At 60.8% G+C, this 206687-nt stretch carries 185 protein-coding genes, 2 tRNA genes and 2 pseudogenes; 58 read left to right on the top strand and 131 right to left on the bottom strand.

What is annotated here, in order from left to right:
• Positions 1 to 506 precede the first annotated feature (506 nt).
• Both F8C90_RS02130 and F8C90_RS02125 read right to left on the bottom strand, forming a co-directional pair.
• Positions 507 to 728 (bottom strand): integrase core domain-containing protein, encoded by a 222-nt coding sequence (locus F8C90_RS02130; RefSeq protein ID WP_246155737.1) that lies wholly within the window; start codon positions 726 to 728, stop codon positions 507 to 509.
• Positions 701 to 1384: pseudogene (locus F8C90_RS02125) on the bottom strand (IS3 family transposase); the annotation flags it as partial. The gene F8C90_RS02130 and the pseudogene F8C90_RS02125, both read right to left, overlap by 28 nt.
• Before the next feature lie 140 nt (positions 1385 to 1524).
• Here F8C90_RS02125 and F8C90_RS02120 point away from each other — a divergent pair.
• The 7 genes from F8C90_RS02120 (at position 1525) to tsaA (ending at position 6937) form a co-directional block, all read left to right on the top strand.
• Positions 1525 to 1767 (top strand): type II toxin-antitoxin system RelB/DinJ family antitoxin, encoded by a 243-nt coding sequence (locus F8C90_RS02120; protein WP_281350313.1) that lies wholly within the window; start codon positions 1525 to 1527, stop codon positions 1765 to 1767.
• Positions 1768 to 1838: 71 nt separating this feature from the next.
• A complete protein-coding gene (locus F8C90_RS02115; protein WP_158048792.1) occupies positions 1839 to 2363 on the top strand; it encodes a type IV toxin-antitoxin system AbiEi family antitoxin domain-containing protein in 525 nt (174 codons plus the stop codon).
• Complete coding sequence (locus F8C90_RS02110; RefSeq protein WP_158048791.1) at positions 2360 to 3181, top strand: nucleotidyl transferase AbiEii/AbiGii toxin family protein; 822 nt, start codon at positions 2360 to 2362, stop codon at positions 3179 to 3181. The genes F8C90_RS02115 and F8C90_RS02110 overlap by 4 nt, the downstream gene beginning before the upstream one ends.
• An 863-nt stretch (positions 3182 to 4044) precedes the next feature.
• Positions 4045 to 4215: a VWA domain-containing protein gene (locus tag F8C90_RS02105; protein WP_158048790.1), complete on the top strand. Its 171-nt coding sequence runs from the start codon at positions 4045 to 4047 to the stop codon at positions 4213 to 4215.
• Between the two features lie 199 nt (positions 4216 to 4414).
• Complete coding sequence (locus F8C90_RS11385) at positions 4415 to 5203, top strand: hypothetical protein (protein ID WP_170264494.1); 789 nt, start codon at positions 4415 to 4417, stop codon at positions 5201 to 5203.
• Between the two features lie 295 nt (positions 5204 to 5498).
• Complete coding sequence (locus F8C90_RS02095; RefSeq protein ID WP_211360992.1) at positions 5499 to 6086, top strand: DUF3825 domain-containing protein; 588 nt, start codon at positions 5499 to 5501, stop codon at positions 6084 to 6086.
• Between the two features lie 125 nt (positions 6087 to 6211).
• Positions 6212 to 6937 (top strand): tRNA (N6-threonylcarbamoyladenosine(37)-N6)-methyltransferase TrmO, encoded by a 726-nt coding sequence (tsaA, locus tag F8C90_RS02090; RefSeq protein WP_158048788.1) that lies wholly within the window; start codon positions 6212 to 6214, stop codon positions 6935 to 6937.
• 161 nt (positions 6938 to 7098) lie between these two features.
• Here the strand turns inward: tsaA and F8C90_RS02085 are convergent, their stop codons facing one another.
• Both F8C90_RS02085 and F8C90_RS02080 read right to left on the bottom strand, forming a co-directional pair.
• On the bottom strand, positions 7099 to 8247 hold the full coding sequence (locus tag F8C90_RS02085; RefSeq protein WP_158048787.1) for a sensor histidine kinase: 1149 nt from the start codon (positions 8245 to 8247) through the stop codon (positions 7099 to 7101).
• The gene (locus tag F8C90_RS02080) at positions 8244 to 8918 is read right to left on the bottom strand and encodes a response regulator transcription factor (protein ID WP_158048786.1); all 675 of its coding nucleotides are present in this window, start codon (positions 8916 to 8918) and stop codon (positions 8244 to 8246) included. Before F8C90_RS02080 ends, F8C90_RS02085 begins: the two co-directional genes overlap by 4 nt.
• 245 nt (positions 8919 to 9163) lie before the next feature.
• Between F8C90_RS02080 and F8C90_RS02075 the strand changes: the two genes are divergently transcribed.
• The 4 genes from F8C90_RS02075 to F8C90_RS02060 all read left to right on the top strand — a co-directional run bounded on the left by F8C90_RS02075 (position 9164) and on the right by F8C90_RS02060 (position 11594).
• Complete coding sequence (locus F8C90_RS02075; protein WP_246155736.1) at positions 9164 to 9481, top strand: peptide-methionine (R)-S-oxide reductase; 318 nt, start codon at positions 9164 to 9166, stop codon at positions 9479 to 9481.
• 104 nt (positions 9482 to 9585) lie between these two features.
• Positions 9586 to 9675, top strand: coding sequence for a CD1871A family CXXC motif-containing protein (locus F8C90_RS11380; protein ID WP_425481724.1), 90 nt, complete (start codon positions 9586 to 9588; stop codon positions 9673 to 9675).
• A 25-nt stretch (positions 9676 to 9700) separates the two neighbouring features.
• On the top strand, positions 9701 to 10570 hold the full coding sequence (locus tag F8C90_RS02065) for a 4Fe-4S binding protein (RefSeq protein ID WP_246155735.1): 870 nt from the start codon (positions 9701 to 9703) through the stop codon (positions 10568 to 10570).
• A gap of 52 nt (positions 10571 to 10622) precedes the next feature.
• On the top strand, positions 10623 to 11594 hold the full coding sequence (locus F8C90_RS02060; protein ID WP_158048782.1) for a TlpA family protein disulfide reductase: 972 nt from the start codon (positions 10623 to 10625) through the stop codon (positions 11592 to 11594).
• A 169-nt stretch (positions 11595 to 11763) separates the two neighbouring features.
• On the opposite strand, the gene F8C90_RS02055 is transcribed toward F8C90_RS02060, so the two are convergent.
• Both F8C90_RS02055 and F8C90_RS02050 read right to left on the bottom strand, forming a co-directional pair.
• On the bottom strand, positions 11764 to 14265 hold the full coding sequence (locus F8C90_RS02055; RefSeq protein WP_158048781.1) for an excinuclease ABC subunit UvrA: 2502 nt from the start codon (positions 14263 to 14265) through the stop codon (positions 11764 to 11766).
• A gap of 141 nt (positions 14266 to 14406) precedes the next feature.
• Positions 14407 to 14844, bottom strand: coding sequence for a MerR family transcriptional regulator (locus F8C90_RS02050; protein ID WP_158048780.1), 438 nt, complete (start codon positions 14842 to 14844; stop codon positions 14407 to 14409).
• A gap of 97 nt (positions 14845 to 14941) precedes the next feature.
• Between F8C90_RS02050 and F8C90_RS02045 the strand changes: the two genes are divergently transcribed.
• From F8C90_RS02045 to F8C90_RS02035, 3 genes are all read left to right on the top strand, one after another.
• Positions 14942 to 16129 carry an iron-containing alcohol dehydrogenase gene (locus F8C90_RS02045; RefSeq protein ID WP_158048779.1) on the top strand — a complete coding sequence of 396 codons (1188 nt, stop codon included), beginning with the start codon at positions 14942 to 14944 and terminating at the stop codon, positions 16127 to 16129.
• A gap of 91 nt (positions 16130 to 16220) precedes the next feature.
• The gene (locus F8C90_RS11185; RefSeq protein WP_158048778.1) at positions 16221 to 17015 is read left to right on the top strand and encodes a carboxymuconolactone decarboxylase family protein; all 795 of its coding nucleotides are present in this window, start codon (positions 16221 to 16223) and stop codon (positions 17013 to 17015) included.
• A gap of 532 nt (positions 17016 to 17547) precedes the next feature.
• Positions 17548 to 18501, top strand: a complete 954-nt coding sequence (locus F8C90_RS02035) for a tRNA dihydrouridine synthase (protein WP_158048777.1) — start codon at positions 17548 to 17550, stop codon at positions 18499 to 18501.
• Positions 18502 to 18772: 271 nt separating this feature from the next.
• On the opposite strand, the gene F8C90_RS02030 is transcribed toward F8C90_RS02035, so the two are convergent.
• From F8C90_RS02030 to F8C90_RS02000, 6 genes are all read right to left on the bottom strand, one after another.
• The gene (locus F8C90_RS02030) at positions 18773 to 19135 is read right to left on the bottom strand and encodes a DMT family transporter (RefSeq protein WP_158048776.1); all 363 of its coding nucleotides are present in this window, start codon (positions 19133 to 19135) and stop codon (positions 18773 to 18775) included.
• Positions 19136 to 19456 (bottom strand): DMT family transporter, encoded by a 321-nt coding sequence (locus F8C90_RS02025; protein ID WP_158048775.1) that lies wholly within the window; start codon positions 19454 to 19456, stop codon positions 19136 to 19138. It lies immediately after the preceding gene.
• Positions 19453 to 19887 carry a MarR family winged helix-turn-helix transcriptional regulator gene (locus F8C90_RS02020; RefSeq protein WP_158048774.1) on the bottom strand — a complete coding sequence of 145 codons (435 nt, stop codon included), beginning with the start codon at positions 19885 to 19887 and terminating at the stop codon, positions 19453 to 19455. Before F8C90_RS02020 ends, F8C90_RS02025 begins: the two co-directional genes overlap by 4 nt.
• Positions 19888 to 20405: 518 nt before the next feature.
• A complete protein-coding gene (locus tag F8C90_RS02010) occupies positions 20406 to 22700 on the bottom strand; it encodes a xanthine dehydrogenase family protein molybdopterin-binding subunit (RefSeq protein ID WP_170264484.1) in 2295 nt (764 codons plus the stop codon).
• Positions 22693 to 23166 (bottom strand): (2Fe-2S)-binding protein, encoded by a 474-nt coding sequence (locus F8C90_RS02005; RefSeq protein WP_158048771.1) that lies wholly within the window; start codon positions 23164 to 23166, stop codon positions 22693 to 22695. Before F8C90_RS02005 ends, F8C90_RS02010 begins: the two co-directional genes overlap by 8 nt.
• Entirely contained in the window at positions 23166 to 23936 is a 771-nt protein-coding gene (locus F8C90_RS02000; RefSeq protein WP_211360983.1) for an FAD binding domain-containing protein, read from the bottom strand. The genes F8C90_RS02005 and F8C90_RS02000 overlap by 1 nt, the downstream gene beginning before the upstream one ends.
• Positions 23937 to 24073: 137 nt before the next feature.
• Between F8C90_RS02000 and F8C90_RS01995 the strand changes: the two genes are divergently transcribed.
• On the top strand, positions 24074 to 24685 hold the full coding sequence (locus tag F8C90_RS01995; RefSeq protein WP_158048769.1) for a nucleotidyltransferase family protein: 612 nt from the start codon (positions 24074 to 24076) through the stop codon (positions 24683 to 24685).
• Positions 24686 to 24765: 80 nt separating this feature from the next.
• Here the strand turns inward: F8C90_RS01995 and F8C90_RS01990 are convergent, their stop codons facing one another.
• From F8C90_RS01990 to ifcE, 6 genes are all read right to left on the bottom strand, one after another.
• A complete protein-coding gene (locus tag F8C90_RS01990) occupies positions 24766 to 26271 on the bottom strand; it encodes a uracil-xanthine permease family protein (protein WP_211360982.1) in 1506 nt (501 codons plus the stop codon).
• A gap of 122 nt (positions 26272 to 26393) precedes the next feature.
• On the bottom strand, positions 26394 to 27674 hold the full coding sequence (locus F8C90_RS01985) for a GTP-binding protein (protein ID WP_158048768.1): 1281 nt from the start codon (positions 27672 to 27674) through the stop codon (positions 26394 to 26396).
• Positions 27675 to 27748: 74 nt separating this feature from the next.
• Positions 27749 to 29200 carry a [FeFe] hydrogenase H-cluster radical SAM maturase HydG gene (hydG, locus tag F8C90_RS01980; RefSeq protein ID WP_158048767.1) on the bottom strand — a complete coding sequence of 484 codons (1452 nt, stop codon included), beginning with the start codon at positions 29198 to 29200 and terminating at the stop codon, positions 27749 to 27751.
• Positions 29201 to 29242: 42 nt separating this feature from the next.
• Positions 29243 to 30331 carry a [FeFe] hydrogenase H-cluster radical SAM maturase HydE gene (hydE, locus tag F8C90_RS01975; protein WP_158048766.1) on the bottom strand — a complete coding sequence of 363 codons (1089 nt, stop codon included), beginning with the start codon at positions 30329 to 30331 and terminating at the stop codon, positions 29243 to 29245.
• On the bottom strand, positions 30332 to 32050 hold the full coding sequence (locus F8C90_RS01970) for a [FeFe] hydrogenase, group A (RefSeq protein WP_158048765.1): 1719 nt from the start codon (positions 32048 to 32050) through the stop codon (positions 30332 to 30334).
• Complete coding sequence (ifcE, locus tag F8C90_RS01965) at positions 32043 to 33881, bottom strand: putative FAD-dependent oxidoreductase IfcE (RefSeq protein WP_158048764.1); 1839 nt, start codon at positions 33879 to 33881, stop codon at positions 32043 to 32045. The genes F8C90_RS01970 and ifcE overlap by 8 nt, the downstream gene beginning before the upstream one ends.
• A gap of 421 nt (positions 33882 to 34302) precedes the next feature.
• On the opposite strand from ifcE, the gene F8C90_RS01960 reads away from it, so the two are divergent.
• From F8C90_RS01960 to F8C90_RS01950, 3 genes are all read left to right on the top strand, one after another.
• Entirely contained in the window at positions 34303 to 35103 is an 801-nt protein-coding gene (locus F8C90_RS01960; RefSeq protein ID WP_158048763.1) for an SDR family NAD(P)-dependent oxidoreductase, read from the top strand.
• 294 nt (positions 35104 to 35397) lie between these two features.
• A complete protein-coding gene (locus F8C90_RS01955; protein ID WP_158048762.1) occupies positions 35398 to 36309 on the top strand; it encodes an acetamidase/formamidase family protein in 912 nt (303 codons plus the stop codon).
• Positions 36310 to 36533: 224 nt separating this feature from the next.
• Positions 36534 to 37934 (top strand): APC family permease, encoded by a 1401-nt coding sequence (locus F8C90_RS01950; RefSeq protein WP_158048761.1) that lies wholly within the window; start codon positions 36534 to 36536, stop codon positions 37932 to 37934.
• Positions 37935 to 38238: 304 nt separating this feature from the next.
• Here F8C90_RS01950 and F8C90_RS01945 read toward each other — a convergent pair whose 3' ends face one another.
• Together F8C90_RS01945 and F8C90_RS01940 are read right to left on the bottom strand one after the other, a co-directional pair.
• Positions 38239 to 38607 (bottom strand): 3-hydroxyisobutyrate dehydrogenase, encoded by a 369-nt coding sequence (locus tag F8C90_RS01945; protein WP_158048760.1) that lies wholly within the window; start codon positions 38605 to 38607, stop codon positions 38239 to 38241.
• 158 nt (positions 38608 to 38765) lie between these two features.
• A complete protein-coding gene (locus F8C90_RS01940) occupies positions 38766 to 39113 on the bottom strand; it encodes an HIRAN domain-containing protein (RefSeq protein ID WP_246155734.1) in 348 nt (115 codons plus the stop codon).
• A 167-nt stretch (positions 39114 to 39280) separates the two neighbouring features.
• Here F8C90_RS01940 and F8C90_RS01935 point away from each other — a divergent pair, with 167 nt between their 5' ends.
• Entirely contained in the window at positions 39281 to 40264 is a 984-nt protein-coding gene (locus F8C90_RS01935; RefSeq protein ID WP_158048759.1) for a helix-turn-helix transcriptional regulator, read from the top strand.
• Here the strand turns inward: F8C90_RS01935 and F8C90_RS01930 are convergent.
• Entirely contained in the window at positions 40237 to 40863 is a 627-nt protein-coding gene (locus F8C90_RS01930) for a hypothetical protein (protein ID WP_158048758.1), read from the bottom strand. The two genes, F8C90_RS01935 and F8C90_RS01930, sit on opposite strands and share 28 nt — an antisense overlap.
• Before the next feature lie 262 nt (positions 40864 to 41125).
• Between F8C90_RS01930 and F8C90_RS01925 the strand changes: the two genes are divergently transcribed.
• The 7 genes from F8C90_RS01925 (at position 41126) to F8C90_RS01895 (ending at position 48063) form a co-directional block, all read left to right on the top strand.
• Complete coding sequence (locus F8C90_RS01925) at positions 41126 to 42265, top strand: DNA/RNA non-specific endonuclease (protein WP_158048757.1); 1140 nt, start codon at positions 41126 to 41128, stop codon at positions 42263 to 42265.
• Positions 42266 to 42461: 196 nt separating this feature from the next.
• The gene (locus tag F8C90_RS01920; protein ID WP_158048756.1) at positions 42462 to 42842 is read left to right on the top strand and encodes a GntR family transcriptional regulator; all 381 of its coding nucleotides are present in this window, start codon (positions 42462 to 42464) and stop codon (positions 42840 to 42842) included.
• 58 nt (positions 42843 to 42900) lie between these two features.
• Positions 42901 to 43779, top strand: a complete 879-nt coding sequence (locus F8C90_RS01915) for an ABC transporter ATP-binding protein (protein WP_158048755.1) — start codon at positions 42901 to 42903, stop codon at positions 43777 to 43779.
• Positions 43779 to 44453 carry an ABC-2 transporter permease gene (locus F8C90_RS01910; RefSeq protein WP_158048754.1) on the top strand — a complete coding sequence of 225 codons (675 nt, stop codon included), beginning with the start codon at positions 43779 to 43781 and terminating at the stop codon, positions 44451 to 44453. Before F8C90_RS01915 ends, F8C90_RS01910 begins: the two co-directional genes overlap by 1 nt.
• Before the next feature lie 119 nt (positions 44454 to 44572).
• Positions 44573 to 45106, top strand: a complete 534-nt coding sequence (locus F8C90_RS01905; RefSeq protein WP_158048753.1) for an LOG family protein — start codon at positions 44573 to 44575, stop codon at positions 45104 to 45106.
• A gap of 301 nt (positions 45107 to 45407) precedes the next feature.
• Positions 45408 to 47021: a peptide chain release factor 3 gene (locus F8C90_RS01900; RefSeq protein WP_158048752.1), complete on the top strand. Its 1614-nt coding sequence runs from the start codon at positions 45408 to 45410 to the stop codon at positions 47019 to 47021.
• Positions 47022 to 47031: 10 nt separating this feature from the next.
• The gene (locus tag F8C90_RS01895; protein ID WP_158048751.1) at positions 47032 to 48063 is read left to right on the top strand and encodes an alpha/beta hydrolase; all 1032 of its coding nucleotides are present in this window, start codon (positions 47032 to 47034) and stop codon (positions 48061 to 48063) included.
• On the opposite strand, the gene F8C90_RS01890 is transcribed toward F8C90_RS01895, so the two are convergent.
• From F8C90_RS01890 to F8C90_RS01865, 6 genes are all read right to left on the bottom strand, one after another.
• Positions 48038 to 48862 (bottom strand): uracil-DNA glycosylase, encoded by an 825-nt coding sequence (locus F8C90_RS01890; RefSeq protein WP_170264493.1) that lies wholly within the window; start codon positions 48860 to 48862, stop codon positions 48038 to 48040. The genes F8C90_RS01895 and F8C90_RS01890 overlap by 26 nt on opposite strands.
• Before the next feature lie 164 nt (positions 48863 to 49026).
• A complete protein-coding gene (locus F8C90_RS01885) occupies positions 49027 to 49716 on the bottom strand; it encodes a ferric reductase-like transmembrane domain-containing protein (protein ID WP_158048749.1) in 690 nt (229 codons plus the stop codon).
• Between the two features lie 11 nt (positions 49717 to 49727).
• Positions 49728 to 50474 carry a TorD/DmsD family molecular chaperone gene (locus F8C90_RS01880; RefSeq protein WP_158048748.1) on the bottom strand — a complete coding sequence of 249 codons (747 nt, stop codon included), beginning with the start codon at positions 50472 to 50474 and terminating at the stop codon, positions 49728 to 49730.
• Positions 50475 to 50537: 63 nt separating this feature from the next.
• Entirely contained in the window at positions 50538 to 51203 is a 666-nt protein-coding gene (locus tag F8C90_RS01875) for a 4Fe-4S dicluster domain-containing protein (RefSeq protein WP_158048747.1), read from the bottom strand.
• A 13-nt stretch (positions 51204 to 51216) separates the two neighbouring features.
• The gene (locus F8C90_RS01870) at positions 51217 to 53700 is read right to left on the bottom strand and encodes a molybdopterin-containing oxidoreductase family protein (RefSeq protein ID WP_211360981.1); all 2484 of its coding nucleotides are present in this window, start codon (positions 53698 to 53700) and stop codon (positions 51217 to 51219) included.
• A gap of 15 nt (positions 53701 to 53715) precedes the next feature.
• The gene (locus F8C90_RS01865) at positions 53716 to 54474 is read right to left on the bottom strand and encodes a DmsC/YnfH family molybdoenzyme membrane anchor subunit (RefSeq protein WP_158048746.1); all 759 of its coding nucleotides are present in this window, start codon (positions 54472 to 54474) and stop codon (positions 53716 to 53718) included.
• A 279-nt stretch (positions 54475 to 54753) separates the two neighbouring features.
• Between F8C90_RS01865 and nrfD (F8C90_RS01860) the strand changes: the two genes are divergently transcribed.
• From nrfD (F8C90_RS01860) to F8C90_RS01850, 3 genes are all read left to right on the top strand, one after another.
• Positions 54754 to 55623 (top strand): NrfD/PsrC family molybdoenzyme membrane anchor subunit, encoded by an 870-nt coding sequence (nrfD, locus tag F8C90_RS01860; RefSeq protein WP_158048745.1) that lies wholly within the window; start codon positions 54754 to 54756, stop codon positions 55621 to 55623.
• 66 nt (positions 55624 to 55689) lie between these two features.
• A complete protein-coding gene (locus F8C90_RS01855; protein WP_246155733.1) occupies positions 55690 to 56130 on the top strand; it encodes a GntR family transcriptional regulator in 441 nt (146 codons plus the stop codon).
• Entirely contained in the window at positions 56117 to 57076 is a 960-nt protein-coding gene (locus F8C90_RS01850) for a slipin family protein (protein WP_246155732.1), read from the top strand. The genes F8C90_RS01855 and F8C90_RS01850 overlap by 14 nt, the downstream gene beginning before the upstream one ends.
• A 181-nt stretch (positions 57077 to 57257) precedes the next feature.
• Here F8C90_RS01850 and nrdD read toward each other — a convergent pair whose 3' ends face one another.
• Positions 57258 to 59480, bottom strand: coding sequence for an anaerobic ribonucleoside-triphosphate reductase (nrdD, locus tag F8C90_RS01845; RefSeq protein WP_158048743.1), 2223 nt, complete (start codon positions 59478 to 59480; stop codon positions 57258 to 57260).
• A gap of 415 nt (positions 59481 to 59895) precedes the next feature.
• On the opposite strand from nrdD, the gene vsr reads away from it, so the two are divergent.
• Positions 59896 to 61461: a DNA mismatch endonuclease Vsr gene (vsr, locus tag F8C90_RS11350; protein WP_158048742.1), complete on the top strand. Its 1566-nt coding sequence runs from the start codon at positions 59896 to 59898 to the stop codon at positions 61459 to 61461.
• A 198-nt stretch (positions 61462 to 61659) separates the two neighbouring features.
• Here vsr and F8C90_RS01835 read toward each other — a convergent pair whose 3' ends face one another.
• Together F8C90_RS01835 and secD are read right to left on the bottom strand one after the other, a co-directional pair.
• The gene (locus F8C90_RS01835) at positions 61660 to 61980 is read right to left on the bottom strand and encodes a DUF1292 domain-containing protein (RefSeq protein WP_211360980.1); all 321 of its coding nucleotides are present in this window, start codon (positions 61978 to 61980) and stop codon (positions 61660 to 61662) included.
• 149 nt (positions 61981 to 62129) lie between these two features.
• Positions 62130 to 64718 carry a protein translocase subunit SecD gene (gene secD / locus F8C90_RS01830; protein WP_158048740.1) on the bottom strand — a complete coding sequence of 863 codons (2589 nt, stop codon included), beginning with the start codon at positions 64716 to 64718 and terminating at the stop codon, positions 62130 to 62132.
• A gap of 259 nt (positions 64719 to 64977) precedes the next feature.
• Between secD and F8C90_RS01825 the strand changes: the two genes are divergently transcribed.
• Positions 64978 to 65133, top strand: coding sequence for a DMT family transporter (locus F8C90_RS01825; protein WP_158048739.1), 156 nt, complete (start codon positions 64978 to 64980; stop codon positions 65131 to 65133).
• A 217-nt stretch (positions 65134 to 65350) separates the two neighbouring features.
• Here the strand turns inward: F8C90_RS01825 and tgt are convergent, their stop codons facing one another.
• Together tgt and F8C90_RS01815 are read right to left on the bottom strand one after the other, a co-directional pair.
• Positions 65351 to 66496 carry a tRNA guanosine(34) transglycosylase Tgt gene (gene tgt / locus F8C90_RS01820; RefSeq protein WP_158048738.1) on the bottom strand — a complete coding sequence of 382 codons (1146 nt, stop codon included), beginning with the start codon at positions 66494 to 66496 and terminating at the stop codon, positions 65351 to 65353.
• A gap of 1 nt (position 66497) precedes the next feature.
• The gene (locus F8C90_RS01815) at positions 66498 to 67259 is read right to left on the bottom strand and encodes an HAD family hydrolase (protein ID WP_158048737.1); all 762 of its coding nucleotides are present in this window, start codon (positions 67257 to 67259) and stop codon (positions 66498 to 66500) included.
• Between the two features lie 260 nt (positions 67260 to 67519).
• On the opposite strand from F8C90_RS01815, the gene F8C90_RS01810 reads away from it, so the two are divergent.
• The 6 genes from F8C90_RS01810 (at position 67520) to queA (ending at position 73726) form a co-directional block, all read left to right on the top strand.
• Positions 67520 to 68344: an epoxyqueuosine reductase QueH gene (locus tag F8C90_RS01810; RefSeq protein WP_158048736.1), complete on the top strand. Its 825-nt coding sequence runs from the start codon at positions 67520 to 67522 to the stop codon at positions 68342 to 68344.
• A gap of 29 nt (positions 68345 to 68373) precedes the next feature.
• Positions 68374 to 69702 (top strand): 2-hydroxyacyl-CoA dehydratase subunit D, encoded by a 1329-nt coding sequence (locus tag F8C90_RS01805; RefSeq protein ID WP_158048735.1) that lies wholly within the window; start codon positions 68374 to 68376, stop codon positions 69700 to 69702.
• Positions 69699 to 71606, top strand: coding sequence for an acyl-CoA dehydratase activase (locus tag F8C90_RS01800; RefSeq protein WP_158048734.1), 1908 nt, complete (start codon positions 69699 to 69701; stop codon positions 71604 to 71606). The genes F8C90_RS01805 and F8C90_RS01800 overlap by 4 nt, the downstream gene beginning before the upstream one ends.
• Before the next feature lie 66 nt (positions 71607 to 71672).
• Positions 71673 to 71960 carry a type II toxin-antitoxin system Phd/YefM family antitoxin gene (locus F8C90_RS01795; protein WP_158048733.1) on the top strand — a complete coding sequence of 96 codons (288 nt, stop codon included), beginning with the start codon at positions 71673 to 71675 and terminating at the stop codon, positions 71958 to 71960.
• Entirely contained in the window at positions 71961 to 72281 is a 321-nt protein-coding gene (locus F8C90_RS11375; protein WP_158048732.1) for a type II toxin-antitoxin system RelE/ParE family toxin, read from the top strand.
• Positions 72282 to 72547: 266 nt separating this feature from the next.
• Positions 72548 to 73726 (top strand): tRNA preQ1(34) S-adenosylmethionine ribosyltransferase-isomerase QueA, encoded by a 1179-nt coding sequence (gene queA / locus F8C90_RS01785; RefSeq protein ID WP_158048731.1) that lies wholly within the window; start codon positions 72548 to 72550, stop codon positions 73724 to 73726.
• 106 nt (positions 73727 to 73832) lie between these two features.
• On the opposite strand, the gene ligA is transcribed toward queA, so the two are convergent.
• The 3 genes from ligA to F8C90_RS01770 all read right to left on the bottom strand — a co-directional run bounded on the left by ligA (position 73833) and on the right by F8C90_RS01770 (position 77612).
• A complete protein-coding gene (gene ligA, locus F8C90_RS01780; RefSeq protein ID WP_158048730.1) occupies positions 73833 to 75968 on the bottom strand; it encodes an NAD-dependent DNA ligase LigA in 2136 nt (711 codons plus the stop codon).
• An 81-nt stretch (positions 75969 to 76049) separates the two neighbouring features.
• A complete protein-coding gene (locus F8C90_RS01775; RefSeq protein WP_158048729.1) occupies positions 76050 to 76580 on the bottom strand; it encodes an HdeD family acid-resistance protein in 531 nt (176 codons plus the stop codon).
• Positions 76581 to 76688: 108 nt separating this feature from the next.
• The gene (locus F8C90_RS01770; protein WP_158048728.1) at positions 76689 to 77612 is read right to left on the bottom strand and encodes an NAD(P)H-hydrate dehydratase; all 924 of its coding nucleotides are present in this window, start codon (positions 77610 to 77612) and stop codon (positions 76689 to 76691) included.
• 481 nt (positions 77613 to 78093) lie between these two features.
• On the opposite strand from F8C90_RS01770, the gene F8C90_RS01765 reads away from it, so the two are divergent.
• Positions 78094 to 78912 (top strand): hypothetical protein, encoded by an 819-nt coding sequence (locus F8C90_RS01765; RefSeq protein ID WP_211360979.1) that lies wholly within the window; start codon positions 78094 to 78096, stop codon positions 78910 to 78912.
• A gap of 146 nt (positions 78913 to 79058) precedes the next feature.
• Here F8C90_RS01765 and acpS read toward each other — a convergent pair whose 3' ends face one another.
• Both acpS and glmS read right to left on the bottom strand, forming a co-directional pair.
• The gene (gene acpS, locus F8C90_RS01760) at positions 79059 to 79631 is read right to left on the bottom strand and encodes a holo-ACP synthase (RefSeq protein ID WP_158048726.1); all 573 of its coding nucleotides are present in this window, start codon (positions 79629 to 79631) and stop codon (positions 79059 to 79061) included.
• A gap of 15 nt (positions 79632 to 79646) precedes the next feature.
• Complete coding sequence (gene glmS / locus F8C90_RS01755) at positions 79647 to 81473, bottom strand: glutamine--fructose-6-phosphate transaminase (isomerizing) (protein ID WP_158048725.1); 1827 nt, start codon at positions 81471 to 81473, stop codon at positions 79647 to 79649.
• Positions 81474 to 81746: 273 nt separating this feature from the next.
• Between glmS and F8C90_RS01750 the strand changes: the two genes are divergently transcribed.
• Together F8C90_RS01750 and F8C90_RS01745 are read left to right on the top strand one after the other, a co-directional pair.
• Positions 81747 to 82178, top strand: a complete 432-nt coding sequence (locus F8C90_RS01750; protein WP_158048724.1) for a PadR family transcriptional regulator — start codon at positions 81747 to 81749, stop codon at positions 82176 to 82178.
• A gap of 86 nt (positions 82179 to 82264) precedes the next feature.
• Positions 82265 to 82834 (top strand): flavin reductase family protein, encoded by a 570-nt coding sequence (locus F8C90_RS01745; RefSeq protein ID WP_170264491.1) that lies wholly within the window; start codon positions 82265 to 82267, stop codon positions 82832 to 82834.
• A gap of 171 nt (positions 82835 to 83005) precedes the next feature.
• On the opposite strand, the gene F8C90_RS01740 is transcribed toward F8C90_RS01745, so the two are convergent.
• The 9 genes from F8C90_RS01740 to F8C90_RS01700 all read right to left on the bottom strand — a co-directional run bounded on the left by F8C90_RS01740 (position 83006) and on the right by F8C90_RS01700 (position 94761).
• Positions 83006 to 83443, bottom strand: a complete 438-nt coding sequence (locus F8C90_RS01740) for a GNAT family N-acetyltransferase (protein WP_158048722.1) — start codon at positions 83441 to 83443, stop codon at positions 83006 to 83008.
• Between the two features lie 14 nt (positions 83444 to 83457).
• Positions 83458 to 84483 carry a DUF169 domain-containing protein gene (locus F8C90_RS01735; RefSeq protein ID WP_158048721.1) on the bottom strand — a complete coding sequence of 342 codons (1026 nt, stop codon included), beginning with the start codon at positions 84481 to 84483 and terminating at the stop codon, positions 83458 to 83460.
• Between the two features lie 5 nt (positions 84484 to 84488).
• Positions 84489 to 85805, bottom strand: a complete 1317-nt coding sequence (locus F8C90_RS01730; protein ID WP_158048720.1) for a radical SAM protein — start codon at positions 85803 to 85805, stop codon at positions 84489 to 84491.
• A gap of 64 nt (positions 85806 to 85869) precedes the next feature.
• Positions 85870 to 86736, bottom strand: a complete 867-nt coding sequence (locus F8C90_RS01725) for a TIGR04282 family arsenosugar biosynthesis glycosyltransferase (protein ID WP_158048719.1) — start codon at positions 86734 to 86736, stop codon at positions 85870 to 85872.
• Positions 86737 to 86818: 82 nt separating this feature from the next.
• Positions 86819 to 89098: a molybdopterin-containing oxidoreductase family protein gene (locus tag F8C90_RS01720; protein WP_158048718.1), complete on the bottom strand. Its 2280-nt coding sequence runs from the start codon at positions 89096 to 89098 to the stop codon at positions 86819 to 86821.
• The gene (locus F8C90_RS01715) at positions 89099 to 90106 is read right to left on the bottom strand and encodes a heterodisulfide reductase-related iron-sulfur binding cluster (protein ID WP_170264490.1); all 1008 of its coding nucleotides are present in this window, start codon (positions 90104 to 90106) and stop codon (positions 89099 to 89101) included.
• 190 nt (positions 90107 to 90296) lie between these two features.
• Complete coding sequence (gene nrfD, locus F8C90_RS01710; protein WP_158048716.1) at positions 90297 to 91283, bottom strand: NrfD/PsrC family molybdoenzyme membrane anchor subunit; 987 nt, start codon at positions 91281 to 91283, stop codon at positions 90297 to 90299.
• Complete coding sequence (locus F8C90_RS01705) at positions 91283 to 91861, bottom strand: 4Fe-4S dicluster domain-containing protein (RefSeq protein WP_158048715.1); 579 nt, start codon at positions 91859 to 91861, stop codon at positions 91283 to 91285. The genes nrfD (F8C90_RS01710) and F8C90_RS01705 overlap by 1 nt, the downstream gene beginning before the upstream one ends.
• Before the next feature lie 29 nt (positions 91862 to 91890).
• Complete coding sequence (locus tag F8C90_RS01700) at positions 91891 to 94761, bottom strand: molybdopterin-dependent oxidoreductase (RefSeq protein WP_158048714.1); 2871 nt, start codon at positions 94759 to 94761, stop codon at positions 91891 to 91893.
• A 425-nt stretch (positions 94762 to 95186) separates the two neighbouring features.
• Here F8C90_RS01700 and F8C90_RS01695 point away from each other — a divergent pair, with 425 nt between their 5' ends.
• Positions 95187 to 95978: an MBL fold metallo-hydrolase gene (locus tag F8C90_RS01695; protein ID WP_158048713.1), complete on the top strand. Its 792-nt coding sequence runs from the start codon at positions 95187 to 95189 to the stop codon at positions 95976 to 95978.
• Positions 95979 to 96084: 106 nt separating this feature from the next.
• Here the strand turns inward: F8C90_RS01695 and pheT are convergent, their stop codons facing one another.
• Both pheT and pheS read right to left on the bottom strand, forming a co-directional pair.
• Positions 96085 to 98547, bottom strand: a complete 2463-nt coding sequence (gene pheT, locus F8C90_RS01690; RefSeq protein WP_158048712.1) for a phenylalanine--tRNA ligase subunit beta — start codon at positions 98545 to 98547, stop codon at positions 96085 to 96087.
• 169 nt (positions 98548 to 98716) lie between these two features.
• Positions 98717 to 99799 (bottom strand): phenylalanine--tRNA ligase subunit alpha, encoded by a 1083-nt coding sequence (gene pheS / locus F8C90_RS01685; protein WP_158048803.1) that lies wholly within the window; start codon positions 99797 to 99799, stop codon positions 98717 to 98719.
• 621 nt (positions 99800 to 100420) lie between these two features.
• Between pheS and F8C90_RS01680 the strand changes: the two genes are divergently transcribed.
• Positions 100421 to 101212 (top strand): GNAT family N-acetyltransferase, encoded by a 792-nt coding sequence (locus tag F8C90_RS01680; protein ID WP_246155731.1) that lies wholly within the window; start codon positions 100421 to 100423, stop codon positions 101210 to 101212.
• A 145-nt stretch (positions 101213 to 101357) separates the two neighbouring features.
• On the opposite strand, the gene F8C90_RS01675 is transcribed toward F8C90_RS01680, so the two are convergent.
• From F8C90_RS01675 to F8C90_RS01650, 6 genes are all read right to left on the bottom strand, one after another.
• Positions 101358 to 102767 carry an L-cystine transporter gene (locus F8C90_RS01675; RefSeq protein WP_158048711.1) on the bottom strand — a complete coding sequence of 470 codons (1410 nt, stop codon included), beginning with the start codon at positions 102765 to 102767 and terminating at the stop codon, positions 101358 to 101360.
• A 251-nt stretch (positions 102768 to 103018) separates the two neighbouring features.
• Complete coding sequence (locus tag F8C90_RS01670; RefSeq protein ID WP_246155730.1) at positions 103019 to 103882, bottom strand: histidine phosphatase family protein; 864 nt, start codon at positions 103880 to 103882, stop codon at positions 103019 to 103021.
• 8 nt (positions 103883 to 103890) lie between these two features.
• Positions 103891 to 104943 (bottom strand): coiled-coil domain-containing protein, encoded by a 1053-nt coding sequence (locus F8C90_RS01665; RefSeq protein WP_158048710.1) that lies wholly within the window; start codon positions 104941 to 104943, stop codon positions 103891 to 103893.
• Between the two features lie 338 nt (positions 104944 to 105281).
• On the bottom strand, positions 105282 to 107327 hold the full coding sequence (gene arsS / locus F8C90_RS01660; RefSeq protein ID WP_158048709.1) for an arsenosugar biosynthesis radical SAM (seleno)protein ArsS: 2046 nt from the start codon (positions 107325 to 107327) through the stop codon (positions 105282 to 105284).
• 237 nt (positions 107328 to 107564) lie between these two features.
• Positions 107565 to 108653 (bottom strand): GTP-binding protein, encoded by a 1089-nt coding sequence (locus F8C90_RS01655; RefSeq protein ID WP_158048708.1) that lies wholly within the window; start codon positions 108651 to 108653, stop codon positions 107565 to 107567.
• A 75-nt stretch (positions 108654 to 108728) separates the two neighbouring features.
• The gene (locus F8C90_RS01650; protein WP_158048707.1) at positions 108729 to 109832 is read right to left on the bottom strand and encodes a methyltransferase domain-containing protein; all 1104 of its coding nucleotides are present in this window, start codon (positions 109830 to 109832) and stop codon (positions 108729 to 108731) included.
• A gap of 189 nt (positions 109833 to 110021) precedes the next feature.
• Here F8C90_RS01650 and F8C90_RS01645 point away from each other — a divergent pair, with 189 nt between their 5' ends.
• Positions 110022 to 110825, top strand: coding sequence for a protein-ADP-ribose hydrolase (locus tag F8C90_RS01645; protein ID WP_158048706.1), 804 nt, complete (start codon positions 110022 to 110024; stop codon positions 110823 to 110825).
• Positions 110826 to 111126: 301 nt separating this feature from the next.
• Here F8C90_RS01645 and F8C90_RS01640 read toward each other — a convergent pair whose 3' ends face one another.
• Both F8C90_RS01640 and F8C90_RS11370 read right to left on the bottom strand, forming a co-directional pair.
• Complete coding sequence (locus tag F8C90_RS01640) at positions 111127 to 111453, bottom strand: type II toxin-antitoxin system PemK/MazF family toxin (protein ID WP_158048705.1); 327 nt, start codon at positions 111451 to 111453, stop codon at positions 111127 to 111129.
• A gap of 2 nt (positions 111454 to 111455) precedes the next feature.
• The gene (locus F8C90_RS11370; protein WP_417062703.1) at positions 111456 to 111755 is read right to left on the bottom strand and encodes an AbrB/MazE/SpoVT family DNA-binding domain-containing protein; all 300 of its coding nucleotides are present in this window, start codon (positions 111753 to 111755) and stop codon (positions 111456 to 111458) included.
• A gap of 434 nt (positions 111756 to 112189) precedes the next feature.
• Between F8C90_RS11370 and F8C90_RS01635 the strand changes: the two genes are divergently transcribed.
• The 3 genes from F8C90_RS01635 to F8C90_RS01625 all read left to right on the top strand — a co-directional run bounded on the left by F8C90_RS01635 (position 112190) and on the right by F8C90_RS01625 (position 114562).
• Complete coding sequence (locus F8C90_RS01635) at positions 112190 to 112441, top strand: hypothetical protein (protein ID WP_158048704.1); 252 nt, start codon at positions 112190 to 112192, stop codon at positions 112439 to 112441.
• A gap of 2 nt (positions 112442 to 112443) precedes the next feature.
• Complete coding sequence (locus F8C90_RS01630; protein ID WP_158048703.1) at positions 112444 to 114162, top strand: tetratricopeptide repeat protein; 1719 nt, start codon at positions 112444 to 112446, stop codon at positions 114160 to 114162.
• 175 nt (positions 114163 to 114337) lie between these two features.
• A complete protein-coding gene (locus F8C90_RS01625) occupies positions 114338 to 114562 on the top strand; it encodes a macro domain-containing protein (RefSeq protein WP_281350314.1) in 225 nt (74 codons plus the stop codon).
• 381 nt (positions 114563 to 114943) lie between these two features.
• Here F8C90_RS01625 and F8C90_RS01620 read toward each other — a convergent pair whose 3' ends face one another.
• From F8C90_RS01620 to F8C90_RS01605, 4 genes are read right to left on the bottom strand one after another with little or no spacing between them, the layout of a single operon-like run.
• Positions 114944 to 115711 (bottom strand): energy-coupling factor transporter transmembrane component T family protein, encoded by a 768-nt coding sequence (locus tag F8C90_RS01620; protein WP_158048701.1) that lies wholly within the window; start codon positions 115709 to 115711, stop codon positions 114944 to 114946.
• Positions 115708 to 116556, bottom strand: coding sequence for an energy-coupling factor ABC transporter ATP-binding protein (locus tag F8C90_RS01615; protein ID WP_158048700.1), 849 nt, complete (start codon positions 116554 to 116556; stop codon positions 115708 to 115710). Before F8C90_RS01615 ends, F8C90_RS01620 begins: the two co-directional genes overlap by 4 nt.
• Positions 116553 to 117410: an energy-coupling factor ABC transporter ATP-binding protein gene (locus tag F8C90_RS01610; RefSeq protein WP_158048699.1), complete on the bottom strand. Its 858-nt coding sequence runs from the start codon at positions 117408 to 117410 to the stop codon at positions 116553 to 116555. The genes F8C90_RS01615 and F8C90_RS01610 overlap by 4 nt, the downstream gene beginning before the upstream one ends.
• Before the next feature lie 44 nt (positions 117411 to 117454).
• Positions 117455 to 118042 carry a tryptophan transporter gene (locus tag F8C90_RS01605; RefSeq protein ID WP_158048698.1) on the bottom strand — a complete coding sequence of 196 codons (588 nt, stop codon included), beginning with the start codon at positions 118040 to 118042 and terminating at the stop codon, positions 117455 to 117457.
• Between the two features lie 916 nt (positions 118043 to 118958).
• Here F8C90_RS01605 and F8C90_RS01600 point away from each other — a divergent pair.
• The gene (locus F8C90_RS01600) at positions 118959 to 120227 is read left to right on the top strand and encodes a polysaccharide deacetylase family protein (RefSeq protein ID WP_170264489.1); all 1269 of its coding nucleotides are present in this window, start codon (positions 118959 to 118961) and stop codon (positions 120225 to 120227) included.
• A 232-nt stretch (positions 120228 to 120459) separates the two neighbouring features.
• On the opposite strand, the gene recN is transcribed toward F8C90_RS01600, so the two are convergent.
• On the bottom strand, positions 120460 to 122121 hold the full coding sequence (gene recN, locus F8C90_RS01595) for a DNA repair protein RecN (protein ID WP_158048696.1): 1662 nt from the start codon (positions 122119 to 122121) through the stop codon (positions 120460 to 120462).
• 280 nt (positions 122122 to 122401) lie between these two features.
• On the opposite strand from recN, the gene dtd reads away from it, so the two are divergent.
• Positions 122402 to 122848 carry a D-aminoacyl-tRNA deacylase gene (gene dtd, locus F8C90_RS01590; RefSeq protein WP_158048695.1) on the top strand — a complete coding sequence of 149 codons (447 nt, stop codon included), beginning with the start codon at positions 122402 to 122404 and terminating at the stop codon, positions 122846 to 122848.
• A gap of 160 nt (positions 122849 to 123008) precedes the next feature.
• On the opposite strand, the gene uvrB is transcribed toward dtd, so the two are convergent.
• The 27 genes and pseudogenes from uvrB to F8C90_RS01455 all read right to left on the bottom strand — a co-directional run bounded on the left by uvrB (position 123009) and on the right by F8C90_RS01455 (position 154462).
• Positions 123009 to 125159 carry an excinuclease ABC subunit UvrB gene (uvrB, locus tag F8C90_RS01585; RefSeq protein WP_158048694.1) on the bottom strand — a complete coding sequence of 717 codons (2151 nt, stop codon included), beginning with the start codon at positions 125157 to 125159 and terminating at the stop codon, positions 123009 to 123011.
• Between the two features lie 134 nt (positions 125160 to 125293).
• Positions 125294 to 125893 carry a dephospho-CoA kinase gene (gene coaE / locus F8C90_RS01580; RefSeq protein ID WP_158048693.1) on the bottom strand — a complete coding sequence of 200 codons (600 nt, stop codon included), beginning with the start codon at positions 125891 to 125893 and terminating at the stop codon, positions 125294 to 125296.
• 179 nt (positions 125894 to 126072) lie between these two features.
• Positions 126073 to 127278, bottom strand: a complete 1206-nt coding sequence (gene rpsA / locus F8C90_RS01575; protein ID WP_158048692.1) for a 30S ribosomal protein S1 — start codon at positions 127276 to 127278, stop codon at positions 126073 to 126075.
• A 366-nt stretch (positions 127279 to 127644) separates the two neighbouring features.
• The gene (locus F8C90_RS01570; RefSeq protein ID WP_158048691.1) at positions 127645 to 128952 is read right to left on the bottom strand and encodes an MFS transporter; all 1308 of its coding nucleotides are present in this window, start codon (positions 128950 to 128952) and stop codon (positions 127645 to 127647) included.
• A 65-nt stretch (positions 128953 to 129017) separates the two neighbouring features.
• On the bottom strand, positions 129018 to 129485 hold the full coding sequence (locus tag F8C90_RS01565; RefSeq protein ID WP_158048690.1) for a hypothetical protein: 468 nt from the start codon (positions 129483 to 129485) through the stop codon (positions 129018 to 129020).
• A 129-nt stretch (positions 129486 to 129614) separates the two neighbouring features.
• Positions 129615 to 129947 carry an oxidoreductase gene (locus F8C90_RS01560; RefSeq protein ID WP_158048800.1) on the bottom strand — a complete coding sequence of 111 codons (333 nt, stop codon included), beginning with the start codon at positions 129945 to 129947 and terminating at the stop codon, positions 129615 to 129617.
• A 12-nt stretch (positions 129948 to 129959) separates the two neighbouring features.
• A complete protein-coding gene (locus F8C90_RS01555) occupies positions 129960 to 132260 on the bottom strand; it encodes a molybdopterin-dependent oxidoreductase (protein WP_158048689.1) in 2301 nt (766 codons plus the stop codon).
• 401 nt (positions 132261 to 132661) lie between these two features.
• Complete coding sequence (locus F8C90_RS01550; RefSeq protein WP_158048688.1) at positions 132662 to 134098, bottom strand: helix-turn-helix transcriptional regulator; 1437 nt, start codon at positions 134096 to 134098, stop codon at positions 132662 to 132664.
• 284 nt (positions 134099 to 134382) lie between these two features.
• Entirely contained in the window at positions 134383 to 135531 is a 1149-nt protein-coding gene (locus tag F8C90_RS01545; protein ID WP_246155729.1) for an ATP-binding protein, read from the bottom strand.
• Positions 135532 to 135653: 122 nt separating this feature from the next.
• A complete protein-coding gene (locus F8C90_RS11345; protein ID WP_343030117.1) occupies positions 135654 to 136466 on the bottom strand; it encodes a type IIL restriction-modification enzyme MmeI in 813 nt (270 codons plus the stop codon).
• A gap of 59 nt (positions 136467 to 136525) precedes the next feature.
• Positions 136526 to 136792: pseudogene (locus tag F8C90_RS11340) on the bottom strand (DNA methyltransferase); the annotation flags it as partial.
• Positions 136793 to 136904: 112 nt separating this feature from the next.
• Complete coding sequence (locus tag F8C90_RS01530) at positions 136905 to 137336, bottom strand: Fur family transcriptional regulator (RefSeq protein WP_158048686.1); 432 nt, start codon at positions 137334 to 137336, stop codon at positions 136905 to 136907.
• 153 nt (positions 137337 to 137489) lie between these two features.
• On the bottom strand, positions 137490 to 137828 hold the full coding sequence (locus tag F8C90_RS01525; RefSeq protein WP_158048685.1) for a P-II family nitrogen regulator: 339 nt from the start codon (positions 137826 to 137828) through the stop codon (positions 137490 to 137492).
• Positions 137829 to 137856: 28 nt separating this feature from the next.
• A complete protein-coding gene (locus tag F8C90_RS01520; RefSeq protein ID WP_158048684.1) occupies positions 137857 to 139131 on the bottom strand; it encodes an ammonium transporter in 1275 nt (424 codons plus the stop codon).
• 288 nt (positions 139132 to 139419) lie between these two features.
• The gene (locus F8C90_RS01515) at positions 139420 to 140700 is read right to left on the bottom strand and encodes a type II toxin-antitoxin system HipA family toxin (RefSeq protein ID WP_158048683.1); all 1281 of its coding nucleotides are present in this window, start codon (positions 140698 to 140700) and stop codon (positions 139420 to 139422) included.
• Positions 140697 to 140933 carry a helix-turn-helix domain-containing protein gene (locus F8C90_RS01510; RefSeq protein ID WP_158048682.1) on the bottom strand — a complete coding sequence of 79 codons (237 nt, stop codon included), beginning with the start codon at positions 140931 to 140933 and terminating at the stop codon, positions 140697 to 140699. The genes F8C90_RS01515 and F8C90_RS01510 overlap by 4 nt, the downstream gene beginning before the upstream one ends.
• Before the next feature lie 228 nt (positions 140934 to 141161).
• Positions 141162 to 143045 (bottom strand): 1-deoxy-D-xylulose-5-phosphate synthase, encoded by a 1884-nt coding sequence (gene dxs, locus F8C90_RS01505; protein WP_158048681.1) that lies wholly within the window; start codon positions 143043 to 143045, stop codon positions 141162 to 141164.
• A gap of 49 nt (positions 143046 to 143094) precedes the next feature.
• The gene (locus F8C90_RS01500) at positions 143095 to 143409 is read right to left on the bottom strand and encodes an exodeoxyribonuclease VII small subunit (RefSeq protein WP_158048680.1); all 315 of its coding nucleotides are present in this window, start codon (positions 143407 to 143409) and stop codon (positions 143095 to 143097) included.
• Positions 143396 to 144067, bottom strand: coding sequence for a transcription antitermination factor NusB (gene nusB / locus F8C90_RS01495; protein ID WP_158048679.1), 672 nt, complete (start codon positions 144065 to 144067; stop codon positions 143396 to 143398). Before nusB ends, F8C90_RS01500 begins: the two co-directional genes overlap by 14 nt.
• 7 nt (positions 144068 to 144074) lie before the next feature.
• A complete protein-coding gene (locus tag F8C90_RS01490; RefSeq protein WP_158048678.1) occupies positions 144075 to 144428 on the bottom strand; it encodes an Asp23/Gls24 family envelope stress response protein in 354 nt (117 codons plus the stop codon).
• Complete coding sequence (gene accC, locus F8C90_RS01485) at positions 144425 to 145777, bottom strand: acetyl-CoA carboxylase biotin carboxylase subunit (protein WP_158048677.1); 1353 nt, start codon at positions 145775 to 145777, stop codon at positions 144425 to 144427. Before accC ends, F8C90_RS01490 begins: the two co-directional genes overlap by 4 nt.
• Positions 145777 to 147663, bottom strand: coding sequence for an acetyl-CoA carboxylase biotin carboxyl carrier protein (gene accB, locus F8C90_RS01480; protein WP_158048676.1), 1887 nt, complete (start codon positions 147661 to 147663; stop codon positions 145777 to 145779). The genes accC and accB overlap by 1 nt, the downstream gene beginning before the upstream one ends.
• Positions 147664 to 147861: 198 nt before the next feature.
• On the bottom strand, positions 147862 to 148374 hold the full coding sequence (locus tag F8C90_RS01475) for a YbhB/YbcL family Raf kinase inhibitor-like protein (protein ID WP_158048675.1): 513 nt from the start codon (positions 148372 to 148374) through the stop codon (positions 147862 to 147864).
• Between the two features lie 69 nt (positions 148375 to 148443).
• The gene (feoB, locus tag F8C90_RS01470) at positions 148444 to 150975 is read right to left on the bottom strand and encodes a ferrous iron transport protein B (RefSeq protein ID WP_158048674.1); all 2532 of its coding nucleotides are present in this window, start codon (positions 150973 to 150975) and stop codon (positions 148444 to 148446) included.
• A gap of 160 nt (positions 150976 to 151135) precedes the next feature.
• The gene (locus F8C90_RS01465; RefSeq protein WP_158048673.1) at positions 151136 to 151936 is read right to left on the bottom strand and encodes an HAD family hydrolase; all 801 of its coding nucleotides are present in this window, start codon (positions 151934 to 151936) and stop codon (positions 151136 to 151138) included.
• Between the two features lie 146 nt (positions 151937 to 152082).
• Positions 152083 to 153774 (bottom strand): polyphosphate--AMP phosphotransferase, encoded by a 1692-nt coding sequence (locus tag F8C90_RS01460; protein ID WP_158048672.1) that lies wholly within the window; start codon positions 153772 to 153774, stop codon positions 152083 to 152085.
• 13 nt (positions 153775 to 153787) lie between these two features.
• The gene (locus F8C90_RS01455) at positions 153788 to 154462 is read right to left on the bottom strand and encodes a YigZ family protein (protein WP_158048671.1); all 675 of its coding nucleotides are present in this window, start codon (positions 154460 to 154462) and stop codon (positions 153788 to 153790) included.
• 120 nt (positions 154463 to 154582) lie between these two features.
• Here F8C90_RS01455 and F8C90_RS01450 point away from each other — a divergent pair, with 120 nt between their 5' ends.
• Complete coding sequence (locus F8C90_RS01450; protein WP_158048670.1) at positions 154583 to 155143, top strand: beta-class carbonic anhydrase; 561 nt, start codon at positions 154583 to 154585, stop codon at positions 155141 to 155143.
• A gap of 132 nt (positions 155144 to 155275) precedes the next feature.
• On the opposite strand, the gene F8C90_RS01445 is transcribed toward F8C90_RS01450, so the two are convergent.
• The gene (locus F8C90_RS01445) at positions 155276 to 156070 is read right to left on the bottom strand and encodes an SDR family NAD(P)-dependent oxidoreductase (protein ID WP_158048669.1); all 795 of its coding nucleotides are present in this window, start codon (positions 156068 to 156070) and stop codon (positions 155276 to 155278) included.
• A gap of 321 nt (positions 156071 to 156391) precedes the next feature.
• Positions 156392 to 157711 carry an NCS2 family permease gene (locus tag F8C90_RS01440; RefSeq protein ID WP_158048668.1) on the bottom strand — a complete coding sequence of 440 codons (1320 nt, stop codon included), beginning with the start codon at positions 157709 to 157711 and terminating at the stop codon, positions 156392 to 156394.
• A 174-nt stretch (positions 157712 to 157885) separates the two neighbouring features.
• Here F8C90_RS01440 and F8C90_RS11085 point away from each other — a divergent pair, with 174 nt between their 5' ends.
• Positions 157886 to 158041 carry a hypothetical protein gene (locus F8C90_RS11085; RefSeq protein WP_211360977.1) on the top strand — a complete coding sequence of 52 codons (156 nt, stop codon included), beginning with the start codon at positions 157886 to 157888 and terminating at the stop codon, positions 158039 to 158041.
• On the opposite strand, the gene F8C90_RS01435 is transcribed toward F8C90_RS11085, so the two are convergent.
• Entirely contained in the window at positions 158038 to 159930 is a 1893-nt protein-coding gene (locus F8C90_RS01435; RefSeq protein ID WP_158048667.1) for a glycosyltransferase family 39 protein, read from the bottom strand. The two genes, F8C90_RS11085 and F8C90_RS01435, sit on opposite strands and share 4 nt — an antisense overlap.
• A 110-nt stretch (positions 159931 to 160040) precedes the next feature.
• On the opposite strand from F8C90_RS01435, the gene F8C90_RS01430 reads away from it, so the two are divergent.
• Positions 160041 to 160955, top strand: a complete 915-nt coding sequence (locus F8C90_RS01430) for a ChbG/HpnK family deacetylase (RefSeq protein WP_158048666.1) — start codon at positions 160041 to 160043, stop codon at positions 160953 to 160955.
• Positions 160956 to 161156: 201 nt separating this feature from the next.
• On the opposite strand, the gene F8C90_RS01425 is transcribed toward F8C90_RS01430, so the two are convergent.
• From F8C90_RS01425 to glmU, 8 genes are all read right to left on the bottom strand, one after another.
• A complete protein-coding gene (locus tag F8C90_RS01425; protein ID WP_158048665.1) occupies positions 161157 to 162992 on the bottom strand; it encodes an ABC-F family ATP-binding cassette domain-containing protein in 1836 nt (611 codons plus the stop codon).
• Between the two features lie 191 nt (positions 162993 to 163183).
• A complete protein-coding gene (locus F8C90_RS01420) occupies positions 163184 to 163936 on the bottom strand; it encodes a hypothetical protein (protein WP_158048664.1) in 753 nt (250 codons plus the stop codon).
• Between the two features lie 270 nt (positions 163937 to 164206).
• Entirely contained in the window at positions 164207 to 165580 is a 1374-nt protein-coding gene (locus F8C90_RS01415) for a DHA2 family efflux MFS transporter permease subunit (RefSeq protein WP_158048663.1), read from the bottom strand.
• 304 nt (positions 165581 to 165884) lie between these two features.
• Positions 165885 to 166442 carry an aminoacyl-tRNA hydrolase gene (pth, locus tag F8C90_RS01410; protein ID WP_158048662.1) on the bottom strand — a complete coding sequence of 186 codons (558 nt, stop codon included), beginning with the start codon at positions 166440 to 166442 and terminating at the stop codon, positions 165885 to 165887.
• A gap of 12 nt (positions 166443 to 166454) precedes the next feature.
• A complete protein-coding gene (locus tag F8C90_RS01405; RefSeq protein ID WP_158048661.1) occupies positions 166455 to 167426 on the bottom strand; it encodes a ribose-phosphate diphosphokinase in 972 nt (323 codons plus the stop codon).
• Positions 167427 to 167765: 339 nt separating this feature from the next.
• On the bottom strand, positions 167766 to 168605 hold the full coding sequence (locus F8C90_RS10850; RefSeq protein ID WP_170264487.1) for a TipAS antibiotic-recognition domain-containing protein: 840 nt from the start codon (positions 168603 to 168605) through the stop codon (positions 167766 to 167768).
• 648 nt (positions 168606 to 169253) lie between these two features.
• Positions 169254 to 171203, bottom strand: a complete 1950-nt coding sequence (locus F8C90_RS01395) for an NAD(P)/FAD-dependent oxidoreductase (protein WP_158048660.1) — start codon at positions 171201 to 171203, stop codon at positions 169254 to 169256.
• A gap of 211 nt (positions 171204 to 171414) precedes the next feature.
• Positions 171415 to 172782, bottom strand: a complete 1368-nt coding sequence (gene glmU, locus F8C90_RS01390) for a bifunctional UDP-N-acetylglucosamine diphosphorylase/glucosamine-1-phosphate N-acetyltransferase GlmU (protein ID WP_158048659.1) — start codon at positions 172780 to 172782, stop codon at positions 171415 to 171417.
• Positions 172783 to 172913: 131 nt separating this feature from the next.
• On the opposite strand from glmU, the gene F8C90_RS01385 reads away from it, so the two are divergent.
• The gene (locus F8C90_RS01385) at positions 172914 to 173057 is read left to right on the top strand and encodes a molecular chaperone TorD family protein (protein WP_170264486.1); all 144 of its coding nucleotides are present in this window, start codon (positions 172914 to 172916) and stop codon (positions 173055 to 173057) included.
• Positions 173058 to 173201: 144 nt separating this feature from the next.
• Here the strand turns inward: F8C90_RS01385 and nhaA are convergent, their stop codons facing one another.
• Positions 173202 to 174842: a Na+/H+ antiporter NhaA gene (nhaA, locus tag F8C90_RS01380; RefSeq protein ID WP_158048657.1), complete on the bottom strand. Its 1641-nt coding sequence runs from the start codon at positions 174840 to 174842 to the stop codon at positions 173202 to 173204.
• A gap of 308 nt (positions 174843 to 175150) precedes the next feature.
• On the opposite strand from nhaA, the gene hpf reads away from it, so the two are divergent.
• The gene (hpf, locus tag F8C90_RS01375; protein WP_158048656.1) at positions 175151 to 175729 is read left to right on the top strand and encodes a ribosome hibernation-promoting factor, HPF/YfiA family; all 579 of its coding nucleotides are present in this window, start codon (positions 175151 to 175153) and stop codon (positions 175727 to 175729) included.
• Between the two features lie 50 nt (positions 175730 to 175779).
• Positions 175780 to 175998, top strand: a complete 219-nt coding sequence (locus F8C90_RS01370) for an acyl carrier protein (RefSeq protein WP_158048655.1) — start codon at positions 175780 to 175782, stop codon at positions 175996 to 175998.
• 190 nt (positions 175999 to 176188) lie between these two features.
• Here the strand turns inward: F8C90_RS01370 and F8C90_RS01365 are convergent, their stop codons facing one another.
• The 21 genes from F8C90_RS01365 to F8C90_RS01265 form a co-directional block, all read right to left on the bottom strand.
• Positions 176189 to 176368 carry a hypothetical protein gene (locus tag F8C90_RS01365; protein WP_158048654.1) on the bottom strand — a complete coding sequence of 60 codons (180 nt, stop codon included), beginning with the start codon at positions 176366 to 176368 and terminating at the stop codon, positions 176189 to 176191.
• A 1-nt stretch (position 176369) separates the two neighbouring features.
• Positions 176370 to 177395, bottom strand: a complete 1026-nt coding sequence (gene cydB, locus F8C90_RS01360; protein WP_158048653.1) for a cytochrome d ubiquinol oxidase subunit II — start codon at positions 177393 to 177395, stop codon at positions 176370 to 176372.
• Positions 177395 to 178834 (bottom strand): cytochrome ubiquinol oxidase subunit I, encoded by a 1440-nt coding sequence (locus tag F8C90_RS01355; protein WP_158048652.1) that lies wholly within the window; start codon positions 178832 to 178834, stop codon positions 177395 to 177397. Before F8C90_RS01355 ends, cydB begins: the two co-directional genes overlap by 1 nt.
• A gap of 205 nt (positions 178835 to 179039) precedes the next feature.
• Positions 179040 to 180674 carry a bifunctional folylpolyglutamate synthase/dihydrofolate synthase gene (locus F8C90_RS11175; RefSeq protein ID WP_246155728.1) on the bottom strand — a complete coding sequence of 545 codons (1635 nt, stop codon included), beginning with the start codon at positions 180672 to 180674 and terminating at the stop codon, positions 179040 to 179042.
• 12 nt (positions 180675 to 180686) lie between these two features.
• Positions 180687 to 181409, bottom strand: coding sequence for a uracil-DNA glycosylase (locus F8C90_RS01345; protein ID WP_158048651.1), 723 nt, complete (start codon positions 181407 to 181409; stop codon positions 180687 to 180689).
• Entirely contained in the window at positions 181410 to 182762 is a 1353-nt protein-coding gene (gene alr / locus F8C90_RS01340) for an alanine racemase (protein WP_425481723.1), read from the bottom strand.
• An 86-nt stretch (positions 182763 to 182848) separates the two neighbouring features.
• Positions 182849 to 183331, bottom strand: coding sequence for a MogA/MoaB family molybdenum cofactor biosynthesis protein (locus F8C90_RS01335; RefSeq protein ID WP_158048650.1), 483 nt, complete (start codon positions 183329 to 183331; stop codon positions 182849 to 182851).
• Between the two features lie 57 nt (positions 183332 to 183388).
• Positions 183389 to 184642: a molybdopterin molybdotransferase MoeA gene (locus tag F8C90_RS01330; protein WP_158048649.1), complete on the bottom strand. Its 1254-nt coding sequence runs from the start codon at positions 184640 to 184642 to the stop codon at positions 183389 to 183391.
• Positions 184643 to 184751: 109 nt separating this feature from the next.
• Positions 184752 to 186053 carry a phosphopyruvate hydratase gene (gene eno, locus F8C90_RS01325; RefSeq protein WP_158048648.1) on the bottom strand — a complete coding sequence of 434 codons (1302 nt, stop codon included), beginning with the start codon at positions 186051 to 186053 and terminating at the stop codon, positions 184752 to 184754.
• Positions 186054 to 186213: 160 nt separating this feature from the next.
• Positions 186214 to 187056 carry an energy-coupling factor transporter transmembrane component T family protein gene (locus F8C90_RS01320; protein ID WP_246155727.1) on the bottom strand — a complete coding sequence of 281 codons (843 nt, stop codon included), beginning with the start codon at positions 187054 to 187056 and terminating at the stop codon, positions 186214 to 186216.
• A gap of 120 nt (positions 187057 to 187176) precedes the next feature.
• Positions 187177 to 187722: a 50S ribosomal protein L17 gene (rplQ, locus tag F8C90_RS01315; RefSeq protein WP_158048646.1), complete on the bottom strand. Its 546-nt coding sequence runs from the start codon at positions 187720 to 187722 to the stop codon at positions 187177 to 187179.
• Positions 187723 to 187734: 12 nt separating this feature from the next.
• Entirely contained in the window at positions 187735 to 188685 is a 951-nt protein-coding gene (locus tag F8C90_RS01310) for a DNA-directed RNA polymerase subunit alpha (protein WP_158048645.1), read from the bottom strand.
• A 29-nt stretch (positions 188686 to 188714) separates the two neighbouring features.
• Positions 188715 to 189311: a 30S ribosomal protein S4 gene (gene rpsD / locus F8C90_RS01305; protein WP_158048644.1), complete on the bottom strand. Its 597-nt coding sequence runs from the start codon at positions 189309 to 189311 to the stop codon at positions 188715 to 188717.
• 19 nt (positions 189312 to 189330) lie between these two features.
• A complete protein-coding gene (rpsK, locus tag F8C90_RS01300) occupies positions 189331 to 189729 on the bottom strand; it encodes a 30S ribosomal protein S11 (RefSeq protein ID WP_158048643.1) in 399 nt (132 codons plus the stop codon).
• A 12-nt stretch (positions 189730 to 189741) separates the two neighbouring features.
• Positions 189742 to 190110 (bottom strand): 30S ribosomal protein S13, encoded by a 369-nt coding sequence (gene rpsM, locus F8C90_RS01295; protein ID WP_158048642.1) that lies wholly within the window; start codon positions 190108 to 190110, stop codon positions 189742 to 189744.
• Positions 190111 to 190133: 23 nt separating this feature from the next.
• Positions 190134 to 190247, bottom strand: coding sequence for a 50S ribosomal protein L36 (gene rpmJ, locus F8C90_RS01290; protein WP_012802562.1), 114 nt, complete (start codon positions 190245 to 190247; stop codon positions 190134 to 190136).
• Between the two features lie 97 nt (positions 190248 to 190344).
• On the bottom strand, positions 190345 to 190563 hold the full coding sequence (gene infA / locus F8C90_RS01285) for a translation initiation factor IF-1 (protein ID WP_158048641.1): 219 nt from the start codon (positions 190561 to 190563) through the stop codon (positions 190345 to 190347).
• Positions 190564 to 190855: 292 nt separating this feature from the next.
• Positions 190856 to 190929: transfer RNA gene (locus F8C90_RS01280), tRNA-Gln, on the bottom strand.
• A 44-nt stretch (positions 190930 to 190973) separates the two neighbouring features.
• Positions 190974 to 191049 (bottom strand) — tRNA-Lys (locus F8C90_RS01275).
• Between the two features lie 105 nt (positions 191050 to 191154).
• Complete coding sequence (locus F8C90_RS01270) at positions 191155 to 191742, bottom strand: xanthine phosphoribosyltransferase (RefSeq protein WP_158048640.1); 588 nt, start codon at positions 191740 to 191742, stop codon at positions 191155 to 191157.
• Between the two features lie 58 nt (positions 191743 to 191800).
• Positions 191801 to 192757 carry a putative manganese transporter gene (locus tag F8C90_RS01265; protein ID WP_158048639.1) on the bottom strand — a complete coding sequence of 319 codons (957 nt, stop codon included), beginning with the start codon at positions 192755 to 192757 and terminating at the stop codon, positions 191801 to 191803.
• 94 nt (positions 192758 to 192851) lie between these two features.
• Here F8C90_RS01265 and F8C90_RS01260 point away from each other — a divergent pair, with 94 nt between their 5' ends.
• Positions 192852 to 193562, top strand: coding sequence for a DUF554 domain-containing protein (locus F8C90_RS01260; protein ID WP_158048638.1), 711 nt, complete (start codon positions 192852 to 192854; stop codon positions 193560 to 193562).
• Positions 193563 to 193620: 58 nt separating this feature from the next.
• Here the strand turns inward: F8C90_RS01260 and F8C90_RS01255 are convergent, their stop codons facing one another.
• From F8C90_RS01255 to F8C90_RS01210, 10 genes are all read right to left on the bottom strand, one after another.
• Positions 193621 to 194274 carry a DUF1847 domain-containing protein gene (locus F8C90_RS01255; protein ID WP_170264485.1) on the bottom strand — a complete coding sequence of 218 codons (654 nt, stop codon included), beginning with the start codon at positions 194272 to 194274 and terminating at the stop codon, positions 193621 to 193623.
• 336 nt (positions 194275 to 194610) lie between these two features.
• Positions 194611 to 196245, bottom strand: coding sequence for a chaperonin GroEL (gene groL / locus F8C90_RS01250; protein ID WP_158048636.1), 1635 nt, complete (start codon positions 196243 to 196245; stop codon positions 194611 to 194613).
• A gap of 161 nt (positions 196246 to 196406) precedes the next feature.
• The gene (locus F8C90_RS01245) at positions 196407 to 196694 is read right to left on the bottom strand and encodes a co-chaperone GroES (protein ID WP_158048796.1); all 288 of its coding nucleotides are present in this window, start codon (positions 196692 to 196694) and stop codon (positions 196407 to 196409) included.
• Positions 196695 to 196890: 196 nt separating this feature from the next.
• Positions 196891 to 197679, bottom strand: coding sequence for a response regulator transcription factor (locus tag F8C90_RS01240; RefSeq protein WP_158048635.1), 789 nt, complete (start codon positions 197677 to 197679; stop codon positions 196891 to 196893).
• Complete coding sequence (locus tag F8C90_RS01235; RefSeq protein ID WP_246155726.1) at positions 197666 to 198910, bottom strand: sensor histidine kinase; 1245 nt, start codon at positions 198908 to 198910, stop codon at positions 197666 to 197668. The genes F8C90_RS01240 and F8C90_RS01235 overlap by 14 nt, the downstream gene beginning before the upstream one ends.
• 181 nt (positions 198911 to 199091) lie before the next feature.
• Positions 199092 to 199661, bottom strand: a complete 570-nt coding sequence (locus F8C90_RS01230; RefSeq protein WP_158048633.1) for an MOSC domain-containing protein — start codon at positions 199659 to 199661, stop codon at positions 199092 to 199094.
• A gap of 304 nt (positions 199662 to 199965) precedes the next feature.
• Positions 199966 to 200613, bottom strand: a complete 648-nt coding sequence (locus F8C90_RS01225) for a M48 family metallopeptidase (RefSeq protein ID WP_158048632.1) — start codon at positions 200611 to 200613, stop codon at positions 199966 to 199968.
• A gap of 52 nt (positions 200614 to 200665) precedes the next feature.
• The gene (rsmI, locus tag F8C90_RS01220; RefSeq protein WP_158048631.1) at positions 200666 to 201523 is read right to left on the bottom strand and encodes a 16S rRNA (cytidine(1402)-2'-O)-methyltransferase; all 858 of its coding nucleotides are present in this window, start codon (positions 201521 to 201523) and stop codon (positions 200666 to 200668) included.
• Positions 201524 to 201661: 138 nt separating this feature from the next.
• The gene (locus F8C90_RS01215; protein ID WP_158048630.1) at positions 201662 to 202492 is read right to left on the bottom strand and encodes a phosphoenolpyruvate hydrolase family protein; all 831 of its coding nucleotides are present in this window, start codon (positions 202490 to 202492) and stop codon (positions 201662 to 201664) included.
• A gap of 214 nt (positions 202493 to 202706) precedes the next feature.
• Entirely contained in the window at positions 202707 to 203915 is a 1209-nt protein-coding gene (locus F8C90_RS01210; protein ID WP_158048629.1) for a Tm-1-like ATP-binding domain-containing protein, read from the bottom strand.
• Between the two features lie 316 nt (positions 203916 to 204231).
• Between F8C90_RS01210 and F8C90_RS01205 the strand changes: the two genes are divergently transcribed.
• The 3 genes from F8C90_RS01205 to F8C90_RS01195 all read left to right on the top strand — a co-directional run bounded on the left by F8C90_RS01205 (position 204232) and on the right by F8C90_RS01195 (position 206585).
• Positions 204232 to 205359: an Ig-like domain-containing protein gene (locus F8C90_RS01205; protein WP_158048628.1), complete on the top strand. Its 1128-nt coding sequence runs from the start codon at positions 204232 to 204234 to the stop codon at positions 205357 to 205359.
• On the top strand, positions 205275 to 206168 hold the full coding sequence (locus F8C90_RS01200; RefSeq protein WP_158048627.1) for a hypothetical protein: 894 nt from the start codon (positions 205275 to 205277) through the stop codon (positions 206166 to 206168). Before F8C90_RS01205 ends, F8C90_RS01200 begins: the two co-directional genes overlap by 85 nt.
• A 240-nt stretch (positions 206169 to 206408) precedes the next feature.
• A complete protein-coding gene (locus F8C90_RS01195; RefSeq protein WP_211360976.1) occupies positions 206409 to 206585 on the top strand; it encodes a hypothetical protein in 177 nt (58 codons plus the stop codon).
• Positions 206586 to 206687 lie beyond the last annotated feature (102 nt).

Raw genomic sequence — 206687 nt, 5'->3', positions numbered from 1 at the left:
CGCCGAAAGATTCTTCTTGTTAGAAGGTGCGCGCATCCAGCCGTAGCAACGAAATGCGAAGCCAGGGCGGCCGACATAGACGGGCGATGACGCGGCGGACCCGCGTGCGGTCCGCGCCAGCCCGAGGCCGTCAACCCGCGAATATTAAACTGCGAATACGAGCGTCGGTTTGATGACACAACCTGTCGGAAGAAATCATCGGGTGATGATAGAAAGGCCCAAGTCGGGAAAGATTTTCCTGGCTTGGGCCTTCATTGCCTCTTGACAATGTTCTACTCATATTAAATAGGGCAGAGTCGCTTGCGCAAGTCCGCCCCTAAAACCGTGAAGGTTTTGCTATCTGCAGGCTATTCTACCAACCCGAGCGATTCTGTCAACCTGCGAAGGAACTCGAGCGCGGAGCGAGCTGCGGCGTCGGGCCCCTTGTCGGGCAGCGCCTCGGTTTCGCCGTCGGCCCTGGCGAACATTGACCTGTGTCAAGATTTCGGACATGGAAGCTCGAGGATTTACGCGGCCATGGGAAGCTCCCCTGCGGTCGGCCTGGTACGCTCGAAGAAGGCCTCCATGGCCTTCGCGGGTATCTGGTAGCCGATGGTCGAGTGCGGCCTCTTGCGGTTGTACTCGGCCTCGATGAACCTGATCACCGCGTGCTTGGTGTCGGCCCTGGTGGCGAAGCTCCCGCGGTAGTACATCTCGTTCTTCAGCGTCGCGAAGAACGACTCGGCCACGGCGTTGTCGTGGCAGCTGCCGGTGCGGCCGCACGACAGGCGCACGTCGTTGTCGCGCGCCCACTCCGCGAGGAGCCGGCTGGTGTACTGTCGCTGTGGAATATGGCGTTTCCCGCCACGTAGCCGCGGGACTTGGCCGACTCCAGCGCCGCCACGGCGATGTCGGCGGTCATGCGCTCGGACAGCGACCAGCCGACCACCATGCGCGTGCACAGGTCGATCACGGTGGCCAGGTACAGCCACCCCTGCCCGGTGCGCAGGTAGGTGATGTCGCCCACCAGCTTGTAGGTGGGCACGGGGCTCGTGAAGTCGCGGCGCACCAGGTCGGGGCGCGGGCGGGCCTTGGGGTCCGGGACCGTGGTGCGCTTTTTGGCGTTGGGCGGACAGCAGCGTATGCCCAGCTCGCGCATGAGCCTGAGCACGCGGTAGCGCGTCAGGTGCGACAGCTCCGGCGGCAGCATCGCGTGCACGAACCGGAAGCCGAAGCGGCGGTCGGACTCGAGCCACACGCGCATCACGGCGTCGCGCTCCGCGGCCCACCCGTCTTGCGGGCGTCCGGCGGCCAGCCACGAGTAGAAGCCCGAGCGGCTCACCTCCAGCACGCGGGCCATCAGCTTCACCGGGAACTCCGCCCTCTCCGCCAGCATGAGCCGGTAGCGCGCGGCTACCCCTGCTCCCTGGCGAAGAAGGTCTCACGCCTGAACTCGTCGGTGTACTTGGCGGCTGGATTCGGCATGGCATCGTCCTTTCTCGTCGTCTCGTTGCATTCTAAGGGATTCGGATTCCTCTAGCATGCGTGTCCGAGAAAACGATACAGGTCAGCATGGAGAGGCAGACGAGGGACGGCGCTGCGAAGCTGTTCTCGGAGCTCGGCATAAGCACCACCCAGGCGATCAACATGTTCCTCAAGCAGGCCGTGAGGGAACAGGGAATCCCCTTCGAGGTCACCGCCAGGCCGGCAATCGAGCACGGCGGCGAGAGCATGGAAAAGCAAGCGCCCTGCCCATCGCGTCGGCCGCCGCAGCGCCCTTGCAGCTAGGCCAGCCGCCATCTCAGGTTTTCTATGCTTTTGATAGGTCAAAAGTATAGTAAATACGCTATACTTTCGGCATGGCAAAAATCGACGACATATACGAGGCGGTAGACGACTTCGGCCTGATCACCTCTGCCGAGGCGGCCGAGCTCGGCATGTCCAGGGCGGAGATGGTCCAGCAGGAGAAGCTGGGGAAGCTCGTGCGCGTCGCGCGCGGCGTGTACCGCATGCCCATCTGGCCGTCGCAGCCGCAAGCGCCCTATGCCGTCGCGGTGAAGGCGGCGGGCGAAGGGGCCTTCCTCTGCGGAGAGTCGGTCGTGGCGCTGCTGGGGCTGGCGCCGACGGACCCTACCAAAATGCGCCTCGCGTCGCCGAGGCGCTGCCGGCGCAATCTGGGCCCCGGGGTCACCTTGGAGCGAATGGGCGGGACGATCCCCGTCTACCTAGAGGGCATCGCCTGCCAGCCCTTGCCGGCCGCCATCGCGGCAGCCTCGAAGACCATGGGGGCCGACCGGGCCGTCGAGGCCGCGAGCGAGGCGCTCGCGCGCGGCTACATAACCAAAGAGGAGGAAGAGCGGATCAAGGAGGAGATAACCCGATGAAGAGGCCCAACAGCATGCGCCATCTCGACGACGCGATACGCAGGCTCTGCGGGGGCGCGCCCCAGGACTTCATGAGGGCGCGCACCGTGATGGCGAACGCGATCGTGGCGAGCATGCTCCCCGACGGGGTCGTCAAGGGCGGCAGCGCGCTCAAGATGCGCTTCGGCGAGGAGAACACGCGGTTCACCACGGACCTAGACACCGCCACGGCGACCGATCCCGCAGCCTACGCCGCCCAGCTCGACTCGAGGCTCCGCTCCGGCTGGGAGGGGTTCTCCGGCCGCGTGGTAGAAAAGAACCCGGCCTCGCCCGATGGGATTCCCGAACAGTACGTCATGCAGCCGTACGACGTCAAGCTGGACTACCTCGGGAAACCCTGGTGCACGGTGCCGCTCGAGGTCGGCCACAACGAGATAGGCGACGCCGACGCGCCAGACTGGGCCGAGCTGGCGGACGCCGGCGAGCTCTTCGAGGCGATGGGGTTCCCCGCGCCCGGCAGGGCTCCACTCATGCCGCTCGACCACCAGATCGCCCAGAAGCTCCACGCCGTCTCCGGCCCGGGCGATCGGGCCCGCGATCTCATCGACCTGCAGCTGATCGACGCCAGAGCCGAGGTTGACCTTACGGCTGCGAGGGCCGCCTGCCGGAGGCTTTTCTCCTACAGGCGGGCGCAGGCCTGGCCGCCAGCCATTGCCAAGCAAAAGGGATGGGATGAGATGTACGCCGCCCTCGCAGAGGGCCTGCCCGTACTCCAGGATGTTGACGAGGCGATTCGGTGGGCCAATGAATTCGTCGCCAGGATCGAAGACGCCCGGTAGACTCGGGCGGAAGCGGACGGGCGATGCCGGCCTGGGGAAAGCGCGCAGCAGGAACGGGGCCTGCCTGCTGCTTCTCTCTTGCCATGCAATCAAAACACCTTGAGAGCCCACTCGCCAGCTTTCGTGACCCACTGTGGCCCACGAAAGCGCCCTGCCCCGTCCCGAAACCCGTGACCCAGATTTGACCCCATGGATTCGCGGCATTTTTTGAGACTGGATGCAAGTGGGACAAACTGAGGCAAACTGGAGAGAGATTTTAACGATCGAGCGGGAGTAAGCTGAATCACTTTTTTGTAAGCCACCTGCAACCATTCAAAACGCTCGAGTTTGCTTCAGAGCGTTTCGGGGCCTACCAAGCCACCTGCAACTATTATTTCAAGTCTTTAATCCAAAATACGGCGCGTAGCCCAATTCCTTTGGAGCACGCGCTATCTTTGCTATGAAGTAAAGGTATTCGTATATATGCCCGTTACAAACGTGCCCTGCATCTGCGATGATCCAATTGGAATGCCCCTTATTGCATGGCAAAAGTGGGTTGAGTGGTACGCGAATATCCCTTGATGTTGCAAACTCGGAAGCATAAGAACATTTATTAGCAAACGAAAGCAGGATTGGGGATCGAAGATGAAACGAATTCGCCCATTACTGGCAATGGTCTTAGCGCTTGCTCTTATGTGCCTGGGGAGTAGCTTCGCCTTTGCAGACGATGGGACAACGGCCATTCTTCCGCAACAGCTGACACAGCAATTACCATAAGTAGCGACACCGCTACAGAGCGCGGCGATTCAGCGTTCATAACGGCGCTTTCAACGCCTTCGCCCACTTCGAATGCGAAATCAACCTCAACCACGCCGCTCGACATCGTGCTGGTGCTGGATGCTTCCGGCTCGATGGACAATCCCATGAGCGAAAGCGACACGACCAAGCGCATCGACGCGCTGAAGAATGCAGCCTATAGCTTCATCGATAGGATCGCCCTGCAAAACGAGGAGATTTATGTGTCGCCATTTGCAAAACCCTTCACGTCGCACTAAACGACCTTTTCTGGGACGAAGAGCGCTAACCCGATTTCACCATTCCCAACCCAGCACGTTGCCCAAACCCGAATTATTCCTTTAGGAGAGAATTATGAAGCGGCAAAATATAAGACTTGCCAAAAAAATGGCGCGCATACGCAGGCCCGAAGGATGAGCGCCTCGAGGCCGAGAATGCGAAAATTACAAACTTGGGTTCATGCTGCTATCGTTCGGCATGCTCATGCTGCTTGTGTATCAGATCATAGCGCAGCAGGTTGCGTGGGTGCACGATGACGCCAATGAAGCGTTTCGCCTCTTCGCAAATCCCGTTGACACCGTCATGTACGCATGGCTTTTCATCGTGATGATCGTCTGCGCTGTGTCGCAAACGCGTAAGGGCTATGTCGATACCAACCGCTTTGGGCAGACCGAGCACATTCCCATGGGCTACTTCCTGCTTATCTCAGGTATCACCGGCATCGCAAGCACACTTGCCATCGCCGCCATGCGTTTCATCGCCGAAATTCAGCTTGTACCAATCGATGGCGTCTTATGGGGTTCTAGCTTGGCAATGGACGCGGTATTCGGCGTGGTCATCTTCGCTGCCGTTTTCGGTGCGCTTTGCTTGGCATTCTTCGAGGTAAAGCGAGGTCGTGCGAAAATTGAAGCAAAGCTCGATTTCGAAAGGAGCTTCGTCGTTCGCCATGAAGGTGTTGGTCCAAGACCCGTCCTCAGGGCCCATCTCTTGCACAACCTTGAAGCCAAGCGCCTCTTCGTAGAACTTGATGCTCGCTTCCTTGTCCAGCACATGGGTGCAGCGATGCACGAACTTTGCTTTCATGTTGTATCTCCTCCTGATTCTGATGTCAGTTTTGAGTATTGTCCTATTATCCGAATGCACATCGACAGCTCTGCACGACAGGTAAGACAGAGGTCGAGACTGAGGTCGGGTGATTTGTCTCACTCGCAAATCAATATGCGACGAAAAACTTCAGGCAACACCTAAGGAATACCAGCGCACCAACCCTCACTTTTACGGGTAAAATCAAGCCAATTGACCGCCCAGCCACCAAAAGGACACCATATGGAAATCCCTAGCACCCTGTGCAGCAACCTGTACGACTTCGCATTCTGCCCCGAGCCCTGCTACGACCGCCTGGTCGATCTGGCCGATCCCGAGGACTGGGGCCTCAACAACCGCATTCTCAAAAACTACCTGTCGTTCTCGTTTAGCCGCGCGATGGTCCTAACCGAGCGAGACGCGGAGCGAGCGAGACGCGGAGCAAGAATCGCCGTCCAACCTGCCATTAGTCTTCGACGACGGCCGCTGCCTGTTCAACACAGGCCTGTACACACGCCGCTACGAGAACATCTACGGCCTGTTCGAGCCCAACACCAAGCCCGACGCGCGCCAGCACTGGTTTTTGAAGGGCTTCTTCAAAGAGAGCGATCCGGCGCTGGTCGCCTTCGAGTACCTTCCCTGCCGTGTGCACTTTGCCGAGGACCCCTCCGAGCTCGTCTTCGACTACCGCCTGCCCATCCGATCCAACATCGACCACATCTTAGGCGATGAGGAGAATCTGACGCGCATTCCCACGAGTCTCGTGGGGGAAGACAACTCGCTGCTGCTGCGCCGCGCCTTCGAGGGCGCCGTCGCCGAAGCAGCCCGCCGCGCCGCGGCCAACTATACGCTCGCCGTGCCGCAGTTCTATGGCGGCCGGATCCAGTTGCTGCTGCCGCTGTGCCTGACCAGCGACAAGCCCGAACTGGCGCTGACCATCCAGCGCGAAGACGGGTTCTACGCCGCACGCACCTGCCTCACGATTGAGATGGCCTACAACAACGCGCGTCTTATCTGCCGTCCCGAGACCTCCTGGATTAAGCGATAGCGACTGGCTCATCTGCAAGGTCGCGCTTCATTTGGCGCGCGGGGCAAGCCTTGCGCCAGCAGATTGGCTGATGAGCACATAGAACCCGCTATGTCAGACAGACCACCCGCAAGCATAGGAGCAGCATGAAGCCGATAGCGCACATCCGCACCGACCTTCCGCAGAAGTTCGGGATCCCCCGCAACAGCTTCCTTGCGCCCCATCTGCGAGGATGCATCGTATTCGAACCCGGATGCGCCCTCGAATCGGCAGTTGCGGGCATCGAGAGCTTTTCACACCTCTGGCTAATCTGGCAGTTCGAGAACGGCGTGCCTGGCGGCACCGCCGAGGACATCGCAGCCGATTCCGCGGCGCCTTACAGGAACGGGGCAGACGCCAGATGGACTCCGACCGTGCGGCCTCCGCGACTGGGCGGCACCGAGCGGGTGGGCGTTTTCGCATCGCGCAGCCCCTTTCGCCCGAACCCGCTAGGCTTAAGCTGCGTGAAGCTCGATCGGGTAGAGCGCACCGACGCCGGGCCCGTGCTCCACGTCCTCGGGGCCGATTTGCGAGACGGCACGCCGATTCTCGACATCAAGCCCTATATCCCCTTCGCCGACTGCCATCCCGATGCCCGCGGCGGATGGATCGAAGACGCGCCGTGGCACGAGCTTACGGTCGACTTCCCTGACCAGCTTCGCGAATCAATCGAGCAAGACAAGCTCGCCGGCCTCATCGAGGTGCTGAGGCAAGACCCGCGGCGCGCGGGAAGCAAGCACAACCCCTCGCGCGTGTACCACCTTGCCTACTCCTCGCACGACGTCGCCTTCACCGTAGACGGAAACGTGCTGCACGTCGTCTGCGTGAGCTAGATTCCGCCCTCCCGTACGTCTTTCCAGCGGAGAGCACGTCGCACAACTCCCCGAATGACCACGAACTCGGGGTTTTGAACGTGCGTCTCGCCCTGGCCAAACCAAGGGCGGCGATTGCGCGCCCTGCGCAGTTGGGGCGGCCGCAGTGCGCTCCCTGCGTATCACGCGGTCGTAACAGCCTCCCCAACGGGGAGCTCCACGCGCATGATGGTGCCGTCCTCGGAGCTCGCCTCGACCTCCACCGTACCGCCGTGAAGTGCGGCGATTTCCCACACGAGCGAAAGCCCCAACCCAACGCCGCCGTATTCCCTGCTGCGGGACGAATCGACGCGGAAGAACGGCTGGAAAATGCTCTCCTTGAACTGCTCGGGAATCCCAGGGCCGCTATCCTCGACCCGCAGGATAACGCGCCCGCCCTCCTCGCAGGTGGAGACGCGAACCGCCGTGTCGGGTCGACTGTAACGAATTGCGTTCTCGACCAGGTTGAACACGAGCCGATATACCAACGTGTCGCTGCCAATCAACTGGGCATCCCCGTTACGCTCAAGGGCGATCTTGCGCGCCTCGGCGAGGGGTGCAAGATCGGCGAGAACCTCCTCGACCATCGGCGCTAACTCAATCCGGTCGTTGCAGGGCACGCTGCGAAGCTCGCTCATCTCGAGCAGCGTCTTCGTCATCTGCGACATCTTCTCGGTCTGCTCCTGCAGAAGCTCGAGAAAGGCAGCCTCCTCAGACCCCACGTCGGGGTGTTCGACGGAGAACAGCTCGACCTGCGCCTGCATGAGTGCAAGCGGCGTCCGCAGCTCGTGCGCGGCGTTCCCCGTGAACTGCCGCTGTGCGCTAAAGCCTTCGTCGAGGCGGTCAATCATGCTGTTGAACGACTTGCTGAACTGCTTGAACTCAGGCAGCACGTCCTCGCTAATCTTCATGTCCGCGAGGTTGCTCGGTTGCACGTTCTCAACCTGCGACGCAAAAGCCCGCAGCGGCCTGAGCGCACGGCCGCTGACGAAGTACGCCAGCACACCACCGAGCAGCGTCACCGCAATTGTGATAAGCCAATTGGTCGTGCTGAAGGATTCCTGCGCGTTGCTCACAACAATCGTGAGCTCTTCGTCGAGCTCACGATTGTCGGGGTCGAACGACGCAGCGGCACCATCGCCGATGTCGCCGCATGCCGATATGCCGCTGCCGATCGAGTCCATATATCGCATCCCCGAATACCCGATCAGGCAGTTCATCAGCACGCACATTACGCACACGAGAAGGGCCGTCATCAACGTGATGCGCCACTGCAGCGAGAGCCTTCTCATTCGGCCTCCTCCATCACGTAGCCCTCCCCAATGCGATTGCGTATGGGGTCGTGCCCCAAGGCAGCGCGCAGCTTCTTCCTCAGAGCGGAGATGTGCACCCTGATCGAGTTGCTGAAGTTGTTCACGCTGCTGTCCCACACGTGTTCGAGCAGCTCCTCCTGGCTGACCGGCCGCCCCTGGTTGAGCATCATGTATTCGAGTATCCCGGTCTCCTTCCGCGTGAGAGACAAAGCCTCATCGCCTGCAAAAGCCCGACGAGCCTTTGTGTCAAATGTCAGATTTCCGCAGGTCAGCAGCACATCATTTTGCGTAAAGCGCCTCAGTGTGAGGCTGCGGATCCTCGCCGCGAGCTCTTCGAGGTGAAACGGCTTCGTCAGGTAATCGTTCGCTCCCGCATCAAGCCCGGCTACCTTCTCGGCGACCTCGCTGCGAGCCGACAAGATGAGCACCTTGGTCTCGCAGTCAACTTCCCTCAGCGTCCTAAGCACCGTCATGCCATCAGCTCCGGGAAGGTTCAAATCGAGCACGACGAGATCGAAGCGCTCGACGGCGAGAAAATCCATAGCATCTCGCCCGTCGTGGCAGCAGTCAACGCTGTAGGCAAGGCGCCTCAAGCTGCGCGCAATCGCATCGCAAAGCGACCGCTCGTCTTCAACAACCAAAATGCGCATACGGGCCTCCTTGCGCAGACGTCGCCTCTCTTAACACGGATTTTATAGGCGATATGTTCCAATGGACCCCGAAGCGGAAGGAATAGCCTGATTTCTCCCGAAAGGGGGACAAAACCATGCGTCGAAAAGCACTGCCGCTTCTGCTCGCAGCGACATTGGCGCTGGGCGGATACGCCGCCTTTCAGCGGGTCGCCTCCAAGGAGAACGGAGCGAGAAAAACTGATTCAATCGAGGGGCCCGCACATATGGAAGGTGAGAAAAGCATGTACAAGGAAACCACGGAAAACGTCATCTACCTGACAGGTGGTTGTTTCTGGGGCATGGAGCAACTGATGCAGTCAATCCCCGGCGGCTACTGCCACATCCCGAAAGCGAAGATGGAGCTGTTCTCCAAACTGCGCATCGACCCTGGCGATTCCCATCTCGGCCACGTGTTCACCAATGACCCAGAGTCCCCCAACGGCGTGCGTTACTGCATCAACAGTGTGCCTTTGCGCTTTGTACCGTACGCGAAGATGCGATCCGAGGGCTACGGGCATCTCCTCGACCTGTTCGATGAGTAGGTTTTCGCAGGTCACATATTAGAAAGCGAGTGAAAGGAGCGATTGGATTGTTCAAAGCGATAAAGCCTGTAGCGCAAGTTGCCTTGGTGGCAGCCGGAGTGGCCATGGTATGCCTCGGCGCAATGAGGGGCGAAGCAGATGCCGTGCTGGCCAAGGCAATTCGACTGTGCTTGGAGTGCATTGGAATTGGATAAGAGAAGAAACCCCATATCGCAGTTTTTGAGCCGCTTCCGTAGCTGGATCCAAGCGGGCGCGACGCTGCTCACCAATATCCACCTGCCGAACTTCTTCAAGGGCACTATCTATCAGGGGCAGGGCAAAGCGGTCTGCGTACCCGGCCTGAACTGCTATTCCTGCCCCGCGGCCACAGGCGCCTGCCCCATCGGGTCGTTTCAGGCAATCGTGGGCTCGTCGAAGTTCAGCTTCTCGTACTACGTGACCGGGTTTTTGATTCTCATCGGCGTGCTGTTGGGGCGTTTCGTGTGTGGATTCCTCTGCCCCTTCGGCTGGCTGCAGGAGCTGCTGAATAAAATCCCTGGCAAGAAGCTGTCCACAAGGAAACTCAAACCGCTTAGGTACCTGAAGTACGTCGTACTGCTGCTCACCGTGATCTTGCTGCCCGCACTGCTTGTCAACGACGTCGGGATGGGCGACCCATACTTCTGCAAGTACCTCTGCCCGCAAGGAGTGCTCGAAGGCGCGATTCCGCTCGCCATCGTCGATAGTGGCATACGCTCCGCATTGGGAGCGTTGTTCACCTGGAAGCTCGTCGTTCTGATCGCAGTGGTCGTCTTGAGCGTGCTCATCTATCGCCCATTTTGCAAATGGGTCTGCCCGCTCGGCGCTCTCTATGCGCTCATGAACAAGGTATCCCTGCTTGGAATAAAGGTTGACCAGCACCGATGCATCTCGTGCGGCACGTGCGCGAAGACGTGCAAGATGGACGTCAAGGTCACGGAGTCGCCCAATCACACCGAGTGCATCCGCTGCGGCAAGTGTATAAGGGCCTGCCCGACCGACGCCATCGGCTTCAGCTACGGCCTGAGCTTACCGGAAAAGCAACCGAATCAGCAATGCGAAGAGAACTGACGAATTGAGAAAACGACAAGCAAAGCAAACGATTGCAAATGGAGGAATGATTATGAAACTAACGAAAATTGCGGTAGTGCTGGTAGTCTCCCTTTTGGCGTTCAGCCTTGCATCCTGTTCGTCTCCTAAGGATAGCGAGGCAACCTCGACAAGCAGCAACACCGATATCGCGACTTTGCTGGCAACGCAGCCGAAGAACGCCGAGGAGGCAGCCGAGCTGCACCAAAAGCTCATGCAGAAGGAAAACGAGATCCTCTCCAGCAACTCGAAGCTGTGGGAAAAAGTGTTTCTGTCAGCCAACAAGGACATGCCGATGATCGAGGACGGCAAGAATTACGGCGACTTCCTCCTCGACACGATCGAGGGCGCCAAAGACCAGTTCTCGGCCGAGGAATTGAAGACGCTCAAGACCGGAGCGCAGCAGGTGAAGGAAATCGAGGACAAGCTCGCGGCCCTCGAGAAGGACTTCCCCGGATGCGGTAGCTCCCCGAGCTCGGGGGAGAGCGTCGACGCGTCGAGCGCCGGCATGCCGAATGGCGCAGGCGCCGCTGCCAGTGCGAGCAAGTTCCCGAGTTTCCAGGGGAAAGACCTCGACGGCAACGAAGTGACCAGCGACAAGCTCTTCTCGGAGAGCAAGGTGACCGTGGTCAACTTCTGGTTCACCACCTGCAAGCCGTGCGTGGGCGAGCTGGGCGACTTGGAAGCGCTCAACAAGGAGCTTGCCAGCAAGGGCGGCCAAGTCGTGGGCGTGAATTCCTTCACGCTCGACGGTGACGCGACCGCGATCTCCGAGGCAAAGGACATCCTCGCGAAGAAGGGCGTCACGTACAAGAACGTCTGGTTCGCGTCGAGCAGCGAGGCCGGGAAATTCACCTCCGAGCTGTTCTCGTACCCGACCACCTACGTCGTCGATAAGAACGGCAACATCGTGGGCGACCCGATCGTCGGCGCGATCACGTCCCCCGAGCAGCAGAAAACGCTCAGCAAGCTCATCGACCAGGCAATCGCGAACAGCGAGGGATAAGCCCGCAAGCGAGCGCTGAGCGCTATGGGAAGGCCCCGGCAGTTCAAGAAACTGTCGGGGCCTTCCTGCGTCTTGCGAGGCATACGATACGGGCCAATCTGTGAAATTCTTACGTATGGGTAAGTATTTCGTGCAATTGAGAAAAACGTACTTATAGGTAAGAAATCCGCTAAAGCACCAGGTAGCGGCCGGTGATGCTTTCCGGGTTCGCAGCAATTTCCGCGGGCGTGCCGCACGCCACGATGCGCCCGCCGTCTTTCCCGCCATGAGGTCCCATGTCGATCACGTAATCGGCATTGGCGATGAAATCGAGGTCGTGCTCGACCACCACCACGGTGGCGCCCTGCTCCACAAGCCGCTCGAACACGCCGAGCAGCGTCTCGACGTCGCGCGGGTGCAGGCCGATGGTCGGCTCATCGAACACGAACACGGCGTCTTCCTGCCCCCGGCCCATCTCGCTTGCAAGCTTCAGGCGCTGGGCCTCCCCGCCAGAAAGCGCGGGCGTCGCCTCGCCGAGCGTGAGGTATCCCAGCCCCAGGTCATGCAGGGTTTGCAGCTTCTCGTGCGCCTTCTTGACGTCGGTGACATGCGCAAGCGCCTCATCGACCGAGAGCGCGAGCAGCTCAGGCAGGCCGAGCGCCTGGCCACAGGGCGCGCCCTTCTCGGGGCGGCAAATACCCTCGGCCGCGGCGCTATAGCGAGAACCGCGGCAATCGGGACAGGCGATGTCGACGTCGGGCAAGAACTGCACGTCGAGCGAAATCTGCCCCGTGCCGTCACAGGTGGCGCAACGCAGGCTTCCCGTATTGTACGAGAAGTCGCCCGCCTTAAGACCCGCCGCCTTCGCCGCCTCGGTGCGAGCATAGGCGCGACGCAAGTCGTCGAGCGCACCGCAATACGTCGCCACGGTCGAGCGAACGTTCACCCCGATAGGGGTCGCGTCGATCAGGTTCGCACGCTTGATGCCGTCTGCAGCAAGCGCCGTCACATGCTCGGGAAGCTTCTCGCCAGCCGCTGCTTGCGCGAGCGCGGGAATGAGCGTCTCCAGCACGAGCGTCGTCTTCCCCGAACCCGACACGCCCGTCACGGCAATGAGGCGGCCCCGCGGGATGTCGATGACAAACGGCTTCACCGTATGCAGCCCGCTCGATTCCAGGTGAATCCGCCCCAAGTCGAACATTTCCCCAGCTTGTGCCTGCGAGCGAGCCGTCACGCGCTTCGCGCCAGAAAGGAAGGGGCCTATGATCGAGGCATCGTTGCGGGCGACCTCGTCAACCGAGCCTTGAGAAACCACCGTGCCGCCGTCCGCACCCGCAGCAGGGCCCATTTCCACCAGATAATCGGCGGCGCGCAGGATGCGCGTGTCGTGGTCGACCATCACCACGGAATTCCCGTCGGCAATCAAATCGCGCATCACGCCCAGAAGGCCGTCGATATTGGCGGGATGCAAGCCGATGGAGGGCTCGTCCATCACGTAGAGCACGCCAGTAGTTCGGTTCCTCACCGAGCGTGCGAGCTGCACGCGCTGGCGCTCCCCCGTGGAAAGCGTGGCGCCCGCGCGGTCGAGCGAGAGATATCCCAGTCCCAGCTCCAGCAGGCGCTGAGCGGTGCCCGCAAACGAGTCGCAGATGGATCTCGCCATGGGGCGCATCTTATCAGGAAGACTCCCTGGCACGCCTTCCACCCATGAAACCGCCTCGTCAAGCGTCATTTCCGTCGCCTGTGCCAGGTTGATGCCGCGCACAAGCGGCCCGCGCGCGGCATCCGAGAGACGTGTGCCGCCGCAATCAGGACAAGGCCCCTCGATCAAGTACTTCGCGACGCGGCGCAGCCCCTTCTCGTCCTTCGCCTTCGCAAGCGAGTTTTCCACGGTGCGCACGGCGTTGTAGTAGGTGAAATCGAGCTCGGCGAAGTTCTCGCCCTTCTTCGCCTTGTACAGGATGTGCCTCTTCTCGGCTGGACCGTTAAACACGATGTCGCGCTCGGCCGGCGAAAGCTCGCAAAACGGCACGTCCGTGCGCACGCCCATGGCGCCGCACACCTGCTTCATGAGGTCCCACATAAGCGAGCCCCACACCACCACAGCGCCCTCGTCGATGGTCTTGCTCTCGTCGGGCACGAGCGCCGCGCGGTTCACGGTGCGCGCGATACCGGTGCCGCCACAGGTAGGACAAGCGCCCTCGCTGTTGAAGGCGAGCTGCTCAGCACCGGGGCCGAAGAACTCGCCGCCGCAGTGGGGGCACGAAATCGCCAGTTCAGCAGCGACATTCAAGCTTGGCGGCACATGCTTGCCGCAATGTGGGCACACGTGGCTGCCGACGCGCGAGAAGAGAAGCCGCAGGCTGTTCAATAGCTCGCTCGAGGTGCCGAACGTGGAGCGCACGCCGGGCACCGCCGGGCGCTGGTGCAGCGCGAGGGCGGCGGGAACGAAACGCACGTCATCAACCGAGGCCTTGCCCGCCTGAGCGATGCGCCGACGCGTGTAGGTGGAAAGCGCCTCCAAATAACGGCGCGACCCTTCGGCATAGAGCACGCCGAGTGCGAGCGAGCTTTTGCCCGAACCCGACACGCCCGCGATGCCCACAAGCTGGCCGAGCGGAATGTCCACGTTCACGTTCTTCAAATTGTGCACGCGCGCGCCGCGCACCTCGATATGGTCGATTTTCTGCATGATTTCCTTAATCCAGCGTTGTACCAGCAAGAAGGGGCGCACCCGATGCGGCTACCCGTATCCACTCGCGGCTTCATGCCGATTGCCGATGCCCGCTTGCGGCTTCAAAACAACGGCCAGCACCTGCTCGCTGGCAGACTCCTACGAATGACCCAGGTCGTAGAGCTTCCTGATATCCTTCGGCAACCCGTCGGGAATCATTTCCCAGAGACGCTCTTCCCCGCCGTCTTTTTGAGCCGTCTCATAGTACCAGCACTTGAACTTCACCATGGCGAGCGCCTTCTGCATGCGCTCGATCTCCTCCTCGGCCTGGACCTTGCGCGCCTCGAACAGCTCCTTTCGCGCAGCGTACGTCGACGGCCCCTCCTGCACCATGTCGACGAAACGCTTGATGTCCCTGATTTCGAGTCCCGTCTTCTTCAGGCAGTCAATGACGCGGAGCAGTTCAAGTTCGCCTTCGCCGAAGCGGCGCGTACTGCCCGATCGCTCCAAGTTGGGAAATAATCCCTCTTTGTCATAGTAGCGCAGCGTCGACACGGGGATGCCAAACATTTCCGAAACCTGCCCGATTGAATACATGGTAAATTTCCTCCAAAGTATCTTGACTTGAAGTTAGGTTTAAGTATTAGAGTGCCAACATCATACCAAATGCAACCCGAGAAGCGAAAGGGAAACCATGCTCGGCAACTTCGCCTACCACAACCCCACCAAGCTCATCTTCGGCAAGGACGCTCTGGCCTCGCTTGCGGCGGAACTCGCTCCTTACAGCACCATCCAACTCGTCTATGGCAGCGGCTCTATCAGGAGATTCGGTATTTACAACCAAGTCGTCGAAGCGCTACGCGCAGCAGGTAAAACCATCGTCGAAGACAGCGGCGTCATGCCGAACCCCACCATCGAGAAGCTTCGCGAGGGCGCACAAATCGCCCGCGACAACGATGTCGATTTCATCCTCGCCGTGGGTGGCGGCTCGTGCGTGGACTACGCGAAGGCAGTTGCGGTCTCTAAGGACCTGACCGCAGGCGAAGACCCCTGGGACGTGTACTTCGACCGCTTCGAAGAGCCCGCGGCGGATAGAGAGGTCGTGCCCGTGGGGTCGGTTCTCACTATGATGGGCACTGGCTCTGAGATGAATCGCGGCTCGGTCATCACCAACCGAGAGCTCGGCAGGAAGATCGGCCACGTCTTCACCGACGAACGCGTCTCACCACGCTTTGCCGTGCTGAACCCCGAGTTCACCTACACGGTGCCGCGCTATCAGATGGTCGCAGGCATCTTCGACATCATGAACCACATTACCGAGCAATACTTCAGCAACACCGACGACAACACGAGCGATTATCTGGCCGAGGGTCTCATGCGCAGCCTCGTTACCGCAAGCCGCACCGCCGTGGCCAATCCGACGGACTACGAGGCGCGCTCGAACATCATGTGGACGGCAACCTGGGCGCTCAACACCCTTGTGGGCTGCGGCAAAACGCAGGACTGGGAGGTTCACATGATTGGCCAGGCCGTAGGCGCCGTCACTGACGCCACGCACGGCATGACGCTTTCTGCTGTGGCGCTTCCCTATTACCGCCTGATCATGCCGTATGGCCTGGAGAAATTCGTGCGCTTTGCCACGAACGTGTGGGGCATCGACACCGCAGGCAAAACCAACGAGGAGCTCGCAGCGGCCGGCCTTAACGCCATGGAGAACTGGATGCGCGAAATCGGCTGCGTGATGAGCATCCGTGAGCTGGGCGCCGACGAGTCGAGCCTCGACGCCATCGCCGACGCGACCCTCACAATGACGGGCGGCTACCGCACGCTCACCCGCGCCGAAGTCCTCGACGTTCTGCGCAAGAGCCTCGCAGCAAAGTAGCGGCTGGCCCAAAGCGTAATCGCGAATGGCGCTGCCGTTCACCCCTAACCGTCACTCGCCATGTGTAAAGAAAACAGGAAGGAAGTCCACAATGGCTATCAAACAAACCGCAGGACACGATGCGCTCGGCAAGTTCGCGCCCGAGTTCGCTCATCTCAACGACGACATTCTCTTCGGGGAAGTGTGGAGCCGCGAGGACAAGCTACCGCCCAAGCTGCGCAGCATCGTCACCGTAAGCGCCCTCATCGGGAAAGGCATCGTCGACAGTTCGCTGAAATATCACCTGGCCAGCGCCAAGAAGAACGGCGTCACGCAAGAAGAGATGGCCGAGATTCTCACCCATATCGCCTTCTACGCCGGCTGGCCCAACGCGTGGGCGGCATTCAACATGGCGAAGGAAGTTTATGTGGGAGACGGGACGGATGGCACGATTGGCGAGGGCAGCGCGGGCGACACCGCGGGCAGCGGCAACCCCGAATCGCACGGCGGCTTCTTCGGCCTGGGCAAGCCCAACGACGCCTTCGCACAGTACTTCATCGGCCAAAGCTATCTCAACGCGCTCACCGGGCCCGATGACTACCTAGCAATTTTCAACGTGACCTTCGAGCCGGGCTGTCGCAACAATTGGCATATCCATCATGCGAGCAAAGGCGGCGGGCAAGTGCTCGTCTGCGTGGATGGCGAAGGCTGGTACCAAGAGGAGGGCAAGCCCGCCGAGCGCCTGCGCCCCGGCGACGTGGTGGAGATTCCCGCGAACGTCAAGCATTGGCATGGCGCCGCTTCCGATAGCTGGTTCAGCCACCTCGCCTTCGAGTACCCCGGCGAGGACGCGAGCAACGAATGGCTCGAACCTGTGGACGACGGCGCTTACTACGCGCTTTCGTAACGCGGGGGCGCTTTCCTAACCTGGAGACGCTTTCCCAACGCGGGGGAGCTTTCCTGGCCCGGTCTAGAACCGGGGCCCTTCAGCCAACTCCTCGGAATCGCCCAGGCAACGCGAGTGCTGTCCAGGCGATTCGCGCTGCCCAAACGGCCCCGCATTCCCGCATCTGTACGAAAGAATGGACGAGGCCCAGACAACCCCACGCCCCTGCCTCTGTACAGAATTGACGATAAACACAAGGCCTTGATGCGGCCTTTTCAGAAGCGCTCTGCGATTAACCGTTCCCTAAAGAACAATGACCAAAAAGACATCCCCTAAGATGCGCTTGTGCGGAGCACGATTGCCCCGTCGGACGAAGTATACAGCCGAGCACGGTCGAACAGCAACTGGTCGCAGGCAGCGCAAGCAAGAATACAGCTAGAGCCCAACCGAGTAATCGCAGCGTCGCAAACGGGATTATCCTGCGATAATGAAATCATCAGCCCGTTCAAGAGACGCCATCACCAGAAGAATGCCAGATGAAGAAGGAGGCGGAATGCTGCTATCGCTTGCCCCCATGGAGGGAATCACCGGATATGCGTTTCGCCGCGCGCACGCGGAAGTCTTCGGCGCGCTCGACCGCTACTACACACCGTTCATCTCGCCGCTCCCCAAGGTGGGAACGCCATTCAGCAAGCGCAACAGCCGCGAGCTCGACCCCGCGAACAACCAGGGCCTCGATGTCGTGCCCCAACTCCTGACCAACGATGCCGACCGGTTCGTCTGGGCAGCTGGGCTACTTGCCGACATGGGCTACAAGGAAGTCAACCTCAACCTCGGCTGCCCCTCGGGAACAGTGGTTGCCAAGGAGAAGGGCTCCGGCCTTTTGCGCAACCCGAACAGGCTCGAAGCGTTTCTGGCCAACGTGTGCGAACGCTCGCCTTTGCCTGTCTCGGTCAAGACGCGCGTCGGAATCGCGAGCGACGACGAGTACGGCGAGCTCCTTGCGCTGTTCTGCCGCTGCGGAATCGCCGAGCTCATCGTGCATCCCCGCGTGCAGAAGGATTTCTACAGCGGCAGCCCGCGCCAGGAGCTTTACGGCAAGACGCTCGAACTCGCGCCGTTCCCCGTGGCCTATAACGGGGACATCTTCACGCTGGGCGACTACGATGCGTTGCTCGCAGCTTACCCGCAGACGCGCCACGTCATGATCGGTCGCGGAATCGTTGCCAACCCCGCCCTCGCGCGCGAGATTCGCGGCGGTGAAGGTTTGGCGCGCGAGGAACTCAAGCGCTTCCACGACAAGCTTTACGAGTCCTACACCGACGACATGGGCGGCAACGCGGTATTCCGCATGAAGGAATGGTGGTCCTACGCCGAGCACGCATTCGCCGACCCGCCCTCGGTCCACCGCATCATGAGAAAGACCCGCCGCGCCGACGAGTACGAAGCCGCCGCGCGCAAAATCTTCTCCACCGAAAGTCTCGCCGACTCTCCGCGATTCAGCTGACGCCCCGTGGCAGTGATCGACCGTAAGACGAACAGAAAAGCCACACGTCATCCCCGATGGCCGCAAAGCTACTCGATCAGCACGAGCGTGCGGTTCTTCTTAACGTAGCGCAAAAGACTCCGCGCAGCCCGGCCAATCCCTGGCGTGTTCCCCAAACCATTCAACTCCTTCGCCTGGTCACCTGGACCAATACTGAAGACTAACGACATGGAAAGGGGTAAACGGCCCCAGCCTCTCTACCCCTTGCACGCCCCTAAGACAAGGCGCCCTTCTAGCCTTGCTCGCAGGCGAGCTCGGCTTCCTCGGCTTCTTGCGTCCCCTTGCTGAGCAGCGCGATGCCGGCAACGACCGCGATCATCCCGATGCCGACGACGATGGAGAACGGGTCGTTCCAGAAAATGATGCCGATGAGCGTCGTCAAAAACGTGCCCACGCCGCCCCAGATGCCGTAAGCCATCCCCAGGCTCAGGTCCTTGAGCGCGAACGTCAGCATCATGAACGACAAGATGTAGCACGCCGCGGTCGCGATGCCGAACACGGGCTGGGTGAAACCCTCCGACAGCTTCATGAACGTGGTGCCGAGCACCTCGGACACAATAGCGACCGACAAAATCAGAATCGGGTTCCTCTTCATCTACATCGCCCCCAAGCACAGGCACGCTACACCGAAAATGATGAGCGCGATGCCCGCGATCTTCTTTGCGTTGAACTTCTCTTTCCAGATGATGCGGCTCACCACGGCGGTCAGCGCCACGGCCGCGCTCGTCCAGATCGCATACGCCAAGCCCAGCGGCAGGTCAGCAAAGACATGGGAAAGCGCATAGAACGACACGGCGTAGCCCACCACGATACCGATGATGGGGACCTTGCGTTTGAAGCCCTCGGAGAGCTTCATGCATGTGTCGCCGAACACCTCGAAGAGCACCGACAGTCCCAAAAGCGCATAAGGGCTCATCGCTGCACCTCTTCTTGGAAGGTCTTCGCATACTGCTCGACTACCTTGATGAAGACCCCGATTTCTTCGGCGGTTATCGACTCGGCGGCCTTCACCTCGAGTTCGCGCATTCGCTCGACCGGCTGGCTCCACCACTCGCGGCCCTCGTCCGTGAGTGCCATGATTCTCTCGCGCTTATCGGCCTCGCTCGGATGCGCGGTCACAAAGTCGCGAGCCCCGAGGCGTTTGCAGATGGCGCTGACTGTCTGCTTGCCCATGTCGCACCGCTCGCAAATCGTTCTTTGGGAAAGCCCTTCGTCCTCATCCCACAAGGCATCGACGACGTAGAGCTCGCTCGTGTCCACGCCCATCTTCCTCGCAAACGAGCTGTAGGCGAACGAAATATCGCGCCAGCAGTTCCACATCTCCTTCGAGAACTCTTCCGGTCTCATTTCTCGTCTCCATTCAAATTAGTCCAACTGTTGACCAGTATAGTCCATCTTCGGACTTTTTCCAAGCCCGAGCGGAAATGCGACGAGACCTCACCCGTCCTTCGCCGTTATACTGTTTGAGCCTTTGGCTGTATCCAGCATACGCCTCCGCTTCGGGCAAATATCCCAAGGAAAGCAACATCGACGGCGGCGACCTCGAATCCGATAGAGCGGGAATCCTCGAGGGGATGCACGCCATAATGATCTTAAGCCCGCAAGCCGCAGGCATCGCCCCCGGTGACGCCATCACGCTCCGCTCTTAGCGCAAGCGAAACAGCAAGGCTTTTCCTGCCAGATGGGACGAGGCGAGGTGGGGGTCGGGCGGTTCGTCTCACTGCCTAACGGGAATCAGCCGAGGCGTGGTCGGACGAGTAACGCGAAAGTGAGACAAATCACCCAACCCCTGTCTCACTGTCTCAGGAGGGGACGGGCTGGGAGCCTACCTCGGCGCCCCAACCCCTGTCCCAAACCCCGTCGCGCTAGCTCGCCTCCGGTTTCGCGAGCAGGACATGCTCCGGCAGAATCGGCAGCTCGCGATGCCACACGCCCGTCGCCCGGTAGATCGCATGCGCTATCGCGGGAGCCGGCGTGTTGATGACGATCTCGCCGATGGATTTCGCGCCGAAGGGGCCCGTGGGCTCATAGGAATGCTCGAACTCCACGTCGATCTGCCCCACATCCAGGCGCGTGGGCAAACGGTAGGTGAACAGGCTCGACTCGCGAATAGCGCCCTTGGACGTGCGGGTGACGTCCTCCATGAGCGTGTGCCCGATGCCCTGCACGATGCCGCCCTCGACCTGGATGCGCGCGAGTGCCGGGTTGATGGGAATGCCGCAGTCGACCACGGCATCGAAATTGAGCACCTCGACTGTGCCGGTCTCGCGATCGAGCTCGATTTCCGCCATGCCCACCATGAACGGCGGCGGAGACACCGGGGAGGAATGCATCGCGGTGGCCTCCGCCAGCTGGCAGCTGTTGCATTGGCTTTTCTCGGCGATAGCGGGAAGGGAAACCGTCTCGCCCGTGCTTTCACGAACCACGCAGCCGCCTTCGAAGGCGAGTTCGTCCGCCGCGCACCCAAGGACCTCCGCCGCGATGGCGCACAACCGCTCCTTCAGCTGCGCACACGCCTTCTCAACGGCCATGCCAGTGACATACGTCGTCGAAGACGCGTAGGAACCCGAGTCGTAGGGCGAAGCGTCCGTATCGGCGCCGAACACCGAAACATCGTCCACCGAGCATTCCATATGCTCGGCGACCATCTGCGCCAGAATGGTGTCGCAGCCTGTTCCCATGTCGGCCGCGCCGATGACCAGCATATAGGTCCCGTCGTCGTTCAGCCTGACGGTGACCGACCCCGAGTCAATACCAGCGATGCCCGAGCCCTGCATGGACATGCCCACACCCGCAGCGCGAACCTTGCCGTTGCCCATGTCGCGCACGGGATACTTCGCTTCCCAGTCGAACATCTGGCGGCAACGGTCCAGGCAGCGATCGAGAGCGCAGGCGTTGGCCACCTCGTTGAAGTAGGCGGGCATGGTCATTCCCTCGCGCAGCATGTTCTGCTCGCGCAGCCCGATCGGGTCGCGGCGCAGCATCTCGGCGAGCTCGTTCACCGCGGTTTCCACGGCGAACTGGCCCTGCGTCGCCCCGAAACCACGGTACGCGCCCGAGGGCTGCATGTTCGTGTAAACCACGTCGGCCGTGAACTTGAACGCTTCCAAAGAACCCGTGTACAGAGGGATGGACTTGTGCCCGGTGAGACCCACCGTCGCCCAGCCGTGCTCGCCGTATGCGCCCGAGTTCGACAGCGTCGTCACGTCGAGCGCACGGATGCGCCCATCGTCGTTCGCACCAAGGCGAACCTTGATTTCCATCTCGTGACGCGGAGAGCCGCAGGTTTGGGCCTCTTTTCGCGTGAACACGCACATCGCGGGGCGGCCCGTCTTCATCGTGACGAACGCGGGATACACCTCACATACCGCGGTCTGCTTCGCGCCGAAACCGCCGCCGATGCGCGGCTTCTCCACGCGAATGCGGCTTTTCGGGATGCCCAGCGCATGGGACAAGATGCGGCGGACGTGGAACACGATCTGCGTGGACGAGATCACATGCAGGCGCCCGTAGCAATCCATCTCGGCGTACGTGCGGAAGGTCTCCATCATGGCCTGGTTGAAGGCCTTCGTGTGATAGGTGCGCTCCAAAACGATATCGCAGCCGGCGAGCACCGCCTCCACGTCACCGTCGGCGTCGGCAGTCGTACCCACGAGGTTGCGTTTGTTGTCTCCGCCCAAGTCGCAGAGCATATGCCAGTTGTCCTCGGGGTGCACAAGCGTGGGATTGTCCTTGGCGGCGCGGAAGTCCAGCACGGGATCGAGCACGTCGTAGGTCACCTTGATGCGCGAAAGGGCCGCCTCGGCAGCCTTCTCGTTTTCCGCGGCGACAATCGCCACCACGTCGCCCACATAGCGCACGTGGCGGTCGATAATCAGGCGGTCGTAGGGGCTTGTCTCAGGATAGGTCTGCCCCGCGTTGCTGAAGCGCTCCCCCGGCACGTCTTCCCAGGTGAACACGTCAACTACGCCGGCGATCTTTTTCGCTTTCGACGTATCGATGTCTTCCACGATGGCGTTGGCATGGGGGCTTCGCAAGAGCTTCACCACAAGCGCGTCGGGCGCGATGTCCTCGGTGAACACGGGCTTGCCCAAAAGGAGCTGCAGCGAGTCCTTCTTGCGGACGGACTTGCCGACCGATTGGTAGTCAGGCCTATTCACGAGAGCCCCCTTCCACGTTTCTGCTGGTGAGGAAGTTGCGAATACCTCGCAGCTGACCCACGTACCCCGAGCAGCGGCACAGGTTGCCGGAAAGGTACGAAAGAATCTCCTCATCGGTAGGGTCGGGGTTCTCGCGCAAAAGCGCGATCGTGTTCATCACGAAACCCGGGTTGCAGAAGCCGCACTGCTCAGCGCCCTGATCGGCGATGAAACCCACGAACTCGGACGCTTCGTCCTGCAGCCCCTCGAGGGTATGCACGCTATGCCCATCGGCGCGGGCAACCAACGTGGAGCAGGACAGCACCGGCTCGCCGTCGAGAAGCACCGTGCACAGACCGCAAGCAGACGTCTCGCAGCCGCGCTTCACGCTTAAGCAGCCATGAGCGCGAACGAAATCAATGAGCAGCATATCGGCCGAGACGTCGTCGGATACCGTCTTGCCGTTCAGCTTGATCGTAACCTCCATTACCGCACCTCCCCCAATGCCAGCAGGGTGCGACGCACAAGCACGGGTACCAACGCGCGGCGATACTCCGCCGAGCCCCACATGTTTCCGGAAACGGGGACGGCCGCCGCCGCATACTCGGCGAACGCCGCAGCGCTTTCCTCGGTGATGCCGCCGGAGAGAATGCCCCGCTCATCGCGAAGAAGCATCGCGCGCGCCGGGCGGGAACCCACGACGACGCGGTACTCCTCCCCCACCTTGGCCGCTGCGCAGTTGAGCGTGGGCAGGTCGGTCCGCTGCTTGCGCACCGCCTGGTAGGCGAAGGCGCCGGGGCGCTTCTTGACGATCAGGCGGACGAGGATGTCGTTGTCGTAGGGCATGCGCACAAACTCCTCCAGGGGCACGACGCCGCCCTTGAAAAGCTCAACGGAGCTGTCCATGGCAAGGAATATTGCAACGACATCGGAAAAGCCCATGCGGCGCCACAGGCTTCCGCCCAGCGTGGCGCCGTTGCGGAATTGCACGCCCACGATGTCGCGCAGCGCGTCCTTCACCGCGCCGCAGGAGTAAACGTCCAGGCCAGGATGCTTCTCCATCTGACGCAAGGTTGCCATGGCGCCGATGCGGAACTCGTCTTCGGTCTCCTCGATCGCATCCAAACCAAGATCGCAAAGGTCGATGGCCGTGTTGAAGGAATGCGTGCCCATCTTCAACCACATCATGCCCGCAACCACGCGGTTGCGCTTCTTTTGATTGAGCTCCCACGCCTCTTCTAGACTTTGCGGGCGCACGTATTTTTGGAAGGTAATAATGTCACTCGCCCCGTTACTTGAGGTTTACACAGTCTGCGCTATTATACTGTGGCCCAGGGGCTATCCCCCAAAACACACCTGACCAACCATCGAATTTGCAGAGGCCCGCCCCCATCATGACCCACTCCGCTTGCAGACCGCAGACAAAGCACGGATGCATCATCATGGCATCGGGCACGAGCACCCGCTTCGGAACGAACAAGCTTATAGCCGAGCTCGGCGGCGTGCCGCTTATCCAGCACGTACTGCGAGCAACCGGTGGGCTGTACGCCAGGCGCGTTGTGGTCACGCGGCACTCGGACGTGGCGCGCCTGTGCGATATGCGAGGAATCGAAGTCGTCCTGCATGATGAGCCCCTAAGAAACGACACCGTGCGCTTGGGAATGGAGAAGATGGCGGACTGTGACACAGTCACGTTCGTTCAAGGTGATCAGCCGCTCGTCAGCGCAAACAGCCTCGCTGCGCTTCTTCGCGGCGCTGAGGGCCACCCCGATTGCATCTGGCGCGCAAGCTTTCGGGGCACGCCGGGCGCTCCCGTGCTCTTTCCCTCATGGTCGTTCGACGAGCTGCGATCGCTTCCGCCCGGCAAGGGCGGCGGCGTGGTCGCCAAGGCGCACAAGGAGCGCGTGCGCACCATCGAGGTTTCTAGCAAATGGGAGCTCTTCGACGTGGACACCCCCGATGACCTGCAAACCCTTCAAGCGCATCTCGAAAACGGGCTCAAATAGGGGCCAAACAGAAAGAAGGCGCCTCGCGGAATCGTCGTTCCACGGGGCGCCTTCTGCGCTTGCGTTTTATCTGCTAACCTCTATGCGTTTGCGTCCGTTTTCGAAGGAATCGCCTTGTCCTTGGGAAGAACGACGTTCAAGACGATGGCGACCGCCGCGGCGGCAACGATGCCGGAGCCGCCAAAGATGAGGCTCACCATCTGGGGAGAGCCCGCCAGGATGGCGGGATTGGCGCCGATGCCGTAGCCCAATCCCAGCGCCACCGACACGATGCTCAGGTTGCGCGGGGTCAGCGGATCGCGCGTGATCAGCTGGATGCCGCTCACCACGATGGACGCGAACATGATGACGGCCGCGCCGCCCAAGACGGACTGCGGCATAATGGACACCACCGCGCCGAGCTTCGGGCACAGACCGCACAAAATCAGGAAGACGGCGCCGCAGGCCAGAGCCTTGCGGTTCACCATCTTGGTCATCGTGACCAGGCCAACGTTCTGGCTGAACGACGTGTTCGGCAGAACGCCGAAGAGAGCCGCGAAACTCGAGCCCACGCCGTCGCAGACCACGCCGCCGGAAAGCTCCTTGTCGGTCGCCTCGCGATCCATGCCGCCCTGCGTGACGCCTGAGATGTCGCCGACGGTCTCGACCGCCGTGACGATGAACATCACGAGCACGGGGGCAATGGCGCGCATGTCGAACACCGGCGCCACAGGCAGCGGGTTCGGGATGGCAAACCATGCCGCTGCAGCGACCTTATCCCAGTTCAGGACCCACGCCTTGGTGTACTCGACGCCCTCGGAGTTAATGCCTGTGGTAGGCAGGACCAGCCCCATGATGCCCGCAACGACATAGCCGACAACGATGCCGACCAGAATGGAAGACGCACTGACGAAGCCCGTCGTCGCATGCTTCACCGCCAAGATGACGACGAGGACGATAAGCGCCAGGCACAGGTTCTCGGGGGAACCGAAATCAGCCGCGCTGTTGCCGCCGCCGAACGCGTTGACGCCGACGCTGATGAGGCTCAGGCCGATAGAAAGGACGACGGTACCCGTAACGATGGACGGGAAGAAGCGGCGCAGCGGCTTTAAGAAGAAGCCGAGCACAGCCTCGAACAGGCCGCCGATGATCGAAGCGCCCATGATGGCGCCGTAGGCAACGAGGCCGCCGCCCATCGACGCCGCTACGGAATTGAACACGCCGATGAAGCCCGAAGACGTGCCCATGATGATAGGAACCCTACCGCCAACAGGGCCGATGCCGAAAAGCTGAACCAAGGTCACAACGCCTGCGATCCACATGGCGTTCTGCAGCAGCGCCAGCTGGACATCGGCGAACTCGGCTCCCGCCAGGCCGCACGCACCCGTCACGATCAAAAGCGGCGTCAGGTTGCCCACGAACATGGCCAAAACATGCTGCAATCCCAGGGGTATCGCCTGAGCGAGGGGCATGTCTCCTTCGAACGAGAAAACGCCGAGCGACCTCGCGCTGCCAGACGTCTTCTCCGAAGAAGCGGCCGCGGGCTTCTCTCCCGAAGCTTCTGAAGCCCGAGCCTCTGAAGCCGCCTCCTGTTTTTCCTCCACCATCTGAATCCCTCTCTAAAAGGACAGTAAAGTGAAAAAATAACACCGCAGGGCGCGCATTTGAAGAAGCAACAGGGATTTTTCCACGTAGGGTCTTAAATTCCGCCCCTTGATTCGGGCCCGCATCACATAAGCGGCCGCAAGCTGCGCTCCAAGATGCCGTGCACGCAGGCGATTGCCGCGCCGTAGTTCACCATGGGCGTACCGCTTCTCGCCGCCACGCTCTGGCGCCAGTGCATTTCCTTCTCGTTGAGCATGCACCCGCCGCAGTGCACCACCACGTCGTAGCCGCTCACATCGTCGGGAAAACCGCGACCCTGCGTGAACTCGAACGTCGGATTCGCGCCGCAATAGCCGCGAATCCACGCAGGCATTTTCACCGTGCCGATGTCCTCGCACTGACGATGGTGCGTGCAGCCCTCCGAGATGAGCACGCGGCCCTCGTCGGTGAGCGCGCCGAGCGCCGCCGTGCCTTCCACAAGCGTGCGCAGATTGCCCTTGTAGCGCGCCATGAGAAGGGAGAACGACGTGAGCGGCGTCGTTTCTGGAACGATGCGCGCAACCTTTTGGAACGCTTGCGAGTCGGTGATCGCGAGGCGGACGTCGCGCACCGCCGCTAAAAGGTCGGCGAGCTCTCCGGGCTGGCAGACCATAGCGCTCGCATGGGCGTCGAGAACGTCGCGCAAGACGAGCTGTTGCGGCAAGATGATGCGGCCCTTCGGCGCCGACGAGTCGATGGGAACGACAAGCACCACCTTGTCGCCCGGCGAGAGCAAATCGGCAACAACGCGGCGCTCATGCGCGGCCGATCCACCCACATGCGCGAGGGCTTCCTTCAGCTCGTTTATGCCCGCGCCCGTGCGCGCGCTTGCGAGCACCTCTGCACGAACTGGGGCGGCAGGGGCGCCGGCGTCGGGGGCGGCGACAGCCCGGGCGATGGAAGAGTCGGCGGTGCCCGATGCGGCTCCCCCGGTAGCGCCGCCCGAACCCGCAGCAACCCCTTCCCCCGACAGAAGGTCGGCCTTGTTGCGCACCACGATGAAGGGCAGCCCGAGCTCCTCGAACAGGGAGATAAGCTCGCGCTCGGCTGCGACCAGCGCGCGCGTGACGTCGGTCACGAGCACGGCCACGTCGCAGGTGCGCAGGGTCTCGCGCGTGCGCTCGACGCGGCGCGCGCCCAGCTCCCCGACGTCGTCGATACCAGGGGTGTCCACGATATCGACCGGCCCCAGCGGCAGAAGCTCCATAGCCTTGCGCACCGGGTCGGTCGTGGTGCCGGCGACATCGCTCACAAGCGCCACCTGCTGCCCGCACACCGCGTTCACCAGGCTCGACTTGCCGGCATTGCGCACGCCGAAGAACCCGATCCGCACGCGCTCTCCTGAAGGCGTCTCGTTCAAACCCATGTTGGAGCCATCCTTTCGCCTTGCTATCGCAGCACGCCTTCCGCACCGCGCGAAAACCTCGCTAGAACCGCAAATCAGAAGCGCAAATCGCGCTCGCCCTTGTGCACGACCGCAGAAATCGCCTCAGCGCACTGGCGGCGCCGCTTCTCGTCCTCGACCTTGAGCAGTTCGCGCTCGATGAGCGCAAAGCCCTTTTGGGAGGTATCGGGCTTGGCGTAATCCGTCAGATATTCCGCAAGCGTGACGAGCGCGTTGGGGTGGCAGTAATTCAAGATTTGCCCGCTCTTGCAGAAGCTCATGAACCGGTCGCCCGTGCGCCCCGCGCGGTAGCACGCCGTGCAGAAGCTGGGCGCATGCTCCTGGTCGATCAGCCACGAGACCACGTCGTCGAGCGTACGCTGATCGCTCACGTCGAACTGCTCAGTGTCGTGCGGGCGCGCCTGCTCGGTGTAGCCGCCCACGCTCGTGCGGCTTCCTCCCGAGATCTGGCTGATGCCGTAGCGCAACGCGCGCTCCCGCACCGCCTGGCTCTCGCGCGTGGAGATGATCATGCCCGTGTAGGGCACCGTGATGCGGATGAGCGCGATGATCTTCTCGAACATCTCGTCGGGAATGCCGTTGTCGAACACGTCGGGGTCGATGTCCATAGCGGGCTTCACGCGCGGCACGCTAATAGTGTGCGGGCCCACGCCGTGCACGGCTTCCAGGTGCTCCGCATGCATGATAAGGCCCGCGAACTCGTAACGGTAGCTCTCGAGCCCGAACAGCACGCCCAAGCCCACGTCGTCGATGCCGCCCTCCATGGCGCGGTCCATCGCCTCGGTGTGCCAGTTGTAATCGCTTTTCGGCCCCGTCGGGTGCAGGCGCTTGTAGCCTTCCTTGTTGTACGTCTCCTGGAACAGGATATACGTGCCGATCTCGGCCTTCTTGAGCATGCGGTACTCCTCCACCGTCGTGGCGGCGATGTTCACGTTCACGCGGCGGATGGCACCGTTTTTGTGCTTGATGGAATAGATGGTGTCCATCGATTCCAAAATATACTCGATGGGGTTGTGCTTCGGGTCCTCGCCCGCCTCGATGGCAAGGCGCTTGTGGCCCATGTCCTGCAGCGCGATGACCTCGGCGCGAATCTCGTCTTGCGTGAGCTTGCGGCGCGGAATCTCGCGGTTCTTGGCGTGATAGGGGCAGTACAGGCAGCTGTTCACGCAGTAGTTCGACAGGTACAGCGGCGCGAACAAAACGATGCGGTTGCCGTAATAAGCCTGCTTGATGTCGTGCGCAAGCTGCTTGATGGCCGCGTTCACCCCCGCGTCCTCGCAGGCCAGAAGCACGCTCGCCTCGCGATGGGTGATCATGGCGCCGTGTTCGCTTGCCGGGTGCAAGTGGGGCTTGCACTTCTCCAAAATGTCGTAGCACAGCTGCACGTCGTCCTTGTGCGCGTCGGCAAAGGCGAGCGTCTCCAAGATTTCCTCGTCGTTGATGAACTCATCGGCGCAGAGCGATTTCGGGTTATACGAATACCCCATAGGGTCCTTCTTTCTTTCGTGCTTTCAAGCGCCCGACGGCGATCACGCCTCGGGCAGGGGCGCCATATCACCGCGATCGACAACGAGCTCGTAGCCGATCGACAGCATGCGCGCGCCCAGGCAGCCGCGACATTCCGCAGCCTCTTCACCCGTACATATCTTATTGTCGTACAGGTCGTAGTCCTTGCGATGGGCCACCGGCGAAAGGTTCGGCATCACGACGTTCGCGCCGGCAAGGATTCCCCGCTCGCGCCCATCGGGAACGATCGTGCCGAGCGCCGTGGTCGCGGGAAGCAGCACATTCGGCTTGATGAGCCGGATGATCGACAGCAAATAGCACGTGAGTTCCGCCGTGCCTGGCGCGAAGGCGGAAAACGGCGTCGCGTGGTGCGGGACAAACGGGCCGATGCCGCACATCTCGGGCTGGAACCGTTCGATAAACTGCAGGTCGCATGCAAGGTCGGCCGCAGTTTGGAACGGTGCGCCCACCATGAAGCCGGCACCCACCGCATATCCGATTTCGCGCAGGTCGGACAGGCAGCGCATGCGGTTCTCGAGCGACATCTCGGGGGAGTGCCAACGCCTGTAGAGCGCAGGGCTTGCCGTCTCGTGGCGCAGCAGGTAACGTTCGGCGCCCGCCTCATGCAGGCGCTCGTAGCTTTTGCGGCTTCGCTCGCCGAACGACAACGTGACCGCGCAGTCGGGATGCGCCGCCCGAATCCGACCGATGATGCCGCACAGCACGTCATCGGCGAAGAAGGGGTCTTCCCCACCCTGCAAAACGAACGTGCGAAACCCCAGGTCGTAGCCAGTGTCCGCACATTTGACGATCTCGTCGGCGAAAAGGCGGTAGCGGCGCGCCGTTGCATTCGACCGACGAATGCCACAGTACAGGCAGTCGTTCTTGCAGAAGCTCGACACCTCGATGAGCCCGCGGGTGAACACCTTCGTGCCGTATACCCGTCTGCGCACGGCATCGGCGCGACTCGCAAGCTCACGGGCCGTGCCGGGCGTGCGCTGCGCGATGAGCCGCTCGTATTCGCCAAGCGAAAGTGAGCGGGTGCGGCACAGCTTGTCGATGAGGAGCGCGAGCCCCTCATCGGCTCCACTGCTATGTAAGTCGTGGGGCACCTAGATATCCCATGTAAGCTGATCGGTGTGGAGCAGCTTCTCGGCCTTCTCGGAAAGCGGATGCTCATAGAGTCTCTCGTAGAGCGCCGCAATGTCGGGGTTCTCGTGCGAGTAGCGCAGCACGTCGGCCCCGTCGAGCGAGTTGAGCACCGCAGCACGCTCGCGCGCGAGCTCCTGGTTGAAGGCGATCGGCTGGCCGCCGCCGCCCACGCAGCCGCCTGGGCAGGCCATGATCTCGACGAAGTCGTAGCTCGCCTCGCCCGATTCGAGCGCATCGAGCAGCGCCGATGTGTTCTCCAGGCCGCTCGCGATGGCGATGCGAAGCTGCATGCCCGCAATCTCGAGCGTCTTGTCGACCCAGGGCTTATCGGGCGTCGCTGCCGTGGTGTCGCACGTGCTGAAGTCGGGGTTTTCGCCCGTAAGGAAGAACGCCGCCGAACGAAGCGCTGCCTCCATCACGCCACCCGTGCGCCCGAAGATGGTTCCCGCGCCCGTCGAGGTTCCCAGCGGGTCGTCGAACTTCTGCTCGGGCAGCGCGGCACAGTCCACGTTGAACATGCGCAGCATGCGATCGAACTCGCGCGTGGTGAGCACGGCGTCGACGTCCTGGCCGGCCTCCGAGGACAGCTGCGGGACACCCGCCTCGTATTTCTTGGCGACGCACGGCATGACGGAGACGACGAAGATTCGTTTTCCCTGTTCGGCAGCTTGCTCGAACAGAAGCGCCTTCGCCGTGGCACCCAGCATCTGGTGCGGCGACTTGCTCGACGAGAGCTGCGCGGCAAACTGCGGGTAGTGCAGCTTGGCAAAGCGCACCCAACCTGGGCAGCAGCTCGTGAACATGGGCCGCGGCTTGCCTCCCTTGACCCACTCGATGAACTCGTTCGCCTCCTCCATGATGGTAAGGTCAGCGCCGAAGTCGGTGTCGAAGACGTAGTCGAAGCCGAGTGCACGCAGCGCGGCGACCATGCGGCCCTGCGTAGCCTGCTCGCGGGCAAGGCCCACGCCCTCGCCCCACGCCGAGCGGATGGCGGGAGCGACCTGGACCACTGTTATCGTCTGAGGGTCGGCAAGCGCCGCGAGCACGTTGCCAGTGTCGTCACGCGCAGTAAGAGCGCCCGTCGGGCAATGGGTGATGCACTGGCCGCAGAGAGCACAGCCCGCATCGGCGATGTGCGCACCGTCGGCAACCCGCACGCCTCGATAGGAGGCGGGGCCGGACATCTCCCACACCGAGCAGTGCTGCACCTTGGCGCATTCGGCGACGCAGCGCATGCAGCGGATGCATTTGGTGGCGTCGCGCTGCAAGGGGAATTCCCCATCCCACGCTTCGAAGGCGAACACGGGGTCGCGCTCGAGGTCCGCCACGCCGAGCGAGTTCGCGAGATTTTGCAGCGCGCAGGTGCCGCTGCGCTTGCACGTGGTGCATTCGCTGCGATGACCTGCGAGAATAGTCTTCACGTTCTGACGGCGGGCAGAGATGGCGCGCGGGGTCGCCGTACGCACGGACATGCCGTCGAACACGGGGGTGTTGCAGGCGGCGGCCAGGCCGTCCTGCCCTTCGACCTCGACCACGCACGCGCGGCACGAACCGATCTCGTTGATCTTCGCCATGTAGCACAGCGTCGGGATGTCGACGCCGGCGAGCTTCGCGGCGTCCAAGATGGTGGAGCCTTCGGGGACCTCTACGGCCATGCCGTCGATGGTTACCTTACACATATTGGACCCTTCCCTCGTCAAGAACACCGCAGCCGAAATGATCGCAGCGCAGGCAGCGACGCGCTTCCTGGAACGCCTCTTCGGCCGACATCTGCACCTCGACCGCATCGAAGTCTCCCTTGCGCTCGCGCGCGGGACGCTCCACGATGTTCACGCGACCGCAAGGCTGACGCCAGTTCGCCGCGGCGGGAGGAACTTCGACGTCGCAATCGAGCTCGTGGTTGAACCCCAGGTAATCGTCGATGTTACGCGCGGCCACCTTGCCAGCGCCGATGGCGATGATCACGGTCTTCGAACCCACCTGACAGTCGCCGCCCACGAACACGTTGTCGAGCGACCCCACCGACTTCAAGCCATCGTCGGCTTCGAAGTATGTGCGATCGGCCTGCATGCCCGCCTCCTCGAACGGCGCACTCTCGATGTCTTGGCCCACGGCGATGAGCACCACGTCGGCAGGTACGCGCACAAGCGGTTTGTCCGCCTTCTGCGGAGCCGGGCGGCCGCGCTTCACGGGCCCGATGAACTGCGGCTGGGTATACAGCGCCACGGCCTGGCCGTTTTCGACCTCGATATGGTCGGGTGCCTGCAAGGTCATCATCTCGACGCCTTCCTGCATGGCGGAGTCGATCTCCGCGCGCAGCGCCGTCATATCCTCGAGACGGCGGCGATAGGCGACCGTCACACTCGCGGCACCGGCTCGCACGCTCGTGCGCGCGCAGTCCATGGCGACGTTGCCGCCACCGACAACCACCACGTTCTTGCCCGTGAAGTCGGGGTATTCGTCGTCCCCAATCTTGGTGAGCAGGTCGACGGCGCTCATCACGCCCTCAGCGTCGGCCCCATCGAGCTTTAGGGTCTTGCCGCCCTGGGCGCCGATGGCCACATACACAGCGTCGTATTCTTCCGAAAGACGACGCATGCCCTCAGCATCGATGCGGCATTCCGTGTGCACAGTGACGTTGCCCGCCGACACGATGGCGCGAATGTCCTCGTCGAGGCGTTCGCGCGGGAAGCGGTACGCCGGGATGCCGTAGCGCATCATGCCGCCGAGCTGCTTGCGCATCTCGAGCACGTGCACCTCATGTCCCATAAGAGCACAGAAGTATGCGCAGGTCAGGCCAGAGGGGCCGCCACCCACGATGGCGATTTTCTTGCCCGTGGGCGCGGCGGGGGCAGGTGTTGGCACCTTATCGGCGGCGAGCTGGTCCACCGCGAACTTCTTGATGCCGCGAATGTTTATCGGGGCGTCGATGAGCGTGCGGCGACAGCGATTCTCGCATGGATGCTCGCACACGAACGCGCACGCCGTGGGGAACGGATTGTCCTTGCGAATCATGCCGATCGCCCCGGCGTAATCGCCCGAGCCCGCAAGCGCGATGTAGGCCGGCACGTTCACGTGTGCCGGGCACAACGTTTCGCACGGCACAGTCTGTGCGACGCCTTCGCGACATTTTCCCTGCTTGACGTGGCTTTCGAACTCTTCTTTAAACGTGTTGAGGCCCGCAAGGAGCACTTCGGCCGCATGCCAGCCGATAGCGCAATCGGCAGTGTCGCGCACGACCGTGGCCTGGGCGCGGATCTCGTCGAGCACATCGGGCTCGACGTCGAACGCGAGAACCTCCTCGAGCAGTGTCTCGATATGGGCTATCCCCTCGCGGCACGGCACGCATTTGCCGCACGTTTGGCATCCGCCCGCACGCAGTAGGTCGAGCTGCATCGCCACTGCACACATGCCAGGCGGCGTGGCCTCCACCCTGCGCTCGTACTCGTCCAAAAACGTTGCGAACTTGGCGTCGTCTTTGGCACGTGGCGCGACCGATAGTCTTGCCATATGACCCCCTCATCGTTTAAGTGATGAAATGTGATAAGATGTGACACGTGTATGGCATGCATCGTCATCACGGTTTCCTCACCCTACCATTACGCTATGAAAGCCCGCAAACCCCAATCGCCGAAGCGGGAGTCTGCGGCCATCAGCGGTATAGGGGTTTGCAAGCGCACCGTTATCACCCGTTGCGGCACCTTCCCCCTTCCTTCCTCCTCCGCGCAAGCACACCCTGCCCGCCTCGCCCCTCGCAGCCCCTTCTCTTGCCAGCACGCGCTATCGCCCCCATCGCCCCAACACGCATGACGGGCAGAATCTACCGCTGGGCGTACACGCAGGAATTGTTTGTTACCTCGCAGGCCACATATGACTAGAATCGGCCCATATCCCCAATTGCAGGGGAAATCCCCATCAATAAGGAGGACCCATGGGCTTCTACAGTGGAAAGACGGCCATTGTCACGGGCGCCGGCTTCGCAGCGCTCAAGGACGGCTCCGCCGGCTCTATCGGCTACGGCATCGCCACGGCGTTCGCCAAGGAGGGCGCGAACCTCGTCATCACCGGCCGCAACGAGAAGAAACTCGACGCCGCAAAGGAGAAGCTCGAGAGCGCTTACGGCATCGAAGTGCTAATCGCGCAGGCCGACATCAACGCCTCCGCCGACAACAAGGCGGTTGCGCAGGGCGTCGTTAACGAGGCGATGGCCAAGTTCGGGCGCATCGATTTCCTTGTGAACAACGCGCAGGCGTCCGCGTCGGGCGTCACGCTCGCCGACCACACCCCCGAGCAGTTCGACCTCGCCATCTACTCCGGCCTCTACGCGGCCTTCTACTACATGCAGGCGTGCTACCCACATCTTAAGGAGACGAAGGGTTCCGTCGTGAACTTCGCAAGCGGCGCCGGCCTGTTCGGCAACTACGGGCAGTGCGCCTACGCGGCCGCCAAAGAGGGAATCCGCGGCCTGACGCGCGTCGCGGCAACCGAGTGGGGCCCGGACGGCATCAACGTGAACATCGTGTGCCCGCTTGCGTGGACCGCCGCCCTGGAGAACTTCAAGGAGCAATACCCCGAGGCCTACGAGGCCAACGTTCACATGCCGCCGATGGGCCACTACGGCAACGTCGAGACCGAGATCGGCCGTGCGGTGCTCCAGCTCTGCGGCCCCGACTTCAAGTTCATGAGCGGCGAGACCATCACGCTCGAAGGCGGCATGGGCCAGCGCCCGTAAGCTGCTTCTGCCGCGTGTCCCCAAACCTCCGCGAACGACTTTTCGAGAATCAACGCGAACGCCCGAGGCGCAGGTCGGTTGAACCCGACACGCCCCGGGCGTTTTGCGTCACGGGGCTGCGGGCGAAGCGGCCCCCAACTCCGCCCGACCCCGTCCCACGCCGAGGCGATACGCGCCGCGATGCCGATAAGGTGTAGAATCGCCTCATCGGCATCGGCGTCGCAAGCGGAAAGCCCTCGGTAGCCCCGCGGCACAACCTCACGATGCCATGCAATCAACGAAAGGATGAGCATCATGCAGGTTATCACCGACCAGGTCACCGTGTTCTCGAAAGACAACAAGCCATGCGCCACCGCCAAGCCGGGCGAAGTGCTGCTGTTCAAGACGCTCGATTGCTTCAGCAACCGCATCCCCGACGAGCAGACGACGATGGCCGACCTGGATTACTCCTACGGCTTCGCAAATCCCGCCGCCGGCCCCGTCTACATCGAAGGTGCGGAACCCGGCGACGTGCTCGTCGTCGACATCTTCGACGTGGAAGTCACCGATGAGGGAACCATCGCCACCGACGACCATTGCGGCCCGCTCTTCGAAACGACGGGCTATCGCACCAAAAAGATTCCCATTAAAGACGGCATGGCCACGTTCAACGAGGTCAGCTTCCCCATCGACCCGATGATCGGCGTCATTGGCACGGCGCCTTCCGGCCCCGACGTCATCGACGGCTTCGTCGGCAGCCACGGCGGCAACATGGACAACAAGAAGATCACCAAGGGCACGCGTCTGTACTTCCCCGTCCGCGTCCCCGGCGCGCTCCTGCAGATGGGCGACGTGCACGCCACGATGGGCGACGCCGAGCTGTGCGGCACCGGCATCGAGATTCCGGCCGAAATCACCTGCCGCGTCCAGTTGGTGAAGAACTTCGATCTGAACTGGCCGGTGCTCGAAACCTTCGGCGAGGGCGGCAAGTGGTACGTGAACAGTTGCGGCGAGCATTACGAGCAGGCACTCATGAACGGCTCGAAGGAGCTGCAGCGCCTGCTGATGCGCGTCACGGGCTGGGATGCCGTGGAAACCTACATGTACATGTCGGTGCAAAGCGACGTCGAAGTGAACCAAGGCTGCGAGCCGTGCGAAGTCGATGTGTCGCTGCGCATCGGCACTCCGAAGCTGCCGCAGTTCCCCGTACTGATTCCCCAACCGTAAGGTTTTCCGCTTCCGTAGCGCACGCTGAGGAAGGCCGAGAGCGCAAAAACTTACCACTCACGAAGAAATGGCTGCCGTTCCGTTCGAATCGGCAGCCATTTCGCTATTTAGTTAACAATCCATTGCTTTATCGTGCTAAAGTCTACCCTATTGCTCAGAGCTGGGAGGCGAGCTTCTAGCCCTGCGCAATGCTTGTTTTCCCATAGAGGAGGAAAGGACAGGGAATGGCAGCAGAAAAGACTCCGGCAAAAGCTAACGCCGGGGACAACATCGAGCAGTTCGGATACAAGCAGGAACTGCGACGCGGAATGGGGCTGTGGGACGTTGTGATGTACGGCGTTCTATTCATGGTCATCATCGCTCCGCAATCTATCTTCGGCTCTATCCAGCTAAACAGCCATGGTATGACGCCGCTGGTGTACATCATCGGCTTTGTGGCAATCATGTTCACCGCCATGAGCTACATGCGCATGTCCGGTAGATTCCCCATTGCGGGCTCCGTATACTCCTACGTGCAGCGCGGCATCAACCCGCATGTCGGCTTCATCGCCGGCTGGCTGATTCTTTTGGACTACATCCTGGTTCCGTCCCTGCTGATCGTCATGGTCATGAACTGGGGCACCGCTTTGATTCCCAACAGCCCGGCATGGCTGTGGGCCGTGGTGTTCATCGCATTTAACACATTCGTGAATATTCGCGGCATCCAGATGAGCCGCGGCGTTGACTGGGTCATCTTCATCATCGAGGCGCTGGCCGTTATCGCGTTCATCGCGCTCGGCTGCAACTTCGTTTTGGGCGGTGGCGGCGCTGGCTCCTTCGTCCTCGACCCGATTTACCAGGAAGGCCAGGTCGACGCTCACTTCATCGCCGCCGGCATCTCTCTGGCCGCGCTCTCGTTCCTCGGCTTCGACGGCATGTCCACGCTCGCCGAGGAAACCCGCGAGCCCGAGAAGAACATTGGCCGCGGCATCCTGATCGCCCTGTGCGCCATCATCGTCGTGTTCGTTGCGCAGACCTACATCGCCGCCATCGTGCAGCCAGACTGGGCGAACACCGACCCCGATATGGGCTTCTTCGACTCTGTTCTGCTGGTGGGAGGCCCGGTCTTCTACAAGATCATGCTCGTCATCAATATTATTGCTATCGGCATCGCCAACATCATGAACGCCCAGATGGCGTCTTCCCGTCTGCTGTACTCCATGGGCCGCGACGGCGTGATTCCTCGTGCGTTCGGTAAGGTGCATCCGAAGTACCAGACGCCTTGGTTCTCCGCTGTGTTCCTGGGCGTCGTCACGCTGTGCCTGTCCATCCCGATGGGCGACAAGATGACCGAGCTGGCTGGACTTGTGAACTTCGGCGCCCTCGCATCGTTCATTCTGCTGAACTTCGCTGTGTTCCTGTTCTTCTTCATCCGCGAGAAGAAGCGCAATACCTTTGGCGACATCGTGAAATACCTCATCTGCCCCTGGATCGGCATCGCAATTCTGCTGTACGTGTTCACCGGCTTCGAGACGATGACCTACATCGTCGGCGTTGTGTGGCTCGTCATCGGCCTTATCATCGGCGCCGTGAAATCGAAGGGCTACAAGGAAGTTCCCGAGGCTTTCAAGCATCTAGAGGTGTAGTGCTTCGCCGCGGTATCTAGGCCAAGCTTCGCCCCTCAGACAAACCGCCTCGCAGATAGCTGCGAGGCGCACTCGACAGGCCGCGTGTCTCGCACACGCGGCCTGTTTTGCATTTGCAAGAAGACAAGCTGCGCCGTTTCCTCGTCGTCTTCCGACATCCAATAACGCAGTGTCCCGCGCTCGGTTTCGAACTCGCGCTTTCGCATGCATGCCCCCTATCGTGCGCCTATCGTGCGCCAAAGCAAAAGCGCGCGGACCTTGAAGGACCCGCGCGCTCGATGCATAGTTTGCGACGTGAGATGTATTACAGCTCGATGCGGCCGAACTTCGCGAGCAGTTCGGAGGCGGCGGCGCAGGAGGGGCAATTGCAATACTTGGCGCCCGCTCCCTTGCGCGCGAGCTGCGCTTCGAGCATTTTGGCGGCGACCTCTTCGCCCATCATTTCCTTCGCCGGGCCCTGGGCGAACGCGATAACGCCATCAATCGTGGTGGGACGCCCCTCAAGGAAGTCGAGCAGCTTGGTGGTCGCAGCCTCAACCGCAGCGTCGCTGCTATCGGCGGCAACAGCATCTTTCCAGGCAGCAGCCGCGTCCTTGGTTTCCTGCTTGCTCGTGTCGGCAGTGGCGAGGATGCCCGCGCGCTCGGCAACGTAATCGAACAGTTCCTTCTCCATGATGAACCTCCTTGGTTGCGTGTATATTCCTGCAGACATTATAGGGCGCCGTCAACGCAATCAAGTGGTCGTCCCAAGAAAACCGAAGACAGGCATGCCGCCGAGAGCCTTCGGAACCCGCCAAAAGCCCTCTCCCGAACAGCTCGCCTCGCTTTGCGCTAATCCCCTTTCACCTTGTCGGTCATGTAAAGCCCGACGCGAACCTGATTCCAGGTTTCAGCCTTTTTGTCAACCTTAAGAATGCGGCACTCAAGCACGCCGTCGTGGCCAAAGCGCAACAACTGGGCTGCAAGGTCGTTCTGATCGCGGGGAATGTAGCCGAGCTTCACGTCCTTGCGATAGATGGCGACGGCGTTGGGATCCGCCGGATTGTGCGGCTCCGCGACAAGACGCAGCCTCTTGCCCGGCTTGAGCTTGGAAATCACCTTTGCGCCATCCCAGTAACGCATGCCAGCAACGTTGAAATCCGCGACGTAACGAGAACTCGAGCTCATAATCGAAGCCATCCTTTCCTTCTCCTCTTCAGTCCCTTATCAATGTAGTTGTCACTCTATCAGGCCGACAAAATATGCCTGTCCGTACTATCGGACACGGAAACTATGGGACACTCTTCTTCCCATCTGCTACAATAAGGGAGCATATCGTTATTGCGCCCCTCGAGAAAGCGACTGTTATGGCGTACAACAGCAAGGCGAAGCTCAAGGTTCTCTATCTCTGGAAGATCCTTCAGGAGGAAACCGACGCCGAGCACGGCCTTTCCATGACGCAGATTATCGAGCGGCTTGCTTCGTATGGGATATCTGCAGAACGCAAAAGCATCTACGACGACATCAAGACGCTGCGCGACTTCGATATCGACATCAAAACCTACCAGCGCAACCCCGTGGAATATGCCATCGAACGACGAGATTTTACCCTTGAAGAGCTCATGCTCATGGTCGACGCCGTTCAATCGTGCCGCGCTATCACCGAGCGGCAGGCTCGCATGCTCATCACCAACATCAAGCAACTCGCCACCAACCGCGAGCAGGCGCTTCTCGACCGCCGCATCCACGTCGAAGGACGCATCAAGTCGAAAAGCGAGAGCGTGCTCTCGACCGTCGACGCCATCCACGAGGCCCTTCGCCTGCGCTGCAAAGTAGCGTTCGCCTACCGCAAGATCGGCGCAGACGGCAAGCCCCACGAAACGCGCGAGGGCAAGCGCCACGAGGTAACCCCCGTGGCCATCTCCTACGACGACGGGTTCTACTACCTGACCGCATGGAACGACCACCACGCCAATCTCACCGAGTACCGGCTCGACCGCATGGCGAAGGTGAGCGTCGAGCGAGATACGCCAGCCACCCGCAACGAAGAGATTGCCAATTACGCCTTCGACCAGGGGAAAGTCGTCATGTTCGGACGGTTTAACGGCGAGGAGGTCGCCTGCGAGCTGACCGTCGACCCCGACAAGGTCGAGATCATCACTGACCGCTTCGGCAAGGGCGCGACCTTCCTTCCCTTCGACGGGCAGCAGGTACGGGCGCGGGTGAAGGTGTGCAAGAGCCAGCAATTCTTCGGTTGGGTCGCAAGCATGGGCCGCGCCGTGAGCATCGCGGCCCCGCAGAGCCTCGTCGAGGAATACCGCGATTACCTGCGCTTCCTCCTCGAAGAGTAAGCAGCTGCCGCCAACATCCTCGGCTCGCAGACAGCGGCTTGAACCATGCTGCCCTCAAGCAATAGACAGATATTGCACTCTTCCAGCTCGATGACGTATTCATCTTTTGCTGCGCGGAAAACCCGGCAAGCACGCTGGCCAAACGCGCAAGAGAGGGGTCCCGCAACGACCCACGCGGGACAGCGGTCTTCGATGTCGCGCCGCAAACTGGCAGGCGGAAGCGAGGTGTCCACCGCTCCCGCCCAGACAGCAAGCTCGCCGTCCAGCGCCCGATATGCCACGAGATCTCCTTCGGAGAAACGCAGGACGAAAGGCGCATCGGGAATCGGCGCGTCAGCGTAGAAATCCCAGGCTATAAAAGCGTCAGCCAAATAATCGCCCAAGGGGAAAACCTCGGGAGAAGACGGTGCATCCAGCATCCACGACGCTTTGAGCTTGCAAGCCTCGCCCAGCATTCCAATCGCGCACGCCGCATCGGGCACGGCGGGCTCATCCGATGCCCCGCGCGCACCCGACCTTTCGAGCGCGCACGCCGCATCGGGAACACACGACGATTCGTCCGTGTCGCCAAAGAGCTGATGCGCGCCTTGCAATGCCATGCGTGTGCCTCCCGTCGTTTTCTCGATTGGTGCCATTGTAGAACGTGCGTACGAACCAGTCTGTCCATGCTTTCGGACAGTCGAAGCCCAACTGGAAGAGTTTTCCGAAACGCCTCTCGCGCCCCTCGCCGCCGCTTGCAACGCAAACGAGAAGCGAGGGCAGAAACCGCGAACAGCCCTCGCGTTCGGGTGGCCTGTATCGGGTATCATGAGGCAGCGGCGTGCCATTCACGACATGCCCCGTTGACGGAAGGACGTCCCCTTGCAAACGCAGCAAACCACCTCCCCCGCACGCGAGCGCCTTGTCCGCACGCTTGCCTCCCTGCTTCTGACAATGAGCCTGTGCCTTCCCTCGCTTAGCGGGTGCGCAGGCATCGAAAGTACCGAAAACGGGAATATCGCAGCAAGCTCGCAGCAAGTTTCCGCAGGCAGTGCCGCCGCGAAGCTATCCGATATCCCCGAGTACTCAGGCGCACTCTGCATCGACGTCAACAAGGGACAGCCTGGATTCTCCGCCGATGACGCAGCGCGCGGATCGTTCATGGAATTCAGCGAGCTCGACTTCGAGGGGCGCTGCGGCACGGCGGCAGGCCTTATCGGACCCGAGACCGTCTCCAATGCCGAACGCGGCGACATCTCGCAGGTTCACCCTTCGGGCTGGGTCCAGCATCGCTACAGCTTCGTCGACCACGAGATGCTCTACAACCGCAGCCATCTCATTGCGCACCAGCTGTGCGGCGAGGACGCCAACGAGCGTAACCTCATCACCGGTACGCACACGATGAACGCCGTGGGGATGACCTATTACGAGGATTTGGTGGGCAACTACGTCCGCCGCACGAACAACCATGTCCTCTATCGCGTGACCCCGCTCTTTGCAGCGAACGACCTGGTGGCGCGAGGGGTTCAGATGGAAGCGGAATCTGTGGAAGACGGCGGGCAGACCATACGCTTCAACGTCTTCGTTTACAACGTGGAGCCCGGCGTGAAAATCGACTACGTGACGGGCGATAACTGGGAGTCGAGCGAGGTTCCCGCCGTGAAGACCAAGGGTGAGACAACCACGACCCGCGGCACGGGCACCGACGCGGCGCTTTCTCAATATGCGGCGAGCAAGGGCGAGGCGGGCGCTTCGGGCACGAGCGGATCATCAGATACAAGCAGCAGCACGCAGGCGGCGCCATCCGGTTCCTCGGACGCGAAAACGAGCGGCGACTCGTCTTCTTCCGCGAGCACCACCGAACAGCAAACGTACATTCTGAACAAGAGGAGCCACAAATTCCATCGTCCCGAGTGCGACAGCGTGCAGTCCATGTCCCCTTCCAACAAAGAGGAGTTCACCGGGTTGCGTCAGACGCTGATCGACGAGGGATACACGCCCTGCAGAAGCTGCAATCCATAGCGCCACGTTACCCCAGGTCATGCGCGAGCGATCTCAATCTGAGACCGAGGGGCGCGTCAACTAGCGTGGGACTTGCACTCGAGCAGCCAGCTTGGCCCTTTCATCAAATTTCAGAAAAGTCCAAAATCGTGCTTGTGTAACTGTGTATAGTGTATATATACTATGCTTACCAGATATACACACGTAAGGACTCACCGTGGACATCATCCTATCCAACTCGAGCGACAAGCCCATCTACGAGCAGATAACCTCGCAGATGAAAGCCCAGATTCTGTCGGGCTCGCTTCCAAGCGGGGAGAAACTTCCCTCCATCCGCGCGCTCGCGAACGGCCTCGGCGTCAGCGTGATAACCACCAAGCGCGCGTACTCTGACTTGGAGGCCGAAGGATTTATCGCAACCGTGCAGGGAAAGGGCAGCTTCGTAGCCGCGGGGAACCACGAGCTTCTACGCGAAAGGCGCCTGCGTCAAGTTGAGGAACTGCTCGCGCAAGCGGGCGAACAGGCAGCTGAGCTGGGGGTTTCACGGGCCGAGCTGCACGACATGCTCGACCTCGTTGCTCCCGAGGATCTCGAATGAAGCCGCGATCAACGCGCACGTGAAAGCGATCTACCAGATGAAAGGAAAAGGAACGCCCATGTCAAACCTTCTCGAGATACGCGACGCGAGCCGCCAGGTGAGCGACTCCTTCTCGCTTCGAAACGCCAATCTCTCCATTGGATCAGGGGAAATCGTCGGCCTCGTCGGCGCGAACGGCGCGGGAAAGACCACGCTGATACGTGCCGCGCTCGGCCTTTTGAAGCTCGATTCCGGGTATGCGGCGCTGTTCGGCGAACCCCTTGCCGCCGACACCCCCGACGCCGACGTGCGGCGGCTTCGCTCCCGCGTCGGCGTCGTGTTCGACACGTGCCCCTACCCCTCCGAGATTACGGTGTCCCAAGTGGGGACATGCATCGCGCCCGCCTTTCCCACCTGGGATAGCACGTGCTTTGAAGCGCTAATCGAGCGATTTGGGCTCGAGCCGAAGAAGAAGATGAAGTCGCTCTCTCGCGGCATGGGCATGAAGCTGCAGCTCGCCTGCGCGCTCTCGCACGACGCCGATTTGCTCATCCTCGACGAGGCGACCGCAGGGCTCGACCCGCTCGCTCGCGACGAGCTGCTCGATGAGCTGCGCGATTACGCCTCGACCGGCGATCGCGGCGTGCTACTTTCGAGCCACATCACAAGCGATTTGGAACGCATCGCCGATCGCGTGGTGGGCATCGACGCGGGCAGCATCATCTTCGACATGCCGCGCGAGCAGATAACCGATGTTGCCGGTATCGCGCATTGTACAGCTGAACAGGAACAACGGATTCTCGCATGCGTTGATGGCGCTCGAGCTGCAAAGCGTGAGTTCAGCTGCGATGTCCTCGTTCCCAACCGCTTCGAATTCGCCGAAGCATTCCCCGAAGTGCCCTGCGACCGCACCTCCATCGACGACTACCTGCATTTTATCCTGAAAGGAAACAACTGATGAAAGCCGCCTTCCTCTCCGAACTTGCTATTGTGCGCACCTTCGTCCTCAGCTTCATCGGCATCCTCGCATTCGTGTTCGTCTTCATATGCTGGACGATGGAGAGCGCAGCGGGCGCCGCCGCAGTCGTGTGCGCCATGACACCGATGCTCATCATGTTCTCGCTCATGGGGTATGACGACCAAAACGGCTGGCTGCGCTACCGTGCCGCACTCCCCTTTGCGCGCCGCGACATCATCACGAGCCGCTATGCGACCATCTTGGCATGCGCCGCCGCCGTCGTCGTTTGCGCTTCGGCACTCGGCATCGTGCTCAACGGGACGCTTCCCCGTTTTCTCGAAGGCTTCGAGGCAGCCGGGCCGATCGAGATTATCTCATCGAGCGTCGCCGCCACGATGGCTGTCCTCATCATCGCCGCTATCGTCGAACCATTCCTTGTGAAATTCGGCAACACGAAGGGAATACGCTATCTCATGTGCGTGTTCATCCTGGCGGGGTGTATCGACGTCGTCATCCTGACGAACTTCCTCGCCCCCGACGTCATGCAATCGGTCCTCGCGTGGATCGACACGTACAGCTGGCCTCTGTTCATTGCCCTCATCATCGTCGCCCTCGACATCTACGCCGCAAGCTGTTTTATCAGCATCCGAATCTTCCAGGCGAAAGACCTTTAGGGAATCGCGGGGTCGCGCCGTGCGCCCTTCATCGTAGGCTTCCCCACGCGCCCCTCATCGCTTGCCTTCGCCTTCGCTATAATCTTCCTCGACACAAACAAGCACGCGGAGAGGAACCCATGAACATCACCGTCTACCTGGGAGCAAATGAAGGCAACGACCCGTCCATCGCCGAATCAGCCCGTGAGCTGGGCGCATGGATCGGGAAAAGCGGCAACAACCTTGTCTACGGCGGATCGAAGGTCGGGCTCATGGGGATTCTCGCAGAGAGCGCGCTCGACGCAGGCGCCCAGGTCACCGGCGTCGAGCCTCAGTTCTTCATCGACCAAGCCGTGCAGCTCGACACTATCACGCAGCTCATCGTGACCGATACCATGGCCGATCGGAAAGCGAAGATGATCGAGCTCGGCGACGCGTTCATCGCCTTCCCCGGCGGCTCAGGCACGCTTGAGGAAGTGTCAGAGGTCATGTCGATGCTCTCGCTTTCGCACTTGAACGCGCCCTGCATCATCTACAACTTGGATGGCTATTACAACCACCTGAAAGCCCAGATCAACCTCATGATTGAGAAGGGATTCTCCGCCCCCGAGCGCCTGAAGCACGTCCACTTTGCAAGCAACCTTAACGATGTGAAGGGCATCTTAGGTCGCTAGCACATAAGCCACCCGACGGCGCGGGGGCCCGCGCCTCATTGCGCCTCGCGCATCGGCCGCCTTCGCGTCCGCACCCCCGCGCGCCACTCGGACTCGCGCCCGCATCCCCTCGCGCGTATCGCCCGCCTTCCCGCCTCGCGATACGCTCCACCCGCGGCCCCTTGTCATCTGCGTGAATGCGCGCTACCTCGTGCGCGGGAATAGTACAATATGAGTTTGTCGCCCTGTGCGCCCGCCGAGCACCGCGCTCGCAATCCGCGCGAGCAGGGCATTTCATTTCCGAGCACGAGAAAGAACCAGCATGTCGACCCTAACGGATCAGATTTCCTCACGGCGCACCTTCGCCATCATCTCGCACCCCGACGCGGGCAAGACGACCCTCACCGAGAAGCTCCTGCTCTACACCGGCAGCATCCAGACCGCAGGCTCGGTCAAAGGCAAGTCCAGCTCGAAACACGCCGTGTCCGACTGGATGGACATCGAGAAGCAGCGCGGTATCTCCGTGACCTCCTCGGTGCTGCAGTTCTCCTATGACGGCTATTGCGTTAACATTCTCGACACCCCTGGCCACCAGGACTTTTCGGAAGACACCTACCGCACGCTCATGGCTGCGGACGCCGCGGTCATGGTCATCGACGGCGCAAAGGGCGTCGAGGCGCAGACGAAGAAGCTCTTCAAGGTGTGCACGTTGCGCCATATCCCCATCTTCACGTTCGTGAACAAGCTCGACCGCGAGACGCGCGACCCGTTCGACCTCATGGAGGAGATTGAAACGGTGCTCGGCATCGGCACCTACCCCATGAACTGGCCGATCGGCTGCGGACAGAACTTCCGCGGAGTGTTCGACCGCCAGACCCGCCGCGTCATCGCCTTCGAGGGCGACGGGCACGCCAACGCCACCAAGAAAGTTGCGGAAATCGAGGCCGAGCTCGGCGACGCTGAACTTGCCGACCTTATCGGGGAGGCGAACCACGCGAACCTCATCGACGACATCGAGCTGCTCGACGGCGCAGGTGACGAGCTCGACCTCGATGCAGTGCGCACTGGCAAGCTCTCCCCCGTGTTCTTCGGCAGCGCGCTCACCAACTTCGGCGTCGAACCGTTCCTGAAAGAATTCCTGCGTCTTACCCCCACGCCGCTTCCCTACACCGACTGCCTCACGGGCGATCCTGTCGACCCGATGCGCGACGAGTTTTCGGGATTCGTCTTCAAAATCCAGGCGAACATGGACAAAAACCATCGCGACCGCATCGCCTTCGTGCGCATCTGCTCGGGCAAGTTTGAGCGTGGCATGGACGCAATGCACATGCAGGGCGGCAAAAAGCTGAAGCTCGCCACAGGAACCTCGCTTATGGCAGACGACCGTGCGACGGTCGACGAGGCGTACGCGGGCGACATTGTCGGACTGTTCGATCCAGGCATCTTCTCGATTGGCGACACTGTTTGTGCAGGTAAATGCCGCGTACAGTACCCCGAAATCCCCACGTTCGCACCCGAGATCTTCGCGCGCGTCACACAGGTGAACACGCTCAAGCGCAAACAGTTCGTAAAAGGCATGGAAGAGCTCGCGCAAGAAGGCGCCATCCAGATTTTCCGCGAGCCGGGCTTCGGCATGGAAAGCGTCATCGTGGGCGTCGTCGGCGTGTTGCAGCTCGACGTGCTTGAACAGCGCCTGAAAAGCGAATACGGCGTCGAGGTGCGCAGGCAGGCGCTCCCCTATTCTGAGATTCGCTGGATCTTGAACGACCCTTCCACCTACGACATCGCGAAGCTCAACCTGACAAGCGACACGCTGCGCGTCGAGGACATGCGCGGCCGCAAGCTGCTCCTGTTCACGAGCGCGTGGAACGTGAATTGGGCGAGCGAGCGCAACGCTGACCTGGAGCTTTCTGAGGTCGGCAACTTCTCCATCTAAGGGGGCGGCGATGGGACGAGGCAGACACGACACCCTTGCGCCCGTAGATCATCCTGCGGGCGCAAGGGAGCTTGCGGGCGGGAGCTCTATTTCGCTTGTCGCCAACGTCTCCTCGGCCAAAGTGGTTGCCGTGAAAGATGGCGAGGCGTCGACCCCGAATGTGGGAACGGCCTGTCCCGAATATACCCCGACGCCCCTGTTCGCGTTTGATGTTCAAGGGGCGCGCGTCACCGTTTGGCCTGCGCAACCTTCGGGCAATGCGCGCAATCGCGCTGGCGAAGGCGGCGAAGAGGACGGCGGCGGCGACGCCAACCGCAACATGCGAGACAGCCACATCGGCGACAGCTGCGGCAACGACGGTATCGACTGCGACAACCGTATCGGCGACGACGGAAACTGCCTCAGTCACATCGTTTACCTGCATGTTTACGACGGCGACGGCCTTGACATCCTCAGTGAATGCCAGCACATCGACTGCCCACCGTTCACGCTCGTCGCCATCAAGCCCGCCTGCTGGAACGACGACCTTACGCCTTGGAAATGCCCCGGCTTGTTTGCCGACGATGTCCCCTTTGCGGGACGCGCCCAAGACCAGCTTCGCTTGTTGGAAGAAGAAATCATTCCCCAGGTCGAACGGGAATGCGGCAAACCCAACAGTCCCCGCATCTGCCGCACCGTCGCGGGCTACTCGCTTGCAGGGCTTTTCGCCACCTGGACAGCACTCAACTCGTCGGCCTTCTCCCGCATCGCAAGCGCTTCGGGCTCGCTTTGGTATCCCGATTTCGCGCACTTTGTCGCCGAGTCGCCACTCGCCTGTCCAATCGACTGCGCGTATTTCTCGCTTGGCAGCAAGGAAGCGAAGACCCCAAGCCGACTTCTGCGCAACGTTGCAACGGGAACGGACGAGGTTGTAGCCGCATTTCGCAGCAAGGGGGTACCGACGCAATTCGAGTCGAATCCCGGCAACCACTTTAAAGAACCCGCGCTTCGCATGGCGCGCGGAATCACCTGGGCGATCAGCCAGCAAGCGACCAATCGATAAGCTCGACCCCGCATTCCTTCAACAAATCGTTTGCGCGGGAGAACGGACGCGAGCCCAAGAAAGCGGGGAGATCGCCAGCCGCGCGCGATGCCGAAAGTGGCGAGGGGTGCGTGCTTTTGAGGATGAACTTGCAGGAAAGGGCGCCGCCCGCAAGAGAGCCGCTTGAGTCGGCAACAGCGGGGGCGGTACCGCTCGATGCGTGGTCATCGGCGCCAGAGTCCGCAGCACCAGCGCAAGCGCCACCCTCGAACGCGCCCTTCGCCGCGCGCGACTTTGCGCTCTCGATCAGCTTGATAGCCGGGCGACCCCACGCCAAAAAGACCACCGGCTGAGGCAAGCGCATGCACGCCTCGACGATTGCCGTCGTGACCACTTGCCAGCCCAACTTGCTGTGAGAGTTCGCCTCGTGCTCCCGCACGGTGAGCGTCGTGTTCAAAAGCAGCACACCTTGCTGTGCCCACGCGGACAAATCACCGCTCACAGGTATGCTGCACCCCAGGTCAGATGCCATTTCCTTATAGATATTGCGCAAGCTCGGCGGAAGCTTCTCCCCTTTGGGTACCGAGAACGACAAGCCCATCGCCTGCCCCGAGCCGTGGTAGGGATCCTGCCCCAGAATGACGGCGCGGACGTCTTCAGGCGCTACATAGGCAAGCGCGTTTAAGATGTCGCCTTGCGGCGGGTAGATAATCTCTTCCCTTCGCAGATTGTCAACCTCTAAGAGCAATCGCCGAGCAGTCGCCTTCGCCTGCTCGGGAACGAGCGCGAACCACGCATCAATCGATTCCTGTTTTTCCACCGTCTCCTCCAACCGGTTGTCTTCCCGCAGATTCAACCTACAGCTTTGCGCTCGTTCATTTTAGCGAACAAAACGGCTGCTTTCCCCGCGAAGCAGCAAAGAGAAGAAGGGGCCTCGGGGGAAGCTGAAGGGGAAACGCTCCCCCCGAGTTGGAAGAGAGTAATCTAGAAAAGATCTCCGCGCTTTCGATCCAGTATGGCGCGAACAATGCGAAGCACTGCGTACGCACCGAACACAACGGTGTATGCCACGACGCTCTGCGCAGCCGTCATGCCGCCAGAGAGAGCGCTCGGCAAAAGCATTGCAAGCACGTGCACATAGGTCAGGCCGAAAAACACATATGACCATTTCTGCACACGAAACCACGTTTGCGAGCTCATGCGAGCCTTCACGTTGTTAAACGACGTGGCTCCCAAAACAATCAGAAGCACGGTGACGGCCAACGCTACGCCCAAGCCCACAGAAACGAACGGGGTGATCACACCCGCGCCCAACACGCGCGGTACATAGGTCAGACAATATGCGAGAATATGCCCTACTATCAGCATGCACGCGATAATGGAAAGCTCCGCCCGTACGGGAGACAGGTATTTGCGTGGCTTCGAATCACGCGGAAAGACCCCGACAAACATCACCACAGTAAACAGGGCAACCGCCAACGTGCCTTTCTGCAATAGCAAGAACAGCACATTGCGCACGGGCGCTGGCAGAGGTAGCAAACCCTGCAATACCCCTATATAGAGCAGCGCCAGCGCAATCGCAGCAGCATACCAGATTGCCGGTGCCTTCTTAATGGCAGGCTTCAGCAAAAGTACCGCAACTACAACGCATATGAGCACGATCAAGAATGTCATGAAACTGCCTTTCAGGAAGTACGCGGAGAAACGGTTTCGTCCCCAGCGCCTTCCAATGCAAGACTCGCTTCGAGGCCCACTTCGGCAGCCAATTCGCACATGTACCGCTTGCCCATATCGGACAAAGCCCGATATGCAGCCAACTGGCTAAGACTCCTTACTTCAGACATGAAACGAGGACACCATTTCAAAAAATGGTTACGGGCAAAAGAATCTAAGCGATCCCGCCACTCTGCTTCGGCAGCGGCATCTTCGACCCGCACAGCTTCCGCCACGCAAGCATGCAAATGCGCCAAAAACTCCAATTCGTGAAAAATGCTGTCAACAGGCTCACGACGCAAATCGACCGTGGTCACACCTGATTCGGCCATGCGGCGCTCGACATCCATAGCGATTCGGGTTCGGAACAACGACGGATCGCCCTCAGCGCCCATCATGCGGTGCACGAAGGGGCTTTCATAAGGCCAGACCAGCACGTCGACGCCTGGCGCTAAAAACAATCGGCTGTACTCGCGGCGAAGAGGCCCCTGCTCGACTCCCGCAAACGCCTCAGCGCAATGACTCGCCAGGTCCGCATCCCCCTCCGATTCTTCCCCGCAAGCATCAATCATGCTCGCGCGCCAATCGGCGAGAAACCGCCCATCGGAAAGCGCCTGAGCAATCTGCTCATTCGGGAAAGAGAAGCCGGCCGCCAAAAGCGCTGCGAGATCGGACAGACCCACGGCTCTGTGCAGTTTTCGATCAACGCTTTCGCTCATGAATCGCTCCGTTCGGTTCAGAGCCGCCGCATCCTGCGGGAAACGACGGCTCGAATAACACAGTTACTTGGTCAGGTAAAACACGTTAGGGCCAGTCCCTACCGATTCGCGCAGCTTGTAATAGTTGCGCCCCTCGATAGCTTTTGAAACCTCCGACTCCGGATCGTCCAAATCACCCCAATACCGCGCACGGCCCATGCACAGCTGCATGCAAGCCGGAACCTCTCCCCTGTCGATCAAATTGTGGCAGAACGTGCACTTCTCCACCGTGCCTGCCTCGTGAATAGGGGCATCGGCCTCTCCCACCACGACATCGAGATAGTACTCGGGCTCCCCCTCGTTCATCGAACGGACATTATCGTAGGGGCACGCCATCATGCACGAACGGCAACCGATGCACAGCGACGAGTCCACATATACGATCCCATCGTCGCGCTTCTTCGTCGCACCCGTCGGGCACACCCTCAGACAAGGAGGGTTCTCGCAATGCTGGCACTGCACCGGAAGGAATTCCAGCACGCAATTCGGGAATTCGCCGAATGCGTTGTCGTTAGCAACGGCCCCGTGCACAACCGCCGTGCCAAAATCATCTGGATCGGTGCTCGTTTTCGTATATACCGTGTTGTAAGTAATGTTCTTAGGCAGATTATTCGCGATTTTACATGCCGTGGCGCACGCCTGGCAACCAACGCAACGCTCAAGGTCGATAGCCATTCCGTATCGAGTCATAATATCAATCCTCCTACAGCTTCTCGACGGCCACAGCCTGGTCGAAGTAGCACTGATTGCGTGTTACTTGGTTGTAGTCGTTAAACGAAATAGTGGCGAAGTCGCCATCGATATGCTCACGGGTAAGGAAGCTGCGAGGGCAGTTGATGGTCTTTGGCGCCTGGCCGGAATTGATAGTGGCAAGCAACGTTACCGAACCGCGGTCATTGTAAAGACGCACGGTATCACCCTCGGATATCCCCAGCTCCTTTGCATCATCGGGGTTAAAGCGGGCAATAGGCTGCCGTTCGTATTCCTTCATGTAGTCCACGTCCCACCATTGCGTATGGTTGCGTGTACGCATATGCTCGCCGAGGACCGAGAAGGGATACTTTTCGCGGATTGGCGCCTCCAAGTTTGCCTCTCGCGCAGGCTCCCAATAGAAAAGCAGATGCTCCTTGCTTTCGTCGATTTCCTGGCCCAAGTTATATTCAGGAACGACCTTTTCCGTCCACATTTTCGCACGGCCGCTCTGATGGAAGAACTTGCCGCCCATGAAGGGATTCTCCTTGAGCTGATGGTTGCGAGCAATCTTCGTTTCACGCAGAGAATCGTACGTGATGCCTTCCTTTTTCGCCACGGGACTGTTGAGCCACAAAGAGATGTAGTCCTTTTCAGAGAAGTCGAAGAAGTCCTCGAAGCCCATCGCCGAACCAATCATCTTGTAGATCTCGAAGTCGGACTTGCTTTCATATAAAGGCTCAGTCGCTTTATCGTTGTACACCAGATAGGGCATATTGTACGAGCGAACGCGCAAGTCCTCGCACTCGAACCAATGGCACGCAGGAAGCAGGATATCGGCGTACAAGGCCGTATCGCTCATGGTCATCTCCTCGACAACCAAGAACTCAACCTCCTTGAGCGACTTGATGGTTTCGTTCTGCTCGGTCTGGTTCGACACAATGTTAGTACACGAACAATACAGGCTCTTCAGAGGGAACGGTTTGCCCAGCAGCTCTTGGTCGTGAATGATGCCGTACAGTGCCGTCCAGTTGATATTTCGACCAGGTCCAGCAGGCTTTTCGCCCTTAGAGCTCGGCTGATTGATGCAGCCGTTCGAGTTGCTGATGCCGAAGCTCCCGCCTCCAGAGATGAGACCAGCGGATTCCTTGCCAATGTTGCCGGTAACGACCATAAGCAAGAAGATGAGATCGTACGTATAGATAGCGTTGAAGTAGTGGTTCAGACCTTGATTCATGCCGGTAAGCACTGGGCCTTCCTGACCATACATGCGAGCGAGGCGTTTGATGTCTTCGACGGACACCCCCGTAACCTCAGAAGCCTTCTCGGGAGTCCATTTGCCGATAGCCTCGAGAGCCATATCCCACACCAGACGCACCTTAAAGCCTTCGACCTCTTCAGGAACATTCTCGAGCGCCGGCTTTTCGGCTTCCAGATGGGACTTCGCAGATTGCGTCGCTTCATCCCATACGACTTCGGGGTCGATGGTCACTTCCATGCCATATGCATTTTTCCCCGTAGTAGGAGCAACACCCAAATCGCTCATACGAAGGAAAGTGTTGTCCTCTTTCACAAGGAACGGAGCTTCGGAATGGGCGCGCATAAATTCGGTGTCTTGCCAGCCTTGCGCCAGGACCTCGCTCAGTATGCCGAACACGAGCGCTCCATCGGTAGCAGGATGCACCGGAACGAACCAATCGGACTTTGCCGCATTCGTGTTGTACTGGATGTCGATTGTTGTAAGCTGCGCGCCAGCATCCTTGGCATCGAGGTAAAAATGCATCATGCGTTTGCAGGAAACGGCAGGATTGCAGCCCCAAATGACAATATGGTTCGCGCCGTTCCACTCGAGCGGGCTGACAAACGCAGATCCAGGGCCGAATACTTTCACCATAGCTGATTGGAAAGCGATATCGCGATCGGGAAGCACACTGCAAGCCCCCATAACAGTCTGAAGATGTTGCATAACCGATCCGTCGGCAGTTCCTCCGCCCAAAACGGCAGTGTTTCCGCTCCCTAAGAAAAACGCGATGGACTCCGGACCATACTCTTCCCGATAACCTTTCCATTTGTCGGTTATCTCCTGAATGGCCTCATCCCAGCTGATGCGCTCGAACTCGCCTGCACCGCGTTCGCCCACGCGACGCATGGGATACTGCAAACGACCCGCACTGTACACGCGCGCAGGATGGCTCAGACCCTTCGGGCAGATATGCTCGTAAAAAGGCTCCTCTTCGATGTGGCCGGCCGTCGTCCGCACGATCTGCCCATCACGCACGTGCACGTTCAAATAACAACCCTGGATGCACTGCGAGCGGCATGAGCCAGAAAATATCTCTTCGGTGCCAGCTTTCGACGAATCCGCCGTATGCGGCGCCAAACCACCAGTGTTTGACGAGCAGCCAGAAAGAACGCCAGCAGCGGTGAGGGCTGCAGCTCCTGCGATAAACGAACGGCGGGAAAAGCCGCGGGAATTACTGGAAGCAATATCAGTCATCTTTTCTCCCTTTCCTTACAGAGCGCACGCGGCATAAAAACCGTAGCGAGCCAAGGCAATACCGACAAACGCGCAGGCAAACGCAACCTTTGCGGCAGTTGCGGTAGACATTTTGCCCGACTTTGCCATGAACTGCAGGACGGCGGCAACAGCCACGACTACAGCACCAATGATCAAAAGCACCATGCTCGCACCGACGCTTGCGAAGTGCACAGTTTCAAGCACGACGCCCACAGCAGCGAGCACGCTCAATACGGCAGAAGCTGTCAGATACGTGCCGTTCTTCATCAGGTCGGACTCGAGAAGAGCAAGCAACGCAGCACCCATGGCCAAATCACCAAGGATAAACAGCAGGAACGTCTGCCACGACGCCCATGCAGACACGCCAATGGATACGAAATACGCATTAGACATCACGAACATAAGACCCAATGCGGCAATACCACCCACGATGCGCAGCCCACGGGGAGAAGATCCCTTCGTCTTGGAAATCACCAGATCGATCAGCAGAATAACGCCCAGGGCGATCGACCAGTACGCCTCCTGAGCAATCATGGCGCCAGGCTGCGAGAGCGCGACGAACAAACGCTCGGGACGACCCAGGTGCAACGGCAGGCCCGCCAGACCCACAGCCAAAAGCACCAAGCACACCAGCGGGAACAGCCACGTCTTCTTAGCGTCTTTGCCCACTGGAAAAGCAACACTCACCACATACGCGCCGGCAGCTACACCGGCCAATGTCGTAAACAGAAACAACGGAAACTCAGAAATCATTGCAACACCTCGCTATCAGCCTCGGTGCCGAAGATAGGTAAGCGATCGCGCGCTACGCCGTTCCCCTCCGGACTGACCCCCAATAGATTTTGAGCGCTCGCCTTTTTCGCGAGATACACCCCTCGGATGGAATTACGGCACCCCTCCGCGGCCGACAGAATAAGCCGTATCCATTCGTTGGTGTCATAGTATTGCGATTCACTGCATCAGTCAATAGGTATTTCCCTATTGCATCATTTCGTGGGATAATAACGATGGTCGAAGAGAACAGACGAGGACATGCTCTACGGTTCATTGGTCATAGCATATTTATTTCTAGGTGGCACGGCTGCAGGTGCGCTTTTCGTCATCTCTGCGTGGAGTCTCCTCTTTCGGCGAGCACAGCGCCCCTCTCGTTTGCAGACCGCATTCGAAGCGTTGCGACGGCGTGTGTATATTGCAGGCGTCGTCTTGCTCGTGTTCGCCATGGTTTGCCTGCTGTGGGATCTGGGGAATCCCGGACGCGCGTTATTGGTGTTTCTCCGTCCTCATCCCACTGTCATCACCTTCGGTGCCTACACGCTTGCCATTGAAACGCTTGTGGCAACTTTGCTGTCTCTCGTATCGCTCTCGCAAGGCCCCCTTTCGCTTCACGGACGCGCACGAGGCACCGTCGAGATACTCTGTTGCGTAGGGGCCCTGGCGACAATGGCCTATACGGGAGTATTCCTGTTCCAAGGCGGCATACCTTTCTGGAATCATTGGTCAATTATCGCCCTATTCGTTCTTTCATCTCTTTCGTCAGGCGTATCCGTAGTGCTTTTAATTGACTGGGTCACGCAAGGGCAGTCTCTTCTATTGCGCGCGACCAAGCCGCTTCAACTTTGCCATATAGCCTGCCTTATTGCAGAAACTGTCTTTCTGGCCATCTTTTCCTTTGCGGCATTTGGCAACCCCTCGGCAAACGCGTCCGTCAATCTTTTGATGGAACCCAATATGCTGGCCATAGCACTCGTTGGCGTAATGGGCGCAGGAATCGTGGCGCCCCTCGCACTTGAAACCTACTCGGCAACGCACAAGGAATGCCGCACCATACCCGTATCCGATTTTGTATGCTTGTTCGGCGGGCTATGCCTGCGGTACTGCCTGATTGCATGCGGGGCCCATTGATGAAGCTATACCGGCATAGACCGCAAACGACGAAAAACGACAAGATCAATCCAAAAAGGTGACAGATTGCAAACGAATGAAGACAATGTTGTATTTCGCGTAGACGAAGCATCTGACCTGCCCATATGGGCCCAGCTGCGAAACCGCTTCTCCTACCTGATCCGCACGGGAGTTCTCAAGCCAGGAGAGCAGCTTCCCAGTGTACGCGGGTTAGCAGCAGACGCAAAGATCAATTACAACACCGTGACGAAAGCGTATCGCGACCTCGAGCTTTCTGGGTTGATTGTGTCCGTACGAGGACGCGGCATGTTCGTGCAGCGAGACGTTTCGCCCGACGAATCCGAAGAGGATGCGATCGACGCCCTGCTCGAAAACTGCATCAGGCAATACCGATCGAAGGGCATGACGTATCGCGAGACCCGCGATCGCATGCTTTCAGTCATCGACGATATGGAGCGCAAGTCCCGCGAAGCAGAAGAGGAGAAGCGTGACTATGGGATTTCTTAACAACAAGACGAAAAACGCTGCCGCACAAGCTGTAAACGCCCGTTCCGCCGAAATCGAGTTCTTGAATTCTCCGAGCACCAGGCACGTGAACGACAACGCTGCGAATGTGTTTTCGGCGTTTGTGTTCATCATCGTGTTCGCACTTGTCGCCGTTATCGGATACTTAATTGCCGGCGCAATGAATATCTGGGTTCTGTGCATCGGATTCGCTTTGGCAACGATAGCCATTTTCACGGTGCATATCGCCTCGCAATGGGAACGCGACGTCATCTTGCGCCTAGGCGCATTTAACCGCATGGCAGGACCCGGCCCCTATTTCACTATCCCTTTCATCGAGCACGTCGCACTCAAAGCAGACCTGCGCACGATGTTGACAGGCTTTAGCGCCGAGGAGATTTTGACTTCAGACCTTGTGCCCGTCAATGTGGATGCTGCCATATTCTGGATGATTTGGGACGCTGAAAAAGCCTGCATGGAAGTGGAGAACTACTACGACGCCGTATCGATGGCATCGCAGACAGCACTTCGCGACGCGATCGGCAGAAACAGCTTGTCCGACGTAACCGTCCATCGCGACAAGTTGGACCAGGAACTCCGCGACAAGATCGAAGAGAAAACAAGCCCTTGGGGCATATCCATCATCTCGGTGGAAATCCGCGACATCGTGATCCCGAAAGAGCTCCAAAACGCCATGGCGGCAGCAGCGAAAGCAGAACGTGAAAAGGACGCGCGCATCGTGCTCGCGGAGGTCGAGAAGGATGTGGCCGCCATGCTCCATGATGCCACCGAAATCTACCGAGACGACGAAATCGCCTTCAAGCTGCGCCAGATGCACCTGGTAAACCAAAGCCTGCGCGAATCGGGCGGCTCGCTTGTCGTGCCGAGCTCTTATGCCGAGGGCTTCGTCGAGAAAGCAGCAGGCGCCACGCCCCCGACGCAGCAATAGCGCATCTTTGCAGAGTGCTGCGCCGCCCAACGCAACCGGCGAACCGCGAGCGAACGGCGCACATGTTCGGCCAAGCGCTGGAATACGCCCGAGCACTTCGCTGCCGTCCAGCCTACCCCATCGCGAAACGAAAGAAGGCCGCCCTTGGGCGGCCTTCCGAATACTTAGGAGCATACTTCCGCTACAGGTGCAGCACGCGATCCTTGATTTCCTGCGTACGGCCCTGGTTCCAGAACTGCGTGCCGATGTAACCGCAGGTACGGCGTGCAACGTTGAGCTTTTCCTGATCGCGATTGCCGCAGTGAGGGCACTCCCACACGAGCTTGCCGTCGTCTTCCACAATCTGAATCTCACCGTCGAAGCCGCACACCTGGCAATAATCGCTCTTCGTGTTGAGCTCCGCGTACATGATGTTGTCGTAGATATACTGCATGACGCGGATGACGGCCTTCAGGTTGTCCTGCATATTGGGGACTTCCACGTAGCTGATAGCCCCACCCGGAGACAGACGCTGGAACGCGCTTTCGAACTTCAGCTTGTCAAAGGCGTCGATCTGCTCGGTCACATGCACATGGTAGCTGTTCGTGATGTAGCCCTTATCGGTGATGCCGGGGATCACGCCAAAGCGACGCTGCAGCGCCTTCGCGAACTTGTACGTGGTCGACTCGAGCGGCGTGCCGTAGAGCGAGAAGTCGATATTGGTCTCAGCCTTCCACTCGGCGCACTTGTCGTTCATATGCTGCATGACCTCCATGGCGAACGGCGTGCCCTCCGCCTCGGTATGGCTGTGGCCGGTCATGTACTTCACGCACTCGTAGAGCCCCGCGTAGCCAAGCGAAATGGTGGAATATCCGCCGTAGAGCAGTTTGTCGATCGGCTCGCCCTTCTCAAGGCGCGCAAGCGCACCGTACTGCCACAGAATCGGCGCGGCATCGGAAAGCGTGCCCTTCAGGCGATTATGGCGGCACATGAGAGCCTTACGGCACAGCTCGAGACGCTCGTCGAAAATCTCCCAGAACTTCGCCTTGTCACCATGGGAAGAAAGCGCCACATCAGGCAAGCTGATGGTGACAACGCCCTGGTTGAAGCGCCCATAGTATTTCGGCTTGCCCGGTTCGTAGTTGCCCGCGTTCGCCACGTTGTCGTAGCCGTTGCCGGAACGGTCGGGCGTGAGGAAGCTGCGGCACCCCATGCACGTGTAGCAATCGCCGTTGCCCTCCGTCTCGCCCTTGGACAGCTTCATCTCGCGCATCTTCTTCTCGGAGATATAGTCGGGCACCATGCGCTTCGCCGTGCACTTCGCCGCCATCTGCGTGAGATAGAAATACGGCGAGTCCTCGCGCACGTTGTCTTCCTCGAGCACGTAGATGAGCTTGGGAAACGCCGGCGTGATCCACACTCCAGCCTCGTTTTTCACGCCCTCGTAGCGCTGGCGCAACGTTTCCTCGACGATCATGGCGAGGTCGTGCTTCTCGGCCTCGGAGCGAGCCTCGTTCAGGTACATGAACACGGTGACGAACGGGGCCTGACCGTTGGTGGTCATCAGCGTGACGACCTGGTACTGGATGGTCTGCACACCGCGGCGGATCTCGTCGCGCAGGCGACCTTCCACCACTTCGGCGACGCGGTCAGCGTTGGCCTCGAGCCCGAGCTGGTTGATCTCCTGGAGCACCTGGCGGCGAATCTTCTGGCGGGAAACGTCGACGAAGGGCGCTAGATGCGTGAGCGAGATGGACTGCCCGCCGTACTGGCAGCTGGCCACCTGCGCAATAATCTGCGTCGCAATGTTGCAGGCGGTGGAGAAGCTGTGCGGGCGCTCGATCATGGTGCCCGAGATGACGGTGCCGTTCTGCAGCATATCTTCCAGATTCACCAGGTCGCAGTTGTGCATATGCTGCGCGAAGTAGTCAGAATCGTGGAAGTGGATGATGCCTTCGTTGTGCGCGCGCACCACCTCGGGCGGAAGCAGCAAGCGCATCGTGATGTCCTTGGACACCTCGCCCGCCATATAGTCGCGCTGCACGGAGTTCACCGTGGGGTTCTTGTTGGAGTTCTCCTGCTTCGCCTCCTCGTTGTTGCACTCGATGAGCGAGAGGATCTTGTCGTCGGTCGTGTTGGAATGGCGCTTCAAGGATTGCACGTAGCGGTAGATGATGTACTTGCGCGCCACGGTGTAGCGGCCCTGCGCCATAATCTGGTCTTCCACCATGTCCTGGATTTCCTCGACCGACACAGTGTGACCCGAGCGACCGCACAGCCACTCGACGCTATGGGCGGCGAGCGCAACCTGCTCGTCGGTCAAGCGCTCGTTTTGCGGAACCTCGTTGTTGGCGGCCTTGATGGCGTTCACAATCTTGTCGATGTCGAAGGGCACTTCCGAGCCGCTGCGCTTGATAATCTTCATGGCACTTCCTCTTCGTTGCTTATCTGAAACCGTCTTGCTCGCCCGCAATGGGGACGCGACCGCGCGGGAAGGTATTTCCCGACGTCAGAGACGCTACTCACGATCTTTAAGGGGTTTACTGCGTGCGGACGCCTGCGCATCCACCTATCTTATGTGCTTATGATACGACATTCAAACACAAGATGTTGTGTTTTCTTATATTGAAAAATCCATAGATGGTGTTTTCCCGATAGTTTTCCACTTGCCCCGAAATCGGCATAACCCCACCTCGTCACGAAAGGCGCGCATTGTTTGGGCGCCTCGAAAACGCAGTTTTCCACCACCGCAAAACCCCAGGAGAAAATTTTTTGTGCGCCAAAGGCTCGCGCAAGGGGCTTGACAAGCGCAACGCTGCGGCTGCGCTATACTTTCACGCATGGCAAGCTATCAGCATATCTCGCACGGGTTCGATCCGGTATTCGACGAGCACTCCCGCGTCCTCGTGCTAGGGTCGTTTCCCTCGGTGCTCTCGCGCGCGAACGCCTTCTACTACGGCAACCCGCAAAACCGCTTCTGGCGCGTCATCGCGCACTCCCTCGGCAAGCCGGTGCCGCCCAACGAAGGCGAGCCCCTGCCCCCGAACGGCAGCACAGCATCGCTTGAGGAGTCGATTGCCGCGAAGAAGGCGCTTCTCCTCGAGGGCGGCATCGCGCTGTGGGATGCCATCGAGGAATGCGACATCAAGGGGTCCTCGGACGCGAGCATCAAAAACGTCGTGCCCGCGCACATCGAGCGCATCATCGAGTGCGCGCATATCGAGGCCGTCATCTGCAACGGCGCCACGGCGGGCCGCCTCTATAAGCGCTACCTGCAGTGGAAAGTCGGGCTTGTCGCGCACGTGCTTCCCTCGACAAGCCCTGCGAACGCCGCCTGGAAAACCGAGCGCCTCATCGAGCGCTGGGGCAACGAACTCCGCGCGATTGCCGACGAGCTGGCGGAAGTAGACCGGCAGCGGGAAACGGCGGCGGACGAAGGCGCCACCGAGGAGCCGCACCGCAACCACGCAAAGGGAATCGCAACCGTCCGCACCCGCAAAGGCGGCTCCGTTTCCTATGGCACCATACGAATCGACGCACCTGCCGCCTCGAACTTCGCGGTGCACAAGTCGATGCAGGGAAACAAGCGCGCCAACACCAAGCCCGAGCTTTTGATGCGCGAGCGGCTGCGCGCGGCGGGACTTGGCGGATACCGCCTGCAGTGGAAGGTCGCAGGGCACCCCGATATCGCCTGGCCAGGCAAGAAAGTCTGCGTGTTCGTGAACGGATGCTTCTGGCACCGATGCCCGCACTGCAAACTTTCGACCCCTAAGAAGAACGTGGAGTACTGGACCGCGAAGTTCGAGCGAAACGTCGAGCGCGACCGCGAGAACGTCGCCGCGCTCGAAGCCGACGGCTGGCGCGTTCACGTGGTATGGGAATGCGAGCTGAAGAAGAAGACGATCGACGCCACACTGGCAAAACTTCTCCCCGAACTCGCAAGCGAGCTGGGAAAAGAGATTACACTGCCCGGAGGTGGCGCGCTTAAGCCCGAGAGCACGAGCGTCGGCCCCAAGCCCAAGCCCGAGCCCGACGGCACGAGCGCAAACGTCGCCCCCGCCGACGCCGCTCCGCCCTCGCCCACCGCAAGCACGCCGACAAGCGAGCCCAAGCGCTACTACCTCTACGTCCTCGAATGCGGCGACGGCACGCTCTACACCGGCTACACCCCCGACATCGAGGCACGCCTCGCCCGGCATCGCGCAGGCACGGGTGCGAAGTACACGCGCGGGCGCGGGCCGCTCACCCTGCTCGCAAGCGCGGAATTCTCCACCAAGCACGACGCGATGAGCGCAGAATATCGCTTCAAGCGCCTCACGCGCGACAAGAAAGACGCCCTGCTCGCGAAGGCTGCCGCATCGAAAGAGCCCTTCGAGCGCATACTGGAGGAAGCGTTCGCGAAATAGAGCGCCTCGCAAAGCCAGCCACGCACTCGCAGCCTCACGCCCGAGCAGCCATTGAAAGTCGCACCCCATCAGCACTCGGCAACGGAGGGCGGCGAGTAAACCCGCCCGACAAAAGAGGCCCGCTCAACAACGAAGCGCCGCACCATCGCCGGCGCAGCGCTTCATCCATTCCCTTGGTTGACGCGGCAGGAGCAGCTCCTACTCGAAGTCGTAGAGGCCCTTCGTCGCTTCCTGAAACGCGGCATACACCTCCATCGCCACGCCTTCGTCCTCCACAAGCTCGAAGGCAGACGGTTGGTCGTCTTCGTCGAACTCCACCGCCTCAAGGATGATCACCTCGCCCGAAGAGAGCGCCGGCTCCTCCTCGCTCACCGGGAAAAACACGCCATAGCGGTGGCCGCCATGCAGAAGCAGGCCGAGGAATTCCAGAACGGTCGCATCGCCTTTGGAGTCCTCGAAGTTGATGGTCAGGCCCTCCTCGACGGGCGGGCAAAAATTAGGGTTCGAACCTTCGCGCACGGGGCGCTCCTCTCTTTTCGCGCACCGATTGGGTGCCGCATTCTCGTAGCTGTAAGTCTTACCCGTAAGTATAGAGCGAGCCCCCGCCTTATCGTGCAAGGGCTCGCAAATCAATCGCATTCGCGCAAACCGGCAAAAGCCGCTCCGCCTTACTTCTTCCCCTTGCGCTCGGCGCGCGAAGGCTTCTTCTTGCCGAAGTCGGGCGAAACCGCCGCGTCATGAGGCGACACTGCCGAAGTCACAGCCGCCGAACCCTCGGAAGCGCCAGCGTCCACCGAAGAAGCCGCGTCACCAGCAGCCGCCGCAGCCACAGCGGGGACCGCCGCACCCGGAAGGCGATTCAGGAACCAGCGCTGGATGTCGTTGCCGTACTTCTTCTGCAGCTTCTTGAAGCGCGGCTCGTGCGTCTTCCAGATGACGTAGAGCGGCGTCGCGATGGCGTAAGACGAGTAGCAGCCGCACACCAGACCGATCGTCATGGCGAGCGCGAAGTCCTTCAGCGTCTCGCCGCCGAACAGCAGCATCGCAACAACTGGGATGAGCGAGGTGATCGACGTGTTGAGCGATCGCACGAGAACCTCGTTCACCGAGTGGTTCGCCATGGTGGCGAAGGTGCACTTCACCGACTCGTCCTTCATGTTCTCGTTGATGCGGTGGAACACGACCACCGTGTCGTAGAGCGAATAACCCAAGATGGTGAGCAGGGCGGCGATGGTGTTCGGGGTGATCTCGCGACCGACGAGCACGTAAACGCCCACGACGATGACGAGGTCATGCAGCAGCGCCACAACCGCGGTCACGCCCATCTTCGGATCGCGGAAGCGAATCGAGATGTAGGCGATGATCAGCAACAGCGAGATGAAGAACGCGATTGCCGACGACTGGATGACGCTTGCGCCCCAGTCAGGACCGATCGTGGTGACCTCGAAGCTGTCGGTTGTCCAACCGAAGGTGTCCGCCACCTCGTTCGCCGTCGCCGTCGCATCTTCAGCGGAAGTCGTGGTGGTGCGGACGAGGAAGCCCGGCTCGCCGTCGGCCGTCGTGGTCTGGATGACCGCGTCGGACTCGCCCGCATCGCTGAACGCATCACGGACCTGCTCAGTCGTAACGTCGCCCGTGCCGTGGAAGGTCACCGACGTGCCGCCGACGAACTCGATGCCGAAGTTCATACCGCGCACGCCGACGATAATGGCGACAAGCACCATCGCGCAGCAGGCCACGGTGAGGAAGATCTTCTTAAGCCCCAAAAGGTTGATGTCGAGCTTGATGAAGCGGCCGCGCACGTCCTTGCGGGAAGCGGCCTGCTTCACGCCCTGGAAGTAAGGCACAGCCTCGATGCAGTCCTCCACGCCCCAGAACTTGGGGTGCTTCGCGATGAGCTTCGGGGCGAGAAGACGGATGAGCGGCGCCTTGAACAGAAGCATCATGACGATGTCGCACACGATACCCAAAGCAAGCGTCATGCCGAAGCCCTTGACCGAGGCGCTCGCCAGGAAGAACAGCGTGAGCGCGGAGACGAGCGTCACAAGGTCGGCGTCGATCGAGGTCAGGATGCCGTGGCGGACACCCGTGATGGATGCAGCGCGCACGCTTCGGCCCATGCGAATTTCCTCGCGGAAGCGCTCGAGCGTCAGGATGGAGGAGTCGGCCGCCATGCCGATGGTCAAAACGACGCCGGCGATGCCCGCCATAGAAAGGCTGAACAGGCCGAATGCGGAAAGCAGCGCGAGGATGCCCAGGTAAATCGCTGCGAACACGGCCATTGCCGCCGCGGTGATGATGCCGAGCCCCTCGTAGAACACGAGCAGGTAAATCATAACGATCACAAGGCCGATGAGCGCTACGAGCACGCCGGACTGCAGCGCATCCTGGCCGAGCGTCGGGCCGACGACCTGGCTTTGCGCATACTCGAAGCTCACAGGCAGCGAGCCGGACTCGAGCACGGTCTTCATCTGCTTGGCCGCGTCGAGCGTATAGCCGCCAGTGATGGAAACGTTGCCGTCGGAGATAACGGACTGCACGGCGGGAGCGGACTGCACCTCACCGTCGAGGATGATGACGATCTGGCCCTTGGTGGGAGCGAGGTCTTCAGTTGCCTCGGCGAAGGCCTTCGTGCCCTCGGAGTCAAGGCGCAGGTTAACCGCATAGTCGGTCGAGGTCTGGGAAGCCTGGCCCACATCGACCTTCTCGAGGTTCGAGCCGGTGATGATCGGCGTGTACGTGCCCTCTTCGACCTTAAGGTGCTGCACCTCTTCGCTCGGGAAAGAATTGCCGAACGCGTCAGTCACCGTGCCCTGCGTGCCGTATTGGCCGTTTTGAATCTTCGTCTTCACATCGGAATCGGTGAAAGAGTCAAGTCGCGCGAACTCGAGCTTGCCCGTCTTGCCGATGGTATTGAGCGCTTCCTCGGTGTCGGATAGGCCGGGGATCTGCACGAGGATCTGGTCGTTGCCCTGAATCTGCACGACCGCCTCGGATGCGCCAAGGGCATTCACGCGGTTCTCGATAATCGCGCGCGAAGATTCCATGTCCTCAGTGGAAACATCCGACCCGTCGTTGTTGTGCGCCGTGAGCACGACCGAAAGGCCACCTTGAATGTCGAGGCCTTGGTTGATCTTTTCCTGCGGCGGTGTGAACATCACGATCGAGCCGATGACCAAAAGCGCCATGACCACGAGCAGCCACACGTTGCGCCTATCCTTATTATGATGCTTCTTCTTTTTCTGAGGTTCCGCCATGTGCGTTTTCTTCCTTGCCCTGTCCCCCTACCGCAAAACCATGCGCGACGGGAAATCTGCCAGTAAACCTAACCCTCACATTTTTGCACAACTAGGCCGCATGAGAAAGCAACTTGTGTCATGATGCAAAAAATTATTCTGAAAGGTAGATAAAATTGCGGTAAAGAAGCCTAGCAAAACGCAGGAGGGCATCATCGGAAAGCACCCCCGTCGTCAGGATGATAGCTGGCTGTGGAAGGCATTCTCCGTCCTTAGCGAAATGACGGTTGTCGTTCTTTTGGTCGGCTCCACGACGGGCGGCATTCTGGTCGATCATTTCGGGATATTCGAGTCTCCGAAAAAAGCAGTTAACAGGCAGAAGATACTCGGCGTCCTCATCATGATTCTAGGGGCCGCCGCAATCAAGCTGCTGTAAGAGCCCCTCCGCCGACTCGCAAAGCCTGCGAGGTTCATATGCGACCTACCGATGCAGAAGGAAGTCGATGCTGTTCACAATTTCTATCCCATAGTCAAAACTTGCGAGATTTGCAAGTTTTGACTATCACATCGACGAAACTTGTCAAATATGCAAGTTTTGTCGATGGAAGAAGCCGCCCGGCGCCGACAGCCCTCGGTACCGGGCGGCTTCTGTCTTAATAGTCCTTCGCCGCAGGGCTTGCCATCCATTCCGCCTCGAACTCGGCATACGCATCGGCAAGCACGGCCTCGCGCGCGCGGCGCATGAGGTCGAGCAAATAGTGCAGGTTGTGAATGGAGAGCAAGATGCCGCCGAGCATTTCGTCCTGCTTCACAAGATGGCGAATGTAGGCCCGTGTGTGGTTTTGGCAGGTCGGGCACGTGCACTCGGGATCGAGCGGCGTGAAGTCGCGCGTATATTTGGCGTTGCGCATGTTCATACGGCCCTGGCTCGAAAACGCCGTGCCCATGCGCGCCGTGCGCGTGGGAAGCACGCAGTCGAACATGTCGACGCCCTCGCCCACCGCGCGCACGAGCGTGGTGGGATTGCCCACACCCATGAGATAGCGCGGACGATCGTCAGGCAATGCGCGCGCCACCTGGCCCAGCGTCTCGAACATCGTCTCGTGGTCCTCGCCCACCGAGTAGCCGCCGATGCCGAAGCCACCGAATCGGCGCCCGCCGGCAACCAGGCTCTCATCTTCGATTTCGCGCAAGCGGCGGATGCTCTCCAGGCGCAAATCGAGGTTCATGCCGCCCTGCACGATGCCGAAGAGCGTCTGATCGGACCGTTTGTGCGCCGCCAGGCAACGGCGCGCCCACATAGCCGACAGGTCGACCGCGCGCTCGACGAACTCGCGCGTCGCAGGGTACGGCGGGCACTGATCGAGCTGCATGGCGATGTCGGCGCCAAGCGCTTCCTGGATGCGCATGTTCTCCTCGGGCGTCCAACGCACATAGCTGCCGTCGTAAATCGAGCGGAAGGTGACGCCGTCGTCGTCGAGCTTGCGCGTATCGGCGAGCGAGAAGATCTGGAACCCGCCCGAGTCGGTGAGCATCGGCCCATCGTAGTTCATAAACTTGTGCACCCCGCCGGCTTGCGCGACCACATCTTCACCGGGGCGCTGCGAGAGATGGTAGGTGTTCGCAAGCACCACCTGGGATTTCAGCTCGCGAAGCTGCGGCGGGGTGATGCCCTTCACCGTGGCCGATGTGCCGACGGGCATAAACATAGGCGTGTGGAAATCACCGTGCGCCGTCGTGAAGGTGAGCGCGCGGGCACTGCCGCTTTTAGCGTCGCACGTGCAGTCGAAAAGCGCCATGCTAGTTCGCGCCTCCCTCAATCGTCGCAGGATCATCGCAGGTCGGAAGGTCGTCCACCCACGCTGCAAACTCGGCCATCGTTGAGTGCTTCACGCCTTCGAGCCCACGGCCCTGAGGGTCCATAAGGTGATCGGTCACCAGGTACACGTCGCAGCCAAGATCGGCCGACGCCAAGTCATCGAGCGTGTTGTTACCCACCATGAGCACCTCGTCGGCGGAAAGCCCGCAATTCGCGAGAACCTCCGCATAGTATTCCACCTGCGGTTTCACCGTCGAGGAGTTCTCGTACGTAGAAATGTAGCGAAACGGTGCGTCGCCTACGCCACCCCATGCAAGGCGCCACTCGACCGCGCGACGGGGAAACATCGGCTGGGTCGCCAGCACGAGCGGATACCCCTTCGCAACGAGCAGCTCGAGGGCACGGTGCGCTGCCGGGTTCGGCTGAACATCTGCACCGATAGCGCCGAACCTCGTCTCGTAGTAGCCCGCGAACATCGCGTCCCAATCGGCAGCGTCGCGATCGAGCACGGCGAAGAACGCGTCCCAGAACACATCGTAGTTCGTCTTCCCGCCAGGTTCGCGCTTGGCCATGGCGGAAGCGCCTGCACCGAACGCACGCGCGAACTTCTCGCCGTCGATCCCCTGCTCAGCCGCAAAACGGGCGATGTCCTTGAAGTACCCGCCCAAGAATTCATCGAGCTCCATCGGGCACAACGTGCCGTCGAGGTCGAACAATATCGCGCGATATGACGTGTTCGCCATGAAAGACCCTTCCCAGAAAAAGACCGCCCCAACGGGCGGACCGCACATTCGATACGAACAACAGTATAAAAGAGTGGAACGCCTCGGCCGCCGAGCGCGACGCCAAACACGCAAAGTGCGGAAAACGAGGGGCGAAAGCATGCACGCCACGCCTTTGCAAACATCGAGGTTTGGCGGTTTCGCCAGCGGCGGCACAGGCTGAGTTCGGCCCTGTGCTAGTATCCGTTGGGTTGAATCCACGAGGGCGAGAGGAGCCGCAGATGAAATTGCTTTTGCACGCATGCTGCGGGCCATGCTCGCTCGAGCCTGTGCGCCTTCTCCAAGCGGCGGGACACGATATCGCCATTTACTACGCAAACTCGAACATCGCACCGCGCGAAGAGTACGCGCACCGCCTCGCCACGCTCGAGGATTGGGCGAAAAGCGAGGGCATTCCCGTCATCGAGGGTCCTTACGACCCTGCCACCTGGGAAGAGGCTGCGGGGCGCATCGGAGATGCAGCGCTCGCCGACGTGCAGGCAGCACGCAGGGAAACTCAATCGGCCACAGGCGAGGACGCATCCCTCCGCGCCGACGTCCTTTCCGTCGACCCCGCGCGCCGAGAGGCCCGCTGCCGCGCGTGCTATCGGCTACGCCTCGAAGAGACGGCGCGGGTGGCTGCCGAGCGGGGCTTCGACGGCATCGGCACCACGCTTTCCGTAAGCCCCTACCAATACACCCAGGTCATCGAGCAAGAAGTGCGCCGGGCGGCCAAGCGAGAGGGAATCGAGGGCGTCTTCGAGGACTTCCGCCCCTACTACGACGAGGCCACGCGCCGAAGCCGCGCCCTCGAGATGTATCGCCAGAATTACTGCGGTTGCCGCATAAGCGACGAGGAAGCAGCCGCCGAGCGAGCAGAGCGCAAGGCGCAGCGAGCAGCCGCGAAACAGGCAGAACGCGCCGAGCACGCCGCCGAGATCGCCGCCGCCGAGGCGGAGCTCAAACAGCATCGCGCCGCACGCGCAGCCTATGATAAAAAGCAAGCCCGCAAGCGAGCGATTCTCAAATCGCTTCGCGAGCAGGCAAAACAGGAAGTTTCAGAGTGAGACCTTTCGCCGACCCCATACACCGTTACATGGACCACGTGCGGCGCACGTGCGAGACCGACCCCGAGCGCGCCTGGCGAGACGCCCTCATCGGCTTTCGCGGCAACACCTGGGGATCGCGCCATCTTCCCAACTTCCATGCGGCGCGCGGCTATCACAAACTGGAGGCCTACACACTGGGCCTCGTGTCTGACCAGCTCGGACATGAAAGCAACTACGTATGGGGCAACGTGTTCGCACCGGTGGAGATCATGGAGTGCTTCGGTCTGGGAACCGTAAGCGTCGAGTGCCTGGCAAGCTTTTTCTCGGGATACCACGCAGCGCCGTACTTCATCGACCGCGCACAGGAATCCGGCATCGCGCCCACGCTGTGCACGTACCACAAAACGGTCATGGGGATGATGGAGACGGGCGTGCTGCATGCGCCACGGCTCGCCGTGACCACCTCCTGCGCCTGCGACGGTAACCTGAGCACCTTCCGCCAGCTCGGGCAACGGATGGACGTCCCCATGGTGCTGCTCGATGTGCCCTACGATAACGATGACGCATCGATCGACTACCTCGCCGACCAGCTGCGAGAGCTCGCGCGTACGCTCGAAGAGTTGACGGGCGTGCCCTTCGACGAGAGCCGCCTTTCCCATCTTCTGGAAGTCGAGCGCGAGACGAATATCCTCGCCTGGGAATTCATGCGCCTGCAAGCGGAGCACTTCTACCCGGCCGAGTTCATTCATCACCTGTTCTTCGTACTCGCCATGCAGCTTTCGGCGGGAAGCGAGGAGTTGCACGATCTTTTGCGCTTCATGGTGGACGACATCAAGCGTGCGCCGAGGCTTCAGGGCGACAAAATCCTTTGGGTGCACCTCATGCCGTACTACCAGCAAAGCCTGAAAGCCGCCTTCGACTACAGCCCGGCCCATCAGATCGTCGCCGTCGATATGGCCTTTTGCACGATGAGCGACCTCGACGACGCCGATCCTTTTCGCGCGCTCGCCAAAAAGCTCATCGGCAACGCAATGAACGGCCCCTACGAACGCAAGCTCGTACTCGTCGACCGTCTGCTCGACGCGACGCACGCCGACGGCGTCATCCACTTCTGCCACTGGGGATGCAAGCAGTCCTCAGGCGGGAGCGCCCTTTTGCGCGAGCACCTGCACGAAGCCGGCGTGCCGCTTCTGCAGCTCGACGGCGACGGCATCGACGAGCGCAACAGCCACGACGGGCAGATAAAGACGCGCCTCGAGGCATTCTTCGAGGTGCTCGAGGCGAAGCGGGCAGAAGGCGCCGCGCAGGGCGGAAACGTCAACGAGGAAAGCACTGCGCAAGGCGGGACCGCCGAGACGAAAGGCGGCGCGCGATGAGGATCGGGTATGTCTGCAAATACGTCCCCGCCGAGGCGCTCGAGGCGATGGGCGCGCATATGGAGCGCATCGAGCCTGATGAGAGCCTCGTCAGCTTCGACGCTGCCGAGTCTTGCATGCACGCAAACGTGTGCAGTTTCGCGAAGGCGACGTTCGAGACCGTCCTTTCGGGTAACCTTGACGGCATCGTGCTGACCACCTGCTGCGACAGTATGCGCCGCCTCGCCGACGCGCTGCGCGCGCAAGCTCCCAACCTGTTCATCCACGTGCTCGACGTGCCGCGCGACACGGGCGAGGCAGCCTGCGCGCTGTTCGAGCGACGCGTGGCCGAACTCCTTTCCTCATACGGCAAGTTTGCCAATGCAACGTTTTCGGAAAAGAAGCTGTTCGCCCAGCTCGGCGGCACCCCTTGCCCTGCAGAAGGAACCTGCGACTCATCCTTGGAGCTCGACTACGCGAGACTTCATTCAGAAGCTGCGCAGCCTTCATTCCGCCTCGCGAAGTCGAGCTCCGTCTCGCAAAGTTTCGCCAGCAGCAACCAGGCGGCGGACTCGGCCGCATGGAGCGAAGGCTGCGAAGCTTCTGAGCGCAATGCGGACGAGGCCGTCGCCGCCCCGCGGGTCGACAACGCCTTGCAACCGCAGACGCACTTCTCCCCTGCGATGCCCAACGTAGGCATCGCAGGCGCACGCGCGAACGCCGAAATCAAGCGAATCCTCGAATCGCACGGCGTGAACATCGCCCTCGACATCACCTGCACGAACGCAAGCCGCCGCTTCGTGCCCCAAAAGGCGGACACGCTTGCTCACTATGCGCACGACGTGCTCACGCAGCTTCCCTGCGCGCGCATGCGGGACATATCCCCGCGCAAAGCCTTCTTCGACCACGTCCTTCCCCAGATCGATGGGCTGGTCTTCCATACCGTGCAATTTTGCGACATGTATTCCTACGAGTACAGCGACCTTAAACGGACATCGCCCGCGCCGATACTCGCGCTTGAGACCGATTGCACCGTGCAAAGCCACGGGCAGATGCTCACACGGCTCGAGGCGTTCCTCGAATCGATAGGCGCCTCGCAAAAAGAACACCTCGCAAGCCAGAAAGGCTCACCCATGAGCAAAACCGCAACCTTCGTCGTCGGGCTCGACTCGGGCTCGACTTCCACAAACGCCGTCGTCATGAACGAGGCGCGCGAGATCGTCGCGAGCGTCGTCATCAGAACGGGCGCGAAGGCGGGCGCCTCCGCCGAGCGAGCGTATCGCGAAGCGCTCGAGCGCGCAGGTATCGCACCCGACCAAATCGCATGCACCATCGCCACCGGATACGGTCGCGTGAGCATTCCATTCGCCGACGAGAATGTAACCGAGATCAGCTGCCACGGGCGAGGTGCGCACTACTTCAACCCCGCCGTTCGCACCATCCTCGACATCGGCGGCCAGGACAGCAAGGCCATCCACGTGAACGCCACGGGCGAGGTAACCGATTTCGCGATGAACGACAAGTGCGCGGCTGGCACGGGACGTTTTCTCGAAATGATCGCGCGCTCGCTCGAGATCAGCCTCGACGAGCTGGGGCCAGCGGCGCTCGAAAGTAAGAAGCACCTGGAAATCGCCAGCATGTGCTCGGTTTTCGCGGAGTCCGAGGTCATCTCGCTCATCGCCAACAACGAGGAGAAACCCGACATCGCAGCAGGCGTCTGCCGCGCCGTGGCCGGCAAGGCGTATTCGCTCATGAGGCGCGTCGGTCTGGAAGGTGCCTACATGATGACGGGCGGCGTTGCCCAAAACCCCGGCGTGGTGCGCGCGGTCGAGGAGCTCATCGGTGAGAAGCTCTTCATCTGCGAGGACCCCGAAATCGTTGGAGCGACCGGCGCTGCTCTGCTCGCGTTGGAAAAATCAGTGTAGTATATATTTGCGTATAAATTTTGCATAAATATATGCTATAATTTCTTCTGTTCTAAGGAGGAATCTATGCCATTGCCCATACCGCAGATTAGGCCCATCAGCGACCTTCGCACCAATCTGAACGATGTATGCGAATTGGCGCGCGAGAGCCAACAGCCCATCTTCATGACGAAGAACGGCAAGGCAAGTCTCGTGGTTATCGACTGCGAAGCGTACGAAGGGCAGCAGCGACACGAACGCTATGTGCAGAAACTCCGCGAAGCAGAAATCGAGGAGAAGTATCGATCGGAATCGCTCACGAAACAGGCAGTCGGCGATTCCATCGAGCGCCTTTTCGCACATTGGAGCATTTAAATGCTCGCCCCCCTCTACCGTCCTCGCGCTGCATACGATTTAGAATCGATAGTGATTTATCTAGGCGAGGTGCAGAAAGTACCGAAATCAGCCCGCAAAGTCTACGATTCGATCGTCGAAGCGATCGATCACCTTTGCAAGACGCCCGAGCTTGGCCGTCCCTTCGCCGACGAAAGACTTTCTCACCAAGGGTACCGATCGTGGCTTGTCAGCCCCTACCGCATTTTCTATTCTTTCAACAGCGAGAACCTTATCGTATGGCGAATCATACACACTCGCCAAGATATCGATGACTTTGCGTTCATCGACATCGACGATTAACCGAACGCAAAGCGACGATTAAAGGACTACTACATGAGAACTGAAGACTTCAATTATTCAACAGTCCAGTGGACTGTTGAACCCCGAGCACCGCGAAGCGGGGCGCAGGGGGGCAGGAAAGAGGAGAGCTCCGGCGGAGGACGACAGCCCGCGCTGAAAGCCTGCCGAGCATCCTCAACAGTCCAGTGGACTGTTGAACCCCGAGCACCGCGAAGCGGGGCGCAGGGGGGCAGGAAGACAAAAGGCTACAGCGAAGGACGGCGGGCATGAGAACTGAAGACTTCAACTACGACCTGCCCGAAGAACTTATCGCGCAGGAACCTGCGGCGGTGCGTGACGCCTGCCGCATGCTGGTGATGGATCGCGAATCGGGAGAACTCGAAGATCGCATCTTCCGCGACATCGAGGAGTACCTGCGCCCGGGCGATTTGCTCGTGGCAAACGAGACGCGCGTCATGCCCGCACGCCTTTTAGGCGCGAAGCGCGACACGGGCGGTCAGGCGGAAGTATTCCTCCTTCGCGAGGTCAAAGGCGAGAAGGCGAAGCCTTATCTCGATGAAGCGCTCACCGAATCAGCCAACCAACAAGCCATCTGGGAGGTGCTCGTGCGCCCCGGCAAGCGTCTGAAACCGGGCAGCGGCGCCGTGGTGGACTTCACCGACAAGCAGGGAAACGTCGCGCTTTCCGCCGAAGTCGTCGACTGGGCGAGCGCGAAGACGGACGCAGCGGCGACAGGCGAAGGCCAGGACGCCGAGGCCTCGGCCGCTAAAGGCGAGCGCATCGCGCGCCTCACCACAACGCTCCCCTCGCTCGACGAGGCGCTTCACGCCGTTGGCCACACGCCCCTTCCGCCCTACATCAAAAACTACGCAGGTGACGAAGAGCTGTACCAAACCGTGTACTCGCGCCGCGAGGCATCGGCGGCGGCGCCCACCGCAGGCCTTCACTTCACGCCCGAGCTCATCGAGCGCTTGAAGGCGAATGGGGTTCGTTGGGAAACCGTCGAGCTCGAAGTGGGCCTCGACACCTTCCGCATCGTGGACGAGGACGACCCGACCAAGCACAAGATGCACACCGAGTTCTACACCGTGCCGCAGACCACTGTCGACGCCATCAACGAGACGCATGCAGCGGGCGGGCGCGTCATCGCCGTGGGAACCACGTCGACCCGCAGCCTGGAAAGCGCCTGGGATTCGCAGGCAAACGGCGGCGAAGGCGCCATCACGGCGCGCAATCGCGACGCCACGAGCCTCTATCTTCTGCCGGGCAGCACCTTCCATGTAATCGACGGGCTCATCACGAACTTCCATGTGCCCAAGAGCACGCTCATGATGCTCGTGAGCGCGTTCTCGAGCCGCGAGCACATTATGGCGGCATATCGCCACGCCATCGAGAACCGCTACCGTATGCTCTCCTTCGGCGACGCCATGTTCATCAAGCCGTAAAACTGCACATGCGCGAAAACAAGCGAGGCCCCTGCGAAACCCGAGTTCGCAGGGGCCTCGTATCTTGCTGGGGGGAATCATGCCGAGGGAAAAGCCCAGCCCGCGCCTATTCCCCTACAGGCACCTCGCCAGTTTCCAGAATGTGCAGAAGCGCATCCTCGTCGAGCACGGGAACGCCGAGCGCTATTGCCTTGTCGTATTTGCTGCCTGCAGCCTCGCCTGCAACAACATAGCTCGTCTTCTTCGACACGCTGCCCGAGACCTTCGCGCCGCGCGCTTTAAGGGCAGCCCCCGCCTCGTCGCGCGTCATCCCGCTTTGCGTGAGGCTTCCCGTCAGTACGAAGGTCAGCCCTGCAAGCGTTTGCGGCAGCGCGTCTTCCGCTGCGGCCTGCACGTCGTCTTCCAGCGACACGCCGTGCTTGCGGAGCCGCTCGATCACAGCCACGTTGTCGGGTGTGCGGAAGAACAAGTACACGCAGCGCGCGATCTTCGGACCCACGCCCTCGACCGCGGCAAGCTCCTCCTCGCTTGCCGCCATGAGCGCATCGATCGAAGGGAACGCCGCAGCGAGCGCTTCCGCCATTGTCTTTCCCACATGGCGAATCCCCAGGCCGAACAGAGGCCTGGCGAGCGGGCGCGTGCGGCTCTCGTCGATCGCCGCCATGAGCTTCTTCGCCACGGTCTCACCCAAACGGATTGGCGCGCCGTCCTTGTTCACGCGCCCCATGTCGAGCATCGAGAGCTCGACCACATCGAGCGTGTAATAGTCGGCGACGTCGGTCACGCGGCCGCTCTCGATAAGGCGCCCGATGATTTCCTCGCCCATGCCGTCAATGTCCATAGCGCCGCGGCTCGCCCAATGGATAAGGCGCTCGGCAGCCTGAGCTGGGCAATCAATGGAAATGCAGCGGTAATCGACCTCGCCTTCCTCACGCACAACGGGGCTTTGGCAGCTCGGGCACACGCGCGGCATCTCCCACGGCTGCGCGTCGTTGGGGCGAAGGGAAAGCACGGGCCCTAAGATTTCAGGAATCACGTCGCCTGCCTTGCGCACAATGATCGTATCGCCCACGCGCACGTCCTTGCGGCGCACCTCGTCCTCGTTGTGCAGCGTCGCGCGCGCCACGGTGGAGCCCGCCACGCGCACCGGGTCGAGCTCGGCAACGGGCGTCAGCTTGCCCGTGCGCCCGACCTGCACCGTGATATCGCGCAACAGTGTCGTCTTCTCCTCGGGCGGGAACTTGAAGGCGATCGCCCAGCGCGGAGCACGCGCCGTATAGCCCATCGCCTCCTGCTGCGCAAACGAGTTCACCTTCACCACAACGCCGTCGATCTCGTATGGCAGGGCGTTGCGACGCCCCAACGAGCGCTCGCAGAACGCATGGACCTCTTCAGCCGAATGGACAAGCTCGATGTCGGGATTCACGTGGAAGCCCGCACGCTTCAACCATTGCAGCAGGTCCCACTGGGTGTCGAGCGCGAGCTTGCGCTCATCGCCCACGGCATACACGAACGTCGATAGGTCACGATGCGCCGTGACCTGCGGATCCTTTTGGCGAAGGCTGCCTGCAGCGGCGTTTCGCGGATTGGCAAACCCCGACTTGCCGTTGGCCTCCGCAGCCGCGTTGAGCGACTCGAAGCTCGACTTGGGCATGTAGCACTCGCCGCGCAGCTCGATAGGCTCTTCGGTGTCGCGAATGGCTGAAAGCGCCTCGTCGCGCAGGCGCAGAGGAACGTCTCGCACGGTTCGCACGTTCACCGTGATATCCTCACCCGTCGTGCCGTCGCCGCGCGTCGCCGCCTTCAGAAGGCGCCCGTTCTCGAAGGTGAAGGCGACAGAGGAGCCATCGATCTTCAGCTCACACACAAGCGGGGGGATCTCGCCGAAGAAGTCCTCCACACGACCGAGCCACTCGTCGAGTTCGCCAGCGTCCATGGCGTCATCGAGCGAATACATGCGACGCTCGTGCTGGATGGGCGCGAACTGCTCGCCGACGTAGCCGCCCACGCGCTGGGTCGGGCTCGACGGGTCGATGAGTTCCGGATGCTCCGCCTCGAGCGCGCGCAGCTCGTGCATGAGCGAGTCGAACGCGCCGTCGGAGATCGCGGGCGCATCGAGGGCGTAATAGAGATAGCTGTTGTGCTCGATTTCGCGGCGGAGCGCCTCGATGCGCGCTGCCGGATCGGTTGCCTGAGCAGCCAATTCATCGCCGCTGAACAGATTCTGTTGCTCTTCGGGCATATCCGTCCCCTTCACGAACAAGGCCCCGGGCATGCCGGGGCCTGATACCGTTTCGCTATGCGGCCGCCCGCCAGGGCGACGCTACATGAGCACGCTGTCAGCGCGCCACCCGTACATGATAAGGGAAACGCCGCGCATAATGACAAATACCGCCAAGAAAACAGCGAGCATCGCAGGGTAGATGAAGAACACCACGCCGCACAGGATGTCCACGATACCCGAGAACACCATCCAGCCCCACATCGGCATGCTGAACTTGTGCAGCTGAACCGCACCGATGACCTCGATGACGCCGAACGCCACAACGAAGATGCCCACAAGCCACGACACGACGCCCGCGAAGACGATCGGGTGCAGCAGCAGCATGATGCCGATGATGATGTCGAGGACCGCGTACACGATCATCCAGGGCGAAGGCGAGGTGAACAGGTTCCCCTTCAGGCGCACATAACCCACAAGGTCGAGGATGCCGCTCACGAGAAACCCAGCGCCCAGTATCGCCGTGATCGTCGCCAACGTAAGCCCGGGAAACGCGGTGATGAAAATCGCGAGGAGCACGAGGAGCGCACCAGCGACGATAAGCCCCCAATCGTGACGTTTCGATTCTGCCATAACGATCGACCTCCTTTGATATCGACGCGCGCCGCGCCGCAATCGATGCGCAGCGCCCTCACGTAACAGCCTTATTCTACCGCGCACGCGCTCCTCGGTGAATAATTCTTACCCATGTGTCGAATAACGTGCCCCCAATTCCTGCTCACCCATGCGGTCTCTGAGCGCCTCGAATTCCCGAATCACCAGAGGAAGATAGCGCGGCAGGTCTTCCGCTACGACGCATCGCTCGGTAAGCTCGGATGCGGCAAGACGGCCCGCCCGGGCGTGAAGCGTCGCTGCAAGCACGCACGCGTCGAAAGATGCAAGCCCCTGTGCGAGAAGCGCGCCGATCATGCCCGCGAGCACGTCCCCCGTGCCAGCCTTCGCGAGCGCAGGCGTCCCCTCGCCCATCACCGCGACGATCTCGCCGTCGGATATGAAGCTCTTCGGTCCCTTAACGAGTGCCGTCACGCCATACGCGAGCGAGATAAGGCGTGCGAGCTCGCCCGCATCATCGGTCGGGAAGCCAAAGGGGGCGGCGAGCCGAGCCGCCTCGCCCGCGTGGGGCGTCACGACCGTATCGAGCCCGGACTCGAAGCGCTCCCGGACAAGATTGCGGCCCTTCTTCGCGGCGAGGAAGGCAAGAGCACCCCCGTCTACCACAAGCGGCGCACAGGCCGATTCGAGCACAGTGAAGGCGAGCTTTTTACACGACCCGTTCGACGCGTCGAAACCAGGGCCTAGGACATACGCCGACGGATGGCCCGCTCGCATTGGCGGAAAATCGCTAGGAGAGAGGTTCTTCCACGAGCGGACGACGAGGGAGGGGCTTACCGCGCGAACGGTATCGACTGATTTCTGCGCGCAGATGACCTCGGTATACCCCGCCCCCATACGCTGAGATGCCAAGGCAGCGAGAGCGGCGGCACCGGGATAGCGCGAGCAGCCGGCAACGAGCGACACCTTCCCGCGCGTATACTTGTTCGCATCTTGCGCAAGCTCGGGAAGAAGGCCGCACAGCTTCGTATCCGAATAATTCCATGCAATCATCTTGGATTTCCTTCGCATTCTTTACTATCTTGCTTGAGTATAGCCTTTGCGCATTCCGATCGGTTACCTCAAACTTTCCCCATCTTATCCGATTTGCGATTTCGGTGGACGCGACGATCGGCCTAGAGCAAAGAAGCGCAGGCGCATCGAGAGAAGGGGCATGCGAAGGACCGCTCAAGGAAGACGGCAACCGAGCGCCAATCCGGGAGCCGGCAGGGACCAAACCGAACGCTCACGTCGAAAATTGCTCGCTTCCTACCTGTTTTTCTTAGTAATTATTAGCGAGCTTCCTTTTTTATCGGTTCACAATCTATCTGGGGATACACCCTGCTACAATCGCGGCATGGACGTTATCGTTTGCTACATATCGGCTCTTCACTACTGGCTCTCGCATATTGGGAGCCCCCGTATTGACGCCCTCCAATCTGCCCTTGCTCCCCAACTTGGCATCCCTCTTCGAGAATCCGAGATAGCTGCAGCTGTGAGCATCCTTCCCAAAGAGCGGCAACGCGAAAAGGTTCATCTTCTCACCAAGACGCACGAAGCAGCGAGGCACTCGCACGATATCGCGGTTCATACGACCTCCCTCGAGCTCACGCCCGCCGATTTTCATCTCGCAGCACCGGGGGTCTTCGTTTGCTCGCCCGAGTTTGCGCTTATCCAGTCCGCCCAGACGCTCGACGAAATCGAGTTCCTTCGAATCGCATTCGCACTCTGCGGGACATATCGCGTTGGCACCAACGACGCGTATCCCCTGACCACGCCCTTGAAAATCAACCAGATGCTCACCCGCATGACAGGTTTGAACGGCGCCAAACCCGCCCGTCGACTTACGCCCTACATCCTTGCGGGCGCGGCCTCCCCGCGAGAAACCCAGCTCGTGCTGCATCTCTGCCTGCCCTACCGCATGGGCGGCTACGGGATTGCCTATCCGCAGCTCAACCCGCGCATCGACCTTCCGACGCACGTTCAGCGACTTACGGGAAACAGCGTGCTGTTCCCCGATCTGTTCTGGCCCGATAAGCACATCGCCGTCGAATACGACAGCGACAAATGGCATACCGGATCATCGCGCATTGCAAACGACGCACGTCGGCGCAACATCTTCGTACATCTGGGAATAACGGAAATATGCGTTACGAAACGCGAGTTCAACGACTTAATCGCCTTCGACAAAACGGCGCGAATCCTTTCCCGTCGGCTTCGGCATAGAGTCCATCCTCGCAGCGAGGAATTCGACAGCAGGCAGATGAAGCTGCGCAAGAAACTACTTGCCCCGCTCCTCCCTGTACAAAAATGACGATAAGTTATGGAGAAATGAGCTCTCTGTACTAAAAGTGGTATAGGTGAGGCGCAAAACTCATCCTTGATAGCAACTTTTATGGACAAATGTGGCGAAATTGGGGTGAAACTCGCTGAGTTGTGGAGAAGATTCACAACTTATCGTCATTTTTGTACACGACACCCCACCGCAAGAGGAGCGTCGATCTCGTCAAGCATCGAGCGCGCTTCCTTGAAGCGCTTCGCGAGCTCGGCTTTCTGATCGACCCGCTCCTCCGCCGCCTTTTGAGAATCCTCCGTGATGGCCAAAGCGCACGCGACGGCATCGGTATGCGTATACGAAAGCGAGATGGGAAGCTCGCGAACGCCCAGCTCTTTGGCTACCTGCTTCGCGCGGCCCGACAGCACCACATACGGCCGTCCCTTCGACGAGCGCTTCACCTCGATATCGCGCACTCCAATTCCGCGAGTGAAGCCCGTTCCAAGAGCCTTCACCACGGCCTCCTTCGCAGCGAAGCGCGTGGCAAAATGGACCTCGGGTGCGGCCGCGTCCTCGCAGTAGCGGCACTCCTCGCAGGAAAACACCTTGCGAGCGAACGACGGAGTGCGCTCCAGAATCTTCTTCATGCGCGCGATCTCAACGATGTCGACGCCAAGGCCGACCGCCCCGTCGATGGGCAGCGACACCGCGGCGGCGTCCTCGACCGCGCGAACGGTTTCCTCTTTCCATGCAGGCATCAAGACCCCGCTCCCCTATTCCACCGTCACGCTCTTTGCGAGGTTGCGCGGCTGATCGACATCGCAGCCGCGCTCGACAGCAATGGCGCGGGCGAACAGCTGCAGCGGCACGCTCGCCGTGATGGCGGAAAACGCATCGCGAACCTTCGGGATGTAAATCACGTGGTCAGCGTGCTGTTTGATGTCCTCATCGCCCTCGGTTGCCACGGCGACGATCATCGCACCGCGGGCCTTGCTCTCCTGCAGGTTGGAAACGACCTTGTCGTAGACCGGGCTCTTCGTCGCGATGGCGATGACGGGGAATCCTTCGTCGATGAGCGCAATCGGGCCGTGCTTCATCTCGCCAGCGGGGTACGCCTCGGCGTGCAGGTAGCTGATCTCTTTCAGCTTGAGCGCACCCTCGTAGCTGATGGCGGCACCCATGCCGCGCCCGATGAAGAGCGCGTTGCGGGCATCCTTGCACGCGCGCGCCGCCTCCTCGATGGAGGGCTTGCACTCGACGAGGATGCGCTCCACCTGCTCGGCCGTGTCCGCCAGCTCGCGGAACAGGAGGCGGATCTGGTTCATACGCAGCTTGCCCTTCGCCTGAGCGAGCAGCATCGCGAGCAACGTCAAGCTCACCACCTGGCCCAAGAACGACTTTGTCGACGCGACGGCGATTTCCTTGTTCGCCTTCGTGTAGATGACGCCGTCCGACTCGCGCGCCACAGGGCTTCCCACCACGTTCGTGATGCCAAACACGCGGGCACCCTTCACGCGTGCGTCGCGGATAGCGGCGAGCGTGTCGGCCGTCTCGCCCGATTGAGACACCGCAACGACGAGCGTCGTCGGAGTGATGATGGGGTTGCGATAGCGGAACTCGCTTGCGACCTCGCATTCCGTGGGGATGCGCGCCCAGCCCTCGATCAGGTTTTTCGCGATGAGGCCCGCATGGTAGCTTGTGCCGCACGCGATGACGTACACGCGGTCGATGAGGTTAAGTTCCTCAGGTGTCAGATCGAGCTCGTCGATGGAGAGCGCGCCGTTCACGAGCCGTCCAGCAAGCGTGTCGCGAATGACGCGCGGCTGCTCATGAATTTCCTTCAGCATGAAATCGGGGTATCCGCCCTTTTCTGCCAGGTCAAGGTCCCAATCGACATGCGTGATGCGCGGCTCGATCGCACGCCCCGCCTCGTCGGTGTATTCGATGCCCGACGCGGTCATGCGCGCGTACTCGCCGTCCCCCAAGATGACGACGTCACGCGTGGCGTCGATCATGGCAATCATGTCGGAAGCGACGTATGCGCCGTCTTCCCCTTGCCCGATAACAATCGGGGAATCCTTGCGCGTGACCGCGATGACGCCCGGCTCCATGTCGCAAACAGCGGCAAGGCCGTAGGCGCCCACAATGCGAGAGCACGCATCGCGCAGCGCCGCAACGAGATCGCCCTGATAGGCCTCTTCAAGAAGATGGGCGACGACCTCGGTATCGGTCTCGCTCGTGAACACGTGCCCGCGACCTTCAAGCTCTTCGCGCAGCTCAGCGAAGTTCTCGATGATGCCGTTGTGCACGACGGCGATATGCCCGCCGCAAGAAGTGTGCGGGTGCGCGTTCGCTTCGCTCGGTTTGCCATGCGTAGCCCAACGCGTGTGCCCGATGCCGCACGTGCCCTGGAAATCAAAATGCGACAGCGTGTGCTCCAGACTCGCCACCTTGCCTTTGCGATGAATGACAGCAAGGGAGTCGCCCTCCTGCACCGCGATGCCAGCCGAATCGTAACCGCGGTACTCAAGCCGTGTCAAACCCTGAATGAGAATGCCCTGAGCTGGGCGTTTACCAGTATATCCCACGATTCCGCACATATGAGAGCTCCTTGTCGTCAGGCGCGGGCGGCGCTTTTTCCACACCTATTCTAGGTGATTCGCGAAGGTTGGAAGTCCCCATGACCGTCAAAGCAGAAAATCAATCGGCAGTGGCACATCCTTGCGCACTTCGGCTAACGAGCAATCCGCCGCGCTCGCGCGACTAACCGAATGCCCCTGTAATCTTACGGAAAAGATTGGCAGGCTGATTGGCTTTGAGCGATAATAAGAAGTTGTTTCAGACGTATACGTGTACGAAAGAGGTCCTGCATTATGTGGAGCAGCTGCCATCCAAAGTCGGATGACGACTTGAAGGAATGCGCCGAGCTGGGCAAATCGCTCAATCGTCTTTCCCAACCCACCATTCTCACCCTGCTTGCCCAATCGGAAACCCCGCTTCATGGCTACATCATCGTCCAGCAAGCGGCCAGCTCCCCGATGTTTGGCGGAAAGAAACCCGACGCGACTGGCGTGTACCGCGCGCTCAAGCGCATGGAGGAATCGGGGCTTGTCACCTCTGAGTGGGAAACTCCCGCCGAGGGATCAGCGAAACGCCTGTTCAAGCTTACGGAAAAGGGGCGTCGTTGCCTGCGCCGCTGGATCGACGCACTCGCCTGCTACGAGCTCACACTCGAAGAGCTTCGCAAGGACGCCGCCGACGCGCTCGGCATCGAGCTTCCCGACGCACCGACCTGCTCGCACTAGCTTTCGCACTCGATTCGCTCATGGCGGTGAGCCCCTCGACTGCGAGAGCTCTGCAATCGTTATCTCTCACCTGGAAAAGGAGCCCCATGAGCGAATCATCCGCGCGTCGCGCGCAAGAATACCCCGCAGTGACCGGCCGCGACATCGCCGCGCTGCAAGACCCGCGCCCCATGATCATCATCGGCGCGTGCGGCCCAAACGGCGAAACCTGCTTCGCCACCGTCATCTGGGTCACGCCCCTCTCCCATAATCCTCCGCTCATCGCCTTCGCCCTCCGTGCGAAATCGCGCACCATGCAGCTCATCCAGCAATCGAGAGCCTGCAGTATCACCGCGCTTCCCGCAACCGAAAAGGCCGTCGAGCTTGCAGAATACTGTGGCACCACCTCGGGAAACATCGTCGATAAGGCCTCGCAGGTCCCCCATTTCATCGCCACCGCCGAAAACGGCTCCCCCGTTCCCGTACCCGAGCTCGCGTACGCATGGGAAGTTTGCGGGGTGAACGATATTCAGCAAGCCGGCGATCACCTGCTTGTCATCTGCAGCGTGGAAAAAGCGCATATCGACTGCAAACGCGACAAAAAAGGCCGGCTCATTCCCCACGATATGCTCCTCTGCGTGCAGCATGGCACCTATGCCACCGACCGCGTGCTGTAGCAAGCCCGCAAGCCGCGAGGAACCGATCCCGGCAACCAAGGAGACTCTCCACCGCTGTGATCACCTTGGGCTCGCGCACCACCGCTCAACCCAAAGAAAAACACAGGGCTCTGCCACCTCGACAATGGCAGAGCCCCGCACTTGTTTCTCGATTCGCTTTTCCCGGAGCCCTTACGCACCCTCGCGCTTCCACCCCATGGGAAGCGGACCACATTCCTCGATGAGCGGGCACCCGTCGCATTCCTCCGTCACACCTGGGGCGATATCGTCCCAGGAAATCTCGGTAAATCCCAAAACGCGATAGAACCCAATCGACTTCCCGCGCGCCACCAGGCGAATCTCATCGTGATGCGCTCGAGCATCGTCGATGAGCGCCCGCCCGACGCCGTACCCGCGCCATTGCTCGTTTATGACCACGGGATTCACGTGCGCGATTCCCGCCTCGCTGAACGCCAGACGACAAAAGCCCACGCAGTCATCGTCCCCGTTTGCCGCGACGGTGACGTTCTCAAGCGAGGGAATGGCATCCATCCCCTCGCGATACGCATAGTAGTTGATAAGTTCCCAATCGCCCTCGCGCGCTGGGCGCAGCGTAAACAAATCGCTCATGAACTGGCCTTACGCTACATAATGGGCGGCACGTAGATCTTCATGCGCGAATGGGGGATAGCCTTCAGCGAAAGCTCGGTCAGCCCCTGCGCCACCGTCTCCAAGCGATCGGTCGGGATTCCCATAAACATCATGTCCTCGCCGATATCGGTCGCCGCGCGGCAGCCGTAGCACCCGAACGTGATGTTCGGCTCCTCCTTCATCAGGGGATACAGCACCGCTTCCACACACATCGAGTTAAATCCCGATGCATGGAAATCGAAGCGATGGCCGCTGTAGTAGCTCATCGACATGCACAGCCACATCATCTGCTCGGGCGTACCGGTGAACACGACCACTTCGGGCTTGCGCACCGTCTTCGAAAGCGGTGCGACGTAGGTGGCGCGGCGGCTATGCGGTGGAAGCGTCGGGCGCTCGCGCACCATGCGCGCAGCGGCTTCCGCGTTCACCACCTTGTGGAAGAGCACGTAAATCTCGCCCGTCGCCAGCTTCTCGGGGACACCCGTCATACCGAAAATCGACGTGCCATCAGGGCACGAATGGCGAAACGGCGGCATAAGGATGCTCGCCCCGCGGCGCGCCGCCATCATCGCCTGGCAAAAACGCAGGTTCTCAGAGGGCATGGGAACGTCGGGCAGGAGCTCGTCCTTGTCGATAAGGCTCACCGCAACGGGACGCCAGCGAAGGTCGAGCTTGTCCATGATGGTGCGCTCCAGCTCAGCATAGTGCCGGTGAAGCTCGGAGTCGATCGGCTCGGCGCGCGGCTCGTCCGCGAAGGGATCGTACGTTGCGTCCCCCTCGCATTCAACGGTGAGCGCACGCTGGGGACAGTTGCCCGCGCACGTGGTGCACCCCACGCAGTTGTCGATGTGCGCCGCGAGGGGATAGCCCTCCTCGTTCGCCTCGAGCACGTTGCAGGGGCAAAACGCGATGCACAGGCCGCACTTCACGCAGCGCGATGCATCGTTGGTCACCGAGTAAACGGTCTCGCTCGCGTCGTTGGAGGCATCCCACAACGCGATCTGATCTTGAGTATCCATGTTCGCTACCGCAATTCTTCCTTGCACCAAGGCGGATATACGCGTCGTCCCGATGAATCCGTCAGGTGGTACGAGCAGAACGGAATGGCACGCCCATCAGGCACGGTGACCATCATGGAACACTCGCGCAAACGTTGCGTGTCCATGGAGACGGCGTCCATGTAGTTCATGATGATGACCGACAGGCCGCTTTTCACCTCGACGCCCTTCTTGGAGAGGATATCCAAAAATACCGAGCCCTGCGGGCTGTCGGGGCTGTAGCCCTCGCGATATTCCTCGGTCGTCATCGCGCGCGTCGCGGGATAGAAGCCGGACGGATGCGCGGGCACGCCCTCGGGCGGGGTGCCGTGAACCAGGAACACGCCGGTGTCGCACAGCGGGTTGGAGCACCCGAGCGGCCAGATGTCCTCCACGCGCAGAAGGCCGTCGGACTGCTCGGCCAGATCGAAGATAACGTCGCCTGCGCTCATGGGCATGGCTCGCTCGGCATCAAAGCGCCCGGAAGTGAAGGCAGGCTGCAGCGCCAGACCGGCGACGACATCGGCGTTTTCAAGCGAGAAGCGCAGAAGGTCGCCCAGCTGGTCGTCGTTGAGACCGGAAACGACCGCGACGGAGAGCACCACCTGGATGCCAACCTCGCGACAGCGCTCGATCACCTTGAGCTTGGTTGCCAGGATGTCGCGCCCGCACGTGCCCTTGTACACGTCGCCCGTAAGGCCGTCGAAAGAGAGGTACACGCCCGTGAGACCTGCGGCGACAAGGTCCTCAAGATAACCTTCCTTGTTCGCGATGACCAAGCCGTTCGTGTTGACCTCGATCCCCCAGAAGCCCTTCTCGCGGCCCATATAGATGATGTCGACCAAATCCTTGCGGCAGGTAGGCTCGCCGCCGGTGATCTGCACCGCGCCGTCGGTTCCCACCGCGTTCGCGATCACATCGTACATCGCCGAGATCTCATCGAGCGTCGGATCGCCCTCGCCGGTCTCGGCGCTCATGAAGCACACGGGGCAATGCAGGTTGCAGTTGCGCGTGACCTCGATCTCGAGCAGCGTGCCGCGGCGCTCGTGGCGCGCGCAGGTTCCGCACCCGAACGGGCACTTGTCCGTCACGGGGATGGTGTTTTGCGGCTTGGTCTTCTCGAACGCCTCGGAGAGCAGCCACTCGTAGTGCTCGGCAGAAGGCCACATACGCGTGTCGAGCTTGCCGTGCTCGGGACACGTGCGCGTCATCCACACGACCCCCTCGTCGTCGGCGTAGACCTCCGCCGGCAGCTCCTTCAGGCACGTCGGGCACAGCGCCCCCGTTTTATGCAAAGTACGCAAAATCTCGTCCTATCTGGTCTGAAACAACGGCCCGTTGCGGCGGCCGATAAGCCGCCGCAACCCCCTATTCCTCGTCGATGTACTGACGGGGATCATGGTTGTCGTTCGGCGGCGTGGAAACACGGATGTTCATGAAGTCGCACCAATCGAGCACGCGCTGCGGCACGTAGATCTCGGTCTGGTACTTTGCGGCTTCCTTGATCGCGCGGATGCAGGACACGGCGTGCGCAAGGTCGACCTTCTCGTCGATGTCGGCGACGGGCGTGAAATATGCCGAGGGGATATCCATCTCCTGGAGCTTCTCCACGTACGCGTCAAGCGCGGGCTTGCCGGTGAGGTTGTAGTACACACCCTGATGGTTGATCGGCGTGTTGTAGCTGAAGCCGACAAGCGACGTGCCGCATTCCTGGCAGGGCGCCTGCACGAAGCCCGGTGTCCCCAGGTCCTGGAAGTAGTCCAGCCACTGGAAGGCCTGGGAAATGTGGGTGATCGGCATGGTCGGGACGTCGCCGCCGACGGAGACGATGTGCTCGTAGCCCATGTCGAAGATCTGCTTGAAAGCGTCGTCGAAGTGGTCATCGAACGTGGCGCCCTTGTCGGTGATGTAGTGGATTTCCATGGGCCACTTGCCAAGCGCGTCGTAGGTCTCGCGCATGAGCTCGACATTGTCGGCCGGCGTGGTCGACACGAAGAAGTCGTAGGTGATCTTATCGACCGACGGGTCCTCGGCAACGAGGGCGTCGTTGTCCGCCTGCATCGACAGAAGCGCCTGCATGCACATCTCGCTCACATCGTACAGGCAACGGCGGAACAGCTCTGCCGCCTGCTCGGGGCTCAAAAAGCCACCGCGCTCAATCGTCAGGCGCGTCTTCACCAAACCCGGGACGGGCGGCTTGCAGAACAGGAGCAACGCTTGTTTTTTCTCTGCCACAGTACTCTCCTTCGTATATCACTCGCTCGGTTTCGAGCGCATTCACCACTAGTGTACCTTGCACATTATAGGACGAGAGCCGTTATCTGGCATCGTCCTTGTCCGCACTGGCGCTATCTTTTGCGCAAGGGTCATCTTGCCATGAAAGAGTCTCATCGACCTTCCTGATCACGCAATCGATGGCGTTATACCACCAGGTGCCGATCATGGGCTCGCCCGTCGCGACCGAGCAGCTCGTCAGGCAGTTCACGTTCGACTCCCACATGCCGCCGAAGTCGGGCGCACCAGGGGTCCACTCGGGATGCCACCAGCCATAATCAACGCTCACCATATCGTCGCGCATCGTGCGAACCTCAAGCACGAAGCGCGCGCTCCCCTTGTCGGTGGCAACCTCGACGGTATCTCCCGCGCGAAGTCCCAGCCGCTGTGCCGTCGCGGGCGAGATCTCCGCCGCAGGGTGCGGCGAGGACTTGCGGAACTTCGGGTTGTTGAAGTACATCGACGCGTTGTAGGGCTGCTTGCGGGCACCGGTGACCATCGACAGATGCGCTCCCCCGCACGCCGTGGCGCGCGCAATGAGCTCATCCGAGCATAGCGAGAGACACGGCGCGGGTTCGGGCAGGCGCTGGCCGCCGAAATCGGGAAGAATCTCGCTTGCAAGCTCGATCTTCCCCGTGGTGGTGGCGAAGCCCCGCGGGTTGTCCGTCTCATCGGGATACAGGTACTTGAAGGGGACGGGCGGGCGGAAGTACATGCCGCGCTCGCAGTATTCTTCCCAGGTCATGCCCGCGCGAGCGAGCACGTCCTCAAGCGCATCCTTGAACGTCTCGTGCGGCCATGCCTCTGCCTGCCCCAGGCGAATTCCCAAAGCGCGGAAGATGTCGTAGTCGCTTCTGCGCTCGTAGTACGGCTCGACCGCAGCCGGGCCGCCGTAGGCGATGTTCGCGACGCCGCCATGCTGCTGGAAGAGCGGGCGCTCAATCGCGCCTGCGCAGGGCAGGACGAAATCGGCGATCGAGGCGGTCGGCGTCAAGTAGTAGTCGATCACCACGATCAGGTCGAGGCCCATGAGCGCATTGAACACGCGATGCGTGTCGGCATAGGTGAGCAGCGGGTTCGTCGCGTTCACGATGAGCGCGCGCACCGGATAGGGCTCACCCGTCTCCATCGCGCGGAGCACCAAATCGGGGTGGGCTGACGTCATGTAGCGCGTCGGGAGCCTGCAGCCCAAGCGCTCGGTCACCTTCTGTACCTTCGCGTAACCCTCGTAGCACTGAAGCGGCGTGAAGGGGGTGTTCAGACAGCGAGCCTTGTGCTCGGGCACCATCTCGTCGGTCATCTCGAGCTCGACTTCTGTGGTGAAGTCGCTCATTTCGGTGATGATGCAGGCGCCGGGCTTATCGACGTTGCCCGTGATCGCACGCAAGCAGCAAATCGCCCGATGCGTGGGCGCCACGTTTCGTCCCGACTGGTCGATACCGCGCCCCGACACGAGCGCCGCCGCCTGGGCACGCCCGAACCAGCGCGCCGCGGTGCGGACGTCATCGGCCGATACGCCGCAGAACTCGGCGACGTACTCGGGCGTGTAGCGCGCTACGTGGGCAGCGAACTCGTCGAAGCCATGGCACCATTCCGCAACGAAATCGCGATCGTACAGGCCCTCGGCGATGATCACGTTCGCGAAGCCGAGCGCAAGGGCGCAATCCGTGCCCGTCTTCGGTGCGATCCACAGATCGGCACAAGATGCGGTCTTGGTGTAGCGCGGGTCAATCACCACGAGCGGCGTATCCGATTTGCCGATGCGTCGAATCGACTGCCACCAGAGCGAATTGTCCGACTCAGCCGGGTTCGTTCCCCAGATGAAGACGCATTCCGTGTCGTCGTTGATGTCGGCCTCGATCGTCCAACCGAACGTGAGCGCATCCATCCAGATGCGGGGATTCCAGCAGATCTGCCCGATGCCCATGTTGTTCGGCGAGCCGAACATGTTCATGAAGCGGTGCAGCGGCCAAAACGACGCATGAGGCCCGCCAATCATGGATGCAAGCGTTTCAGACCCATACTGGTCGCGCAGCTTCGATAGACGCTGCGCGATGTCGTCAAGCGCCTCGTCCCAGCTCACGCGCTCCCAATTGTTTGCTCCGCGCTCGCCAACGCGACGCAGCGGATAGTTCACCCGGTCGTCCCCATCGAGCACGTCAAGGTTCATCTTCCAGCGGCGACACCCCGCGAGCACCTTCGGGTCGTAAGGATAGCGCGAAGGGTCGGGCTCCAGATCGACGACGCGCCCATCTTCCACCGTCGCATGAAACGCGCAGAGATACCCGCAGAAATGACAGTTCGTTTTGCGCACCTCGCGCATTTACGCATCCTCCTTCGCGGCTCCCTCGCCGCCGAGTCCAACGAAATTCCTCGCGCCTTGCCCCTGCTTCTCGACACCGAGCGAGTCGTCGAACAGGAAGCGCAGCTTCATGTAGGCATCGGCATGATACCAATCGATGCGCCAGTTGAAGAGCAGCTCGAGGTAGTGGAATACCGGAACCTCGCGCTGCGCCATCATCAGCTGGAAGGTGCAGCTCACGCATGCCGTGACTATCGCGCTCGCACCCAAATCGGACGCGTCTTGCCCGTGCTCGCGCGCCTGACTGTCGGCAAGCTCGGTCTTGCCGGCTGCGCGGGCGAGCGACCCGCAGCACACCGAGCGTTTGCGCACCTTCTCGCCCTCGACGAGCAGCTCTTCAGGCATGAGCGCGCGCAGCCCATCGGCGAACTCCCCCGTCTTCTTGTCGGGGCACGAATCGTGCGGCATGAAGAGAAGCGACTCGGGCGCCTCGCATGCCTCGGTGGGGTTGCCCCCCTCGTCGTACCAATCGGGATGGCGCCAGGCAAGCTCGCGGTTGAGCATTTCGCGCGCGATGCCGGCGTCGATGTGGTAGCCCATCTGCGCGAGCAGCAACGGAAGCGCAACGATTTCCACGCCCTGCGTACGCTCATCGCGAGCGAGCGCGCCCCGAAGCGCAAGCACGCAGTTTGGACATGCGGCAACGATGCGACGCGTGCAGCGGGCAGAGACCTGCTCGATAAGCTCGGCCTCGAACGAGCGGCGCTGCGCCGGTCCGTCGGGTTCGTACTGCAAGATCTTGCCGCAGCAAAGAAGCGAGATGCCATCGACCTCTCCCGCTGATTTCAACAGGTCGTACACCGACTGCACGAGCGGCAACCCGTAGTTGATAAGCGAGCACCCTGGAAAGAACAGCGATGTGCAGGTGATTGGCTCATCCGACCGTTCGACCATGAGCGCCTGCAACCCTGGGTAATCGCACGTAATCGAGCTTCCCGTCAACGCATCATCGAATGCATAAGGTCCCACAGCGTTTTCCCTCCTCCCCCTGCCTTGATTGCAGAGTTTTCCATCATCAATGCGAATGCGGCCCAACCGCTTCGCCCTCATGTTAGAAAACTGCGCATGATACAAGGCGAACCCGACCTCGTGCAAGGTCGGGTTCGCGACATGCTCGATCAAGTACCCAGGTTATACGACCTGGGGCACAAGCGAGAGCTTAGTACATGTTCTCGCCGTAGGTCCAATGCTCGACGAACTCCGCATGGGGGTCGGCCGTGCGATTGTAGTAACGGTTCTCGCCCGGAATCTCGGCGCGCTCGTCGGAGTACACGCAGAGGTAACGGAGCAGCAAACCGCCGCAGAGCACGAGGACGGGAGCCACCACGGTGGATGCCGCGGAGTCGGCGCCGAAGACGTACAGGAAGAACGGGAGGACCAAACCGCAGACGATCATGCCGAGCCAGAACAGCGGGGCGGTCTTGCCGACGACCCAGCGACGGGCAACTGCCTTCTGGGTGACGTTGCCGGCGCCCAGGAAGGAGAGGATCATGATGAGCAAAACGGTAACCTCAGCGCAGACCAGGATGATGTCGACGACATGAATGATCTCGTGGATCTCCTCGGTGGCAGCAAGCAGGGCCACGGTCGGCTCAGCGAAGATGCCCAGCGACAGCGCGATAGCGGCGCAAGCGGTGGACAGAGCCGAGATGGTGAACAGCACGGGCAGCGCCGGGGTCGCCCAGAAGGAGTGAGCCTTCAGAGTCGAGAGCATGACGCCCGTGTACACCATGATGCCGAAACCGGCGATGCCGGCGATCGTGGCGAACACCGGGGTGCCGCCGCCGAACACGGAGGCGATGGCGCCCAGGAAGCCCCAATCAAGCGGCAGCACGTCCAGATAGCCGAGCAGCCAGAAGATGTCGCCGAACATGGCAATAACCAGGAGCGTTGCGCCCCATTTGATGATTGCCGTCGCCGTTGTCCACACTCGCCAGAACACAAGCGGCTGACCGAGCTCGAACACGAGGAAGAAGCAGCCGATAGCAAGCGCAGCGAGCGCGAAGAACATCGGCACGAAGAAGAGCGAGCCCGTGCCAGGGTTGACGATGAGGCTCATGATAGCCGTGAGGCACATGATGCCGCCGCCGAGGCCACCCAAGAACAGGTAGATGACAATCGGCGCTTCCCAATAATGATGCTTCATTATCGCTGACCTCCCAAATCCGGAATGTAGTAGACCTGAGGTTCCGTGCCGTGCTCGGTGAACAGACGCTCGGTGTGGAGCGAGTTGACGAGCTTCGACACTTCGCTGTTGGGATCGTCCAGGTCGCCGAAGATACGGGCCTTCTGATGGCACGTCTGCACGCAGTACGGCATCGAGCCGGGCTCCTCCGCGCGGCGGTCCTTGCAGAAGGTGCACTTGCGCACGAAGCGATGCAGGCGCGGGCCGAGCACCGAGGTGTCGCGCATGCCGTAGGGGCAGGCGTTGACGCACACCTTGCAGGCCATGCACTTCTTGGAGTCAACCCATACCACGCCGTCGTCGTCCTGCTGGGACGCTCCGGTCGGGCAGCAGGGGACGCACTCGGGGTTGGCGCAGTGCATGCACAGCGTCGGGGTGTAGGTGCGATGGACGTGGGGCCATTTGCCCTGAGCACCCTCGGTCACCACGGGGTTGTAGATGATATCGAGCGGCAGGTCGTTCCACGTACGGCAGGCAACCGTGCAGGAGTGACAGCCGATGCAACGACGCTGGTCGATGACCATAGCATAACGAGTCATTATCTATCCTTTCCTACTCGATAGCCTGATTATTCCTCGATGGCTTCGTAGCTCATCGTGTAACGCTTGCCCGTTTCCTCGTCGATGAGGCCGTTTGTGGTGGGGTCGTATGCCCAACCATAGTAGGCGTCATGGTAGACGTTGGTCGCAGGGTCGATCAGCCAACCGCTTTCGGGGTTGTAGATATAGGGCTTGTCACCGAGGCGGGCATAGCCCTTCTCGCGATCCCACGTGAGCTGCTCGGGCACTGCGTAGGGAGCGTCCTGGCCCGGATACAGGCGAATGCCTGCGAGCTCAGCGATCTCCTCGCGCTCCATCGTGTACTTCTTGCCGGTAGCCTTGTCCATGAGGCAGTTCTCGGCGGCAACGTAGTACCAGCCGGTGTGAGCATCGACGTACTCGTTGGTCTTCGGGTCGATAAGCCAACCAGAATCGTCCAGGCGGAACTGGGTGGAATCCTGGTAGAGCGCATCGTTTTGCCACTGCCAGCTAAAGCCCTCGGGAACTTCCTTCGTGCAAGCAGGAGCCTCGAAGGGAATCTTCTCCCAGCGAAGCACGCGGTGCTTGAGGTCCTCGGGGTCGGTAGAGATGCCCGGGTTCTTCGCACAGCCAGGAATAGACCAGGTCTTGTCCTTGGCGTTCCACTCGTGGTCGGCCTCGGTGCACTTGTAAACCTTGCACATCAGGCCGCGGTTCGCCCAGGAGCCGCCCATCGGGTCGCAGTCCCACTCGTCGACAGAGGTGAGGACGTTGGTGTTGGACTCGAGGCAGCCAAACGGGTTGTCAAGGTCGATGTTGGTGTCGCGCTCGGGGAACCACCAGCCACGCGGCACGAACACGACGCGAGGATCGACCTCGGGCTCGACGTTCGCGCGCATCTTGATGCGGCCGCGCTGGGTCTCGATCCAGCACCAGTCGCCGTGCTCGATGTCAAGCTTCTCAGCGAGCTCGGGGTTGATCGAGTAGTACGGATCCGGGTACAGGTAGCGCATACCCTGCATCTGGAAGTGCTCAGAGTGGTGGTACGGCATGAAGCCGCCGCCCGTGGTGAGCACGATCGGGTACTCTTCGGCGAGTTCCGGATTGTCGATGTCGTTCTCAGCGCAGGGCAGGTAGGTCGGCATGCCAGGATAGCCCAGCTCGCGCAGGATCGTGGAGTTGCACTCGATCTTGCCGGTCGGCGTCCAGAAGCCACCGCGCGTGACGTACTTGTTCTGGTGCAGCGGCGGATAGTACATGCGGATGTTGTTGACGAAGTCGTTCCAGTCGGTGCAGGGAAGACCCAGCGGAGCGATGATGTAGGAGTAGACTTCCTCTTCCGTCTCCCACGGCCAGTTCGCGGGATCCTGACCGCAGGCCAGGCCGAGCATGCGCCAGAAGGACATATCGGTGTGACGGTCGAACTTCGGCTGGATAGCGCGGCGGCCGCCCATGACGGAGTCGGTCGCGCCGTAGTGCGTGACGATCGTCGGACGCTCGAGAGCGCCGGCGGCCGGGAACACGTAGTCGGAGAAGAGCGCTGCCGGGGTCATCCAGTAATCGACGGTGACCAGGAACTCGACCTTCTTCAGGGCGGCGAGCGTCATCTTGGAGTCACCGTAGGAGTTCACCGGGTTCGTCGCGTTACAGATGAGAGCGCGGATCTGATAGGGCTCGCCGGTGAGGATCGCCTTGAACACGCTCGGGCCGTGAGCCTCGCAGAACCACTCTGCGGGAAGCGTCTTGCCCCAGGTGCGCTTTGCGTTGTTGGAGATGAGCGTGTAGCCGGGCCAAGAGGTCAGCTTGAACTTGTCAGAGCCGATCTGCTTCGCCTTCTGCTCCTCGGGAAGCAGCTCGTTGAGCTCGAGCTCTTCGTCGGTGATGAAGTTGAGGGCAGGGCCGGGCATGCCGTCGCCGCCGGGAACCTCGAGGTTGCCGGTGATAGCGCGCATGAGCTGACGGGCCTGGGAGCCGGTCGCGGACGCAGGTCCGAACTGGTCCCAAGAGCAGCCCCACTGGATGCAGCCGGGCTTGGTAGTCGCGTACATGCGAGCAGCCTTGCGGATGTCCTCCGGGTCGAGCCAGGTGATGGGGGCAGCCCATTCCGGCGTGTACGGAGCCATGTGCTCACGCAGCTCCTCGAAGCCGTCGCACCACTGGTCGACGAACTCGAAGTCGTAGAGGAACTCGTTGATGATGACGTTGAGCATCGCGAGCGAGAGCGCGGTGTCCGAGCCCGGTCGCAGCGGCAGCCACAGGTCTGCCTTGCAAGCGGTTTCGGAGAAACGCGGGTCGACGTAGATGATTTTCATGCCCGCAAGCTGAAGGTCGGTGTAGCCGTGCATGGAGGGCAGCGAAGATGCAGCCGGGTTCATGCCCCAAAGGATCAGGCACTTCGCAGCGCCCAGGTCGGTCTCGAACGGAGACCAGCCGGCGACGACCGTCTCGGCCATAAACGTCGGGATCCAGCACAGAAGTGCATTGTGGAAACCGTTCGGCGTGCCGAACTGGTTCAGGAAGCGACGACGCGCCCAGTCATCGGTACGGGTCGTGCCGCCAGCGGAGGCAACCGCCTCAGCGCCCGACTCGGCCTTGATCTGGTTGAGTCGCTCGGCGACCTCTTTGATCGCCTGATCGTACGGGATCTGCTCCCACTTGTTCTCGCCCTTCTCGCCAGCGCGCTTGAGCGCGTGGTTGATGCGGGCGGGATGGTTGACGTGCAAAAGCGCGCTCGTACCGCGGCAGCACAGACCACCCTGGTTGTTGTAATCGGGATCGCCTTCGATCTTGATTACATCGCCGTCCTTGACATAGGCAAGGACACCGCAGTTGGCATGGCAGAAATAGCACTGCGTTCTGATGCGCTCGACGCCTTCGGCGAGTTCGCCGTTCTCGTCGTAAATGCTGACCTTATCAGCCATCTACCTTCCCCTCTTCTTCTCGTCCTACAGACACCTACTATTCGGTTCGCCGGGTTTTTGCGACCTGCGCATTGTCCGAAAGCGCACGGCACGCCCCGACGCGTTGACAGCGGTAGTGTACGGAAGAGCCCCTCTGCAAGCATCGCCCCGCCAGTCTGAATTCCCCCGACGGATAAACCCCGCAGTATGAGCCAGGGATGAGCCTCCCTGTATGCCACCACTCGCCGATTTCGCAACACCGAACGCGAGAAAACACAGGTTTAGCCCCATGGCTTGACGCGAACGACTATTCGACCGAATCTCCGTTAGGGATTATAGCTATTGCCTATGGATTGCCGCGATACCCCCTTCCCCGAATGGGGCAGCTTTACATGGCGAGCGGGGTATAATCGGCGGCGTATGGCGTAGGGAGAAAAGAGACTTCTATGAAAAACCACACGTTCACCTTCATGGGCACCGGCGCAGGCTGCGGCGTGCCTTCGTTTTTCTGCGACTGCCCCGCGTGCGAAGAGGCCAGGGCGAATCCGCGCGCGAGGCGCGGAGATTGCGGGACCATGATCAAAGGCGAGAAGACGCTTTTCATCGACACGCCCCCCGACCTGCGCCATCAATGCATTCGCGAGAACGTGCGGCGCATCGACGAGGTCTTGTACACCCACTGCCACTCCGACCACGTGGGAGGGCTTTTGGAGCTTGAGTATCTCGTGCAGCTCAAGCAGAAAGAGGCGCTTCCCGTCTACGGCAGCGCCGAGACGCTCGCGGGCATCGCGCAGGAGTTCCACTACATGACCTACGCACTCGACATGCGGGAGATTGCCCCGATGGACACCGTCGAGTTCGACGGCGTGAAGTACACGGCGCTCCCCTGCACCCACGCCGCGGGCACTTATGGATATCTCATCGAGACAGGCGACACGCGCATGTTCTACGCCTCCGACACCGGAAAGCTGCCGTCCGAGACCTATGAGCGACTGCAGGATATCGACATCCTCGCGATGGACGCGACGTTCTGGAAGAACAATTGGTCCCCCGCCGCGCACCACAGCGTGCAGGAATGCATCGAGGAGGGACTGTCGCTGAACGCGGGCAAGATTTATCTCACGCACCTGTGCATGCACTACGACGAGCCGATCACGCTCGTGGAGTTGGAGGAGTTTCTCACTCAGTACGAAGGCCGCGTCGAGGCCGCCCACGACGGGCTCACATTTGAGATTTAGTGGTTGACCACTACTAGATGACGTCCTATACTGCAGAAGGTCTGAAACACGAAGAGCCGAGGATGCCGCCACATCCTCGGCTCTTCCTTTTATGGCGCGAGAGCTTCTACCCGCGAACCTCAGCGCCCGTCGCCGAGCACACCTTCTTCACCATGCGCTCGTGCGCCTTCTCCGCCTCGTCGCTCGTGAGCGTGCGGTCGGCGGCGCGGTAGGTGAGCGCATACGCCATCGACTTCTTGCCGGCGCCGAGACGATTCTCGTCGCGATAGACGTCGAACAGGCGCACATCTTCGAGCAGCTTTCCGCCGGCGGATATCATGCACTGGACGAGGCGCTCGTGGGTGACGTCCTCGTCGACGACGAACGCGATGTCCATCGACACCGCGGGGAACGTGGGCACGTCGATGTAGTCGCGCGCCGGACGAGCCGCGCGCTCGAGCGCCTCGAGGTCGAGCTCGAAGGCGACGACGGGGGCCGCCGCATCGTAGGCCGCCACGGCGAGCGGATGGAGCTCGCCCACCCAGCCAAGCGACGTGCCGCCCGAGAGCATCTCGGCAGCGCGGCCGGGCTGCAGCTGCGGCGCCTCGTCGGCGGCAAGCGCCTTGAAGCGCACCTTGGGAAGCGCAAGCTCGCGCGCGAGGTTCTCGAGCACGCCCTTGCCGTCGAAGAAGTCGTAGGGAGCAGGCGCCTCGTTCCAACCAGCGTCGCGCACGGCTCCGGCCAAAACGCCGGCGAGCTTCTCGCGCTCCTTGGGCTTCTTCTTGCCCTCGTGGGCGAAGAACACGCGACCCATCTCGTAGAGCTGGATGTTCTTCACGCCGCGGTTCTGATTGTGGGCAACGGAGCGCAGAAGGCCGGGGATGATGCTTTGGCGCATGACCGACTGCTCGGCGTTCATCGGGTTCAGAAGCTCGACGGCCTGGCCGAGGCCCTCAAGCGGCAGGCGCAGACGCTCGATCTCGCTCGGCTCGGCGAACGAGTAGGTCATCGTCTCGTTCATGCCGCAGGCACGCAGCGTATCGTTGACCTTGTTCTTCACGTGCTGCTCGTGGCTCACCGTGCCGAAGCGGCCGCGACCGCCGGGAAGCGTGGCCTCGATCTGATCCATGCCGTAGAGACGCAGCACCTCCTCGTAGAGGTCGATCTCGCGCGGCAGGTCGGGGCGGAACGTCGGCGACGTGACCGCAAGCGTGTCGGCGTCCTCGCCGTCTTCCACCTTGCAACCCAGACGGCCGAGGATCTCCACGATGAAGTCGCGGGAGATGTTCGCGCCCATCATCGCGTTGAAGCGCGGGATGCGGAAGGTGAGGTGAGCCTCTTCGGAGACGCTCGGCCACTCGTCCACGATGCCCACACCGCCGCCGATGGAGCCCGACACATGGCCGCCGGCGACTTCCACGATGAGAGCCGCCGCAGCAGCGGAGCGCTCTTCGATGCCGTGGTCGTCAACGCCGCGCTCATAGCGCATGGAGCTTTCAGAGATAAGCCCCAGGTTGCGCGAGGTGCGCGAGGTGCGGCCTGGCTCGAAGGTCGCCGTCTCAAGGAGGATATCGGTGGTCTCCTCGGTGACCTCGGTGTCAAGGCCGCCCATGACGCCCGCGAGCGCCACAGGACCGCGCTCGGGCGTGGCGATGACGGTCATGTCGGAAGTGAGCGCGCGTTCCACCTCGTCAAGCGTGGTGAACTTCGCGCCGTCCTCCGCCTCGCGGATTACCACGTGGGCGCGCCCGTCTGCGCCTTTCAGCTTGTTCAAGTCGAAGGCGTGCAGCGGCTGACCGAACAGGAACAGGATGTAGTTCGTCACGTCGACGATGTTGTTGATGGAGCGCTGCCCGATGGCGGCGAGGCGTTCGACCATCCAGTCGGGCGACGGGCCCACCTTCACGCCGCGGATGACGCGGGCGGAATAGCGCGGGCAGCGCACGGCGTCCTCGATGGTCACGGCAACGTCGTCAGCGCCGTCGTCGACGAGCTCGAGCTTCGCAGCCATCTCGTCAAGCGGGCTTTTCCAATCGCGGCGATACATCGCGCCCATCTCGCGCGCGAGCCCCACGATCGAAAGGCTGTCAGGGCGGTTCGGCGTGATCTCCAGGTCGAGTACCGTGTCGGTCAGCTTCAGATAGTCGGCGATGGGAGTACCCACCAGGGCATCATCGGGGAGGATCCAGATGCCCTCGTGGTCGGAGCCGAGCCCCAGCTCACGTCGCGAGCAGCACATGCCGGCACTCGCAACACCGCGCAGCTTCGACTTCTTGATCTTAAAGTCACCGGGGAGCACCGCCCCCACGGTCGCGACGGGAAGTTTGATTCCCGCCTTGATGTTCGGCGCGCCGCACACGATCTGCACGGGCTCGCCCGCGCCCGTGTTCACCGTGACCACGTGCATGTGGTCAGAATCAGGATGCGGCTCGCAGGTCTCGACGTAGCCCACGACCACGCCGTCGAACGTGGCGCCGAGCACCTCGACGCCTTCGACGCCCGTGCCCGTGAGATCGAGCTTATCGCAGAGCGCCTTGGTGTCGGTCGGCACCTCCACGTATTCGTTAAGCCATTTCAGCGATACTTTCATGACTCTCTCTTTCTTGAATGTTCACTTCCGCAATTTGAGCTCGGCGGACATACGCCATGCTCAAACAGTCCTGACTCGCGCGAACAGCCCACTGGGCTGTTCGGCTCGTGCGGAACTGCGCGTGACGCATGCCCGCCGAGCTCGAGGCAGGTTTCCCTTCGCCGTTCGACTAGAACTGGCGCAGGAAGCGCATGTCGCCTTCGAGGAGCATGCGCAGGTCGGGCACGTTGTACTTCAGGCACGCCACGCGCTCGACGCCGACGCCGAATGCGAAGCCGGAATACTCCTCCGGGTCGATGCCCGACATGGTGAGCACGTTCGGGTCGACCATGCCACAGCCGAGGATTTCCAGCCAGCCCGTGCCCTTGCACATGCGGCAACGCTCGCCGTCGTGCAGATGTCCCGTGCCGCCGCACACGCCGCAGGAGACGTCGGCCTCGGCGGAGGGCTCGGTGAACGGGAAGTAGTGCGCGCGGAAGCGGGTCTTGCGATCGGGCCCGAACATCTGCTTGCAGAAGTAGTCGAGCGTACCCTTAAGGTCGCCGAACGAGATGCCCTTGTCGATAACCAGGCCCTCAATCTGGGTGAACTGCGGAAGATGCGAAGGGTCAGCCACGTCGCGGCGATACACCTTGCCCGGCGCGATGATGTAGATCGGCGGCTTTTGGTCCTCCATCACGTGCACCTGCACGCCGGAGGTCTGCGTGCGCAGGAGCACGTCGGACTCGCCGCGCACAGACGACGCCTCACCCGAAAGGTCACGCACGTAGAACGTGTCCTGCATCGAGCGGGACGGATGGTCCTTCGGGGCGTTCAACGCCTCGAAGTTGTAGTAGTCGGTCTCGACCTCGGGGCCGTGGACAACCGTGTAGCCCAGGCCAAGGAAGGTCTCCGACACTTCGTCGGTGATCGCGTTGATCAAATGGCGCGTGCCCATCTGCTGCGCGCGGCCGGGGAGCGTGACGTCGACGGCACTTGCGTCGATCGCGGCTTCCATCTCGGCTGCTGCGAGCTTCTTCTTGCGCGCTTCAAGCGCCTCTTCCACCACGTTGCGCACCTCGTTGACCGTCTTGCCGACGACGGCGCGCTCTTCCTTCGCGACCTTGCCCATGCCGCGCAGGTAGCCCGTAAGCGTGCCCGCCTTGCCGAGCACCGCCACGCGCACGCTCTCGAGCGCCGCCGACGTGTCGGCTTCCGCGATGCGCGCAAGGGTTTGCTCACGCAGTTGCGCGAGCTCGTCCGTGATCGCCATAATCACCTTCACCTCTCGTATCGAGCGCCCCACCTGGCCCAAAGGGCGCTCCGCCAATAAAAAAGGGCTTGCCATCTCGCCCTGGAAGACGCCCGCCTTCGCGTTCGCCTTCATTTCCAAGGACGAGAGACAAGCCCTCGCGGTACCACCCTGGTTGATGCCTTCCCCCGACAGCGCGACCCGCTGCGCCGCCCGAGAGGCATCCACTCGTTTCGCCTGATGACGGAGGCAAACCGTCACGCCCTACTTCGTTCGTCTCGCGGGATAACCCCGCGTCCGCGTTCAGGCGCGCTGCTCGGAAGGGAATCGCACGCCGCGTCGCTTGGGGCCTTTCAGCCGATGAACCCCATCTCTGGAAGCTTCGCCGTACGTGCGCTGTCTTCGTTATCGCATGTGGAAGAGAGTATAGCGCAAGGACCGCCCGCCATGGGGAAAATCCACAACGCGAAACGCGGAGAGCGGCCCGGGAAGGGGCGAGCGCGATAACCGCTAGAAGCAACAGGCCCCACATAGGACAACCGAAGCCAACATAAAGGGGAATTCGACGCGCACGAAAGGCTGCCGGAACAGATGCGTGTTACCATGGGCTCCTATCCGATTGCTCGGGAAGGAGCCCTTTTCATGCGCGATGCGTCCTTGTGCGATTTCGCCGCCGAGAGCGAGAGTGCGCCTGCGGAGGCTGCGGGCGATGATGCATCCGCGGGTGCGATGGCTCCCCTATCGGGATGCGCGCCGATGAGCTCGCAGCTGCGCGCAGCTCGCAACGCGCCTGCAAACTCCCAGGCTTCCGCGACCAACAGCACGCCGGCAAGCTCGCAGTTGCACATCCGCCTGGCCTCGGCCGATGACGCGGACGGGATCCGTGCGGTGTACGCCCCCTTCGTCAGCACGCCCGTGACCTTCGAGGAAGAAGTTCCCTCTTGCGAGGCGTATCGCAAGCGCATTGAGAGCATCTGCGAGAAGTACCCCTGCCTCGTCGCCGAGGAAGGCGGACGCATCGTCGGGTTCGCCTACGCCCATGAGCTGCGCGAACGCATCGCCTTCCAATGGAACGCCGAGCTTTCCGTCTACCTTGCACCCGCCGCGCAGGGCCGTGGCGCGGGAAGTTGCCTGCACGCCGCGCTCCTCGAGCTTCTGAGCCTTACGGGCATAAAGGCGGTCTACGGCGTGGTGACCTCCCCTAACCCCGCAAGCGAGCGCTTGCACAGCGCGTTCGGCTTTGCGCTCATGGGAGTGCAGCCGCACGCAGGTTTCACCTGCGGCGCTTGGCACGACGTCGCCTGGTACGTGCGCGAAATCGCCCCCTTCGAAGACGCGCCCGCGCCGCCCGCGCCCTTCCCCGCATACGCAAGCGCGCACCCCGACCAGGTGAACGGGGTCATTGCGCGAGCAAACGAGAGTCTGCGCTTGTAGCGAACTCAGGAAAAGCGGCGCAGACCTGCAGTTGTAACCCGCGTCGCGGCCTTTCCCCGCACGCAGCTCGCATGAAAAAGCGCGGATGCAAGCCTCGCAGGCCCGCATCCGCGCTTGATTGCGCACGCACGTTTTCCAGAAAGTTCTATTCTTCAGCAGCGGCCCCGCTGATGCGCGCCTCGGGGTTCGCAAACATCTCGCGATCAAGCGTCTTGTTCACGTTCGCCGACGTGACGCCCGCGACCATGGAGTCACTCACGTTGAGCGCGGTGCGGCCCATGTCGATCAGCGGCTCGACCGACGCCATGAGACCCACAATCTCGATCGGCAGACCCATAGTGCCGAGCACGATAAGGCTTGCGAACGTGGCGCCGCCGCCAACGCCTGCCACGCCGAACGAGCTGATCACGATGATGGCGATCAGCATGACCACCCACGTCGGGTCGAACACGTTGATGCCGACGGTCGGCGCGATGAGCGTCGCCATCATAGCCGGATAGATGCCCGCGCAGCCGTTCTGCCCGATGGACATCCCGAAGCTCGCCGCGAAGTTCGCCGTGGCCTCGTCAACGCCGAGCGCCTTCGACTGCGTCTCGATGTTCATAGGCAAAGCACCCGCGCTCGTGCGCGACACGAACGCGAAGGACAGCACAGGGAACGCCTTCTTCAGGTACGTGACGGGGTTCACACGGTTCGCCGCCAGGATAATCAGATGCACGATAAACATCGCGATGATTGCCACATACGAGAAGATGATGAACTTGCCAAGATCGACGATTGCCGCAAAGTCGCTCGTGGCCATGACATTTGCGATGAGTGCCATGACGCCGTAGGGGGTGAGTCCGATGACCATCTTCACGATGCACATCACGATGCCGTAAAGGCTATCGATGATGCGGCGGAAGAAATCGGCCTGCTCAGAATCGCGATTGCGAAGCTTCAGATAAGCAAGTCCCACAAGAGCCGAGAAGATGACCACGGCAATGGTCGATGTCGAGCGGGTGCCCGCCAAGTCGGAGAAGACGTTCGTCGGGATGAACGACAGGATGGTCTGCGGGATCGTGGTACCTGCCACCTTGTCAGAGCGCGTCTGCAGCGCGTCCATCTTCGACGCGTCGACCGTACCCTGCGTGAAATCGGCACCAGCCAGCCCCGAGAGCGCGATCGTCGCCCAGCCAAACACAGCAGCGATGGCAACCGTGCCCAGAAGCACCACGAGCACTGAGATGCCGATCTTGCCCAGATTCTCCGTCGCCTCCGTTCGCGTGAACGCACCGACGATCGCCACGAAGATAAGCGGCATCACGAGCATCTTCAGCAAGCTGATGTAGCCCGTTCCCACAAGCGACATCCAGTCAAGCGCGCACTTCGCGGCATCCGATCCGCGGCCCAAGGCCAATTGGATGGCCACGCCCAGCACAATACCCATACCGAGCGCCGAGAACACGCGGACCGTGAACGACAGCCCCCTGCCCTTCATGAACTTCAACACCGCAAGTAATGCGGCGAAGACGATTAGAACGACGGCTACCGCCGCCCCCACCTCGAATGACATTGCATACTCCTTGAACGCCTTATTTTACCGAACAGGTGGATATTATCGTGCATTAAACCTATAAGTACAATAGGAAATCTAGGAAATCGGGGCAGAGCATCGGTAAAATGGGGTGAAATGAGTGATGTCAGCTGGAATGCGCTGAGCAGTCAGAGCGCGCGCGGCAATTGCACGGGCGTGAGCAGGATCGCGTCAGAGCGGGCGGAACAACTGAGGCGAGCCTGTCAGATAGCCCGTTTCAGCCGATGCCCTCAGAGGCGCGAGCCCAGAAAGCTCGTCGAACCCGTCACGCCAAGCGTGAAAAGGGCGCTCGAAAACGCGCCTCTGTCGCAGGCAAAGCCATCGTCGCAGGTCACCTTTGTGACGCTTGCATTCTCAATCTTCACGGGGTCGTTCACGCGCGCGGGGTCGAGCAGGTACATGGTCGAGCGGATGACGAACGAGTGCGTCACTACGAGCACGTTGCCGCCGCCCGAGAGCGCCACCTTGCGCGCCACATCGCAATAGAAATCGCCGAGCCGCGCCTTGATTTGCTCCCAACTCTCCGCTTTACCAGAAGCGTCCCAGCGTTTAATGGCATCGGCGGTTTCCGGGAGGCAGACATTGAGCTCCTCAAAGGACATGTCGCACCCGAATCCCTCGTTGAGCACATCGCGCATGAGCGTGCCAGGGCGCGCCTCCAAGTCGCCGTAGCACCATTCGCGGATGCGGGAATCCGACATGCGAGAAGGAAAGGCCAGATCAGGCGCCACCTCGCTGCGCGCCGAGAGCAGCTCGCCCATCGTCTGCACGGCACGCCCCAAATCGCTCGAGTAGGTTGCCGCGAATTCGATGCCTGCACGGGCGAGGCCGCGTCCGCAAGCGCGTGCGTCGCGAACGCCCGCCTCGGTCAAAGGAGCATCGCACCAGCCCTGGACCAGGTGTTTCAGGTTGTATTCCGTTTGCCCATGGCGAACGATGTAGAAAGTGACGGGCGTGCCCCCACTTGGGGAAGGCGCAGCGGCAGGTGTCGCTTCACCCAGCGGAACCGCAAAACGCCCATCGGCCGCGGACGCAGTCGGGTCGCCAAGAACCCGTGCGCCGTTTTCTCCGCTCACCATGTTGGAATCAATCATTTCGGTCCCTATAGAATACGGTAGCTCACCGTACGCAGGCCCCAGTCGTCGCAAGAGGAGTACCCGAAGGCCTTCCATACGCCAGGCTGCAAATCGAGCGAGCGGCTGCCGCCGCCCATACCGCCGCAGTCGTTGATGACGGCGTACACCGTCATGCCGTCGTAGGAGATTTGCACCGTGCGGCCGAAATAGCTGCTGAAGTTCGGCCATGCCATCGGAATCGCCACGCCCATCGAGTAGTCGTCGCACACATCGCCCGTCGCTGTCGTGCCGGGATTGGGAGTATAGGGGTCGGTCGAGCCACCATATGCCGAGGCAATGCCCGTCTTCCAGCCAGCACCGGAATCGGGCGCCGGCTCAGGATTGGGCTCAACCGGCGTCGAATCGGGCACAACCTCCTGACGATCCGTGGTGTTCGCCTTGTCGGAAACCTGCGTGGAAGACCCGCCCGCACCCTGGTCGGACGAGTCGGAATTCGACATGTTCGCCACCTGCGCCTGGAGTGCGGCTAGGCGATCGGCCTCCGCGTCCTTGGCATTTTGCAGCTGCGACTGCGCCTGCGAGACAACGGCCTCCGCTTCCTGCTTCGTCTTTTCAAGCTCGCCCAAAGCGCGCGTCTGCGAATCCTTCTGGGTGTTCAGCTCGGCGGTGATGCCCTCGAGCGTGGCGACACGGTCCTTCTGCGCCTCCACCTCGTCGGCCTGCGCCTGGAGAATCGAGCCAGCGTACACCACGTTGCGCGTCAGCTCATCGAAAGAGGCCGACCCCAAGATCAGCATGAGCATCGAGCCCGCCGAAGGCGAGCGGTACTCGCTGCGGGCGGCGTTGCTCAGCGTCTCGCGACCTGAAATCACCGCCTGTTGGGCATCGAGGGCATCGGCAGCAGTCGCATCGATCTGCCCTTGAATAGAAGTGAGCTCGGCATTGATCTTGTCGTATTCTTCGGAGATGATCTTCATCTGCGCCTCAGCGGCATCAAGCGCCGTCTGGGCATCGGAGACATCGTCGGCAAACGCGGCCACAGGAATAAGGAACACAGCGAGAAGGGCGCTCAAAGCCATTGCACACATCGCGAAGACCCAGCGTTTCACCTGTTCACATGCACTAAAGTGCGTTCCCACCAATTTCCTTCCAACGGCCAATAGAATGCATGCGGCACTGCTTCGCCACATGAAAAACGTCCCTTCCGGGACGCCTTGCGAGATTCAGTATGACCAAAGAGTCCCCTCCTGGCAAGTAAAACAGCGCAAACAACATGAGCGCCCCGCAAGCCGATAAGCCTTGAGGGCGCCCGAGTTCGCAGAAAGCCGCGGAGAGCGGGCGCGCCGTCTTGCGCAAGGCGACGATCCCGCCCGCGCAAGCCGAAGCGCCCGCCCGCCTGCGCGATTCGGCACCCCCGCTAGATCAGCGAGCCGCCGCAGCTTGAACCGGCGCCGGCAGCACAGCTGTAGCACACCGGGCTCGTGCGAACCTCGCGCGGAGGAAGCGGCGCATCCACGATGTCGGCGATCGTCGCGTCGCGCCCGTCGAGCTGGATAGGCATCTCGAGCACATGGTTGCACTCGCAGTCGTACAGGCGCCCGTCGACATCGACGTTCACCTGGTCGCGGCACATGATCTTGCCCACGGCGAACGCGTTGAAATTATCGTGGAGCAGCTTCAGGTAATCATCGGTGAGCCCCGCGTCCGCCAAATCCATCGCGAAACGGCCGAGCGGGAAGTTGTTGAAGGCATACAGCTCGTTGAAGTCGATGCCCTGCTGCTCGGTCAGCTTCACGCGATAGGCATCTGCCAGAAGCTCTTGCGGCGGCGGCAGGAACGGGCCCGCCACGTTGTAGACGATCTCGAGCTCGGGACCGCCCTCGCGCCCATACCCTCGCTCGTTGAGCTTGCGGATGTTCGCGACGGCGCGCTTGAAGACGCCGCGTCCGCGCTGGTTGTCGGCGTTTTCGGCGTCGAAATACGGAAGCGACACGCACACATCGGCCCCCACCTCGGCAAACACGTCAAGGAAATGCTCGTATTCCGGCTTCTCCTCAAGCGTCAGGTTCGTGCGAACGATCACCTTCTCGGCGATCTTGGCGCCTTCGCGCAAGAACCACTCGCAGTCGGGATGCAGCTCAGGCGAGCCGCCCGTCACGTCGAGCGTCTTGTAACCGCCTGACTTGAATGCAGTGAGGATCTGCTCCATCGTCTCGCGTGACATAACCTCGTTGTTTTTCGGACCGCACTCCAGGTAGCAATGGCGACACGCAAGATTGCACGCATAGGTGATGTTCACCTGCATCGTCGCAGGTCGCTCGTTCGCCTGCAGGATTTCGGGCAAGTTCACGCGATCGTAGAACGAGGGGATGCCGCAGCGCTCGCACGCCTCGTTCAAATAGTCGAGGTCGGCCTTGTGTTTGCCACGACGCATCTCGAGCGCCTGCTGGGCGCGGGCAAGGTCGAACCTGCCGCGATGCGCACCGCGGGGCGTCACCTCGAAGTACTTCCCGTAGCGCGACTGCTCGAGCATGGCCGCCAGATTTCCGCTCACGGCGTACTCGCGCCCCTTGATAAGGCGCAGCTCCTCGGTCAGGTCGAAGTAGCGCGGCATCTCGGGCATCCCGCCCAGGTAGCGCGCGACCTGGCCGTAGTTCTCCTCGGCGTCTTCCAATCCCTCCGCCTTGATGGCGCGCACCGTGCGCGAAGTGAACGACGTGAACCCGAGTTTCGTCTCGAGCGCCAGGTCGGAAACGTGAATGTCCTCCACCGCCGTGCACACGTAGCTTTTCCAGCCATGCTTGGCCAGCATGCGGCGGAAGTCGTCGATGTACATCGCACCGCCCAAGCACTCGCCGCGAAGCACCGGGTCGGCGCGCAGCTCGTCGGACATGCGGCGGTCGCAGAACACGTCGGAGAAGTACAGCTCGCCACCGGGCTTCAGCCCGCGGTAGATTTCGGAGAACACCTGATCTTTAAACGGCGTCAGGTTGATCACGCAGTTGGAAACCACCAGGTCAACCGTGCCATCTTCGATGCCGAGCTCTTCCAAGTCCTCGATGAAGCCCGCCTTGAATTCCACATTGGAATGTTCGAACCCGAACTTTTCCGCCTGCTCGTCTTGATACTTCTGCGCAACGGCAAGCTGCTCGGGAGTCATGTCGACGCCGATGACGCGCCCGGTCGGCCCCACAAGCTTCGAGAGCACGTACACGTCGCGCCCCGTGCCGCAACCCAAATCGACCACCGTCGCACCGGTAAGCGCCGGCGGAATCGGAGAGCCGCACCCATAGAAGCGCTCGACGATCTCGTCGGCGATGTCGGGCATCACGTCGAGCACGTACTTCGGCGGACGCTCAGTCGCGCAGCAGCATGCGTTGGTCTTCAAGTCGTCGGAGCTGCCCAACGTCTTGCCGTAATACTCGCGCACCTGAGCGCGAATGTCGTTCTTCTCGTCTGTCATATAAATCCTCCGCTTTGCGCTACCGCATGAGAGCCGGGTAGCGCCCAGTCGCTCGGCATCCTTCCCAAGCAACCGATTAATCTCCTCTTTAAGGTGGTAACCATTCCCAAGCGAAGGCCGCGGCGGCGTTCACAAAGCGGGTTCCGCACGAGCCGAACAGCCCAGTGGGCTGTTCGCGCGAGCAGGACTGTTTGAGCGACTGAACGTTGCCAGCGCTTCCGCGCAACCTGGGATGGATTATCTTCCCTCGTCCGCCATGCCGAAGCATTCAGTGAAGAACACCTGGCAGTCAAGGTCGTACTTGTCGCACACCTCGTCGAGCGCGTCGTCCATGAGGCGAGCAAGCGGACGCGACTCACAGACGGCGCGGGCGTTGATGATCATGCGCATGTTCTTGTGGTCGCGCAGGAATTCCTGGGCGTATTCGGTGTCGTAGTCCACACCGATAAGCGACGCCTTGTTGAAGTCGCCATTGCCCGAGGTCGCGAAGGTCTTCAGGTGCGGCACGTTCCGCTTGCGCTCGATAAGCCCCATGCGGATGCCCTCGATCAAGTCGTCGACCACCGCGTTGCAATCGATCTTGGAGCCGTCTTTCGTCTTCAGGTACAGACGGCGGTTGTACCAGGTGAGCTTCGCCTCCGCGTCGGCGAACTCCTGGTTGTTGCGCACCGAGAAGTTCTTGAGCGCCGTCTCGTGCGTCGTGAGGTACTCGGCCAACTCGGGAATGCCGGTCTTGTCCTTGGCCGAAATCTTCATCGCGGGAATGTCGGGGCATGCCTCGTGCAAAAAGCCCATGTAGCGATCGATCGTGGACTCGTCGAGCAGGTCGATCTTGTTGAGCACGATGAGGTCGGCTTCTTCAAGCTGCAGTTTCAACAGGTAAACCAGCTCTTCAGGCAGGTTGATGTCGGCATGCTCGGGCATAATCATGCGCAGACGCTCGGGGTCGACCATCACCATGAACGGCGAGAGGGTGAACTCGTCGGCGTTGTCGTCATGCAGCGTGTGATACACGTGGTCGAGCGCGCCAACGCCGCAGCCGGGAATGTCGCTCATGACGAACGTGGCGCCTTCCTTGTCGCGCAGGCGGCGAATCTGGTCGACCGTGTTGTCCATCTGGTAGCAGATGCAGTCGTTGCCGATTTCCGCAACCGTGCAGCCCGACGTCTGCGTGAGGCTCGTATCAACGAGGTTTGCACCCAGGTCGTTCGCTATGATGGCAGTCTTGCCGATGTTGCGGTCCATGTATTCCGCAAGCGCGATCATGGTCGTGGTCTTGCCGGCTCCCAAAAAGCCACTCACCACCATAAAGCGGATCTTGTCCACGTGAATGCTCCTTCTATCGTGATTGGGGCCGCGTCTTCCCGCGCGGCCCCCGCAAGTCTTTCTATTCTACCAGCATTAGCAGCAGGACACGCGCACCGGCTGATCGTCTTCGTCGACGACGCCGTCAAAGTCGGGCGCGGCCTTGATGATGTGGTCACCATGGGTATCGCCCGCATGGCGCTCGCGGCTGCCCTCGTAGTCGAACACCGCAGCATAGCGCCCGCCAAATTCGGGAATGACCAGGCTCGTCACGTTATTGCACACGTGGCACCTCTTCCCCACCGGGAACTTGATGTCCTTGTCGAACAGGAAGTAGTCGGGGAAATCGGGCAGGCCGCCCTTGTAGGTGACGAACTCGCCGTAGTCCTCGCACACATCGGAGGAGTAAGGGGTATTCACCAAACGGCAGGTGATCGTCGCAAACGACGTGCCGTCAAACAGCGCGGACTCCTTCTCGGTCACCGGCGTCTTGTTGGTGATCAGATAGCGCGGGTCGTTGAAGCCAAGCTGCTGCGCGATGCGACGGAAATCGTTGATGTACATGGCGCCACCCAAGCGGAGCGCGACGTTGTCGATATTGTCGGAGATTTCCCTCTGCATGCGACGATCGGTGAACACGTCGGTGAAATACCACTCGCCGCCTTCCCTCAGAATGCGTCGCACCTCTGCAATATAGCGTGCCTTATCGGGTGATTCGTTGAACGTGCAGTTCGAGATGACCACGTCGACGCTGCCGTCGGGGATAAAAGAGAGGTCCTCTGGGCAGCCCTTGTGGAATTCTACGTTAGGAGCATCGTAGCCGAACTGCTTCATTTCCTTTTCCAGGTACTTCTCGCCGATGCGCATGCGGACGGCGTTCGGCTCGATGCCGATGACCTTGCCCGCAGGCCCCACGAGCTGCGCCGCAAGATAAGTATCGCGACCCGAGCCGCAGCACAGATCGACCACCGTGCAACCTTCCAAAAGCGGCGGCAGGGGCACGCCGAACTCCCGCGACGTGTTCTGAATCTCACCCGCAATGTTGAACATGCGCTCTCGCGCCTGCCCCGGAATGGTTCCGTCCGCATCTCGTGTGCGGGCGGTCGCCTGCGGATCGCGCGGCTCGGCAGCGGCGATGGCATCGTAGTATGCCTGATAATTGCCGTCTTCAACTTTGCGGTAGTACGCCTGGTAGTCCATGCGACCTCCTCGATCTCAATCCTTCGAACCAGGAGAGATACCTGCTTCGATTTAATACTAGATGCAGTCTAGCACTTCTCATGGAAGCTGTGTCCGCTCAAACGCTTTCGAGCGGCGAGGAGAAGGCGAATCGGCCCCCTTCGCGCCGCTTATGATAGGATTCCCGCAAACGACGATAAGGAGCCCGCCATGCCCACCATCGAAGAAGACCTTCGCTTCCTCATCACCGAGCTGCAAGAAGAGCGCACAAACACCGGCGACGAGCTCGCGACCTGTCCCATTCCCGGAACATTCGGCGAGGCATGGGACCTTTTCCGCGCGCTGTGCAACACGCGCCTGCCCGAGCACGTAAGCGGCGAGTTCCTCGCCAAGCAGGACAAGCTGCTGCACGCGATCATCGACGAGGAAGGCATCACCTACGCGGGGCTCATCCCCCCGTGCGAGAGCGATCCGCGCTTCGCCGTGTGGCGCGGGGACATCACCACGCTGGCGGCAGACGCCATCGTGAACGCCGCGAATTCCCAGCTCTTGGGATGCTGGGTGCCCGGCCATTACTGCATTGACAACGCCATCCATACGTTTGCGGGCGTGCAGTTACGCATCGAATGCGCGGCGATCATGAAGGCGCAGGGTCATGAGGAGCCTACCGGCCAGGCGAAAGTCACTTCGGCGTACAACCTGCCGTCGAGCCTGGTCATCCACACCGTTGGGCCGATCGTGGAAAACGGGAAGCCCACCGAGCAGCACAAACGGCTCCTTGCCGCAAGCTATCGGAACTGCCTCGACGCGGCGGCGGAACGACGCTGCAAGTCAATCGCCTTCTGCTGCATCTCCACCGGCGCGTTCGGGTTCCCACAAGAAGAAGCCGCCCGCATTGCCGTCGACACGGTGCGGGCCTGGCTCGACGCCAACCCCAAAGCCGACATGCACGTCATTTTCGACGTTTACACCGAGCAAGACGAGCAGACCTACCGCGCGATTCTCGGCGAATAGAGGCAAACCTGTAGTTGGTGGTCAACAGAACGAATTATGCGCGCATGAATTCGGACTGGATGAAAGCGTGACTTTTGCCGACCTGGGGAAACGCCGATTCGGGCCGCGCGAGGTTGGGTTGGCGGCGCTGGAACGGCTCTATTCCGACAATCCGACAGCGCACAACTCGCTCAGTTGTCCACCAAGTAGGTGTCTTGCTCCCGCCGGGGCCCAAGCGGCCGCCGGTTGCGGAGGGTTTCCTCGTTTCGGCGACCCGCCAACCGCCCAAAACACTATTCATTAGCGCCGTGAGCCGTCTGGCTTAAATGCCGAACACCGCGCCAGCCAGCGACAGCAGAGCGTTCATTTGCTGCTCCTCGGCGTATCCGACATGCTTGCATTTCCTTGCGTTCAAATCCACGGCTTTCATTTGTTCCACGCAAGCAAACCCGGAAACATCTTCGCAGTCGATTTTCGAATGCATTGGATACCCGTTGTCCGTTGAGGTAATGGGCGCAACGACCGTCATGGACGAGACCCTGTTGAACGCATCGGCGCTCAGCACAATTGCGGGCCGATATTTTGCCGGTTCGTGACCAACATGTGGCTCGAAGTCAACGTAGAGTACTTCACCCTGTTCGCAAATCATCGCTACCAAATTTCCTTGCCAACGGGTTCGCCCCAAGAGCACTCTTCGCCTCGCGATGCAGGGCCGCGCAAGTCATCAGGAAGAGAATATGCGCCGCTCCAGCCCGAAAAGACGTCCTCGGCGGTAAGCACTTTGTCCCGCGTATATTTACGCTTCATAGGGGCGATTTCTATGGCCGAGTTTTTTGCGTTCGGTTTTATGGACACCCTATCGCCTGCGGCAAGCCCCAGCATGTCGCAAATCTGCTTTGGAATGATAAGGCCTTTGCTATTTCCCCAGGCTCGAATGGTGGCGAAAGTCATAGCGCCTCCCTTCATAAGTTATATTTTCGTATAACTATTGTAGCATATCTCCGCGCTGAAACGAAAACAAAAGCGAGCCCGAAACCGACGCAATCATCAACGTCGCGCGTTAATCGAACATTCCCTAGGACCCTCCCAAACAAGAGCGTTTCTCGCCAAGTTCTCATTGACAAGACCCCCCCCCCCGATATCTTTGACGTAATGAGACCCACGTCGAAAGGAGAGGGAGCTAATGGGTGAATATATGAGCTCGAAAGAGGCTGCGAGTATTTGAAACACGACGCAGGCAAAGGTGACGAAATGGTGCCGCGACGGCAAACTGAAGTGCGGAACAAAGCCTTGTGAACAGGATAAACCTGGTGCGCCATGGCGCATCCGACGAGACGCAATTCCGCCCATCATTATCAAAAACAAGCAATAGAAAGGAATTCGTCATGTACTACTATTCCAGTTCTTTTGAGTTTCTCGGCGTCGTCATTCTTGTGGTAGCCATTGTAGCTCTTGTAGCGTGGATTCTTGCAATTAGCAAGCTCGTTAGCTTCGCCAACGCAAAAGGACACTCCGATGCCGGTACTCTTTGGTTCATTGGGCTATTTGCCTCGCCAATCGTGCTCGGTCTCATCGTATGCGCAATGCCAGATAAACAACCTGGCCTTTCCGAGCCAAACGACCTCCCAACGGTGTAATCATGGCAGAATCAAATTACAAGGTTATCTTCAGAGCAGATGGTCAATCCAATCAGCATCGCATCACTTGGGAAGAAAAATGCCCAATTCAACTATCGGCAGTCCAGATATCACGCGACACGACAACATCGGCGACCTTTCTCCAAGTCAAAGTTAAAAATATATCGAATGACCCCATAGTTTCGATTGCCGCAGCCTTAACTATTGAAGTGCCCGATAAATCAGACGAAGCAATGCCTCTTGAATATCTCGATACGGATATTCCCGCAGGCACCGAGAAGACGCTTAAGCCGCAACGCCTAACTCATGCCAATATTACATCCTGCAATCTGGTGATTAGACGAGTCGATTTTTCCAACAAAACCTGGCATTCGACAACATCGCCAAAACCGCTGCCCCAAAGACAAGCGCTAAGCCTTTCCCCGAAGGCGCGTGCCCAGCGCGCCTACGCTTTGTCGCTTGGCGAAAACGATGAAATCGTCAACGGGGCCGTTCAGAATCATAGTGGATGGTGGGTATGCGCTTGCGGGCAAGCAAACATCAGCAGAACCACTTGCTGCAAGTGCGGAATGGTAAAGGAGCGCCTGCTTGACACGGAAAACGAGCAGGATCTACTCGCCGAATACAATGATCGCGTAGACGATATTTACGAGCAGGCGTGCGATTTGAGCAAAGACGACGCCAGTAAGAAGGAGCTTAAAAAAGCTTCGAAACTATTCACCTCCATCAAAGACGAAAAAGACTCCGCAGAAAAAGCCAAGGGCTGCGATGAGAGAATTCAAAGCATAAGCTCAGCGCAAAGCAGGAAGATTCGGCGTGGCATAATTACCGCGACGACAAGTGTAGTTGCGCTGGGACTCATTATCGTACTTGGCACATTCGTTATAGTCCCGAACGTAAAGTATGCTATAGCAACCAGTTATGCAAATTCGGGCCAATACGAAGATGCAATTGCCGCATTTGAAGAATTAGGCAACTTCAAAGACTCCCCAAAACGAGCCATACAATGCGAGGTGGATGCTTGCGAAATCCAGGTGCGAAACGCTCTTGAATCAGATAACTACGATGAAGCTTGCAAAAGCGCACAAACGCTAACAGGGCTCGACGGCGGCTGGGATAGGCTGGAACCCATAGCGGAAGCAGCTGCCGAATCTTTCATGCAGCAGCAAGATTACGAAAAAGCATCCACCTGGTTTGCGTTCGCACGCGACACAGAGTCTCGCATGGATGCAAGGTATCAATATGTAATGAGACACTTTGATCACGATGATCTAACTACCTACAACTATTTGAAGGAACTTAGCAAGAATAATTATAAAGATTCAAGCGATCTTTACGACCAGCTCTATAAATGGCGATTCGAGTTCGGCATAACGACCAGCAAACAGGCAATAGACCAAAACACCTGGGAGAATAGCGACGGGAATAATAGGACAGGCGTATATGCCTTTGCAAAAGCCACTAGCGGTCCCTTAGGTCACGATGCGAGGATAACGATTATCGTAAAAATAAAAGAGCATGATAAAGAAAGCAAGTACAGTCGAGAGAAGTGGCGGGATATGCCCGAAAGATCGATAACAATTGAGGGCACAGGGGAAGTTTGCTTCGCCGAAAAAGCCATTGGCTCTCTCGGAGGTAGTACAGATTACATAAAAGCAACTTTCTACGACAAGGATACAGGGAAATACTTGGGGGAGAAAGAAATGCAGTGCATTGATTAGGCTAATTCCAAGACAAAGATTTCAACACAATACCCACGCCAAATGAGCTTAGAGGTTATTTGGCGAAACTGGAATATATCCCAAAGCACCACCAAGCATTACCGACGACCACAATTGCACAGATAAAGAGCTAGCTGGACCCCTCCTTGCAGCATGAAGGGGTCCAGCTAGCTGCATCAGCACGCCAATCGCGATGGCAGTGGAGCGGCATTGCAAATCGATCGCCTTCTGCTGCATCTCCACTGGCGTATTCGGGTTCCCGCAAGAAGAAGCCGCCCGCATCGCCGTCGACACGGTGCGGGCCTGGCTCGACGCCAACCCCAAGGCCGACATGCACGTCATTCTCGACGTCTACACCGAGCAAGACGAGCAGACCTACCGCGCGATTCTCGGCGAATAGAGACAAACCCGTAGTTAGCGGTCAACAGAAAGAGTTGCGTGCGCCTGAATTCGGACTGGACGAAAGCGCGGCTTTTATCGACCTGGGGAAATGCTGATTCAAGCCGCGCGAGGTTGGGTTGGCGGCGCTGAAACGGCCCGATTTCGACAATCCAGCAGCGCACAACTCGCTCAGTTGACCACGAAGCAAGCTTCTTGCTCCCGCCGGGGCCCAAGCGGCCACCGGTTGCGGAGGGTTTGCTTTCCCAGAATTCAAGCGACGCCGGTTACGGAGGCCTTCCTCGCTTCGGCGACCCGCCAACCGCCCGCAACACTATTCATTGGCCCTGCGAGCCGTCTGGCTTAACGTTGAACACCGCGCAAACCAGCGACAGTCGAATGTCTACAACAACACTCTGAGCAAAATAGCCACGACGAGTAGTGCGGCGGCGATTCCCATCGCGGCGAAGTCGGTGCCTGAGAAGGGGTACTCCTTGAAGCCGCTTTCGCGTGTGCGCAGGTTGAAGCCGCGCACCTCGGCGGCGATGGCGGCGCTGTTTGTCTTGCGCACCGACGACACCAGAAGCGGCACGCACAGGGGAACCATGAGTCGCACCTTTTTCACGAGGCCGCCGTCGAATTCTACGCCGCGCGCCATCTGCGCCTCCATGATGCCCGCCATGTCGTTCATGAACATGGGGATGAAATGCACCGTCGACATGAAGGTAAAGGCATACTTATACGGCACATGCAACACTTTGACCAGCGCATTCGCCATGTCGGTGAGCTTGGTCACATAGAACACGAGGAACAGCGGCACCGCGCAGGCGACCAGGCGCACCACGATGAGCACGGCGTTTAACACGCTCGCCGTGCCGATATAGCCCCAGGGCAGAGGCGCGAGCACGTCACCTTGCGGCGTAAACAGAAGAGCAATGAGCGCAAGGATGACAGAAAACGCGGCGACTGCTTTTGCCAGGCCGATCGTCTGCGGGACCATCTTGCACTGCACGGCCATGACGGCGTCTAGTGCGATCACCACGGCCAAAAGGATGAAATTACTTGTTGTAAAACAGGAGATGACCAGCAAAAACGCTGCTGCGAGTTTCGCTACCGGATTCATGGTGTGTAAAAAACTCTCGCCCGGCACGTATTCGAGGAATCCCTTCATTTGGCGTCCCCTTTCCCGCGCACGCCGACTTCACCCGCAAGCGCACGCTCCATGCCGTCAAGCGTGTTCGCACATGCGACAGGCGACGTGGGCGAAACCGCGCCTTCCTGCGCAAGCCGCATCGACAGCTCAACAATCTGCGGCGGCAGAAGATGCGCACGGGAAAGCACGTCCGCATCGCGCAGCACATCGAACGTCGCGCCGTCGGCAACCACTTGACCTGCGGTCATGGCAATCACGCGAGTCGCATAGTCGCCGACAACCTCCATGTCGTGGCATACCATGACAACGGTGGTGCCGCGGGCATTCAGGTCGGAGACCACCTCCATCACCTTGGCGCACTCGCGGAAATCGAGGCCCGTCGTGGGCTCGTCGAGCACGACGATAGGCGGCTCGAGCACGATAATCGACGCGAGCGCCAAAAGCTGGCGCGTCCCGCGGTTCAAGAGGAAGGGCTCGGCATCGCCGTCGAACCCAAAGCGTTCGATCATCGCGTCGACCTTTGCCTCGGCTTCGGCGCCCGCACGACCTTGAGCGGCAAAACCGAACAGCAGCTCCTCGCGCACCGTCTTGCAGCAAATCTGCCGATCGGGGTTTTGGAACAGAAAGCCCACCTTCGAGGCGAGCTCGCTCGTCTTCAGCTGCGAGGTCGGTACCCCGTCAATCAGGACCTCGCCCGACGTCGGCTTCAAAAGGCCGTTTATCAGGCGCATCGTGGTGGATTTCCCCGCGCCGTTCGTTCCGACGAAGGCGACGAAATCCCCATCGCTCACCATGAAGCTCACGTCCCGTAAAATGGCAAGCTCACCATCGTATGAGGCGCTCACCTGGCAAAACTCAATCATGCGCAAGCCCCCTTCCCAGAAAGCAGCCCCTCGCACGCGCAAACGGCGCCCTCGACGGTGCACACCGCCGGCCCGCACACCAGCCCGCGGGCGCGCAGCCTGTTGACAAGGCTTGTCGAGCGCGGGCAATTCACGCCGATCTCGAGAAGCTTGTCGGAATGCTCGAGCACTTCGTGGGGAGTGCCGCAGAAGCGAATCTCCCCCTCGTCGACGATGACGAGCGTATCGACGTACTCTGAGAGCAGGGCGATTTTCTGCTCGACCACGATAACGGTTGTCCCATGTTCGACCGAGTAGCGCTTGAGCAGGTCGAACACGGCAACCGACGACGCAGGGTCAAGCTCGGCTGTCGGCTCATCGAGCACAAGTACGCGCGGCTTTAGGGCGAGCACCGACGCGACCGCGACCTTCTGCTTCTGACCGCCGGAAAGCTCAGCGATACTCCGGTCGCGCAATTCGGCGATGCCCATAGCGGCGAGCGCCTCGTCGACCCGCGCGGGGATCTCGGTCTTAGGCACGCCGAAGTTCTCCAAGCCGTAGAGCACCTCGTCTTCGACCACCGACGACACCATCTGAGAGTCGATGTCCTGGCAGACGCTTCCGACCAGGCGGCTTATGTCCGTGAGCGACGCTTCGCACGTATCGACCCCGTCAACGCGAACGCTGCCGTAGAAATCGCCCGGGTAGCAGTGCGGGATGATGCCGTTGATCGCGTAGGTGAGCGTCGACTTCCCGCTGCCCGCAGCGCCCGTGACGCCGACGAACGCGCCGTCGGGGATGGAGAGATCGATTCCCTTGAGGATGGGGTCGGCCCCCTCCCGATAACGAAACGATAACTGTGAGATCTCAATCATGGGATGCCCTTCGCGGTGATAGCCCTTTTAACAGATCGAGCAATCTAGCGCTTCAAGACCGCGCGCAGAACCGGGGTGAGAATCGCGGCGAGCACCGCGTTCATCGTCGCAGTTCCGAGCACCATGACGGCGTACACCCCGAAGACGGCAAGCGGGTCGAGGTGCGCAACGGCGACGCCGACGATCATCGCGAAGGTATAACCCGAGAAAATGGTGGAGATGAAGGTGATGATAATCGGGAAGGCGACGTTTTGGCAGGTCTTGTTGTCGCGCGCCACCTTGGCAAGCACGGTGACGAGAATGCCGCACACAAGCGCGCCGACCATCTCGGACGCGATATTCACCAGCGGCGTCGCGTTCAACATGGGGATTTGGCTCACCACGCCGACAAGCAGGCCGATGACAACCGATTGGTAGATCTTCGGCCGCGTGAGAATGATAGCGAGGCAGTACATGGCGATCATAAAGTTCGGCTTCATACCGGCGAAATTGAGAAAACTCGAAACGGTGAGCTTCAACACGGCGCCCGCCGCGATGAGCACGGCAACCAAGATGAGGTCCCGAACGGACAGGCCGTCTTTCTTCTGGTCGGCGACGATGGTGCGCTTCGCTGCTGCAATGTTCTCGGTCATGATTCCTCATTCCTTTCTTGGCGGTTTTCCGCCTGTCTTCGTCCGTCCCCGGACTTTTCGGTTTGCCGGCTTGGACGCGAATGAGGAATCGCCTGGGAATCATCTCGGGTGACAATCTGCCCGCAAAATAAAAAAATCTGTCCTTTGAGATAAAGGACAGATTCGGAATCTGCGGTGCCACCTTTATTGATTTCCCATAGGAAACCCTCTCACGAACATGCCAACACATGTTCTGCCCTTAACGCAGGCTCACGGTCCAGATACTCGGCTGCTTCCCTTGCGAACTTGCAACCTTTCACCTTTCCCTCGGCGATCCATTTACCGCTCAGCATTTCTACGGGACTTCCAGCAACGCCCGCTCTCTGTAAGCGCTTTAACGGCTTGATCTTCGCCTCATCGGTTTCAACGTATTAAGTTGTGAGTCGCACTTTAGCAAAGCGCAGCGACATGTCAAGAATTATTTTTGAATATTTCGGAAATGGAGCGCCGCGCGGCATAACCCTGCGCGAATGCGTATAATCGTTTCCAGGTGCGGAATATTGCGTGTCCATCCGCACTTCAGTTACATAAGGAGCACTTTTACGCCATGACGGATCAATTTAGCCGAGACCACTATCGGGACAGTCGGCAGCCTGGGGAAAATTCATCGAGAAGGCGAGTTGACGCAAACCCGAATCATCGCACCGCTGGGAACAACGCCCGGCACGTCTCTTCGAGCAAGCGCCCCGCTGGCACCCGGCAGCAAACGAGCGCCCATCAGCAGGGTGCCCCCAGACCGCGGAGCGCATCGCAGGCTGGGCGCGAACCCGCGCCGCATCGCACCCCCTCGCAGAATCATCGCCAGCAAATGCGGCAGGGTGCGCCTTCGCGCAATCATGCCAGCTCATCGGCGAATCGTCCCGCTGCTCAAGGGAACGTGCGACCCGCATCGTACAATCGCTCTCGCGCGCAGGCGAACCGAAACAACCCGGCCAACGCCGCCGTCTACAACGATTACTCCCGCTACACCGAGCGTCGCTCGAAGCGCCCCGGTCCTGTTGCCATCGGCGTTATGGCGGTACTCATCATCGCCATCGGCATTGGCGTGTTCTTCGTTTTAAACCCGCCTACCTTCGACATCACCGTCAACGGAGCGAAGCACACCGTTTCCAACGGTACGACCATCGACAAGCTCATCGACGACGGACTTGCCTCCCCGACGGCGGGCAACCTGCTCGCCGTTGACGCGAGCGTCATCACCGAGGGCGGCGGCGACCGCTTTGCCGCGACCATCAACGGGAATGCCACCAACGACGGTTCGAAGAAGGTCAAAAAGGGCGACGCCGTCGATATCCAAAACGGCGCTGATGTCACGGAGGACTACGATTCGTCCACCGAGGAAATTCCCTACGAGCGCGTCGAGGACAATAATTACTGGAACGGCTCACTGCATGTGTACATCGACGGCCAAAACGGTGTGCGCACGACGAAAACCGGCAAGGTTTCCGGCAAGACCGTGACCGAGGACACGACCCCCGCGGTGAACGAGGAGTACAAAATCTACACCGCGAACACCGGCGACGACAAGGTGATCGCACTGACCTTTGACGACGGCCCGTGGAAGGACACGACGGCTGAGATCCTCGACGTCCTGAAGGAGAATGACGCGCACGCGACGTTCTTCACCATTGGCAAGCAAATTGCCGACCACTCTGACGTGGTGAAACGTGCGCATGACGAGGGCCACGAAATCTGCACGCATACGTGGGACCACGCTGCCGGCAGCGGACAGGGTGTGAACTTGACGTACATGACCGCTGACGAGCAGATTCAAGAGGTTCAAAAGGGTTTTCAGGCAATTAAGGACGTCATCGGTGAAGACCCCGTCCGCATCATGCGCGCGCCCGGCGGCAACTTCAAGGGCGATATCGTTTGGACGCTACAGCCCTACATCGATGCCGAGATCGGATGGAACGTCGACACCGAAGACTGGCGGCGCCCGGGAGCGGACACCATCGCGAGCCGCATCATGAAAGCGAAGCCGGGAAGCGTCATCCTCATGCACGACGGCGGCGGCGACCGCTCGCAGACCGTCGAGGCACTGAAGAAAGCCCTTCCCCAGCTGAAGCAGGAAGGCTACCGCTTCGTCACGATAAGCGAGCTCCTGCAATACGACCCGCCCGCGGATTCGAGCGTGAGCAAGTAGCGAGCTGCGGGATAGCAAGCGGCATGGTCTCTGGCTCCCCGAACAACAGGCAACGCGCAAAAGGCGATTAGAGCGGCGCGATACCAAGGCGGCCATCTGGAAGTTTTCCCAGATGGCCGCCTTTTTCATTTAAACCAGAGCCCGCAGGTGAAAGCATGCGAGAATGTTCGAGTGGATGCACGGGCTGGTGCGGGGAGCGCACCTGGCAGACCTGCTTGCGACAGCGTTGACACTACTCGCTGGAGGCGTTGTGCAGCATCTCGCGCGCATGGGCAAGCGAGGTTTCCGTCACATCACCCGAGAGCATGCGTGCAATTTCCGCTGCTCGTTCTTCTCCTGAAACGATCGAAAGCGAAGTCTCAGGCACGTCCCCTTGGGTTTTACGAACCACATAGTGAACATCGGCAGCAACGGCCACCTGAGCCAGATGCGTGACTACAATCACCTGATGTGTCTTTGCCAAATCGGCGAGAACGGAGGCGAGCGCCACCGCCGTCGCGCCGCCGACGCCTGCATCGACCTCATCGAAAAGAAGCGTATCGACGCTGTCCGCCTCACCGAGCGCCACCTTGATGGCGAGCATCACACGGCTGACCTCGCCACCCGAAGCGATGCGCGCAAGCGGGCGAGCCTGCATGCCGCTTCCGGGGCGAAACATGAATTCAACCTGATGAGGACCCTCTTTCGTCCACTTATCGCGCGGTAGCTCGCTCACTTCGCACTCCAATGAGGCACTGCCCATCTCAAGACGAGCCATCACCTTTGAAACAGCCTGGGCAAAGCGCGGCGCCATCTTGCGACGGGCCGCATCGAGCGCCGTCGCCGCTTCGGAGAGTTCCCGTTCTGCTGCCTCGAGGGCCCGAACCGCCGTCCGCTCCCGCTCTTCCGCATCATCGACGAGGGAAACCAGCTCCGCCGCCCCCTCGCGCGCAGCGATAACGTCTGAAAGCCGAGGGCCGAACGCGCGAAGGAGCCCTTGGAGCGCCGCCATGCGTTCCTGGGCTTCCTCGAGCGCATCGCAGTCGAACTCAACCGAATCGCGATACGACAGCGCCTCGCGGGAGACGTCCTCGAGTACGTAGCTCGACTCGCGCAACGAGCTCGCTAAATCCGCAAGCGTCTTGTCATACGCCGACGCACCTTCGAGCGCGTTTGCTGCTGCATCGAGCGCATCGATGGCGCCCCCCTCGCCCGAAAGCGATTCGTAGGCGCAGTTCGTTGCAGACACGAGCGATTCGGCATTTTCCGCCTTCTCGAGACGCGCGGCGAGCTCCTCGTATTCCCCCTCATCGGAAACGCCGACCGAATCGATGCGCTGGAGCGTGAAGCGGGCCTCGTCAAGCCTCGCTGTCGACGCCTCGCCAGCAGCTTTTACGCGCGAAAGCTCGTCGGCGGCGCGCTTCGCCGCTTCGAATGCCAAAAGGTAGTTGGCGTGAGCCTCGCTAATGGAATCCTTCGCCCAAGCGTCGAGCAGGGAAAGATGAGTTGCGGGACGCATGAGGGCCTGATGCTCATGTTGACTGCACAGATCGAGCGTCGGCGCGACAAGGCGGGCGATTTCCTTCGCACTTGCCATGTGTCCGTTGACCGACGCACGGGAGCGGCCGTCAATGCTGACGCGACGGCAAACAACCGCCTCGCCATCTTCGAGCTCTACCCCCTCGGGGATGTCAGCAGCACTGTCGAAGAAGAGACGGCCTTCGACCGATAGGCCGTCAGAATCTTCACGAACTGCGGTTTTGTCGGCACGCTCACCAACGAGGAGCTTGCACGCCGAAAGGAGCGCCGTCTTTCCCGCCCCCGTTTCGCCGGTGATCGCCGTGAGCCCGCGAGAGGGGGAAAAGGACGCGTCCCGAATGAGCGCCACGTTACTGACATGGATTTCATCGATCATCGCATCTCCCTTTCCCGAACTTGCCCTGTACCGCGCATCACGGTGCCGAGGTAGCTTCCCGCACGCCGCGGCGCCTCGCACCTCGACGCCCGAGGTGGCTTTCCTCAAATCCCAACGCAGGGCACTGCGGCCTAACGGCCGAGCCTCGTGTTTCTTGCCGCACAGTATACCCTATCTTTCGATATATTATTCGAACATATGTTTCTGTTTTTCAAAGATGCCACAGGGGGCATATCGTAGTACACTTTCACTCACTGCCCGCGAATCCAAAGGAGCATCCATGCGCGCCCTTATCCAACGAGTCACCCACGCCCAGGTCGATGTCGACGGGAGAACCGTCGGGTCTATCGGCACCGGGTTGCTCATCCTGCTCGGCGTCGGCACGAACGACACCGAAGCGCAGGTCGACAAGCTGTGGGGCAAAATCTCGAAGATGCGCATCTTCGAAGACAAGGCAGGCAAGACGAACCTTTCGCTCGCCGATGTGTCGGGCGAGGTGCTCGTCGTTTCCCAGTTCACTCTTTATGCCAGCTGCAAGAAGGGAAATCGCCCCTCCTTTACCGACGCAGGTTCACCCGCCGAAGCGAAACGCCTCTACGAGCTCTTTGTCTCGCAAGCTCGCAAGGACGTGCCTCGCGTCGAGACGGGAGAATTTGGCGCGATGATGGAGGTGTCGCTGATAAACGACGGGCCCTTCACCATCTGGCTTGACACCGACGAGCTGTAAGAAAGGGAATCCGTCGCCCGCCAACGCACGCCGAGTCCGGCCGTCGTTGCCAGAACGCGCACTGCCAACACGATATCGCGCTTGAGAGCCTGCGGTCATCCGCAACGCTTCGACAAGGCGCGCATCGCCCAACTGCCGCCCTTCGCAACCTGCAGCGCGCCTAGCTCCTGCGGCTCGAACCATAGGCTGCGTTCTTGCGGTTGCCGAACGCGCTCCCCTTTCGGGCGCTTCGTTTCAGCTCCTTCAGCACGTCATCCTCGCTTGAGTCTTCGAACTGGGCCTTCAGCTGCACCACCTGATCGCGCAAAGTCGCCGCCCGCTCGAAATCCATCTCACGCGACGCCGCTGCCATGTCGTCTTCCATGCTTGAGATGACGCGCAGCACCTCTTCCCTCGACAACGAGGCGAGCTCCTTGTTCACCTGCTCGGCTGTCGTGTTCGAGATTTCCGCGACTGAACCCATGATGTCGCTGACCTTCTTGCGGATAGTCTGCGGTGTGATGCCGTGTTCCTCGTTGTAGGCCATCTGGATGGCACGGCGGCGCCTCGTCTCGGCAATAGCTTTGTCCATAGAATCCGTCGTCTTGTCGGCATACATGATGACCTGGCCGTTTGCGTTTCGTGCCGCGCGGCCGATCGTCTGAATGAGCGAACGGTAGTTGCGCAGGAAGCCTTCCTTATCGGCATCGAGGATGGCCACAAGCGACACCTCGGGCAAGTCGAGGCCCTCGCGCAAGAGATTGATGCCCACAAGCGTGTCGAACTCGCCACGCCTGAGCGCACTGAGAATCTCGACGCGCTCGAGCGTAGCGATGTCGGAGTGCATGTAGCGCGCTTTCAGGCCGCGATCGAGGAGGTGGTCGGTCAGATCCTCCGCCATCTTCTTGGTGAGCGTGGTGATAAGCGTACGCTCGTCGCGCGCGGCCCGCTCCTTCGCCTCGTCGATGATGTCGTCAATCTGGCTCGCACTTGTACGCACGATAATTTCAGGGTCGAGCAAGCCGGTTGGGCGAATGATCTGCTCGACCGTCTGCTGGCTCACCTTCTCTTCATAGTCGCCCGGCGTTGCGGACACATAAACGAACTGCGGGACGCGATCCTCGAACTCGTCGAATCGCAGCGGTCGGTTGTCCAGGCAGCTCGGCAGGCGAAAACCATGTTCGGCAAGCGTAATCTTGCGCGAGCGGTCGCCTTCGTGCATTCCACGAATCTGCGGCACCGTAACGTGACTCTCGTCGATGATGCACAGGAAGTCTTTCGGGAAGTAGTCGATGAGCGTATACGGGGGCTCGCCCGGAGCGCGCCCGTCAAGATGGCGCGAGTAGTTCTCGATTCCCGAGCAAAAGCCCATCGTCTCGATCATTTCCAGATCGTAATTCGTGCGCATCTCCAAGCGCTGCGCTTCGAGCAGCTTGCCTTCCTCCTTGAACTGCTGCAATCGCTCGCGCAGCTCATCTTGAATGGTGCCGATCGCCCGATCAAGCTTCGGACGCGCAGTGACGTAATGGGAAGCAGGCCAAATGGGAAGCGCCTCGTATCCGTTGAGAACCTCGCCCGTGACGTTGTCGATCTCGGCAATCGTCTCAACCTCGTCACCCCAGAACTCCACGCGGATGGGGTTGTCGGCATAGGGCGGGAACACGTCGAGCGAGTCGCCGCGAACGCGGAAGGTTCCGCGTTTGAGCTCGTAATCGTTGCGATCGTATTGGATGTCGATCAGCTCGTGGATGACGTCATCGCGCTCGGCCGGCTTCTCCTTGTCAAGGAAGACGGCCAACCCCGCGTAATCCATCGGGCTGCCGATGCCGTAGATGCAGCTCACCGAGGCGACCACAATGCAATCGCGACGCGAGAGCAGAGCCGACGTAGCCGCATGGCGCAGCTTCTCCACCTCCTCGTTGATTGAGGCGTCCTTCTCGATGAAGGTGTCGGAAGAAGGGACGTAGGCCTCGGGTTGGTAGTAGTCGTAGTAGGAAACGAAGTACACCACCGAGTTGTTCGGGAAGAACTCCTTGAGCTCGCTTGCAAGCTGCGCGGCAAGCGTCTTATTGGGGGCTAAAACAAGCGTGGGCTTTTGAACCGCTTCGATGGTTTTCGCCATGGTGAACGTCTTGCCCGACCCCGTGACGCCTAGAAGCGTTTGATAGCGCATGCCCTCCTCGATGCCGTGGGCAAGCTCTGCGATTGCTTTGGGCTGGTCGCCCGCTGGCTCGTACGGCGAGACGACCTGGAACGGCGTGTTGGACAAGCGAACCTCCGGCAGCTTGCCTTCCATTTCCAGGCCTTCGATATTTTGAAGATGCGTTGACATCAGAGCACCACGTCCTTCGCCGAGAGGAGGAAACTCCCAACCCTCTGCCCCCGGCGCCAAATAAAAACTAGCCTTCCCCTGTTTCGGGAAGGCTAGTCTATCACAGAATCATTACTAGAACAAGTGTTCGAACACTAAATAGTCTTCTCGTACTCTTTCCACCAGTTCAGCATCTTGTCGCGCAGCACCTCGGGCGTGCTATCGTTGCTGAAGACGACGTCTGCAGCCTCGATGCGGTCGGCATCCGTGATTTGACGGGCAATGCGGCGACGCACGTCAACCTCAGAGAATCCCGAGGCCACCGCTCGCTCAACGCGCAGCTCGAGCGGCGCGATGATGGCGATCACCACATCGGCGCAATAGGCAAGCGAGCCCTGGCGGTTCTTGAACACCGATTGCTCGACCACGACGGCCTTGTTCCCCTGGCGCTCGAACTCATCGATGCGGTCGGAGAACAACTCCTCGATGCGAGGAAGCGTGATGCGGTTAAGCTTGCGCGTTTCCGCCGGCGACGCGAACGCCTTCGCCGCGAGCTTCTTGCGGTCGATCGCCCCGTCTTCGCCGAAGACATCGTCCCCGAAGGTTTCGCGAATCTCATCCTTCACCGTGTCCCAGGCGAGCACCTCATGCCCGACATGATCTAAATCAACATAAGGAAGCCCCTGCTCAACGAGGGCTTTTCTGGCTGTAGACTTGCCAGCGCCCATCCCACCGATGATGAACAGCTTTTTCATGACCTGCCTCCTCGTACGTTTGGCACCTTCTGCGTACCATAATACACGTATTAGTGCCTCATGGGGCGAAGGCGAAACGACGCAATAGGCAAATAGCCATCGAAATTACCCGCCCCTTTACGAAAAAAGGAACCCGCCAGATGACGGGTTCCTTCATATTCGCGCTATGCGAGTTGGAGCTATTCAGCGTCCTGCTCCTCGGCGGGCTTTTCAGCCTTCTTCTCGCGCTTCTTGGCCGGCTTCTCCTCGACCTGGACGGACTCGTCCACTTCGATCTCGTAGCCGAGCTCCTCAGCGGCAGCCTTCATGGACAGGGAGATGCGACGACGCTCGGGGCTGATCTCCATGACCTTCACCTTGACGTCCTGGCCAGGCTTGACGACCTGCGCCGGGGTGTCGATGTGGCGCATAGCCATCTCGGAGATGTGCACCAGGCCCTCGATGCCGTTGCCGAGCTCGATGAACGCGCCGAACGGAACGATCTTGGTGACCTTGCCGTCGACGATGGAGCCGACCGGGTACTCCTCGACAAGCTTGACCCAGGGATCCTCCGTGGTCTGCTTGAGGCCGAGGGAGATGCGCTCGCGCTGCAGATCGACGTCGAGAACCTCGACCTCGACCTCGTCGCCAACCTTGACGACCTCGGACGGATGGTTGACATGGTTCCAAGAGAGCTCGGAGATGTGAACCAGACCGTCGATACCGCCGAGATCGACGAAGGCGCCGAAGTCGACGATGGAGGAAACGGTGCCCTTGAGACGCATGCCCTTGGAAAGCTTGGACAGAATCTCGGCGCGCTCGTTCTTGCGGCCTTCCTCAAGCAGCACGCGGCGGGAAAGCACGACGTTGTTGCGGTTGCGATCCATCTCGATGACGCGGGCTTCGATCTCGGTGCCCAGGTACATGTCGAGATCCTTCACGCGGCGAAGGTCCACGAGGGATGCGGGCAAAAAGCCGCGAAGGCCGATGTCGAGGATGAGGCCGCCCTTGACGACTTCGATGACCTCGCCAGTGACCGTCTCGCCGGCCTTGAACTTCTCTTCGACGCTGATCCAGGCGCGCTCGTACTCGGCACGCTTCTTGGAGAGGATCAGGCGACCGTCCTTGTCTTCCTTCTGGAGAACGAGAGCCTCGATCTTGTCGCCAAGGCTGACGATCTCGGACGGATCGGCATCCTTGCGGATGGAGAGCTCGCGAACGGGGATAACGCCCTCGCTCTTAAATCCGATGTCGACGAGCACCTCGTCGTGCTCAATCTTCACCACGGTGCCGTCGACGAGATCGCCCTCGTCGAAGTCGGTCAGCGTGCCATCGATCATCTTGTTCATTTCCTCGTCGGAGATGTCGGTGAAGTCGATGACGGAAGTGTTCTTAATTTCGGTCAAAACGGACCCCTTTCGAACCTTCAAATTCCGGGGACCCTTCGCCATGATTGATTGCTTACGTGTAAACCATGTTCGTACGTAGTGGGAACCGACCCGCCCGAAGGCTGCCCGGCCGCGCAAAAAACATGTCTCGGGGGCCAACATTACTTACCGCCTATGGGTTTTTCCATAAGCTTGGCTAGTATACCACGCTCCGATACGCCTCGACGAAACGAAATCTCAAGGCTCGCGAATGCACAAAAAGAGCCGACAACCGCACACTTAGTGCAGCTGCCGGCTCTCATACCTTGGCGTCGAAACCGACTCGTTCTCAAGCCCAATCGCTACGGCGGGCAGCGCAGGAGCTTGAGGCCCGAGACCTTTTTCTTACGCCTCCTTCTTGCGAAGGCGCGGGAAGGTGAATGCGATGACCGCCGCTACGAGCATCGTCACGCCGACGATGCCGAAGGAATTGCCCACAACGCCCGTTGCGTCGATGAGCATGCCGGCAAGCCACGGACCGAGGTAGCGGCCGACAACGTTTACCGTGCCGATGAAGCCCGTGCCTGTGGCGCGGATGTCGTCGGTGTAGTACTCGCCTGCCGTGGTCATGATGACCGTGATGACGCTCGTCGTCGCAGAGATGATCGCAACGAAGATCCAGCAGACCATAAGCGAGGGCGAAGGCGTGTTCGTCAGGTAGAAGAAGTAGGCCAGGCCGAAGATGCCGGAGAGCGCGACCACCGCAGCGATGACGTTTTTGCGCTCGACATGGTCGGAGAGCGTGCCCAAGATAAGCTCGCAGATGATGGTCAGGATGCCGCCCCAGGTAATGGCAAGCGACGCGGATGCCAGATCGAAGCCTGCGGACTGGATGGACGCCACGTAGTACTGGGTCGCCGCCATGTAGCCAACCTGGTAAACGATGTAGAAGATGCCGAAGTGCCAGGAAATCGGCATCTTGAGCACGCGCTTGAGCGCCTCGCCTGCGCCAACCTTGCCCGACTTCTGATCCTCGAGCTTCGGCGCGGGAGCAGCCTGCGTGCCTGCGGGAGCGCCGTAGGGCGCAAGACCCTTCTCCTCGGGTCCTTCGCGGAAGAATGCCGCCACGAAGACCGTGATCACGGCGAATACGATGCCGAAAATCACGTAGGTCCACTGCCAACCCATCGCGCCGATGATGAGCGGAGCGATGATACCCAAGATGATCGCCGAGAAGTTCGCGCCCGGCGTGATGAGGCTCATGCCGAAGCCGCGACGATGCGGGGCGAACCAGCGAGAGACGATTTTCGGCAGGATGGCCATGAGCAAGCCGGCCGTGCCGACGCCCGCGATAGCCCAGGTGCCAATCGCAACCGGCAGCCCGTACTGGGCGAAGAAGCCGAACAGCAGCGCGCCGATCGAGGCGAGCCCGCAAGCGATGGTCATCGCCCAACGGGTGCCGATCTTGTCGCCGAGCATGCCCCACACGATCGACAAGCCCGCGTAGAAGATCATGAACACCGAGGTGATGAGACCGACATCGGCGTAGCTCACACCGAGCGTCTGACGAATCGGTTCGAGCGCGACCGCAGGAAGTCGCTGACAGCTCAAGACGATAGCCTGCGTTAAAAAGCCTCCGAGGCAAATAATGAATGCATAATGGAGGCCGTTCCCCTTTTTCGACGGGGCGGTATCTTCAATGGTTTGAAGCATTGCCGCTTCCTTTCTGAAATGATAGTCGAATCGGATCGTTGCGATCGACCGGCGAAAGCGTCCCCTTATGACGCGCTACCGCCGAGCGAGCGCAGTTTCGTGAAAACAAGTCCCCTTTTCGCCCTCCTCCTTTCCTTTTTCATCTCGAGATACGACGCCTTCTTCTCCGTCGCCTCTTCGTTGAATCTCGCATGCGCCTCGCCTCCGACCTCGGCTTCGAGCTCGGCCGCGCGGGCAAGCTTCTCCTCGTCCTCAATGAGGGAAGCCGCCTTCTTCTTGCGATCGGCGGGCACGTATATGTCAACCCCGTAGTTCTTGTCCTTGCTCATGGGGATTGCCATCGCTGCAATGGGGTGGTTCATCTTCGTCGTTCCGCGGTCGATGCCGTAAAGTGGGATTCCCGCTTCGCGAAACAGGTATGCCATCCCGTCGTACTGCCAGGTCATCTTGATGTTTACGAGAAATGTCCAGGTGGTTTTCTCGAACTCGGCAAGGTCGACCATGGTGGTGAAGCCTTGTCTTTTTTGAGGCATAGAACCTCCTTCACGCCATTGCGCGTCAAATGAAAATGATGGGTTTTCGCTGTTTGGGGAGTGCGCGGTCCGTCTAAGCGAGAGAAACGGACCGCGCATGTGAGGGATGGATAGTTTCCTTACGATGCCTTACGGCATAAAGCAGCACACCTTGTGCTCGCCAAGGTCGGCCAAGCGCTTCGAGACGTCCTCAACGGGAACGATCTCGATGCATTTCGCCAGGCAGTGCAACTCACACAGCGGCATCTTGCCCGCCTCTCGGCGCTCGGCGCACAGATCGCACGCCCGGGACGGCACGGGAACATAGTCCCATTCCCACTTACCGCCAATCTTGTTCGGGCCGATCTGCTCGACCTTCATGCCCCACTCCTCAGTGCCAAGGCCTTTTTCCTTCGCGCAGGAGACAACGCAGGACTCGCATCCGGTGCAGTACTTGTAATCGATGATCATCGCATGTTGCATGTCGCACACCCCCTAATCCTTCATGCTGTCGACGCGCGTGATGGAACAGATGCCGTTCTTGTACGGCGCGCCATATCCGGTGACGCCGACGCTCTCATGTGGGATGAGATTGTTGGCGTTCGCATCGAACACGCCGAAGAGATTGGGCGCTTCCCCGTCTTGCTCGGGGAACCACCAGGCATGTTCCACATGGACGGTCTTCTCGTTGACCTCGTAGGTGAGGTGCGCCTTCTGCGTGCACTTGCCGAACATGGTGTCGACGCGCACCCAGTCGCCCTCGCGGATGCCGTATTTCTCGGCCGTGGCCGGGTTGATGGTCACCAGCGGGTCGGGATGCAGCGCGCGCAGCGAGGGAACCTGACGGTGCTCGGAGTGGAAGGCGCTGATGTGGCGGCCGCCCGTGGTGTAGACGAGCGGATATTTCTCCACGACCTCAGGCGGCTGGGACACGGGGCTGTAGTCAGGCTCCTCAAAATAGGGAACCGGCTTCTCGTCATAGGCCTCAAGCACGTAGGAGTACAGCTCCACGCGGCCGGTGACCGTCTGGAAACCGGGCTGCCCGTCGTCGCGCAAATCGCCCGTCTCGTACTTGCGGTACTTGTAGTCGGCTTGGATGACGGACTTCTCGCGCAGTTCCTCAATGCCGTAGCCGTAGTTCTCCTTCAGCTTGGTGTCGAAGAAGTCGTCAATCGTGGTGAAGTCTCCCCAGATCTCGGGACGCATGCGCTTGCCCATGTCGACCAAGATCTCGAGGTCGCTTTTCGTGTTGGGGTTCTCCACCGCGGTGTTCATAGCACCCACAAAGTGCTGGTTGCGCCCGTAGTTCGGCGTGACCAGGCCATCGTGCTCGGCGAAGGTCGAGAGCGGCAATACCAAATCGCACAGGCCCATGATGGTCGGGGTCATGAAGATATCCTGAGCCACGATGAAATCGAGGTCCTTCATCGCCGCGTACCAACGCTGCGGCTGGTCGGCCATGCAAGCGAGCGGGTTCGAACCGATAAGCCAGCACATGCGCAGTGGATAATACTCGGGATAATCCTTGTACATGCCCTCGAGCCAGTTCAGAAGCGTATCGCCCTGAACGCCACCCATGGCAGCGCCCGTGTTGAACATGCGGTACTTGCCCGTGGGGTCGACGATGTGCTTCTCCGCCATGCCCTCGGTGAGCGTGTCGGACATGTCGTAGCGCCACTGTCCGATGAAGCTCGTGGGCTTCGTGATGGTGATGCCGCCGGGCACGTCAATGTAGCCGCAAATGGCGCAAATCGCCATGAAGCACTGTGCCGCCTGCGTGGACTGCTTGGACTGGTCAAGCGCAACGCCCCAGGTCGCGGTAGAAGGCGCATTCGTCGCGAAGGCGCGTGCGGCTCCCACAAGCTGCTCAGGGTCGACCCAGGAAACCTCCTGGACCTTCTCGGGCGTCCATGGCTTCACCGCCTCGGAGAGCTCCTCGAAGCCGTAGCACCATTTCTCGACGAAGTCATGATCGTAGAGGTCCTCGGAAATGATGACGTTCAAAAAGCCCATGCCGACGGCGGCATCGGTGCCGGGGCGCAGCTGCAGATGATACTCCGAGTGCGCACCGAGCCAGGTCAAGCGCGGGTCCACGGTGATGATCTTCGCGCCGCGCTTCATGATGTCGATGATGCTGTGGCCGAAGAACCCATCAGGGCTCGAGTAGAGCGGGTCCTTGCCCCACACCATGATGTATTTCGGGCAAACCCAGCGCGGGTCATCGTAGCGATCTGGGAAGAACTGCGCAGAGTCGATTTCCGGCACGCCGGCGCCCAGGAGGTAGTTCACGATGGTCGCACGCGGGCCGTAGCACGCCTCGCCCGAGAACGGGTAGGTCGACGCGCCATTCGGCGTGTTCATGATAGCAGGGCCGTACACCGGGGCGTAAAGCGTGGACTCGCGACCCGTGCCCGTCAGCGTGAAGATGCACTCAGCACCGTAGTTTTCCTGAAAACCGCGGATCTTCTCCTCGAGCAAATCGTAGGCCTCGTCCCAAGAAATCTTCTCCCATGCATCCTTGCCGCGATCCTCGCGGGCACGCTTCATGGGGCTCAGCAGACGGTCCTTGTGATAGACGACCTCGTCGAGCGCGATGCATCTCGGGCACAGACGGCCCTGCGTGATCGGATGGCTCGGGTCGCCCTCCACCTTCACAATCTTTCCGTCCTTCACGTGGATGAACATGCCGCATCCAACCGGATGATCTCCTGGAGGCGACCATGCACAGGTGCGGACTTTCAATACCCCGTCTTCTTCGGTGATGAATGGCTTGCACGAAGCGCAAGTTTCTCCCATTTCACTCCCCCTCCTTCGTCGGTTTCGCGAAGGCCTCGCCAGACCTTCGCGTCATTTCGAACGACCTGGACTCTACGCTTCGGGAGCTGGGGGGAGAAAGACCCGTCGCGGGGTGTTTCGGACACCCCCCACGCCACGAGAGACAAACCCCCCGCAATGGGGGGTCTAACTACCCCTTACAGGTCTCACCTGGGAAAACGAAGTGGTGTATGCTACGCGTCGGGAAAGGAGAGAGGCTATGTCGTGCTACACCTGCACGCACTGCAACAAGTGCGGAATGTTCTCTATCAAGGTTGCCGTAGTATGCAAAAGCTGCGGAGCGGAAGTGCCCGCGGGGGCAGGCGCATGTCCTGCATGCGGGGGCACCTCCCTTGCGCAGAAGGTCATCAAGCCCGCCGCGACTACATCCGCAGATAAAGCTCCTCGACCGCGTCGATGAGCTCCTGGCGCGAATGGATGCCAAGCTTCGCGTACACGTTTTTCACGTAGCCTTTCGCCGTGTTCTGCGCGATGACCAACTCGTCGGCAACGTACCCGATCGTTCTGCCGCGCGCGAGCAAGGCGAGCACCTCCGCCTCGCGCGCCGTCAACTTCGCCTCCGAAGCGAGCGTCATGCATGCGCGATCGAAAAGCGCACCGGGGGCTTCCTCAGGAGCATTGGCCTCTTCAGTCTTTGCCGCAGACTCGTTGAGGGTCTGCCCTTCAGCCGCACGCCGGCTTAAGCGCTCAGCCGCCTGCCGCTCCTGCTTCGCAAGCATCACGTCGAATGCCCGCTCGATAGTGCCCGTGGAAAGCGCCAGAGTGAACACGAGCACAAGAAGCACGCTCATAACGGCAAGGTAGGCCACGTAGTAAACGGAATCGCCCGAGAAAAGCCCCTGGTTCAGCATCACCACCACGACGCCGACCGTCGTACCGAGAGCCGATGCGCCGCGCCCGAAGCCGAACACGCGCGTGGGGGTGAGCGTCGTTCGCCCTGCAAGGTCGATAAGCAAGCACCACACCACGATCACGAAGATGTTGTACAGCACGCCCGTGATCGCGCTCTGCACGATATCGGGGGAGCCTAAAATCGGCGCGCCAAGCATCGCGAACGCCATGAGCAAACCGATCGGCAGATAGAGCGAGCTCACGTTGAAGTTGCGCGTGCGAAGCAGCAGGCACAGCCCCAAGATGAAGCCCGCGATGCAGACAAGCGAGACGATGCACTCGACAGGCGTCGAGGCGCCGGAGACAACGATCATACCGATACCCTTCGACACACCCGCTGCCAGCGCGAACGCGCACACGGCAAGAACAAGTCGCACGAAAAACCCTTGCGGCAGCTTATCGATGCTGATCGCCTCTTCGAGCGGATCGGTCTCGCTCACCTCGTCGGGCACGCAAAACGAGCAGAACACCGAGGCGAACGGCAAAAGCGACACGAGGACAACCGAAATATCTCCCGGAGCTCCTTTCACCGCGAAATAAATGAGGAAGGAAAGGAGCGCTGCGCTGCTGATGGTGACGCACGCCTCCGTGCCGCTCAGACGGCTTGTCACCAAGCCAACGCGCAGACAAACGAATGCCGTCCCAAGGCCCGTTCCCACCATGGCGATGTCGCAAGCGAGACTCCCAACATCATGACTTGCCGCGACGACGAACGTGGACGCGGAAGCGATGATGGCCATGACGACCGTCAACGGGCCGTGCGCAATGCGCTCGTTGAAAAACGAATCGAGCGCACCCGCCAAAAACAAACATGCGGTAAGGGGGATGCCAGAGAGCATATAGTTGCGCAAGAAGCGTGCCACAGCGTCGTCCGCCCCCGAAAACGAGACCAGGTCGACCCCCGTCACGGAAAGTAAAATCCATGCCCCGTAAAAGCTATAGCTTAAGTATCGAAGCTACGGAAGCCTATTGCCGATACTTGACAAGGCCCAGCTGATTCCCTCTGTTCTATTCTCCACGCACGTCCCCTGTTTTCCATCCCAAACGCGCGAACCCCTTTTCGCGCGTTGTCCATTATGCAGCTTGGGACGTCGTTTCGCTAGGGAGGAAGCGCGGCACCACCCCCAGGTTCCGAGGAAAATCAGTGACGAAACCCCTTGTGAGGGCTGCAGCCTAATCAATCAGCGCTTCCCTAGTTTTCCATCAAATATTCCCTCAACAGCGGCATCTCGAACTCGACAAAGCCCCTGCGAGGCGCCGAAATGAGCCCCTGCTCGACTAACCGCGTCCGGTACACCCGTGCATAATTGGGCGTTTTACCCATACGCTCGGCAATATCGTTCATCAAGCTCGGATGCCCTTTGTCGGGAAGCATCGCCTCTAGAAATGCGATATCACCATCGGAGAGGTCCTGCAACGTCTTTTTTATGATGCCGTTTACGAAATCGCGACGCGCGAGCTCCGCTCCGCGCTCCACATGAGTGACCTCGATAACCGACGAATCCTCCGCTTCGATCCACGTACGGAATCCGACAAGTTGCATCATATAGGCAAACCCGCCCGTCGCTTCCGCAGCAAGCGAAAGGGCGTCATCGCCAATCGATTTCCCCGCCTCCTCGATTGTTTCGCGGAATGCATCGGTGATATCCGCGTCTTCAATGCGACCAAGCTGATGCTGCGCCGCACGCCTCAGAAAAGAAACGGACTTGTCCGACAGAAGCGCCGAAACATTGACGGGCAGACCCGCCATGAAAAGCGCCACTTTGCGATCTTCGCGTACGAAATGCTGGAATGTCGCCGAAAAGTCGATGAGCTCCTCGAGATTGGGGTCGATCTCATCGATAGTGATGAGAAGGCCGATGGAGTACTCTGCAAGCACATCGAGAATGCGGCTCATGCGCGTACGCCAATTGCCCGAATCAGAGTTACGGTATTCCCACGATGCACTGAATAGCGATGAGATAGACACCGAGGTCAGTCGCTTAAACGAAGGTCTTTCAATGAGCTCGTTCGCCGCATCCATCGTTCTTTCGAGAATATCTTCGAGCATGCCGGGGCGCGCCGTGACATTAGCCGAAATCCACCCGCTCGCCTCCGCCTTGCGCGCAAGGTGCGACATAAGAACCGTCTTTCCCACACCGCGGGGACCTGAGAACAAGCTACACAGATTGGGATCATTGGGATTAAGGGAGAAGGCCTGCTCGAATTCGCCAATCAGGATTTTGCGCCCCGCAAGAATGGGCGGCACTTTTCCGAAACTCGGGGTAAATGGATTTATTGAAGACTCCATACGACTCCTGTCTCGTTTTTTCTTTTTGCTATTTTTTTTTCTTTTTGCCAATCTGCATTATAGCAGATGGGAGGCTTATAACTCACCCAAGCTGAAACCTAAGCGAAAGCCATTATCTGTACAATACCGAATGAAATGCCTGCATTTTACCGAACGGAAAGCCTGCAAACCGACTATAGCTCACCTGCTTTTTCGGCATAGAGCTTGAAAAGGTGGGCAACAATCTTCTCCTCGTCGCCGTTGAAGTCTACGTCGTAGGCGGCTTCAACTGCAGCGTCGAGTTCCTTGTGCGCAGAGAGCAAGTCAGTTGGCATTTTGTCGGGGTCGTACAGGTCAGCGAGCGTAGCACCAGGGTGTGCTTCGCGGGCATTCAGGACGCCTTGGGCGCAGGACTCGATAGCTACGCGCTGTTCGGGCGTAGGATCCGGCCAGATGAAGTTGTTGTAGACGATACCGCCCGAATAGCGGTAGTCACTCTTGAGCCGCCCAGCCACCGTTCTCATCCAAGCGTTATGGAATTGCGAGTGGAGGACGCCGAAGTGATATAGGGTGGCATCGGGAATCAGGAACACCAGGTCGCTGCAGAAGGTTTCGGGACCGATGAACCCGAGCAGGATGTAGCGCCGCCGCTCCGAGGAAACTTTGGGAACGAGGACGGAACTGCCCTTCACTATTATTTCTGTGCCAAAGTGCTGAGGCGATTCGGCGGCTTTCAAAGTCTGCCTTCTTTTACTTGATAGCCGGTAGTCGCGTACGGCATTAGCCCTCTCCTGGCAGCACGGCATCGCAGCCATGTCCGATACGGAAGCATTTCCGAGCCATAGACACCATCGAGTTTCGCCATGGAGAAACTCGCGCGAACCGAGCCAAGGGTGAAAGAAACGTGCGGCAGTAGGTTCGGACGCCAAGAAGCCTTCCTTCTCCAATTCAGTGAATAGGTAGTTGCCGCCATCAATTGGCTGTGAACCGATTCCGATTTTAGGCACGTCGCATAGCGGCTTGCTGCGGTTCCATACGAAAACGCTCGGCGCATCCGCCAGGTAAGCATTAATGCTTCGCGAATGTTGCTGTTGGATTTTAGCGGCAGGAAGTCGAACTCCCGCAAAAGGATCTCCTGCGTGGCCTCCATCATCTGCTCCTCGGCGATCCACAGCGCCGTTTTCGCCACGCTCACCGCGAAGTCGTTGATCTCGATGCCGTAGAACTGGTTGATGGAAACTTCGATGGGCTCAGCGTCCCCGTCGAGGCCAAAGCCCATCTGGTCGCCCTGCAAGTCCTCTATCGCGCGGTTCTCCAGCTTGCGCAGCGACAGATAGCTTAGTGTTCATGCGCAACCGCTTCCGCTCCAGTTTTTCACTGGCACAATTCTACCCCTCCGTACATTTCGAGAGGCAGAGTTGCACGAGATTGCGCGAATCGGCAATTTACGCCCCATCCACGCAATCGGGGCAAAGGCCGTTGAAGATAATGTCGAAGCCCTCAATCAGGAAACCATGGGTGTCGCGTACGCTCGAAAGCAGGTCCTCGCTGGGCATCTCGACGTCGTAGACGACACCGCATTCCCGGCATATCGCGTGGTAGTGGCAATCGCAGCGGAAGTCATAGCGGTCGGCGCTGCCCGCCACAGGAATATGAAGCACTTCGCCCTGCTCGGTCAGCACGTTGAGGTTGCGGTACACCGTCGCCCGCGAGATGCTCGGGTGCTTCTCGCGCACCGCGTCGTACACGTCTGCTGAAGTGGGATGGTTGTGAAGCGAGCGAACCGCCTCGAGCACGAGCGCTCGCTGTCGTGTGTTCCTTGTCGCCGCGCAACTTGCAGCACCCGCTTTCGCCGTAACCTTCGATATGTTCGCCATTTCGCCTCTTTTCAAGCTTGCTAATTGTAATCTTAATAGGAGTATATATCATTAGCAGAGACATTATGCAAGCATGATGAAGGCTCCGACGGAAAATCCATCGGAGCCTTCTGAATTGGAGAACTCAAGCTGTCGCGCGAACGCTTGCCGAGCCTATACCGCCGACTCTCCGCGCTCATCGGTGCGGATGCGGATGACCTCGTCAATCGGAGAGACGAAAATCTTGCCGTCGCCCACGTTACCCGTGCGCGCCGTCTCGGTGATGACCTTCACCAGCCCGTCAACCTCGCCATCGGCAACCACGAGTTCGAACTTCACCTTGGGCACCATGTTCAGCAGAACCTCGGTGCCGCGGTAGTATTCCTTCCAGCCATGCTGACTGCCGCAGCCGTTGACCTGGGAAATCGTCATGCCGCCAACCTTTGCTGCAAAGAGTGCCTCCTTGAGCGGTTCGAGCTTCTCGGGGCGGACAATCGCAGTGATCCTCTTCATTGGTTTCAACTCCTTCCTTAGAACTCGCCTAGTCAAGACCGATATAGGCAGGGTACGCGGACTCGCCATGTGCCGCAACGTCGAGGCCTTGCGCCTCTTCTTCCTCGCTGACGCGCAGGCTGCCCTTGAAGCACGCCTTCACGATGAAGCCGATGACCACGTCGAGCACGCCAACGAACACGATCGTGATCAGGATGCCCAGGATCTGGCTGCCCAGAAGCGAGACATCGCCGGTGTAGATGAGGCCGCCGAAATCGGTCCAGGAAAGCTCGGGCACGCAGAAGATGCCAGTGCAGATGCCGCCGACGATGCCGCCGACTGCGTGGCAACCGAATGCATCAAGCGCGTCGTCGTAACCGATCTTTGCCTTGCAGAAGGAAATCGCGAAGTAGCAGATGGGGGAAACGATGAGACCCATGACGAGCGCAGCCCAAGGCTCCACGAAGCCAGCAGCAGGGGTGATCACGACGAGGCCCGCAACAAGACCAGTGGCAGCGCCGACGAGGGTGGGCTTGCCGACCTTCACGCGCTCGACAATTACCCATGAGATGAGGGCGGAGCCGGAAGCGATGACCGTGTTCACCAAGGCGAGCGCCGCAACACCATCAGCCGCGAACTCCGAGCCCGCATTGAAGCCAAACCAGCCGAACCACAGAAGCGTAGCGCCCAGGACAACGAACGGAACGTTGTGCGGACGGTAGCTCATCATGCCGAAGCCCTTGCGCTTGCCCAGAAGCAGGCAGAGGACAAGGCCGGTCAAGCCGGAAGAGATGTGGACAACATCGCCGCCTGCGAAGTCGAGCGCGCCGATGGTGTCGCCGATGAGGGAGCCGTCACCGCCCCAAACCATGTGCGCCAGCGGCGGATACACCACGATGGTCCAAATGGCAACGAACGCGCAAATCGCACCATACTTCATACGGCCCGCAAGAGAGCCGGTGATGATTGCCGTGGTAATCATGCAGAATGCCAGCTGGAAGACGACATCCGCCATCGCGGGGTAGCAGTCGTGACTCAGCGCTTCGGGTGCCTCACCAGTGATGTTGGCGACCAGGCCCGTAAGACCGATCTGGTCGAAGCCTCCGAAGAACGGAATCGAGCCGTCTCCGCCGTAAGCGAAAGACCAACCGAAAATCGTCCACGTGATTGCAACGATGCCCAAGACGCCGAACACCATGATCATAGTGTTAACAACGTTCTTGCGGCGTGACAGACCTCCGTAGAAGAACGCAAGGCCAGGTGTCATAAGCAGGACCAGCATCGCGCAAACGAGCATGAATCCTGTATTACCCGAGTCAAACATTGCATTTACCTCCTCTGTTTCTAGACGTGCATCTGTATGACAGAGAAGATAATCGCACCTCAAGACGCGCTCAAACGGTGCGAGGCCCAGTGTTAACTTTCATTCAAACGCACCGTAACAAACGGGAAGCGCGAGCGAAACAGAGAAGAAATAACCCCAGGTCATCTGACCTAGGGTTATTGTTTCAAGCAGATTTCAGAGCCCCGCTCGCCGATGGAGGCGGGTTTTGCGAGCAGCATGGGGCTTCCTTAGATTCCGGATTCTCCGCTCTCAGGAACCGACGACATCTCAGGGCTGAAAGTCCCTTTTCAGCCTACACACCCTTCCCAAAGCGTTGGCCTCATGGCGAGATGCAGCACCCGGGTAAACCATTGATGCGACGCGAATGCCCTCCTCGAGATTACGAAGCGCACAGTCGATGACCGTCTCAGCGCCCGCCGCGTCCAATCCCCAGGAAGCGGCCTCGGCAATGATGTCGGCCCGCGTCAGCTTCTCAGGGTTTATCACCCCGTTGACGCGCATGGAAAGAATCCCTGTACGGGGCTCGACCTCGGCAATGGGCACCACATCGTAGAGCGGCGCAAGCTCAGGAACCATCTGCTCGCGGTAGAGAAACGATGTGTTCTTGGCGTGCGCATCCCAATTGCCAAGCGCCAGATTCGCAACGAGCTGGCGCAACAGCTCTTCCTTCTCGCCCTCGGGGTCGGAGGAATATTTCTGCAGTAAGTCGGCAATTGCGACGTACGTGGGGTCATCGCCCTTGGGTGCGCTTGCGGTGGCGTACTTGCCGTGCGGATCGATTCCGAGCGCTTGGCAAGCATCCTCTTGATGAAGCCTAGCTACGCACTTGGAGACGTCGTCGACAACCCTATCGTAGCGTTCGACCACAAGCGTGCCCGGCGCATCGTCCAAGTCGAGCAGAGCCACCCTAGACGCACGCGCCGCGTGCCCAGCTGCCGTCATAGCCCAGGCCTCCGACTCAGCCAAACCGGGATAATGCTCGCTTTCGGGTTTGAGAATATGTGTGCTAGAGCTGTCGCCCATCGGTAGCAGGACGTCGTCGGCAACGACGGAGTACGCTCCCTCGGGAATCGTCGGCATAACGACGCACATCTTCTCTTGGAATCCACCAAGCGACATGCGAAACAGCTCACTCTCGACTTGCGGAAGTCGTGCCGTAACGCTCGAGAGCTTTTCGGCTAGCGCCGATGGAGAAATCGCTTCGAACCGCAATTCGCGAGCCCTCTTGTGGCCGCGCTCGAACACCCTCACTGCACCAGCGCACTCCCAGCCTATCTCAGCAAGAAGGCCAATCCAATCGTAGGGCGAAACACCAAGGCTCCTGCAGATCTCGTCGCGACGGCTTCCCTCGGGAAGCAGACCGTTAAACCATGCAGAGGTCTTTGCCTCGCCGAACGGGCGACCCTTCGCGGGAAACGCCATCGAGAGTACTGGCCGACCGGCGAGCTTATCGGCGACCGACTGCTCGTACTCGAAGCGTCCTCCCTTGCGGTTCTCGACAACATGCCCGACCAGGTTATCCCCCAGAAATACGTCGAGCTGCCTCATTCGGTCACCTTCACGTCCGCGCCCTTGGGAACGATGACCATGCGAAAGCCCAGCTGCTGCAGGTAGCGGTCAACCTTGACCGCCGACACGTTCTTGCCTGTCTCAAGCGCCGAAAGCGTCACCGACGAGAAGCCGAGCTTTTTCGCCATCTCGACCTGCGTGATGCCGCGCTCCCTGCGTGCCTCACGCAGAAACTCGCCGATGTCCTCGTATGAGTAAGCGTTGGTCCACATGCAATACCGCCATTCAAAATACTTTATATTCGTTGTAATAACATTACTATACAAAATACTTAATAGTATCTCAATATCACAAATAATAAGTTATTTGAATCTTGAATGCTGAAGAACGGACTTGAGGATTCCATAAATGCCCGCGTCTTCGCTACAAGCTCACCTCAGTATGCATCAGAATGCCAGAGGACCATCGCATTCCGCGCAAAGCAGCGCCTGATGCCCTCGTTAGAGCGCTTCGAGTTTCTCCTCAATAGCAGCGGCGATCCCTTCGGCGTCGAGGCCGAGCTCATGCATAAGGAAATCGGGGGCGCCTTGCATGATGTAGCGGTCGGGAATGCCCAGCGTGAGCACGGGCGCCTTCACGTCCTGGCGCGCAAGCTCGGCGAGCACCTCTTCCCCGACACCGCCTTCGACAACACCGTCTTCCACCGTCACCACGAGACGGGTTTCGGCAGCCCGGCGAATCGCCTCAGTATCGAGTGGCTTCACCCAGCGCATGTCAACGACGCGAACGGACAGGCCCGCTTCTTCAAGCGCAGCCGCAGCCTCGTTCGCAGGCTCAACCATATTCCCGAACGCAAGGATAGCAACATCGGACCCTTCCCTCACCAGGCGAGACACGCCAGGCTCGTAGGTTTCGGGCTTGTCGGGGACAGGCACGCCGCACGCCTCGCCTCGCGGATAGCGCACCGCAAACGGCCCGCCGAGCACGAGCGCGGTATGAAGGGAATTCACGAGTTCCGCCTCGTTGGAGGGCGCAAGCACTCGCATATTGGGAACCATGCGCGTATAGACCAAGTCGAACATGCCGTGGTGCGTCGGCCCATCGGCGCCCACCAAGCCCGCACGGTCGATAGCGAACACGACATCAAGGTTCATGAGGGCGTTATTGACAATAAGCTGATCGATGGCGCGCTGCAGGAACGTAGAGTACACGGCGAACACCGGCTTGCGCCCGCCGATGGCAAGTCCCGCCGCCATGCCAGCTGCATTCTCCTCGCAAATGCCCACATCAATGAAGCGGTCGGGAAACTCCTTTTCGAAGCTAGTAAGCCCCGTGCCGCTTTCCATCGCGGCGGTGATCGCAACGATGCGCTCATCGGCGCGCGCCTCATTCAGGAGGGCCTCGCCGAACACCGAGGTGTAGCTCGGCGCCTTCGCGGACTTCTTTATAGCCTTGCCCGTGGCGATATCGTAAGGACCCGTACCATGGAAACGCGTCGGCTCCGCCATCGCGGGACCATACCCGGCGCCCTTCTTGGTGACCACGTGCATGAGCACCGGGCCATCTGCAGCCAGGCACGTCGAGAGCATTTCCTTCAGCTCGTGGATGTTGTGTCCGTCAACCGGCGTCGTGCACACGATGCCCAGCTGCTCGAAGATCATGGAGTGGGGAATGACGAACTGCTTCATCGATTCCTTCGCATTGCGCCCGAAGTGCATGAGGGCGCTGCCGAGGGCGCCCGACTGCTCCATAGCCTCCTGCACGCGATCGCGCGTCGTGCGATACGACGACGACGTGCGCAGATAGCCGAGATGCTTCATGAGGGCGCCGACGTTGCGCGAGATGGACATCTCGTTGTCGTTCAAGATAATGACCATGGGAAGCTGGGCTTGCCCGATGTAGTTGAGCGCCTCGAAGGCCATGCCTCCGCCTAGCGCCGCGTCGCCGATGAGCGCGACGATCTTGTTCGTGCCGCCCGAAAGCGCCCGCGCCTTGGCGAGCCCCACGGCAACCGAAAGCGAGTCGGATGCGTGGCCGGAAGCGTGCACGTCGTATTCGCTCTCGGAAGGCTTCGGGAAACCCGAAATGCCATGGAACGTGCGCAGCGTATCGAAACGATCGCGCCGCCCCGTCACGAGCTTGTGCGCGTACGACTGGTGCCCCACGTCGAAGACGAACTTGTCTTCCGGGCAATTAAGAAGGCTGTGAACTGCAAGGATAATCTCGACCGCGCCAAGGGACGACGCCACATGGCCACCCGTTTTAGAAGTGGTGGTGATGATTTGCTCCCTGATCTCGCGAGCAAGAATCGAGAGCTCATCATCGGTGAGAAGTTTCAGGTCGGCAGGTGAATCGACCACGTCAAGTATGCGCTCATTCGCCATGATGCAAGAACTCCTCTTTCCCCCTCGCGCCTTCGTCGCAAAAGCGGTGCTATCGCGAAACCGGCGTCGCCTCGTCTTGGCGCGCAACGGCCGCCTCGCCCTCGGCGGGCGAGTCTTGATTGTCGGTCGCCTCGGCCTGGTTGGCCTGGTTGGCCTGTTCGGTTGTGAGGTTTGCAGCATCCTGCTCGAGAAGCTCCTCGGCGCCTTCCTCAGACAGATCGCATGCGGAAAGGCCGAGCTTCACCGCCTCCTCGTAGAGCGCGAGCGCTTCGTCGAGCGAGATGCCGGGCGCGTTTACCGCCTCGACGATTTCATCGAGGCGGTCGCGAACCTGATCGTATGATGCAGCGTTAGAGTCCGACATTCACCGGCTCCTCGGGAGCACAGGTCGATTCCTCTGCTGCGCAAGCCAGCTCTTCGGACGACACGGCGTCAGCCGAGGTATCCTCGCTTTCTGCCGCGGGCGCGTTCTCAACGGCGCCTTCTGCTGCGGGCTGCTCGCCAGCAAATTCAGCTGCAGAATCTTCTTCATTGGTCGGGAACGCGTAGGCTGCCAGGGCCTCTTCCTCTCGACGGCGCGCCGCCTCGGGATCCTTCGCATCTTCCTCGAGCTGGCGGGCAATGCGGCCCAAAACGCCGTTCACGAAACGAGGCGACTCGTCCTCGCCGCCGAAATCCTTCGCCAACTCGACCGCCTCGTTGATGGCAACCGATACCGGCACCTCGTCGACGAAGAGCATCTCGTACGTCGCCAGACGAAGGATGCAGCGGTCGACGATGGGCATGCGGTTGAGCTTCCAGTTCTCGGAAGTAGAATTGAGGCGCACGTCGATGGGGAGCATCTTCTCGTCGACGCCCTCGATCAACCCGATCGCGTAGTCCGAAAGCGACTTGCCGTCGTCTTCGAGCACAAGGCCCGAATCGAGCAAATCGGACGGGCGCGTGCCCTTTATTTCACTGGTATAGAGCACCTGGAGCGCGCTTTGACGCGCAGCGGTGCGTTCATGTCGTCGTGATGCCATTGATCTCCTATTCGGCGAACTGGATGCCGTCGATGTAGACATCGACCGAGGCAACCTCGACGCCGACCTGGCTTGCCACCGCATCGGCCACAGCCTGGCGCAAGCTGGATGCGACCTCGGGAAGCACGAAGCCGTAGTAAACCTCGATGCGCACGGCGACTGCCAGTTTGTTGTCTTCGTTTACCGTGATTTCGATACCCTGGGTCGACGGCTTCTGGCCGAACACGGCGCGGATGCCGCGGCCCTGTGCGCCCGCCGAGCCGACGCACGCGACGCCCTCGACCTCGCTGACTGCGATGGACACAATCGTTTCCACGACGCCCGGGGCGAGCGCCATACCTTCGACGTTCAACTCACTCATAACAAGTCTCCCATCTGGGTCTCGATGAAGTCAGTCGTGGCTTCACCCGCACGGAACACCTCGTTGTCGAGCACGCGACGGTGGAACGGCAACGTGGTGGCGATGCCTTCGATCTTGAACTCGTCGAGCGCGCGGCGGCCACGTGCAAGGCACTCCTCGCGATCCTGACCGCTCACGATGACCTTCGCCACCATGGAGTCATAATACGGCGAAATCGAGGAGCCTTCGTGAACGTAGGTTTCCACGCGCACACCCGGGCCCATCGGAGGCTCGAAGCGCGTAATCTTGCCCGGGCACGGACGGAAGCCGTGGTCGGGGTCCTCGGCGTTGATGCGGAACTCCATCGCGTGGCCGAAGGGGGTGAACGGAGCGCGATCGGCGCAGCTCATAGGCTCGCCGGCCGCGATTCGCAGCTGCTCCTTGATGATGTCGGTACCCGTGATCTGCTCGGAAACGGGATGCTCGACCTGCACGCGCGTGTTCATCTCCATGAAGTAGAACTTGCCCGTGGTGTCGAGCAGAAACTCGATCGTGCCGGCGTTCTTGTAATCGACCGCGCGCACCGCTTTGATGGCTGCAACGCCCATCGCGCGACGCAGCTCCTCGGTAAGCGCCGGGGACGGAGCCTCTTCGATGAGCTTCTGATGGCGACGCTGCACCGAGCAGTCGCGCTCGCAAAGAGCCACGTTGTTGCCGTGGTTGTCGGCGAGCACCTGCACCTCGACGTGGCGAGGGCGCAGCACGAGCTTCTCGAGGTACACTCCATCGTTGCCGAACGCCGCGGCCGCCTCGGCGCGAGCGGCCTTGTAGTGGGACTCGAGGTCGGCAGGGTCGTGCACTTCGCGCATGCCCTTGCCGCCGCCGCCTGCCGTAGCCTTGATGAGCACCGGATAGCCGACTTCCTCAGCGAAGGCGCGCGCCTCCTCGACGGTGTCGATGCAGCCGTCGGAGCCGGGCACCGTGGGGACGCCGCAGGCCTTCATGGTCTCGCGAGCGGAGGACTTGTCGCCCATGCGCTCGATGCACTCGGCGGAAGGCCCGATGAATACGAGGTCGTTGTCGACACAGGCGCGGGCGAAGTCGGCGTTTTCAGCCAAGAAGCCGTAGCCGGGATGGATCGCCTCGGCGCCGGTAATCTTCGCCGCCTCGATGATGTTCGACATCACGAGATAGCTTTTATTCGCCTGAGCAGGTCCGATGCAAACCTTTTCGTCAGCGTAGCGAACCGGGTAGGTGTCCTCGTCGGCGGTCGAGTAAACCGCCACGGTCTTCACCCCGAGTTCCTTGCAGGCACGCATGACGCGCAGCGCAACTTCTCCGCGATTGGCGATGAGGATCTTCTTAAACATTATGACTGCTCCGAGACAAGCGGGGTCTTCGTATGCGGCTCGATGTAGAAGAGCACGGTGCCGAACTCGACTGGGGTGGCGTCCTCGACACACACTTCGCGGACGGTGCCCATCTCCTCGGCGGTAATCTCGTTCATGAGCTTCATTGCCTCGACGATGCACAGCGTCTGGTTGGCGGCAACCTCGTCGCCCACCTTGACGAACGGCGGCTCATCAGGAGCCGGCGCAGCGTAGAAGGTGCCCACCATCGGCGCCTTCACGGCATACCAATTGGCGGGGTGCTCGCTCTCCTGCGCGGGAGCGGGAGCCACGGGGGCGGGAGCCACGGCGGCGGTGGGAGCTGCGGCGGGGACGGCGGCTGCCGCAGGGGCGGCCACAGCCTGGCCGGGCATGCGCACCGCGATGCGGGTGCCTTCCTCCTCGACTACGATTTCGCCAACGCCGCTTTCCTCGGCAACGCGAACCAGCTCGCGAATCTGATTGATATCCACGTAATCTTCCTCCTTGGTACCGCTCGATTCCTGCTCGAGCAAGAAGTCAACCTTCTCGGACGTGCGGTGCTTGCTCAAGTACGTGCGCGCCTCGTTGGGGAACAGCGCGTACATGAGGACGTCTTCCTCGCTCTGCGCGAGGTCGCCGATTTCTTCTGCCACCTCGTCAAACGTCGTGGTGACAAGAGAGCCGGGCGCGATATCGGGATCGAGGACGTCGGAGTTGCCCACGACCTTCTTCACGATTTCCTTGTCCATGCGGCCGGGCGCCTTGCCGTAATAGCCGCAGATGTAGTCCTTCATCTCCTTGGACACGACGCTCCAGCGCTTGCCCGTGATCACGTTAAACACGGCCTGCGTGCCCACGATCTGGGACATCGGCGTGACGAGCGGCGGGTAGCCGACCTCGGCGCGGACCTTCGGGATTTCGGCCATAACCTCGCCCAGGCGGTCCGTGGCGTTCTGGATTTCCAGCTGGCTCATGAGGTTCGACATCATGCCGCCCGGAACCTGGTGGGAATACACCTTCATGTGCGTGAGCGAAGAAACGCCGCGCTTGTAGTGGCAGCGCTTGCGCACGCCTTCCCAGTATTCCGCGATCTCGAACAGAAGACCCAGGTCAAGGCCAGTGTCGTAGCGGCTCTCCTGGAGCGCCGCCGCGAGCATCTCGACGGCGGGTTGGGAGTTGCCGAAGGCGAGGGGCGCGGTCGCGGTGTCAACGATCGCGGCGCCAGCCTCGGCGGCCTTGATGTAGTTTGCCGGAGCCATACCGCCGACATAGTGGCAATGCAGGTGCAGCGGCAGGCCGATTTCCGCGTTGAACGCCTTCACGATGCGCTCGGTGCGATACGGCGTGAGCATGCCCGCCATGTCCTTGATACAAATGGAATCAGCGCCCAGATCCTTGAGCTGCTGACCGTAATCAAGGAAGCTGTCAAGCGTATGAACAGGGCTGATGGTGTAAGAAATCGCACCCTCGAAATGCGCGCCGCACTCCTTGATGGCGTCGGCGTTGTCCACCACGTTTCGAATGTCGTTCAGCGCATCGAACACGCGGAACACATGGATGCCGTTTCGGTTGGCCGCCTTGATGAAGCGGTTGCAGATCTCGCGCGAGTAATGCTTGTAGCCAACCAAATTTTGCCCGCGAGAGAGCATCGAAAGCGGCGTGTTCGGGGTGTTCGCCTTGATAGAGCGCAGGCGCTCCCAAGGATTCTCGTCGAGGAAGCGGAGGCACGTATCGAACGTTGCGCCGCCCCAAGCCTCGATAGCCCAATACCCTACTCGGTCCATCTTCGGCAGAATCGGCAGCATGTCGCCAATCTGCATGCGCGTGGCCCACAAGCTCTGCTGGCCGTCACGGATGGTGGTATCCATAATTTGAAGCCGTGGCATGAACTCACACCTCCTTCGGTTGTTTAAGTCAAAGAACGAAATCAGAATTATAGGAGAAGGCCGCTCAAACGGCCTTCTGGCATCCGAATTTCACGGACAAGCAACACATGAACGGGTAGGCGGCGCGGGCGTATGGAGCGAAGAGGCTTGCTCATGGTCAACTGAGTGAGTTGCGCGCGCCGGGCGGACCTGGCTTTACTATGCGCGGCTCGGGAGCTCGACGACCGACTTCGCGAGCACGTGGCCCTCGATCGCACGGCGAAACTCGTTGAGATAGTACCCCTCGGAAAGCCCCAGCTTGCAATCGAGCGCGTAAACGACGAGCGTGTAGACATGCGCCTTGTCGGGCGGCTGGGGGCCGCAATAGCGATTGAACACCGCGGGGTTCGAGCTGCCGTGCGCCATCGGCGACCAGTTGGAGTTCGCGCCCTGGGTACACGCGATGGCTCCCGTGCGCGAGGCATCTTCGGGAATAAGCGCTGTCGACGGGTCAAAATCGCAGGCCAACCAGTGAATCCAGCAAAAGCCGCCCACGGGAATCGCGTCGAAGTCGATGAACGCAAGCGCAAGCGAGGCGGCGCCTTCGGGCACCTCTTCTATATGGATAGGGAAAGAGCGCACAGGAAAGCCCTCGAGCCTGTCGGCCTCGGACGCGTACTTCCCGAATCGATCGGACAGCAGATTCCCCTCAAGCTCGACGCTCACACGCATGGCAGGACCCCTTTCGTTCGACGGCGTGACACTGCGAGTGTACCACGCGCGGCGCCGCGGAAAGAGGCGCTACACAAGCCCGAACGCAAGCCCCACGGCGCGGATGCAGAACGCCACGACCCACGCGACGACGCACTGGGACACCACGAGCTTCGCGGCCGTGCGACCGTTCGTCTCCTTCTTCACCGTCGCGATGGCGGCCACGCAGGGCGTGTAGAGCAGGGTGAACACGAGGAACACGAACGCCGTAAAGGGCGTGAACACCTCTTGCAGCGCCGCGACGCCGCCGCCGACGAGCACGGTCAAGGTGGACACGACGCTCTCCTTGGCCATGAAGCCGGTGAGCAGCGCCGTCGATGCGCGCCAGTCGCCGAAGCCAAGCGGGGCAAACACCGGGGCGATCGCGCCGCCGATCAGGGCGAGCAGGCTCTCGTCAGCGCTTGCCGCAAGACCGAGCCCCGCGTCGAAAGTCTGCAGGAACCAGATGACGAGCGTCGCGAGGAACACGACGGTGAACGCCTTCTGGATGAACCCTTTCGCCTTGTCCCATACGAGGCGAAGCACGCTTTTCGCGCTGGGGAGGCGGTAGTTGGGAAGCTCCATCACAAACGGCACGGGCTCGCCGGTGAATTTGAACCGCTTGAGAGCAAGCGCGTAGAGGACGCCTACCGCCATGCCGAGCAAGTAGAGGGCAAGCACCACGACACCGCGCATCTCAGGCGGAAAGAATACGCTTGTGAGCAGACCGTATATCGGAAGTTTCGCGCTGCAGCTCATGAAAGGGACAAGCAGAATCGTCATCTTGCGATCGCGCTCGCTCGACAAGGTGCGCGAGGCCATGATCGCCGGCACCGAGCAGCCGAACCCCATGAGCATGGGAACGAAGCTTCTGCCCGAAAGGCCGAGACGGCGCAGCGGCTTGTCCATCACGAAGGCCACACGCGCCATGTACCCGCTGTCCTCAAGAATGGACAGGAACAAAAACAGCGTAACGATGACCGGCAGAAACCCAAGCACGCTTCCCACGCCGCCGCAGATGCCGTCGGTGACAAGCGAGCTTACAATCGGGCTCACCTCCGCCGCGGTGAGCGCATCGCCGATGGCGCCGATCACAAAGTCGATGCCCGTCTGCAGCCAATCCGACAGCCAAGCCCCAAGCCAGCTGAACGTCATGAGGAACACGAACCCCATGATGAGAATAAAGCACGGGATGGCGGTGAAGCGCCCGGTCAGGATGCGGTCTGCCGCCACGCTGCGGACATGCTCGCGACTTTCGTGCGGGCGGACGATGGTGCGCGCGCAGAGGCGCTCGATGAACGAGAACCGCATGTTCGCGAGCGCCGCCTCGCGGTCGAGCCCGCCTTGGCGCTCAAGGGCCTCGATGAAGCCGGTGAGCGCCTCACGCTCGCGCTCGGGAACGCCGAGCTCGCGCTCGATCAGCGGGTCGCCTTCGACCATCTTCGTCGCGGCGAAGCGCACGGGCAGGCCCGCCGCCTTCGCATAGGGATCGATGAGGTGCATGAACGCATGAACGCAACGATGAACCTCGCCGAGCGGATCGCCCGACTTCTCGCCTGCGGGGCAAAAGTCGATGTACCCGGGGACCTCGCGGTTCATCGCAACGTGCATCGCGTGGTCGACAAGCTCGTCGATGCCCTGGTTCTTCACCGCGGAGATGGGCACGACGGGAATGCCGAGCGCCGCTTCGAGCTCGTTGATGCGCACCGAGCCGCCGTTCGCGGAGAGCTCGTCCATCATGTTGAGCGCGAGCACCATCGGGATGTTGAGCTCCATCAACTGCAACGTGAGATAAAGGTTGCGCTCGATGTTGGTCGCGTCGACGATGTTGATGATCGCGGTGGGCTTCTCCTTAATCAGGAAGTCGCGCGTCACAACCTCCTCGTTCGAGTACGGCGAGAGCGAATAGACGCCGGGGAGGTCGACCACCGTCGCCTCGGGATGACGGCGCAGCTGGCCCTCCTTCTTGTCAACAGTGACGCCAGGGAAGTTGCCGACATGCTGATTTGCTCCTGTGAGCTGGTTGAACAGCGTGGTCTTGCCGCAGTTTTGGTTGCCGGCGAGCGCAAAGGTGATAGGCGCGCCCTTGGGCAGGGGCTTGCCAAGGTTGCGGATGTAGTCGTCGCCTGTCGCGCTCACCTCGCCGATGCCGGGATGCACGGACGCGCGGGGCAACGGTTCGACGGGAACGGGCGTCTTGGGAAGGGACTCCACGGGCTCAATCAGGGCGAAGCGGGCGTCGTCGAGGCGCAGCGTCAGCTCGTAGCCGCGCAGCTCGATCTGGATGGGGTCGCCCATTGGAGCGACTTTGCGCACGCGCACCCCGATGCCGGGCGTAAGCCCCATGTCGAGCAGATGGCGGCGCAGTTCGCCGTGGCCGCGCACCGCCTTGATAATCGCGCACTGCCCCGCCTTCAAGGTGTCAAGCGTGGGCCCATCATTCGGATCATGCTTGCGACCTGCGGGTTCACCACCTGCGAGCGAATCGCCCGAAGATGAGCCTTCTCCAGACGAACCGCCTTCCAGAAGCGCTCCCCCGTCCCCCGAATCGACTCTCGCAGCATCGTTTTTTTCCTGCGTCATGCAAACCTCGTCCCCCACGCTAACTTTCAACTGCCTATCGTTGCGCGTAACGGGCGCGAGCGCAAGAACATCTTCCCGAACGGCCGAGAAATATCCATGCCCTACGAGTTGCCAAGCGGGAAGCCGCTCGTGCCAAGCGGAAAGTTCCTCGCCCCGCGAGCTATCGAGCAGAAAGCTCCTCGAGCATGCGGCGCAGCTCCTTCTGCACGCTGTGCTCGGTGTTGGGACCGATGACCTTGCGCGCGATCTGCTTGATGGCCGAGCGCCCGTTCTCCATCGCGATGGGCATACCGACCATGCGCAGGATCTCGTAGTCGTTCATGGAGTCGCCGAACGCCGCGACCTCGTCGGCCGAGACACCGTGCGCCTCCATGACCTGGCGAATTCCCGTCGCTTTGCTCACGCCGCGCTGCATGACGTCGATCCATTTGCGGCCCGATGGCGCGAACACGAAGTCCTCCCCCAGCTCGCGGGCGAGCGCATAGGACATGTCCATGACGGTGCCGTCGCTCACGTACACCGACGCCTTGATGATACTCGTCTCCGGGGAAGGAACCTCGTAGGCGCGCACGGGGTTGGGAAGGTTCTTGTCGATCTCGCGCTCGAAAACGGCCTCGTCGTCGAGGAGGAAGCTGTTCGTCCGATCGAATAGGGCCAGGTGAAGCACGTCGAACATGGTGACCGCGCGATAGAGACGGCACACGGCGGCATGCGAGAAGACCTCGCGGTCGACCAGCTTGCCGCCGACAACAACCTGCGCGCCGTTCGACGCGACGAAGTCCATGAAGTCGACCACGGGCGCGAACTGCTCGGAAAGCGTGTCGAAGCGGCGTCCCGAAGACGCGACGAAGTGGACTCCACAGCGGCGAAGCCCGCTGATGAGCTCGAACGTTTCAGACGGGACGTTGCCCTCCGCGTCGAGCAGCGTGCCATCCATGTCGCTTGCGATAAGCTTGATCATGCAGGTTCTCCTTCTTGCCGGCCCCTTCGCCAGCCTGTTCCCTTCGCGTTTCCAACGCCTGCATTGTAGCGGGCGCGTATAAAGAAACAGTTAAGGGAACGTCACGAACCGTCTGCGGGCGGCCTCAAGGGCAAAAGGCGAATGAGCTAGTCGGAGAGCCCCGCGTCCTCGAGCGCGGCGACGATCGTGCGCAGGGCTTTCACGCGAGCGTAGCGCTTGTCGTCGGACTCGAGGATGATCCAGGGCGCGAACGAGGTCGACGTCAGGCGGAACATGTCCTCGATAGCTTCCTTGTACTGGGGATACTTCTCCCGGTTGCGCCAGTCGTCGTCGGTGATCTTCCACTGCTTGGCGGGGTTGGACTGTCGCTCCTCGAAACGGCGCAGCTGTTCGTCGGGGCTGACCTCCACCCAGAATTTCAGAAGGATGGCACCCCAATCGACCAGGTCTTTCTCGAAAGCGTTGATCTCGTCGTACGCCTGGGTGAGGCGCTCGGGCGAGGCGTAGCCCTCCACCCGCTCCACAAGCACGCGACCGTACCAGCTGCGATCGTAGATGCCCACATGGCCCGCCTTCGGCAGGCGCGTCCAGTAACGCCACAAGTGCGGGTGCGCGAGCTCGGGCGCCGTGGGGGCGGGGCTCGGGAAGATCGTGTAGGCGCGCGCGTCGAGTGATTGTGCCACGCGCTTGATATTGCCGCCCTTGCCCGCGGCGTCCCAGCCCTCATACATCACCATGAGCGGGATGCGGGCCTGGTACATGTTGTTCTCCAGTCGGAACAGTCGCTTCTGCAGGCTCTTGAGCTCGTCTTTGTACTCCTCGGGCGAGAGCGAAAGCGAGTGATCGACGCCCGCAAGCGTCGGTGCGTCATCGACAAGGTGGAAGCGGGAAGTCGCGGGGGCGGCAAAGCGCGGGGGCTGCTTCGCAGCGCCGTCCGCGGAAGCCGAGGCGTCTGCGGGGGTCGAGGCGTCCACGACATTCGCCGAGTCCACGGCACTTGCGACCTTCGCCGAGTTCGCGGCCTCCTTGCGCGCAAGCGCAGACTCGAGCGCGCGCACAAGCGTCTGCGCGATGACGATATTCGCACGACGCTTGTCCTCCCCATTCACAAGCGTCCAAGGCGCGAACGCAAAATTGCTGCCCTCGAGCATGAGGTCGTAGATGCTGTAGGCGTACTCGTAGTTCCCAATGCGCTCGAGACGCTTCTTGTCGACGCGCCACGCCGTGGTGGGGTCGGCAGCCAGACGCTCGAGGCGCTCCCTCTGGCCTTCGGCGGACACGTGAATGAAAAACTTCACGACCTCGTAGCCGTCGTCGACAAGGCCGCGCTCGAACTCGCGTATGGACGCGAGGCACACCCCGGCCTCCTTGCGCGCCGCAAGCTGGTCACCTTGGACAGTGCCCTTCTTGCCTTCCTTGCGCTTCGGGTTAAGCCCGCCGAATGCACGGCACATAGCGCGCTCAGCGGCCACAGAATACCAGCCGCGATCGTAGAATGTGATCGCCCCGCGCGGCCCGAGCGCCTGCCAGAACTGCTGCATGAAAGGCCAGTACCCGGTGACATTATGTCCGGCATCCGAGAACGCCCGCGCCTCGTCCACGTCGAAATCGCCCGTCACGTGAACGCTCGTCGCACGCGCATCCAGGTTGAACATAAGGTCGGAGATGCGGCTTCCCTTGCCCGCACCGTTCCATCCCTCGAAGAGCACCACAAGCCCCACGCCCTGAAGGCGTGCCTGCTGCTGCAACGTCACAAGCCGCTCGATGAGCGCGTCGTGGGTTTCCTTGTACGTGCCCTTATCGATATCTGGTTGATTCAGATTGACCTGGTCGAGCATGGAAAACCTCTTTTCACGTAAGGTTTGGTGCGGCGTCGGGCGCCGAAGAGTCGGCTTGCCCGGGCGCCGCGAAGGGCGCATCGTAGGGGTCGCTCTCAAGGATTGGGCACTGCCCGCGCACGAGCTCCGTGAGGGCCGCCTCGAAAGGCTCCTGCGTGCCGTCGAGCATGCGGAACGTGAGGGCGACCTGTGCCGCAAAATCGGCGTCGACGGTCTGGGCGCCATGTTGGCTGGCAAGGCGTTGAGCCTGCTCGTAAAGGGAATACGGGACCTCGATCAGCACGTCAATGCACCGCGAGATACGCATGATTTCCGCCGCGGCGATACCGGCCTGCGTCGCCTGCGTGTAGGCGCGCACGAGCCCTCCCGTGCCAAGCAAGATCCCGCCGAAATACCGTGTGACAACCACGGCGACGTCGGTCAGGCTCGCATGCTGGATAGCCTCGAGCGTCGGCATGCCCGCCGTTTTCTGGGGCTCGCCGTCGTCGGAGTAGCGCACGCGACCGTTCTCGCGCAACACGTAAGCGTACACGTTGTGACGCGCCATGCGGTGCTCGCTGCGGATCTCGTCGAGGAACGCGAGCGCCTCTTCCTCGGTTTCGACATGCTGGACGGTGGCGATGAAGCGACTCTTCTTCTCGACGATCTCGGCGCGCGCACGACCCTGAGTTGTGCAATACGAGGCCATGCGGCTCCTTTCGTCTTCGGGAAAACTCAGCTTTGCCCCATCATAGCGCATGCGCGCGAACAGGCGGGCGCGGGGCGCAGACGATGCTAAACTGTCACCCATCAAGAGAAAGGGCGGAAAATGACCGAGAAGTCGACGATCGATCAGATTCTGGAGCACAATGCGCGCTTCGTGGAAGAACACGAATACGAGCAGTTCAAGACTGACAAATACCCCGACAAGAAACTCGCTGTGGTCTCGTGCATGGACACGCGTCTGACAGCGCTGCTCATGGCGGCGCTCGGGCTGAAGAACGGCGACGCGAAGATCATCAAAGTTGCAGGTGCCGAGGTGTCGCACCCCTTCGGCAGCGTCATGAGATCGCTGCTCATCGCCGTGTGCGAGCTTGGCGTCGAGGACATCATGATCGTCGCTCACACGAACTGCGGCGCTCAGCACATGAGCGGCGAGGGCATGGTTTCCGACATGCTGCGCCTTGGCGTGAGCGCCGACCATATCAAGATGGCGCACCATTGCGGCATCGACTTCGACCAGTGGCTCGCGGGTTTCGGCGACACCGAGGAGGCGGTGCGCAAAAGCGTCGACGTGGTACGCAACCACCCGGTCATGCCGCCGCACGTGCGCGTCGCCGGCTTCATCATGGATTCCGAGACCGGCGAGCTCTTACGCGTCGCGGACTAGCATCCACCAAGAGCGCCGGAGCCTCGCAGACAGACGGCGGGCGCGGGCCCGACGGACCTTCCCCCTTCGGCGTTTCGGGCGGGCAAGCCGCTCCCTTCGCCTTATGGGGGAAGAGGCGCCGGGTCCGCGTTCCTATTTCTTCTTGCGCGGGCGCTGGAGTGCTGCCGCCGTCCTCGCCACGAAACCGCGCGGGGCAAGGCGCGTTGCGAACACGATCGTCTTCGCGAGCGCTCCCGGCACGCAGAGGGCCTTGTTGCGGCAAAGCGCGTTGAAGCCCTCGCTCGCAACGAAGGGGGCATCGAGCGCGATGCGCGAAATCGGGGTGTGAGCTGCATCGGCATTTTCCCAAAACGCCGTGCGCACGGGTCCTGGGCACAGCGTGCTCACGTGCACGCCAGCACGGCGCAACTCGACATGGATGGCCTGGGAAAACGATTGGACGAAGGCCTTCGAGGCGTAATAGGTCGCCATGTCGGGGCCGGGCATGAAGCCCGCCACGGACGCAACGTTTAAGATGCCTCCGCATTTGCGCGCAGCCATGTCAGGGGCGAACTCGCCCACAAGCTCGACGAGCGCGAGGTCATTTGTCAGGATAAGTTCTCGTTGGCGGGCCATATCGCTTTCCACAAAGCGTGCATCGTAGCCGAAGCCTGCGTTGTTCACGAGCACATCGACGACAAGCCCCACCTCGCGCACGCGGGCGGAAACCTTCGCCGCCGCGCCCACCTTCGCGAGGTCGCACACGACGACGTGGGCCTTTATGTTGTGCTCGAACTCCAGCTGTGCCGCCGCCTCGACGAGACGCTCCTCGTTGCGGCCGACGAGCACCACGTCCATCCCGCGCGCCGCGCACTGCCGCGCAAGCTCGAATCCCAAACCGCCCGCGCCCCCTGTGACGAGCGCCGTTTTCCAATCCTTGGTCCCCATAGCTCACAACCTTTCAGTCCGTCACGTTTACGGCCGTCGGCAATGTAGCATCATTGTATGACGCGCGAGGCGAATGCGAGAATAGGCTTCACCACATCTGAGGAATAATTCCTCTTGGACAATACGGCCAGCATCGAGGGAGAGACTGCAAGGAGCTGGCCGAACCGCTGCAGACGCCAAGCGACGCAACTCCTTAAGTTACCTTGGATATCACGTCATCACGGTCGGGCACCAGAAAGCGAAGGGCCTCGCCGTCGAACGGCCTCAGAGAGAGGAGGCGATTCGACAAGCGAGGCCCTTCGAGCGCGGCGAACGAAACTGCTAACTTAAGATGAACATGGCCAAAAACGCGATGGCAGCCACCCACATGAGGGGCTTGACCTCGCGCACCTTGCCGGTGACCAGCATGATCACGCAGTAGGAAATGAAGCCGAAGCCGATACCGTTGGTAATCGAATAGGTCATCGGGATGCCCATGATGGTCGCGAACGCCGGGAATGCGAACTCGATGCGCGTCCAGTCGATGTTGATGACGTCGGAGAGCATGAGATAGCCAACGACGACAAGCGCGCCGCAGGTCGCGGAGCTCGACACCATGCCGATGATGGGCGACGCGAACGCGAAGATCACAAACAGGATGCCGACCACCAGGTTCGAAAGGCCCGTGCGCGCACCGGCGGCAGCACCCGAAGTGGACTCAACGAAGCTCGTGACCGAGCTTGCGCCCACGAAACCGCCGACGGCGGCTGCGGCGGAGTCGACCATGAGAATCGGCTGAATGTCCTTCACGTCGCCGTTCTCGTCGACGAAATCAGCCTGTTCACCAACGGCGACGACCGTGCCCATGGTGTCGAAGAAGTCACTCATGAGCAGAGAGAACACGAACAACAGCAGCGCGGGTTGCAGGAAGACCTGCGCGATAGCCATCGTGTCGGTGCCGGGAATCGTCTGAAACGGTGCCGCGAAGGCCGAGAAATCGAGCCCGAAGCTCCACGACGAGGGAAGCGGGGTAACGCCCAGGGGAATGCCCGCGATGGTGGCAACAATGATGGAGATGAGCAGGCCGCCCTTCACATTGAGAACCTGGAGCACCACGGCAACCGCAATCGCGATCAGCGACACGATCGCAACCGGCGCCGACAAGTCGCCAAGTCCCAAGATGGTCGACTCGTTGGCGACGATGATGCCGCCGCCCTTAAGACCGATGAATGCGATGAACAAACCGATGCCAATGCCGATTGCATGGCGCAAGCTCACGGGAATCGCGTCCATGACCGCCTTGCGCAAACCGCAGGCAACCAGGATGAGGATTACGATACCTTCCAAGAAGACGATGGCCATCGCCACGCGCCAGTCGACGGCAGCGCCGCCAAGGCAGAGCGTGTACGCCACGATTGCGTTGATGCCCATGCCAGACGCAAGTGCGATCGGCCTGTTCGCGATAAGGCCCATCGCGATGGTCATGATCGCCGCTCCGAAGCACGTCGCCGTGAGCGCCGCATCGAATGGAACACCTGCGACCACCAGCATATTCGGGTTCACTGCGATGATGTATGCCATCGCGAGAAACGTCGTCAAGCCGCCGATGATCTCGTTTCCGATCGTGCTCTTGCGCTCCGAAATCTTAAAAAACGAGTCCACTTTCCTCCCTTTCCCTTGCGCCCGCGCGAAAGCGATCAGGTAAGCCCGCACCTCAAGATTCAGCCGCCGAGGCGAACCCGAACTGGTCCCTTTCGCGTGAAAGCGTTTTCTCAACGGAAGGATTCTAGCATGCTAAAGCGCACACAAGACGCACATAAATGGAAAGCGCCTTCAATGGCGACTACGTCGCACGGTGCGGAAAACGAGGTCACACCAGCAGTCGCCTGCCCCTACCTCAGCTTATCAGCCGCGCACATCTCCTGGTACAAGCTCATTCGCGAAATGCCATGTATCGACCCCTTGAAAGCCCTCAACGCGCGCCCTGCCTAATCTTTATCGATGACCGCAACGGTAAACCAGGCGCGTTCGTAGGGACGATAGCGGGTGCCCGATTCCCGCAGCTCGAACCCATCGCGCTTCGAGAGGTCCTCAACGTCACGCGACATGACGCCGTTTTGGGTCTGCCCCAAAACGACAATCGGGCCATGGTAGCCATCAAAAATCTCTTCCCAGGAGTTTTTGCAGGTGAGAGTGGGGGAATACGCCTCATACGCCAAGTTCCAGTTGCCTTTCTGCCAATCCATGTACGTTTGGGGAACGTCGGGGTAGGCAAGCGTAGTCAGGCTGATGTACCCGATGTCGGACGAGACGACAAGCGGCGCCTTCCCGTCGTTTTCCTGCGTCACGCGATCGACCGTTTGGCGCACTTCGTCGAGCGCCTCCTGGTTGTCGGAGCTGTAGAAGTCGCCGACGAGCAGCGTCATGTTAAGGGCGGAGACGGAAAGAAGGATAGCGCATGCCGCACCGACGAGTACGCGCGAGCGAATGCGGGAAAGAAGCATTACCGCTGCAAAAAGGAGCGGACCGATTGCCACCCCGAGGTAGCGGTAGTACACGATAAGCGAGTCCATCAGGATGGAAGCCAAGAAGGAAATCGCGAAAACGCCCAGGTAGATCGCGAGCGCACAGAGCACGGGGACAACCGAGTCGCGCGAGGCCCAAAGGGCAAAGCGCCGAGAAAGCGAATCGCGCTGGGCGCGGGGGCTTTCGGGCTCGGGGGCGAAATTCGCAGGAAGCTCACCGCCCTCGTCAGGCGCATTCGCGGAACGCGAGCTGCCTTCGTCCGCAGAGCCAACGGCGGCCCGCCCTCTGAAGTCCTCACCTCCCGCGGCCTTCCCCGTCGCAGCGCGCGAGCCGCCTTCCGCACGTTCGCCTGCAAGAACATGCGGCTTCACCAGGCGCACGAGAGACCAGATGGCCCACGCGCAAAGCCACACGAGCGTCGCTGCCAGAAGAACCCGCCCCACCACCTGGGGCACGGCGCCGTAACTTCCCTCCAACGCGAAATGCACGAAGCTCGTTCGCACCGGGTACGTCGCGAACTCGATGTAAGTGACGGGAAACACCATGTTCGCCCAGTACGTGTTCGACACGACGCCCATCTGGCGCACAAGCACCAGGAGCCACGGCACGTAGAGCGCAACCTGGATGGCAGCGCTCGCCACGAGCACCCCCAAAGCCGCCGCGCCACGCCGACGGGCGGCTCGATTGATGCAGAAGATGAGCAGCAGCAGGTTCACCATAAAGGCGGACATAGCGCCAAAGTAGTGAAGGTATGCGCTGAACAGGCTTGACGCAGCGAAGACAGCCCACCACGAAAGCGGCGCACCCGCAAGAAGTCTCTTCCCCTGCGCGCGTTTCTGGACACAGGCCACAGAGCCTTCACACGCCGGCTCGCGCAAAGCGCACGCGATGCGCCACGCGGTGAGCGCGCACAGCATGACGGAAAACGTCGCCCACGAGTACATGCGGATCTCGGTTGCCATAATGGCGGTATAGGGAATGAACAGGACGAATGCGGTGAACAGCACGCCGGGCTTCCAGCCGAAATCGCGACGGACATGGGTGTATCCAAGGCTTGCAAGGGCGATCGACCCCAAAACCGTGAACAGGCGATATGCAAGGATGTTCTGCCCGAAAACCAGGTTGAGGGCATGCAGCGCCCAGTAGAAGAGCACGGGATGCACATCGCCTGACCCGATGCGCCAAATCTCGGAGAACGGATGGTTCGCTATGGCAACCGAATAGCTCTCATCGAACCAGATATAGCCATGGAAAGCCCCCACAAGCACAAACGCCGACCCCAAAGCAAGAACGGCAAGATGGAACCAACGAGACGAAAGCACCCCCTGCGCCCCTGCTCCGCTCGCACGCTTCATAAACCCTCCCGAGCAATCGATCCCCAATAACGCACCTGCATGAGAGTACTATTATTTCGTTTGTCTCGCTTGTCTTCAAAAAGATAGCGTTTTGTAGACAGACACTGTGCATGAACACGAAAGGGAGGCTTGTGACGCTCATCATTCACGCAGATGACTTTGGGATTACCGTCGAGCAATCGAAGGCCATCCTCGAGCTTTCGGACGCATGCGGCGGCCATGGAGCCCTGTCGAGCATGAGCATGTTCGCGAACAGCCCGGCGTTTAACGAATGCGCCGAGCTTGTCCGTCCTTTCGTCGACGCGGGAAAGATAAAGCTTGGCCTGCACCTCAATATCGTGGAAGGGCATCCTGTCTCCAACCCCGACGACGTGCCGCTGCTGGTGAACGAGCGCGGAACCTTCTCCCATTCCTTTATGGGATACCTGGCGGCATCGACGCTGCGCACCGGCGACCGTGACGGCATTCGCGAGCAGCTTGCCCGCGAATTCAGCGAGCAGATCAAGCGTTATCTCGAGGCCTTCCCCGACCAGCGTCGCAATCTCCGTGTCGACACGCATCAGCACACGCATATGGTGCCCCTCGTACACGATGCGCTCCTGGCTGCTTGCCGGCGCACCGATTGCCTGGTCACGACCGCACGCCTTCCCGTGGAGCCGGTCGGCCCGCACCTTAAGAGCCCGCGACGCATCGCGGCAATTTCGCCCGTCAACCTCGTGAAAGACGCACTGCTCGCCCTCCTTGCCCCGCACTGCCGCGAGGATTTGGAGGAAGGGAGCCACGTCGCCGATTTTTCCGGCATCGTTCTCTCGGGACGCATGCAAAAAACCACGCCCGACCTGATTGCCGACATGGAGGCGCGGGCCGCCGAACAGGGACGCGACCTCGAAGTGCTCTTCCACCCGATCAGCGTGCCGATCGAGCAGTGCCTCGACCCCGAAAACTTGCCCTTCGCCCAGGCGTGCGCCTCGCCCAACCGCGATGCCGAGGCGGAGCTGATCGCGAGCCTTTCGACACGCGCATAAGGAAAGCACCTGGCGGAACGCCAAACCGCGGCGCTTAAGCGGCACAGCCCGCGTGAGTAGTCAGGGACCGAAGGGGTATTCGCGACGTGCGATTTCCCCTCGCAAGAAGGCTACCGCCGCGAGCGCGCGAGGGCCTACGCGCCGAAAGACGCAAGGCACGTGCGGGCCACAAATAGCACGCAGGCTACGCTCCGAAAGCGCCTACTCGCCGAGCGCCTCCGCAGCTTCCATCCACTCTTCCTCGAGCGCCTCGATCTGCGTCTCGATTTCCTTGATTTCCTTCTGCATATCGCCGAGCTTCACGTAATCGGAGGGATCGGCCTCGGTCATGGCCTGGTGAATGCCCTCGATCTTGCCGCGTAGCGTGTCCATCTTGCGCTCGGCCGACGCCATCGACTTCCGAAGTGCGCGAATCTCGCCACCCGAGAGCTTCGACGCCGCGCCCGTCGCCTGCTCACCCGCCGACGTTGAAGTCTGTTTGGAGGCAGAGGCCTTCCCGCTTGAAGAGGCAACCACGCCACCGCGCTCGTCGGTGGTGCGCCCCACGAGCTCCAAGTACTCGCCAACACCGCGCGGCAGATGGCGAATCTTGCCGTTGATCAGCGCATACTGGTTGTCGGTCACGCGCTCCATGAGATAGCGGTCGTGCGTGACCAGAAGCAGCGTGCCGGGCCACCCGTCGAGCAGGTCTTCCACCTGAGCGAGCATGTCGGTGTCCAAATCGTTGCCCGGCTCGTCCAAGATGAGCACGTTCGGCTCGTCGAGCAAGATGAGCATCAACGCAAGGCGTCGCTTCTGCCCACCCGACAGGTCGCACACCGGCTCGTTCAGGTCATCGCGGGTGAAGCCGAGACGCTCGAGCAGCTGCGCGGGCGTGGCCTCCTTGCCGTCGAGCATCACGCGGCGCGAGTAGCGGCCGATGACCTCGCGCACGCGGTCGCTTCCCAGTTTCACCAGGTTATCGAGGTGCTGCGACAATACGGCGAACTTCACGGTCTTACCGATCTTCACGCGGCCCGCGCTCGGGGCGAGCGCGCCCTCGATCACCCGCAGAAGCGTGGTCTTGCCCGCGCCGTTCTCGCCGACGATGCCGAAGCGGTCGCCAGGGCCGATAATCCACGACACGTCATCAAGCACGGTCTTTCCGCCGAGGCGCACAGACACGTCGGTCAAGTCGACCACCTGCTTGCCCAAGCGCGCGACGGCCATCCGCTTGAGCTCGAGTGTGTTGCGCAGCGGCGGCACGTCGGCAATCAGCTCGCGGGCGGCATCGATGCGGAACTTCGGCTTGGTCGAGCGCGCTTGCGCCCCGCGAGCAAGCCAGGCGAGCTCGCGGCGCAGCTGGTTTTGGCGGCGTTGCTCGGCCACCTGAGCCTGACGGTCGCGCTCAACACGCTGTTGGATGTAGGCGGAGAAACCACCCTCGAACGGGTCAATCGTGCGGTCGTGCACTTCCCACATCGAAAGGCACACCTCGTCGAGGAACCAGCGGTCGTGAGTGACCACCAAAAGCGCGCCCGTCCCATGTTTCCAACGCGCCTTCAGATGATGCGCGAGCCAGGTGATGGCGCGCATGTCGAGATGGTTGGTGGGCTCATCGAGCATGAGCACGTCCCAGTCGCCGATGAGCAAACGGGCCAAGTCAACCCGACGGCGCTGCCCGCCCGACAGGTCGCCCACACGCCCCTGCCAGGGGATATCGGCAGCAAGCCCGGAGATGATGTCGCGGACGCGGGCATCTCCCGCCCATTCGTATTCGGGGGTATCGCCCACCACGGCATGTTCCACCGTGTCGCCATCGGAGAGCACATCTGCCTGCCCGAGCACGCCCACGCGAACACCGCGCGTGCGGATTACGCGGCCCTCATCAGGCTCGATAATGCCCGCAAGCAAAGATAGCAACGTGGATTTCCCGTCGCCGTTCTTGCCGACGACGCCGATGCGATCACCCTCGTCAAGCCCGAGGGAGACATCTTCGAACACCGTTTTCGTGGGGAACTCGACCCGCGCCTTCTCACAACCAAGCAGAAACGCCATACCATTCGTCCTTCGTTCGCAGGGCACCATACCGGGCACCCCGCCGCATTCAACCTGCACGCGGCTTCATCCGCCGTGCGTTTTTTCATCATGAGAGGATACCGCAAGCGGGCGAGATTCCCAAATGGCGAGGGCGCCCGCGTAAGGCGCCCTCGAACGAAGTTCCCTTGTGCTTCAGCCGCTGCAACGCGCTACTTTCTGAGGTAGCAGCCCACGATGCCATCGCCCCAGTCGAGTTTGACCACCTTGTCACCGTCATAGTAGAAGTCGTAAATGAAGTGGCCACCGTCAGCGTTGTCGTAATCGTAGGACTTGAAGAAAATGGTGATGCGGTCGACCGCCGTCACCTTCCATTTTTCGAAATTGCTGCATTTGGGGCCGGCATCGACCGTGCCGTCGGCGTTCAGCGTGAAATAGTTGTTGTCGGGATCGTCCTTGTCGGCCCAGGAAGTGTCCGCGACCAGCTTCTCGTACTTGGCAACATCGCCGTCGCCGCGCAGGTACCACGTCTCGGTCACATAGTCGTAGCAGGTCATCGCGTCGTTGAACACGATGTCATAATCACGGACGTCGGTGCTTTCGGGGCGCAGGTGCTTGTCCTCGACCTTCGAGCTGCCGGGCTCGGTGATCGTACCGTCGGCATCGACGAACACGGCCTGGGGGTAATAGAAGTTTTCGAAGAACAGACCGCCCTTCGACTTATCGCCGTCCACGTACCACATGTCGTTCGAGCCGCTCGGATCGCCAAAGTCGTTCGGGCCGCACGTCTCGAGCATCCGAGGATGCTCGTTCGCAGCGGGTTCCTTCTTCGCCACCGCGCCGCCTCCGTCATTTCCGCCGCAGCCTGCAAGGGAAAAGGCGAGCACCGCCGCGCAACACGCGACGACCAGAGCCGTCAGGGCCTTCGATCCATGCCAACCGATATGTCGTCGAGTGACTTTCATGAGGTTCCTTTCCGCAGTGGCCATTCCTCCTCGTACAGCATCTGCGAAAAGAGCTGCGACATAAAGCACCCGAAGGCCCAAATTTGCGAAGGTCCCTCCCCTGCAAGTCCAAAGCCGCAGGAAAGCGGGCACGCGGGGCGGGAATGCGGCCGCCGGCGGAGCAAGGCGAGAAGCGAGGAGGGCAACGCAGGACGGGCGTCGGACCCGCGATCGCCTAGCGAGGGGAATGAGGCCGCGACCGCCCGCCGTGACCAGCGAATCCCCGCTCGCCTAGCGCACCTTCGCAATCACCACGACAAGCACGCAGGCGGCGAGCACAGCCGAGATGCCGAACGCCGCCTGATAGGCGAACGACATGTCCATCGCACCTGACTGCGCAGTCGCAGAAAGCGACGTGATCACAAGCACCATAATCGCCGTACCGAGCGACGCGCACGCCTGGCGAACCGCCGCGAAGAACGCGCTCGCGTCCATCATGATCTCGCGCGGAAGCCCGCTCATTCCCCACGAGTTCAAAGGCCCGATCAGCGCACTCACCCCCATGCCGCGAACCGTCTGCATGAGCGTCGTCATCCAAAGCGGCGTGTTCTCATCCATGAACGCCATGGACACGGCGCCCACCGTGAGGAGCGCCGCCGCGACAATCACCACCGGACGCGCGCCCACCCTGTCGGAGAGAATGCCCGCAAGGGGATTCACCACCACGGCCAGGATAGTCGCGGGGATGAACACAATCCCAGCTTCGACGGCGCTGCCCCCGCAGAGCCCCTGCACGTACAACGGTACAATCAGCGTGATTCCCATGAACGACGCGAACAGGCAATTCTGCGCGATAAAGCTAATGCGGAAGCGGGACGACTCGAAGATGCGCATGCTGATGAGCGGGTGCTCAATCCGCTTTTGGCGCGCCACGAAAAACACGAGGCACGCAATGCCCACGACCGCAGGCACCCACACGAGCGGGCTTTGCACGCCCAGGCTTGCCGCGTTGGAAAAAGCGAGCAGAAGCCCGCCGAAGCCGAGCGCGGAATACAGGAAGGACACGCCTTCGAAGCGCGCGTCGCGCATCGGGGCGTCTTCGCGCGCGATCAGGAGGAACGCCGCAAGAATTAAAAGGACGACGATGGCGATGAACAGCCAGAAGAAGCTGCGCCATCCCCACGAGTCGACGAGCGCACCCCCGATGAGTGGGCCAATGTTCGGGGCGAACCCCATGGCGATGCCCGCGATACCCATCGCCGTACCGTTTTGCCCTTTGGGGAAGCGCGTCATCGCGATCGACTGCAGGACGGGAAGCGTGATGCCCGCACCGACGGCCTGAAGCACGCGCCCGAAAACGAGCACCCCAAACGTCGGGGCGAGCACATCAACGATGCCCCCGACCAGGAACAATCCCAATGCGAGGAAAACGACATTGCGAAGGGAAAGGCGCTGCGACAAAAACGTCACAGCAGGAACGGTGATGCCAAGCGCAAGCATGTAGATCGTCGTAAGCCACTGCCCGACGCTCGCGTTCACACCGAAGTCAGCCTCCACGCCGCCGAGCATGGAATTCATCACCGTTTGCGTGAGCGACCCAAGCGCGCACGCCAAAACGACAATCGCAAAGAGCACGTAAGTGCGCCCTTTTTCGGACAACGACATGATGCCCCACTTCCTGTGCTCCGGGGCGCTACGCACCTATCTTACTGCTCAAGTAGGAACGTTTCGCGTCGGAGCCCCGCCCGACGCGTAAGCAGCGCCCATTATACCCTTCAATCAGGAAGGGGGGCAAAGAACACGTCTCAGTGTCGGCAGGAGGAGGGACGAGAAAAGGCCCGACTCCCAAGATTGGAAATCGGGCCAATCGAGATAACGTTTGGGCGCTAGCGGAATTCTGCCCCTTGAGCACCTGATAGACGCTCAGCGATATCTGACAACCTTATCGGGCCAGCGCCATCGCAACGCGCTAGTTGAATTTCTGCTGCGTCTTCTCCAACCCATGCTCGATGAGGAACAGTGCCGCCTCGCATCCCAAGTCGGTCGCCTGCGCGAAGTCGTCCGCCGCGTCCTTCTTGGGAAGGGACAGCACGTAGTCGGCCACTGGCATGCGTCCCGGCGGGCGCCCGATTCCGCAGCGCACGCGGAACCAGTCGCGCGTGCCAAGCTTGTCGCAGATCGAGCGCAGGCCGTTGTGGCCCGCATGCCCGCCGCCGAACTTCACGCGAATCGTGCCCGGATCGATGTCGAGCTCGTCGTGGATGACGACAAGGCAATCGGGTGACACACCGTAGGCGTTCATGAGCTGCTTCACCGGACCGCCCGATGTGTTCATGTAGCTTTGCGGCTTCGCGAGCACCACGTCGATGTCGTGGTAAGCCCCTTTGCCGGTCAGCGCGCCGCACTCGTTCTTCCAATAGCGCACGCCGATTTCCGACGCAATCTTATCGACCGTGTCGAACCCGGCGTTATGGCGCGTATGCTCGTATTCCTCCCCGGGGTTCCCCAGGCCAACAATGAGAAACATATATTTCGTACCCTATTCGAACAGCGAAGCGACCGAGCCGTTGCTGTAAACGTTTTTGATGGTCTGCGCGAACAGCGGGGCAAGCGTGAGGACCTTGATCTTGCCGGTCTGGCGCTCAAGCGGCACGGGAACAGCGTCGGTCACGACGACCTCCTCGATGCAGCTGTTCTCGATGCGATCGTACGCCGGGCCGCTGAACAGGCCGTGCGTTGCGCAGGCGAACACCTTCTTCGCACCCTTCGCCTTCAGCGTGGTCGCCGCGGCAACGAGGGAGCCAGCGGTGTCGATCATGTCGTCGTTCAGGATGCAGACCTTGCCCTCAACGTTGCCGATAAGCGCCGTGATCTCGGCCTGGTTGTGCTTGGGGCGATCCTTGTGCATGATCGCGATATCGCAATCGAGCAACGTGGAAAACTTCTTCGCTGCCTTCGCGCGGCCCACGTCGGGGGACACCACGCAAAGCTCCTCGGGGTCGAAGCCCATGGCCTTGTAGTAGTCCACGAAGATGGGCATCGCGGTCATGTGGTTCACCGGCTTGTCGAAGAAGCCCTGGATAGCGTCCTGGTGCAGGTCGATCGCGATAATGTTGTCAGCACCGGCGGTGGTGAGCAGGTCGGCGACGAGCTTCGCCGTGATCGGCTCGCGCGGAGCGGCCTTGCGATCCTGGCGGGCGTAGCCGTAATGCGTGATGACGGCGCTCACGCTGTGGGCGCTCGCGCGCTTGGCGGCGTCGATCATGATGAGCAGCTCCATCAGGTTGTCATTAACATCGAGGCCGTTGGGGCTCGAGCACACGGACTGCACGATGAACACGTCCGCGCCGCGCACGCTTTCAAGATAGCGCGCGTAGATTTCGCCGTTCGCGAACTTCTCAAGCTTCACATTGCCCAAGGAAATGCCCAGCTCGTGAGCAATTTCGTCAGACAGCCTCGGGTTGGAAGATCCCGAAAATACAGCGATTCTCTTCATCTTCTCGAATTCCATGCGGCGCTCCTTCTTGTGCCAGTCGACTCATCTTCTTCCTGCCCAGAGGGCAAGACCCGTATCAACCATTGTATCCAAGCCCCGCGCCGCTGCGCGAGAAGTTCGCGGTATCTTCGCAGAGGGGCGCGAAATCCCGTAGACGCGCAGAGGGGCCGCGCAGATTGCAAACAGCGGGCGCGGCGCGACGGCTCTAAGGCCGAGCACGCCCACCGACATGGGCAAGCGAGCTTCAAGCCATATTCGCGAGCCCATCATTGCCCCCTATTCAACGTGTTTCTGCCCTGTTAGCGCACTTCGGCCCTGCCGCCACCGCCGCATGCCAAAACAGAGGCAGCAGCCTTAATCGATTCCCCCTTCCCCCATTGCGGCCTCGATCGCCGCAACCAAAAACGCCGTCGCGCCCTCGCCCGCTCGCGAGTCGTAGTAATTGACGAACCGCTCGTCTTCGAGGTAGCTTTGCGCGAGCGCAACATGCGCATCCGGCGAATACGCCCCTTCGCCCCATTGTGCGCGAATCCATCGGGCATGCATCTGAGCGAGCTTCGCCGCCTCGGGACCCATCGCATTTCCTGCGGCCACTGCCGCTTTCAGCTGCTCGATGATCGCCTGTTCAAGCGTTTCTTTCGCGCTCCATTCAGCTTCGCTCATGCCGAGCAGCCTTTCGTTCGCGGCATCTACCACAGCGTCACCGTAGCGCTCGCGCGCCTCTTTCCCGTAGCTCATCTCGTTGGCATGCACAGCACTCCAGCGCTTCAAATGCGGCAGCACCGCGCCCATAAGCGACACCGCTTCGTCGCGAGACATGCCCGTGTTTTCGGCCAAGCGAGGCGCGCAATCCTCGATCATGGCGTCCATTGTGGTTTCGTAGGTATATTTTCCCTGTTCATAGCACCATTTACAGTAATGCTCATCTTTGGAGCCGTCAGCATCGGAGCCGTAATCGGCCGGCGTCAAAATCATGCCGCAGCTCTCACAATAGCGCTCGGGCAAATCGAGCAGATGCATAATGGGCTCGTCGAGCACGTTCGCGATGAGCTTCATCATGTCGATGCCCGGCACAACCTCGCCGCGTTCCCAGCGTGACACCGCCTGCCGCGTCACGTACAGCTTCGCCGCAAGCCCTTCCTGCGTCAGGCCCTTGCGTTTGCGCAGCTCAATCAGTTTTGTTGAGAAATCCATCGAAAGCTCCTCTCTCGATTCTGTTGGCAAAACTCTATCCGAACCAAGCGCGAATTCCTAGCAACCTTCAGTTGCGAGCCCAATCGGCATGAGGCGCATACCCCATTTCAGCCTTTACGCACCGAGGAATTCAAAAAATTGCTCGATGTGCGTAGGTATTCGCGAAGCGAGCTCGGATGCCGATTAGCTGCCATATGCGTGACCTGGGCTTTTCTGATTCCGAAGCGCCTGCTTCGAAAGACCCTGCGCCAAAACCTACGCACATCGAGCATTTTTTTTCATTGGCAGCGCATCGGAGAGGGCGAGGGCGCGGCGGCGAGGGCGGGACGGACGGTGCGAAGCGGAAGGGGCGAGGCGTCCCTGGGCAGCAGCGGGTGCGGAGCGGTCCCGAGCCCCTGTAGGGGCGGGGGGACGTCCCGCGCATCGGGGGGACGGGGCGGATGGTGCGGGACGGCGTCCCTGCGCGGCGGCCTTGCGCGCCGCCGCGCGTTTGAGAAGGTTGCGAGATTGACCAGCAGCTGGCGAAATTGGCCAGCTCTGGCGTTTTAGCTAGATGTCGAGCGCCGCGTGGTAGGCGCCACCTCAGCTGGCTAGCGCCGCGTGGCAGACGCCGCCTTAGATTACCAGCGTCATGCGGCCAACGTCACCTTAGATGTCGAGTGCCGCATGGTAGGCCTCGTACACCGCCGTCGTGATATTAGAGGGCCGCACTGCATCGCCGACGACGCGCACGAACGGCGCCGCATCCCGCAGGGCATCCGCGGCATCGCTGCGCGAGCGCTGGCCGATGGCGCAAATCACCGTGTCGCCAGGAACAAGGTGCTCCTTCCCCTCCCCGTCCGCAACGACAAGGCCACCGCGCTCCACGCGCACACCGCGGGCGTCCAGGTTGACGTCAATGCCCGCGCGCTCGACTTCCGCAAGCAAGATGGGCCTATGCCGGATGTTGGCGTCGATGGCAAGCCCGTCGCGCATCTCGACGATGTGCGCGCGCCTACCGAGTCGCACCTGGTTGATCGCGCATTCGCAGCCCGTCAGCCCACCGCCAAGAACGACAACCTCATCCCCCGGTTGCCCACCTCCCAAGTACAGGTCGTCGATCGAGAGTACGCGCGCACCCTCTTCGACGGGAAGAGGCATCGGAATCGGAGCCGACCCTACGGCGACAATCACCGCATCGGGCGCAATCTTCTCCGCGAACGCCGCGTCGACCTCGGTGTTCAGGCGGACGTCCACCCCAAGGCGATCGAGCAGATGCGCGTAGGTGCGCCCCAGCTCATACATGTCGCGCTTAAAGGGCAGCGCCGCCTCGGTGCGCAGGATGCCACCGAGCTCGCCCTCGCGCTCGCACAGGACGACGTCGTGCCCGCGGCGAGCCGCCGTTGCCGCGGCGACCATGCCAGCGATGCCGCCGCCCACGACGAGCACCTTGCGCGAACGGGGCGAGCGCGCGATGTCCATCCCCTCGAACTCGCGCCCGATGAGCGGGTTTACTGCGCAGCGGCGCGTCTGCGTCACGGCACGCTCGGCCATGCACACGTAGCAGCGAAGGCATTTCACCACGTCATCGCCGCGATTTGCCATCACCTTAGAGGGTAGTTCGGGGTCGGCCAGAAGGCCGCGCGCCATGGCGACAGCGTCGGCCTGACCGCTCGCGATGATTTCTTCCATCTGCGCGGGGTCGGAAAGCCCGCCGATCGCCACGACAGGGATGCTCACGTGCTTCTTGATCTCGGCCGCGAGATGCACGTTGCAACCGTGGTCACGGAACGTCGACGGGTGCGTGACCGAGAAGCCGAATTGATAGGACCCTGCCGACACGTGCATGAGGTCGACCAGATCCTCGAGCGCATGGGCGATGCGGGCGCCCTCTGCCACATCGTAGCCGCCCTCGAAAAGCTCGGCTCCGCTTATGCGCAGCTCGATGGGGAATCCAGGGCCAACGGCGCTGCGCACCGAAGCGAGCACCTCGCGCGCGAAGCGGATGCGGTTCTCAAGCGGCCCGCCGTATTCGTCCTCGCGCTTATTGAAGTAGGGGGAGAGGAACTGGTTGATCAGCCAGCCGTGCCCTGCATGCACCATGACCATCTGGAAGCCGGCGCGCTTCGCGAGCGCAGCCGCCTCACCATATGCTGCAACGATGCTCGCAATCTGCTCATGCGAAAGCGCGCGCACGGGCATGCCGTCGGGGCGCACGCCATCGGAGGGCCCCCACTGGCACAGGTCGCCCTTCTTCTCCTTGTCGACCATATAGGTGCCGGCATACTGCCCCGAATGCGAAAGCTCGATGGATGCAACCGCGCCGTGGCGTCTGATCGCGTCGGCAAGGTAGGTGAAGGCGCCGAGCTGACCGGGCGTCTTCAGCGACAGCCGCAACATTTGCGAGCCGTCGGTTTCGGGATGGACCACCAGCTCGCTCACAGTGACGACGGCCGCACCGCCCTTTGCGCGCAGCTCGTAGAATCCCTGGGTGCGCGGCCCTGGCGTGCCCTCCGCCGTAATGTCGGTCGCGCCCATCGGCGCAGATAGCATGCGGTTTCGAAGCGTCAGGCGCCCCACCGTAAGCGGCGCACACAGATGCGGATAATCTCGCTTCATCGAACTCCCCTTCTTATCGAAAATCCCCCCGCCGAGCTGACCGGGCGTTTGCATCGCGTGGACCTCGCTGGCCGCCGGTCGCGCCCACGGGTTGCATCTCGCGGGCCGTACCACGCTGGCCGCTGGCTCCCACACGATTGCACCCGGCAAGCTCGACGGTGGGTGCGGCGCCCCTCCCCGTTCGGGCGCCGCCAACCAAGCACTGCGCAGTCTAGTTCGACGGATGGTGCTTTTCAACCCAGCCTTCGTGGTTTTCCTGACGCCCGCGGGCGATAGCGAGCGCGCCGTCGGGCACGTCCTTCGTGATGACGGAGCCCGCGGCCACAAGCGTATGCGCGCCCACGTTCACGGGAGCCACCATCATGGTATCGCTGCCGATGAAGGCACCGTCGCCGATGGTGGTCGGCCACTTCTTGGCGCCATCGTAGTTGCAGGTGATCGAGCCGGCGCCGACGTTCACGCCCTCGCCGAGCGTCGCGTCGCCGATGTAGCTCAGGTGAGGAACCTTGCTACCGCGGCCGATCGTGGATTTCTTGATTTCCACATGAGTGCCGGCCTTCGCACCCTCGCACAGGTGCGCGCCGGGGCGCAGGTACGCACGCGGACCGCACGTGGCCTCATCGTCGATGCGCGCCTCGATCGCGACCGTCTCGTCGATCGTGCAGCCCGAGCCGACGACGGTGTCGGTCAGGCGCGTGTTCGGGCCGATGACGGAATCCTCCCCTACCTGGGTTTTCCCCAAGAGGAAGGTCTGCGGGAGAAGCTCAACATCGGGCGCGATTTCCACGTCGGGGCCGATCCACACCGAGGTCGGGTCCCACATGGTGACGCCCGCCGCCATGTGCTCCTTGTTGATGCGCGACTGCAGGGCGCATGTCGCCGCGGCCAGCTGGACGCGCGAGTTCACGCCGAGGCACTCGGAGACGTCGCTTGCGGGGAGCGCAAGCACGTCGCGCCCGGTGCCACGGCAGATCTCGAGCACGTCGGTCAGGTAGAACTCGCCCTGCGCGTTGTCGCTGCCCACCTGTTCGAGTGCCTCGAAAAGCGCCTGCGCGTCGAAGCAGTAGAAGCCGGAATTGCATTCGGTGACGGCGGCCTCGGCGGCGTTCGCGTCCTTCTGCTCGACGATGCGCTCGACGCGCCCTTCGCCGTCACGGATGATGCGCCCGTAACCGAACGGGTCGTCGAGCTCCATGGTGAGCACCACGACCGCCGCGTTCGAGCGGGCGCGCATGTCGGCGAGCTCGCGAATGGTATCGGGCGTGATAAGCGGGCAGTCGCCCGACAGCACAAGCAGCGAGCCATCGAAGCCGGCGAGCGCTTCCTTGCAGGTGAGCACCGCGTCGGCCGTGCCGCGCTGCGCCTTCTGCACGACAACTTCGGTGTCGGACACCAAAGGCTCCACGATCTCGCGAGCGTGCCCCACCACCGACACGATGCGGTCGGCGCCGGCTTCGCGCGCGGCGTCAACGACCCAGCGAACGAGCGGCTTGCCGAGAATCTCGTGCGCGACCTTGGGTTTTTTCGACTTCATACGAGTTCCCGCACCTGCGGCGAGCACGATGGCGGCAGTATTCATTGAAACGACCTTCCGATTGGTTGAAAAATGCCAGGGAAAGTATAGCGCAACCCGAAACTGACGCGTTCCCGCAGGCTGCAGGCTCACTGGTATACCATCAAAGATAATCGCTCATCGAGCACAGCGGCCGCTTGCGCGTCCCAGCGCGCGACGACGTGCGGGCGCGCTATCTCGCCTGCGGGTTCACCCTGGACAAGGACATTTCGCTTCCCGAAGACCATTTGAGCTTCGAGCTCGAGTTCATGGCGCTCCTCTGCGAGCACGAGGCGTCGTGAGAGGGTGAAAGCGGCGAGAGCGGGGCGGAAACGCATTGCGGCGGCGCCGAGCATCCCCCCCCCAAACGCACCTGATCGCGTGCTTGGGCGGCGCGAGGTGCCGCCCAAGCACGAGCGGCCCCGAAGGGACACACCGCGGCGGCGCTAGCGCTTCTCCTTGAGGGAGACCGCCACTTCCGCAATGCCCTCGCACCCCGCAAGAGCCTGCTCCACCTCGCGAATGACCTCGGGATCGTCGATTTCTCGAAGGAGCCTCTCGGATGCGGCGTTGGCTTCTTCGCCCGCAGTCTGCCGCTGCATCTCGCTCGGGCCGAGCGACATGAAAGCCACGCCCTGCTTCTGCGCCGATTTCGCCTGCACCGCGAGCAGCGAGAAGCCCGCGACGCCTGCAACGAGCGAGGCTAAAAGGATGCCAAGCTTTGCCGCAGCGATTGTGGCCGCATCGACGTAGGCCAGGTTCGCCACAAAGATTGCCATCGTGAAGCCGACGCCGCCCAAAACCGCCGCGCCGAGCATATGCATCCAGGTCACATTCTCGGGCAGGCTCGCCGCCCTCAGCTTCACCACAAGGAAGCTCGCGGCCATAATGCCAAGCGGCTTGCCCACCACCAGGCCGAAGAACGCACCAAGCAGCGCCGGGTTCGAGAACAGTGCGCCCAAATCGCTGCCCGCAAGCCCGACGTTCGCGTTCGTGAGCGCAAACAGGGGCAGGATCGCGAAGTACACCCAGGGGTAGAGCAGATGCTCCAAACGCGTCGCCGGAGGCACAACCTGCTTCGATACGCGCGCCAGCGAGGAGACCGTCTTCAGGTAATCCTCCTGCCCGATAACGGGTTCTTGCGCGTTGAAGGCGCTCTTCGCCTCGACGACGCGCTCGCCCGTCCAGCGGATGAAGCTCTTCACGTTCACGCGCGAGCCGGAGGGAATCGCAAACGCGAGTAGTACGCCGGCGATGGTCGAGTGCACGCCCGACATGAACACGCAGTACCATAACACGGCCCCCACCAGCAGATACGCATACAGCGAGAACACATGGCGCTTGTTCATGAGCAACAGCGCGCAAAAGACGACCGCCGCACAGCCAAGCCACGGCAAAGACGGCGCCTGCCCGTAGAACACCGCGATGACGATGATCGCGATGATGTCGTCGGCGACGGCCAAGGTGCTCAAGAACACGCGCACCCCGTTCGGCACGCGATTGCCGAGAAGCGCCAAGATTCCCAGCGCGAACGCGATATCGGTCGCCGTCGGGACGCCCCATCCGCCTGCCGTGTCAAGGTTGCCCACGTTGAACGCGGAGTAGACGGCCACAGGCACGAGCACACCGCCCACCGCAGCGACGATGGGAAGGATCGCCTGACGGATGTTCGTCAGCTCGCCCACCGTCATCTCGTATTTGATCTCCAAGCCCACGAGCAGGAAAAACACCGCCATAAGCACATCGTTGATAACGTGCGAGAGCGGCATCGTCGCCTGCATCTGTCCGAACACGAAGCCGACGTCGGTGTGCCAGAAATGGGAGAAGGCATCGGAGACAGGGGAGTTCGCCACCACAAGCGCCGCGATCGCCGCAAGGAGCATCGCACCCGCCGCCTTCGTGGACGAGCTCGTGAACTGGATGAGCTTGCGATAGCGGGCCTGATGGCGCTGCACTTCGCTGATGTAGATGCGCCCCGGATCGGGGTTTTGCGCACTGGGGTGCTCGGGTGCTGCAGGCGCATCGTGAGCCACGCCTTCTGCAGAGCTCGCTTCTTTGTGCGCAGGTGAGGCGCAATGTTCGGTCATGGGAAATCCAATCTATGCGCGGGCAGCGCATACCACGGGGTCGGGCGTTTGTTGCATTATCCCTCAAATAACGGGTTCTTAACTTGCAAAACCCCCTTTCACCTGCGATTGTAAGAGAAGCGTTGCCAAAATGGTCGCAAATACTCATCTCCCCCGACGCCGTTTTGCGCTATGCTGTACCCATCAGCTTCGAGGTAAGGAGCCAACATGTTCCATGCAGACGGGTATCGAAATCGCAGATAAACCCGCATGGACAAGGGCATCCTCCCAGGCTGTTTTTTATTCGCCACGATTGTGAGGTGGTAACTATGAGCATTACCGTATCCGGCCGCAAAATGCCTGTAACCGATGCGCTGCGCGCCTATGCCGAGGAGAAAATCGGCAACTCGATGAAGGTCATGGATATCGACCCCCTCAACGCCGAAGTCGTCCTGAGCAAAGAAAAGAACCCGGCGAACCCCTGCCCCGACACCTGCGAAGTCACGCTGCGCACGAAGGGTCACATCATCCGCGTGGAAGAGCACGAAGACGATATGTACGCGGCCATCGACGTCGCCGCGGCGAAGGTGCTGCGCCAGCTGCGCAAGTACAAGACGCGCGTCATCGATCGCAAGACCCGCAACGGCGAGAAAACCGTTGACGCCTCGCCCATTCCCGTCTCCGAAGGAGAGCTCGATCTCGACGGGCTTATGAGCGAGCTGTCCGACGACGAGGTCGTACGCGTGAAGGAAATCGAGTTCGCGCCGCTCACCGAGGAAGAAGCACTCGTGCAAATCGACCTTCTGGGCCACGATTTCTTCGCTTACACCGATCGCGACACGAACTTGGTGAATGTTCTTTACCGTCGCGACAATGGAGGTTACGGCCTTTTGAAGCAGAAGGAGTAGCGATAGGGTACAATACCTTCGCTAGTTCACTGTGAGAAAGGATGCCTTCAATGGCTACGCTTGATACCGTTAAAGAAGTTCTCGAATCGAACCTCGACATCGACCCCGAGAACGTGACCGAAGACGCCACCTTCGATGACCTGGGAATCGATTCCCTGGACATGGTCGAGCTCATCTGCGATCTCGAGGAGAAGTGCAGCGTCGATTTCGGCGAGCCGGAAGGCCTCACCACCGTCGGTGACCTTGTCGAGTACATCGACAACCTGTAAGGTTTCACCACCGCAACGAAAGAGCCCGCATCTGCGGGCTCTTTTCTTTTTTGAAATGCGCGGCGGGACGAAAACGCGTACGACAACGGGAAAACGCGGGGGCATGCACCGCGGCCGCAGCGAGACGCGAGGGCACACGCAGCGGCTTCGACAAGATGCCGGAACGCGCACACCCGCGTCAGCAGGAAACCTACGGACGGTCGCGGCGAGAAAGCCACGCGAGCACGACGGCAGCCACAACGAGCAGGCAGATCGTCGCCACGCGCCCGACGCTTAAGGACTGATACCCTACAGCGAAGATGCCCGCCCCGAACGCCGCCAGTACCGCGCAAAGGACGGAGAGCCATTTCAGGTAGTGTTTCCTCTCCATGCTACGCCACGTCTTCCTCGCTCAAGCGGCCACGGAACGTGCGGTAGACGATGACGTGGTACACCAACACAAGCGGCACACCGATACACGCGATGCCCGTCATCCAAGCAAGGGAAATCTCCGAGGATGCTGCCATCGCCGCAGTGATCGAGGCGCCCACGCCGGCGGGGTCGGCGACGACGAGCGTCGGGAACATCGACGTCGCCAGAAGCCCGATAAGGCAGACCGCGCTTGCGGACTGGGCGAGAAACGCGCCCAAGTCGCTCCCCTTCGCGCGGCCCAGGTATATCGACACGATGAGAGCGATTGCGAAGAGTACGGCAAACACGCAGGCCACTGGCCACATTGCGGGCTCAATAGCAGGACGAATGACCCCGAGCGTCATAGCACCGCAGACCACGAACAGCACGAGCGTCACAATCTGCAGAATGCCCCCGAGCTTGCGCGCCCGCGCACGAAGGTCACTCCCCTCGGGCGTTTTAAGCGCTATCCACAAGCACCCCGCCGTCAGACACATCGAGAAACCGAGAAGCCCCACGAGCAGCGTGTACGGGGTGATGAGCCCCAGAAGAGGGACGCCTGAGTAATCCCCGTTCGCCGCCATGGGAATACCCGCGAACGCATTGCCCACGGCAACCCCGAGCAGAAGCGCCGGCAAGAACGATCCCACGATGAAGCACACGTCCCACACGCGCGACCAGCTGGCGTCATGGGCGCGGAATTCGAGCGAGACGGCGCGTACGATAAGTCCGAAGAGCACGAGCATCACCGCGAGGTAGAAGCCCGAGAACGTCGTGGCGTATGCCGCGGGAAACGCCGCGAACAGCGCACCGCCCGCCGTGAGCAGCCAAACCTCGTTGCCGTCCCACACAGGGCCGATGCTGCGGCGGATATACGCGCGCTCGGTCTCGTCCCTCGCGAGGACCGGGTAGAGCACGCCCGCGCCCAAGTCGAATCCGTCGAGCACGAAATAGCCCGCGATCAGCACGAAAATCAGGAAGAACCACAGTATCTGGAGAATTGTCATTACTGCTCACCACCCTTTTCACCCGCACTGGCAACCGCAAGATTCCCATCGGCCGCCTTGGCGGCACCCTCATCGGGCCCCTGCTTCACGAAATGGGAGATGACGCGCACCCAACCGATGAGAAGGAACAGGTAGACCGCAAGGAACAGCCCCAGCGTGATCAAAAGCTCGGGCGCCGACACAGATTGGGAAATCGCGTCGTTCGTCAGAAGAGCCACGCCGTCGGGACCGGTCGTCGAAGGATAGACGACCCACGGCTGACGGCCCACCTCCGCCGTGATCCAACCAACTTGAATGGCCACGAACGGGAAAAGCGGCGAAATGACGAACAGCTTCTGCAGCCAGCGCATCGAGCGGACGCGCCCGCCGCGCATGGTGAAGACAATCGCAAGGATCGCCGTCACCATGATGAGCCCATACATGGCAACCATCAGGTGATATGTTTGGAACACGAGGTTCACGGGCTGATCGGCGACGTTCATATCGGAGTACTTCTCCTCCTGCGCGAGCGAATGCAGGCCCTTGTACTCGGTATCCCACGTGCCGGTTGCAAGGAAGCTCGTCCCGCCGGGAATCGCGAACGGGGTGATCACTTTCTCGTTTTCCTCGTCCACCCAACCGAATGCGTAGAGCGGCGGCACCTCGTCGTTGTACATGCCCTCCATCATGGCGAGCTTGGTGGGCTGCTCTTCGGACACCTGAACGGCGGACGCGTGCGCGGTCACGATCATGGCGCACGAGGCGACGATGCCGACGACGGCCCCGATGCGCACCGTTTTCATGGCGAAGTCGGTGTGCTTGTTCTTGAGCAGGTACCACCCGCCCAAGGCGAGCGACGTAAACGCACCGATGATCAGCAGCGCAACAATCACGTGGAAGTAGCGCGGGGCAATCGAGGGGTTCATGGCTGCTGCGAGGAAGTCGGTGATGATAGCCTTCTTCCCATCGGCTGCGAGCTCGGCGCCGGCGGGCGTCTGCATCCACGAGTTAGCGATGAGGATCCAGAGCGCACTCAAAAGGGAACCCGCCCAAACAAGCCATGCCGACACGGTGTAGAACTTGGGCGAGACTTTGTTGCGACCGAACAGCAGCACGCCCAAGAACACCGACTCCAGGAAGAAAGCGAACAGCGCCTCTGCGGCAAGCGGGGCGCCGAAGATGTCGCCTACGAAGCGCGAGTAATCCGCCCAGTTCGTGCCGAAGGAGAACTCCATCGTGATGCCCGTCGCCACGCCGATGGCGAACGTCGCGGTGAAGATCTTCACCCAGAGGCGCACCGCCGCGCCGTCCTTCTCGTCGCGCGAACGGTAGTACTTCGTCGCGAAAATCGCCGTGATCAGGCCCAGCCCGATCGAGAGCGGGACGAATATGAAGTGGTACGCAACGGTAAGCGCAAACTGGATACGTGAGAGCAAAGCAACGTCGGTCAAGATATCCATAACGCAACCCCCTCCTCTTCGCATATGCGATGGTTGATTATTGGATGCCAGGATAGCACATTATCGATAACAGTTCTCATTATTATTGGGAATTATTTTCGGTAATGCCACTTACAGGAAATCCCTCTGCAAGCGAACAGCAAAAGCCTAGCCCCGTCGCGCACAGTAGCCAAGCGCCGTATATGCGAAATGTTGTCGGGAAACCCTACGGCTGCAAAGAGTTGCTATCCGCAGCGCGAAGAAACGCCGCCTTGACATCGGCAATCGAATAGAGGCTGCCGAATGCGCAGATAAGGCCTTCGGAGCCGGCGATTTTGCGCGCAGCAGAGACGGCATCGTCGAAATCGCCCGCAACCTCAACCGTTGCGCGAGCGCCGAGTTCACCGCATGTCTCGCGAATCGCCTCAGCGAGATCGGCCGCATCGAGAGCACGCGGATTAGGCGGCGTCACGCACACGAAGGCACTCGCCAGCGGCGCGACTGCCCGTAGCATCGAGCGATAGTCTTTATCGGCAAGAATGCCCACAAGGAATACTGGCCGCTTATCGGGGAAAACATCCCGCAGCGAATCGACGAGCACGCCCGCGCCCTGCGGGTTGTGGCCGCCATCGATCACCACGGTCGGCATACCCGCCGGTTGATCAAGCACCTCGAAGCGCGCAGGCCACCGCGTCTCGGCAATTCCACGAGCGATAGCCTCATCGGGAATCTCCCAGCCGCGCTCGCGCAGCGCACCAGCTATCTCGATAGCCATCGCCGCGTTCGAGGGCTGATACGACCCCAAAAGCCGCGTCGCATACTCCCGTCCACGATACGAGAACTGACGCATGGGAACAGCACTCTCAACCTGCGACATGGGAGTTCGGTGGGCATCAATTGACGAACTCGCCTGTAGCTTCTGGGCGGGGACGGCGTGCTCCGCGCGCAGTTCCGCGGCGAAGCGAGGACTGTCTGAGCACGGAGTATGCCGTCCCCGCTCAGAAGCGGTCTCGCAGGTTGAGCCTCCCTCGGCCCCCACCTGGAGCTCTTGAGCACGAGGGGCGTGCTCCGCGCGCAGTTCCGCAGCGAAGCGAGGACTGTCTGAGCACGGAGTATGCCCCTCATGCTCAAGAGCGGTGCCGCAGGTCAACAGCGCAGCGCCCCTCGTCACCTTCCCCACCGAAAGCAGCGAGAAATCAGGCACGACGAGCTTGTCGCCCGCGCGCCGTGCCGCATCTTCCACCACTTCCATGGCGGAAGGCTCCTGCGGCCACGACACCACGGTTGAACCCTTCTTCACGATGCCCGCCTTCTCGTGGGCAATCTCGGCAAGCGTGTTGCCGAGCAGGTTCGTGTGGTCGAGCGCAATCGACACGATTGCCGCAACCTCGGGCGCGGCGATGACGTTGGTCGAGTCGAGCCGGCCGCCAAGCCCCACCTCGAGCACCACGATATCGCAGCTGACGTGCGCGAAATGCACGAGCGCCACAGCAGTCATCAGCTCGAACTCGGTGGGGTGCTCCCCGCCTTCCGCCTCCATCGCCTCGGCACACTCGCGCACACGAAGCGTTGCAGCCGTGAGGTCCTCATCCGAGATGTTGCGCCCGTTCACACGGATGCGCTCATGGAAGGTCTCCACGTAGGGGCTCGTGAAAAGCCCCGTCTTAAAGCCCGCCTCCGCAAGGATTGACGCCGTGAAGGCGCAGGTCGACCCCTTGCCGTTCGTGCCAGCGACATGGACGAACTTCAAGCGGTCCTGAGGGCGCCCCAGCCGATCGAGAAGCTCGCGGATGCGCTCAAGGCCGAGTCGGGACGTCAGCCAACGAGGCGTGTTGATGTATTCGATTGCGTCGAAAGGCATGCTTCCACCTTTTTAGAGAAGTTTTTGCTGCGAGAACGATTCATTCTCTTTCACTGGAGAAGGCTGCGGCGCAACCCCCAACTCATCAGGGGGAACAGCAGCGACCGAGCGCACTTGCGGCACCCTGTCTTCCCCACCTGGCTGCGAACCATCGGGGGCAGCGGCAACGATGCCAGCCTGTCGCAAAAGCTCGCCGAGCGTCGCAAAATCGTTCTCCAACGCCTCGCGCTTGCTGCCATCGTAGAGCGCGGCCGCGGGATGGTAGATCGGGAAGACGCTGAAGCGGCCCGCATGCTGCAAGGTTCCATGCAGCCGCGTGATTCCCACCTCGGTCTTCAGGATGAACTGCGTGGCGAACTTGCCGAGCGTCACGATGAAGTCAGGCATGATGGTTCGCGTCTGTTCACGCAGGAAAGGCGCGCACAGCTCGATTTCCTCAGGCCTGGGGTCGCGATTTCCAGGAGGGCGGCATTTCAGCACGTTCGCGATGTAAACGTCGTCGCGGGAAAGCCCCGCGATCGCAAGCAAGTCGTTGAGCATGTGCCCAGCGGCGCCCACGAATGGCTCGCCCTGCAAATCCTCATTGCGACCAGGCGCTTCCCCGACAAACAGCACACGGGCGCGAGGGTTTCCCACCCCGAACACCGTTTGCGTGCGCCCCTGCGAAAGCGGGCAGCGGCGACAAGCTTCCACCGCGGCGCGAATCTCGGGAAGGGGTATGTGCGGCTTGCCCATCTATACGTACACCTTCGGCAGGCGCATTCCAAAGGCGCAGGCCAGCTCGTAGTGGATCGTGCCGAGCTTGTTCGCCATGTCGTCGAGCGTCACCACGGAATCTCCCTGGCGGCCGACGATGACCACCTCGTCGCCGATCTGCGGGTCGAGGCGGCGGCGGGTGCCGTACGTGCGCAAATCGACCTCGAACATGCACTGGTCCATGCAGATGTTGCCGACCTGGCGCACGCGTGTGCCGTCGACGATGAAGTCGGTGCGACCGGAAAGACCGCGGTTCAAGCCGTCCGCATAGCCGACGGGCACCGTGCAGATCTTCACGCTGCCGGGGCTGCGGTAATTCAACCCATAGCTCACGCCCTCGCTCATGGGAAGCGTGCGCGTGTCGGTGATGCGCGCATGGACGCTCATCGCGGGCTTGAGGTTGATCATCGAGCGCGTTTCCTGGCAAGTGTGCAAGCCGTAGAGCGACACGCCCCACCGCACCATGTCGAAGTGGACCTGCGGATAGCGGACCGTCGCGGCGGAGTTCGCGCAGTGCACGATGCCGGGGTCGATGCCCACCTCGCGCAGTGCGGAAATCGCCTCCGTGAAGCGCTTCACCTGGATGCCAAAGTCGAGCGTTCCCTCGCAGTCCGCCGTCGCGAAGTGCGTGAACGTGCCCACCAGATCGAGCGCACGATGAAAGCTCACCTTCCGCATGAAATCGACCACATTGTCATAGCGTACGCCGATGCGGTTCATACCCGTGTTCACCGCCAGGTGGAACGGTGCGCGAATGCCGTACTCGTCAGCCTTCTCGGCGTAGGCAATGGCGAACTCGGGCGTGTAAATGGACGGCATAATCTTGTAGGCGAGCAGCAGGGGCGCCGCCGTCGCAGGAGGCTCGGACAGAAGCACGATTGGCGCCCCCACCATGCCCTCGCGCAGCTTGATGCCCTCGTCTACCGTAGCGACAGCCAGGTAGTTCGCGCCCGATTGCAACGCGGTCTTCGCAACACGCACGGCGCCGTGACCGTACGCGTCGGACTTCACCACGGCGAGAAGGCGCGTGCTCGGCTTGATGAGCGATCGCGCGACACCGACGTTGTGGCGGATGGCCGAAAGATCGACTTCCACCCATGACCAGCGACGATCGGTTTCAGGAATCAGGGCGAGCTGGTCGGGATCGAACACAGGCTTTTCCGCCTGCTCATCCTGGGCGCCAGCCGCGCTCGTCTCATCGGGGGTCATCGCGCCAGACCGCCGTGCAGATTGTTGTTGCTGCTGTTGAGCTTTGCGAGCGAACCCCGTGAAGCCGTTGATGAGCTCCTCCACCGCTTCCAAGCCTTTCTCGTAACCTGTTATCGGTTGCAAAGTATAGCACTCATGAAAAACGCGCCCGAGCAATCAGGCTGTTCGGGCGCGTTTCGAAACAAAGCGGCAATAAAGCGGCAGGGGAATTAGTGCCCGCCGCCGGCCATCATCTTTACCGCATGGGGAAGCGCGGCGACGATGCCGTCCCAATTCTCGCGGGCGGCCTTCTCGCTTCCCGGTAGGTTGATAACGATGGTGTTGCCGCGCTGCATGCAGATTGCGCGCGAGAGCATCGCGTAGGGAGTGATCTGCAGGCTGTGGTAGCGCATAGCCTCGGCAATGCCCGGAACCTCGCGCTCGCACACGTCGCGCGTCGCCTCGGGTGTGTTGTCGCGCGGGGACAAGCCGCTTCCACCGCAGGTGAGCACGATGTCAACCTTCAAATCGTCGGTGCAGCGCTTGATAGCGGCGGCGATGCCGGCGCGGTCGTCCTTCACGATCATGTGCGTACGGCAGGCCCAGCCCTGCTCCTCGATCAGCGATTCAAGCGCGTCACCTGCGGTATCACACTCGGGGCCGCGCGTATCGGAACAGGTGATGATGGCGAATACCGGTTTCTCGACACTCATGGTTTTATCCTTTCATCTTCCATCGGCGCCTCTGCGGCGCGAAATCGTAGGGTTCTTTTAGATCAGCACTTCCTCGGAGACGTCGAGCAACATGCAGTCGATCATCGAACCCGCTGCGCGAGACTCCAGCCCCTCGGGCATAATCGCCATGCAGTTGCTGCGCTGGATCGGCCCGAAAAGCCCCGAGCTCTGATTCTGCGCGGGGGTGACCAGATAGCCTTCGTCGTCTTTCGTGAGCGTCGCGCGCAAGAAAATGCGGCGCGGATCCTTCTTCTTGGTGTCCTGGGACAAACGTGCGCGAACGACAGGACGGTTGAAGTGGCTATAACCCTGCATCTTGCGCAGCGCCTGACGGACGATCATCTCGAAGCCGCAGTACGCCGCGGCGGGATTGCCGGGAAGGCCGAAGACGGGCTTACCTTTCACCAGGCCGAACGTCTGAGCTTTGCCGGGACGCATGTTCACGGTGGTCATGAGCAGCTCGCCCGTTCCCTCCACCACCGGCTTGATGAAGTCGAAATCGCCGTTCGCTGCACCGCCGGTCGTGACGACGAAATCATAGGTTTCCACCGCGTCGAGCACCGTCTTCTCAAGCGCCTCGTAGGTGTCCTCCACGATGGGAAGGATGGTGGGAATGCAGCCAGCAGCCTTCGCGCATGCCGCGATGGCAAGGCTGTTCGAGTTGCGGATCTTGCCAGCAGAGGGGACCTCGGAGGGGTCGATGAGCTCCGACCCAGTTGCCGCGATGGCGACCTTCGGACGTCGATAGACCGGCACCTGCAGCACACCGCACCCAGCAAGGAAGCCGACACCGGCGGAGGTGATGACCTCGCCTGTATGGACGATGACCTCGCCTGCATGGGCCTCTTCGCCCGCTTCGCGGATGTTGTTGCGCAGTTTAGTCGGGGCGGTGAAGGAAACGCGGCTGCCCGGTTTGCCGTCGCCCGACACAATGCCGACGATCTCGTACTTCACCACTGCGTCCGCGGCGTCGGGAACGGGCGCGCCCGTCATGATGCGCACGCACTGGCCTGCCTCGATCGGCCCGTCGTACACCTCGCCTGCACCAATCTCGGCAATGACGTCGAGTTTCACCGGCTCGTCCTCGCTCGCGCTCTCGAGCTCTGCCGCATGCACCGCAAAGCCGTCCATCGCCGAGTGCGCGAAGGGCGCGATATCGATGTCGCTCGCCAAATCGGCGGCCGACACACGGCCCACGGCGTCGAGAACCTCGACCACCTCCGTCGAAAGCGGCGCCACGTTCGCGAGAACGAGCGCTTGCGCCTCTTCCAGAGAAATCATCTCTGTCATCGAATCCCCTTTCATAGAAAAACGCGCCGCCGCGAAAGCGACGGCGCGCACACGTTCGATGGCACCTATTATAGCGGTTCGACTCGAAAGGCCACCGAGCGATTTCTTCTTACGCTTGCGGCACCTTGATGTTGTAGAACGCGGAAAGGCCTGCATATTCGGCCTGATCGCCCAGCTCTTCCTCGATACGGAGAAGCTGGTTGTACTTCGCGACGCGATCGCTTCGACACGGCGCGCCGGTCTTGATCTGGCCGGTGTTGCAGGCAACGGCCAAGTCGGCGATGGTCGTGTCCTCCGTCTCGCCCGAGCGGTGGCTCATGACGCACGCATAGCCCGCGCGCTTCGCCATCTCAATCGCCTCGAGGGTCTCGGTGAGGCTGCCGATCTGGTTCACCTTGATGAGGATCGCGTTCGCGCAGCCAAGCTGAATGCCCTTCGCAAGGCGCTTAGAATTCGTGACGAACAGGTCGTCGCCGACGAGCTGCACCTTGTCGCCGATGCGGTCGGTCAGCGCCTTCCAGCCGTCCCAATCCTCCTCGGCCATGCCATCCTCAATCGAGATGATGGGATACTTCTCGACGAGCGCTGCCCAGTAGTCGACCATTTCGGCGCTCGAAAGTTCGCGGCCTTCGCCCTTAAGCTCGTACTTGCCTGTCTCGGCGTTGTAGAACTCGGTGGAAGCCGGGTCCATCGCGAACATGATGTCGACGCCCGGCTTGTAGCCCGCGGCCTCGCACGCGCGGACGATGTACTCGAGCGGCTCCTCGTTGGTGGTGAAGTTCGGCGCAAAGCCGCCCTCGTCACCCACGCCACCGCCAAGGCCGGCGTCGTGCAGGACCTTCTTCAGCGTGTGGTAGATCTCCGCGCACCAGCGCAGCGCCTCGGCGAACGTGGGCGCGCCAACCGGCATGATCATGAATTCCTGGAAGTCAACGTTGTTGTCAGCATGCACGCCACCGTTCAGGATGTTCATCATCGGCGTGGGCAGCACATGCGCCCCGATGCCGCCGACGTACTTGTACAGGGGAAGCTGCGCTGATTCGGCTGCCGCCTTAGCGCAGGCAAGCGATGCGCCCAGGATGGCATTCGCGCCGAGCGCACCCTTGTTGTCGGTGCCATCGATCTCGAGCATCGTCGCGTCGATAGCGCGCTGATCCTCAGCCTCGAAGCCGATAAGGGCCTCGGCGATTTCCTCGTTGACATGGGCCACGGCGTCCATAACACCCTTGCCCATATAGCGATGCGTGTCGCAATCGCGCAGTTCGACAGCCTCGAATGCGCCCGTCGACGCACCGGAGGGAACCGCAGCGCGACCGAACGAGCCGTCGTCAAGCGCCACTTCAACCTCAACCGTCGGGTTTCCGCGAGAGTCGAGAACCTCACGCCCGAATACGTCGATGATCATGCCCATGCAAAACCTCCCTGAAGGATTCTTTTCGTCCGACCGACGCAAACGCGGCCGAAACCTAACAGGGAAACTATACCACTACAACCGCGTATAGCTTCGCACCCGCACCTGAACCGCCCGCCTGGGCGCGTCTGCGGGGAACGCACGCAGGCGAAACGGCGTTCTAGAAGAAGAGGGCGAGAAACGCACAGGCCGCAATACCGACGACGATTGCCGCCACCCCCCGAATGGCGAGATGCGATTCCTCAAGGGAGCTTCGACGCCCATCCTTCGTCGGAGCGCCGTAGCAACGTGCGTCCATGGCGGCAGCTAGACGATCTGCACGCCGGAAGAGCGCAACGAAGAGCGCGACGAACACGCGCCCCCATGCGCGCAGCGTCACGACAACGCCCGACCCCGAGAAACGGGCACATCGCGACCACTGCGCATCGTGAACCTGGCACAACTCCTCAGCCGTCACGGGAATGAAGCGAAGCGCGATCGAGATGGCGCACGCAGCATCATCGACGGGAAGCGGCGTGCGTTTGAGGGGAGCCATGAAGCTTGATGCCGCGCTCATCATCTCCGCCGAGGTCGTCGTGAAGCTCACAAGCAGACTTGCATACACCAAAATCACGACACGGATCGCGTTAAACGCCCCCTTGGCGAAGCCAGCGGGAACGAAGCCGAACGACCCCGCAAGGACAATGGGGTCGAACGCCGCAAACGGGGCAGCCATGGACACCTCGGCGTCTGAAAGGTATATCGGCAACGAAACATCCCCGGTGAAAGAGCAGAACGCAATGGCAACGGCAACCAAGACGTACGTCGGCGCCGCAAGCACGAAGACGCTTCTGAAGGGGACGCGGCTTATCGCGTGAGCAAGCGCGTACAGCACCGCAGCAATCGCGAGCCCCGTCCAGGTCTCAAGGAGAAACAGGGTGATCGAGTACGCGAGGAGCAGCGCGATCTTTATGCGCGGATCAGCCTGGTGGAAAGGCGATGTCCCGAAATGATATGTCTTCACAGCTAAATGCACGCAAGCAGTATACCGACTAAGCGCGCAGGACAGCGTTAAGTCGGCCCAAATGCAAAAAGAGAGCCGAGGCAATGCCTCGACTCTCTCGTACATCCCATAGGGGAAAGGCTACTCGGCCTTCTCCTCGGTTGCGGCCTCCTCGGCAGGAGCAGCTTCCTCGGCTGCAGCTTCCTCGGCGGGAGCAGCCTCTTCGGCAACTTCCTCAGCCTTAGCTTCCTCAGCAGCCTCGACCTTCTTCGGAGCAACCTTCTTAGCAGCCGGCTTCTCCTCGGTCTTGGTCTTCTTGGAAACAGGCTCAGTGCACAGCTCCATGATGACCATCGGAGCATTGTCGCCCTTGCGGAAACCCAGCTTCATAATGCGGGTGTAGCCGCCCTGGCGATCGGCGAACAGGCCCTGCTCAACCTTCTCGAAGATCTCGCGAACGAGCTCTTTGTCGTTGCCAAGAGCTGCGATAGCGAGACGACGGGAATGCAGGTCGCCCTTCTTCGCCCAGGTGATGATTTTGTCGACGTCAGGACGGATCTCCTTGGCGCGCGACTCGACCGTCTTGATGCGGTCGTTCAGGAAAAGGGCTTTGACAAGGCTGCGCTTCATAGCCTTAGTGTGGCTCCAGTCGGTGCCGAGCTTGCGCCCCTTCTTGTTGTGTCTCATGATCTCGGTCTCCTATTGCTTCAAATTGAGGTCCATGGAAATGAGTTTGTCCTTCACTTCCTCGATGGACTTCGCACCAAAGTTCCTGATGTTCAGCAGGTCGTTCTCGGAGAACTCGACGAGCTGACGGACGGAATGAATGCCAGCGCGCTTCAGGCAGTTGTAGGAGCGGACGGAAAGGTCCAGGTCCTCGATCTGCTTGTCGAGCTCGGCATTGGACTCCTGACCCTCGGGCGCGAAGATGGAGGGAGCTTCCTCCCCTTCTTCCTCGTCGGTATTCGAAAGGCTCAGGAACGCGCCCATGTACTGGTTCACGATGTTCGCAGCACGGCACACGGCCTCAGTCGGGGCGATGCTACCGTCGGTCTCGACTTCGAGGACGAGCTTGTCGTAGTCGGTACGCTGACCAACGCGCGTATCGGACACGTTCAGCGTGCAGCGGCGAACCGGCGAGAACAGCGAGTCGACATGGATGACCCCGATGGGATCCTCCGTGCGCTTGTTGCGCTCGGCGGAGACATAGCCGCGGCCGACGCCGATGCGAATCGTCATGTCGAGCGTGCCGCCGTCGGCGACCGTCGCGATGACGTGCTCGGGGTTCACGAGCGTGAACTCGGTCGGAACGTCGAGGTCGGCGCCGGTAACCGTGCACGGACCCTCGGCGAGCACGTGAGCAGTCGCCTCGGTGACGTCATCGTTCAGAGCCGAGAAAACAAGGCCCTTCACGTTCAGCACGATGTCGGTGATGTCCTCGATAACGCCCTCAGCCGTGGTGAACTCATGCTGCACGCCCTCGATCTGGATGGCGGTCGCTTTCGCGCCGTCAAGAGAGGAGAGCAGCACGCGACGCAGGCTGTTGCCAAGAGTATGGCCGTAACCGCGCTCGAGAGGCTCGACAATGTAGCGAGCCACCGTGTCGTTGACTTCTTCCGTTGTTACAGTAGGCCTCATGAACTCTGTCATGTTTTAAAAGCCTCCTTACTATGCTGCGATTACTTCGAGTAAAGTTCGACAATAAGCTGTTCGTTAATGTCCAAATCGATTTGATCGCGCTGCGGAAGGGCCAACACGTTGCCCTGGAGTTTCTCGATGTCAACCTCGAGCCAAGCAGGAACCTCGAAACGAGCGTTGGAAACGAGAGCGCTCTTGATGACGAGGAGCTCCTTGGATTTCGGAGCCACGGAGACGACGTCGCCGGCCTTCACGCGGTAGGAAGGAACGTCGACACGACGGCCGTTGACCATGATGTGGCCGTGGGTGACGATCTGACGAGCTTCCTTGCGGGTGCGGGCGAAGCCGAGACGGAAGATGACGCTGTCGAGGCGGGACTCGAGGATGCGCATCAGGTTCTCGCCGGTGATGCCCGGCATGGCCTTCGCCTTCTCGAAGTAGCCATGGAACTGCTTCTCGAGAACGCCGTAGATGAACTTCACCTTCTGCTTCTCGCGCAGCTGCATGCCGTACTCGGATTCCTTGCGGCGACGCTTGGGCTCGCGCTTGGAGGTTTTAGAGCTGCTGTACCCCAGCACAACGGGATCAAGGCCCAGCTGGCGGCAGCGCTTAAGAACCGGAGTTCTGTTAATTGCCATGGTTATATGATCCTTTCAACTACACGCGACGACGCTTGCACGGACGGCAACCGTTGTGCGGGATGGGGGTGCAATCCTGGATGCTCGCGATTTCGAGGCCAGCTGCCTGCAGGGAGCGGATTGCGGTCTCGCGACCGGAACCGGGGCCCTTCACGTAAACGGCAACCTTCTTGAGGCCGTGCTCCATCGCGGTCTTGGCAGCAGCTTCCGCAGCCATCTGCGCCGCGAACGGCGTGGACTTGCGGGAACCCTTGAAGCCGACGGTGCCGGCGGACTGCCAGGAGATCACATTGCCCTGAGGATCGGTGATGCTCACAATGGTGTTGTTGAACGTGGATTTGATATGTGCGGCGCCAACGGCAATGTTCTTGCGCTCGGAGCGCTTGATGCGCGCACGCACTTGTTTCTTAGCTGCCACTTATCTGCTCCCTTACTTCTTCTTGCCGCCGATTTGCTTACGCGGGCCCTTGCGGGTGCGTGCATTGGTGTGGGTACGCTGACCGCGAACGGGCAGACCCTTGCGGTGACGAAGGCCACGGTAGCAGCCGATTTCCATGAGGCGCTTCACGTTCTGGGAAACTTCGCGGTGCAGGTCGCCCTCAACCGTGAGGTTCTCCTGGATGTAATCGCGGAGCTTGCCGAGATCCTCTTCGGAGAGGTCCTTCACGCGGACGTCCGGGTTCACACCGGTTTCCGCAAGGATCTTCTTGGAGGTCGTGAGGCCAATGCCGTAGATGTAGGTCAAGCCGACTTCAATGCGCTTATCGCGAGGAAGGTCGACACCAACGAGACGTGCCATAGGTTAATTCCCCTTCTTTCTTCCTAGCCCTGACGCTGCTTATGACGAGGGTTCTCGCAAATCACGAAGACCTTGCCATGGCGTCGGATGATTTTGCACTTGTCGCACATTTTCTTGACCGAAGGACGTACCTTCATTTCTCAATTCCTTTCGGTTATGCGTTCTCTTCTATATACAAACGTCCAGCCGCAGACGTTATTGCCGAGATTCGGCGAGGAAAACCCGCGGTTCCCCCTACTTGAAGCGGTACGTGATGCGCCCGCGATTCAAGTCGTAGACGGACAACTCGACCGTGACCTTATCGCCAGGGAGGATCTTGATGTAGTGCATACGCATCTTCCCCGAAATGTGGGCCAGGATCTCGTGGCCGTTCTCGAGCTCGACCTTGAACATCGCGTTCGGCAACGCTTCAAGGACCGTGCCCTCAAGCTCGATGACATCTTGTTTCGCCAACTGTGCTCTCCTCTTAATGTGGACTTAAGACAGCAACACGAGATGATATCAAACATATGAAGTTATGTGGTAGATTTGAGCGTAAAAGCACACAAAACCAACAAACCTGTGGTTTTCGAAATACCTGCTTGCCAGGCCCGCGGTCATGCCGCGCGATTGTCGCTCCGCTTTATCCGGAGTGGAATCGCCAGGTATTCGCGCTTTCGAGAAGCGCAGCCGCCTTGTCGGCTTTTTTGACTGATGCCAGCTTGTTCCAACGGCCCCAGTCGATGCTGCTTTGCTGCATCCAAGATGGCTGGGGTACCAGGATTCGAACCTAGATAGCTGGTACCAAAAACCAGAGTCCTGCCATTGGACGATACCCCAGTCTGGATTGGTGCAGACCCAAAGCAGGTCTTACGCATTTGGAATGGTGGGCCGTCGGGGATTCGAACCCCGGGCCTTGGGATTAAAAGTCCCCTGCTCTGCCAACTGAGCTAACGGCCCTCTTATCCAATAGCGCAACTGTATATGCTAGCGATGCATCGATGCCGCGTCAAGGAAAAAGTTCGCGAATTCGCAGCAAGGAAATGCCACGCAAGCCGGTTTTATCTACGCGTTTTCGCGAAAGACGACCTCGCCGGTGTTGGGATCCATCGATTCGAGGATTGCGAGCGACTCCAGGTGATAGCCCTCCTCGCGCAGCTTGTCGCCTCCGTGCTGGAAGCCCTTCTCCACCGCGATGCCGATGCCCTCGACCGTGGCGCCCGACTCCTCCACCAACTCGATAAGGCCGTTCAGAGCACAGCCGTTGGCCAGGAAATCGTCGATGATGAGCACGTGGTCTTCAGGACTTAGGAACTTCTTCGAAACGATGACGTCGAAGATGCGGCCGTGGGTGAACGACTGGATCTTGGTGGAGTACATCTCGCCGTCGAGGTTGATGGACTGGGCCTTCTTCGCGAACACGACGGGCGCGTTGCCGAAATGGCGCGCGACCAGACATGCGATGCCGATGCCCGACGCCTCGATCGTGAGGATCTTGTTCACGGGCGCATCCGCGAACAATCGGGCGAACTCCGCGCCCATCTCGTCGATCAGGTTGACATCGATCTGGTGGTTGAGGAAGCTATCGACCTTCAGCACGCCTTCCGACTTGACGACGCCATCACGCTTGATGCGTTCTTCCAAAAGCTTCATTCCGTGCCCTTTCGTGCGCTTCCGAACCAATGAATCATGCTCGAACAGTGTAGCAGAATTAGAACACGATGCCCGCAGCAGAGACAATCGCTCCTGCCACAATGCCGACGACGAGGAGTATTGCCACGATGATGAGGTTTTGCTTAGGACGGCGGTTCGCTCGGAAGAGGACAAGCAGGCCGACGCCCGCCGAGACGAGCAGGCCCGCGAACATGGCCCCCGCGCCGAGCACGCCTTCCACATACAGGTCGGCGATAACGACGCTCGCTGCGCAGTTCGGGATGAGGCCCACGATGGCCGCCACAACGACCGAAAGCGCGCTGTTCGAGCCGAGGATCTGTGCCAGCGCGTCCTCGCCTACCGTTTCGAGCACCACGTTCAAAAGCAGCGTGACGATGAAAATGAAGACTGTGACCTGGGCAGTGTGCTTGAGCGCGCTCTTCACGATGGAAGCGCCCGCATGGTCGTGATGGTGCTCCTCGTCCTTTTCCGCCTCGTAGGCAAGCTCGGGATTCTCCTCGCAGGCGTGACATTCGCCGTTGCAGTGGCAGTGATCGCGCTGGCAGAGCTCGTGGATGCGTAGATGCTCTTCGGGACGATGGAGCAAGCGGAGCACGCCGTCGAGCGCAAGGCCCGCGACAATGCCCACGACCACCTTCGCACCCAGGATAGCGCCCATGGTGGAAAGGGGCACCTGAGCCGCGAGGAAGATGGGGATCATCTCATCGGAGGTGGACAGGAGCACGGCGATGAGCGTGCCGACCGTGATGACGCGGCCCGCATAGAGCGTCGACGCCGCCGCCGAAAAGCCGCATTGGGGCACGACGCCGAGCACCGCGCCAATGACGGGGCCCGCCTTCCCCGCGCGCTTGATGGCGTTTTGCGCCTTGTCGCCCGCCTTGTGCTCGAGCCATTCCATAGCCAGATAGGTGACGAACAAAAACGGGATGAGGTAAAGTGTGTCTTCAATTGAGTGTTCGAGGACATGCCCCGCGATATGCATGATTTCTTCCATAGCAAGGTATTCTAACGCAGCGGCATTCGCGCAGGCGGCAACGTGGGCGCAGTTTCGCCAAGCGACACGAAAAACAGAAGGAGCAAACACGGCCATGATCGGAACCATCGTCAACACCGCGGCCATCGTCGCAGGAAGTGCCATCGGAAGCCTCGCGAAACGCGGTCTTGGTGAGAAGTACCAGGACATCCTGTTCTGTGCGATGGGTCTTGCGGCGACGGGCCTGGGTCTTCATTCCGTTGTCGAGGGCATGAGCGGAAGCGTCTATCCCGTGCTGTTCATCGCGAGCCTTGCCATCGGCGGCGTCGCGGGCACGGCGATCGACATCGAGGGACACTTCGACCGCCTGACCGAGCGCCTGTCGAAGCCTAAGGCGGGCGAAGGCGGCGGAACAAACCTCTCACGTGGTCTTTCGACCGGCATCGTGCTGTTCTGCTTCGGCACGCTTTCCATCTTGGGGCCGATCAATAGCGCGCTTTACGGTGACGAGACGTTTCTGCTCACCAACGCGACACTCGACTTCGTGACTTCAATGGTGCTCGCATCGTCATTCGGCATCGGCATGGCGCTCGCGGGCGTGGTGCTCTTTTGCTGGCAGGGTTCGATCTTCCTTTTGGCGCAGTGGCTCGAACCGCTTATGACCGCGAACCTGATGTGCGAGATCACCATCGTCGGCGGTTTTCTGATTCTCGCATCGGGCCTGTCCATCTTGAGGATCAAGGAGATTTCGGTCATGAATCTCCTGCCCGCACTCTTAGTGCCGCCCGTCTGGTTTGCCATCCTGCCGCTTTTGCCCCTTGGGTGAGCTATCTTTGACATCGAGCATAAGTCGCTCGTGCCTCGCGGGAGGTGTCTTAAGCGCCTCATTCCCCTTTGCCGGACGCGATTTCCCCAATTGTTTTTTCCAACTTACGCTTGTAAACAGAATCGGCGGCATAAAGCACTGAGCAGGGGTTATGCACCGTCATAAAATCCTTTGCAACCAAGGTCACTGCGGGCGCATTCGAATACTTGCAGAAAAGCGCATCGTGTCCTACGCAAATTCCCATCAGGATATTCAGATCCGTCTTTGCATCGTTGAGCAACAGAGCCTGCATGATTGGATTGCAGATAACACTATCTTCCGCCAATGAGGGCGCGCCAATGTTCAGGTCGGCTTTCATGTTGCTTTCCAACTTGCAGCCAACTACCTGCACTTCAAACCCAGCCTTCCTGAGAAGCTCTGTCAGGATACGCGTTTCCCTCAACATTGCCGTGCAGGTTGCTATGCCAACAAGAGACGCCCCCATGCAGGACGCAAACTTGATCGTGTCCTGAACGCGTGTCGAATTAACCGTTTCAGCGCTGACTATCGCGGCAGATTCCATTATGAGATGGTTCTCGGGTTCGTTGTAGAGACGCAGCGCCTCGTCATGCATTTCTTTGGTAATTGCTGCTTGAACGCAGAAATCAGGCGCCGTCTTGTCCAGGTGTTCGCAAGCTACAACCCGGCAACTCTCGCAAGCAATATCGCTCATCGTCCTCAACGCCTTTCGATTCCGCATTGCACTCAATTCCGCAAGGGAACGAAGATGCCCCGTCTTGCGTCGTTACGCTCAGCCACAAAATAACACCCAGCAAGAGGAAAGGCAATTCTTGACAAGTGCTCCGACCAGAGCACCCTGCGCATGGGGGAAGTGCGAAGCGCCACGCTCGCTCCGAAGACAGCGAGGGCCCGCCTGGCGAGTTCAGGTGGCGCGAAAGGTTGAGGACGCGTACTTCGGTACGCGACGAAACCTTGGAGCGCCAGCTGGACCGCCAGACGGGCCCGCAGCGTCGAGCTGTTTCGCTGGCTGCAAAGCCAGCGAAACCTATTACATCATGCCCATGCCGCCGCCCTGGCCTGCTGCGGCGAGAGCGGAGAGGTCGGGACCGTCCTTGGGGATCTCGTTGATCGTAGCCTCGGTGATGAGGATGAGGCCGGCGACGGAAGCTGCGGACTGCAGCGCCGTGCGGGTAACCTTGACCGGGTCATTTACGCCCATCTCGATCATGTTACCGTACTCGCCGGTTGCGCAGTTCAAGCCTTCACCGGTGGGCAGACCCTTGATCTTCTCGACCACAACGGAGCCTTCGAAGCCGGCGTTCTGGGCGATCGCGCGAATCGGGGCCTCGAGGGCCTTGCGGATGATGTCGATGCCGACGAGCTCGTCCTTATCGGTGGTCTCGATCTTGTCGAGCTCGGAGACAACGTCGAGCAGAGCGACGCCGCCGCCAGGAACAATGCCCTCTTCGACAGCTGCGCGCGTTGCCTGCAGCGCGTCCTCGATGCGGGACTTCTTCTCCTTGAGCTCGGACTCGGTTGCAGCACCGACCTTGAGCACTGCCACGCCGCCGGAGAGCTTGGCGAGGCGCTCCTGGAGCTTCTCGCGGTCGAAGTCGGACTCGGTGCGGTCGAGCTCGGCCTTGATCTGGGCAATGCGGTCCTCGATGTCCTTCTTATCGCCCGCGCCGTCGACGATGAGCGAGTTCTCCTTGGTGACCTTGACGGTCTTAGCGGTGCCGAGCATGTCGATGGTGACGTCGGCGAGCGTCATGCCGAGATCCTTGGAGACGACGGTCGCGCCGGTGACGGCGGCCATGTCCTCGAGGATGCGCTTGCGGCGATCGCCGAAGCCGGGGGCTTTGATGGCGACGCAGTTGAAGGTGCCGCGCAGCTTGTTGAGCAGGATGGTGGCAAGCGCTTCGCCTTCGACGTCCTCAGCGACGAGGAACAGCGGGCGGCCGGTCTTGATGATCGACTCGAGCAGCGAAACCATATCCTGGATGTTGGTGACCTTCTGGTCGGTGAGCAGGATGAACGGGTCCTTCAGATTCGCTTCCATCTTCTCGGCGTCGGTCGCCATGTACGGAGAGATGTAGCCGCGATCGTACTGCATGCCCTCGACGATGTTCACGTCCATGCCGAACGTCTGGGAATCTTCGACGGAGATGGCGCCGTCCTTGCCGACAGCTTCCATAGCCTCGGCGATCTTCTCGCCGATTTCGGGGTCGCCCGCGGAGATGGTGCCGACGTTGGCAATCTGCTCTTTGGTGTCGATGGTCTGGGCGTTCGCCTTGATGGCCTCGACGACGGCGTTGGTCGCCTTCTGAATGCCGCGGCGGATGCCGAGCGCGTCAGCGCCAGCGGTGACGTTGCGCAGGCCCTCGTTGACGATGACGTCGGCGAGCAGGGTTGCAGTCGTGGTGCCGTCGCCCGCGTCGTCGTTGGTCTTCACGGCAGCCTCGCGGATGAGCTGGGCGCCCATGTTCTCGACGGGATCTTCCAGCTCGACTTCCTTCGCAACGGTGACACCGTCGTTGGTGACGACCGGCGCGCCGTAGGACTTCTCGAGGGCGACGTAGCGGCCCTTGGGGCCAAGCGTGACCTTCACGGCATCGGCGAGCTTGGAGACGCCGGCCGCGAGAGCGGAGCGGGCGTCAGATTCGAACTTGATATCCTTAGCCATTTTTAGGCTTCCTTTCCTTGAAAGAACTCAGCAACGTAAAGGACGGGGCTTCGCGGAAGATTCCGAAGCGGAAGCGCGATGCGCTTGCACCTTGCTATCGAGCGCGAACGCAATGCGGCGCGGTGCGATTTCGGGACAACCGCGGAAAGCCGTCGGGAGAGCTATTCGAAGACCGCGTAGATGTCCTCGGAGCGAAGAATCATGACCTCTTCGCCATTGACCTTGACTTCGGTTCCGCCGTACTTGCCATAGAGCACGCGGTCGCCTTCCTTCACGGGCACGGGAACGAGGTTGCCGTCCTTGTCGAGCTTGCCCTCGCCCACCTTGAGAACGACGCCCGTCTGGGGCTTTTCCTTCGCATCGTGTGCGAGGATGAGGCCACCTGCGGTGGTTTCCTCTGCTTCGTCCTGCTTCACGATGACGCGATCGCCGAGCGGCTTCAGGTTCATCATTGCTTGCCTTCCTCTCATCAACCTTGAATCGATGGTTGCTAATACCGAGCTTTCGAGTGCTAGCACTCTTCGAACGTGAGTGCTAACAACATTGGGTTACTATAGCATCTGGGAAGGCGAATGCAAGCATTTTGCAGAAAACTTGAGCGATAGGGACTTAGGTTTTATCGAATCGCCACACTGCGTTCATATTTCAGTTCGCACGCGGGGAAACGAGCCCGCCCTCATAGGCGCACACCACGAGCTGCGCCCGGTCGTGCGCATCGAGCTTTCCCATGATGCGGGCGACGTGCGTTTTCACCGTTGCAGGAGAAATTATTAATTCGCCTGCGATTTCCTCATTGGTAAGCCCGCGCGCAACCAACGTGAGAATCTCTCGCTCGCGGTCGGTGAGCGACCTTATGGCCTCCCGTGCGTGCGAGCCCTTCGGCATGCCCGCGCGAGGGCGCGACGCCACGAACGTCTCCACCAAGCGTCGCATGACCGAGGGCTGGATGAGGGCATCGCCGCGTGCGACGATGTGGATGGCCTCGACAATGTCGTCGGGCTCGGCGTCTTTCAGCAAAAAGCCGCTCGCCCCCGCAGCGAGCGCGTCGTAGACGTACTCGTCGATGTCGAACGTGGTGAGAATGAGGACATGCGTGCCCGAGAGCAGCGGGTTTGATGTGATGTCGCGCGTGGCGTCGATGCCGTTTCGCACCGGCATGCGGATATCCATGAGCACCACGTCGGGGCGGATCTTCTGGGCGAGGTAGACCGCCTCTTCGCCGTTGCGCGCCTCACCTTCGACCGACAACCCGTCGTAGGAGTTGAGAATCATGCGGAATCCGCTTCTCACGAGATCCTGGTCATCTGCGATGAGGATGCGCAGCGTTTCCCTCGATGGAGCCCGGTCGCTTGTCTCACGGGCTCCGCCGGCATCGCATTTCCCGAAGCCGGAAGCCGCAGGAAAGCTCGCCGCCTTCTGCCTATCTTCGCTCATGGAACCCCCTTTCCCCGCGCGCAGCGCCAAAACCGGAGGACTCGTCGCCGACGGGGATGGACGCGCGAACGCGAAAGCCGCCGCCGGGAAGAGGGCCCGCGTTGAGGGTGCCGCCGAGCAGCTTCGCGCGTTCCCTCATGCCGTCGATGCCGTGTCCGCCCGTCGGGGACGCCCCGTCCGCAGCGCCCAGCAAGCCGTCGCCATCGTCTTGCACAGTGAGCAGCGCCCTCGCGCCGTCGCTTTCGAGGACGATCGACGCATTTTTTGCATGGGCATGGCGGACGATGTTGGTCGTAGCCTCGCGAGCGATGCCGAACAGCGCGATGTCGATGAACGCCGGCGTCGCTTCCCGATTGTAGCCCGACACGTCGAGTGTCGTTGTAACCCCCGCTTCTTGAAGGTAGTCCGCCAAATCCATAAGACGCGCCGTGCCCTCGGTCGGTGTGGTCTCGGCGGAGGAATCTCCCGTCTTGAGCACGCCGATCATCGCACGAATCTCCTCGAGCGCTTCTTTCGCCGTCTCGTGCGCGAGCGACACCGCCTCCCTTGCGGCGGCGGGATTGCGGTCGATCAGGCGCTCGGCTGCTGCAGTCTGGATGCTGACCGCCGAAAGTGAATGGGCCGTGATGTCGTGGACCTCGCGAGCGATGCGAACGCGCTCCTCCTCGACGCGACGAGCCGCCACCTCCTCGCGCGTGCGCTCGGCCTCTTCGGCGCGCTGCTCGGTGGCCCGCACGGATTCGCGATGGGCGCATACGGCAAGCCCGCCGAGCGCCGAGACGACCATGAGCACGAGGTTTTGCACGTATACCCAGAACCACAGCGCAGCCGAGGTTCCGCCGTACGTCGCCGCCGCAAGCCCCAAGGCGCTCGCGGCGCAGGCGACGCCCATCTCGACGCGCGAGCATTCCACAACAATGGTGAACAGAGCAACCATCGGCCCAAAGACGGCGAGCATAGACCCATGGAAAGAGTTTTGCAATCCAACGAACGCCACGAGCGTGAACACGAAGACAAGCCAAGGGGATTTCCTGCGCGCCACGAGGGGAAACGTCGTGAGTGCAAGCGCGATGAAAGATGATGTGGCGGGAACGACGGCCTCGATGCCGAGCATGCGGCGCAAAGCCTCGTCGGGAAGGATGAGACTTGCAGAGACCATCAACTGCACGGCGCCGAAAGCAAAGGCGGCAAGCGCCACCGCGACGTCGACCGCCCAATCGCGCGGGCCCATTTTCCGATTATGTATAAGCACGCTGTCCATGCCCCCATTATGTGCAAACCCCGCACGACGCGCCATACGCCATGCGGGGTATCCGACTCGTGGCGCGCTAGGCCTGCGCGACAAATTCGACACTCCGGGATATTGGGAGACGCGGCGAGAATCCTGCCTGGTGGCAAGCGCGGTGAACCCGCTACGCGTTGGCGGTAGCGGCCTCTTTCGCCTTCGCAGCTTTCTCCGCCGCCTCCTCGGCGCGCACCTTGGCGATCTCGTCGAGCGCTTCCTGCGGGGTATACTGACAATGGCCATCGCCCATCTTGGTAACGATGATGGAGTCGCCCACAGACACCGTGCCGCCGGTAACGACCTCGAAGAAGATGCCCTCGCGCGGGAAGATGCAGTCGCCCGCCAGGTAATAGATAGCGCATTTCTTGTGGCATACCTTGCCGATCTGGGAAAGCTCGAGGGTGACCTCGTCGCCGATCTTCACCTGAGTGCCGAGCGGCAGCGCGAGCAGGTCCATACCCTCAGTGGTGATGTTCTCGGCGAAGTCGCCTTCCTTCACGTCGAGACCCATCGCGCGCGCCTTCTCGATGGACTCCCATGCGAGCAGCGACACCTGCCGATGCCAGTCGCCTGCATGGGCGTCGCCCGTCACACCATGGTGCGGGTCGATATGGATTTGTCCACTCTCAACTGGCTTTTTGCGCGTACCCTTGCGCTCGGAGACGTTGACGGAGCGAACATGGCCGGTGTTTTCCATGATGGTTTCTCCCCTCAGTGCGAAAAAGGCCGCCAGTCCGTGCGAGCGAGCTCGCGGCGAGGACTTGCGGCCTTTACGTAACTTCTAGTAACTGAGTAGGAATAATAGAACGCTTCGCTATTAAACGCAAGAAGGAATAATCGTTTTCCCATCGTTGCACGATTTTCGTTGCGTTTCGCGCCTTTTTGTCACGTTTCATCTCAACACAGGCTGGGAGGTCGCGGATCTCTGCGAGGGCGCAAGGGCTCGCGCGTACGCGGGCACAGGCGGGCATGCCTGGACGCTCGCTGGAAGGGACACCCCCTTAGCGCAGCTTCGCGCGGCGCTGCTTCCAATCGGGCATAAACGCGTCCATAAGCTGGTGAAACCTTGGACCGTGGCCGCGCTCCAGCAAGTGACACAGCTCGTGGACGACCACATATTCCAAGCATTCCGGCGGATAAAGTGCCAACCGCACATTGATGCAGATGCGCCCTGTCGCCGGCTGGCAACTGCCCCAGCGGCTCGTCATGTTGCGATACGCGAGCTTGCCCGCCTTCACGCCCATGATCGGCTCCCACGCGGCCACGAGCGCGGGCACACATGCGCTTACCGTTTCGTGCCATGCAGCGACTTCTTCGGGAGTCGCCTGGGCCGCACGCGCCATGGGAGTTTGCGCGGCTTGCGCCATGCGAGATGCGATCCACGCGCTCTTCGACCTGATGAAAGCCTCGACTTCGGAATCCGAGACCCACGAAGGCGCCGACACGTCGACGTGCGATCCGTCGCGCGCGATCCGCAGGTTTACGTTTTTCACGCGCTTGCGGACGATATGCGCCTCGATTCCATCTACGACCGTGATTTCGCCCGAGGGCGAGGGAGCGGGGGCGCAGGCACGTGCCCCTTTGTTGGAACGTTCGCTATTTCGCACGCGTTTTCCCTGGTCGAACGCTTGTTTTTCACGTTCGGTCATTTTACGCGTGCGCACGGGCCCCGATTGGTTGGAATACGGCACAATGCAACCTTTAGGCGTCGAGCGCGATCTCGTAGGCGGCGTTCCGGGGAAGCCCGAACTCGGCAGCGACCGCCTTGGCGATTTCCTTGTTGCGTGCACCTTCGGCCTTGAGCTCGGCAGCGCGGGCGCGGGCGGCCTCGGCGGCATCGAGCTGAGCTGCATCCTCCTCAGCGGCGCTCGGCTCGTCGATCACGATGGCGATCTCGCCCTTGATGGAGCCCTCTTCCGCGCGTCGGGCGAACTCGTCGCGCAGGCTCGGCAGGGTATCGCGCACCACTTCCTCGTGCAACTTGGTAAGCTCGCGGCACACCGCCGCCTCGCGCAAAGGAAACGCCTGGGCCATCGACTCGAGCGCCGATGCCACGCGATTGGGGCTCTCGTAGAAGATGAGCGCAGCATCGAGAGTGCGCAGCGCGTCGAGCGCCGCCTTACGCTCGACATCCTTGCGCGGGAAGAAGCCGCCGAAGTAGAAGCGGGGACACGTGCAGCCGCTTGCCACGTACGCCGTGGCACAGGCGGATGCGCCGGGGAGCACCTCGACAGGCGCGCCAGCTTCACGAGCTGCGCGAACAAGCCGAAGCCCTGGATCGGACACGCCCGGCATGCCGGCGTCGCTGCAGTACGCGATCACCTCGCCGGCAAGCACGCGCTCTGCAATCGAGGCTGCACGATCGCCGATGAGCGCCTCGTCCAAACGCTCGAGCCGTTTCTCGATGCCGAAGGCGGCAAGCAGCTTCCCCGTCACGCGCGTGTCCTCCGCGCAAACGACGTCTGCCTCCCCGAGCGCCGAAACCGTGCGCTCGGTCATGTCGCCTAAGTTGCCGATGGGTGTCGGGCAGATGATGAGTTTTCCAAGTGTGTTAGCCATGCGCGTTAGTATAGCGCGAGCAAAACCACGGTGCGCAGAAAGGAGCGCACCCAACATGAGAAAAGGGCGCCCGCCGCGACGCAAATCGCAACGGACGCCCTTCGCGCGAGCCTCGGTGGAACTTGGAACCGAGAGCTGTTACTTCTTGATAGCTTTGAAGGCCTCGGTCTGGGCCTTGATGCCGCGCTCGGCAGCCAGGCGCTCGATCGAGGTGGCGCCGAAGAAGCCGTCGATGCCGGGCACGTGCTCAATGACGTACGCCGCGTCCTTCGGCTCGGAAATCGGGCCGCCGTGGCAGATGACGAGCGCGTCGGGGTTGATGTCCTTCACGACCTTCACGATGCCGGTGATGATCTCCACGCAGTCGTCGAGCGTGCGCGCGGTCTCGGCACCGATCGTGCCGCCAGTGGTGAGGCCCATGTGCGCGACGATGATGTCTGCGCCGGCCTTGGTCATCGCAGCCGCCTGCTCCTCGTCGAAGACGTACGGGCAGGTGAGCATGTCGAGCTTGTGAGCCTCGGCGATCATGTCGACCTCAAGGCCGTAGCCCATGCCGGTCTCCTCAAGGTTCTTGCGGAACACGCCGTCGATAAGGCCCACGGTCGGGAAGTTCTGCACGCCGTTGAAGCCCTGATCCTTCAGCTCGGCCAGGTACTTCTTCATGACGCGGAACGGGTCGGTGCCGCAGACGCCGGCGAGAACCGGGGTGTCCTTCACGACGGGCAGCACCTCGGCGCCCATCTCGACGACGATCTGGTTCGCGTCGCCGTAGGAAAGCAGGCCCGCAAGCGAGCCGCGGCCGGCCATGCGGAAGCGGCCGGAGTTGTAGATGACGAAGATGTCGGCGCCGCCGGCCTCAGCCGACTTCGCCGTGATGCCCGTGCCGGCGCCGACGCCGAGCAGGATGTTGCCCTCGGCGAGGGACTTACGGAAACGATCGAGGATTTCCGCGCGGGACAGTTCAAGCATGGTGTTCTCCTTCTTTTCGAGTACTACCTTTTTCTTGCCGAACATATGCGTTCACGGCGCGCCCGCGAGTTAGAGCGGACGACGCCGATGAAGCCTGGGGGAAGGCGCCGCCGCCCCGCAGCAAGCCCGACAACGACGGGATGGCTGCGATCCGGCGCGGCGCGGTGCCAGGGAGGGGAAGGCGGAAGCGCGTCGCCCCGCCTTCCCGGTCGTGCTATTTCTCCATGAGATCGATAAGTTTCTGAGCTGCGGCGATCGCGAACTCGTCGTCGTTTACGTGTGCATCCATCTCGACGACCTCGGCCTTCGCGGGGTCGATCTCGTCCTTGAGCGTCTTGAAGAGCGCCGCGTCCTCTTCGGGGCCGTAGAACGGCTGGCCCTCGGCGTCGATCATCGACACGCCCTTGAGCGGCAGCATGACCGCGCACGGGCCGATCGACATGTTCACCTTTTCGGCGATGGCATGGCCGATCCGCTCGTTTTCCTCCGCCGTGGTGCGCATGAGCGTGACCGTGGGGTTGTGCTTGTACAGGTTTCGGGACTTATACTGCTCGGGGACGGTTTCCCACGGCCCGAAGTTAACCATGTCGTCGGCGCCGACCGACACGACGGCGGGCACGCCGTTCAGGGCAGCCGCGCTGCAGCGGTCGGGGCCTGCGGCAAGCACGCCCCCGACGACCTCGTCGCACCATTCGGTGGTGGTCAAATCGAGCACGCCCTTGATGAAGCCGCCGTTGACCAGCGCTTCCATGCATTTTCCGCCCGTGCCCGTCGCGTGAAACACGAGCACCTCGAAGCCCTTCGACTCCAGATAGGCCTGCGCCTTCTGCACGGCGGGGGTGGTCACGCCGAACATGGTCGCGGCGACGAGCGGCTTGTTGTCCTCGTGCTTGGGGGCAACGTGCTCGAGCATGCCCGTCATGGCGGCGATGGCGTTGTTGAAGATGGTCGCCGAGAAGGAGTTGATGCCCGCCACGTCGACGATCGAGGGGAACATGGCGATGTCCGACGCGCCGATGTAGGGCGACGTGTCGCCAGACGCCATGGTGGACACCATGACCTTCGGCACGCCGATGGGCAGCTTGCGCATGCCGGCGGTCGCGATGGTGGTGCCGCCCGATCCGCCCATGGAGAACACGCCATCGAAGCGGCCGTTCGCGTAGAGCGTGGGCAGAAGTTTCTCGACGCCGCGCGTCATGGTCTCGGTGGCGAAAGCGCGGTCCTTCTTCTCCACGATGGTCGACATCTCGATATCGACCGCCGCCGCGACTTCCGTGTTGGGAACGTCGGGCATGGTTTGCGGGTCGAAGACGCCGCAGTGGATGGTGAGGGTGTTGATGCCCAGCTTCTCAAAGCGGGCTTTCACATAGGCGAATTCCTCGCCTTTCGTGTCGAACGTGCCGATGATAGCAACTGTTTTCACACAGGCCTCCTGACGTAGGGTTTCGACTCGCTGCCCAGTTTAGTTCGTGCTCTACGGTTAGAAGACCTCGTTTGTCACTCGCCACAGCATCACGACAATTCCGCAGAGGGCGTTTGTTACGCGACGGGTGGCATAAAAGGGATGCGAAGGGAGCACACGCAGCGTCGAAAGCGCAAGGACACCGCTATCCGAAACGGCTTCCCATCCTCGGACACCCCCAGCTTCATACGCACGAAGAGGCACTGAAGGAAGGAAGGTTTCTCTACGATAAGTAGAGAAACCTTGACAGGCCTGTCAAGGGGAAAGGAATGTGACCATGGACGCCGAAAAAGAGACCGACAGCAACAAATCAGCCCCGAGCCATTGCAAAACCGAGCGCGAAGAGCCAAGCATCAAGAACGCGGCCGAAGCCGAGGGCAGTAAAAACGAATCTGATGTCGAAGCGGACGGGGTTTCCCAAGCCGCAGACGAGGCCGAATGCGTCCTCGAAGCCAAAGCAATCGAGGCGCCTGAAGTCTCAGGCGAAGGTGGCATTCAAGGTCACGACCCAGAGCAAACTGAAGAAGGAGGCAGCGCGAGAAGCCCTCATGCGGACGGCCCGGACAACCTTCCCGTTCTCAGCGAGGCGAAGGCGCAGTCGAATGCGTATCGCTGCAAGAAGTGCGGTGCCGCACTCGAAGGCGATGCGGCGTTCTGCCCCAAGTGCGGCACCGCCACCTCCCCCTCCTCGGCTGCGTGTGCGGGCAAGCTGAAGGCGAACAAAAAGGTCTTCGGAATCGCGGGCGCCATCGTGGTCGCGGCGATAGCCGCCATATGCTTCGCGGCCTTCCGCCCCATCCCCGTCGACACGCTCTCCATCACGCAAGCCGACAAGGAGGTCTATGTCGGCTACCCGTCCAGCCCCGTCAAAGTCGCCTACACCCCGACCGACGCGCGGCAAACCAAAATCACCTGGTCGAGCTCGGACGAGTCGGTCGCGACCGTCGATTCGGACGGCATCGTGAACGCCATGGGCACCGGAACCGCGACGATAACCGCCGAAGCCGAAAGCGGGGCCACGGCGACCTGCGAAGTGCAGTGCTACGCCATCCCGAACTTCAAGCAGATTGTCAAAGATAAGTGCAATGACGATTCGACGTACTGCACCGTCGCCCCCGATGGGCTGTCCCTTCAAATTGACACGAACCCCACTGATTCGAAAAGCGACATCACGCAATCATGGGGAGACGTCGTCGCCTCCCCCTATGTCCAAGCTACCAACAAAGCGCTCGGTCTGCCTGATTCACTCTGGAATTCAATGAAAAACACCACGGGATCGCAAGGTAAGCAGACCAAGACCTACGGAATCATCGAGGTGTCTTGGAGTTACCTCCCCAGACACGGTTTAGAGGTGCTCTACGAAAACACCTCAGGAAAAACTCCCGTGAGCGGCACCACTGCATAGCCGAAAAGCAAAATGGCTTCGAACATGGCTTCGGTTTTCGCGGGCGACAGCACAGAAGAGATTACTCTCTCGAAATCGAGCACCCAACCCACCTTAAAGATTCGAAGCTGGAACGTGAGGGGACATACGAAATCGATGGAGAGAATCTCTACATTAGCTTTCCCGAAGGAAAAGGACAAAGCGCCGGTGCCATATCCATCTCTTTCAAAGCAGTCGAAAACGCTGAGGCGACAATCGACGGGGACACTCTGACAACGAACGGTATTTCAACAAAGGGAGGTGAAACCGTCGCGAATAAATCCACGGACGAACAGTACCAAGAATACGTTGATCGGGTTGTCGCGTTGGGACCCAAAAAGCTTGCAGTAGGCGAAACGGGCACCACAAACTTGGCGACATTCACCATCGATTCATTATCCTACGTCGATGAAGTCTACCCTTCGGACACCTCTGGTTTTTACAGCTACTATACTCATCAGAATGGCAAGTCCTACTTGCTGGCAAGAGTCACTTACACGAACATCGGCACAGAGTACGCCTTGCCTGGATATGCCACCGAAGCATCCTTCGAAATCGCTGGAAACAAATACTCAGGTAAGATTGAAATCGATGCTGGACCTCGCTTTGGGAGCAATTACCGCGTCGAAGCGAAAGATACAGCAACTGTTGCTATTTATTGTCTCGTTCCCGATTCTGTGAAAGATTCGGGCGAAACTAAATTGACATGGAGCATTCCCACCGACCAGCAATATATGAACACGTACTACCGATCGACCTTCCCTCATGATGATTTCGTTATCACCATGTAGACCGGTTAAATGAGCTAAACGCAACAGCGGCTCCAAGACGCCCCATCTAACCGCAGCGTCACCGAAAAGCTCAGTTAAGGCGGTGTAATTTGCAAAAATGCGAATTTATATCGCCTTAACCGCCATTTTGGAGGATCTGATGAAGCTGTTCCACCGCACGTCGTATCTGAAAAAGCTCCAGCCCTTCTACGACAGCGATCCCATCAAAGTTATAACGGGCATTCGCAGATGCGGGAAATCGTGCCTCATAAAACCGTCATCGAAGAACTGAGGGAAGCAGGCATCGAAGAAAGCCGCATCGCCTATCTCGACCTCGACGCCCGCGGCAACCGCAAAATCACGACACCCGACCAACTTGATACGCTCATAGAGCAGTCGATCGATCTTGGTTTGGTAGTGTCCCGAATGTTGGTGTAGAGCTCGGTTCTCGAGGGTAGCCGCAGGCTGCCCGAGGAGCCGAGAATCACCTAGAATGCCGTCATTCTAGCGCATGCTACGCCGCCTTCCTGCCGGGAATCG

Origin of the sequence: Ellagibacter isourolithinifaciens (genome assembly GCF_008831035.1) — a bacterium.
Lineage (GTDB): Bacteria > Actinomycetota > Coriobacteriia > Coriobacteriales > Eggerthellaceae > Ellagibacter > Ellagibacter isourolithinifaciens.
The sequence above is the reverse complement of the archived record's forward strand: the minus strand, read 5'-3'. Positions and strand labels throughout refer to the sequence as shown.

Bases quoted from the DNA above. Each gene is read 5' to 3' on its own strand.
- F8C90_RS02115 (WP_158048792.1), top strand. From the start codon at position 1,839: ATGGCAAAAATCGACGACATATACGAGGCGGTAGACGACTTCGGCCTG.
- F8C90_RS02110 (WP_158048791.1), top strand. From the start codon at position 2,360: ATGAAGAGGCCCAACAGCATGCGCCATCTCGACGACGCGATACGCAGG.
- F8C90_RS11385 (WP_170264494.1), top strand. From the start codon at position 4,415: ATGCTGCTATCGTTCGGCATGCTCATGCTGCTTGTGTATCAGATCATA.
- tsaA (WP_158048788.1), top strand. From the start codon at position 6,212: ATGAAGCCGATAGCGCACATCCGCACCGACCTTCCGCAGAAGTTCGGG.
- F8C90_RS02085 (WP_158048787.1), bottom strand. From the start codon at position 8,247: ATGAGAAGGCTCTCGCTGCAGTGGCGCATCACGTTGATGACGGCCCTT.
- F8C90_RS02080 (WP_158048786.1), bottom strand. From the start codon at position 8,918: ATGCGCATTTTGGTTGTTGAAGACGAGCGGTCGCTTTGCGATGCGATT.
- F8C90_RS02075 (WP_246155736.1), top strand. From the start codon at position 9,164: ATGGAAGGTGAGAAAAGCATGTACAAGGAAACCACGGAAAACGTCATC.
- F8C90_RS11380 (WP_425481724.1), top strand. From the start codon at position 9,586: ATGGTATGCCTCGGCGCAATGAGGGGCGAAGCAGATGCCGTGCTGGCC.
- F8C90_RS02060 (WP_158048782.1), top strand. From the start codon at position 10,623: ATGAAACTAACGAAAATTGCGGTAGTGCTGGTAGTCTCCCTTTTGGCG.
- F8C90_RS02055 (WP_158048781.1), bottom strand. From the start codon at position 14,265: ATGCAGAAAATCGACCATATCGAGGTGCGCGGCGCGCGCGTGCACAAT.
- F8C90_RS02050 (WP_158048780.1), bottom strand. From the start codon at position 14,844: ATGTATTCAATCGGGCAGGTTTCGGAAATGTTTGGCATCCCCGTGTCG.
- F8C90_RS02045 (WP_158048779.1), top strand. From the start codon at position 14,942: ATGCTCGGCAACTTCGCCTACCACAACCCCACCAAGCTCATCTTCGGC.
- F8C90_RS11185 (WP_158048778.1), top strand. From the start codon at position 16,221: ATGGCTATCAAACAAACCGCAGGACACGATGCGCTCGGCAAGTTCGCG.
- F8C90_RS02035 (WP_158048777.1), top strand. From the start codon at position 17,548: ATGCTGCTATCGCTTGCCCCCATGGAGGGAATCACCGGATATGCGTTT.
- F8C90_RS02030 (WP_158048776.1), bottom strand. From the start codon at position 19,135: ATGAAGAGGAACCCGATTCTGATTTTGTCGGTCGCTATTGTGTCCGAG.
- F8C90_RS02025 (WP_158048775.1), bottom strand. From the start codon at position 19,456: ATGAGCCCTTATGCGCTTTTGGGACTGTCGGTGCTCTTCGAGGTGTTC.
- F8C90_RS02020 (WP_158048774.1), bottom strand. From the start codon at position 19,887: ATGAGACCGGAAGAGTTCTCGAAGGAGATGTGGAACTGCTGGCGCGAT.
- F8C90_RS02005 (WP_158048771.1), bottom strand. From the start codon at position 23,166: ATGGAGGTTACGATCAAGCTGAACGGCAAGACGGTATCCGACGACGTC.
- F8C90_RS01995 (WP_158048769.1), top strand. From the start codon at position 24,074: ATGACCCACTCCGCTTGCAGACCGCAGACAAAGCACGGATGCATCATC.
- F8C90_RS01990 (WP_211360982.1), bottom strand. From the start codon at position 26,271: ATGGTGGAGGAAAAACAGGAGGCGGCTTCAGAGGCTCGGGCTTCAGAA.
- F8C90_RS01985 (WP_158048768.1), bottom strand. From the start codon at position 27,674: ATGGGTTTGAACGAGACGCCTTCAGGAGAGCGCGTGCGGATCGGGTTC.
- hydG (WP_158048767.1), bottom strand. From the start codon at position 29,200: ATGGGGTATTCGTATAACCCGAAATCGCTCTGCGCCGATGAGTTCATC.
- F8C90_RS01970 (WP_158048765.1), bottom strand. From the start codon at position 32,050: ATGTGTAAGGTAACCATCGACGGCATGGCCGTAGAGGTCCCCGAAGGC.
- ifcE (WP_158048764.1), bottom strand. From the start codon at position 33,881: ATGGCAAGACTATCGGTCGCGCCACGTGCCAAAGACGACGCCAAGTTC.
- F8C90_RS01960 (WP_158048763.1), top strand. From the start codon at position 34,303: ATGGGCTTCTACAGTGGAAAGACGGCCATTGTCACGGGCGCCGGCTTC.
- F8C90_RS01955 (WP_158048762.1), top strand. From the start codon at position 35,398: ATGCAGGTTATCACCGACCAGGTCACCGTGTTCTCGAAAGACAACAAG.
- F8C90_RS01950 (WP_158048761.1), top strand. From the start codon at position 36,534: ATGGCAGCAGAAAAGACTCCGGCAAAAGCTAACGCCGGGGACAACATC.
- F8C90_RS01945 (WP_158048760.1), bottom strand. From the start codon at position 38,607: ATGGAGAAGGAACTGTTCGATTACGTTGCCGAGCGCGCGGGCATCCTC.
- F8C90_RS01940 (WP_246155734.1), bottom strand. From the start codon at position 39,113: ATGGCTTCGATTATGAGCTCGAGTTCTCGTTACGTCGCGGATTTCAAC.
- F8C90_RS01935 (WP_158048759.1), top strand. From the start codon at position 39,281: ATGGCGTACAACAGCAAGGCGAAGCTCAAGGTTCTCTATCTCTGGAAG.
- F8C90_RS01930 (WP_158048758.1), bottom strand. From the start codon at position 40,863: ATGGCATTGCAAGGCGCGCATCAGCTCTTTGGCGACACGGACGAATCG.
- F8C90_RS01915 (WP_158048755.1), top strand. From the start codon at position 42,901: ATGTCAAACCTTCTCGAGATACGCGACGCGAGCCGCCAGGTGAGCGAC.
- F8C90_RS01910 (WP_158048754.1), top strand. From the start codon at position 43,779: ATGAAAGCCGCCTTCCTCTCCGAACTTGCTATTGTGCGCACCTTCGTC.
- F8C90_RS01905 (WP_158048753.1), top strand. From the start codon at position 44,573: ATGAACATCACCGTCTACCTGGGAGCAAATGAAGGCAACGACCCGTCC.
- F8C90_RS01900 (WP_158048752.1), top strand. From the start codon at position 45,408: ATGTCGACCCTAACGGATCAGATTTCCTCACGGCGCACCTTCGCCATC.
- F8C90_RS01895 (WP_158048751.1), top strand. From the start codon at position 47,032: ATGGGACGAGGCAGACACGACACCCTTGCGCCCGTAGATCATCCTGCG.
- F8C90_RS01885 (WP_158048749.1), bottom strand. From the start codon at position 49,716: ATGACATTCTTGATCGTGCTCATATGCGTTGTAGTTGCGGTACTTTTG.
- F8C90_RS01880 (WP_158048748.1), bottom strand. From the start codon at position 50,474: ATGAGCGAAAGCGTTGATCGAAAACTGCACAGAGCCGTGGGTCTGTCC.
- F8C90_RS01875 (WP_158048747.1), bottom strand. From the start codon at position 51,203: ATGACTCGATACGGAATGGCTATCGACCTTGAGCGTTGCGTTGGTTGC.
- F8C90_RS01870 (WP_211360981.1), bottom strand. From the start codon at position 53,700: ATGACTGATATTGCTTCCAGTAATTCCCGCGGCTTTTCCCGCCGTTCG.
- F8C90_RS01865 (WP_158048746.1), bottom strand. From the start codon at position 54,474: ATGATTTCTGAGTTTCCGTTGTTTCTGTTTACGACATTGGCCGGTGTA.
- nrfD (WP_158048745.1), top strand. From the start codon at position 54,754: ATGCTCTACGGTTCATTGGTCATAGCATATTTATTTCTAGGTGGCACG.
- F8C90_RS01850 (WP_246155732.1), top strand. From the start codon at position 56,117: ATGGGATTTCTTAACAACAAGACGAAAAACGCTGCCGCACAAGCTGTA.
- nrdD (WP_158048743.1), bottom strand. From the start codon at position 59,480: ATGAAGATTATCAAGCGCAGCGGCTCGGAAGTGCCCTTCGACATCGAC.
- vsr (WP_158048742.1), top strand. From the start codon at position 59,896: ATGGCAAGCTATCAGCATATCTCGCACGGGTTCGATCCGGTATTCGAC.
- secD (WP_158048740.1), bottom strand. From the start codon at position 64,718: ATGGCGGAACCTCAGAAAAAGAAGAAGCATCATAATAAGGATAGGCGC.
- F8C90_RS01825 (WP_158048739.1), top strand. From the start codon at position 64,978: ATGACGGTTGTCGTTCTTTTGGTCGGCTCCACGACGGGCGGCATTCTG.
- tgt (WP_158048738.1), bottom strand. From the start codon at position 66,496: ATGGCGCTTTTCGACTGCACGTGCGACGCTAAAAGCGGCAGTGCCCGC.
- F8C90_RS01815 (WP_158048737.1), bottom strand. From the start codon at position 67,259: ATGGCGAACACGTCATATCGCGCGATATTGTTCGACCTCGACGGCACG.
- F8C90_RS01810 (WP_158048736.1), top strand. From the start codon at position 67,520: ATGAAATTGCTTTTGCACGCATGCTGCGGGCCATGCTCGCTCGAGCCT.
- F8C90_RS01805 (WP_158048735.1), top strand. From the start codon at position 68,374: ATGGACCACGTGCGGCGCACGTGCGAGACCGACCCCGAGCGCGCCTGG.
- F8C90_RS01800 (WP_158048734.1), top strand. From the start codon at position 69,699: ATGAGGATCGGGTATGTCTGCAAATACGTCCCCGCCGAGGCGCTCGAG.
- F8C90_RS01795 (WP_158048733.1), top strand. From the start codon at position 71,673: ATGCCATTGCCCATACCGCAGATTAGGCCCATCAGCGACCTTCGCACC.
- F8C90_RS11375 (WP_158048732.1), top strand. From the start codon at position 71,961: ATGCTCGCCCCCCTCTACCGTCCTCGCGCTGCATACGATTTAGAATCG.
- queA (WP_158048731.1), top strand. From the start codon at position 72,548: ATGAGAACTGAAGACTTCAACTACGACCTGCCCGAAGAACTTATCGCG.
- ligA (WP_158048730.1), bottom strand. From the start codon at position 75,968: ATGCCCGAAGAGCAACAGAATCTGTTCAGCGGCGATGAATTGGCTGCT.
- F8C90_RS01775 (WP_158048729.1), bottom strand. From the start codon at position 76,580: ATGGCAGAATCGAAACGTCACGATTGGGGGCTTATCGTCGCTGGTGCG.
- F8C90_RS01770 (WP_158048728.1), bottom strand. From the start codon at position 77,612: ATGATTGCATGGAATTATTCGGATACGAAGCTGTGCGGCCTTCTTCCC.
- acpS (WP_158048726.1), bottom strand. From the start codon at position 79,631: ATGCCTGCATGGAAAGAGGAAACCGTTCGCGCGGTCGAGGACGCCGCC.
- glmS (WP_158048725.1), bottom strand. From the start codon at position 81,473: ATGTGCGGAATCGTGGGATATACTGGTAAACGCCCAGCTCAGGGCATT.
- F8C90_RS01750 (WP_158048724.1), top strand. From the start codon at position 81,747: ATGTGGAGCAGCTGCCATCCAAAGTCGGATGACGACTTGAAGGAATGC.
- F8C90_RS01745 (WP_170264491.1), top strand. From the start codon at position 82,265: ATGAGCGAATCATCCGCGCGTCGCGCGCAAGAATACCCCGCAGTGACC.
- F8C90_RS01740 (WP_158048722.1), bottom strand. From the start codon at position 83,443: ATGAGCGATTTGTTTACGCTGCGCCCAGCGCGCGAGGGCGATTGGGAA.
- F8C90_RS01735 (WP_158048721.1), bottom strand. From the start codon at position 84,483: ATGGATACTCAAGATCAGATCGCGTTGTGGGATGCCTCCAACGACGCG.
- F8C90_RS01720 (WP_158048718.1), bottom strand. From the start codon at position 89,098: ATGCGCGAGGTGCGCAAAACGAACTGTCATTTCTGCGGGTATCTCTGC.
- nrfD (WP_158048716.1), bottom strand. From the start codon at position 91,283: ATGAAGCATCATTATTGGGAAGCGCCGATTGTCATCTACCTGTTCTTG.
- F8C90_RS01705 (WP_158048715.1), bottom strand. From the start codon at position 91,861: ATGACTCGTTATGCTATGGTCATCGACCAGCGTCGTTGCATCGGCTGT.
- F8C90_RS01700 (WP_158048714.1), bottom strand. From the start codon at position 94,761: ATGGCTGATAAGGTCAGCATTTACGACGAGAACGGCGAACTCGCCGAA.
- F8C90_RS01695 (WP_158048713.1), top strand. From the start codon at position 95,187: ATGAAAAACCACACGTTCACCTTCATGGGCACCGGCGCAGGCTGCGGC.
- pheT (WP_158048712.1), bottom strand. From the start codon at position 98,547: ATGAAAGTATCGCTGAAATGGCTTAACGAATACGTGGAGGTGCCGACC.
- pheS (WP_158048803.1), bottom strand. From the start codon at position 99,799: ATGGCGATCACGGACGAGCTCGCGCAACTGCGTGAGCAAACCCTTGCG.
- F8C90_RS01680 (WP_246155731.1), top strand. From the start codon at position 100,421: ATGCGCGATGCGTCCTTGTGCGATTTCGCCGCCGAGAGCGAGAGTGCG.
- F8C90_RS01675 (WP_158048711.1), bottom strand. From the start codon at position 102,767: ATGTCATTCGAGGTGGGGGCGGCGGTAGCCGTCGTTCTAATCGTCTTC.
- F8C90_RS01670 (WP_246155730.1), bottom strand. From the start codon at position 103,882: ATGATTGATTCCAACATGGTGAGCGGAGAAAACGGCGCACGGGTTCTT.
- F8C90_RS01665 (WP_158048710.1), bottom strand. From the start codon at position 104,943: ATGGCTTTGAGCGCCCTTCTCGCTGTGTTCCTTATTCCTGTGGCCGCG.
- arsS (WP_158048709.1), bottom strand. From the start codon at position 107,327: ATGACAGACGAGAAGAACGACATTCGCGCTCAGGTGCGCGAGTATTAC.
- F8C90_RS01650 (WP_158048707.1), bottom strand. From the start codon at position 109,832: ATGGACTACCAGGCGTACTACCGCAAAGTTGAAGACGGCAATTATCAG.
- F8C90_RS01645 (WP_158048706.1), top strand. From the start codon at position 110,022: ATGCCCACCATCGAAGAAGACCTTCGCTTCCTCATCACCGAGCTGCAA.
- F8C90_RS01640 (WP_158048705.1), bottom strand. From the start codon at position 111,453: ATGATTTGCGAACAGGGTGAAGTACTCTACGTTGACTTCGAGCCACAT.
- F8C90_RS11370 (WP_417062703.1), bottom strand. From the start codon at position 111,755: ATGACTTTCGCCACCATTCGAGCCTGGGGAAATAGCAAAGGCCTTATC.
- F8C90_RS01635 (WP_158048704.1), top strand. From the start codon at position 112,190: ATGTACTACTATTCCAGTTCTTTTGAGTTTCTCGGCGTCGTCATTCTT.
- F8C90_RS01630 (WP_158048703.1), top strand. From the start codon at position 112,444: ATGGCAGAATCAAATTACAAGGTTATCTTCAGAGCAGATGGTCAATCC.
- F8C90_RS01620 (WP_158048701.1), bottom strand. From the start codon at position 115,711: ATGAAGGGATTCCTCGAATACGTGCCGGGCGAGAGTTTTTTACACACC.
- F8C90_RS01615 (WP_158048700.1), bottom strand. From the start codon at position 116,556: ATGATTGAGTTTTGCCAGGTGAGCGCCTCATACGATGGTGAGCTTGCC.
- F8C90_RS01610 (WP_158048699.1), bottom strand. From the start codon at position 117,410: ATGATTGAGATCTCACAGTTATCGTTTCGTTATCGGGAGGGGGCCGAC.
- F8C90_RS01605 (WP_158048698.1), bottom strand. From the start codon at position 118,042: ATGACCGAGAACATTGCAGCAGCGAAGCGCACCATCGTCGCCGACCAG.
- recN (WP_158048696.1), bottom strand. From the start codon at position 122,121: ATGATCGATGAAATCCATGTCAGTAACGTGGCGCTCATTCGGGACGCG.
- dtd (WP_158048695.1), top strand. From the start codon at position 122,402: ATGCGCGCCCTTATCCAACGAGTCACCCACGCCCAGGTCGATGTCGAC.
- uvrB (WP_158048694.1), bottom strand. From the start codon at position 125,159: ATGTCAACGCATCTTCAAAATATCGAAGGCCTGGAAATGGAAGGCAAG.
- coaE (WP_158048693.1), bottom strand. From the start codon at position 125,893: ATGAAAAAGCTGTTCATCATCGGTGGGATGGGCGCTGGCAAGTCTACA.
- F8C90_RS01570 (WP_158048691.1), bottom strand. From the start codon at position 128,952: ATGCTTCAAACCATTGAAGATACCGCCCCGTCGAAAAAGGGGAACGGC.
- F8C90_RS01565 (WP_158048690.1), bottom strand. From the start codon at position 129,485: ATGCCTCAAAAAAGACAAGGCTTCACCACCATGGTCGACCTTGCCGAG.
- F8C90_RS01560 (WP_158048800.1), bottom strand. From the start codon at position 129,947: ATGCAACATGCGATGATCATCGATTACAAGTACTGCACCGGATGCGAG.
- F8C90_RS01555 (WP_158048689.1), bottom strand. From the start codon at position 132,260: ATGGGAGAAACTTGCGCTTCGTGCAAGCCATTCATCACCGAAGAAGAC.
- F8C90_RS01530 (WP_158048686.1), bottom strand. From the start codon at position 137,336: ATGGCGAACATATCGAAGGTTACGGCGAAAGCGGGTGCTGCAAGTTGC.
- F8C90_RS01525 (WP_158048685.1), bottom strand. From the start codon at position 137,828: ATGAAGAGGATCACTGCGATTGTCCGCCCCGAGAAGCTCGAACCGCTC.
- F8C90_RS01520 (WP_158048684.1), bottom strand. From the start codon at position 139,131: ATGTTTGACTCGGGTAATACAGGATTCATGCTCGTTTGCGCGATGCTG.
- F8C90_RS01515 (WP_158048683.1), bottom strand. From the start codon at position 140,700: ATGAGGCAGCTCGACGTATTTCTGGGGGATAACCTGGTCGGGCATGTT.
- F8C90_RS01510 (WP_158048682.1), bottom strand. From the start codon at position 140,933: ATGTGGACCAACGCTTACTCATACGAGGACATCGGCGAGTTTCTGCGT.
- dxs (WP_158048681.1), bottom strand. From the start codon at position 143,045: ATGGCGAATGAGCGCATACTTGACGTGGTCGATTCACCTGCCGACCTG.
- F8C90_RS01500 (WP_158048680.1), bottom strand. From the start codon at position 143,409: ATGTCGGACTCTAACGCTGCATCATACGATCAGGTTCGCGACCGCCTC.
- nusB (WP_158048679.1), bottom strand. From the start codon at position 144,067: ATGGCATCACGACGACATGAACGCACCGCTGCGCGTCAAAGCGCGCTC.
- F8C90_RS01490 (WP_158048678.1), bottom strand. From the start codon at position 144,428: ATGAGTGAGTTGAACGTCGAAGGTATGGCGCTCGCCCCGGGCGTCGTG.
- accC (WP_158048677.1), bottom strand. From the start codon at position 145,777: ATGTTTAAGAAGATCCTCATCGCCAATCGCGGAGAAGTTGCGCTGCGC.
- accB (WP_158048676.1), bottom strand. From the start codon at position 147,663: ATGCCACGGCTTCAAATTATGGATACCACCATCCGTGACGGCCAGCAG.
- F8C90_RS01475 (WP_158048675.1), bottom strand. From the start codon at position 148,374: ATGCGTGTGAGCGTCGAGCTTGAGGGGAATCTGCTGTCCGATCGATTC.
- feoB (WP_158048674.1), bottom strand. From the start codon at position 150,975: ATGACGCAGGAAAAAAACGATGCTGCGAGAGTCGATTCGGGGGACGGG.
- F8C90_RS01465 (WP_158048673.1), bottom strand. From the start codon at position 151,936: ATGATCAAGCTTATCGCAAGCGACATGGATGGCACGCTGCTCGACGCG.
- F8C90_RS01460 (WP_158048672.1), bottom strand. From the start codon at position 153,774: ATGCTCGACCAGGTCAATCTGAATCAACCAGATATCGATAAGGGCACG.
- F8C90_RS01455 (WP_158048671.1), bottom strand. From the start codon at position 154,462: ATGGCCTCGTATTGCACAACTCAGGGTCGTGCGCGCGCCGAGATCGTC.
- F8C90_RS01450 (WP_158048670.1), top strand. From the start codon at position 154,583: ATGACCGAGAAGTCGACGATCGATCAGATTCTGGAGCACAATGCGCGC.
- F8C90_RS01445 (WP_158048669.1), bottom strand. From the start codon at position 156,070: ATGGGGACCAAGGATTGGAAAACGGCGCTCGTCACAGGGGGCGCGGGC.
- F8C90_RS11085 (WP_211360977.1), top strand. From the start codon at position 157,886: ATGGCGACTACGTCGCACGGTGCGGAAAACGAGGTCACACCAGCAGTC.
- F8C90_RS01435 (WP_158048667.1), bottom strand. From the start codon at position 159,930: ATGAAGCGTGCGAGCGGAGCAGGGGCGCAGGGGGTGCTTTCGTCTCGT.
- F8C90_RS01430 (WP_158048666.1), top strand. From the start codon at position 160,041: ATGAACACGAAAGGGAGGCTTGTGACGCTCATCATTCACGCAGATGAC.
- F8C90_RS01425 (WP_158048665.1), bottom strand. From the start codon at position 162,992: ATGGCGTTTCTGCTTGGTTGTGAGAAGGCGCGGGTCGAGTTCCCCACG.
- F8C90_RS01420 (WP_158048664.1), bottom strand. From the start codon at position 163,936: ATGAAAGTCACTCGACGACATATCGGTTGGCATGGATCGAAGGCCCTG.
- F8C90_RS01415 (WP_158048663.1), bottom strand. From the start codon at position 165,580: ATGTCGTTGTCCGAAAAAGGGCGCACTTACGTGCTCTTTGCGATTGTC.
- pth (WP_158048662.1), bottom strand. From the start codon at position 166,442: ATGTTTCTCATTGTTGGCCTGGGGAACCCCGGGGAGGAATACGAGCAT.
- F8C90_RS01405 (WP_158048661.1), bottom strand. From the start codon at position 167,426: ATGGAATTCGAGAAGATGAAGAGAATCGCTGTATTTTCGGGATCTTCC.
- F8C90_RS10850 (WP_170264487.1), bottom strand. From the start codon at position 168,605: ATGGATTTCTCAACAAAACTGATTGAGCTGCGCAAACGCAAGGGCCTG.
- F8C90_RS01395 (WP_158048660.1), bottom strand. From the start codon at position 171,203: ATGAAGCGAGATTATCCGCATCTGTGTGCGCCGCTTACGGTGGGGCGC.
- glmU (WP_158048659.1), bottom strand. From the start codon at position 172,782: ATGAATACTGCCGCCATCGTGCTCGCCGCAGGTGCGGGAACTCGTATG.
- nhaA (WP_158048657.1), bottom strand. From the start codon at position 174,842: ATGACCGAACATTGCGCCTCACCTGCGCACAAAGAAGCGAGCTCTGCA.
- hpf (WP_158048656.1), top strand. From the start codon at position 175,151: ATGAGCATTACCGTATCCGGCCGCAAAATGCCTGTAACCGATGCGCTG.
- F8C90_RS01370 (WP_158048655.1), top strand. From the start codon at position 175,780: ATGGCTACGCTTGATACCGTTAAAGAAGTTCTCGAATCGAACCTCGAC.
- F8C90_RS01365 (WP_158048654.1), bottom strand. From the start codon at position 176,368: ATGGAGAGGAAACACTACCTGAAATGGCTCTCCGTCCTTTGCGCGGTA.
- cydB (WP_158048653.1), bottom strand. From the start codon at position 177,395: ATGACAATTCTCCAGATACTGTGGTTCTTCCTGATTTTCGTGCTGATC.
- F8C90_RS01355 (WP_158048652.1), bottom strand. From the start codon at position 178,834: ATGGATATCTTGACCGACGTTGCTTTGCTCTCACGTATCCAGTTTGCG.
- F8C90_RS11175 (WP_246155728.1), bottom strand. From the start codon at position 180,674: ATGCCTTTCGACGCAATCGAATACATCAACACGCCTCGTTGGCTGACG.
- F8C90_RS01345 (WP_158048651.1), bottom strand. From the start codon at position 181,409: ATGGGCAAGCCGCACATACCCCTTCCCGAGATTCGCGCCGCGGTGGAA.
- F8C90_RS01335 (WP_158048650.1), bottom strand. From the start codon at position 183,331: ATGAGTGTCGAGAAACCGGTATTCGCCATCATCACCTGTTCCGATACG.
- F8C90_RS01330 (WP_158048649.1), bottom strand. From the start codon at position 184,642: ATGACAGAGATGATTTCTCTGGAAGAGGCGCAAGCGCTCGTTCTCGCG.
- eno (WP_158048648.1), bottom strand. From the start codon at position 186,053: ATGGGCATGATCATCGACGTATTCGGGCGTGAGGTTCTCGACTCTCGC.
- rplQ (WP_158048646.1), bottom strand. From the start codon at position 187,722: ATGAGACACAACAAGAAGGGGCGCAAGCTCGGCACCGACTGGAGCCAC.
- F8C90_RS01310 (WP_158048645.1), bottom strand. From the start codon at position 188,685: ATGACAGAGTTCATGAGGCCTACTGTAACAACGGAAGAAGTCAACGAC.
- rpsD (WP_158048644.1), bottom strand. From the start codon at position 189,311: ATGGCAATTAACAGAACTCCGGTTCTTAAGCGCTGCCGCCAGCTGGGC.
- rpsM (WP_158048642.1), bottom strand. From the start codon at position 190,110: ATGGCACGTCTCGTTGGTGTCGACCTTCCTCGCGATAAGCGCATTGAA.
- rpmJ (WP_012802562.1), bottom strand. From the start codon at position 190,247: ATGAAGGTACGTCCTTCGGTCAAGAAAATGTGCGACAAGTGCAAAATC.
- F8C90_RS01270 (WP_158048640.1), bottom strand. From the start codon at position 191,742: ATGAAGCTTTTGGAAGAACGCATCAAGCGTGATGGCGTCGTCAAGTCG.
- F8C90_RS01265 (WP_158048639.1), bottom strand. From the start codon at position 192,757: ATGGAAGAAATCATGCATATCGCGGGGCATGTCCTCGAACACTCAATT.
- F8C90_RS01260 (WP_158048638.1), top strand. From the start codon at position 192,852: ATGATCGGAACCATCGTCAACACCGCGGCCATCGTCGCAGGAAGTGCC.
- F8C90_RS01255 (WP_170264485.1), bottom strand. From the start codon at position 194,274: ATGAGCGATATTGCTTGCGAGAGTTGCCGGGTTGTAGCTTGCGAACAC.
- groL (WP_158048636.1), bottom strand. From the start codon at position 196,245: ATGGCTAAGGATATCAAGTTCGAATCTGACGCCCGCTCCGCTCTCGCG.
- F8C90_RS01245 (WP_158048796.1), bottom strand. From the start codon at position 196,694: ATGAACCTGAAGCCGCTCGGCGATCGCGTCATCGTGAAGCAGGACGAA.
- F8C90_RS01240 (WP_158048635.1), bottom strand. From the start codon at position 197,679: ATGAGCGAAGATAGGCAGAAGGCGGCGAGCTTTCCTGCGGCTTCCGGC.
- F8C90_RS01235 (WP_246155726.1), bottom strand. From the start codon at position 198,910: ATGGGCCCGCGCGATTGGGCGGTCGACGTCGCGGTGGCGCTTGCCGCC.
- F8C90_RS01230 (WP_158048633.1), bottom strand. From the start codon at position 199,661: ATGGAAAACACCGGCCATGTTCGCTCCGTCAACGTCTCCGAGCGCAAG.
- F8C90_RS01225 (WP_158048632.1), bottom strand. From the start codon at position 200,613: ATGACCGAACGTGAAAAACAAGCGTTCGACCAGGGAAAACGCGTGCGA.
- rsmI (WP_158048631.1), bottom strand. From the start codon at position 201,523: ATGGCTAACACACTTGGAAAACTCATCATCTGCCCGACACCCATCGGC.
- F8C90_RS01215 (WP_158048630.1), bottom strand. From the start codon at position 202,492: ATGCTTGAACTGTCCCGCGCGGAAATCCTCGATCGTTTCCGTAAGTCC.
- F8C90_RS01205 (WP_158048628.1), top strand. From the start codon at position 204,232: ATGGACGCCGAAAAAGAGACCGACAGCAACAAATCAGCCCCGAGCCAT.